Below are 230686 nucleotides of genomic sequence, written 5' to 3' on the forward strand. Positions count from 1 at the left end.
TAATTTTTTCGTCCTCAGTGAATTTTTCAGAAATTAATAATTCTCTTGGTGATATACGCAATAAATCACTATCTAGAGCTTTCAAACTCGTTAAAGTGTGAAAAAATTTTCCCGTTGATAATTCAAGCCAACTAATAGCATATTCGTCATTTTGTTCAACTATGGACGCGAGATAATTATTGCTTTTATCCTCTAATAGTGAATCTTCTATAATTGTACCTGGAGTTACAACTCGCACTACATCACGTTTTACTATGGATTTATAGCCCCTCTTTTTTGCTTCATCAGCAGTTTCTAATTGGTCACAGATTGCTACTTTGAATCCTAAATCTATTAGCTTGTGTAGGTAAGATTCACTACTGTGTGCTGGCACTCCACACATTGGTATTTCTTGCCCATTTGAATTGCCCCTCTTGGTTAGCACTATATTCAGCAATTTCGCAGCTTTAATAGCATCATCGAAAAACAACTCATAAAAATCTCCTAGCCTATAAAATAGCAGATGATCCTTGTATTGAGCTTTCAGGTTCAAATATTGCTCCATCACAGGAGTGTTTCTTTCTTTCACAAAGCTCATAATATTTTTTAATATATTGTATTGGTAATAAATTCAATGTTATTATAGATTATATTGCACATGTGAATAACATAAATTTTAAATAGGTGTATAGAGGGGAAAATTTAAAACAATTAAATTTCCTGGATCCAAGTAGTCAGGACACTTGGATGACATAAAGAGTAGGAGTATTCGATGACAAAAAAGTAAAAAACGCAGTTGTCATTCAAGTAACTGACGCTGGAATCCAGAATATCCTAATTACAAGGTTTATTATTTAGTTTGAAAAATACTATAGCTTTTTCTATAGCTAAGCTGACTTAGATTTACCGACAATTTGAAAAACCGTCATTCCGCTACTAGTTAGCGGAATCTATACCGCGAATGAATCGCGGTATGACGTGTTGCTTGGGTCAGCTATATGTAAGTTGTGGCCCTTCTTTATTATTTTTATTAGCGGCAGTTGTATCATCAACAGATATTTCAGAGCTAACAGTGCTAATAGTTTTTTCTATCGCTTTAGCCTGTTCATAGTCTTGACTCAAAAAATACATGGCCAGTCCAATAGCTATACTAGCAACAAGAGAAGATGCTATCATTACACCTAGTATCATACCACCAGAAAGACTTACTGCAACACACACACCAGCTCCAAATGTAACACCAAGAAAACCACCAATTATTACGCCAGGCACCAAACTGCCTATCATAGCGCTTTCTTTTTTCGTATTAGCTTGTTTTTTCATACTTTTAATAAGCACTTCTTTTGTTTTTCCTTGAGCTAAATCTAAAGGAATTTTATTATCCGTGTTTTGTATCAAAGGATTTGCACTATATGCAACAAGAAGGGTGGTTATTTCTTCAGTTTTATTACCTATAACTGCATGATGTAGTAATGTATTTCCCTTTTCATCTTTAAAGTTTATATGAGTACGAAGTTCCTCATCTAGATTTCTTATTGGGTTGTTTTTTGCATATATCCTAGGTTTTATTGCTCCATCTAAGTATTGTATTACTTGTTCTAGTGATTGCTCGCCAGGATTTTGTATAAAATGAAGCAGAATTTCGTGTACTATCGCTTCCTTTGTAGTTTGTGGGCAGCGTAAAGCACATGCAAATGTGTCTTTATTAATAGTTATTTCTTTTTCTTTTCCAAGAAAATCTCTTAACTTCTCAATTCTACTTATACTGTTATTTTCGCTAGTAATTATCGATTGTAAAGTTTTTCTGTTATCGTCACCAGTCATGCTATCCTCCTTGGTTTGATTGCATTACTCATTAATAAATAATATAATAAATCCTGCTAAAAGTCAAGCAATTGATTAATAAGTTAATATAATTCTCCAAAAGGAGCTCCTTACTTTTTGTTCAGCATGTCCATTGGATCAGACTCTTTAAGCTTGCTGTTTGCTGAATTTATTCATCACAATAGCTACAATGTGCTATCGAAGTTCTCTGTAATCTTAGTTGGTTCTTCTAGAATATTCAAAATATCAGTTGCACAATAAACCCGATCTCTCTTTCCTTGAGAAGTTTGTGAAACGATGCCTAAATCTTCAAGCTTTACGATTGCTCTTTGGGCTGTTGTAAATACGACACCTAAGTTTTCAACCACTTTCCTTATAGTAAAGTAAGGGTTTACAGCGAGATACCTTACAATACCACTCGCAACTCCTTCAGTTTTAGAACTAACTTCAGTTTGCCAATTTGCAATCAAAATGTTAATTCGTTCTGCTCTTGACAATGCATCCAATGATTGCAGTACTACACCATTTAAGAAATAAGAGAACCAATCATGCCACGTGCCTCTGTTGCTTATATTGTAAAGTTGGTCATAATACTCACTTCTTGTAGCTTCAAAAAATGCACTTAAGTATAACAGAGGTGATGATAATAATTTTCTTTCGATCAGAAGTAACGTTATTAATAAACGTCCAATACGTCCATTACCGTCCAAGAATGGGTGAATCGCTTCAAATTGATAATGACATAGAGCTATATGTATAAGTGGGGGTAATGTTCTATCATGTAAAAATTTTTCAAAAGAGTCCAAGCAACCCATCAATTCACCTGGCATTGGTGGCACATATTTTGCTGTGTCTATTGTACATCCTGGGCTTCCAATCCAATTTTGCACTCGGCGAAATTCTCCTGGAGTTGCGTGAGAACCTCTTACACCTTGCATAAGTTTTCCGTGAATTTCTTTAACCAACTGAAGCGACAGTGGAAAAGATTGTAAACGTTTTAGTCCATAATCGAGCGCTGATATATAATTGCGTACTTCTTGTAAATCATCGGGATTGCGATCTACATTAGCACCTGCTTCTTGAGCCAAAATTTCACCAAGAGTTGCTTGAGTTCCCTCGATTCTACTTGAAAGAACTGCTTCACGTACTATAAAGGGTCGCATGAGAAGATGAGGGTTAGGCAATTTAGCTCCTTCCCTGGATAACATACCCAAAATATGATCTGCTCTGGAAAGACTATTAACTAAATCATTGTCCCATTCAAATTTTGGTGGCAAGGGGCTTGGTATAAATGCCTGATAACCAGCGAATGCTCTAACAACTTTGCCTGATGGTGATCCTTTAATATACATTCATTCAACCTAGCACACTATTTTTACAGTATATATTATTTTCAAATAAAGTCAAAAATGAAAATAAGGCTTTATCTTATTTGCGTGTATGAAAATAAGAAACTCTCTTATTATTGATTTTGCTCAAAAATGAAAATAGAAGAAGCTGCTGAACTTTATATATCCTGTTTTTCTGGAGAACTGCTATAAAACTTCTGAGTGAAGTCACTTAATTTTTACACATCTATTGTAGAGTAAGAAGAGCCGAATTTGGAACAAAATGCTAACTGATGCTTGGACTTTACTGACACTTACACTACTTGAAACTATACTTAGTGTAGACAATTTAATCTTTATTTCTCTAGCAATAGATAAGGTACCAAATGCGCTGAGAGAAAGAGTGCGCCTTATGGGTCTTGGATTAGCACTATTAATGCGTTTTGTAATACTATTTTTTACATCATCTATATTGTCAATGCAAAAATCCATATTTCACACTGCATCGCTAAATATTTCAGCAAGGGATTTACTTATGATCGCAGGGGGATTATTCCTTATTGTTAAAAGCTCTATGGAGTTACGAGATGACATCTTTGTATGTAAGAAAAATAAAAAGAAAGCAAACGTTAAATCAAAATTTTTTTTAGTTGTGCTACAAATTATATTAATAGATTTAGTTTTTTCAGTTGATTCGATATTAACTGCTATAGCATTAACTTATAACATGGTAATAATTGCCACAGCGTTTACATTTTCCATGCTAGCAATGCTGTTTTTATCAAGTTATACCGCCCAGTTAATCAAATCTAATCCAGGTTTAAAAGTAATTGCTATCTTATTTATTTTACTTGTCGGTGTGTACCTCATACTTCATGGATTTCATATAGAATTACCAAAAGGATATTTGTATTCTTCATTTATGTTTGCACTGTTTGTGGAAGTTATAAGCAAAATAAAGAAAATTAACCGTCATACCGCGATTCACACACACATTCGCGGTATCTCTAGATCCCGCTAACAAGCAGCGGGATGACGAGATGCCACCGCAAACCGTCATACCGTGATTTATTCACGGTATCTCAGCCGCTAACACGTAGCAACTGTTCTCCCTCGTCATACCGCGATTCATTCGCGGTATCTCAAAGCATAGATCCCGCTAACACGTAGCGGGATGACGAGATGCTGCCACGAACCATCATACCGCCGCAAACCGTCATACCGCGATTCATTCGCGGTATCTTAGCCGCTAGCACGTAGGGGAATGACGAATTACTACACCGTCATACCGCGATTCACACACACATTCGCGGTATCTCTAGATCCCGCTAACAAGCAGCGGGATGACGAGATGCCACCGCAAACCGTCATACCGTGATTTATTCACGGTATCTCAGCCGCTAACACGTAGCAACTGTTCTCCCTCGTCATACCGCGATTCATTCGCGGTATCTCAAAGCATAGATCCCGCTAACACGTAGCGGGATGACGATTGTCGGTGAACCTAAGTTACTTTAGCTATAAACATTAAGAAATTTACCAAATAAAAAAAAAGGCAAAAGAAGCCCCGTGGTGGTTGGCTATTTACTATGTACTAAAATATCGGCGTTTTTTTATTCTAAAACGCTTGATTAAGAGCGATTTAGCTGCTTTTAACTTGCAACTAACCTACACCGCAAGTGTTTAAGAAATTTACTAAGCAGGAAAAAAGGCAAAGAAACCCCGTAGTAGCTAGCATTCAAATTCTCCCTTGTCAATTTGACGTTTTTTGCTGTCTTAAACGCTTTGTAAGCGCGTTTCGGCTTATATAGGTAAAAACCCAGAAATTTTTAAAGACATGCGATGCACGTAGTGCGAAAAATTAAACATGAGACGCCAAATACCCTAAGTTTTTTGTCATTAACCTGCACAGATTGCGAAGATAAATAAATAGCTTCAGTTTCATGATAAGGGGACTGGCGAAGGGTGTCAAGTAAGTTTTTTCGTTTCTATGTTGTCAGCTACTTGGATGACAGAAAAGAGTGCTGGGATGACAGGAGACAATGTAACCTCATTAAAAACTTAATTTCAGTCCAGCCAAGAGCACATAACCAGAGTTGCTATTTTCTACTTCAGGCTCTTTGGTACTAAATTTTACAATATCGAAATAGTATGAAGTGCCCATAAAAAATGGATATTCAAGGCTTAAAGCATATGATGTTAACTCGTTTGCTGCAATATCCCTACCACTATTGAAATATGTTAAGCTCAATTTACGAGAATCAGAATGGTAAGCAATACCTGCATTCGTGTAATACGTATTATTTGTTTCATGATTGCGCTTCTCGCCTGATTTACCACCATTACCATATGAAAAAATGCAATCAAGATCGAACAATTTTAGCTTCAAACCAAAATTCCAGTGCAGTAATTGATTACGACATTTATAACCTTCAGGAGTTCCATCTGAGCAATCAGTTAAATTTTCTCTTGCAAATTCACCAGTTAAGGCAGTAGTAAAATTTATATCATCTGATAGGCCATTTTTATAGGAAAGGCCAGCAGCAATTAAATTGCTGTACTGTAAGTTATTTTTTCCTGGGACATAACTGAACCCGAGTTGAAAGTTATAGATTTCAGGGGAGATGTAGTTAATTGATGATTGTTTTAACCCTAGTTCGAGTCCATTATAATTACTGTAAATGTTGGGTTTTACCCAAAATACCTTGTCTTTATCATATCCAGGGTCATTATCTCTGTTTTCGTTACCACGCAAATTTGCATAATTTGTCCAATGACCATTTACTCCTCCAGCAGCTGTATAAATTTTTGAAGTGTTAATTAACATGCCCTGACTAACTAAACTTCTTTTACCATATTCAATTGATCCAAGCACCTGATTTTTAATGATGAAATACCATTCCTCCATGTCTAACTTTTCTATGTCTAACGCTTTTAGGTTTGCAATACCAGAAACTCCTGCCTTAACATTAAACCCCATTTGAGTATTTGGATAAACTTGCTGTAAATAAAGAAAGCGCAAGTATGAATAACTTGAAGTTTTATCCTTAGGCTTAGCATTGAAAGAATCTCTGTTGAAAGCGTAGCCGAATCTCAAATCTATTTTTCCGTCTAGCTCTACATAAAATATTTCCTTATCCAAAATTGTTCTAGAGCTAGCACTATTCTGTGAAAATAATAACGAAAGCAGTGCTATCAGGTAGTGCCTTAACTTCATAAATAAACTTAAATTTTTATAAAAATTTAAGTTTAAACTCAATATAAATAAAAAACAACTTTTCAGATGGCGCCGCTGGTAGATTTTGCTGCCCGTTTTTGAGCTATATTCCCATAAATTATTGATACACTTGGTAATTTTTGCATTAATAACTGCTTATTAATGGCAGAATGTATACGATTAATTATTTTAGATGTACTTTTTACATCGCAGTTAATCAAAACAAAAAGCACTTTATTCTCATCAATATACCCTAGAAAATCATCACTACGGCAATTTTTATAAAAATGTTCTATGATAACTTTCAGTGCATCATTTGTCTCACTACAGCTACTATTTAAGCCAATCACTCCTATAGCTGCATTAATTTGATGTTGAAAGGCAAAATTTAATATAACGTATAACTCTAGAATAGTGGACTCATTGCCCGGTATATCGAATAAGTCATGGTTTTTATATTTTTTACCCATTAGATATTCATCTCTAAAGATTCCTAATTTATGAGACAAGCTGATATCACGTATCAATAGCTCGTAATTTATTTTATTACTGAAAAATTGTGCAGTGCGGAAAACTTTTACTTTTGTCTTTACGTCTTCTCCTTTAGCATCAATTAAGGAAAAACCTATCACTTTAGGTAATACATCAAGTAAATCGTGTCCATTTTCGGTATACTCTAAATAATTCTTCATGTCGTCAGCTGCTCTTGCACTTAAAATATTGATTAACGGCTTATTAAGTAAATTCCCTTCCTCGCATTTTAACAAATTCCTTGCGGCTTGATTGAGCCCTAAAATTAATACGTTTTTTTTCTTATTATCCTGACAAACAGATACCACAGCATCATCTTTCCTTCTTGCAGTTATGAAATCATCCATACTTTCATTCTATACAGCATATTTATAAGTATAATAAGATTATATTAAAATTTACTTACTTATTAATATGCTTGATTAGATATAGACAAAATGTCATACAGGATGGCTTTGTTAGCTGTTTTAGGTGGTAATAAATGGATAGTCAAGCAAAATTACATTTGTAACTTTGCTTGACTTATCCGTTTTTTTTATATCTTTATTACAATCATAACCTCTAGCTCTGAGTTATACCCCTTTGTTACATTGTATTAGATGGAAGTAGAACAAGTCACGTTTAGTTGTTCTGAAAGATCTACTATAGCTAACTGAAAAAAGGTTACCCCAGAAGGGATAAAAAGGTATAAAATGGCTTTAGATAAGTAGAATGATGCCAAAGTGAGGATCTGAGGGGGACGTGTTTTGAAAGTAGGTAGCTTGTGCTGTTTACTCAGTCTTACCAGTGTGGGGTTTAGCTATCCTTGGCGTTAATTCTCTCGTATGTTTTGCTGTTGGTTTAGCTTTTCATATGAAGCATGAGAAAGAATCAGACAATATTGAGGAGGCTGAAGAAGCAGTTAGGAATTATGGACCACCTCCTCCTTACTCTCCTCCAAGCGCTCCTCCTTATAGTGAATTTAATAATTCTAATGCGGAACAGCAGTTTGGGAATTGTGAGGGGTTCTAAACCCACAACTGTACGAACATTGCAATTTCAGATCCAGTGCCTTGACTACAAATGTTCGTATAGTTGTGAGCTTGACCATAAAATGATTCTTAAGAAAGAAAATGCAATTTTTTGCAGGTTTCACGTATGATAAAAATTAACAGTTTTATTTTTAGCCAAATTAATTGAATCAAGCTACAAAACCTGCTAAAGTTAACTTTATGAAAGCACCCTTAGCTCAGTTGGATTAGAGCATTTGACTACGGATCAAAAGGTCGGGCGTTCAAGTCGCTCAGGGTGCACCACATTTTATAGGAAACAGAAGTCACACTTGAAATTAATATATGCAATACCTATCTTTAAAGGTTAAACACTAAACTATTATATATGAGCAAAAAAGACTACTATGATCTGCTGGAAGTAGGAAGAAATGCCAGTATTGATGAGATAAAAAAAGCGTATAAAAAATTAGCGTTAAAATATCATCCTGATAGAAATCCTGGCAATCAAGAAGCAGAGGAAAAATTTAAAGAAGTAACAGCTGCATATGAAGTTCTATCTGACTCTGAGAAAAGGGCAAGCTATGACCGTTATGGCCACGAAGGTGCTTCTGGTGGGTTTCAAGGCTTTAGCTCTGCAGGAGATTTTAGCGACATATTCAATGACTTCTTTGGTGGAGGATTCGGTGGTGGTGCAAGTAGATCGAGAGCAAAGAGGAGCACAACAGGAGTGTCTGGAGCAGACCTACGTTATGATCTTGAAATTACCTTAGAAGATGCATTTAAAGGAATACAAGCGCCTATACATTATGTGACAAATGTAAAATGTGACACATGCCAAGGCACAGGTAGCGAAGGAGCAATTAAACCAGTTCAGTGCCCCACATGCCAGGGAAGCGGTAGGATTAGAACTCAACAAGGCTTTTTTACCATCGAAAGAACATGTACTACATGCTATGGGGAAGGAGAAATAATACAAAATAAATGTAAGAAATGTGGTGGAAGTGGACGTAGAAGAGATGAAGTAAATATATCCGTTTCAATTCCAAAAGGCATAGAAGAAGGAGCTAAGGTAAGGATAAGTGGTAAAGGAGAAGCTGGAACAAGAGGTGGAAAAAGTGGAGATTTATACGTATACGTGAAAATAATTTCCCATAAAATCTTTGCTAGAAATAAAGCAGATTTACACTGTAAAGTGCCTATAAGAATGACACTAGCAGTGCTTGGTGGCGAAATCGATGTCCAATCAATTGATGGAGCTAAAATAAAAGTAAAGGTCCCTGAAGGCACTCAAACTGGTACCAAACTACGTTGTAGGGAAAAGGGTATGCCATATATGAACTCACATGTTCGTGGTGATTTATATGTACAGGTAATAGTTGAGACTTTAAATCCAAAAAATTTAACTAAAAAGCAAATTGAACTATTAAAAGCACTTGAAGAAGAGGAAAATGCAAGTGTACAACAGCAATCTGAAGGGTTTTTTAGTAAAGTAAAAAAAAAATAGGAAATCTGCTAAATGACATGAAGGAGTAACTGTTTACACTTAATCCTGCAATTCTTTGACCTTATTAATGGAAAACTTAACAATAGTGTTATCAACATTATTAGCCAACAGAAACTTCTTAGTTCCTTAAAACTATGTAAAAGCAATAAATTTCTTTATTTAAGGTCGAAGTTTTGCTATCCTCAGGTTTTAATAATTTAAATTTAATGAATATAAACAAAAATGAGTTTTTATTTCTTCCTCTTGGGGGAGTGGGAAGAATCGGGATGAATGTTAGCCTATATCATTACCAAGGTAAGTGGATTATGATCGACCTTGGTGTTGGTTTTGCAGATGAAACTATGCCAGGTGTTGAGCTGCTCATTGCTGATGTAGATTTTATTGCTCAAAGAAAAAAAGATTTGCTTGGAATAATAATTACACATGCACATGAGGACCACTGCGGTGCAGTGCCCCACTTGTGGGAAGAGTTGCAGTGCTCCATATATACAACAAAGTTTACGGTTAATTTTCTCAAGGAAAAACTAAAAGAATTTCGATTGGAAGGTATAGTGCCTGTGAAAGAGGTGGACATAAATGGCAGCATAAATTTGGGTCCTTTTACCGTCGAGTTTATAAATGTAACTCATTCAATTCCTGAGGCAAATTCAATATTAATTAGCACTGAAATGGGTAGTGCACTCCATACTGGAGACTGGAAATTTGATCCAAAACCTGTTGTTGGATTAACTTCTAATATAGAGCGTCTAAAAGAAATTGGCGATAAAGGTGACCTGCTTGCAGCAATTTGCGATTCAACCAATGTATTAAGCAAGCATTACCCTGAGTCAGAAGGTGAAATTTATAATAATATTTATAACATAATAAAGCGGTCTAAAAAATTAGTTGCTGTTTCGCTATTTGCTTCAAATGTGGCACGAATTGAAACGATAAGCCAAGCTGCAAAAGCACTAAATAGAAAAGTAGTTTTACTTGGTAGATCTTTATGGAGAATAGTGAAAGTTGCGCAAGATAGTGGTTATTTAACTGATTCTCCTCAGTTTCTTGAAGCAAAGGAAGCAGTAAATTTTCCAAGAGAAAAACTGGTGCTACTTTGCACAGGTTGTCAAGGTGAGCCACTGGCAGCAACTTCAAGGCTTGCTAATAAGAGTCATCAAGCATTTAAAATGCAGCAAGGTGATACCATGATCTTTTCGTCAAAAATCATTCCTGGAAATGAAACTCGTGCGCACAACATGCTCAATGCCTTTATTGAGATGGGGGTAGAAGTTGTTACTGAAAAAACAGAGCATGTTCATGCTTCTGGGCATCCAACAAGAGAAGAGTTAAAGGAAATGTATTCTTTAATAAAACCGAAGATGTCTATTCCAGTTCACGGCGAATATATTCACACGCATGCACATGTAAAATTTGCTAAAGAGTGCGGTGTGGCAAAAGCAATAATGATTGCACCAGGTGATATTGTTAATTTGGAGAACGGAGAAAAAGTTGATTCAATTGATGTTGACTACTTTGGTATTGATGGTATGCTGCTACGTCATCCGGAGAGCAGTGTTATAAAAATGCGTAAAAGAATGAGAGATGCCGGAGTTATTGTGGTAATAGCAGTTGTAAACAAGAAAAATAAATTGCTTACTAAACCGAAAGTATTTGTACCTGGTGTTTTTGAAGTGCTAGAAGATGCAGCTATTATACAGAAAATTGTCAAGAAAGTTGAGTCGTTGTTTAGTTTGCAGCCAACAAAAAAAATTAAAAATAAGATTGAAAGTTCGATATTGAGTATCTTAAAGGAATATTTACTAAAAAGACCTATAATTGAGGTTCAGATAGAACAGGTATAGAAATATACCTCTTTTATTAACCATTATTTGAGTAAGAAGTTAACAATGTATTCTTTGATATTATTTCAGCATGCAATACTGGAATCCATAAAAAAAATCAGTGTCAAGCACACAACTATATGAACGTTGTGATTTTAGAGCAATACCTGCCGGTAGGGGTGTCATCCCAGTGCTCCGACACACAGCTGTACGAACATTTGTTCGCAGAGGCAGTGTGTTAGCCGATTTTACCTCAAACACAAAGGTGTCATCCCAGTGCTTGACACTGGGATCCAGCAAAATTGATTGTAAACAAGCGCACTATACAACATTGTCGATAAAATTGCCAGAAAACTGGATTCCAGTGTCAAGCACTGGAATGACACCACCTGCCACCTACAAATTGCAATGTTCGTATAGTTATGTGTCAAGCACTGGGATGACATCAGAGGTTAATGTTACCTACTGTAACACGAGAAGTTCGAACAGTTGTGTATCAGCTACTTTCATGACGTCGTTTGTTGTGCAGTTTACCTTCAAAAGTAAACGTTTGCTGGGATGATAGAGAGCAAAGCAGGAAGTCTAATGAAGTTATTCGTTCAATTAATATTGCTTGTTTCGTTATTTATTCCTTATTTTACAAAAGCTGCTTTATACGTTGATATAAAAAAAAGCAGTGTTGGTAACATTGGTCTTGTTGTATCTAAATGTACATGTAAAACAGCGCTGGAAAGCGAATTAAGCGAAAATATTGTAAAGGTAATAGGAACAAATTTATCTAATTGTGGCTTATTTAATGTAAAACGTGGCGCGGAAGCTGAATTTAAATCTTGGAAAAGCGATACTGTAGTCACAGTAAGTTTAAGCGAAGTATCTGGTAGTGCATTAGAGCTATCATTTCGTTTATTTGACACTTTTACAAAAAGAGAATTACTTACTCAGTCAGTTGTTTTTCCAGCAAAAGACTGGAGAAAAATTGGTCACCTCGTTTCGGATGTGATACATGATAGATTGATTGGTGAGAAAGGGCACTTCAACACAAAAATCACGTATATTGCTGAAGAAAAAGATAGCAATTATAAATCCGTACGTAAAATTGCTGTGATGAATCAAGATGGAAGTAATATAAAATACTTAACAAATGGCGATAGATTTGTGTCAACACCGAGATTCTCACCAAATGGAAAGGGTATTGTTTATATCTCATACGCAAATGGTAAAAGTTATATAGTATTAAAAAATTTAAAAGACCACACTGAATCAATAATCAGCGCATTTGAAGGAGTTATTTCTGCACCAAGATTTTCTCCTGATGGTAAATCTCTTTTGATTTCCCACTCATTGGGTGGTGAAACGAATATATTATCTTTGGATTTAAGTAGTAAACGGACAAAAAAAATTACTAAAGGTTCAGCTATAAGCACTTCTCCCTCCTTCTCTCCAGATCAAAAATATATGGTTTTTAGTTCTGATATAAGTGGGAGTCAGCAGCTGTATGTTATCGATTTTACTAACAAAAGTAAAAAACCTAAAAGAATTAGTTTTGGAAGTGGAAGATATGCTACGCCTGTTTGGTCGCCAAAAGGAGATCTGATAGCTTTCACAAAGATTCAGTCAGGAAAATTTTACATAGGAGTTATGAAGCCAGATGGCAAAGAAGAACGTCTACTTTCAGAAGGGCATAAAATTGAATCTCCGGCATGGCTACCAAATGGTAAAGAAATCATTTTCACAAGAACAGAATCACCAAGCAACTCTAAACTATATTTAGTAGACTTAGTAAAGAAAAATCAAAAAATGGTTTCCACTCCCACAAATGCTTCTTTACCGGATTGGTCTTATTCTTGAACTACTGAGCTGCATGCTCCACAGCATTGATTTATTGCCACATTAACAAGATATCCCGCTACACCACCTACTATAGTACCAGCGATTCCTGACAACACAACAGTTGCAATTACTCCAATAGCAGCAATTTCAGGTATAATTCCCATTGTAGCCAGTGTGGCTCCTATAGCGCCAAACAATAATGCTGAGCTTATAATTATCCAGCTCCTCCCTGAAGATTGTTTTTGTGGAGAATTATGTATTAAGATGTATATGAACAAGTAGAGAGAGCAAGCAAAGTTTTGCATATTGATGAAACTAGCCATTATTCTAAAGGTAAACTTGGCTGGTGCTGGGTGTTTGCTAATAATGAAGCAAGCCTTATTAAATTAGCAGACACAAGAGGAGTTAAGTTTCTAGAGAGTAGTACATTTTCTAGTTATAAGAATTTGGTTGTTACCGATAGGTATGCGGTTTACAACTACTTCAGTGACGAAAAAAGACAGATTTGTTGGGCACACTTGTTAAGGGATTTTGAAAGGCTATCTACCCACTTTAAATGGTTGGGCCTTAACTTGACGCGTATGGTTTATTTAACACTCCCGGTTAAAATAATTACTTAGCAAACAATAGGTTTCATGTAATGGTAACCCTATAACGGAAGAGTAGGAGCCGCGTAAGAACAATACGAACATCCCAGCTAGGCCTTGTATATTGCATCCCCCTGCCCTATTTTTCCACTCTTCTGATGCTAAATAATACTTAATTTCTTGTTCACTGAGACGTTTAAATTTCACTATTGTAACCACAGTTCTAATATGTTGTTTAGATTGATCGGGAGTTAATAGACACACACTGGTATATACTCTATGCCTTCTTCCTGATAACAAGCGGATGCATTTTTCTGCTTGCTCAACGTTTTCAGCTTTAAGCAATATCCTTCTACCACAAGCAACAACTGTATCAACGCCAAGCACAAAATGATCTGGATTTGAGCTTTGTATTTTCTCAGCTTTACTTTTTGCCATACGGATTGAGTAATCCTTCGGAAGTTCCTTTTTCAAAGGAGTTTCGTCTATATCTGCTGGCAAAACTAAGCCTGGCTTAATATTGATTTGTTTTAGTAAAGCTATACGCCTTTTCGATGATGAAGCAAGAATAAGGTTATTTAGAGATCGTTCTGTCACTTGTACCTTTAAGCCTTCTAATGATCCGACCTTTTTTTGCATTCCTATCGTAAATGCTCATCTCAACTAACACCCTATCCCCTATAATGATGCGTATTTTACTTCTTCTCACTTTCCCTGATACATGACAGATAATCTCATGTTCATTGTCCAGTTTCACTCTAAATTCTGCTGCAGGTAGTAAAGCAGTTACTGCCCCTTCCACTTCAAAAATTGTTTTCGATTTCTCGTCTTTTATCATATGTTATATTATAATTTAATAATCTTTTTCAGTCTACTATAGATTTTAAATTATTATCAACACAAAAGACTTTTTGCACCCCACTTAAGTTGCAACTTAACCCCAACCATCTTCACAATAATGCCTTACCTACGTTTCTACTCTCTGCCACCTTCTCAATAGAAGTTGTAGTTATGTTGGAAGATAAATCATCATCACAATTTTCCTTATCGCTACCATATCCGTCATCAATGCTTGAAGATCTGAGTGATCTTCTCTCCCCTTCTAGTGGAACATAAGACTCATTATCAGATTCACTATCAAAGCTTAGAGTATAAAATTGATTGTTGAAGCCCTTTTGTTTATCAGCAAACGTTTCTGCACTCAACATTTCTACTTGATTACGCAAATCTTCTATTTCTTTTTTACTGTCTTGTAATTCTTTCGTCAGACCTTCAATATCCAAAACTTTACCTGCAATGATGTCGCTCAATGCATCATGCTTCTCTTCCAATTCCTTAATCTCATCTTCATGCTCTCTATCCATGGATTCCAATTGTGCTTTATACTCATCTTCCAACTCTTGCATTTGACGTTTTAAATTGCTTATAAACTGCTCCTTTTCCTCCATTATGCGTATTACTTGGTCTATATCTTCTTCAAATTTTTTTAATTCGTCTTCTGATTTCTTCTTTTCTACGTTAACAACTTTCAGCTTGTCCTCTAGCCTTCTTTTTTCTTCATACACACTTTTAAGTTTTTCCTCATTCCTCTCCAAGTTTTCTTTAAGCTGCGTTAACTCCTTGCACATTGCATCTATTTTTGCCTTGGATCCTCGCTCCTTTTTTTCAAGTTTATCTTGTAAATCACTAATCTGTTTTTCTAATGCTTCAGTTCTTTGCTCAGCTTCTGCAAGTTCCTGATTCGCTCTTTTCTTTTCTGTTTGAGCACTTTCTAGCTTATTGCTTAATGCTTGGTTTTCTTCTTTCAATTCTGATAACTCCTTTTGCAAACCTAATACTTGTTCTGAAAGCTGTTCTTGGTTTCCATTCATCTTCTTATTCGATTGTTCTAAATGGTCAGACTTGTCCTCTAAATCAGACTTTTCTTCCTGCACTTGACTTAGTTCTTTTTTCAATTCCTTTAATTCACTTTTTAACTCCTCCTTTTTTGCATTGACAACTTCCAGCTCTTGCCTTAGCTTTCCTTTTTCTTCACATACACTTTTAAGCTCTTGTGCTTTCCCTTGTAGCTCTGCTAACTCTTCATCTTTTTGTGCCAATTCAGTTTGCAATTCTGTGTTTTTTTGCTCCTTTTTTCTGAACCCATCTTGTAAATCGCTATTTTGTTTCTCCAATTCTTCAATTCTTTGCTTAGCTTTTTCAGACTCACTTTGTAAATCGGTTATTTGTTGTGAGTTAATTTCTGTTTGAATTCCAATGTGTTGTGAAGCAACTTCTGTCTGAGTTTCAGTGTGCTGTAAATCAACCTCCGTCTGAATTGCAACTTCTTGTAAACTAAGTTCTGTCTGAGTTTCGGTTTGTTGTGAGTCAATTTCCGTCTGAGTTCCAGTGCGTTGTAAATTGACTTCCGTTTGAGTTTCGATTTGTTGTGAAGCAACTTCTGTTTGAGTTTTAGTGTGTTGTAAATTGACTTCCGTTTGAGTTTCGGTTTGTTGTGAATTAATTTCTGTCTGAATTGCAATCTGCTGTAAATTAACTTCTGTTTGAGTTGATGAATTGCTATTAATAGAAGGAGGAGAAGAAGGAGGAAGGCTATTGTCAGCATCAACTTTAGGGTCTGGACCTTTCGATTCCCCCCCTGGTTCCTTATCTTGATAGGCCACTATAGATTCATTTTGCAAATTATTATTAGCAGTAGGTACAACATCAGCAGCCTTACCCTTTTCTAGTGATTTCATTACAGCATCATGTAAGGAGAAACCTTGAATATATAATTCATCGTTTTGCTTTATTAATTCTAGGATCTCCTCCGATGACACAAAATCTTCACCATTAAATTTTAGTACTTCAGTTATGCCATCGCTACTCACATTCATAATCATGGTACAAATTGAAACATTCGCGAACTCATCCTTTACAGGCCAAGTGCTTGTCATTTCATAATATGCGCCTTCTTTAAATTCATAATATCTTTTCTTATCTTCTTGATGAGCATGTATTTCATGTTTTTTATTGCAATAGATATTCAATTCTTTAATATCTTTCTCTTGCTGTAAAATATCACTAACTCTGGTTGGCTCACTTCTATTGTAATTAATAAGATTAATATTCAAAACTCTATCAGCGTTATCAGTTTTTGTGTAATAAGCTCGAAGCTCTACGTCTTTCCTCTCAAAATATTTACTTGCAGCTTTTTTTCCCTGCTCTGCCAACTCTATGTATTTATCTATATCTTCCTTAAAGCTCTTATTAGCAGACTCTGTTACTGCTTTATCTATGTACATTTGTTTAAAATCTCTATCGTTTATTAGGTCATAAAAACTCCACTCATCCCTATAAGCCTTTTGTATAGCAGTGAAATTCTTTTCTTCCTTTAGTTTTCCTAAGAACCACACCCTTTCTTTCAGATTTTTCAGTTGAAAGCTTACCCTTGCCTTTACACTAGAGTTTTTGGCAGGAATACTAACTTCTTCTAATTCTTTAAGTAATTTATTATCTTTTATAATTGAGTAGCAAAACTTTACAATAGCAGAATTTGCAAACGAAGGATCTTTTTTTATACCTTCATCAATAATTTCTTTAAAACGTGCAAATTGAGGTAGAACATAAAAATCGATTATTTCTTTTTCTGATCTTGTTTTATTAGCATAAGAGATATCACCTAATTGTGAATATAACTCTTTTAATGTATAGTAGATAAGTCTAAAATAATAAACTTCCCTATTCAGTGAAGTTGGTCCAATACAAAAATCCTTTCCAAGTTGATCACCTATTTTTCCTGCCTCTGCTGCTTTGTCTCCCTTAGTCAAACCTCCAATCATAACACACCTCCTTTAACTATATTTATATTATACTAATGAAAGTATATTCAAAAAAAATCAAACCACGTTCTACACTAACTTTTATTATTAACTTAATTGTGTTGAAAATAACTGCAAGTGTTAAACTTGAGCTTTTATCTTTCATTATACACTACTCACTATAAGTTTACAATAATACCTTATATAATAGACTTAGTGTTTGGAATTATGCAAGTATTTTTTTTATTGAAAAGAGTTAATAAGATATAAAGACGTTTTCAGAAATCTTTAAGCTCAATAACATCCTCTCTCTTTGGACTAGTTGAAATTAGATGAATTGGTACACCTATTAATTTTTCTAACCTGTCTATATATTTTATTAAATTGATAGGCAATGTTTCAATCGACCTTTTACCTTGAGTGTTTTCTTTCCAGCCAGGAAACTCTTCATATATTGGCTCTAATTTCTCTTGTATTGAATGTGATGCGGGTAAATAATCATACATTTTCCCGCTGTACTTGTAATCAGTGCATATTTTAATTGTATCAAAAGAATCAAGCACATCTAATTTGGTTAATACAATGCTTGAAACTCCAGAAAGTTGCGCAGCCTGGCGCACTAGAACTGCGTCAAACCATCCGCAGCGCCTTCTTCTATTGCTCACTGTTCCAAGTTCCTTGCCTATAGTAAATAAGCTATCTCCAATCTCGTTCTTTTGCTCAGTAGGGAATGGACCATTGCCCACTCTTGTTGTATAAGCTTTTACCACACCAATAATGTAAGCATTGGAGGCTAATCCTGAGCCTGTTATTGCTTGCGACGCTACAGTATTACTTGAAGTAACAAAAGGGTAAGTTCCGTGTTCGATATCTAAAAATGTGCCTTGGGCGCCTTCAAATATTATTTTCTTACCTTCTTTCACAAAGTCATTTAATATCCTCCACACAGGTTTTTTATATGAAAGAATTTTTTTTGAAATCCCTTGAATTTCCTTTAATATTTCTTCTTTTTTAACCACCTGGTAGTTAAGGCCTTTTCTGATAGCATTGTGGTAATTCAAAAGAGTATCCACTCTTTTATTGAGCTCATCTGCGTTTTCTAAATCACAAAGGCGTATAGCTCTCCTGCCAACTTTATCTTCATAACATGGCCCTATCCCTTTGTTTGTTGTACCAATTTTGTGATTTCCGTTTAAATCTTCAAATAGCTTTTCCTTGTCCTTATGTACGCTAAGTATTAATGGACAGCTCTCGGATACCATCAAGTTGTTATAGTTTACGTCCACTCCTTTAACTTTCAATGACTCTATTTCTGAGATTAGAGCATGTGAATCAAGAGCAACACCGTTTCCTATGATGGATATTTTGCCCGTTCTCAAAACAGCAGAGGGCAGTAAATTTAATTTATAAACCTCATCACCTATTACTATAGTGTGCCCTGCATTATTTCCTCCCTGAAATCTCACAACTACATCTGCATTCTCAGAAAGATAATCTACTATTTTACCCTTGCCTTCGTCACCCCATTGCAGACCAATAATTACAATGTTATTCATCATTATTTTCTAAATTAATACATAAATATTAATGCAGTACGCTACAAATGGAAAGAGAAATCTACACCTTTCCTGCACCTCTTAAATAAAGAAATATACTGTCGATTTTCTTAATATATTACCAAATTATTCATCATTATATGATACAACTTACAGCATATTTACAGTAAGGTGTTATTTATGAAAGAGGCAAAAGGAAAAAATAATAAGAGTCCAGTAGTTAGATTAAAGGCCACAGCTAAAGAGTTCAATTTTAGTAAATTAAGAGCAGATCAAGATAATGAATTAGCAAATTCTGGTGAAACAATGTTCTTAGATTTTCAAAGGATGAATTTTATTATTAACGGAAAAGAAATAGATAAAAATTTTATTATTGCATTTAAGGAAGGAGCTAAGCACCGCAGAAGCGAACTTTTTAATAGTGATGATATATATAATGACGAAATATTTAACAAAAAAGGAACAAGAGAAATAGATACGGATCGTGGCAAAGCTTTTGTTGCTTCAGTACTCGAAGATATTGAGAAAGAGCTTGTAAATGACGCATTGGGTGAGCTGTGGAAAAATCACTGCGAAGATCCCAAAACTACTGATCATCAAAAAACTGATTCATATAAGAAAGAATTTGAAGAATTTTACAATGCTGGCCAAAGGTATATCCATCTATTACCAACAGAGAAAGATGAAAACAAGGATTACCGTTCCTTTGCAAAAGAAGTTTTCAAGAAAATGTTTAGATACGCTGGGGCAGAAGTTCCAAGTGATGCTATTTTAGAAGAGCTAGTTACCAATTGTAATCAAGCAGGGTATGAGGCTGCTCCATTTATACAAACCCAACTTGCACTTGGACAGTCGTTCATAGTAGAAAATCCTAAAAAAGTAATAAACATTGATTGTGCTAACCAAAATAATGTGAGAATTAGATCTGATATGAGGCTACCAATACTTTCTGTCAAAGATCATATGCATGGGGATAAGATATGTAATCTGCCCAGTTCATTGGAATTTACAATTGAATCTTACGATGGTGAAGACTTTGTAACATACGGTGATGGTAAACTGTTGCTTACTATTCCTAAAGAGTTAAAAAATTATAAAGATAATGGCAAGAGCTTGTTTGACATTATTAAAGAATATTTTCAGAAATTCTGTGCAAAATTAGGATTTAAACCTGAGACAAAAATACAAATAGAGCATGGCTTCGGTGCTCAAAGTAACTATTTAGATGGTACAATATCAACCACAGGATCAGATGCAAATGAAGAATTTATCGATCTTTTAGAGAAAAGTCTCAAAGATGGGTTGTCGAAACTAGATGATAATCAAGAAGATATTGATGCTTATGTTGAAGGTAAAATGCCTACTGTTATTGAGTTATTAAGTAATTATGCTAAACTTGAAGATAATAAAGAAAATAGAGAGTTATTAATAAGTGAAGTAGCAGATAATTTAGGGCTTTCCACTCAAGATAAAACAGCACCAGAAGTATTGATGGAATTAGGCTCTTTACCTTCTTTGATAAAAGGTCAGGTTAATCATAATCAAGTGCAGTCTGTTGTAAATATTTTTACCAATTTAATTATTGAAGGGAAAAGCGAAATATACGAAAAAAAAGGTGCGATTAATGCAATTGATGCAATTCATAAGGAGATAGATAAGGCAATTGTTGAACAAGAAAAAAAAGCAACTAATAAACAAGATATAGAAAATGATAAATGGACAGATAAAATAAAAAAACAGAGATTATCTGTGGAATCACATGAACACTTACATTAAAGATACTAGTAGGCTCTTTAAATATTTTAGAGTTCATGGTTACAACGGTTGCTATTTTACAGTGCATCTCACGACCATAATCATGAACTTCTTCCATTAGCTGCTTTCCCATACCTTTTCTTCTATAATCAGAATGTACCCAAAGCAAGTCAGTGTAAATTGAACCATAGATAACAAAACCGCTACAACCTGCAATAATTTGTTCAGTATCATCGCGAATAAAAAAAGCAAATGGGTTACACGTACCTTTATCAACGGTTTCTTCATTAATCTTTTTGAGTAGGAATTCAATGTCTTTGCTACTTGGTGATGTGGTGTGTTCTATTTTCATCTCTCGGCCTAATACCGCATACTAATTTCTCTTTTTATTTTGTACAAATTAATTAAGTGAAGTGAGTATAGTATCCACACTACCAAAAAAAATGTGGCACAAAACATAAACATTACAATGAGTGGCAACAGCAAAGAACTTTCTATTGCTACTCCACCTCTTCTTAGAATACTTGCTGGCTGGTGGAGAGTAGACCATAAATTTACGGAAAATTTTACTATAGGAATATTTATAGCACTAAAAATGGCAAATACTGCTGCTGATTTTTCTGCCCTCGCTTCATTATCAAAGGCGCTCCACAATGAAAGGTAGCCAACATATAGGAAAAATAAAATCAGCATTGAAGTAAGCCTTGCATCCCATACCCACCAAGTGCCCCAGGTTCCTTTTCCCCAAATGCTGCCTGTGATTAAACACATTGCCGAAAAGACTGTCCCTGCAGGAGCAGCAGCATGTGCCAAGACACTAGCAATGCTATTGTTCCACACCAATGAAATGAAACTAAGTGATGCAATTAATCCATATATTCCAAGAGCAAGCCATGCAGAAGGCACATGAATGTACATAATTCGTACAATTTCTCCTTGTTTATAATCTTCTGGGGAGAAGAATAACGCTAAAAACATTCCAATTAAAAAACATGCGAAACAAACAATCCCAAGCCAAGGTAGAGCTTTCTTAGAAAAAAAAGTGAAATTTGTAGGCTTTAATAAAAACATTCATTTTGAGAGTAATTGTGTTAAGAATTTACCAATTAGTTTGAGTTTTATCAACAGGATAGTTTTTCTATATTTACTTAAGTTAACAAATCAGCATAATTTCAGTAGCAGATAGCTTGTTTGCCATATGACCCTTAAAAAACTTAATTTACATTTAGTATCAGATTCAAGTGGTGAAACTGTTATATCAGTTGCAAAATCAGCTTTGAAACATTTTCGTTCTGTAGAAACAATTGAATATGTTTGGTCTTTTGTGAAAGAAGAAGAGCAAATTGACAAAATTCTGGAAGAAATTAATAAGAAAAGTGATGAGCATAATTTTGTTATATGCACTATTACTGATGATGAGTTAAGAAAATATCTAAAAGATAACTGCATAAAGTCGAAAATTCCTTATAGGGCAATATTATCGCATATTATCAGAGAAATTTCATCCTATCTTGAAATTGAAAAAGACGAAAAGCTTGATCTGCATACTGAAATAAATAATGAATATTTTCAGCGTATTGAGGCAATAAACTATACTATTAATCATGATGACGGACAAAATATTCAAGATATTGATAAGGCAGATATAATTTTGGTTGGAGTTTCACGCACATCAAAATCTCCCACCAGTATGTATTTAGCTTATCGAGGCTACAAGGTTGCAAATGTTCCTTTTGTTAGTGAGGTACCATTTTATGTCGACTTAGCAAAATTAAAAAATAAGCTGGCGATAGGAGTAACAATAAACCCAAGCAGACTGGTAGAAATACGCAAAAATAGACTTACTTCAATGAACGACAAAGATAATAATACATATGCTAGCCCTACAAAAGTAGAAAAGGAAATTAAAGAAGCAGAGGAACTTTTTAAGCAGAATAACTGGCCAATTATTGATGTTACGCGTAAGTCGATCGAAGAGGTATCAGCAACAATTATACAATATTTTAATAAAATGTTATCAATTGACTAACTCTCCGTAAATGATCATAATGTAAGGTAATTTAATTCTTCTATAGATATGAAAGTCAAGAGTTCGCTAAAATCTCATCGCAACAGAGATAAAAATTGTAAAGTTGTGAAAAGGGGTGGTAAGATTTACATTATAAACAAGGTAAAGCCAAGGTGTAAAGCGCGTCAAGGTTCTTAGCTTTTTGTTCACCTTTTCATGTTATACATTTCTTGTATGTGAAAGTACGGTGCTTATATCTAAAAAGAAGCAAAAGTTACTGTGTTTAAGCGCAGCCTTGCTCATTTCTTCTCTTACATTATATTTCAGCATTAGCACAATTACAGGTAAACGTGGCTTATTGACGCTAATAGACTTAAAAAAAGAAATCGAGTACAATAAACTTTTGCTAAAGGATGTCTCTTCTGAAAAGAAAAAGTTGGACAACAAAGTATTTGGCTTATATGAAAAAAGCTTAGATTTAGATCTGCTTGATGAGCAAGCAAAAAATGCTTTAGGTTATGTGAACCCTAATGAACTTATGGTTGTTCTTGATGTGGAATAGCAGTAGACTTCTTGCGTTACCTACTGTCATCCCAGTGCCCCTATGATGTCATTCCAGTGCCTCCTTCTCCTGTCATCCCAGTGCTCCTTTTTTTGTCATCCGAGTAGCCCCTTTTTTGTCATCCCAGTGCCCAGACACTGGGATCCAGAAGACTTAATTTCAACCAAATAATAAAGGCTAGATCCCAGTGTCACGCACTGGGATGACAAAAAAAGGAGCACTGGGATCCTTTTTTTGGGGATTCCAGTGCAGCTACTTGCATCTGCCACCTGCAAACTGCAATGTTCGTACAGATGTAGGTGCTAAGTTTTACAAACACCATGTTGCGCTGAACCTTGAATATCCACTCCTTTTAATTCAGTGTCAGGAGCGATGGGTTTTGATATTGTGTATGTAATGCCACCGGCTATCAGTGCAGATACCACAGAAGCTGCAACTATTAATAGAGCAGACAATCCGGAAGCAATACTAAGAGCAGCACCTACTACTAACATAGCTGCAAGGCTCGCGTAGGCAACTTTTGGGGAAAATTGTCTTTTTCCTACTTTTTCTAGCGACAATTTATTTGTTTTAGTTTTTGTTTTGCCTAGTTCACTCTTAAGTGGTGTGTTTTCATTCTCCAGACTTTTTATTTTTTGTTTTAGTGATTCATTCTCTTTATTGAATTCTTTCAACTTAGTCTCATGTTCAGCTATACAACTTTTTGATTCTCCTAGTTCCTTTTCTAATTTTTTTAATTCTTCATTTTTTGCATCAATGTCTTCTCCATCTTCTGATTCAGTACATATTCCACTGTCGTCACTACTACTACTTTCATTTAAAGAGGTAGAGATCTGTTCATCACTACATGTGGCATGTGTTTCTCGCAATGACTCAATTTTTTTTATTCTGTCTTTGACAGATAGGTATTGCTCATCTACTGTACTGTCACTACTTTCACCCGTAACAGAAGTCTGTTTATCATTACGTGTAGCATCATGTTGTTTCAAATAAGGACTTATAACATTTGCTGGTGCAGCAGCTGCATTATTCCCGTTCACAACTAAACCTTCTGGAGTTTTATTCGTTTTTATTATGATATCTCTTGGAGTTTTGTCTTTATTCTTTTCTAATTGAGGATTTGCGTTAGCACTTAGTAAAAGCTGCACTATCTCTTGATTACCATTAGAAGTAGCAATATTCAAAGGAGTCAGTCCAGAGTGATCTTTCATAGTAACACTTACTTTGTTTTCCAGTAGAAGCTTCACCATTAATGCATTAGCGCATTGTACAGCAAAATGTAATAATGTACCTCGTGCTGTAGTGTTATCTGGCGTTTGCAGCTTAAACTCGTGATTTTTATAAAAACTGTTAGATTTAAATATGTTATATACTATTGTATATGGAGAATCTATTCCGTTCTCATCACTCTTTTTTTTTAATTTATCTTGTACTTTTTTTAATACATTATCACTGCTTAAGTCTTTGCTTTTACTTACTTCTCGTATTATTTCAAAAAATTTTTCCCTTTCTATTGCCATAACTTTTACACCTAATTTATTTATTATTGCTGAACAGTCTCACAAAAAAGTTAAGTTTGTCGAAATTCCATGTTTGATCTAAAAATTAGTCATAAACATTTTCTATGCAAGTAGCTGACACTGGTTCACTCTATAATGGTGTCACAGCAGTCCTACATAATGCCACCGCGAACCGTCATACCGCGATTCACTCGCGGTATCTCATCCGCTAACACGTAGCGGGATGACGAGCTTATCGTCATACCACCACGAACCGTCATACCGCGATTCATTCGTGGTATCTCAAAGCATAGATCCCGCTAACAAGCAGCGGGATGACGGTTGTCGTTTAGCCATAAACATTAAGAAATTTACCAAATGAAAAAAAGGCAAAAGAAGCCCCATGGTGGTTGGCTATTTACTATGTACTAAAATATCGGCGTTTTTTTTATTCTAAAACGCTTGATTAAGAGCGATTTAGCTGCTTTTAACTTGCAACTAACCTACACCGCAAGTGTTTAAGAAATTTACTAAGCAGGAAAAAAGGCAAAGAAAACCCAGAGTAGCTAGTATTCAAATTCTCCCTTGTCAATTTGACGTTTTTTGCTGTCTTAAACGCTTTGTAAGCGCGTTTCGGCTTATATAGGTAAAAACCTAAAAATTTTTAAAGACATGCGATGCACGTAGTGCGAAAAATTAAACATGAGACGCCAAATACCCTAAGTTTTTTGTCATTAACCTGCACAGATTGCGAAGATAAATAAATAGCTTCACTTTCATGATAAGGGGGCTGGCGGAGTTTGTCAAGGAAGTTTTTTCACTTCTGCGGGCTACCTGGGTTAATATTATATAGAAGGTTTGCTGCCAATAAAGCCTAAACTTACCAAATACATTTCTGTAGATTCAGATCTACTTGACTTTGGTTTAAAGTATTTTACTGTTTTAAACATTTTTTTTAGCTCATTACAAAAATCTTTATCAGATTCTCCTTGGAAAATTTTTACTACAAACGTGCCACCATGGCTCAAGAAATGCTTTGCAAAATTGAGCGCTGCCTCACATAAAAGCATAATTCTGATATGATCTAACGATTTTAAACCACAAGATTCGGGCGCCATGTCAGATAAAATTACATCAAATTTTTGATCCTTGAATTTTTCTCTTAAAATTTCAAGCCCATTGATAATATCGCATTGTATAAACTCTACTCCATTAATTGCGTTCATTGGTTTCATGTCAAGAGCAACTACATTTGCACCTTTCTGAGACGCGACTTGTGACCATCCACCAGGAGAAGCACCAAGATCAATAATTTTTTGCCCTTCTTGGAATAATTTAAATTTATTATCCATTTCTACCAGCTTATATGCTGAGCGTGACCTATAACCATCCTTGCTAGTTTTTCGCACATACTGATCATTCAAATGACGATGTAGCCACCTTGTTGAAGATAGTTTTCTGCCTCTAGCCGTCTTTACTCTAGTTTTTATTGCTAATACCCTACTTATTATTGATTATATCTTTGAGCTCTTTTTCAACTACTTCTTTTACCAGTGCATGTAGATATTTATTCAGCCATTCTGAGAGCTGAGGTTTTAAAAGAGATGTAACTAATTCTTCAACAGTAAGATTCGCTCTTTTTTGTTGTTTATGCTGCAATTCGTTTTGCATTTTTCCAAGCAACGCTTTGATCTCTTCCATATTCTCTTTTAAAATTAGATGATCGTTATTTTGCGCTTGTAAGCCGCTATTACTCGCTTTGTTATTACTCATTTGGATATTATCGTACAAATAAATATCTTTTTTTTCTTCTGAATTGTAGCTATGGCCATTAAATTGGTTATTGTTGCAAGCCATTTCCTCACTTTGGTCATCATTATCAATGTCCTCTTTTTCACTATTTTCTTTTTTGCCATCTTCTTCCATGTCTTCTGGATACTCTTCCTCAAGGTATAGCACATCATCATTTTCATCCTTTATTTCTGCTTTATCGTTACTTGCGTTTTTACCCGATATAGCTTTTTTTATATCTTCTAGAATATCTTTTACAGATTGATTGCCTTGTTCATCATGCATAGTGCTAATACCATTAAATTTAGAGGTTTATACTATCTATCATAAAAAGCAAATTGTAAACACTAATCACATAATTGCTTTTTGCTTCAACTAAGTCTGAACGTGCTTTAAATAATGCATCTTCAGTGTCCAAAAGGTCAGATGTACTCTTTAAACTTAAGTTTACCTCTTGCTCAACTCCTTCCAATGCTAGAGCTGCTGCTTTTTCCGCTTCTTGACTTGCCTTAATAATGGCCTTTGCTGTCAGCACATTATTCCAAGCATTTACAACTGCTTGTTCTATATTTTTTACCGTTTCATAATAATCGTAGGTAGATTTTTTTGCATCCATTTTAGCTTTACTGACACCAAAAGCATTAACTCCTCTTTTAAAGATTGGAACATCAAGAGTAAAAACAACACTGACCTCTTCTAATAGCTTGTCTAATTTTATACCATCCCCCCCAAAATTTTTGCTTGCGCTTAGATTTAAAGAAGGAAGCAACTTGGAGCTTTCAGCAATCACTTCCATTCCGGCTGCTCTTTTTTGATAAACTGCTGCTTTTAGAGATAAATTATTGGTTTTTGCTAACTGTAAACATTCATTTAGCTCTGGAACAGAAGGTAGTTTATCATTAGCTTCAGAAAGGTCATCAGCATCTTCGCCAATCAAATGATAATAAGCAATATTTGCCAACTTTAATTTACCTTCAGCATCAACTCTTTCGGATATAGAAGACGAAAATTTTGCTTTTGCTAACAAAACTTCAGCATTGGTTACCTCTCCAAGGGAAAAGCGTTTTTTCATAGCTGACAAATGTTCCAAAGAAACGCGTTCTTTATGTTCTCTGAGCTTTAATATTTCTGTCTTTTGTAAAACACCAACATATGCTTTCACAGCATTAAGTGCAAGCTCTTGTTTTAATTGCTGAAATCGCATTTTTTCTGCTTTGAGAAGATGACTTGATCGACTGAATGTGGCAAAGGTGCCACCTCCATCTATTATCTTTTGGCTTAATATCAGGCGTTTTCCAGATAAATTAGATTGACTATAAGGATAAAGATTAAAACTGCTATCGAAGTTGTACTGCAAACTAATGTCAGGTAAAAATCCAACTAACCCAGCAGACTTAAGCTGTTTTTCTGCGCTTTTATATTGGTAAAATTGAGACTTTATTTTTGAGCTATTTTTGATGGCTTTGCTTATCACTTCTCCCACATCGGTTGCATAGCAACTTATAGTACTAAAAATGATCGCAAGTGTGATAATCAATCGAAACATTCTACTTCCTATGCATATTGGTTGCGCAGCTCAATTACTAACATAAATTACTTTAATAATCAATAACTAATATTGTTGACACTATTGAGAAATTAAGTATATTATAGCTTACTATTGTTGGATCAAATAATGAAGACTTTTTTCTTAAAAGAGAAACAAATCAATAAAAAGTGGTTTGTCATAGATGCAGAAGGATTAGTGGTAGGAAGGCTCGCAGCATTTGTAGCGACACTATTACGTGGAAAGCATAAACCTGAGTATACACCTCATATGGATTGTGGCGATAATGTAATTATTATCAACGCAGAAAAGGTGCATTTTACCGGGAAGAAGCTTAAAGATAAAATTTACTATAAGCATACAGGTTATTCTGGTGGTTTGAAGAAAACTACTCCAGATAATATTTTAAATGGCAAATTTCCTGAGCGTGTAATAGAAATGGCAGTGAAAAGGATGCTTGATGATGGGCCTATGGCACGTAGACGCTTTGAAAATTTGTATGTTTATTCTGGTTCAGAGCATAAGCATCAAGGGCAGCAACCTGAAAAGATAGATTTTGCCTCTTTGAATCGTAAAAATAAAAAGTAATGGAGTAAAAATGAAGAGTTCTATAATAAATAACAATGATTGGTCAGAAAAGACAATTAAATCAGCAGTTGATTCGCTTGGTCGTTTATATGCTACAGGCCGAAGAAAAGAATCTGTAGCAAGAGTATGGATAAAGCCAGGAAGTGGAAAATTTAGTGTTAACAAAAAAGGCGATCTAATTTCTTATTTTAAAAGAGAGTCAGTGTGCCAAATAGTAAAAATGCCATTTGTAGCAACTTCTACGTTAGACAAATATGATGTATTTGCAACTGTAAAAGGTGGAGGGCTATCTGGTCAAGCAGGTGCTCTAGCTCATGGAATAAGCAGAGCTTTAAGTAGCGTAAGCCAAGATTTGCATTCTATATTACGTAATGGTGAGTTCTTAACTAGAGATTCACGTGTTGTTGAACGTAAGAAATATGGTCAACATAAAGCTCGGAAAAAGTGTCAATTTTCTAAGAGATAGTTATTTTATAGGGGTGTTTTTTTGTAAGTATTATACAAATATTTGCAAAAGTGTATGATATCCTCTATTTTTGTGATGAATTTAGTTGACTATCGGTGTCAACATAATATGCTGTTTGTGTGATTTTTTCAATATTAAGGTAATTTATGAGTAAAGAAGATATAATAAAACAATTAAAAGAAGATTGTTCTGGTCAGAATATAGATATAACAAAATCTGATTTGAGTGAGATTCATGATGTGTTTATTAAAATAATAAAGAATGAGCTGCATGGGAAAGGTGAAATACGTCTGCATGGAATAGGAACATTTTCTACTGCTATAAGTAAGGAGAAACAATGTCGTAACCCCCAAAATGGTGAGATCATGACTGTTCCTGAAAAGATAAGGGTAAAATTTAAAGCAAGCCAAACTCTTTTAAGTATTTTAAATGGGAAGGAAAAAGCAGCAGTTAGGTAGACATTGTCATTTTCATTGTTTTTACTACGCTGTGTAAGCTGTAAAATACAGCTTCGCTAATTAGATAGTGGCCTATGTTAAGAGCTGAGATGTGAGGTATTCTTGTCATCTTCTTAGCGTGTTTATAAGTTATGCCATGTCCTGCGTGGCATTCTATTCCTAATTTATTGACGTACTCTGCAGCATTAGTAATTAACTGTAACTTTTTCTCTGATGGATTATCACAGTAATCCCCTGTGTGAATTTCTATTATGTCAGGTTTTATCTCTAGCTTCTCAAAATATTTTAGTTGATTAATATTTGGATCGATAAACAGTGAGACTTTTATGCTAGAGCTATGCATTTCCTCTATTATACTAGAAAGTTTACTGTGCATATTCACGATATCTAGGCCACCTTCGGTTGTTAATTCTTCTCTTTTTTCTGGTACTATACTAATCGAATAGGGTTTTACCTTTTTTGCTATTTCGAGCATTTCTTCCGTGGCTGCAATTTCAAGATTTAGCTCAGTGCTAATGCTTTTTTTTAAGTTAAATACATCTTCATCTCTAATATGCCTTCTATCTTCTCGTAAGTGTACAGTAATAAAGTCTGCTCCAGCGTCAATGGCTATTTCTGCTGCTTTCAATGGATCTGGGTAGGAAGTTCCGCGTGCGTTGCGGAGGGTTGCAACGTGATCGATATTAACACCTAGTTTCACAATCTACCTCAAAAATTATTTATGGATTATACATGTTATTAGGTCTTTTGCATAGTCATTGTTTGATTAGCAATACCATAGCCGAGAGACGGGGCTGGCGAAATTTGTCAAGATGGCCTAGCATCACGCGCTGGAATGACATTTGGGAGTATGTTATCCGTTTGTCACTTCTAAATGATAAGAGCCTCAATGAATTTATTAGTTTATTACATGTCTCTTTTCATGTATAAATCTATAGAAAGTTTTATACGGAAGTTGTTTTATGAGCAAAATTATAGAAATCAGAGCGCCAAAAACTCTTGGTGGTGAGTCAGTTACGGAAGGTATAGTAAAAATAAAGAAGAGTATTGGAGAAGCAGTAAAAGTAGATGACTTAATCTTTGAAATTGAAACTGACAAAACAGCACTCGAATTAACTGCAGAAGCTTCAGGGCAAATAACTGAATTTCTTGTAAAGGAAAATGATGTAATAAGTCCTGATCAATTGTTAGCGAAGCTTTCCGTGGGAGAAGTAAAAGAGGAAGCGAGAAAAGAAGATAAAAGCGAAAGTGCTGCTAAAAAAGATGCTCCATCAGCTCGTAAAATTATGGAAGAAAATGCAATCAGTGCAGAAAGCGTCAAAGGAACTGGCATGGGAGGCAGAATAACAAAAGCAGATGTGATAGGCCATATAAACAAAGCTGAACAACCTGCAATAAAACAATACGAATTGCCAAAAAGTGTAGTGAGTGGAGAGCAAAGAGAGGAACGAGTAAAAATGAGCAAAATAAGGCAAGTAATTGCCACTCGTTTGAAAGCGTCGCAAAATACTGCTGCAATACTGACCACATTCAATGAAATTGACATGAAAAATGTCATGGATCTAAGAGCAAAATATAAGGACACCTTTGAAAAAAAATATGGAATAAAACTGGGTTTCATGTCGTTTTTTATAAAGGCAGCAGTGCAAGCACTGAAAGAAATTGCTGAAATTAATGCTGAAATCTCAGGCGATGAAATCATATATAAACATTACTATGACATAGGCGTTGCTGTTGGCACCGATAAAGGTCTTGTTGTACCAGTTATTCGGAATGCTGATCAGATGTCATTTGCAGAAATTGAGTTGACTTTAGTTGCTCTTGGCAAAAAAGCTCGCGAGGGTAAATTACAAGTATCAGAAATGGAAGGTGCAACATTCACTATCTCAAACGGCGGAGTATACGGTTCACTCCTTTCTACTCCGATAATAAATCCTCCGCAATCTGGAATACTTGGAATGCATTCAATACAAAACAGGCCAGTTGCCGTGGGCAACTCAATTGAAATCAGACCTATGATGTACATTGCCCTCTCTTACGACCATAGAATAGTGGATGGCAAAGGAGCAGTGACTTTCCTCGTTAAAATAAAAAATTATATAGAAGATCCAAATAGATTAGTTTTGGAAGTGTAGCTCAAATGAGTTGTTGTTAGTCTAGTATTGCTAAAAACCTAAACGTCATCTAGTTCTGCCAGTAGTTTCACAACTTCAGGATGATCAGGGCCATAATGTTTTTTAAAAATAGGTAAAACCCGTTCAAACAATTCCTTGTATCTTGAAAAAAGCATCTAGTGTTTTTAAGCTTAAGCATTAGGTGGAGAAGGGAAGAACTCTGGAGAATTCCTTAGATATAAAATCTGTAAGAAAGAAAAGAGTTCCCTGCTCAAAAGTAAAGGCTGGACGGTATCTTTTTTTTCTTGTGATCACCTAAATCCCTACAAGCGATACCGAGGTTTATCAGTATTTCAGCAACTTTGAAATGGTCAGATCCATAATGTTTCTCTTGAATTACTAAAGCCCGTTCAAGCAACTTCTTTTTTTCCTCATGGTTATCTAAATCCCTATAAGCGGTACCGAGGCTCACTAATATTCTAGCAACTTCGAAATGGTCAGGTTTATAATGTTTCTCTTGAATTGCTAAAGCCCGTTCAAGCAACTCCTTTTGTTCTGAGTATTACCCAGATTCCTATAAGCGTTGCTCAGGTTTATCAGTGTGATAGCAACTTGGAAATGATCGGAACCATAATGTTTCTCAAGAATAGATAAAGCCTGTTTAAGTAACTTCCTTTGTTTCTTATAGTTACCTAAATCCCATAAGCTACACCGAGGTTTGCCAGTGCTATAGCAACTGTGAAGTGATCAGAACCATAATATTTCTTAAAGATAGATAAAGCCTGTTCAAGCAACTTCTTTTGCCTTCTAGAACTACCCAAGTAATAATACTCACTACTCATCCATATTAATAAATACACAAGATAATTTTTCTCTATTGTTTGCTTTTCTGAAGAATTTTTTTCTAGCCAATCATTTATATGTGAGAAAAACGCTTCTAAATGTGGCAATAATTGTTGTCTCTTGGTATGATCTTCTAGTTTATCACTGTGGTAAGGGAAACCCTTTTGTAATAGTTGAAAAATGGTTTTTATGTCTTCTTTAGTTTTTCCACTTTCCTCTGACTTTAGCCTTGTCACCTCCTGAACCAAGTTGTGCACTAACATGCTATGATCTTTTTTGACAGTTAACATAGAATAACTTATTAATATTCCAAACGCTTAATGGAAAGTTTCTAAGGAAGGATTATTTTCTTGATTATCAGCAAAGATTTCTAGTAAAGATTGAGGAATAGGGCTACCATCTAAGTAAGCACAAGCAGTAAGCCAGTTAGCCGCCAAAGAAGATTCTTTTTTTATTGCTTCTACTGTAATGTTCCATGTAACATACACTATTGCTGCAGTCTCTCTATTAGCACCAGCTGGAAATGTTTCAAGCAATGTTTTATCAGATAATAAAGCTCGTTTTCTATCATTATATAATTTCAAATAGTCTGAAATACTTATAACTGTTTTCTTTATATAAGCACTTGCTTGGGCTAAAGCTAAAGGTAAATGACCTAATGTCTTTGCTAATGTATCCACTTGAGTTATGTCTAGTTTTTTTCCTTTTACTTCTAGTATCTTACAGATATAGTCCCTTGATTCTCTAGATTCAAAAACATCAATAGAAATAGTGTTCTGTGGTTGTGGCCAGCCAAATTTATAACGAGAAGTTAATAATATCTTTCCTCCTTTTACAGGGAGTAAATCTGCTATATCTTTGTAATTAGGAGCATTATCGCATACCAGTAGCCACCCAGCACGTTTAGGGGTTTCTAGCCAATACTTAACATGCTCAGCACGCTCTTCTTCAGGAACGTTTCCTTCATAATCATGAATAATGTTTAGTTCACGTCCTAACTTGATATACTCGTTGATTAAAGTATTCCTGTCTTGTGCATCAAACCAAATTATCCCTTTATATTTTTGGAACTTACTCCAAATAAATTCTAATGCTAATTGTGTTTTACCTATTCCACCTAGTCCATGACAAGCAACTAGTGTTGCTGTATCATTAGCTTTCAGGCATTCTTCTGTTTTATCTAGCAGCGCTTCTCTGCCGACAAAGTTATAATTTCGAGTAGAGACTTGCCAAAATTCATGTAAATTTTCTTTAGGTTTTAGGCTATAAAGATGTTCTATAACTTCCTTAAAGTGCGTCCAGAAAAGGCGTGTATGTTCAGTGGGAGCTAAACCCCACCAGGATAAGAGTCGGAGTCCTGTAACTAGGGTAGCAATATGGAGGGAAACCAAAATATTGAAGCCTACTGACAGCATTATCGCAGGATAATGGTGAATTATTAGGCCGTAGCGAAAGCAAACACACAGGTGGCCTCGATAGATTTGAAAACCAAAAGCCGAACCTGCTTTAAGGGGGATACCAGTATATCAATCTGCCGATATGCCACCAGCACCAAACAATCAGCTACCAGTAATTGCGATGACAGATTTCAAACAAGCTTATAAGATTGTAGATAACAGAGGAATGAGAATATTAAGAGACCCTTATACGAATAAACCTTACGTTAGATTTTTTGTCACTAAGCGTGTCGGCGGTGAGGTTGTAAACACCAGTGCTATTAAATTATTGAAAATTGCGAGCAAGTACTAAAAACTTCTGCAGCACCAGCTTCAAAACCTTTTTACTTCTTTTTTTACCATGTATTTCCTCTTTAAAGTAAAAAATAGTTGACATGTTATACTATTTATTAAATAATTAAGTTAATTTATTGTTAATTTAAGGAGTAAAACATGTGGAAAAACATAAAAAAGTTTTTTAAGTGGATTGCTGATCACACAGGAATTTCATGGGTTGCAAGAAAAATTTCATCAGGCTGGAAGCGGTTATTTGGTGGTAAAGCAAGTACTGCTCAACAAAATACATCACAGCAAGAGAGTTCTTCAGGTAATAAGAAGCATGTTCAAGCAAATGCTCAATCAAAAACTACAGCACCAAAAACTCTGAATGTTCAAGTTAATCTTAATCAAACACTACCAAAACAACCGGCAAGTTCTAAAGCAGATCTTAATGAACCTAAGTCTGGACGTATAGAAGTTAGTGATGAAAAATTTGTATTAGCTGTAAACGCAGATAGGAAAGATTTTATGCAGGCCAGTAAGAATCCAAGCAATTCAGAGGAATATCTAGTATATGTAAAACATGCTAAAGGTATACACCGAATTACCGGTCCTAACATGTGTGTGAATCCTGGTAATGAGAATGAGCTTCAATATTTCGCTATAAATTCAATAGCAACTCAAGATGGTAAAACTGTATCTGGCGACCCAGTAGAAATGAAAAAAATGCTAGGCTTAGAAGAAAGCAAAGGATTTACTGACATAACTGGAATATCTAAAGATCCGATTACGGTTCCTAAATCAGAAATTGCTAGTTCTGCAACGACACCAGCCGCTAGTAATGGTCCATCTGTTAGTGCATAATAATTGCAGTAAACCCTTCACAAAGGAGCACCTTTTATAGGTGCTCTTTTTTTCTTTATACTTTCTTTCCATAAGAGAAAGATTGACAAGTTGAAATTAATGTGTGATACTTAAATATTATTTATTGATTATTAATAATAGAGGTAAAATATGTGGAAAAACATAAAAAAGTTTTTTAAGTGGATTGCTGATCACACAGGAATTTCATGGGTTGCAAGAAAAATTTCATCAGGCTGGAAGTGGTTATTTGGTGGTAAAGCAAGTACTGCTCAACAAAATACACCACAGCAAGGAGAGTCTCCAGAAGGTGAGGAGCGTGATCAATCAAAAACTACAACACCAAAAACTCTAGATGATGAAGTTAATCCTGATCAATCAATACCACCAGCAGCGCCAGACGAACCTCAAGGACCTGTAATTAATACATCTGAAACAGATGCTAAGGAGCTACCAGAAAATTTTCCGACACCTAATCCTAAAAATGCTGATAGTGATGTACTAAAAGAAGCATCAAATGAAAACTACCTTAAAGTTGGTGGTAAAGGTTTGTTATTAGTTCTAACTTCAGATCAACTATGTTTTTTAAAATTTTTTGAATTTAGTTTCATTACAACTTTTGTTTGTAATTTTGTTTTTTATTCGAGTAAAAAGTGCATTTTTGACAATAAAAACCCTAACTTAATCATAGAAAAATTTTGTATCAAACAACAGTTACTGCTTAGATCTTATGGTTAACGAATATGTGTATAAATACTTTAAATGTGTGTAGACGTATTTATCCACATATTCGTTAACCTATTTTCTATGCAGATTTTTTTAATTCACATTGACTGCTTCTTTAAGCCTCGCATTGGCAATTACTATGATTTTACGCATTAGAGCTGTCATAGCCACCATCTTCTTTTTACCTTTACCAACAAGCCTTGAATAGAAGGCACCAAGCGCAGACTTAGACCTTGAAGCAGACATCGCAGCTGTAAAAAGCTTTTCACGAACGTTGCTTCTGCCACCACTTATTCTGCGATAACCAATAGTTTTACCACTTTCTTTCGGATGAGGTGCAACTCCAGCAAGACTTGCAATTTCTCCCCTACTTACATAACCAAGTTCTGGCATTAGACACAGAAAATCTTGAGATAATTTTGCACCTATTCCTGGAACTGTTTTAAGGATTTTTTGGCGCTTTTGTAACTCTGGATTCTCATCAATAATTTTTTGTATGGTATTGTTGAGCTCATCTATCTGGCTATTAAAGAATTCAATAGTTTTCTGACAGCTTTCTTTTATATGGTCGTTTTCAGGTGCTGCAAGCCTAGATTTCTCTTGAGCTCTCATTTTTGTAATGTCATCACGACGTTGACAAAGTGCAACTAAGGTTGTTTGTTCTTTTGACATAGGTGCAAATAGAGATAGAGTACTATAGCGTTCAAACCCATACTGAGCAAGGGCTCTTGCATCTGATTGATCAGACTTTGCTAAAGTTCCATGAGATAGAACAAAGCTTTTTACTTTGCGAGTATTAGCTCGATGTACAGCAATATCTTTATCAACAAGAAAATGTGCTAAGCCAAGCTCATATTTTCCAGTGTTTTCCAGAGTTACTAAAGAATTAGGTAAGATATTTGAAAAATCTTGAAACAATTGTTGCCAGCCAGCAGTATCATTGTCGAATTCGACAGCGTTCTTCTGTTTGTGAACTGCAACAACATTTTTAAATTTCCGATATCAATGCCAATAAAATTTTGATAAGATGTAATCATAATAACCTCGATTAGTTTTAATTAATTTAAGATTGTAAACGGGTGCATACATATGTCCCATGCAACTATTCAAACGTATCGAGAGATGGGCTAGTGTACCTTGATCCGAACGGTTATAATACCAACAGTTGGTCGGTCGCACACGCCCGTGATAACTCTATTCCTATAGTGAGTAGGGTTATCTTCCCTCTTATCTCCTTTATATCATATTTTTAACTTACAATGTTGGAGGAAGTTATGAAGCGTTTATGAGACAGCAACTGAGGGCAATAGCGATTGGTACAGGGATAACATATGAGCAACTAACAGGAGATTTAACCGGTGTTAATTATTCATCAATCAGAGCGGGATTAATAGAATTTCGTCGTCGATGTGCTATGCTGCAACACAACATTATAGTATTCCAATTTTGCAGACCAGTATGGAGTAGATGGCTAGAACTTGCCACTTTATCTGGAGAGCTTTCTACAACAGATAATCAAATATTTAAAGATGTAAAATGGATACCACAGGGATTTGATTGGGTGAATCCACTGAAAGATCAGCAAGCACAGCAAATGGCAGTAAGAAATGGATTTAAGAGTCGATCGGAAGTAGTATCAGAAATGGGTTACGATGTAGAAGAAATTGACCAAGAAATAGCAGAAGATCAAAAGCGAGCTAATTCTTTTGGACTTTGTTTCGATTCTGATGTTAATCATAAAAGGGGAGGAAGTGGTGTGGATAAATAAACCAGTAATGGTAGAGAGAAGAAGCTTTGAACTACTATCATTATATAACAGCAAACAACCTATCTTTAAGAACTTAAAGCATTTTCATATAAACCCAAAAGGAATAGCAATAATAAGTATTTATGGAGTTTTGACTAAAAAAACAGAAGCTTTTGATCATATTTTAGACATGACTTCGTATGAAAATATTCATGAAGAGATAGAGAGTGCTTTAGAAGATAAAAGCATAGAGACGATTCTACTTGACATAGACAGTCCCGGAGGGGAAGTAAACGGTGTCTTTGACCTAGCTGATTTTATTTATGAATCAAGAACAAAAAAGAGAATTATTGCAATAGCAAATGATGATGCATATTCTGCTGCGTACGCTATAGCCTCTAGCGCTGAAAAGGTATTTGTGAGCAGAACTTCAGGGGTAGGAAGTATAGGAGTAATAGCAAGTCATATAGATCAAAGTGGGTTTGATGAAAAGCAAGGAATAAAATATACCACAGTATTTGCAGGAAGTAGAAAGAATGATTTAAATCCACATGAGCCAATGACGTCTGAAAGTTTAGAAAACCTGAAAAGCGAAGTGAACCGTTTGTATGGAATGCTGGTTGAGCTAATAGCACGGAATAGAAACCTCTCTGTAGAGGCAATAAAAAATACTGAAGCAGGGCTATATTTTGGTGAAAATGCAGTAGAGATAGGCCTTGCGGATGGAATTACAATTCTTTCAGAGTTTAAATCTATTAATAAAAACAGGAGTATTACTATGAACGAACAAACTATAACTGACCTAGAAACTAATAATTTAACTAAGTATCGTACTGAAGTTCTTGAATTAGTACGTTTATGTAACTTATCACGAATGCCAGAGAAAATAGGAGAACTTATTGAGCAGGGCGTAAGTGTTGAGCAAGCAAGGGAGGTTTTAATGGAATTACTTGCAGAGCGAACGAAAAAGACAGAGATACTGAGTGCAATACCACAGAATTCAGGAGAAGAATTGATGATGCAGGTAGCGAAAAGTCGTGCGCAATCAAACATTTAAAGTATTTGTATAACCGCCGTATATAGCATTGATAAAAGCGGCGGTAAGCAGTTAAGGAGAGAAATTTATGAGTTGTATAAGCGAACAAAATAATCTGGGTGACTTATTAAAGTATGAGGCATCAAGTCTATATTCAAGAGACCAAATAACTGTAGCGAAAGGTCAAAATATTAAACTTGGTACAGTAGTTGCCAAAAAGACGGAAGATGGTTTTATTAGAGTACTTAATCCCACTGGAACAGATGGCACACAAACAGCGATAGGTGTAATAGTAAGTGATGTAAATGCAATAGAAAATACTAAAGCAGTAATTATTACTCGTGTTGCAATGCTAGCTGATCATGCGGTTGTGTGGCCAGCAAATATCACAGAAGAGCAGAAAGCTGCAGCAATAAAACAACTTGACGCACGAGGCATTATCATTCGCAAAGGGGCTTAAAAAACTATTAAAAACACACAGGGGGAAAAATGCAAAATCCATTTACAAATCCGGCATTTAGTATGACAGCATTAACAAATGCAATGAACATATTGCCGATAAATTATGGTCGAACAGAAAATTTAAATTTATTTCCAAGTAGGTCAGTAAGATTTCGTCATATTACGATAGAAGAACACCAAGGAGTTTTAACTTTATTACCAACGCAAGTGCCAGGAGCACCAGCAACAGTGGGTAAGCGCGGAAAGAGAAAGGTAAGAACTTTTACCATTCCGCATATTCCCCATGATGATGTAGTGTTGCCTGAGGAAGTGCAAGGAATAAGGGCGTTTGGGTCAGAGAATGAGCTGAAAGCATTGGCAGATGTAATAACGGATCATTTGCAGATGATGAGAAACAAACACGCGATAACGTTAGAACATTTGCGGATGGGGGCGTTGAAAGGGATTATTCTGGATGCAGATGGCAGTGAATTGTTAAATCTTTACAACGAATTTGAAATTACACCGAAAGTAGTAAATTTTGCACTGGGAACAGCAACCACTGATGTAAAACGTAAGTGTCTGGAAGTATTGCGCCATGTTGAAGATAACTTAAGTGGTGAATATATGACTGGGATTCATGCGCTAGTAAGTCCTGAGTTTTTTGACGCTTTAACTTCTCATACCAAAGTAAAAGAAGCATACGAGAGATGGCAAGAAGGGGCAGCGCTGAGGAATGACATGAGATCAGGATTTACGTTCTGTGGAATAACATTTGAGGAATATAGAGGGCAAGCAACTGATCCTGAAGGAAACGTAAGAAGATTTATTGAAGGAAATACCGGACATTGTTTTCCACTAGGAACAGCAAGCACATTTACGACATACTTTGCGCCAGCGGACTTTAATGAAACGGTAAATACTCTTGGTCAGCCATTATATGCAAAACAAGAGCCAAGAAGATTTGATAGAGGGACCGATTTACATACTCAGTCAAATCCTTTACCAATGTGCCATCGCCCGGGGATATTAGTTAAAATCGCTGCAGCATAACAATACTGGTAGAGCAACTACAAAATGGTGAGGCATGAGACTGCTCTACCAGTATGCCCCTTCTTAGCGTACATGTAGAGATTAGTGCATAAAGGAAAAAGATGCAAGAAAAAATAAAAAGATTATTTAAAGACTGTTTTGCACATCTAGGGCAGCAAGCGTTGTATGAGTCAAAGGATAAGGCATATATGGTACAAATATTGAAGCAACAGCCAGATAAATTATACGAGATTGGTGAAGGACAATTTATCGGAGAAATGTTAATACTTGAGGTCAGCATTTTTGATATATTAAAGCCAATGGTAGGAGATGTCTTTATTATTGGTAACCGTAGATACAAAGTACATTCACCGCCGCTTAGGGATAATTCGGGAATACTGTGGAAAATTCAAGCGTCAAATGCGTGTTGAAATTGGAATAAGCGGCAGCATTGAGAAAATAATTCAAAGTATTGAAGCTAGCCAAGCTAAGATAACAAGAGCAACAGTAAGAGCATTAAACAAAACGGCATTGTGGACAAAAGAGCAAGCTACGAAAGAACTAAGTAAAGATACGCAAATAAAACGGCAATTAATCAGAAAAAGATTATGGATAATCAGAGCAACAAGAAATTATCAGAGGGCTCTAGTAAGGATAGGGTTATACGGAGTAAAATCTTCAAAGCTTGGTGATATGAAACAAATGGCAAAAGGAGCAAAGGCAGGGAAACATATGTTTGAAGGAGCATTTATTGCTAAGATGCCAACCGGACATAGAGGTATTTTTAGACGAAGAGGAAGGACAGCCTTGCCGATTCATGAAGTTACTGTACCGATCGGAGAAAATGTACAAAAGATAGTAAAAGAAATGGCTAGTTATAAAACAGGAAAAGTGTTTGAGGAATATTTTGAGCATGAGTTGAATGTTCTTTTAAAGAAGCAATGAAAGAATTTTGGAAAGGTTTACATGAGACAATCTGTAATAAGCTCAGGGAAGAGATACCAGCAATACAGACATGTGAAGTGTATCCAACAATAAGAAAAGAATTATTAGCGCCAGCGTTGTTTGTAGAGCTTGCAAGTTTAGAACCAGGGAAAGATCCGGGAACAGAGGAGTTTGCGCTGAGAGCAAGATTTGAAGCGAGAATTGTAGTTGATGGAACAGTCGAGGATTCCTCCTATGATTGTTGTCAATAAGAAATTTCATATTTTGTAAAATCTTTAAAACCCGGTTGTCTTTAAGTGTGTAGAAAATGTCTGTCAGAAATCGGTAGCTCTCAATTGCATAAAAGTCAATAATGATTTTTTGTATTACTTAAAACATTTTCTGATGTAAAATTCAGCTCTAATGCAATTTTTTATTTATTACTGTACCATCTTATTCGATCAAAAGTTGTTTCATTGACAACAAAAATACTAATACTAAGTTTTTAATTAATATTTTTTAAATTAATGTAGCTAATGAATATGTGCGTCTACATACACTTAAAGCACATATTCATTTGGCTTATAAAAACTAAGGTATCATATTTTCCCTTACAATTATTGTTCAATAAAAAATTCAAATTTTGTAAAATCTTCAAAAATCCACTTCCTTTTCAGTGTATAGAAAATGGTTGTTAGAAATTTTCTAGCAGTTGCAATAATAGCCTTAGCAGAACCACGCTTCTTTTTCACATGCTCGTAAAAACTTTTCAGGTAAGGACTATATCGTATAGCGACCCAGGTACACTGTACTAAAGAAGTTCGTGCCATTTTTGGCCCATATTTGGTGATTCTTCCAATAGTACATTGCTGATTAGATTGAGAAACTGATGGTACAACTCCGAAATAAGCAGTGAGCTTTTCAGGATTGCTAAAATCATTAATATCGCCAATTGTCGTGATAAAAACTGCTGCAGAAATTGCACCAATACCTTTAATACTGATAATATTATTAAACCCAGGAAGTTGTTTAGCAAAAGCGGTAATTTCTTCTTTAAGCTTCTTGAGGTTTTCTCGAATAGCTTCCAGTTGATAGCTAATTACTTCAATCTCTATCTTTTCTATATAATCCCAATTGTGTTTTTGAATAGAGCGTTCAAATCCAGCTTTAGTTGTCAGCGTTTCCTTCTTAATTTTTATCCCATGATAATTAAAAAGACCGTGCATTTTATTGATTAGAGATACTTGTGATTTCACTAACTGCTCTCTTGTTCGAAGAAGAGAAGCTAACTGCTGGCATTGTTTGCTTTTACATCTCGCTTCAGGCAACATATCCTTGCTTAGAAAGAAAGCAATAGCTCTTGCATCATGCCTGTCTGTCTTCTTTACAGAGCGGCGAATAACTTCAAATTGCCAGGGTGCAATTATCACTGCGCGCTTGACGTAAGATGACACTGCATCATAAAAGAAACAGCTATTACCTGTAGCTTCGAAAGCTATTTCATCTTCTGATTTAAGACCTTCAACGAAATTGTCCAAGTCCTGTAAGTGAAATGTGCGAATATATTCTTGCTTTCCTGTTTCTAAGTAGCAAACAGTAAAGCTATTAGTGTGTAAATCAACACCTATGTAACGCATAAATTTTCCCTCTTATTGAATACTACAAAATATCAGAGTAGAATATTACCGGTTGGTCCAACCTCCTATACGCGGTCACCAAATTTTATGGGCTGCACGATGGTTTTCGGTGGCAGGGGCGGTTAATCTCGGTAACGAGGTCTAATCCCATTATTGCATATAAAAGCAAAATAGGGCCTCATGAATCCTTTCAACCTGCCACCTATCCACTCTGAGAAGTTATTATCTTCTCATGCTTCCAGCCAAGCAATAACAATTCATATCATCTCGATAGTTGTGAGAGAATTAGCAACAGAAGTTGCAAGAGTAGTAAATAAAAACACTTGGAACGTGGAAAATGTTTCAGCAGGTGAATTTATATCAGCAGGAGGAGATGATTTTAGGCCAGAATTAGATGCATATCTAGTGTGGTTGGTCGAATGGGTTCACGAGCTACATACAGGAAAATCTATATGGTCAGGAGGTATTACGCCACATGTTATCGAAATAGATGTTGGACCATAATTTTGCGATTGCAGAGCTGAATAGGAAGTTAGCGAATATTATTCGCATAGGTCTAGTTAAAGAAGTAGACTATGAAAAAGCAAGAGTAAGGATAAAAGTAGGAGAATTTATAACCGATTGGCTTCCGTGGGTAACGGCAAGAGCAGGAGAAGATAGAAGTTGGTTTGCGCCAGATATTGATGAGCAGGTGATGGTATTATCGCCATATGGAGAGTTGTCATTAGGGGTGGTGTTACCGGCAATTTATCAGCAAAAGTATCCTCCTCCGGAAAGTAAAAAAGAAGTAAGTAGTGTAGTATTTAAAGATGGAACAAAATTATCGTACGACAAGGAGAATCATCATCTTGAGATTGATGTAGTAGATAAAATAACGTTGAAAGTAGGAGAATCAAGTGTGAAGATTACCAAGGGTGGTATAAAATTAAGCGCTAAACGAATAGATTTAAACTAAAGAAAAATGAGCAAATCCGTTGTGAGTATAGGAGATCATTGTACAGGAATACCGCTGCATTTTTGTATGAGTGGTAGTAACGACGTTTTTGTAAACGGTAGATCTGTGTGTCGAAAAGGTGATATTGTAACTCTGGGAGAGACGATAACACAAGGTTCAAACAGCGTATTTGTGAATGGTATTGGGGTAACGAGAACAGGAGACTTGGTATCGTGTGGTTTCCATGTGATGGGTGATAGCAAAAATGTATTTGCAGGGTAAAAAAGATGCGTGGTATGAGTGCTACTAGTGGGAAGGAACTAGAAGGTTTAGACCATCTGAAACAATCAATAATTGATATATTAACCACTCCGATAGGCAGCAGAATCATGCGCAGGGAATATGGATCGAGGTTACTTGAATTAGTAGATCGACCAATAAATCGTGATTTTTCGTTAGAAATTTATGCGGCGATAGCAGACACGGTTAGAATCAACTGCACTAAAATACAATGAGAGTTTGGAATATGTTACTATTACTCATCCTTTTCATCCATGGAAAGGACAACGTTTTCAAATAATACCGACAAGAAGGTGTAATGACCGAGACATACTTAATCTAAAAACATTAGCAGGTGGTATAATAACTATCTTACGTGACTGGACAGATAAAGCAGACCCTAATCCTTATAAGGTAATCACTGGTTCATTGCCTACTCTGTCATTTTCTCATCTTCAACAATTGGTTAAATTGGTTGCTGATCTAGATCAAACAGCAAACAAAAAGGAGATTGATCAACGATTGGTGTAAGTATGGGAAAGAAATTATGCAATCGGAACAAAAAACCTCCGTAGAAACTACACAAATAGCTATTTGTGTAGCAAACATGCTAAATGACTACTTGATAAAAGAACAGCAAACAATTAAAACGGAGGGTAAAAATAATGACAGCGCACAAAATTCAGAGTCATCATACATCAAAACTAGCCTATGTTTATTTGAGACAGTCAACAATGGGACAGGTAAGGCTCAATCAGGAAAGTACTGAAAGACAGTATAGCAGTTGTGTTAAAAGTCAATAGAAAAATGAAAAATATCAAAGAAATTTAGCCCGTTAAATATAATGTGCTCTTCAATGTATTTTTACATAATATAAGCTATAACTCTTAATTGATGTAGCTGTGTATAAGTACTTATAGTTTATGTGGGCGTACTTATCCACAGCTACACTAACTTACTAGAGAAGTAGACTTAGGGCTATATTCCTCAGTGAACACTCTACCGTCTCTTACCAAGGAGTTAGCAAGTAAAAGTAACTTTCTCATAGCAGCGGTAGAAGCAACTTTATATGGTTTTTTATATTGATTATACAACCTATCAAAAAAAGTTTTTATGTAAGAATTCCATTCCCGCGCACTAAGAATACACATATACAAAACTGTTCTAATTTGTGACCTACCGCCTTGAATACACCTTTTTCCTTTACTAAAACCACTGTCTCGATTAAAAGGTGCAACCCCGGCAAGGCTGGATATTTGCTTTTCTTGAAGCGTCCCTAGTTCTGGTAGATAACAAATCATAGTAATAGCTGTGATTTTACTTGCACCTGGTATACTAGTTATTGATATGTATTTTCTTTTAAGCTCTTGACTTTGATCAATCAACTCCATCATCTCATCTTCTAAGGCTTGGATTTGATTTTGTAAAATGGCAAGTAGCTCTTCCATTTGTTTTATTATGGATATATCAGTTACCTGGTAAGCTTGGGTTTTTTGTATTTTTGCTATTTCTACAAGTTGATTTCTACGAGATAGCTTTTGCCTCAAACAATCAACATTACTAACTTTTAAAGGAGTAACACGCATATCTGTATTATTAATATAACGTGAGATGATACTACAGTCTATTTTATCGGTTTTAGTAGCAACGCCAAGGCTTTTTGCATAATCTCTAACCCATCTAGGTTGAATAACATATACCTCAAAACCATTGCTTAGTAAAGTATAGGCACATAATTTTTCATATCCACCTGTTGCTTCAAGACCAACTTTGCTTACATTATGCAAACGTAAAAAGTCGAGTATTTGATCAATAGCTTGCACGTTATTTTCAAATACTTTATGATATCCAAGTGGATGGATATGAATATCAAGTTTAGCTTTGCTAACATCAATGCCAGCAATAATATTTGATGAATTCATAATTCCTCCGTAAATGTTGATAAACAATATATACTGTATTTTCCACCCTTATATACGAGTCTAAAAACTCAATCAGTTGTTCGGAACTTCAGTATAAACCAGAGAAGAAAACCTTGCTATACTACGGTCCTTATGACCAAGACTGGACACGGTTCCTCTTCTCTGTATGTCTTTACATTACTACTTTGTAGTACTTATAAAAACCTATTTTTAACATATAAGATTGCAAGATAAAGCTCAGCAAATGGGATGGCATCAGAGTGCAATCAGAATTCTAGATGGTGATTTAGGAATCTCAGGAACTCAGGCTAGTAACCGAAAGGATTTTAAAACGTTAATTGCAGATGTATCAATGGGGGAAGTAGGGGCAGTATTTGTGTTGGAAGCATCTAGGTTATCTAGAGCTTGTAGTGACTGGCATAAGTTACTCGAATTGTGTGCTTTAACTAGTACACTAATTGTTGATGAAGATGGTTGTTATAATCCTACCGACTTCAATGACCAATTACTGCTAGGGTTCAAGGGAACAATGTCACAGGCAGAGTTACATTTAATTCGCGCTAGACTTGAGGGAGGCAAGATAAATAAAGCTAAAAAAGGGGAGCTTAGATTCTCTCTACCGGTTGGATTTTGTTATGATGAAAGAGGTTATACTCAGCTTGACGATGATGAGCAAGTAAGGAGGGTGGTTCAATTATTGTTTAAGGTATTTAAAGAAAAGGGCAGCGCCTATGGAGTAGTTAATTATTTCATCCAACATAAGATTCAGTTTCCAAAGAGGGAATATCGAGGTATTTGGAAAGGAAAGCTAATATGGGGAGCGTTGACACCCTCTAGGATATGTCAGATATTAAAAAATCCTTGTTATGCAGGTGCTTATGTTTATGGACGTTATAAAAGTAAAAAGAAATTATCAGGTAGTGGCCAGGTTCAGACAACAACAACTTGCTTACCAATAAAAGCTTGGCATACAATTATTAAAGATCATCATAAAGGTTATATCTCGTGGGAAGAATACATAACAAGTATGAAGATTTTAAAAAACAATCAAGCAAATAAAGAAGAGAATATGTTACCTACAGCAGTACGAGAGGGGTTAGGTTTATTGCAGGGATTATTGATTTGTGGCTACTGCGGTCGTCGACTTATTGTAAGATATAAAGGAAAAAAAGGTATTTGTCATGGTTACCAGTGTAATTGGAAAGTAACGTGTGGTAGTAAGAGTTGTATTCATGTTCGTGGAGATTTCTTGGATGAAGCTGTTGTAGAAAAAGCATTAGCAGTAATGGAGCCAGCACAAATTGAAATTGCCATAAAAGCGTTTGAGGAATTGGAACAGCGAAGCTACATGCTAGACAGGCAATGGCAAATGCAGATAGAAAGGGCAGACTATGAGGTACAGTTAGCACAGAAGCGTTACGAGGAAGTAGATCCAGCAAATCGCTTAGTAGCTGCAACTTTAGAAAAACGTTGGAATGAAGCTTTGACTGTGTTAAAAGAAGTACAGGTCCAGTATGCTGAGTATAAACAAAAGAACGTACTTATGGCAACGAAGCAACAAAAAGAGCAAGTACTAGCGCTAGCTAAAGACCTGCCACACTTATGGAATGCAGAGTCAACAAATGCAAAGGATCGAAAGCGTATTTTGCGGCTTCTAATAAAGGATATCACTATTGAAAAATCACGCGATAAGCAAAAAATAATATTGCATATATGCTGGCAAACAGGTGCCACAGAGGATTTAGAAGTACAGTTATCGCATAAACACTCAGAAGAGACGATTAATCGAATAAAGCAATTAGCAATAACTATGTCTGATAAACAAATTGTTAACCAATTAAATAAGGAAGGGTTGGTCACAAACAGAGGTAAACCTTTCACTGTTAGCTGTATTAATTGGATTAGATTTAAACACCAGATTCCAATGTGTGCTAAAAATCCTGAGGAGTTATCAGTTAAACAAGTTGCAGAAAAATTTAATGTAAGTAATGGCGTAGTACGTTATTGGATTGGACGTAAGTTTATCAATGCGCGACGTATTGGTTTGAAATTCTGGATATCTCTAAATCCGGAGCAGGAGCTAGAGTTAAAAAAGCGCGTTGAGAATTCATCTAAAATAGCAACTGCAAGGTTAAAATCCCAAAAACAAATTGAAGGAGGTGTATTATGAAGTTACGGTGGAAGCACTGGGAAAATGGGAAAAGAGATTTAAGTTAGAAAAAGTAAAAATAACAGAAGTGAAAGAAGGGAAAGTAACCCTTAAATTGGAAGGATTGTACTTACCAATGGGGGAAAAGATTCGCTTTGATGGAGTTGTGGTATAAAGATGCAGCAGCCTGAGCCACTGAACTTCGAAGAGATTTTTGCTCGGATGAAAGAAGAATTAATAAGTCGAGATAAAAGTTTTACGGCACTAATTGAAAGTGACCCAGCGATGAAGATTTTAGAAGTAGCAGCATGGCAAGAACTTTTGCTGAGACAAAGAATAAATGAGGCAGTAAAAAGTAATGTACTGAAGTTTGCAATGGGAGAAGATCTTGATAATTTAGCTGAGTTTTATGGAGTGGAGAGGCAGAAAGAAGAAGATGATGAACGATTTAGAAAGAGGGTAAAAGCAAAGATAGTTGGCTGGAGCACAGGAGGAAGTTATCGGTATTATGCATTATCAGCAGATACGAGAGTTAAAGATGCATTAGTAGAATCACCTGTACCAGGAAAAGTACAAGTTTCAATCTTATCAACAGAATTATCCACAACTGGCATACCCCAAGAAGAATTACTAGAAATTGTCAAAAATCAGCTAAACAGGGAGGATGTGAGGATTTTAACAGATACAATTGAAGTGGTAAGTTGCAATATTATTGAAATAGATATTCACAGCAGAATTAGTATTAAAAGACCAGATATTATTGAAACGGTGAAGAAAAAATTTATCGAAAAATTTGAAACAACGAAAAGATTGGGATGGAGTATAACAAGGTCGTGGATTATAGCAAATCTATTTATAGAAGGCGTGGAAAACGTGGAATTAATCGAGCCAAGAGAAGATGTTGTGGTACTGGGGAATGAGTGCGCTGCCTTAAGAAGTTTAAATGTTGAGTTGAATTAACCCCCAAACGCAACAAAACAGGAAAAAGCGCTGGTTGATGCAATCAATTATAAAGTTGATCCAAGCAGCATAAAAGGATTTAAATTTAGCCTAGGGTTGCCGTGGTTGGTTGAAGAATACGGGTTAGAAGAAATTCTACGCTGGGTAAAAGACAAAAGAAAAGCCGTAGTAGAAGGAGTAAAATTTCAGCGTTTAAGAGGAACACCTGCGTCATTAAAAATAGCTCTGAAATGGGCGAGTATAGAAGATATTACGATCATTGAAGAGCCACCAGGAGAACATTTCTTTGAGTTGCAGGTAGGAATAACGAATGTGCCAAATGATTTCTTTGTAGATGCAGTAGTAGAACTAGCAAAACTATCATTACCTGCAAGATCGAGACTAATGAGGATTTTTAACGATTATTATAATGCGCAGAGATTTATATTGGATGAGAGTTTATTTGGAGATCTTCTTTCTGACTATTCGGGGGTAAAAATAGAAAAAGATGGACCAGTGTTATCATTTGGAAGAGTAAATTTTTTCAGGTCTCATGGTCCAGTTATTAGGATTGTAGAAAACTATCTACGCGATCATTATGAACAAGCTTTGAGCAATGATATATATCGCCTAGATGTAGCAATACTTGGAGAAACCGAGCCTCACACAAAGAATTATAACGGTATTTATGAAAGAAGTCATCAGTGGAATAATTTAAAAACGTTATATCCTCTACCACAAAGCTTATTACCGGCAATTAAGTTTGCTAAAGCGCAGATAGTATTATCAGATAGCTGGAACTTAGGAGAAATAAACGCATGTTTTCCGGTTACAAGTGTAGAAGAATGTGGAGAAAAGTTCTATTTGAATGACCACAAACTATCTGAACAACTGTGGAATTTAAAATATAAACCAATTTTAGAAAGGTTTAGCGTTACTCACCACTACAAGGTAGAAGATTTTACCAACCAGAAAGTTATAAGATTTGGTGTGGCAGAGCACTATGTTCATTTTGAAAACAATTTAGATTTAAAGCAAAAGGATGCAATACACGAGTTAGAAAGTTACATTTTGGTGTTTTACCCAGGTGTACTAACATGGCACGAACATCGTCACTTGAGCAGGTCTTGGAAAGAGACACAAGTTATATGTTTAATGTGTTAAGCATATATATTTATATCTTCATATACTATATTAGTATTTAGTTAAAAAAGGTGTACTACGCGAAAAAAGACTTGCCTTTTTATACTAAAACAGACATAACTAGAATAGTAGTGGGTAAACATAAGAAGTTTACTTTACGCTAGAATGAGCCAAATTAGGCGACTTTATGTATGTTTTTATAGTGAGGTATGAAATGAGGTTTAGCAAGGAAAAAAGAGAAGCTTTTAATAAGTCATTTTATGAATTATTAGAGAACTCGTTTAAGAATATTAATGAAAAAGATGAAAAAGGAGAAACGATACTACATAAGGCAGCAAGAATGTCGACAAGAAAAAAGGTAAGTTTTCTAGTCAGGAAGGGAGCAGACGTCAATGCGACAGATAACAGAGGTTTTACACCGCTCCATTGGGCAGTATCGGCGAAACGTCTAGAGAACGTAAAAGAGCTGATAAGGGAAGGAGCGGAAGTAAATGCTACTGAAGGAATGAGCAAATATACGCCACTGCATCTTGCGTGTATGGTATGGGCAGAAAGGATAATAAAAGAGCTAGTAAAAGCAGGAGCTGCAGTTAATCAGCCTGATAAATTTGGTAATGCACCGATGTATTGGCTAATGGACAATGAAAAGAATAAAGAGGTGAAGAAATTCCTGGAAAAGCAAGGAGGTGTAGTAAGAGATAGAGCAGAGATATGCGATGAAATAGTGGAATCAGTTGGAGAAATGGTAGATGTATGGAGTAGAAGATTTTTACCAAAGTTAAAAGGGAAAGTAGTAAGTTTAGAAGAAATAAGAAAAAGAGATGAGTCGCTAATAATAGAAGATTTTAACAACGTAATAAGCAGGGTGGTGGGCAAGATGAACACTATGATTAAAGAACTTGATGAAAGGTAAGGCAGGTCTGCTTTTGTTTAATAGGTTAAGTATATAGATTTACATTTTAATATAATATTCGAAAAAAATGTGTATATTTAGCAAAAAAAAAACTTGCTTTTGATGGTAAAACAGGCATAGCTAGAATAGTGGTAGGTAAACAAAAAAAATTTACCAAGCACTAAAATTTTGTGGTTTTTATAGTGGGGTAACTAAAATGTTCAATTTAAATAAAAGACTGGAAAAATTAAAGGAGAATTCATTTCGTGGAATAAATGAAAAAGACGCAGCAGGTTGCACAATATTGCACCAAGCAGCACAAGTGTCAGACCCAGAAGTAATAAAGTTACTGATAGAAAAAGGAGCAAAAACAAATATAGAAAACAAAAGCGGAGAAACACCATTACACCTAGCAGCATTCTATGGAAAGGTAGAGAATGTAAAAGTACTGTTGGAGGAAGGAGCAGATGTAAATGCTAGAAACGGTAGAAGAAATACGGCATTACATTATGCAAGCCTAATGGGATATGAAGAGACGGTAAGGGAGCTAATAAAAGGAGGGTCAAATGTTAATACTGGGAACTACATAGGAAGGACCCCCCTACATGAAGCAGTATTTATGAGGGAAATAGGGAACGTGAGAGCGATATTAGAAGCGGGAGGAGAAGTAAATGCGAGAGATCATAAAGGATACACACCACTGCATATAGCATGCAAAACAGGAGAAGGAAGGATAACAAAAGAGATAATAAAAGAGCTAGTAAAAGCCGGAGCAAATGTAGAGCAAAAGGATAAATTTGGCAAAACAGCAATGTATTATGCGAGAACTGAAGAGTTGCTAGAAAAACTAAGGGAGTTATCGGAGCGGACAGTAGATGCGATATTGAGCCTAAACCTAAAAGAAAAAGGAGAAAGAAGGTTTGAAGAAATAAGGGAAAAGCTAGAAGAAGCACCATTGGTCAAGAAGATACTGATAGAAGTGGAAAAAGAGCTAGAAGATATGGATGAGAAGATAAAAGAGCTATAAAAAGAGCTTTCTGTAAGAGAAGGGAGTAAAAGGTTGGCTACAAGATAATAGGAATAATATGGAAAAAAAGGAAGTTTTATCATTAGAGGGAAAAAAGAAGCTTGATGATTTGGGAGAGTGCTCAATTGATGAAAGATAGCGTATGTGTTTCCAAAATTGTGCATAAAAGTAAAACAAAACGAAGGTTAACAGTTGCGTCTTTTTCGCAAGAGTAATGGATTTATGGAAAAAGGGAGTAGTAAGGCTCCTGAACTATGAAAACATTTACAGGAGAAACTATGAGAAAAAAGGTATTAACTGTAACTTGTCGATATGAGCCTGATGAGTTAGCAGAGCAACATCTAGCAGACGCTTACGAGCTGTTACTAAGATATGCGGTAAAAAGAACCAATGAAAAGGAGGTGAAAGAAAATGACAACAGTAGCATTATATGCGAGAGTTTCATCGAAGAAACAAGCGCAGAACAATACAATAGAGAGCCAAATTGCCGAGCTCAAGTGTAGAATTGCTGCGGATAAACATGAGTTATTAGATAAGTATGAATTTAAGGACAATGGTGCTAGTGGGTGGATTTTAGAGCGTGAAAGTTTAGATGCGTTACGTGACAAAGTAGCAGAAGGTGAAATTGATAAAATTTATATTCATTCACCTGACCGGTTGTCAAGGAAATCTGCAGACCAAATGGTATTACTTGAAGAGTTTGAGAAAGCAGGAGTAGAAGTAATATTCTTAGATTATAAGGTTGAAAATAATCCAGATTCTAAACTATTGCTGGGAATGAAAGGGTTATTATCAGAACGTGAAAGTACAATTATTATGGAACGTAGTCGTAGAGGAAAACTCCATAGAGCAAGGCAAGGTTGTGTAAGTGTAATTAATATGGTGCCTATTGGTTATAAGCGTATAAGGCATGTAGATAGAGAGAAGACACAAATTGAAATTAATGAAGAAGAAGCAAAAATAGTAAGGCAAATATTCATGTGGATAGGACAAGAAAGAATAAGCATAAGGGAAGCGATACGAAGACTAAGAGATAGGTCAATAAGAACAAGAACTGGAAAGAAGGTTTGGCGTCCAATAGTAATTTGGAAGATGTTAAGAAACCCAGCGTATAAGGGACAAGCAGCGTTTGGTAAGTTAAAAAGGGTTGAAAGAATATCAAGAAAAAAAAGTAAACAAAAGGTAAAAAATGTTTCTGTTTATCGTACAGATGAAGAAAGTTGGATTTATATACCAGTACCAAAAATAGTTGATGAAGGATTATTTAACAAAGTACAAAAGCAACTGGATGAAAATAGAAAAAGAGCAAGAATGCAGGGAAGGGAAGAGATAAATCTACTACAAGGTCTAACTATATGTCAAGACTGCAAAAATGCGTATAGTGGTGTGCATCATAGGGATGGAGAAAAAACGTATAGCTATTATCGTTGTAGTAGTGTAGTACGTATTACTGATGATGAGGAAAAATGTAACAATAAATTAGTCCGAGCAGATATGTTAGAAATAGCTGTATGGGAAAAGGTGAAAGATGTACTAAAAAACCCAGAGATGATAAAAAAGCAGTTGTGTTAAAAGTCAATAGAAAAATGAAAAATATCAAAGAAATTTAGCCCGTTAAATATAATGTGCTCTTCAATGTATTTTTACATAATATAAGCTATAACTCTTAATTGATGTAGCTGTGTATAAGTACTTATAGTTTATGTGGGCGTACTTATCCACAGCTACACTAACTTACTAGAGAAGTAGACTTAGGGCTATATTCCTCAGTGAACACTCTACCGTCTCTTACCAAGGAGTTAGCAAGTAAAAGTAACTTTCTCATAGCAGCGGTAGAAGCAACTTTATATGGTTTTTTATATTGATTATACAACCTATCAAAAAAAGTTTTTATGTAAGAATTCCATTCCCGCGCACTAAGAATACACATATACAAAACTGTTCTAATTTGTGACCTACCGCCTTGAATACACCTTTTTCCTTTACTAAAACCACTGTCTCGATTAAAAGGTGCAACCCCGGCAAGGCTGGATATTTGCTTTTCTTGAAGCGTCCCTAGTTCTGGTAGATAACAAATCATAGTAATAGCTGTGATTTTACTTGCACCTGGTATACTAGTTATTGATATGTATTTTCTTTTAAGCTCTTGACTTTGATCAATCAACTCCATCATCTCATCTTCTAAGGCTTGGATTTGATTTTGTAAAATGGCAAGTAGCTCTTCCATTTGTTTTATTATGGATATATCAGTTACCTGGTAAGCTTGGGTTTTTTGTATTTTTGCTATTTCTACAAGTTGATTTCTACGAGATAGCTTTTGCCTCAAACAATCAACATTACTAACTTTTAAAGGAGTAACACGCATATCTGTATTATTAATATAACGTGAGATGATACTACAGTCTATTTTATCGGTTTTAGTAGCAACGCCAAGGCTTTTTGCATAATCTCTAACCCATCTAGGTTGAATAACATATACCTCAAAACCATTGCTTAGTAAAGTATAGGCACATAATTTTTCATATCCACCTGTTGCTTCAAGACCAACTTTGCTTACATTATGCAAACGTAAAAAGTCGAGTATTTGATCAATAGCTTGCACGTTATTTTCAAATACTTTATGATATCCAAGTGGATGGATATGAATATCAAGTTTAGCTTTGCTAACATCAATGCCAGCAATAATATTTGATGAATTCATAATTCCTCCGTAAATGTTGATAAACAATATATACTGTATTTTCCACCCTTATATACGAGTCTAAAAACTCAATCAGTTGTTCGGAACTTCAGTATAAACCAGAGAAGAAAACCTTGCTATACTACGGTCCTTATGACCAAGACTGGACACGGTTCCTCTTCTCTGTATGTCTTTACATTACTACTTTGTAGTACTTATAAAAACCTATTTTTAACATATAAGGAATACCAACGTAGAGTATTAGAAAATAAAAATGATGAATCATCAGAGAAAAAGTTTGCAAGAAGAGAAAATCAAATAAAAGAAGGTATCGAAAAATTAATGGAAGATTATTATAGTCAAGAAAATGCAGGAGAGAAAGGATATATAAGCGAGGAAGAATTTAAACAGACAATGAGAAAAATGAAAGAACGCTTACAAGGGATAGAAGAAGAGAAAAAAAAGGTAGTTGATCAGAAGACAGTAGAAAAAGGAATAAGTCTTATTATAAATAGCATAAAAAATTTTTATTCTAGTGTAAAATCGAACCTGGAACAGCTAGATTGGGGAACTAAACGTGGTATTATTAAAGCATTGATAGGACAAATTAAGATAGGTCGTGATCAGGTAGAAGTAGGATTTCAGATCGAAGAACTAGCGCAGGATGGGGGAATTCTTAATTTGTATCATTGTACTACACACCATGATAAGGGGGCTGGCGGAGTTTGTCAAGCAAGTTTTTTCGTTTCTATTTCCAATAAAAGTTTGTTATATGGTTATGCAAGAAGTCTATTATAAATGAAATGAATGTGAAAAATATCTTATTAGCGTTTTTAGTACAAACGGTATTCAGTTTGCCGCTATTTGCAGCTGATCCTGTTTTGCTCAACTGCATTGAAACTCCAGAAATATATGACCTTGATGCAAGGCCAAAAAATTTTAACTCTTCAAACAATTTAAGAAGAAAACCTGGTTCTCCAAATAATGCAACAGGAGAATTAATACACATAGTGGGTAGAATTACTGATATAAACTGTTTACCAATACAAAATGCTGTAGTTTCTATATGGCACGCAAATTCACGCGGCGTGAACCATTACGATAAGAATATAGAGGATAATCAACTCGATCCGAATTTTGCTGGATCAGGAAGGTTTGTAGTGAATAATCTTGGCTATTATAATTTTATTACGATAGCACCTGGTAAAATTAGTGATAGAGCTCCACACATCAACTTTCTAGTTCAACATCCAGATTTTCCGGAATTCACAACGCAAATGTTTTTTGCTGACCATAATTGCGATAATTGTGCTGATCCTGTTCTTGGAGATTTTGTTAGTAATGGGCTTGCAAGCCTTCTCATAACACCATTTACTTACAGTGATCAGGTCATAAAAACCTATACGTTTAACATTACCTTGGGCGGATATAATAAGTTCTCTAATAAAAGATAAAAACCCTTGCATGTAAGGGAGTCCATAGTAAACTTGAGTGTTATTGTACTTAGGATGTATATGAAAAATATCTTACTGATGTTTTTGCTATGTTTTATGTACAGTTTACAATTATTTGCAACGGAGATGCCAGCAATGAAAATAACAATTTCTAAAATTTCGCCCGATTTTAAAACAATAGTAACGGGTTTATTTGAGGACAACGAAACCGTAAATGATGGCGGAGTTTTGCAAGGAAAACAGATCATAGATAATATAAAGCAATTTAGCGATTTCAATGGAAGTTTTGGTGAATTTTTCTCTACTACTTTGCCAGAAGAAAAAAATGTCATAGTTGTTGGACTTGGTAAGAAGGATGAATGGAATGAAAATAAAGAATTAAATATTGGTGGTAAAATATATTGTGAGCTAAGCAGATTAAAAATTAAGAAAGCAGCGATTTTAATCGAAGGTAGTGCAGCAAATATTGCATATGGTGCGTTTCTGTATAGTTTTAAGTTTGATAAGTATAAAACTAAAAAGGATGAGAAAATTACAGAGGTAGAGGAAATTACCGTATTAGTAAAAGATGAGCAATTAAGTAATGCTGAAAGATCATTTGAGCACTTAAGGCAAGAAGGTGAGAGTATATTCCTTGCGCGCTCTTTTATAACAGAGCCTCCTAACATTCTATATCCAGAATCCTATGTTGATCATATAAAAAAAGAACTTACTAAGCTTGGCCTTGAAATCGAAGTGCTTGATAAAAAGCAGATGGAAGAGAAAAAAATGGGAGCCTTGCTTGGAGTGGCACAAGGAAGTAGTAAAGAACCAAAATTAGTAGTGATAAAATGGAATGGGGCTTCTAAAGAACAAAAGCCAATAGCTTTTGTTGGTAAAGGTATAACGTTTGACACTGGTGGAGTATCACTCAAACCTTCACGTGGTATGGAGTCGATGAAATATGACATGGCAGGCTCTGCTGCTGTAGTTGGGGTGATGCATGCTTTAGCAGGACGAAAAGCAAAAGTAAATGCAATCGGCGTGGTTGCACTTGCAGAGAATGCAGTGGATGGTAATGCTCAAAGACCGAGTGATGTAGTAACTTCAATGTCTGGACAGACGATAGAAGTGTTGAACACCGATGCAGAAGGAAGGCTCATACTTGCAGATGCTTTATGGTATACGCAAGACAGATTCTCACCAAAATTTATGATTGATCTTGCAACTTTAACTGGTGCTATAGTGGTTGCACTTGGAAATAACGAATATGCTGGTCTTTTTTCAAATAATGATGAATTAGCAAACCGTCTGATTGATGCAGGAAATGAAGTAAATGAGAAGTTATGGCGTTTTCCTATGAATGAAACTTATGACAAAATTATTGATTCACCGATTGCTGATGTTCAAAACATCGCTCCTGCAGGCTCTGGTGGAGATAGCATAATGGCTGCACAGTTTTTACAGCGTTTTGTGAATGAAACTTGCTGGGCACATTTAGATATCGCAAGCACTGCTTGGCACGAAAAAGGTACTGACATTTGTCCAAGAGGAGCAGTAGGTTTTGGTGTAAGGTTACTTAATAAGTTGGTTGAAAAGTACTACGAAGCCAATGATTAAAGGTCTTTATACTGGATTTATGGCTTGACTCGCGGCTACATGAACGTTCATTTTCGAAGCGCAGCAAATAGTGTCATGAAAGTAGCTGATGCATATTTCTTTTTTTCTGGTCAAGCACTGGAATGATATCAAGGAGTAACTTTTTATTTAAACAATGATTATAATAAGAGATCTATTGAAATGTAGGATCGAGAACGGGAGTGTTAAATAAACTGTGTCAAACCGCATTTTTAGTTCAACTCAATTTTCAATCTGTTAGGAAAGAAAATGTCGAGCTGAGACATAGTTAATGCCCAATTAGGCAAAGCCATAGTCCATTTTTGCTCTACCTTTTTTATAGCACAATATACCTGTTTGTACAAGCTGGTAAATGAGCCCTTGGTTTTAGTGAATTTTCTGATCTGTCTATGTAGCCCCTCAATTGGATTTGTGGTGTAAATTAGCCTCCTAACTGGGCTAGAATATTTGAAATAACCAGATAAATTTTCCCAATTGTTCTGCCACGATTTTATAACCAAAGGATACTTTGCTCCCCATTTTTCTTCCAACTCAAGCAGATAATTTTCAGCAATTTCTCTACTTGAAGCCTGATATACTTTTTTCAAATCACTCATGAAAATCTTCACATCTTTGCTAGATACATATTTTAGAGAATTGCGTATCTGATGTACCACACATAGCTGTACCTCTGCATTAGGAAATACACTATTTATGGCTGCAGGAAAGCTTTTTAGCCCATCAACACAAGCAATTAGAATATCTTCTACTCCTCTTTCTTTTAGATCATTTAGTACTCCCAACCAGAAGTTAGCTCCTTCACTTTCGGCTAAATAAAAGCCTAGTACTTCTTTTTTGCCATTTTGGTCTATGCCCAATATATTGTACATACATTTACTTACGCAATGTCCATCCTCTTTGACCTTAAAAAACCATGAACACTATTAGATATACTGATTGCAGCGGGCGACTACGCCATTCGTTGATTACCGGTAGCAGTTTGTCAGTAATACTGGATATCTCTGCTGCCGATATTTTGTGATCATAAATTTCTTCTACATGTGATGCTATATCTCTATAGCCCATACCACTGGCAAATGTGCTCAAAATCTTCGTTTCAAGCTCTGGTTTGTTTGCCTTTTTTTGACTATTTGTGGTTCGAAACTTCCTTCTCTATCTCTTGGTGTTAATAGCTCTGCACTTGTACGTAAAGTTTTTGCATTTCTCCCATTTCTTCGGTTATTCTCTTCACTTTCAGCTAATAAGTGATTTTCTATTTCACCTTCCAAACTTGCCTCCAGCATTTTTTATAAATGGTGTTAATGCTCCATCTCTTCCTGTCAACGGTCTTCCTTCTCATATAGACGATAAGATATTTGTTTCTAATTCTTTATAATCTACCAATCCAGTAGTTTTATTTGCTATTCTTTGATTCATATGTGAAACCTCCATTTTTTTATATCAACTTACTACTTTTTTTCGGTTTGACACAGTTTATTTAACACTCCCGTTCTCGACCCTGCATCATAGAAAATACTGTCATAAAAGGAAGTTTTCTTGTTCGTGTGAAACTCAACACAATGGATTCTCTGAAAAGTTTTCGAGTATATTATATTTTTAATTTGTAGAATAAGATTTTTTCCTTTTTGCATGTTTCACCTAAAAAGGACACATTTTAGACTTCTTTGTTGAAATAAAACAGAAACAAAAGTGCTGTTTATTGCAGCTTTTGGGTAATTTAATGGTAAAAATTTTAGAGAGAAGTTTTATACACAATCACTGATATTTTTCCTTAAGTTGACGCCATTGGCTGAACGGATACGATTAAACAGCAAAAAAACAACGTAGTTGGCGTCTTATTTTTAATTTTTTGCACTATGTGCACCTTATGTCTTCACAACATCTATATAAGCCGAAACGCGCTTACAAAGCGTTTAAGACAGCAAAAAACGTCAAATTGACAAGGGAGAATTTAAATACTAGCTACCCTGGGGTTTCTTTGCCTTTTTTCCTGCTTGGTAAATTTCTTAAACACTTGCGGTGTAGGTTAGTTGCAAGTTGAAAGCAGCTAAATCGCTCTTAATCAAGCGTTTTAGAATAAAAAAACGCCGATATTTTAGTACATATAAATAACTGGTTAACTACGGGGTTTCTTTTGCCTTTTTTTTGATTAGTAAATTTCTTAACGTTTACAATTTTGGTTGCAAAAGTAGCTAAATTGGGGCGTTGAGGATAAAAAACGCCAATTTATAAAGTTAATATAGGTAATTAGCCAACCATGGGGATTCTTTTGCCTTTTTTTTGATTAGTAAATTTCTTAATATTTATAGCTAAAAGAGAACGAATTACGTGACCTTTACAATTGCCGAGATACCGTGATGGTATGATGTAGAGCTCGCGTTGGCTATACTTTATACTTACCAACTCAGTATCCAATCAAGTGTCAGCTACTTGGATGATAAAAGGAAGGAATATCGGAGTGACAAGATAGTGTGCTAGACTTTATACCTTTTGCACTCAAATTCACATAAATCATGAATTATGCACGTTTCACACGAAGGTTTTTGTGCTTTGCAAACATATCTACCGTGTAAAACTAGCCAATGATGAGCATAAAGTAGGTATTTTTTTGGAACCACATTCAAAAGAGATTGCTCTGTTTTAAATACATCTTTTTCTTTCACAAGCCCAACTCTATTGCTTACTCTAAAAACATGAGTATCAACTGCCAATGTTGGAATACCAAGCCCTGAATTTAAGAACACATTAGCACTCTTTCTCCCAACCCCTGGTAAAGATACCAAATCATCGAAATCAGTAGGCACTTTGCTATTGTATCGTTCCACCAATATTTTACTAAGTCCGATTATATTTTTTGCCTTGGAGTTATACAAACCAATACTGCTTATACGTTTTTTCAGCTCACTTTGCCCAAGATTCAGCATTTTTTCTGGCGTATCAGCGATACTAAATAGCTCCTTTGTAATTTTATTAACGCTTACATCAGTTGTCCGTGCTGATAAAACTATTGCAACCAGTAACGTAAAATGATTGGTATAATTTAGCTCTATTTTTGGCGCAGGATTTGATTGTTGAAATTTTTCAAATATCAATTCTACTTTTTTTGAGTCCATGCATAGAGCTAAAAGCTTATACTACACTGTTTGCTGTGCAAATTCAATTGCTTGAGGATTAGATAGTCCTTCAGTATTAACATCAGACATATCAGTTTTTACCTCATCAAAATTCCTCTCAGCAAATTCGCTTGCCACCTCTGCAAAGCATTTTCTAACAAGAGGCATGATAATTGGCATTAACAATTTTCGCAAATCATACCATCCTAACAGGTCGGTTTCCTTTTGTACCCTATCTCTTGGATCCTCTTCCAGTAAATCTTTTGTGTGCTTTTCAGCATATATTTCACAGCTTTTTGAGAAAACAGGAGCTAACATTTCAATTAATACTGCCAATAACAATAGTGAACCAAGTATAGCTCCACCAACAGTTAATCCATTAGCAATGAAATTTGTTGTAAGTAGATAAACAGAAAAAGCAGCTAAAGGATAGTTGATAAGAAGCTTACTACCTAGTACGATATAGTTTATTTTACTCATGAATTCATCAGTAGAAATTTCTGAGTTGGCATATTTTTTCATATAATGACCTGTTAATAAACGAGAGGCGTTATTAATAATGATATTAAGTGCTATGATCCACCATGAAAAATAGCAACCTATAGTAATTGTAGTTAATAGAGCTAAAGGCAGAACACTTATTTTTTGGACGAACAGTAGAACATTTTTACGCTCTATAAATTTCAATGCTAATGTCTTTTTATCTTCTTCAATTAGGCTTCTCTTTTCTTCTAGAGGAGTAACATAATTGAATAATTGTATGCTTGGCTTTGCTATATATTGATATAGCTCTTTCATTAATCCTGCACTTTCTACATTCTTCTTAAAATCATCTAAATTTGGATTTTGCAAAATCCTCTCTATTTTATCTTCAAGTTCAATGCATTTTTCTATGTCTTTTTCAAACGAATAGTCATTTCTTTTTAGTATAGAAATCAATCCATCAAAACCTTTACCTACAGCCTCTTCCTCACTTACTTTTAGCTTATTAAACAAATTTTTCCTATAGTGAAACTCTCTTGCTGTTAAACGCCCATCACTTTCAGCACCAACGCTAACTTTAACACAAGGATTTCCTGACTCTAAAGGTTCAATGTATTTTTTTAGCTCTTGATAAGCTTTATAAATTTGATCAAATCTATTTTTGTCTCCACCTTTGTCAGGATGGTTTACAAGAATTAGTTCCTTATGATGTTTCTTCAAAATTGCGCTAAGCTCTTCATAACCCTTACCTACAACTTGCCCAGCTTTTATTTCTAGTACTTTGAACAGATTGGCATTATTAAGAAATTCCTGACTGGTTAATTTAAAATGTTGATTCACTACTGCACCTCACATAAATATATCATACTTTTAGTATGACATATTAAAATGCTTTATGCAAGGATTAGAATATCAAACAATCATTAAGAGAAAAACCCCTCTTTTCCATCATACAAATACAACTTATCCATTCTCACCACATCAAAATTGTGTTCCTCAAATTTGATTAGCAAGTTATTCACATCACTATTTGTAATTTTATTATTTGCAATGAACCTGCAGGTTATTTGGTCACTTGAAGATTTTGAGCCTCCTGGCCAAATTGCAAGGCCTTTTGAATATATTGCTATAATCTGCGGATTACTTGTTTCAAACAACTTCACTATTTGGTCAAAATCAGCCGGCTTACTCCAGGCAAGCGTTATATCGCTACCAACTAGCTTTCTAACTTTGTAGTCCTGTTCGTAGCTATTTTGTATTTCACTTATTTTGCTATTTGTACTGCTACCGACTGTAAGCTCAGATAATATTGCAGGCTTCTTTCCTAGATTCTCTATAATAGCTCCTGCAAATTCTTTTGTACCAACTTTTTGTTTACTCTTTTTCTCTTTATATAAATCGGCAGTGTGTATTCCATCCTCTAAAGTCTTCAGCCATGCATCGTAGATTAGTTTTGCAGTACCCACTTGACCTATGTAAATTAGCATATGCACTGCAGCATTTAAAAGACCAGAAGGATTGGCTATGTTTTTTCCTGCAATATCAGGAGCAGAACCGTGCACTGCTTCAAACATTGCGTATTCATTTCCGATGTTGCTACTTCCGGCAAGCCCCACAGATCCAGAGGTTTGCGCCACTATATCTGATAATATGTCGCCATATAAGTTCTCGGTTACTATAACATCGAAATTCTCCGGTTCTGTTGCAACACGCGCCATTCCAATATCAACTATATAATGTTCTGCCTTTATATCTGGGTATTCCTTTGCAATGTGATCAAACGCGGCATGGAAAGTTCCGTCAGTCATTTTCATTATGTTGTCTTTAGTCAGGCAAGTTACTTTTTTTCTGTTGTGTTTTTTCGCGTATTCAAAAGCGTACCTGCATATCTTCTCTGAGCCAGATCTAGTAATAATTTTAGTGCATTGGTAAGAATCACCAGTGAGCCTATGCTCTATTCCGGTGTAAACGTCCTCTTCATTTTCACGTATTACTACGATATCAAACTTATCGAATTTATTCTCTATAACAGGATGATATGAAATACACGGCCTGATGTTTGCATATAACCCTAGGTTCTTTCTGAGTGCAACGTTCAAGCTTTTGTGCCCTTTACCTTGAGGAGTTGTTGTTGGAGATTTAAGTAATATCTTTGTCCTTTCAATAGACTCCCAGCCACTTGGAGAAATGCCGTGAGACCATTCCTTACTATAAACACGCTCCCCTATTTCAATAATATCTATTGAGATCTTCGCTTCTGCTTCGTGCAATATCGACAGCACCGCTTCCATAATCTCTGGTCCGATACCGTCGCCATACGCAACTGTGATTGGTGTTGACATAACTTTCCTAACTACAAATGACTTAATGTTAATTCAAATAATAGAGTGGCACAAGTAGCTAGTATTGCACAAATTAGTATATTTACGATTATTTAATAACGTGCTTTTATAGTATATAATGACATTATGAAAATAGGAGGGTGTATGGATACTGAAATAAATGTTAAAGTAAATTATGTAGGATTTACAAGGCGTACTGTAGCAGTAATACTTGACTGTATCATACTGTACTTTCCTTTACTCATTTTGATCTTGTCTATTGCATTACAAGACAATAGTGAGATCTATGCTGATCTTCTTGATGAAACTAAACAATCAACATATTTCTATTATGAAATCTTTGCATCAGCGCTGTGCACAGTATTAGAAATACTAATGATAACAAAACTTGGTGGTACTCCAGGAAAGCTGTTGTGTGGCATGTATATCAAAGATGCAGGTACATTTAAAAGTACCACCCTAACACAAGCAGCAGTGAGAAGTATTTCTCAGACAATTTTCTCGATTATTTCTTCTTTGCTGACTCACTATGTTTCTCGGTGGTCTATAATTTTACCAATTTTAGTTTTAATATTTGCGATATTCGACCGGCGCAAACAGACTTTTTATGACAAAGTTGCAAAAACAGTAATAATAGACTATAAACCTAGTTGATATTTTTCTTTAGCTGTCTGCCACCAAGGGTGTTATTCCAGCGCATGACGTTAGTTAGAATCCAAAAACCATGAGAGCTACAAAAACTTACTTGACAAACTCCGCCAGCCCCCTTATCATGAAAGTGAAGCTATTTATTTATCTTCGCAATCTGCAGATTAAAACGACAAAGGGAACTTTGTATTTGGCGTAAATCATGCTTAATTTTTTGCACTATGTGCACCTCATGTCTTTATAAAACTTCTGGGTTTCTACCTATACAAGCCGAAACGCGCTTATAAAGCGTTTAAGACATCAAAAGACGTCAAATAGAACAAGGGAGAATTTGAATACTAGCTACCCTAGGTTTTCTTTGCCTTTTTTTCTGCTTAGTAAATTTCTTAAACACTTGCGGTGTAGGTTAGTTGCAAGTTAAAAGCAGCTAAATCGCTCTTAATCAAGCGTTTTAGAATAAAAAAAACGCCGATATTTTAGTACATAGTAAATAGCCAACCACCACGGGGCTTCTTTTGCCTTTTTTCTTCATTTGGTAAATTCCTTAATGTTTATAGCTAAAGTAACTTAGGTTCACCGACAATCGTCATCCCGCTACTTGTTAGCGGGATCTATGTTAAGAGATACCGCGAATGAATCGCGGTATGACGAGGGAGAACAGTTAGCGGCTGAGATACCGTGAATGAATCACGGGATGACGGTTTGCGGTGGCATCTCGTCATCCCGCTGCTTGTTAGCGGGATCTAGAGATACCGTGGCGGTATGACGTAGGACTGCTGTCATTCCAGTCTGGAATCCAGCTTTTTCATAATCATCAAAACGTTGTATTTTAACATAAAACGGCTACTTTTATGCTTGCCAACTTAATAAAATTCCTGGATCCCAGTGTCAAGCACTGGGATGACAAAAAAAGGTACTAGCCTGACAATCGTCATCCCGCTACGTGTTAGCGGGATCTATGCTTTGAGATACCGCGGCGGTATGACGGTTCGCGGTGGCATCCTCGTCATCCCGCTGCTTGTTAGCGGGATCTATGCTTTGAGATACCGCGAATGAATCGCGGTATGACGGTGTAGATGATGGTTAAGTATTCCGCTACGTGTTAGCGGCTGAGATACCGTGACGGTATAGTAACTCGTCATCCCGCTACTTGTTAGCGGGATCTATGCTTTGAGATACCGCGGCGGTATGACGGTTCGCGGCAGCATGACGGTCTGCGGCGGTATGACGTCTTGCTTGCAACCTATAGCCTTGTCATTCCAGTGCTCCTTTTTTTGTCATCCCAGCGTCACGCGCTGGTTTCAACATTATATCATGAACAAAATCAACTTTTTAAAATTCATTGAACTGTGCTTTCAAACGGTGGTGCCGGGGTGTGAGTATAATAATTATCGGTATATAAAAGTCATAGCAGACAGGCTTGAAGCAGCGAGCGTTGGTGCAGTAAAGCGAATAATATTCAATATGCCTCCACGCTCAATGAAGTCCATATGCATAAGTGTTGCGTGGCCCGCATGGATACTCGGAAATCAGCCAACCGCAAGAATAATAGTTGCAAGTTACTCTCGGCTGCTCAGCGAAAAGCACTCGCTCGATACGAGGTGTATAATGCAGTCTAGTTGGTATAGATCGCTATTTCCAGAGGTAGAACTATGCAAAGACCAGAACACTAAATATAAATTCCAAACAGTGCAGAGAGGATGCAGAATTGCAACATCAGTTGGAGGGACATTGACCGGTGAAGGCGGAGATTTTGTCATTGTTGATGATCCACTGAGTTCTGCTCAAGCTTTGAGTGAAATGTTTAGAAAGCGTGCTACAAACTGGTTCGATCAGACTTTAGTAACCAGGCTCAACAATAGAAAAAAAGGGGTAATTGTTCTTGTGATGCACAGGCTACACCAGGAGGACTTAACCGGACACCTTCTCTCCAAACCGAAAAACATATGGAACCATACTTGTTTACCGATGATATCTGAAAATAAGGAGATTATCTATTCAATCAAAAAGCCAGCGCCTCCTTTTCTTGTTCCTGTTACCCGAGTAACTACAAATGAGTACAAAAGCTGGATTACAGCATCAAGTGCTAGAATGATACCACCCGTAATATTATACTCAAGAGAAGAAGGTCAGTTGTTATATCCCCTCTATGGAGGAAAAGAAGAAGTTGAGACGATAAAAGTTGAACTTGGAAGTTATGCTTTTGCTGCGCAATATCAACAAAATCCTCTGCCGCTTTCAAGTGGTATAATTAAACGAGAGTGGCTGAAGCGCTATAGAAATTTTCCTGATAGTCTCTCATATGTCACTCAGAGCTGGGACACTGCAGTTTCAACAAGCAGCATGAGCAACTTTAGCGTCTGCACTACCTGGGCAAAAACAGACAACAAATTCTATTTACTTGATGTATATCGCGCAAAGCTTGAGTATCCAAAGCTTAAAGAGCAAGTTCTATCACTAGCTGCAAGATGGACACCACACGCAATTTTAATCGAAGCAAAAACAAGTGGTCAGCAATTGGTGCAGGAGCTAAAAGCAAACAGTGATCTACCCATTATCGAAATAGTACCACATGATGACAAACTCACTCGATTTTATCAAATTGTTCCGACTATAGAGTCTGGCAAGGTTTTTCTGCCGCACCAAGCAGTATGGCTGAACGATTTTGAGTATGAGATTTTAATGTTCCCAGAAACTCGCCACGACGACCAAGTGGATAGTACCGTGCAATATTTGCAGTGGATGAGAAAAACTAACACCAGCGTTTTCAGGGTCAGGGATTTTACCTCCGACCCTGTTTGAGTGTCACGCTACTTGGCTTGTGTTCTAGGCAAAACCTGCTATAACATTTAACATACTGTTTTCGAAACAAATGTTCCGCACTGGGATCTGCTATGTAAGAGGTCTAATGATCAACGAAGAAACTGTAAGAGAGAACTTAAAAAAAGTCATAGAGCAAAAAAGCGGTAAAGATGTGATCGCTCTTGGCATAATATCCTCAATCATTATTAAAGGCGGGGACATTGGTTTTGTGCTTGAAGTTGCCGGTAACACGCAAGCAAACGAAGAATTAAGAAGAAATTGTGAGCAAGCTGTTAAAGCTATACCGGGGGTGACAAAAGTGATCGTGGTTGCTACTGGTCAAAAACAAACTGGGCAACAAAAAGCTAAATTACATATCGAAGGAGTGAAAAATATAATCGTTGTGGCCTCTGGTAAAGGCGGTGTGGGCAAGTCCACAGTTGCGCTAAATCTTGCTCTCTCATTAGCAAAGTTGAAACATAAAGTTGCGCTGGTTGATGCAGATATATATGGTCCTTCAATTCCTAAAATGCTTGGCACTGAAAAATTAAAGCCAGAAATACAGGGTGGAAAAGCAATACCTATAGAAAAGTATGGACTGCACACTATTTCAATTGGCTACTTTATTGATAAAGATCGTGCAGCAATATGGCGTGGGCCTATGATCACAAAAGCACTTTATAATCTGCTCATGGGAACAAAATGGTCCGATATAGAGTATTTAATAGTTGATACACCACCTGGAACTGGCGATGTGCATTTAAGTCTGATGGAAAATTTTAACTTAACCGGGGCGATAATAGTTTCAACTCCGCAGGAGCTCTCTTTAATCGATGCTCGCAAAATTTATGATATGCTTAAAAAGCTCAGCGTACCGGTTATTGGAATTGTGGAAAATATGAGCTATTTTACTCAAAATAACTCAAAAATATATATATTTGGAAAAGACGGTGCAAAAAAAATGTCTGAGGAGCTGGGCATCAAACTCCTAGGCAGGATTCCTCTGGATCCACAAATATGTCATGCTTCTGATTGTGGAAATCCTTTAATGCTAAGTGAAGATTTGGCAGAGATTTATGAAGACATTGCTCAAAGTATAGTTAAACAATAGAATAAGCGTGAGAAACATGCGAATCAAAGTCCTCTTTTGTTAGTTACAAAATAGACTGCTTGCATAACCATTATTTACATGAAAAATTAGCAGCTTTTGTCATTCCAGCGCGTGACGCTGGAATCCAGAAAAAAAGAAGAATGGATCCCAGTGTCAAGCACTGGGATGACACCCCACTGGTGGGAATTGCTCCCAAACTACAACGTTCGTACAGTTATGGAATGAATCGCGGTATGACATAGGGAAACCTTTCTTGGGTTAGCTATAGGTCTTTGTCTATAAAGTTTGTTTAAACTATTTTCAAAATAGATAAAATATAATTTTACAATTAGCGTAAATAAAATGAATTATGATGTAATCATTTCAGGTGGTGGGTTGCTTGGTCTTATTACTGCCATTGGCCTCAGTTGTGACTCTGTGTCTGTAGCTGTGATTGAAAAAAATAGTCTACCACGTGTAGTAGATGACAACCGAGCATTTGCTATTTCTCAAGGCTCGAAAAAAATATTGGAAAAATTAGGGATTTGGCAGTTTGTGGAGAGTGAAGCTGAGCCAATACTTGATATATGCATATTAGATGCGGTTACTGTGCATTACAATCATAAAATGGTTAGCGAAGAGCCAATGGGTTATGTTATTAACAATGCTACTATATGGAATGCAATCAACAATAATTTTCTGAATAAACTAAATATATACTCTCCACATTCCTATAAAACAATTGCTTGTGATTCAGGATATGTGGAAGTTATTCTTGATAATAACCAGGAATTAATATCATCGCTACTTATCTGCGCTGAAGGCAAAAACTCTAAACTACCAGAGTTATTTTCTATACCGACAGTGAAATTTGATTATAAACAGAGCAGTATAGTATGTAATGTGGAACACGAACTGCATCACCAAAACTTAGCTGTAGAGCGTTTTTTTCCTGGCGGTCCATTTGCAATTCTACCAATGAAGGGTGGCTATACTTCTTCGATAGTTTGGACAGAAAAATCTGGAATTTCAAAAATGCTAATGAACCTATCTGAAGAGGAATTTATCGTGGAACTCAAAAAAAGATTTGGTTCTTATCTAGGAGAGATAAAATTAGAGGGTGAAAGAAAACTTTACCCTTTAAGTTTTGCTTTCACAAAAAAGTTATATAAGGGTAGAGTTTTGCTTATCGGCGATGCAGCACATTCAATTCATCCAGTTGCAGGTCAAGGGCTTAATCTTGGAATTAGAGATGTAGAAAGTGTTATAAAGCACATAGTTGCTGCAAAAGCATCTGGTATTGATGTTGGCAGTAGTTATTTATTAAAGAAAATTTCACGTAATAGATACTTTGATAATTTTACAATGGCGCTTGCAACTGATGGATTAAATAGGATGTTCTCCAACAGAATATTCTGCGCTAAAGCACTAAGAAATCTTGGCTTGATTGCAGTTGAAAATTCAAATTTTCTCAAAAAAAGCTTCATTCGGCATGCTATGGGGTTTATATAAACCACTGTTTTAGCATTAAGCACGATAAAGAAAATCATTTATAATCGCTATAGCAACTAGTGTAGACATTTGACGTTCCCTGTGATTTGATAAATAGAGGTTTTTATCTGATTTCACAACAAGAGCTTCTGGGTGGCTTTGAAAGTAAATATTACCATGCTTATCTTCAATAGCCTCTATTACCCCATCGTTGGAGAACGCTGCAATTTTATATCCAAGTAATTCTAATTTTCTTCTATTTTCTGACGTATTATTTACTGCTCCTGAATGAGCATCTGGAAAGTACGTTGAAAACCAGCCGTTTTCATTAGGTATTAAGAATTTAGCTACTAATTCCGCTAAACGGCTGTTTGGAACGATCTTTATCTGTTGGAGAGCTTTCTGTGCTGATTTTAAATGAGATCTTCGCTTCTCTTCATCACTCACAACACTCACTACTTCAATTCCCTTTGCATTCATTATGCCTTCACATATGCCAAGTAAATGAATTGCAGGGTTATCATCAACTATTTTTACAATTGCTTCAGTAACAAGCTGGCAACAAGGAGTGGGTGCTGAGTGTAAATTATCCGGAATAAATATTCTATTTATTTTGTGCTCTTCAATAAATTGTGCAACTTCAATTTTTATTCGGTCTAATGTCAGCTTCTTTGCCAATGTTTCATCTCGTTTTGCGAGATTAAGTGACTCTGTCTGAATTTTTTTAAGGCTAATTATCTTATTATAATCAATCAGTATAGTCTTAACCCCAAAGTTATTAAACATCTCGTAGATATTTTGAGATAGCCCAAGCTCATATGGGTATGCCTCTTCTTCTGTTTTCAACAAACCAACAACTATGTCATTATTTACTGTATTTTCTGCCGTCAAGGCAGTTGACGCTGGTTCTTCTTTTCTGGTTACATGTTGAGATGCCGGTTTTTCACTAACGCCAGCATAAGTAATATTGCTTAATAATAGAACTATAATTAATAAGATCTTAAATACTTTATTGTAATATTTATACACCATAACTTGCTTCTCTAACATTTATATTACGATATAGAGTATTTTATAACAAAAAGGCAAGTTTGCCAAGAAAGAAAAGGTGGCCTGAGCAGGAATCGAACCAGCGACACAAGGATTTTCAGTCCTTTGCTCTACCAACTGAGCTATCAGGCCAACTGTATACTTTCATTTTTAGATAAAAAATGTTATTATGTCTATCAAAAGTTTTTAAAGTAGTTTATATAAAAATAAAGGATGAACATTAATAACAGAATAGGAATCTACCCTGGCACATTTGACCCTATAACTTTTGGGCATATTGACATAATCAAAAGAGCGTGTAAACTAGTCGATAAATTAATAATAGGAGTTGCAGAAAACGTTAATAAGCATGTTGCCTTTGACACAAAGCTACGCACAAGCATGGCTGAAAATGAAATCAAAGGGCTAGGAATTGATGCAGATGTTATATCTTTTAATGGGTTGCTAGTGAAGTTTGCCAAAGAGCAGAATGCTTCTGTTATTATTAGAGGATTAAGAGCAGTATCAGATTTTGATTACGAGTTTCAAATGAGTTGGGTAAATTATAAACTTCTTCCTGAAATCGAAACCATATTTCTTCCTGCTTCTGAAGATACTCAATTTATTTCATCAAGTTTTGTAAAGGAAATAGCAAGATTAGGAGAAGATGTTAGCAAATTTGTATCAAAAGGCGTTCAAAACGAATTGATTAACCTGAATAGGATAAAAAATGGAGAATAGTGCTTGTTGTTTTTTATTTCTGAATGGGTATATTCAATATGTAAAATGTTATAAGCTAAAGGAGTAGCATGTCAAAAGTGAGGGTTAATAATAGAAAAGTTTGTTGTCATGGTGATGAGAATGATGAGGGTTCCGGCCATCCATTAATATATTTAGATATGGGAGAAGAAGAGGAAATAGCCTGCCCTTATTGTGAAAAGACGTTTGTCCATGACTGTACTGTAGAAGCGGTTGGGGAGCTGACTAGGGATGAACTCTAATGGCACTTTATTTCTTCTGCAGACTTAGCTTATATAAATAGCAATAAGAGGGGCAGTAAAAATGAAACTATCCATACGATCGAGCACTCCTCCATGGCCAGGTATCATACTTCCACTATCTTTAACACCGTAAGCTCTTTTAACAAGCGACTCAGTGAAATCGCCAAGTTGCGCTAGAATAGCGATTGCAAGGCCAATGATTGGAGAATAAAGAATTGAAAATAGACCAAAAAATATTGATCCAAAAATTGTGCACACTACTCCAGCTAAAATCGCACCAAGAAGTCCTGTCCAAGTTTTTCCAGGGCTAAGAATTGGGCAAATTTTAGCTCCACCAAAATTCTTACCAAATAGGTAGGCAGTAATGTCAATTCCCCAAATGGTTAAGACGAACCATACTAATGCGTATTTTCCCTGTGGTAGATTATATAAATATATTAATGAGGCGCTTGGTAGTGCAATCAATAATAATGCAAAAACGTATAAAATTTTGTTTCCTTGGGTTAGATTATACCATTCAAAAGAAGATAAAACTGCTATTGAAAAAATCAATAGGTAAAACGATAAATCACTGAAATATGTAGCAAAAGAAAATATGAATAATATTACTATTGAGGACAATATTCTAATTATAAAATTATTATCTACCATATTTTTTCTCTCTTTTTGTATAATCTTCTAATGCTTTGCTCAAATCTTGACAAGAAAAATCAGGCCATAAAGTATCACAAAAATATAATTCAGCATAAGCTGCTTGCCATAATAAAAAGTTGCTTAACCTTTTTTCGCCGCCAGTGCGAATTAATAAATCCAATTTTGGCAGATCTTTAGTATATAGAAATTTTTCAAATTCCTCTTCTGATACATAAGCAATATTTTCTTTTATAATATTGCTTATAGCTTGTGTAATTTCTTGCTTTGCTCCGTAACTGACTGCCACAGTGAGTAATAAACCATCGTTCTTATGTGTCATTTCTTCTGCTTTTTTAATTTGATCCAATATTTTACTGGATAACAGACTTAAATTGCCAATAAAATTCAACTTAATGTTACAGTTGCAAATGAAATTGACTTTATCTTCATTAGTTAAAACGGAGTAAAATAAATCAAATAGACAGTCAGTTTCGTTTTTAGGTCTAAGCCAATTCTCCATAGAGAATGCATACAAAGTTAAGTAGGGTATGGTTAGGTCTGTACAATACTTGGCAATATCGTATGCAACTTCACTGCCCTTTTTATAACCATCAATTTTTACCCTTCCTTGATTGTTCGCCCATCTACCATTACCATCCATAATAATTGCTAAATGTTTCGGTAAAGATTCTTGATTCAACATTTAAAGTTCACCCGATGTCATAAAAGTAACTGACACACAGCTATACGAACATTGTGCTACCGGGAGGGTGTCATTCCAGTGCCCCGACACTGGAATCCAGAAATTTGATTGCAAGTGAGCACACTGAGCTGATAAGCATAAAAATAGCTGTCTTATGCTAAAACAAACGTCTTTGACGAGATTGTATGAAAAGCTGGATCCCAGTGTCAAGCACTGGGATGACACCTTTGTGTTTGAGGCAAAAACGGCTAACACACTGCCTTCGCGGACAAATGTTCGTAACAGTTGCGTGTCAGCTACTCGGATGACACCCTTCTTGGTGGAATTTGCTCTCAAATCACAACGTTCATATTCACTACTGAAGGTTTCTTTCATATTACCTTAGTGATGCAATATATCCTTTTCTTTCATGGATAACTCGCTATCAATCTTTTTTATATTATCATTAGTAATTTTTTGTACTTCATCGTGAAGGTTATGGTAATCATCTTCCGAAATTTCTTTATTTTTTTCCATATTTTTTAATTCTTCTATTATATCCCTGCGTATATTCCGAATTGCAATTCGTGCATTTTCAGCAAATTGGTGTAATAGCTTCACTAATTTTTCACGGGTTTCTTGTGTTAAGTCCGGAAGAGCTATACGTATGGTATTGCCCTCAACAACAGGATTTAAATTCAAGTTGGCATTTAATATAGCATTTTTCACTTCACCTACAACATTAATATCCCAAACTTTAATTGATAGGGTTTTGTTATCTATAACTGAAACGCCTGCAACCTGATTTAACTTTTGATGTCCACCATAGATATTTACAACTATACCATCAAGCAACGATGCGCTAGCTCTACCAGTGCGTACGCCTTTAATATCATCATGAAAGGACTGAATAGTTTTTAGCATTCTTTCTTTTGTTTTAGCTTTTATTTCATTTAACATAAATTACCTACTGTTTACAATCTGAAACTATAGTATAAGTACCTTGACCCTTAATAATATTGACTATTTTTTCTCCCTTCAAAGAAAAAACTATAATTGGAATAGAATTCTCACGAGCAAGTGAAATTGCTGATGCATCCATAACTTTTAAATCACGAGTCAATAAATCCGTGTAAGAAAGCCTATCATACATTACAGCATCCTCATTTTTTTTCGGATCAGCGGAGTATACACCATTTACTTGCGTGCCCTTTAGAATAACATCACAATTCATTTCAACGGCACGTAAGGCTGCAGCTGTATCTGTAGTAAAAAATGGGTTGCCTGTGCCTGCTGCAAAAATTACCACTCTACCTTTTTCTAAATGACGAATAGCTTTCCTTCTTATGTAAGGTTCACATACAGTGGCCATGGGTATTGCAGATAATACCCTAGAAGCTACTAAATTTTTTTCTAAAAAGTTTTGTAAAATTAAAGCATTGATTATAGTTGCAAGCATTCCAATATAATCACTGCTTGCTCTTTCACAGCCACTTAAAGACGCGGATGTGCCACGAAAGATATTACCACCACCAACAACAATACATACTTGAACTCCAAGCCTGTTAACATCAGCTATATCTTTGCATAATTGGCTTATTATTCCCATATCATGGCCAAAAGACTGTGACCCCATCAAAGCTTCACCAGAGATCTTCAATAACACTCTAGAGTATTTTACTTTATCTGCTAAGGAAGACATTTCTTGCCATTTAGTTTGCACTGCCCAAAACAAGTAACTTGTAATCAGATAATTTAATAGCACTCACCTCGCTTGATTTTATAAAATCAGAAACCTTCATTTTATCATCTTTTATGAACTTTTGTTCTAGTAAAACAACTTCTTCATAGTACTTAGCCATTCGTCCATCTACTATTTTTTTTGCTACTTCTTCAGGTTTATTTAAGCTCCTTACTTGCTCTTCAATTATAGAACGTTCATTTTTCAACTTCATTTGATCTAAATCATCTATAGACAAAGCTTCAGGCTTCATAGCAACTATGTGCATCGCTATTTGTTTTCCAATTTCCTGTAACTTTGCCTTATCACCGGGTGATTGCAATGCAACTAAAGCGCCAGTTTTACCTAAACCACGTACATCACCATGTACATAACCAGCAACAACTCCATCCTTAGTCTCTAGGTAACAAAGCTTGCTCAACTCTAACTTTTCACCAAGAACTGACGTACCATTCATAATAGCTTCCTGCACTGTGCCAATGCTTTCATACTTGGCATTTTTTAACTCATCAACGCTAGTACAGCGTTCTTGATGAGCAATTGATGCTAAATTTGAAACTAACTCTATAAATTTCTCATTCCTTGCAACAAAATCGGTTTCGCAATTGAGTTCAACCAATGCACCATAATTTTCAGTCAAACACATAGCAACGAGCCCATCTGAAGCTACTCTATCAGATTTTTTGTCAGCTTTAGCAAGACCTATTGTACGCAACTTATCAACGGCTTTCTTGATGTCACCATCACATTCTTCTAATGCTTTTTTACAGTCACTTAAGCCAAGCCCTGTCCTATCACGTAATTCCCTTATATTATCTGGATTCATCTTCATTTGTTACTACCTCCATTTCTTCTTCTTTGTAAACTTTACTACGTTTCCTTTTAGTTTGCACAATACCATCTTCTTTTTCTTGAATAAACTCATCACCTTTTATATTATCAATCTTAACTCCAGATCTTGCTAGACTAGACTCTATTCCAGCTAATATAGAGTCGGTAGCTAATTTACAATAGAGCTCTATTGATTTTCTTGAGTCATCATTTCCAGGTATTGGATAAGTAATATCATCTGGATCAGAATTAGTATCAAGTATTGCAACTATTGGAATCCCTAACTTTTTAGCCTCCTTAACCGCAATATGCTCTTTATTAGTATCAATGATGAATAAGATATCAGGAATTGCTCCCATTTCTCTAATACCACCAAGCGCCTTATCAAGCTTTTGCTTTTTCTTTTCAATGTTCCCCAATTCTTTCTTTGTTAAAATGCTATCCTCGTCATTTAATATTTTCTCATATTGCATCAAGGTTTTTATCGAAGAAGAAACAGTGCCCCAATTAGTAAGCATACCACCAAGCCATCGATGATTCACATAATATTGACCACAACGAATCGCTTCACTTGCAATAATATCAAAAGCTTGAAACTTTGTACCAACAAATAGAATGCGACCACCTTGAGATGCAACGTCATATAAAGCCTTCATGGCCACCTGTAGCAATGGTAATGCTTTTCGCAAGTCAATTATATGTATACGATTTTCTTGATGCACTCCATATATGTATGGAGCCATTTTTGCGTTCCAGCGACTAATTTTGTGACCAAAATGTACACCAGATTCGGCTAAATCACGCACAGTGACTTCAGGCAAATTTGTCATATATCACTCCTCCAAATAGTTTATCTTCCATGGCATAACCCTAATGGGACTACTTGTACAAGCCATGTGTGAAATTAAATTATTTACATAGTAATAGAAAAGACAGCAAGGCGCAAACAAAAAATATTGACAAAGGGCAACATGTTTATTAGCTTTAAAGTCGAAGCCCGAAAACGCTAAAAAGAAATTAGGGGGGTGTAGCTCAGTTGGTTAGAGCGCATGCCTGTCACGCATGAGGTCGTGAGTTCAAGTCTCATCACTCCCGCCATATTAGTTTTAGCATAACTTAGAATTTGCAGTATTATTGCCGGTATTGAGAAACGCCTTCACCAAACTTGACATGGTATGGTATTGCAATTAATACTTAAATAGGTTTATTTTTATCGTTAACAATTAGGATTAAATATGTTCATTTCTGAAGTTTTTGCAGCAGATGCAACTAGCAATACATTGAGTATCAGCGCATCTTTTGCTAATCTTATTCCACTGATTTTAATATTTGTGGTAGTTTATTTTCTTATGATTCGCCCACAACAAAAAAAACTAAAAGAACATAGAAAGATGATAGATCAAATAAAACGTGGTGATACAGTCATTACTTCTGGTGGAATAATAGGTGAAGTTAACAAGGTTGATGGAGCAAATGCACAATTTATAATAGAAATAGCACCAAAAGTTGAGATAAAAGTCCTAAAGTCCGCTATATCTGAAGTTTTAAACAAAGAAACTCAAAAAGTGGTAGCTAAACCAATTGAAAAAGGCAAAATCGAAAAGAGTGATAAAAAGAATAAAAATCAACCACCAGAGGAAAGTAAAAAGGGAAAAGATGATAAAGGCAAAAATGCTGCATAACTTTAAAAGAAAGTTCATTTGGTGATCCATTTGTGTGCGGAATATTTGGTGTAGTAAGTAGCGGTGATTCAGTAATACCAACTTTACTAACTGGGTTGCAAAAATTGGAATATAGGGGATATGATTCCTCAGGTATAGCAATCATAAATAACGAAGGCGAGATAGAAGTCAAAAAATCAGAAGGTAAAGTTAAAAGATTGTATGAAGTTGTTGATGAAAGCAAGATGTCTCATAGTACAATTGGCATAGCACATACTCGCTGGGCTACACATGGAGTTCCAGGCCTTAAAAATGCTCACCCCATTCATACAAATAATGTTGTTGTTGCTCATAACGGCATAATTGAGAATTACAATCTGCTAAAAAAGGGTCTAGAAGAAAGGGGAATGTCATTCCATACTGACACTGACACAGAGATCATACCAAATATGCTAACCTTATATCTTGATGAAGGATTGTCGCCAGTTGATTCTCTATTTAAGTGTTTAAACAACTTACATGGCTCACTTGCCTTGGTCTTATTATTTGCAGAATACCCAGACGCCTTATTTGTTGCGAAGAGAAATTTGCCTTTAGCAATAGGCTATAACTGTAACACAGTGTTTGCTGCATCTGACTCTAATGCTTTAAGTGCATTTGTGGAAAGAATATCGCATTTGGAAGATGATGACATTGCAGTGATAAAATCTAGTGGAGTTAGTATATACAACAATGGTACACAAGTTAAACGCAGTATAGAAAATAGTAGTCCAAGTGATTTTCTAATTAGCAAAAATGGTTACCCTAGCTTCATGTTAAAAGAGATTTTTGAGCAACCGCGTGCATTAAACAAAACAATAAATCAATTTTACAAGCAATATAAAGAGGTCAACAAAAAATTGTTTTCTGAGCTGAGTTACATTACTATAGTTGGATGCGGGTCATCTTATTTTGCTGGGCTAATAGCAAAGTATTGGCTGGAAAGTGTCGCTCAAGTTCGAGTATACCTAGAAATCTCATCAGAATTTAGGTATAGCAACGTCAAGCTAGAAGAAGGCAGCATTGGGTTATTCATCTCTCAATCTGGCGAAACTGCAGATACCATAGAAGCGCTGCGTTATGCGAAATTGCAGAAACAAACGATCATTAGTATAACTAACACATTTAACAGCAGCATTGAAAAGATCTCAGATATTGTGTTACATACTCTTGCTGGGCAAGAAATTGGTGTTGCTTCAACAAAAACCTTTTCTGCGCAACTTGCAACTTTAGCATGCTTTGCCGTGGAGCTTGGAAAAATAAAAGGTATACTGGGTGGAGAGAGAATAAAACAGCTAAGCAGTGCTATCAATTCTATTCCCGAGTATGTTGAGCACGTTTTGAATGTGATGAAAATACAACATATATCGGGCAGTATATTAGAACACAATAACGTTATTTTAATCGGCAGAGGAAGTTCATACGGAGTTGCAATGGAAGGCGCATTGAAGATAAAAGAGCTTTCATACATCAATACAATTGGTATTGCAGCGGGAGAAATGAAGCATGGTTCTATTGCTTTAATAGACTCTACTGTGCTTGTTATAGCAATTATCCCTTATGATGATTTATTCTTTAAAACGCTATCTAATATACAAGAGATTATTGCAAGAAGAGGCAAAGTAATTGCCTTCAGCGATAAGCAAGGAGCGCCATTCCTAAGGGGAGTTTGCGCAGATGTGGTGCAACTTCCAGACACTGATAATTTTATCTCTCCAATCATCTACAGTGTTGCTATGCAATTCCTTGCTTACTTTACTGCAGCAAAAAAAGGGTTAGATGCCGATTGTCCAAGAAATTTAGCTAAGTCTGTCACGGTTGAGTAGTCCATTTAAAGTTAAAGCTAAACTTCTAATTAAGGTACTCAATGGCGTCAACTTAAGGAAAAATATCAGTGATAGTGTATAAAATTTCTCTCTAAAATTTTTACCATAAAATTACCCAAAAGCCGCAATAAACAGCACTTTTGTTTCTGTTTTATTTCAACAAAGAAGTCTAAAATGTGTCCTTTTTAGGTGAAACATGCAAAAAGGAAAAAATCTTATTCTACAAATTAAAAATATAATATACTCGAAAACTTTTCAGAAGATCCATTGTGTTGGAAAAAAAGTTTCACACGCACAAGAAAACTTCCTTTTACGACAGTTCCTGCATAACCAATAACGAACTTTTATTGGGAATAGAGACGAAAAAACCTACTTGACAAACTCCACCAGCCTCTTTATCATAGCATTGAAGGTATTCAGTTATCTTCATCTGTGCAGATTAAACAGCAAGAAAACAACGTAGTTGGCGTCTTATTTTTAATTTTTTGCACTATGTGCACCTTATGTCTTCACAACATTTCTGGGTTTTTACCTATATAAGCTGAAACGCGCTTATAAGTCGTTTAAGACAGTATAGTACGCCAATTTGCAGGATTAGAGAGTGACAACTAGCTAACACGGGGTTTCTTTTGCCTTTTTTTCTGCTTAGTAAATTTCTTAAACATTTAAACTAAGGTGAGTTGCACTTAAAAGCAGCTAAATTGCAGCGTTTAAGACTTAAAAAACGCCAAATACTGAAAATAGACAATGACTAGGGCTTCTTTTGCCTTTTTTTCATTTGGTAAATTTCTTAAACATTTATAGCTAAACGACAACCGTCATCCCGCTGCTTGTTAGCGGGATCTATGCTTTGAGATACCGCGAATGAATCGCGGTATGACGGTTAAGTAGGGTGTCATCCGAGTAGCTGACACTGCTCTCCTTTGTCATCCCAGTGCCCAGACACTGGGATCTAGCTTTCTTTACAAATTCACCAAAAGTGCTTCATTCTATAACGCAAAACCCATATTCACCAAACCCAATGCATTACTTGCAATTAAGTTTCCTGGATCCCAGTGTCACGCACTGGGATGACAAAGAAATAGTCACTGGGATGACAAAAAAGGGGCTACTAGGATGACAAAAAAAGGAGCACTGGAATGACAGGAGAAGGAGCACTGGAATGACAAAGAAATAGTCACTGGGATGACAAGAAAGGAGCACTGCCATTATAGAGTGAACCAGTGTCTGGGCACTGGGATGACAAAAAAGGGGCTACTCGGATGACAGGAGAAGGAGGCACTGGGATGATACCCTTCCTAGTGGAGATTTTTCTTAAATCATAATGTTTGTGCAGTTTTTGAACTTACGTGTTCAATTTTATTTTCTTCCATTTCTCTATAGCTTGGTAATGTAGAATTTTTTATATGCAATCCGGTACATACTGCAACCAAAGCAGCTACAATACCGCAAATTGCTGCACCAACCGCAAATGGAACCATCACAGCAGCAGCAATAAATAATCCTGTAATAACAACTCCAACAGCATCTTTTGTTAATGAGGTGTAAAAATTTTCCTTGCTTTCTTTATATTTAGCTTCTTTTTCATTTGGCACAGAAAATTGAGCATCTACGAAGCCATTAGCTTTATTACCATTATTTGGCGTGGCAGTTTGGTCAGTCCTTGTTGATACAGGCGTTTTATTTTCGTTATTATGATTATCACCATTAGTACTAACTGGAGGCACTGTTGCTACAGTTCTACTACCAATGTTCCCATTGCTGCTGCAAGGTTTTGCTCTATTTTCTTCTACATTAGGTGTTTCTGGTGTAATAAAGTTTAAAAGCACCTGAGTAATTTCTTCTTGTGCATTATCCATAGCCAACTCTAAAGCTGCTTGTCTGCTTTCATCATTTACATAACCTAAAAATGCTTCAACTTCTTGAACATTACCTTGAACAATAGCAGAACGCAGAGCGTTAAATTTTTCTTCTTCATTAAATTTGCTACTACCCAAAAGTACCTTAACAACGTCAGCTTGTTTTGTTATTGCAGCTATGCCCAATATAGTTCTGGAAGCAGTATCTGTAAGATGGATTACAGCATCTAAATCTGTAAACAATTTTACAACATCTAGAAATACGCCACGATCGCCAGTAATATTGGATTCTCTTACAGCATTTGCAAACGAGTCAAAAATTGCTCGATTTGTTTCTCTCCCTTGTGTTAGTTGCTTGTAAAGTACTTCAGCAGTCATACCAGGGTTTATGAAGTTACTGGAATCTACTTCATTACTGTCTGATTTATTTGCTTCCACATCAGGTGCCTCTTCTTCCTCATTTATCGCTGCAGCTATTTGTTCTTGAAGGGGTTCACACCCATTTTGGAGGAGAAAATCCTTAACGCGTGAGTTATCATTTTCAGTTGCATGCTTTAGAAGTAAGTCTCCTAGTGAATTGTCTACTTCGCATTTGCTTTGAAAATCAATTTCTTTAAATTCAGCTTTTCTTCTTAACCTATTTTGCAAGTCTTCAAGGCTGGTAACCCTATCATTGTATTTATCACCATTTACTAAAATCATATCTATATCTAGACATAACTCCCTAATATCATCATTACTATATGCCATAACTAAACCTACTACTATATGTTAGTTTATTATAGCAACTTTCCCACAACCAGTCAAGACATATTGCAGTCTCAAGTGGCATGATATATATTGAATGCTTTATTTATAGTCCTTAAAGCAAATGATGGAAGATTTAGCCTATAAATTAGTTAAAGTGACCGAAGCTGCAGCACTTGCTGCATATAAACTAGCAGGCTTCGGCGACGAAAAAAAGGCTGATCAAGTTGCAGTTGATGCAATGCGAACAGTGTTAAATTCTATGGAAATAAATGGTACTATCGTAATTGGTGAAGGTGAGAGAGACGAAGCTCCTATGCTATATATTGGGGAAAAGGTTGGTACAGGAAATGGTCCTGAGATTGACATCGCTGTTGACCCACTTGAGGGCACTACGATTTGTGCTCATTACAAATCAGGGGCAATGTCCGTTCTTGCTGCAACGAAAAAAGGTAATTTTTTACATGCACCTGATGTTTATATGGAAAAGATAGCAGTGGGAAAAAATCTCCCAGAGGGTGTAGTCTCACTAAAAAATAGCATTGAGAAGAATCTAGACAATTTAGCCAAGGCAAAAGGATGTAAAGTAAATGATCTTACAGTAACTATACTAAATCGTGAAAGGCACGATGAATTAATAGTGAAAATCAGGAAGTTAGGAGCAAAAATTAAATTAATAGATGATGGTGATGTTGCGGCCGTAGTTTCACTAGTAAATGGCAATCACGACATGTATATCGGAATAGGAGGGGCACCAGAAGGGGTGCTTGCGGCTGCAGCGCTAAGCTCAATCGGCGGACAGATGGAGGGAAGATTAATATTTGACACAGATCAGTTAAGAGAAAGAGCAAAAAATTTAAATATTGATGACCCAGAAAAAATCTACACCATAAAAGATATGGCAAGAGGTGAATCAATGTTTATTGCAACTGGAGTAACAAGCGGAGAACTTGTGGATGGAGTTGATAACGTCTGTTCAACTAGCTCTTTAATAATTCTACCTAACAAGCTGATAAAGCTGCAAGTTATAAGTTAGGTTGATTATTTTTCAATATATTATGTAAGAGTTAAAGGGAGTGTTAAAATGTTAGATTCATTTTCTCAAGAGAAACTAATTGTACAAGAAGTTCCTCAAGACGGACATAAAAAGAAGGCTGAACCCTTTTCAAAACCTTCTATCTATTGTTTCTTAAACCACTCTGCTGAACGGAGACAGTTTAGGCTGTTATGCCTGGCGGCTTTGTTGGAATAATTTTTTCAACACTGCTAACAATAAAATCAGGTATACTGTCAGCTACCTTATCGAATTTATTGTTTATATCTTTTCCTATTTCTTCTCCTATTTCTTCATTTTTAACATATTCGTGTAGAACTAAAGCAGTTATAGCTGCACATGCTGCAATTAAGCCAGTTTGTGCTATAATGAATAGTGATAATCCTCCTACAAGTATAGATGTTAATCCAATAGCTAGGTTTATAATTTTACTTTGTGTTGTTTGTTGTGCTTTCTGATTTTGACCTGCTTCCTTCTCTTCAAGAACGTTTGATATTGTTTTTGAGGCAATTTTTACCGCGATTATTGCAATTGCGGTCATAGCTAACCCTATGGCTATTTTTGCTAAGAGAAAAAATGATGGGAACACCATCGCAAAGAATAGTAAGCCAGCTCCTACAATTAGTAACTTATTTTTAGGTTGGATTTCATTTGACATAATAAACCTCCATTTCATAACTGCCGGAGTATACCTAATATAAAATACGGAGATAGTCAACATATTTTATGAAAGGGCACGTTAAAAGTTTTTTTCATGTTGTTCTTCGCCGCCTCGTGGTTAAATTTGGAATTTTAGAAAGAGTTACGTATTATTTGAAATTCTTGTATACTGTTTTGAATCAGTTAAATAGATAATGAAGTGCAGGACGCAGTTTTAATTTTACAAGATGGTAAATGCTTTTGGGGAAAATCAGTAGGTAAAAAAGGCAAGTGCATAGGTGAGGTCTGTTTTACCACTGGTATGACAGGTTATCAGCATACTATAACTGATCCTTCTTTTGCCGATCAAATTATAACGTTCACTTTTCCTCATATTGGTAACGTTGGAATAAACCATAAGGATAATGAAGGAGAGAAAATTTTTGCAAGTGGTGTGGTTATGCGTGAACTTTCTTCTATGTCCCACCCTTCTTCATATATCAGTTTAAATGATTGGTTAGAGAAAAATAACGTGATTGGGATATCAGGAGTTGATACTAGAGCTTTAACGAGACATTTGAGAGAACATGGATCTCAAAATGGAATGATATGCCCGTCAAGCGAGACGCATGCGTTGGACAAATTGAAGGAATACAAATCTGTAAATGGGATAGAAATAACCAATAAAGTTAGCTTGCATAGTAATTTTAAAAGTGACCTTAATGCAAAATATAGGGTTGTAATCGTTGATTTTGGCGTAAAAATCAGTATAGTTTCACGCTTAATAGAACTTGGTTGTACAGTTGAATTAATCAGACCAGATACAGGTTTTGCTCAAAAAGTGTTGAGTATGAATCCAGATGGTATAGTGCTTTCAAATGGTCCTGGTGATCCGCAAGAAATAGGAGAGAGTGTAGTTTCAGAGATAGACATTATTATAAAATCTAAAATACCAATTTTTGGCATATGCCTGGGTCATCAATTACTTGCGATTACTTTGGGAGCAAAGACCATCAAGATGGATATTGGTCACCGAGGGAGTAACCATCCAGTTTATGATGTAATTAGTGGAAAAGTTGAGATCACTAGCCAAAATCATGGTTTTGTTGTTGATTCAGCTTCTCTTCCAAGTAATGTTGAAATTACTCACATTTCTCTATTTGATAATAGTGTAGAGGGAATAATGATGAAGGATTACCTAGTCTTTTCTGTGCAATATCATCCAGAAGAAGCGCCAGGTACGCATGATTCGCATTATTTGTTTAGACGTTTTATTGGCAATATTGTGTTGTATAAAATGAAATCTGCATGATTTTAATTAAGGTAGGTTTTATTGCTTGATTTTTTAATTTTAGGCGTTTAGTATTAAATACAATAAAAGCTTGAGTTAAGGTACTAAAATAGCGTTCTCTTAACAAATTTTTGTGGAGGAGTGACCGAGTGGTTAAAGGTAACAGACTGTAAATCTGTCCGCATTGCGTACGTAGGTTCGAATCCTACCTCCTCCATTGTGCGGGTATAGCTCAATGGTAGAGCTCTAGCCTTCCAAGCTAGTGACGTGGGTTCGATTCCCACTATCCGCTCTTTTTTTTGTTGTATTTTTATAAAATCAACATATTATTTATTGATGTATTTGTATTTTGGGTAGAAAAGTTTAAATTATGACAGCAGTAGTGGAAGCATTTGGAAAGCCGCATGTAAATGTGGGAACAATAGGACATGTGGATCATGGGAAGACAACGTTAACAGCGGCGATAACAAAGCATTATGGAAATTTTGTAGCGTACGATCAGATAGATAAGGCGCCAGAAGAAAGGAAGAGGGGGATAACGATAGCAACAGCGCATGTTGAGTATCAGACGGAAAAAAGGCATTATGCACACGTTGATTGTCCTGGACACGCTGACTATGTAAAGAACATGATAGTAGGTGCAGCACAGATGGATGCGGCGATATTGGTAGTGTCGGGGGTTGATGGGCCAATGCCACAAACGAGAGAGCATATATTGCTGGCGAAGCAGGTAGGTGTTGGATATATCGTGGTGTATATAAATAAAGCTGATGTTGCTGATGCTGATATGATAGACTTGGTAGAAATGGAAGTGAGGGAATTGCTGAATAAATACGGATTTCCAGGGGATGAAGTGCCTGTGGTAGTGGGGTCTGCATTGAAAGCGCTGGAGGATGATAGCAGCGAATATGGAAAGAAATCAATAGATAAATTGATGGAAAAGTTAGATAAATATGTGGCGGTTCCACCAAGGCCTGTGGATTTACCATTTTTATTGCCAATCGAGGATGTATTTTCGATATCGGGGCGAGGAACGGTGGTAACAGGAAGGATAGAGAAGGGAGAGATAAAGACGGGAGAAGAGATAGAGATAATAGGTCTGAAAGCGACGCAAAAGACGATATGCACAGGTGTAGAAATGTTTAAGAAGTTGCTGGATAAGGGAAGTGCAGGACTCAATGTAGGGATATTACTAAGAGGGACAAAGAGAGAAGAAGTGGAGAGAGGGCAAGTATTAGCAAAACCGGGGACGATAACGCTGCATAGAAAGTTTAAGGCGGAGGTTTATATATTAAAGAAAGAGGAGGGAGGAAGGCATACACCATTTTTTGCGAATTACCAGCCACAGTTTTATTTAAGGACAACGGATGTAACTGGGAGCATAAAATTGCTAGATGGGAAGGAGATGGTAATGCCAGGAGATAATGTGAGTGTAGAAGTAGAATTGCAAGTACCGATAGCAATGGATAAGGGATTGCGTTTTGCGATAAGAGAAGGCGGTAGAACTGTTGGTTCTGGTGTTGTTTCTGAAATTTTGGAGTGAGTGTAGTAACTAAGATGAAGCAAGATATATATATTAACATTAAGGCTTTCGATTGTTCTTTATTGGAGGAGTGTGTTCGAAAGTTTGTTGATGAATTAAAGCGGTCCAGTGCAAAATTATCTGGTCCGATTGCGTTGCCAAGAAAAGATTCTAAATTTATTGTTAATAGATCTCCTCACGTTGATAAAAAATCTCGTGAACAGTTTGAAATGAGAACTTCTAGGCGTTTGATTGTTTTACATGATCTTACTCCTACTATGATGCAGATGCTTACAGGTTTATCTTTTTCTGCTGGCGTAGAAGTGGATTTAAAAGTCAAGGAAGTTAAGGTTTAGGAGAAGGAAATGAAGAGAATAAATTCGCTGAGGAGAATTGGTTTATTAATGACGAATATTGGTCATACTGCTATATACTCTGACAATAGTCGCATGGCTGTAACTTTATTGCATCTCAGCGAAACTTATATTATTGATATAAAAGGACAAGATAAATGTGGCTATAATTCAGTCATTTTAGGCACAGGAGATTTTAAAAATATAGCAAAACCTCAGTTGGAATATTTAAAGAAAAAGGGTATAAATAATAAATGTAAGTTATACGAAAGTAGATTAAATGACCTGTCGGGAATAGAATGTGGTAAAAAAGTGGGAATCAATCATTTTGTGGTTGGTCAATATCTTGATATTACAGGTTATTCTATAGGCAAAGGATTTGCTGGTGTGATGAAGCGGCATAACTTCAGTGGGCTTAGGGCATCTCATGGTGTTTCTATTGCTCACAGATCACAAGGTTCCACTGGTCAATGTCAGGATCCTGGTAGAGTATTTAAAGGAAAGAAAATGGCTGGTCATTTAGGTAACAGCAGGATAACTGCACAAAATATGAAGATATTATCCATTGATCATGAAAATAGTATAATTGCTGTGAAGGGTAATAATGTTCCTGGGTTTAAAAATTCCTATGTTTTTGTAAGAGATGCAGTTAAAAAATCTTTATATAAAGATGTTCCTTTTCCGGTAGGTTTACTGTTAGATGTAAATGATGATGCTAGTAATTTGGTAAGTTAGTTATGGAATGTAATTTAGTTAATCTATCTAATAATAATGTAGGTACTGCTCAGCTCAATCCTTTGATATTTTCTGCTAAGCAAAAATTGAGTATTTTGCATGATATAGTGAGATGGCAGTTAGCGAAGAGAAGAGCTGGTACTCATAAAACAAAAGGCATCAGTGATGTCTCTGGTACAACAGCTAAACCTTATGGTCAAAAACGTACCGGTAGGGCAAGACAAGGGAGCTTGCGATCTCCTCAATTTAGAGGTGGTGGGATTATTTTCGGCCCTGTTGTGAGGAGTCATACTTATTCTCTTAATAAGAAGGTACGCAAATTTGGTTTAAAAATTGCTTTATCTCTAAAGTATTTAAATAATCAAGTGATTATTCTGGATAATTTAAATATTGATGTGAAGAAAACGTCTGAAATGTGTAAATGTATTAAAAATTTTAAATTTTCTTCCTTTTTGATAGTTGGTGATTATGGAGATGATTTGTTGCGTGCTGTTAGAAACTTGCATTATGTAGACTTAATCAAACCTATTGGGTTAAATGTCTTTGATATATTGAATCACGAATGCGTGATGTTGACAAAGGATACTTTAAAGCATCTTGAAGGTAGATTGTTATGATCAAATATAATAATATAATAAAATCTCCTATAATTACAGAAAAGGCCTCTTTTTTGAGGGAGAAGTTTAATAAATATTCTTTGTATGTTTTTGTAAATGTAAATAAGCGTCAAATAAAGTTGGCAATAGAGTCTCTATTTGATGTTAAAATTTCTTCTATAAATGTTGTTAGAATTAAGCCTAAATATAGGCGTTTCAGGGGTGTGATTGGTTGTGAAAAACAGAAAAAGAAAGTTTATTTTTCTTTGATAGATGGTCAAAAATTAGATATAATGAGCGTTTAATATGGGTATGAAATTTTTTAATCCTGTTACTCCGTCTTCTCGTGGGACTGTGTTAGTAAGTAAAGTTGGTTTATCAAAAGATAAGCCAGAAAAGTCTCTTACATCCGGTAAAAAGTCCAGTGGTGGAAGAAATAATTATGGTAGAATTACAACTCGTCATAGGGGTGGTGGTCACAAAAAGAAGTATAGAGTTATAGATTTTAAGCGTAATAGAAGTGGTCAGGGTATAGTTGAAAAAATAGAGTATGATCCAAATAGAAGTGGGTTTTTAGCGTTAATATCATATAAGGAAGATGATATTAAGTCTTATATATTAGCTCCTCAAGGTATGAAGCCTGGTGATATTGTTACAGCTGGAAATGATGCTGATATTTTGCCAGGTAATTGTTTGCTACTCAAGTATATACCTGTTGGTTCTTTCGTTCATAATGTTGAGCTGAAGCCAGGTAATGGTGCTGCGATTGCTAGAGCTGCTGGTTGTTATGCGCAAATCGTTAGTCGTGATGGCCAATATGTTTTATTACGACTCAGGTCTGGTCAAATTAGGTTGATTTTATCTTCTTGCAAGGCTACTATTGGTGTAGTATCTAACCCTGACCATAAGAATAGAAAGCTGGGTAAAGCTGGAAGAAGTAGGTGGCTTGGAATTAGACCTACTGTGCGTGGGGTTGCGATGAATCCGGTTGACCATCCTCATGGAGGTGGGGAAGGAAAAACCTCTGGTGGTCGTCATCCTGTTACTCCTTGGGGTGTTGCAACAAAAGGAAAGAAAACTCGGAGGAAAAATAAATCTAGTAATAAGTATATAAAACAATTAAAAGGGTAATTTATGAGTAGATCTGCGTGGAAGCCTCCTTTTTGTCATCCTTCTATATTAAAGTCGGTGAATAATGCTTTAAACAAGGGGTTTGTTAACATGGCTATAAAAGTTCATTCCAGGGCTTCTGTAATTCTTCCTAATTGTTTAGGTTTAAAGTTTGCTGTTTATAATGGTAAGGATTACATTCCTGTTAATGTTAATAATCAGAATATGATAGGTCATAAGTTTGGTGAATTTTCGCCCACTCGTAAATTTACTGGGCATAGTGGTGATAAAAAGGCGACAAGAAGGTAATTGATATGAAAAACAGAGATGTAATAGTTAAAGCTGGTTCTAGGGTTTTAAAATCAACTCCTCGTAAATTGAATTTGGTTGCTGGTTTAGTACGTAATAAAAAAGTTTCTTTTGCCACTGTGCAATTAAGATTTTGTGAGAAGAAAGCTGCGGGTCTTATAAGGAAGGTATTAAATTCTGCGATTGCTAATGCTCAAAATTATGGATTGGATATCGATAATTTATATATAAAAGAAATTTTAATAGGTAAGTCTCTTACTTTGCGTAGGGTATGTCCAAAAGCTATGGGTAGAGCTAATAGAGTTAGTAAACGTTATAGTAATATAACTGTAAAATTGGGGGAAATTATATGATTCATAAAAATAGAAAATTAATAAGGAAAGTGCAAAAATATGGGAAACGTTAATCCTAAAGGATTTAGGTTAAAAATAATTAATACTTGGTCATCTATTTGGTATGCTGAGAAGGGTTATAAACAAGGGTTGCATCAAGATTTATCTATTCGCAGTTATATAAATGAATCTTTTAAGCATGCTGGTGTTTCTAAAGTAATTATAGAGCGTACAATCGATTTGGTGTCTGTAATAATACATTCTTCTAGACCTGGAGTGATAATAGGTAAGAAAGGCTCAGATATTGAGAAGATAAAGCAAAAGATAGCTGAAAAAGTAAAAAATAATGTGGAAGTGAATGTAGTAGGGGTTAAAAGGTCTGAAATAGATGCAGTTTTAATATCAAGCAGCATTGCACAACAGTTAGAAAAAAGGGTTTCATTTAGAAGAGCGATGAAAAAAGCTATTCAAAGTTGTTTGAGGATGGGTGGTAGAGGTATTAAAGTAAGTTGTTCTGGGCGCCTTGGCGGAGCTGAGATAGCTCGTACTGAGTGGTATAAAGAAGGCCGTTTACCTTTACACACTTTACGTGCTAATATAGATTATGCTTTTTGTGAAGCAAAAACTATATATGGTATTATAGGAGTTAAGGTTTGGGTTTATATTGGTAATTAAGGTATATTGAGATGTTTGTTCCCAAAAAAAGTAAATATAAAAAAGTATTTAAAGGACGAATTAAGGGTAACACGAAAGGTGGTAGTACGCTATCTTTTGGAGATTATGGTCTAAAGGCTATGGAAGCTGGTAGGATTCAATCTAAACATATTGAAACCGCAAGGCGTGTAATATCTAGAACTTTAAAACGTTCTGGTAAAGTCTGGATAAGGATTTTTCCTGACACTCCTGTTAGTAAAAAGCCAGCGGATGTACGTATGGGTAAGGGAAAAGGTAGTGTTGAATTTTGGGTGTTTAAAGCTAAGCCCGGTAGAATGTTGTTTGAAATTAGCAGTGATGTTCCCATGCATTTAGCAAGATTGGCGCTTGAAAAGGCAACCGCTAAGCTTCCTATGAAGTGTAAATTTGTATCTAATCATAATTAAATGGAGTTGCAATGGATATAGCTGACATTAGGTCAAAATCCTCACAAGAATTGCATGAAATTCTTGTAAATTTGAGAAAAGAGTTTGTTAATTTGGTTTTTCAAAAGAAGTTGGGGCAGTGCAACAATATTTCACGTTTTAGCTTAATAAGAAAGAGCATAGCTCGTATTCTAACTGCATTAAATGAAAGAAAAGGAGAGGAAAAGAATGCCTAAGAAGGTTTTTTGTGGTACTGTAATTAAGACTAAATGTGATAAAACTGTAAAGGTTTCGGTATTACAAGTGTATAAGGATGAGCTGTATAAAAAGGTTATAAAAAAATACAAGAAGTATACAGCGCATGATGAGAATAATAGTTGTAAAGAAGGGGACAAGGTTTTAATACAAGAACACAAGCCTATTTCTACTACTAAAAAATGGGTTGTTGTTAATAGCTCACATTGAATAGGATATTTATATGATTCAAAAAAATACATTGTTGGAAGTAGCTGATAATTCTGGTGCGCGTGCAGTGCTTTGTATTGGTTTATTGGGTGGTAGAAAGTCTGCATCTATAGGTGACACAGTTATTGTATCTACTAAATCTATTACTTCAAGAGGGAAGGTTGAGAAGGGAAAAGTATATAGAGCAGTTGTGGTGAGGGTGAAAAGCCCTATTAGAAAATCTGATGGTTCTGTAATTCGTTTTTCTAGCAATGCTGTAGTTTTGATTAACGATCAAGGTGAACCACTTGGCACTCGGGTATTTGGTCCGGTAAAAAAGTTATCATCTGGTTCTTTTATGAAGATAATGTCATTAGCTGTTGAGGTTTTATAATGAGTGCTAAAATAAAAAGTGGTGACGACGTTATAGTTTTAACTGGTAGAGATAAGGGAAAAATTGGTAAAGTGATTAAAGTTGTGGCATGTGATGCTAAAAGAAAGTTAATTGTTTCTGGGGTAAATGTACATAAGAGACACACTAAACCAAAAGCTGGTAGTAGTGGTGGTATATTAAATAAAGAGTTAGCTGTTGATATATCCAACGTTGCAACATTGGACCCTAAATATAAAACTCCAACTAGAGTGGGGTTTAAGGTTATAGACGGTAGAAAAGTGCGTTTTGCAAAAGTTTCTGGAGAAGTGATAGATTAGGTTGATATGTTTAAAGAATTGTATAAAGATAGCATAGTAAAGTCCTTAAAGGATAAGTTTAATTACGGCAATATAATGCAAGTGCCTAAACTTGTCAAGGTGTGTATCAATATGGGCGTTGGAGATGCTGCTACAGATAGTAAAGCAATAAGTGAACCACTTGATAGCCTATATTTGATTGCTGGGCAGAAGCCTTTATCAACTTTTGCAAAAAAATCTATTTCTGGCTTCAAGATCAGAAAAGGTGCTACAGTAGGTTGCAAAGTAACTTTGCGTAGAGATAAAATGTATGAGTTTTTAGAAAGATTGATATATATTGCTTTGCCAAGGGAAAAAGATTTTAGAGGGTTTAGTGTGAAGCAATTTGACGGTAATGGTAATTTTTCCTTTGGTATAAAGGAACATATCTCGTTTTTAGAAATAGACTATGATAAAATAAGTAAAATTAGAGGTATGGATATTAATATTATAACAAGTGCAGTTAGTGATAAGGAAGCAAAGGAATTATTACTGGCTCTTAAATTTCCTTTTTTTGATTAATTGAGAGGAGAAATATATGGCAAAAAAATCTATGATAGAAAGAAATCTTCGCAGAATAAAGCTGTGCGATCAATATAAAGAAAAAAGAGAGAAATTGAAATCTATAATAAATAATAAGAATTTGTCTATTGTAGAAAGGTTTACAGCTCAAAATAAATTAATTAAAAAATTGCCTAGAAATTCTTCTAAAACCAAAATTAGAAATAGGTGTGCTTTAACTGGGAGACCAAGAGGAGTATATAGAAAATTTGGTTTATGTAGAATTGTTTTGCGTGATTTATGTTCTTTTGGGCAAGTTCCAGGAGTTACAAAGTCTAGTTGGTGAATATAATATAAGGAGTATATTGTGGCGTTATCTGATAGTATTGGTGATTTTTTAACAAGGATACGTAATGCTCAATTAGCAATGCATAGAACAACAAGAGTATTGTTTTCTAAAGTGAATTCTTCTATACTGAAGATTTTAAAAGATGAAGGGTATATCCTTGATTATGAAAAGCAAGTTGTAGATAATTTACCTTCTTTCATTGTAAAATTGAAGTATTATGAGAAGTCACCTGTAATTAGTGACATAGTTAGGGTGTCAAAGCCTGGTTGTCGTCGTTATTCTAAGTATAAGGACATTTCTAAAGCATATAATGGTCTTGGTATTTTTATTATATCGACACCTAAAGGAGTGATGACTGATTATAATGCACATAAGTTAAAGGTTGGTGGAGAAGTTTTGTGTCGTGTGTTTTAAATAATAGGAGAAATTCATGTCTCGTATAGGTGCTGCTCCTATCAATATTCCTGCTGGTGTTTCAGTTGAATATAATAATGGTAGGATGTTAATAAAGAGTGCTAAGGCTGAAAAAGAGCTTAGCTTGATCAGGGATGTTGTGTGCCAGATTGTTGATAATCAGCTACTCCTTTCTGTGAATCAAGATAAAGATGATTATGATGAAATAAAGCCTATGTGGGGCACTTATAGGAGTAATATTAATAATATTATTAACGGCATGGTTGACGGTTTTTCTGTTAATCTTGAGATTAACGGTGTTGGATATAAGGCAGAGTGTGATGGTAAGTATTTGACTTTGTATCTTGGTTATAGCCATAATGTTAAATATAAAGTGCCTAAAGATGTTGAGATTAAGTGTATAAAGCCAACTCACTTAGTAGTTAGTGGTATGGATAAGCAGAAGGTCTATATGGTGGCATCTGATATATGCAAAGTTAGAAAATATGATCCTTATAAAGGTAAGGGTGTTGTAATAAAGGGTAAATTTATGTTGCGTAAAGTTGTAAGTAAAAAGAAGTAATTAAGATGAGAAGGTTATATAATTTTTTAAGTAACTATGAAAAAAGGAAGTTGCGTAATAGAGCGAAGCTTGACAAGAGCGCTGAACGTTTGCGTATATCCATATTTAAATCTAATAGGCATTTTTATGTCCAGTTAATTAATGATGTAAAAGGAGTAACTCTCACTTCGGCTTCTACTTTGGATGCTAAAATTAAGGATGTATGTAAAGGGAAAGTCAACGCTGAAACTATAAAACAGGTTTCTTCTTTAATGGTTGAGCGTCTGTCTGGCATGAAATTAGAGCAGCAGCTTACGTTTGATCGTGGAGCGTATAAATATACAGGATTAGTTTCTCAATTTGCTGAGGCTTTAAGAAGTTCTGGATTTGAATTTTAGAAGGTTTTGAATATGGCTATAAAGAATTTACAAAATAATAATGATTTATCAGAGCTTTTAGTTTCGGTACGAAGAGTAACAACGGTTACCAAAGGTGGTAGAAGATTTTCATTTTCAATTTTGGTTGTTGTTGGCGATGAGAAGGGTAGGGTAGGATGTGGAATAGGTAAGCACGCAGAAGTTGCTGAAGCAAGAGTCAAAGCTGCAAATGCTGCAAAGAAATCAATGATTAGAGTGTACTTGCGTGAAGGTAGAACCTTGCATCATGATATTAAAGCTAAATTTTGTTCTGGTGAGATAGTTTTAAGAACCGCAAGAGCCGGAACAGGTATTATTGCTGGTGGAGCGATTAGGTCAGTTTTTGAGGTGTTAGGTATAAAGGATGTGGTAGCTAAATCTACTAGATCAAATAATCCTCATAACGTTATATGTGCGGTGTTTAAAGCTTTTGATAGTATGTTATCTCCTCGTCAGGTAGCAAGCAAAAGAGGCAAAAAGATTAGCGAGATAGTTGGAAACAGGTAAAGTATGAATAATGCTGTAAAATTAAACTCTATATTTACTAAGTTATCTAAGAAAAAGAAGCCTAAGTTGCTGGGTAGAGGTATCGGTTGTGGTAAAGGTAAAACATCCGGTAGAGGGCATAAAGGGCAGAAGGCTAGAAGTGGAGTTTCCATAAATGGTTTTGAGGGTGGACAACAGTCTATATATACTCGTTTGCCTAAAAGAGGTTTTAAGCCTATACGTAGGAACATATACTCTATAATTAATGTTGGCGATATACAGCGCTTAATGGAAGCTAAAAAAATAGTGAAAGACTCTGTTATAGATAAGGATAGGCTGTATGAATTAGGTTTTATAAAGTCTATTAAGGATAAAATTAAACTTCTTAATAAAGGTAAGTTGAGCGAAAAATTTGTGTTTCATGTTGATTTTGCGTCAGAAGCTGCAAAAAAATCTGTAGCTTCAGTTGGTGGTAGTGTGGAAATACTATCGTAAATCATGGGCAATAAATCCGCATTTAATAGCTTGGATCCTACGTTGTTATATAAAGGCGATTTATTAAAACGTATATTTTTTACGCTAATAGCTTTAATTTGCTATCGCTTGGGTACTTATGTGCCTATTCCTGGAATTAATCTTGATGTAATTAATGATATATTTCCCAAAGAGGGCTCAGGCGTTTTTGGAGTATTTAATTTATTTTCTGGTGGTGCATTGGCTAGAATGACAATTCTAGCATTGAACGTTATGCCATATATAATGGCTTCTATCATTATTCAGTTGCTTTCTTCTGCGATTAAAGGAATGAAGGAAGTTAAGAATGATGGAGAGTCAGGCCGTAGAAAGATGAATTCTTATATACGCTACCTGACCATAGTAATTTGTGTATTTCAATCAATTCCAATTTTGGTTGGATTGGAAGGGATGAATAGGGAAGGGGTATTGGTTGTAATCGAACCTGGTGTTATGTTTCGTACAATAGGTGTTTTCAGCCTTTTAGGTGGAACTATGCTTTTAATATGGCTTGGTGAACGAATCAGTGCTAGCGGTATAGGCAATGGTATCTCATTAATCATTTTCACGGGCATAATATCAGAGTTACACAGCGCTTTGTCATCTCTGTTAACGTTAAATAAAAACGGTAGCGTATCGTTATTTATTATCCTTTTTGTTTTGGTATTGTTTTTTTTGCTGCTAGTCTTAGTCATTTTTGTAGAGTCTTCTTATAGAAAAGTTATTGTTCAACATCCTAAAAAGCAATTTAAAAGATTACATAATGACGATTTTACTTATATTCCATTGAAGATTAATTTATCTGGTGTAGTACCAACCATTTTTGCTAATGCAATTTTATTGACACCTATTTCAATTGCAAATTTCTATAAGGGGCACGCTTTTTCTGATTTTATTTTGAATTACTTTATGGCAAATAAAGTAGTATATATTGTAGCCTATTTGGTGCTGATAGTATTTTTTAATTTTTTCTATACCAATTTTATATTTAATCCAGAGGAAAACGCAGATTTTCTTAAAAAAAATGGTGGTTTTATACCTGGTAGAAGGCCTGGGAAACATACTTCTGATTACCTTCAAGATATAGTTTTTAAGTTGACATTCATTGGCTCTGCGTATTTGGTAGTTATATGTACCGTACCTGAAGTTATGAGATATTATTATGATATACCATTTATTTTTGGTGGGACGAGTTTACTGATTATAGTGAACGTTATTACTGATACTATTATGCAAATACAATCTTATATTTTTTCGAATAGGTACGATAGCTGGATAAAGAAATATGAGTCTAAAACGAGGAAAGTAAGATGATCATTACGATTTTTGGTCCTCCAGGTTCTGGTAAAGGTACTCAGTCAAGCTTGTTAATAGCAAAATATAATTTAAAATTAATTTCAGTGGGGGATTTATTAAGGAATATTATATCTGATGGCAGTGAGTTAGGTAAAAAAATAAAGGGTACCGTGGAATCTGGTAATTTAATTCAAGATGAAATTATATGTGGATTATTGCATGACCAGCTTGCATTAATGGATGGTAATTTTTTGTTGGACGGTTTTCCGAGAAATTTAAACCAGGCTCATTTTTTGACTCAAGTTTTGCAAGAAAAATATAATAGGGATGTTGATATTGTAATTGAGCTGCAGCTTGACGATAATATTGCAATCGATAGATTAAAAAATCGTCTCGCGTGTTTGGACTGTAAAAGCATATATAGTGTATCTTCTTTTAAGAGTACTACTTGTGCTAAATGTAAAAGTACGAGGTTAGAGAAAAGAATTGATGATGCTGATATGTCTGCAATTAATAAGAGAATAAGTGAATATCACCTTCAAATGAAAGGTTTACGCGAGTATTATAAAGGCAAATTATTAACAATTGACGCTAATTTGAGTGTTGATGAGGTAACGCAAGAGATTGAAAGTAAAATTTCTTGTAATTTGGTTTGACTCTGAGTTGTTTTATGGTATAAATTAAGAGTTGTTATTAATAAAGTATCGAGGTACCAGTGGCACGTATTGCAGGCATAAATATTCCAGTGAGGAAATGTGTTCCTTTTGCATTAACTTATATATATGGTATAGGTATTGCTACTGCGAATGTAATTTGTCACGCTTGCGAAGTTGATAAGCGCAAACGTGTTTCAGAATTACGAGATGAAGATATAGAAAAGATCAGCAGTTTCATTAGACAAAATTATGTTATAGAAGGTGAGCTCAGAAAAGAAGTGGCTATGAACATAAAATCCTTAGTGGAAATGGGATGCTATAGAGGAGTGAGACATAGAAAAGGTTTACCTGTGAGAGGGCAAAGGACTCATACTAATGCTAAGACTCGTAAAGGTAGATCTCGGTTGCCTATTGCTGGGAAAAAATAAAATTTATTATTATTGTGAGTTTTAATGAAAAAAGTCAAAACGGTTGGTAAGAGTACAAAGGAGTTTATTACTGGTGTTGTTCATATTCGTGCAACTTTTAATAATACTTTTGTAAATGTAACTGATGTTCATGGTAATACGCTATGTCAAACTTCTGTGGGTGCATGTGGTTTTTCAGGTTCGAGAAAATCCACACCTTATGCTGCAGGTAAGGCTGCGGAGGCTGCTGCGAAGAATGCAATGGAGAGATTTGGTATGAAGGTTGTCTCTGTAATAATTCGTGGTCCTGGCTTTGGTACCGAAGCTGCGGTTAAAGCACTTCAGAGCTGTGGGTTGACTGTGACTTCAATTGCAGATAAAACCGCAATTCCTCATAATGGGTGCAGGTTAAGAAAAAAAAGAAGAGTATAGGATATTTGAAAAGGTTGTTTTATGTATTATAATAATGATGTTTCTCTCTGTAGCAATTCAGATAAATTGATTAAACCTAGTTCAGTTAAGGTAATATCAGATAATTCAAGTGAAAAAAGTGATATAGTGCTAGAACCGTTGGAAAGTGGTTTTGCTTTAACATTAGGTAATGCATTAAGACGTGTAATGTTATCTTCTCTTAAAGGTAGTGCTGTTTATGGAATAAAAATTGAAGGTGTAACTCATGAGTTTACTTCAATTCAAGGGGTGAGAGAAGACGTAACTGATATAGTATTAAATATGGGCATGTTGAGGTGTAAATTAAATGGTGCTTCTAATAAATGCTTAAATTTAAACGCTAAAGGGCCTTGCCAGGTATTGGCTGGGATGATAGAAACTGATGATCAATGCTCTATTGTTAATAAAGATTTATTAATATGTACGCTGGGGCAAAATGTAGAGCTTAACATGACCATATATGTGGCTAGCGGAAAAGGTTATCTTCCTGTAACTAAGTATAAAGAAAATGAACTTTTGAAGCTTATGAGTGAACAGGATTTAATTGGTTTTATTCCAGTTAATGCTTTGTATAGCCCTGTCAACAGGGTTTCGTACAGGGTAGAGAATAGTCGTGTTGGCCAAGTGACTGATAAGGATAAGCTGATATTGTCAATTGAAACTGATGGTACAATCTCTCCGAGTCAAGCTGTTGACTCTGCTGCAAGAATATTACAGGAGCAACTTCAGCCCTTTATTAGTTCTGATGTAAGTTATAAAAAATCGCAGGTTTCTTCGTCTAGTGGTGCTAAAGATTTGGGTTATGACCCTGTCTTATTGCGTAAGGTAGATGAAATGGAATTATCTGTCAGGTCTCATAACTGTCTGAAAAACGAAAACATCACTTATATAGGTGATCTTGTGCAAAAGACAGAAGGTGAAATGTTAAGAACTGCTAATTTTGGCAGGAAGTCTTTGAATGAGATTAAGGCAGTTTTGGCTAATTTTGGCTTGTCTTTGGGTATGAATGTGCTAAACTGGCCGCCTAAGGATATAGATGAGTTGGCTAAACAACATACTGATGAAGATTAGGTGATATATGAAACATGGAATAAAAAAACGTAAACTATCTCGTTGCACTGAACATAGATTATCGACGTTAAAGAATCTATCTATCTCATTAATTAACCATGAGCAGATTGTAACTACTTTACCAAAAGCTAAGGAACTTCGTCCATATGTCGAAAAGTTTATTACAATTGCTAAGAATAAGAATACTTTACATGGTAGAAGACTTTTGCTTTCACGCCTTCATAATAGTAAGTTAGCAGTTGATAAGTTATTAAACGTCTTAGCCAGCCGTTATCAAGATCGTAAAGGTGGGTATTCTAGAATAATAAAATTTAGCACTCGAAAGGGTGATTGCGCTTCAATGGCAGTGATAGAACTGGTTAATAGGGATATTGCAGCAAGAGGTAAGGTTTATAGTAAAAATAGAGAAGGAGGCAAAGTAGTTACACAAAGTTAATTGTTATCATAATTGTTCTTCTTATGGTAAGTAGGTTACGCTACTTTGTAGGTTATTTTGGCGAATTATTAGTTTTGGCATATTTAAAGCTGAAGTGGTATAATGTTATAAAACGCCGTTACCGTTGTAAGTTCGGTGAAATTGACTTAATTGTATCTAAAAAAAAGGAGCTGATTTTTATAGAAGTTAAAACAAGTTTACTTGGAAAAGAAATACCGATATCTCATCTTCAATGTCAGTCTATTATAAATTCTTCTAAGTATTTCTTAAGTAAAAACCTTAGTTTTTTAGATTATTCAGTCAGATATGATTTATGTTTTCTTTCCTTAAAGAGAGGACCTGTTTATATAAAAAATGCTTGGATTGAAGAATGGAAGATTTGTAGCTGAATTAATTTAGATTTACTGGATTTAATATGAAAAAGACCCAATACAATAATTTAGTTTCATCTTACGCTAGAGTGCTGTTTCATGTCTCAGGAAGCAGGTTAGGTATTATAAGGAAAGAAGTAGAATTTTTATTGGCTTTTTTTAAGGATCAACGTGATGTTTTTGTGTACCTATCTCATCCTATGATTTCTTTTGCACACAAAAAAGAAGTGATGCTTTCTATAAATGAGCACTTGAGTGAAAATTTAGTAAAATTTATTATGGTTATATTTGCAAACAAACGCTCTAGTTTATTGATCCTTATATTAGAAAAATTCTTAAGTCTTGCAAAAGAAAATGAAAATGAATTCGAAATTACTATAAAGTCAGCAGAAGCTTTAAAGGAATCTGATATAAAAATAATTACTGAATCTTTGAGCTTTCTTGGTAAAATAATAAAAGTAAGCAATGTGGTTGACCCTTCTATACTAGGTGGCTTCGTAGTTAGGTATGGTTTTAATTTGATCGATGCTTCGCTAAAAAGTTACTTAGATAGGTTAGTTGACTTAAGTAAAATGGAAATATTAAAAGTAAGGAATTTTGTATGAAGAACAGTATGAATGTTTCTGAGATAGCAAGTGTAATAAGAGAAAAAGTTGAGACGTTTGATAATCCTATAAAGCGGGAAAATATAGGTGAAGTAATTTCAGTAACAGATGGTATCGCATTGGTTTATGGGCTGGAAAAAGCAAAATTCGGTGAAAAGGTATTTTTTGCAAGCGGTGTAGAAGGAATAGTTCTTGATTTAGATCATGATACGGCTGGAATAGTTGTGCTTGGTAATGACCGTGATGTGAAAGAAGGGGACGTTGTAAAGTGTAGTGGTGATGTTGTGCAGGTGCCTATAGGGCATGAATTGTTAGGGAGAGTTGTAAATGCGTTGGGCCATCCTATAGACGACGGTGGGGAAATTAGAGCCAAAAACAGAATGGATATAGAATCTAAAGCGCCAGGCATTATTGATCGTAAGTCTGTGCATGAGCCACTGCAAACAGGAATTAAAATTATAGATTTGCTAATTCCAATAGGTAGAGGGCAGCGTGAATTAATTATTGGTGATAGACAAATTGGTAAAACTACTATTGCGCTTGATACTATTATCAATCAGAAGAAGATTAACGATGAGGTAAACGAAAATCAAAAAGTTTACTGTGTTTATGTTGCTATTGGGCAAAAAATTTCAACAGTAGCAAAAGTGGTAAATAAGCTGAAAGAAAGCGGAGCATTAGAGTATACAACTGTAGTTGTGGCTAGTGCATCTGACTGCGCGCCTATGCAATTTTTAGCACCTTATGCTGGTTGCACTATTGGGGAATTTTTCCGTGACAATGGAATGCATTGTTTGATTATATATGATGATTTATCTAAGCATGCTGTGGCATATAGGCAGATGTCTTTATTGCTCAGACGTCCTCCTGGTCGTGAAGCTTACCCTGGAGATATATTCTATGTACATTCTCGCTTGCTTGAAAGAGCTGCTAAAATGTCTGATAAAAAAGGGCAGGGGTCTTTAACTGCTTTGCCGATTGTCGAAACTCAAGCTGGTGATGTATCTGCATATGTGCCAACAAATGTTATTTCAATCACCGATGGGCAGATCTTTCTTGAGTCTGAATTATTTTATAAAGAATTTCGACCTGCAGTAAATATAGGTTTGTCAGTTTCACGGGTTGGTTCTGCTGCACAACTAAAGTCTGTGAAGAAAGTTGCTAGTTCTATAAAGCTAAGCTTAGCTCAGTATAGAGAATTAGAAGATTTTGCAAAATTTGGTTCTGATCTTGATGCTAGTGTTCAATTATCCTTGAATAAGGGTAAATATCTTGTCGAGTTATTAAAGCAAAAACAACATTTACCTATGTCAATAGAAGAGCAAGTAGTGCTGATGTATATTTTTTCTAACCTATATAATCAGTTAAGTAAAATACAAATAAGTTACATTAATAAATTTGAACATGATCTTATTAATTATTTTCATACTGTACACCCTGGGGTTTTAAAAAAGTTGTCAAATGACATGAGTGATGATATAAAAGGTGATATTTTTAACATTGTGAGTAATTTCGTTACTCAATTTAATTGCGTTTAGGTGGTGATTATGGCTTCATCCATTATTAATAAATTTCCTATGACGAGGGAAGGTTTTGAGAATATGCAAGCCGAACTTGAAAAATTAAAGGAAGAAAAACCTTCTGTGATACAGGCTATTTCTGATGCTCGTGATCAAGGTGATTTGTCTGAAAACGCAGAGTATCATGCAGCACGGGAAAGGTTAGGTTTTATTGAAGGCCGTATAATGGAGATAGAGAGTAAGCTCTCACATGCGGAAATAATAGAAGTAAAAAATTTGTCTGGTGATTCAGCAATGTTTGGTGCAACTGTGACATTAAGCATGTTAAGTGATAATAACGGTGAAGTGGAATATGTTTATAAGGTTGTAGGCGAATATGAAGCTGATGTTTCAAAGCAGTTAATATCTACTAGTTCACCACTCGGGAGTGCCTTAATCGGCAAAAAAGTCGGTGAATATGTGGAAGTGACAGTGCCAAATGGAGAGAAATTGTATAAAATAGTTAAGATTGAATTTAAGTAAATTATTATGGTACAGGCCACTTATGCTTCAATGAGTCTACCCGGCATTTCTTCTGTGGAAGATGTATTAGAGGATGCTCGTTCCGGTAAATTATTCATTTTAGTTGATGATGAAAATAGAGAGAATGAAGGTGATTTGGTTGTCTTAGCTGAAAAAGTAAAACCAGAACATATGGCTTTTATGGTTAGGTACGGTACTGGCATTGTGTTTTTAGCTATGACAAAGCTTCATATGAATAAACTAAATCTTGAGTTTATGAGAAGAAGTAATGTGGATGAAAAGCTTACTCCTCATACTGCATTTACTACGTCAATTGATGCGCGTTATGGCATTACAACAGGTGTTTCTGCTCATGATAGAACGCATACGATACTTACCGCTATTGATGAAAAGAGTACTAAAGATGATATTATTACTCCTGGGCATGTTTTTCCTATTATTGCAAATGATGGTGGGGTTTTAGCACGCAATGGTCATACTGAAGCAAGTGTTGAAATAGCAAAGTTAGTTGGCTTTAATCATGCAGCTGTAGGGTGTGAATTAGTGAATGATGATGGCTCTATGATGCGCTTACCTGAGCTGCTTGAATTTGCTGAACATCATAAAATTAAGTTAACCACCATCGACAAACTTATCAGTTACGTCAAAAAATCAAACTAGCGTTTATAAATTTGTATAATTTAAGTGTTAAAATATAGAATTCCTATAAATTATACAAGCACAGAATTTTCATGTTTAGAATTGCTAAGTTTTTGACCTTATTGTTCTTTTTTGCATATTGTAATAATGCTTACTCTATTAACATTATTAGAGATAGTGAAGTGGAAGCAATAGTGAAAGAGCTAGCGCAACCTTTATTTTTCGCTGCAAACATTGATAGTGACCGAATGAAAGTTTTTATAATTAATGATAATTCGATTAATGCTTTTGTAATTAACAACAACAGTATCTTCATTCATTTAGGGCTTTTACGATATTCGGCTAAACCTTATGTCCTGCTTGGTATATTAGCACATGAGATTGCTCACATATCTGCTGGTCATATATTGCAAATGAGTAGTGCTATGGGTTATTTTCAATCGATAGCAATGATTAGTTATATGGTAGGATTAGTTTCTAGTATTATCATTAACCCTCAGGTTGCTGGTGCAATTTTGCTTAGTGGTGTAGCGTTCAGTTCAAGACTATTTTTTAACTATTCTCAAGAGCAAGAAAGTGTAGCAGATAGCTATGCTTTAAGGTATCTTGATAAATCTGGCTATGATAATTCAGGTATGAAAGAGATTTTTGATTATTTTAAAAGTATTGAGCATGAGAACACCGAGGAATATTTCCGCACTCACCCACTTAGTGAGAAACGCATATTTGCTGTACAAAATTATAAGGTCAAAAACAACGTAAAACCAATTTTTGCGGATAAGTTACTAAAGTTTGAGCGTGTGGTTGCAAAGCTAGACTCTTTCTTTGCTCCTATTCATGTGTTATCTAATAAATATGAAAATAATTCTGAGTATGTAAATGCTATAGTTTGCTATAGGCAAGGAAAGATAGAAGAGGCTATTGCTAAAGTTAATTCATTGATTCAAGAGTCACGCAATGACCCATACCTATATGAATTAAAAGCAGAAATGCTATACAAGGCAGGAAATTTAAGTGAAGCAATAAAAATGTATGAGGAATCGCTTAGGTATTTATCTGAGAAGAATAGTTATTTAGTAAAACTTGCATTATCTCATACTTTATTATTACACAGTGATGCAAAAAAGGCGATTTTTTACCTGGAGCAGATTTTGAATGTAGAACCAAATAACGCTTTTGTCTGGAAATATTTAAGCATTGCATATAAATGTGAAGCTGATACGGCAATGCATTATTTTGCCTTGACAAAAAAGGCTTGCATTGAAGGTAATTTAAAGCAATTTACAAAATATGCTGAGCTAGCTGTTAAAACTTTACCAAAAGATAGCCCTTATTTGTTGCAAGTTGAAGATATGAAGCGATTTAATGGATAACAAAAAAGCATTTCTGTACTTTTATGGGTTATTTTGTCCACACTTTTCCAACATAGCTTTTGCTTCATTGCTTACGTTGGGCATAATTTTCGTTATGATAGTTTTAGCACCAAAAAATACACCACAGAACATGCCTAGAGCAAAGAGGGCTGGCCACGGCATCCTGCCAAATATTGCAAGCAAAGCTGCACCAATTATTACTACTGTCATAAGTGGACCGCCTATTCCCCAAACGTAACCAATAATATTGCATATTACTTTAGTTGTGTCATCCATATCAGGACCAGTGGTAGCTGAATAACCTGAGAAAGAGAAAAGTAATACTACACAAAAAATACTAAAAAATCTTTTTATCATAGAGCTCATTTTCTTGCCTTTAAATAATAAATTAATGCAAACTTAAACCTACACATATTTTTATTTTAAAATAAAAATTATAATTTGTCCATACATAAGTGTTGCTACATAAATAACCCACCATTAATGTTAAGCACATGCCCTGTTATATATTTTGCTTCATCACTTGCTAAAAATAAGACCCCTGCTGCTATTTCTTCCCCTGTTCCCATTCTTTTCATTGGAATATTATCTAATATTTTTCCCTTTTGTCCTTCATTTAAAACTTCAGTCATTTTAGTATCTATAAACCCAGGAGCAATACAATTTACTGTTATATTACGACTTGCAACTTCTTTTGCTATAGATTTGCTCATAGCTATTATTCCAGCTTTAGACGCTGCATAATTTGCTTGCCCGGCGTTTCCTGTCAGCCCTATTATTGAGGAAATATTTATAATTCTTCCCCAATTATTCTTAATTAGTTTCCTGCATGCTTCTCTACTCAGCTTAAATGTAGAGCTCAAGTTAATATCAATTACTTTTTGCCATGCTTCATCTGTCATCCTCAATAATAAACTGTCTCGCGTAATGCCCGCATTGCATACAAGCCCGTCAAAGCCTTCCATCAACTCACTTGCTCTATTTACTAGTTGATTTACTTCCTCAGCATTTGATAAGTCACAAGGGAGTATGTGCATATTTTTTTCATATTGTTTAGCAACTTCTTCGAGTACTTCTTTTTTTGTGCCAGAAATACATAAAGTTGCTCCGGCTTTGTGCATAATTTTTACAATTGCTTGCCCTATTCCGCCTGATGCGCCAGTAATCAGGAACTTTCTGCTTTCCAATTTAAACATAATAACTTTATATTATCTTAATTCTTAACAGAATATTGACTGGTTGGCAATAGATTTCTTACATAATATAAGTAACTCAGATATTCACAAAATAAAGGAAAAGTTATAATAAAGTTAAACGTCAAAAAATTTTAAAAACATAGTTGCAGGAATTGTTACTAAATAGTTTATTCTGGTGCTCTACAGTCTAAATGGAATGCTTAAATTATAGATTCTTTGTTTTTGTGTGTTATCTTGAGTTAACACAAATTCACAGTAGTATTATGATAAGTAAGTTGAAAAAGCTTAGCACTGGATTTTCTTTGACAGGCTTGATTGGCCATAGTGATAATATAAATATGCAAGGAGCAAAAAATAAAAAGAAGAGGTACCCAAAATTTTTGGATAAGACGTTTGCATTGATTGATGCAGTGATAAATTTTATTTTAAAACGCGAAAGTAATAACGTAAATGAAGTCCTGAAAGTAACATGGGGACCACTATTTTTTGGTCTGATAGTAATACTCATCTTTTTTGGGATAGGTGGTATTTGGTCGGCTATAGCTCCAATTGACGGTGCGGTGCATGCAAGTGGAGAAGTTATTGTATCTTCAAATAGAAAAATAGTTCAACACTTGGGCGGAGGAATAATAAGCAAAATTTTAGTAAAAGAGGGTCAAGCAGTTAAAAAAGATGAGCCCCTAGTTTTGTTGAGTGATGTTAACGAGAAAGCGAATTTAAGTATCATCAAAGAGAAACTCTTATCATTTTTAGCAACAGAAGCAAGGCTTATTGCAATCAGAGGAGGTTTAGACACGCTCGAGTTTCCTGATGGGGTTAAAAAATTATCTAACGATGAACTTGTAAATAAAGCGATAAAGAATCAAGTACAGTTGTTCAACTCTCAGAGAAAGAGCATATTGGGAAAAACAGACATACTGCAACAACGTATAAAGCAGTTAAATGATGAATTAGCGGGGCTAAACTTTCAACTAAATGCAGCTCATAAGCAATATGACTTGATAACTGAGGAGTTGGAAACAAAAAGACAATTACTTGATAGTGGCCATATAAGCAAACCACACATTTTAGCTTTAGAAAAACAGTTTGCTGAAATTGAAGGCAGAGTTGGACATTACCGTTCTGCAATATCTCAAGTGCAGCAAAAAATTGGAGAGAACGAATTAGAAATTATAAACGTGAAAAATGATTCTCAAGAAAGAGCAAACGCTGAACTTAAGGAAGTTAGTACGTCTATTGCAGACTTGAAAGAGAGGCTGATGGTTGCTGAAGATTCATTAGCACGTACAATAATTAAATCGCCTCAAGATGGGATAGTCACAGATATAAGATACCATACTGAAGGTGGTGTTATACAATCTGGAGTTCCGATCATGAGTGTAGTGCCATCGGATGATGACCTAATAATAGATGCTAAAATTCAGACCAGAAACATAGAAGAGGTACTGTCAGCACAAAAGAAAGATAGCAACATAGTCTCTATTGATGGGCTAGAAGGGCTAAAGGTTAAAGTTCGTTTAAGTGCTTATAGTGCACGTCGTTTAAGTTTAATTAATGGCATAGTAAGCAATATTTCTCCCGATGCCCTTGATGATCCAAGGCTAGGGCGTTATTATTCAGTACGCGTAGTGATACCAAAACCAGAGCTTGCTCAGTTTAAAAACGTATACCTATACCCTGGTATGCCAGCAGAAGTGTATATAGTTACTCAATCCCGTACTCTTTTATCATTCTTGTTTACGCCTATAATTGCAACAGTTGATAGGTCTTTTATAGAAAGGTAGCTCACTCGTTAAAGTAGTAGTGAAAAAAAAAAAAGTGCCGTAATAAAATTTAGGTTATAGTTAGACAATATCAATAACATGTAGCCCTACACTACTTGCAATCCCTATAAATTGAATATCGAATTTTAAAGAAGGCTCTGTTTTGCTACTTGCATTATGAAGCCTAAAAGAAATAGTCCATCCACCCTCAAACATTATTTCTATTGTACTTGACGAGCCAGACTTTCTTTCTATTACTCGTATTCTTTCAGGTATTTTCCATTTTGAACCGTATTCTAATGTGCCGCCAATATTGACGGACTGCAAAGAGACTGTTTTTCTTTTACACGCTGTTTTTAACATAATCTTATAAAAATCATGACGCCCAAGTAAATATCTGAAAAATTTTTCAACAAATACACCTCTAAAACTTTCACATAGCCGTTTAAGCTCATCCTCAAACGCTGTTAAAACTGGCAAATAAATTCTTGTTTCTTTTCCTTGAATATCTCTAAATAGCATATTCTGAGCACGCATTTCTCTTAATTGCATAAATACAGGCTGAATAGTTTTAAAATATTTTTCGCTACATGGATGATCTGTCCATTCTTTACCAAAATCAATTTTATCTGAAAGTCGAGAATGTTTTATTGCAGCATGATTGTATTTAGCTGAAATTCCAATTTGACCTTTAGAACCTGTCTTGAAAAGGAATGAGGAAAAGAATATGATAGTGTAAGTAAAAAATAGGAGGGGAAATTGTATCTAAGTGATAAGGAATGGGAAATTTTGGAGCCACATGTTGCACAAGGAGAGATAGGGAGGCCAAGGAAGCACAATATCAGAACGATTATTAATGCAATAAGGTATATAATGAGAGGTGGTTGTCAATGGAGAATGCTGCCGAAAGATTTTCCGCCATGGAAGACGGTGTATGACTATTTTTTACTTATCTCATCATATTCTCTTTCTCATTTCTTTTCAAGACAGGTTCTTAGAGCTAACAGAAAAGTTAGTGCGATTAATAATTGATGAAATAGAAAATGTTGGATTATCTGAAATTATTAAGGAATGCGAGGGTGAGGAAAGAATAAAGATCGATGAAGAAACCCTGCAAAAAATCTTTAATAAAGAATAACTCACGATATTAACTTTTTTCATCTGAAACTTTAGATAACTCTGCTTCTAATTCTTCTATTGTTGGCAGAGCGGTTTTTATCTCTTTTGGTAGATTTTCAGTTATTCGATATTCTGCTAGCCCTATTGGCTTATTTATGTCTTTTAGTGTATACTTTGCTAGTACATTATCCTTTGACTTACATAAAATTAATCCTATTGAAGGTTGGTCTGTTTCATGTTTCAATAAATCATCAACCGCTGAAAGATAAAAATTCATTTTACCAGCATACTCTGGCTTAAAATCTTTGTCTTTTAGTTCTATTACCACAAAACAACGTAACTTTAAGTGGTAAAACAATAAGTCAATATAGAAATCTTTATTTCCAACATCTAAGTGATATTGCCTACCAACAAACGCAAATCCTTCCCCTAGCTCTAGCAGAAATTTTTCCATATGTCCTACAAGTCCTTTTTCTACTTCTCTTTCGTGTGCATCTTCTCCTATGCTCAAAAAATCAAAAATATATGGATCTTTTAATGTATAATGTGCTAGATCTGATTGAGGGGATGGTAATTTTTCTTTAAAGTTAGTAATAGCTTTCCCTTGACGCCTGTAAAGCCCAAGTTCAATTTGCATAACCATCACACTACGTGACCAACCATGCTCTATAGCTTTCTGGAAGTAGAAAAGTCTCTCTTGTGGGTCTTTTATCTTATCCATAATCACTACGATATGAAACCAAGGCAATTGTGCAGCAACCTGCTGCACAAATTCAACATTTGGATATTCTTCAGCAAACCTACGCATATATTTTAGGTTTCTAGCGCTGAAGCCTTTCATCTCGGGAAAGATACTTTTCAAGTCCTTACTTAATTGCTCAATAACTTTAGCTCCCCAGCCGTGTTCTTTTTGCCGTTTTAAGATTTCTGTTCCAATATGGTGGTAAAGCAAAATAAGCCTACTATTTACCACAAGTGCTGCTTTATAACGACTAGTAGCAATATGTTCCTTCAACTGCTCTAAAAATTCTGTATATTCTTTTGCTATAATTTTTGTCATAGAATTCCTTATTAACTTTTTTTATCTGAAACTTTAGATAACTCTGCTTCTAATTCTTCTATTGTTGGCAGAGCTGTTTTTACCTCTTCTGGTAGATTTTCAGTGATTTGATACTCTGCTAGCCCTATTGGCTTGTTCATGTCACGTAATGCATACTTGGCTACAACTCCAACTTTAGAGCGATACAGGATAAGACCAATTGATGGATTATCATCTGGCTGTCTTAATAAATCATCAACTGCTGAAAGGTAAAAATTCATCTTTCCAGTGTATTCTGGCTTGAATTTCCCTGCTTTTAGTTCAATTACAATATAGCAACGAAGCTTAACGTGGTAAAAGAGCAAGTCCAAATAGAAATCTCTATCTTCAACCTGTAAATGGTACTGCCTTCCTAAAAACGCAAACCCTTCACCAAGCTCTAAAAGGAAACGTTCTATATGAGCTACAAGAGCCTTTTCTACCTCTCTTTCATGCGCTTTTTTACCAAGACTCAAAAAATCAAATACGTAAGGATTTTTGAGCATTTGCTGTGCTAAATCTGATTGAGGAGATGCAAGCTTATTTCTAAAGTTTGTCATTGCTTTACCTTCACGTTTATACAAATTTGTTTCAATCTGCATAGATAAGATGTTGCGAGACCAGCCGTGTTCACGCGACTTTTTAATATACCAAAATCTTTCTTCTTTATTTTTAATTTCATACATTATTACGATATTGTGACCCCAAGGTAATTGGTCAACAGCTTGTTGACCAATTTCATTTTCGCTATATTCTCCTGCAAATCTTCTCATATACTTTAGATTTTGAATGCTAAACCCCTTCATATCAGGAAAAGCATCTCGCAAATCTTTACTTAGTTGATCAATAACTTTCGCTCCCCAGCCGTGTTCTCTTTGCCGTTTTAAGATTTCTGTTCCAATATAATGGTAGAGCAAGATAAGCTTACTATTTACCGCAAGTGCTGCTTTATAACGGCTCGTTGCAATACGGTCTTTAAGCTGTTCTAAAAGCTCTGTGTATTCCTTTGCTATAATTCTTGTCATAGGATTCCTTTCAACGATTTTTATTATTACATGATTCTTTTATTTGTTGAAATTCTCTCTTCGGCCTGCTACTTTCAGCTCAGCCTTGTCTTAAGTTCAACAATGCATTTATATTAACTTCTAATACCAACTTCGTTATTGGGAAGGCAAATATCACAAATTCGCTCAAATCCCCATCTATAGACAAAAAGGCGCTCTTTGCTATGGTTGTTTTGCCACTGCCACCTTTTTGACCACCGATAACTATTCCCTACTTTAATTCTATTACGATATTTAGAGTCAAGATATTTTAGTATTTTGATACTTTAGTACTTTAATATTTTGATATTTTAGTATTTTGATACTTTAATGTTTTAGTATTTTGATATCACAAACACTTAAATAAGAAAAAGTCTGCCATACAGATTTGCTTACACTAACTTTTATTCAAATTCTAAAGGGTATTACAGATGTTTTCTGAATAAAGCTATAAACTATTACCTGATTACAAACAACGCTATAAAAACCTTTTAAAACGCTTTAAATGGCCACCGTGTTTCTATTACACTTAAACCTCAAAGTATGTCTGCAAACTTACAAACAAGCTAATTAATGAGGCATGAATTGTTCACTAACTCATGTACACAAAATTTCTTGGCGTGAGTTCTTAAGCAACTATCTCATCCATTAGGCGTTTCTTCTCTTGTTCATATGCTAGTAATTCTTCTTCCGACCAACTAAGCTTGTTCATCTCTTCATATGCTCGTTTTATTATTACATCGCTACCGACTATTTTATCTAGGTCCTCTTCCCTTGTTTCTGCTGCATATCGAAAAAAATAACACCATTTTTCAACTATATTTTCTAGTTGATCCTTTTTTGTTTTTGGAAATTTTGGTAGTTCTATGAAAGTATACCTAAAGTCATTCAGGTAATGTTTGCGAGTAACCTTACCTAGAATAGCATGATCTGACTTGTACTCATTCTTGTTTGGAAAAATAATACAATCAGCAACAGTTATAAAGATAACTCTCTTGAGTTTATGATACTCTTGATCTACTTTATCTATATCTATTTGGTTTACGTAAGTTTTAGCAGCATAATATTGGACACATTTCTCAAAACCTTTGGTCTTAGTGAATGCCATTTTAACAATATAACTAGAACCTTGAGAGTCCTCACAAAGAACATCAAAAATGCCCTGCTCTTTAGCGGCAATCTCAAAATCCAAAATGGCAGCTAAAAATTGAACATTCTGCAAACCAGTAAAGCCTAAAATATCATTGAGAAAATGAATGAGGATGTCTTTATTCCTCTCAGTACCGAATATTCTCTTGAAAGCGCAATCGGTTCGTGCATCAAGAAATTTTAACAAAGCCATAGTAAAAATGCCCGAAAAATATTAACGGTTATACACTACTTTCTACAAATAGAAACCTTATTTTTACTACACAGTTATATTATGTATTCCTATACAGGTATCTTTCCTAATTCATTTTCTTTATTGAAAAATTAAAAAAAATGCTGTATAATTATTAGTAGACTTTGGTAAAACTTATGGCAAACGCTAGTATAGCTCTCAGTAAAGAAACTTCACAGCATCTTGTTGATTTAGCTAAACTTTCCAACCAGTCTGCTCAAGAGCTAGCAGAAAGGCTAATCAAAGAGGCAATTGAACTTGAAGAAGAAGATATTCTGTTATCTGCAGTTGCTAATGAGTATGACGTTGACGGTGCAGAAGAAATAGAAGATAGTGAAGACGTCTGGGAATAAACCATACACCATCAAATACCTCAAGCGTGTTCGTAAGGAGGATATACCATCCTTACCAGAGAATATAAAGACAGGAATCAAAAAAGCGGTAAGAGAGCGACTTACAGTTGATCCAATAAAACTTGGTGAGCCGCTACATCATAGCTTAAAAGGACACAAAAGGCTAAGAGTTAGTAATTATCGCGTTATATATGTGCGACCTGAAGTTGCATTGTTGTGATGGTTAAATTCCATCTCCCCAGACATCAGGGGTAAAGCATGGCCCACATTCTGAGAGGTGGCAACTTTTGGGATGCAAGCATGGGACAAAAGGAGGTAACACCAAACCTTATGGTGAATCCCTTCGAGCAAAGCTGCATAAGGTTACGAAAGAAACCTATGTTAGAACTGTCGTTACGCGGAATATGCGAAAAAAGGTTGAACACGCATAGACCAAAATGGTATGAGATAATTTAAGGAATTAGAATAGTAGATGTCTAGTTTTGATGTTCTTAATCTTCGGCGGAGAGTAGGAACCTAAGTGTGGCGTGAAACAAGAATGTAGAACAGGGTAACCATCATATTTGCTCTCTTGAGAAGGTAGCCAAACCGCAAGCTTTATGATGGAAGGATTGTCTAAGAAGCTAATGCCTGAAATAATATTCAGGATATGCTGACGTAGACACTATAATTTGGAAGGTAAAGTTGTAAGTAGTAGTAAATATGTTATGAACCAACAAAAAGTTAGGTATGAATGGAATGAAATTCCCTGGCGTAAGCTAGAGCAATCTTCATTTAAGCTGCAAAAACGAATTTACCAAGCTTCTAAATGTAATGATGTCAAAAGGATGCACAATCTTCAGAGACTATTACTCAAATCAACAAGTGCAAGGATGCTTGCTGTTAGAAGGGTAACTCAGGATAATAGAGGAAGAAAGACAGCAGGTATTGATGGAAAAGCTAGCCTTAAGCAAAAAGAAAGATTGCAATTAGCAAACTCTTTAAATATAAGGGAAAAAGCAAAACCATCAAGACGTGTTTGGATTCCAAAACCTGTTAAACCAACAGAATATCGTCCTCTTGGAATACCTACAATAGCAGATCGAGCAAAACAAACACTTGTAAAAATGGCTTTAGAACCTGAATGGGAGGCAAAATTTGAGCCTAACACTTATGGTTTTAGACCTGGTAGATCTTGTCACGATTCTATAAGAGCTATATTTGATGCACTAAAAAGAAAAATGGCATTTGTCTTGGATGCAGATATATCTGGATGCTTTGACAATATTGACCATAAGGTGTTATTGGAAAAGCTTCATACCACACCAACTATAGTAAAGATTATAAGAGGATGGTTAAAAGCTGGCATTATGGAAGGAAAAGTATTCCAATTTACTAAACAAGGTACAATTCAAGGGGGAACTATCTCACCTTTATTGGCTAATATTGCCTTGCATGGAATGGAATGCTACATAAAAAAAGCTTTGGCAAACGAACTTTTTTCTGATAAGAAAAAGAGACTTGGAAAAGCATCTCACAGGGATGCACAAAACTCATGCAAAGTAATTTTTTATGCAGATGACTGTGCGCCGTAGAAACACGGAAAGTGTTGAAGCTGTGCAGTAGATGAGGGAGGGCCCCTCGGAGCCGGTTTGCAAGAGCAGGCTTCAAACAGCCATAAGCTGCTTTGGTAAAGAGCTAAGGTAGTGAGCGTTATGGAAAAGGCACAATTATGTGTCATGTATGAAATAGAGAGACGAACGCAAGTGAACCACTGATGAAGTGTCGAAAGCGTAGAGACGACGTCAAAACCAGGGGGTAGTCGTTAACCTGGGATGAATCTACAGGGAGCTTGTTTACTGGGTAGGTGGCGTCCGGCATAAAAGTGGCGTGAATCTATTTTAGGCTATTGCATGGAACTACGGGAACCTGTCGTTTCGATGAAAAGGGAGAAGTCCAAAGAGCTGATCTCTGAGGATGAGAGTACCGATGCGAAAAACAGGGGCGGATTAGCTCGTAGTAGCGAAGAAGTTTCTGTAATGGAAATGGAGTGAAGGGGCTAAGTTATTTAGTTTTAATTATTTATCAACCGAAAGGGAGGAGTTAATGAATGAAACAAAGTCTTTTGATATACCAAAGCAACTTATTTGGAGAGCTTATAAACAAGTATCGAAAAATAAAGGTGCAGCAGGTGTAGATGAGGTCTCGATAACAAAGTTTGAAGAAAATCTAAAGGATAATCTATACAAATTATGGAATCGGATGTCATCCGGAAGTTATTTTCCAGAGCCGGTAAAAGCTGTTGCGATACCAAAAGATACAGGAGGGCAAAGAATTTTATGTGTGCCTTCAGTATTCGACAGGATAGCGCAAACAGCAGCTACAATGTATCTTGAGCCGTTAGTAGAACCGAAATTTCACGAAGATTCATATGGTTATAGACCAAATAAGTCTGCGCTGGATGCGGTATACACAGCACGGAAGAGATGTTGGAAAAATGATTGGACGGTAGATCTTGATATATCTGGATTTTTCGACAATCTGGACCACGATTTAGCACTGCAGGCTATCAAGAAACACACAGACTGCAAATGGGTCATACTGTATGTTGAGAGGTGGATGAAAGCCCCCATTCAGCAAGCAGATGGCAGTAGGGTAACAAGGGATAAAGGAGTTCCGCAAGGAGGTTCAATAAGCCCAATCATTTCAAGCATATTTATGCACCATGCGTTTGATATGTGGATGAAACAAAATTATCCAACAGTACCATTTGAAAGATATGTAGATGATGCGATAGTGCACTGCAGAACTAAAAGACAGGCAGGATTTATGAAAGTAATGATTGAAGAAAGATTGGCTAAGTGTAAATTGAAGTTACATCCTGAAAAGACACAGATTGTGTACAGTAAGGATGATGATAGAAAAGAACAATTTCCTAAACAAAGCTTTGATTTTCTAGGTTATACTTTTAGACCTAGAGTAGCAAAGAATAAGATGAGGAATTATTTCATCTCATTTCTACCTGCAATTAGTAACAAAGCCAAGAAGAAGATCAAGAAAACCATAAAGTCATGGAGAATACATCGGATTACATGGACCACACTAGAGGAAATATCGAAGAAAATAGATCCAATAGTCAGAGGCTGGTTTCAGTACTATGGCAGGTTTTATAAATCAGAGATGTATCCATCTCTCAGAAATATAGAGAGATACCTCATAAGATGGGTCAGGACAAAATATAAGAAACTTCGTGATCACGGAAGACTAGCAAAGCAATTTCTAGGAAAAGTGAGAAAGAGGTCTCCAAGTATTTTCTATCATTGGACACTTGGGTTAGGATCAAAAGGCTAAATAATGGGAGCTGTATAAGCCGAGAGGTTTCCGTGCAGTTCTGCGAGAGACTGGTGGGGAAGTTCCGCCGGTCTACTCTCCTTTGTTATTGTAACGCAGGTATTTCTGATGTTAATGAAGCTATTGGTGCAGAAATAAGAGACTTATTTTTGAAGGCAGGGGCATCATGTGATGTACCTTATTGTATAGCAGAGGAAAAACGTCCCCTCGTTTTATGGCACCATTTAATGCCAGATCAAAAGAAAAAATTAGATGATTTTTTAGACAGGGTATCTAAAGCTGAAGATATGGACAAACTAAAAAAAGTTGTAGATGAGGCAATCAGATCTGGAGTGCGGCTAAATTTTAACAAAGACTTTTCTCCAGAAGACCCTATTGCATGTAACTGGTATAGTTTCACAGATTATGTGATAAAAAGAATTGGTGAGTTAAATAAGTTAAAAAGGAATTCTGAAGTTGCTAGTGATATAGTGTATAATTTGGTATCAGCAGGGGCAGTATTGTATAATGAAAATAGTATTAATGTAATTAACGAACTGGAATTAGAATTTAAGTATCATAAAAATAATATCTTTGATGCTTATGCGAGCTACGTCGATAATGCTTATAAACTTGTTAAAGTTGCAAGAAGTGCAGCCAATAATAAGCTGAATGATGTAAGAATGGATAACACTGTTCTTTATTTGGAATATTCAGAAGATAGCACAATAAATGTTGCAATGATCACAGATAAAGTAAGAGATCTAGAGCTAAATCAGAAAGAGGTAGGATATAGAAGAAGTATAATAAGGATCGGAAAAAGCGAGGTGGATATTATAACAGAAAATGGTATAAGGAATTACACTAACCTTGCAGATAATAGTGATATAGTGTTAACTTTCCCTACCAGTCAGGGAGAGTTAGAAGTTAGATTATATCCTGATAAGCAAAATGAAGGTCAAATAAGGGTAGAAGTAAATAATCAAGATCTGCTAGAGCAATTAAAAAATTGTGGAGAAAAATTAGGTAAGAATTGTTTACTTGGTGGATATTCGGTTTATGATGCTATTGAGCAGGGGTATTTTGAAAGGTATGGAAAACCTAATCAATCTCATAGTACATCTAAAACTTGGGCAGATAAAGTACAAGAATCAAGGAAAAGTCAGCGTGAGGAGATATTAAATTTATGAGCAAAAAATGAAGCGAAAGATATTGGCTTTGCTATTTCAAAAACATCTTGCTTTATTTTATTATTTTAGTAGTAGTATAATATTTTGGGAGGGTTTATGCATAATGCAATAGAACAAAATAACCTTAGTAAGGTTAAAGAGCTTGTTAGAAATGGAGCAAGTATTCACACTAGAGATGTAAGTGGCAGAAAGCCTATGCATTCAGCTGCCAAGTTTGGTCGTAATAATATTATAGAGTTTTTGTTAAGCAAAAAAGTAAGTATTGATGATGTTAACAGTAATGACAGTACACCATTACACTTTGCTGCTAGGTATGGTCAGTTAGATACTGTAAAGTTTCTTGTAGGCAAAGGAGCTAACATTAATTTTAAGGATGGAATTGGTGGCAAAAAACCCATACATAGTGCTATCATTGGAGGTCATAAAAATATTGTGGAGTTCTTATTAAGCAAGGGAGTGAGTGTTAATGATGCTGATAAAATTGGTAGAACCACATTACACTATGCTGCATCCGAGAATAAATTAGAAGTGGCAAAATCTCTAATTGATAAAGGGGCTAATATTTATGCTAATAATACTTGTGGTCAAGAGCCTATACATCTTGCTGCTTACGCAGGGCGCGTAAATATTATAGATTTGTTCTTGAGTAAGGGAGTAAGCATTGAAAATACCGATAAAAATGGTTTAACCCCACTACACTATGCTGCTCGATTTGATCACTTAGATCTTACAAAATTTCTACTTAATAAAGGAGCTAATATTCATGCTAAAACCATTAAGGGTCAAAAACCTATACATCTTGCTGCCCGCGGAGGATACAAAACTGCTAATACTGCTAATATTGTAAAGTGCTTCTTAAGCAGCGGAGTAAGTATTAATGATACTGATACAAATGGGTTAACTCCGCTACATTATGCTGCTAAACATGCTGAATTGGAGGCTGTAAAACTGCTAATAGATGAAGGGGCTGATATTCATGCTCAAACTGTTGATGGTCAAAAGCCTATACATCTTGCCGCTCGCGGAGGAGGACGAACAACCCCTAATGTTATAGAGCTATTCTTAAATAAGGGAGTAAGCATTAATGAAATTGATGCAAATGGTTTGACTCCGCTACACTATACTGCTGGTGTTGATGGGTATTTTAAAGAAAGCACTGCAAGGTTTCTAATTAATAGAGGTGCCAATACTCAAATTAAAGATAATAATGGTAAAATACCTTTAGATCTTGCTAGAGAAACTGGACGTATGGGAATTGCAAGTATGTTAAGTACTACAAAAGTGACGGATGTATCGTTACAACAGCACTCTGGATCGAGTAAATTTCCTAGTAGAGTTTGAGAAGGATAACGGGAGAAAAACTTTATCTATTTAAAGTAGAAAATTATCATAAATTTTGTGTTAATTTAAAACTAATTAGTGTTAAAAATTTAAGTGATCTAGCTATTTTCAACAACCAAAACCAGCTAGCGTGAGAAGAAGTTTTCTTGGGATGCGTTGGTCTACCACGTGATCCGTACGAACTTTTCTATATAACGATTTTACTATACCGCAAAACTAGCTATACCAGCCTACTTCAACCACATTTACATACGAACTGATTTGCCTAAACTTATGGAAATAATTTAAATCTTCTATTTTTGTAACTTTATTTTTACGCGGCTTGTTCTCACAAATATACGACCTTTTTTGCAATCTTAGGAAGAGTCAATAATTCAATTCTTTATAACACTAGCTAGCATGGTATCTTCACTAAAATATTTTTTGAAAAAGTTAGTTGACTTATAAATAATTCTCTACTAATACTGGCATGTGTTTGTTTATTCTGCTGAAGTTGCTCCGTACAAGTTTGTTGTAAAAAAACTTCAGCAGTTTCCGTACTCCTTTAAAGCATCATATTCCTATAATAGTAATATTAAATATAGCTGGTGTTCTCAATTTTTTTGATCTATAGTAAAACTGGCTAAAACTTCCAGTAATAAACAACTTTTAACCTAGTAGTAGTACTCACCATAAAAACTTAACAAAAATATGAGTAGTAAAAATATTATGTTGAAATTAGCTTGACCAATATTATATATTATACATAATACATCCTATATTTAGAATTAGGGGGTAGCTGTGGTTGAGACTAAAGAATTTGTAGAACATATTATAAAACTTACCAATCGGCAAAGTGATCAAACAAATGAGCAGGAACCGAAATGGAAACCAAGCACTGGGCAAAGATGGCCAAGCACAGATGACCAGGAATTAGAAATAACTCAATTACCAACAAGTAGTAAAGATGACTACTATGAACTCATTAAACAAAGTTTATTTTGGATTAATATGAACTTAATGGATAATACAAGTAATTGGAGCTTATTAGAAAAAGAATGGGTTATTAAAGCGAATAGATCAGAATTAACAAAGAATCAGGAGAAGTTAATTCAAAAGTTATTTCATATTATTAATAGTCGTGATACTTCAACACTCCAACAATTTTTACAGAAAACTAAGAGTAATCCAGATCTAAAAACTGTTCTCGATCTTAAAGTAGGGGCGTCAGAGTTAACATTGTTACATATACTTCCAACAATCCTAAATTCATTTGATAGTTGTACTTTAGTGGATTGTCTCTTAAAAGCAGGAGCTGAACCAAATATACAAGATTATAAGGGAAAAACACCTCTACATTACTATGCTGCTACTTATCCTGTTGAAAAGAAATATGTGGATTCTCTTGTAAGCTATGGAGCTGATTTGAATATAAAGGACAATAATGGAAAAACTCCTCTACAAATTGCAATTGATAAAGGTACTTTGGATGTTGCAGAGTGCTTCTTTAATTTAGAGCAAAAGAAATTGTATGAAGAATTAAACAAGCTAATTGAAGGTACATCTAAACTTGAGAATGGTTCTTCCAAATATAACGTTCAAGGTGTTGAGGACCTGAAAAAGTTCTTAGATAAAAATAAAAACAATGAAGATTTAAAGATGATTTTGAGTATTAGGGATGAAGAAAATAATTTAGAAATACTTAAAGATTATATGTATACTGAAGTGATAAATTTACTCTCGGCAACTCAATCACAATTAATGGTAACTGAGCAAGAGACAGAGGAAACTTATGTACCACATCAATGTTTATTGGACATTTGTTTAACAGATCAACTAAGGCAACTAAATCAGTTTGTAAGTGAAATACCAAAAGCTGCAAACATAGCTGAATTACAGAAAGTTGTCGATAAGGCTATCATGTCTGGAGTGGGATTGAATCTTACTAAAGATGGAGGTCAGTGTTTCACAGATTACATACTAGAAAGAATTGACCAACTAGAAAAAAACCATGAAGTTGCTAGCAATATAGTATGTACATTAATATCAAAAGGAGCAAGGTTAAGTAACTGGAATAGTTTAAACGTTATTGATGAAATAGAACTGGAGTTTAAAGAGCACAAAGCTAATATGATAAAAGCTCATGAACAGTGTGTTGATCGTACTCATAAATTTCTGAAAATCGCAAAAAATGCGACCAACGGCAAGTTAAATTGTGCAAAAATGGATAACGCTACTTTTTACTTAGAATATTCAGAAGACAGTATAATAGATGTTGCGCAGATTACAGATGGAACAAGGGATTTAGGACTAACCCATGGAGATGTAAAGTGTGGAAGAAATATAGTAAAGATCGGCAATAGTGAAGTAGAAATTAAAACTGAAGATGGCATAAGGAATTACACAGATCTTACAGAAGGTAGCAGCATAGTATTAACTTTCTATACTAGTTTGGGAAATGTAGACGTTAGTCTGTATCCTGACGTACAGAATAAAAGCAAAATTATAGTAGAAGTGAGTAATAGAGAAGAAATATTAGAAAAATTCAAAGGTCGCGAAGAAGAGTTAGGCAATGATTGCGAGCTTGGTAACTACTGGGTCTACGGTGCTATTGAACAGGGATATTTTGAAAGATCTGGTGGATTAATACGTCCTGAAGTAATAAGCGAGTCTAACAACAAATGGACAGAACGTGAAGAGTTAAGAAGGACTTCTGATCCTAGGAGAGAAGTTTCTAGGTAGATTAATTTGCTAAAAAGTTGAAGATTATTATTTAAATATAAACTACTGTAATTTATAGATTAAGGAGTTCGTACCAATGTCTTCTAAGAATACTCTTTTATATTGTTTTTAAGCTGGCTACAAAATGAGGATATGGAACATACAATTGGCTGAGCTGCCTTTTACACTCCAGGTCTACTATTAAAATATGCAGCTAAAATTGGATCATTTTCTACCATTGTTGCACCTAATATGCTAAAATCTTCATCACTTGTATTGATATTTTTACATAATTGATTTTGTAACATTTATTTGCTCTTCTATATCAATTTCAACATCTTTTTGTGTGGCCCTTTGTAGTAGCTCCTTTTGCAATAACCTTTTTTAATTTTCTGGCACATACTTTTTTCGATGTTTTTTCATGTTGTTTTTATAAACGTTACGACGCTGAGCCGTAAAACTTCTCTAATTGTTCACTCCATAACATCGGTATTTCTCTTAAATCAACTAACTTCAAACCCCTTGGCTGTCTCCCATTTACTATGTCTTCTTTGATTTTTGGTGCTAAATAATTTAATCTTAAAATTTGCTGTATACGTCTTGTACCTACATTAATTTTGGCACTCAGCTCTTTCACACTTCTATACTTTCCCTCTTCTAGTTGCCGTTTCCACAGATGGGCTCTTACCACTGCTTTCAGTAATGCATTGTTTGTTTTACCTTCTGGCTCTACTACTGTACATTTGTTTCCTTTCTTCTTCATTGGTATAAATTTTTCCTCTGATTCAGAACTCACCTCTATTCCATCCTCTCTCACCATTACTCCCTTTATTAACTTTTTCACTATTTCTTTCTGTTCTCTGAAACTTAAATTTTTCCATTCTTCTCCCCATTTTTCATATAGCTGCTCTGTCTTCCTCATCACTTCTTTTTCCACTTCTCCGGCTACTATAGTTCGGTTTACTGATTCACAACCCTTTCCCCTTAAATGATTGTTGCATACATAATATCGATACCTTTTATTCTCTTTTTTCGAGTACGTCAGCGTCATATTTACACCACAGCTCTTGCACTTAATTATCCCCCTAAGCAGCGCTTCCTCATATTTTGCTTTTCTATATGGTTGATTCATTATCAATTCTTGTGCTTTTTGCCATTTTTCTTCCTCTATTATCGCCTCATGCTTTCCCTCATACTCTTTTTCATAATGTTTGATTTTTCCCATATATATCGGATTTGTTATTATTCTCCTTACTGTCGCTTTTTTAAAGATATCTGATTTCGTACGGTATCCTTCTCTGTTTAGCTCCCTTGCCAGTTCTGCCATTGACTTCAGCTCCAAATATCTTTCAAATATGCGCTTTACCACTTTTGCTTCTTTCTCATTTATTATTAATTCTTTATCTTTTACATCATACCCTAGCGGCAAAGTTCCACCCATCCATAAACCTTGTTCTTTTGATGTTGCTATTTTATTTTTTACTCTCTCGACTATCATCTCTCTTTCTAGTTGTGCTGCACCTGATAACACTGTTTGTACGAACTTTCCCATTGGCGTATTATTGTCAAATATCTGCGTTACTGCTACAAAATTTACTCTATGTCTTCTAAAAAATGATGTAACTTCTATGCTGTCTTTTGTTTCTCTTGATAATCTATCTAGCGTATATACTACTACACAATCTACTTCTCCTTTTTTTACATCTTCAAATAATTCCTTTATTGCTGGTCTTTCTAAATTCTTTCCTGAGAAACCTCCATCGTCGTACCTTTTTGCCAATACTACCCAGCCTTCTTTACTCTTTATATATTTTTCACATGCTACTCGCTGCGCATCAAGACTATTAAACTTTTGTTCTAGTCCATCTTCATTTGATTTTCTTGTATATATCGCACATCTTACCTCTTTTAGCATTCTCTCTCCTCAATTTCCACTTTTATCACGCATCCCGAATAATAAAGGTCCGTTGTAGCTCATTCCCATTATTTTTCCTGCTACTGCTGACAATGATGTATAAAACTCTTCTTTGTAGATCAAACCCTTATCTGTTACCATCACTGCATGCGTTTCTTCCCCTCTCTCTAATATTAGCTCTGTTCCTGCTGCTGGCAGTTTATCGCTACTTATCCTTTTTCCCTTCTCTAGCCGATCTGCCAGATACTCTAGTCTTTTTAATCCTTTTCTTGACATTTCTCCATACGCTTTTTCCTGCATTCTATAAGCTAATCTTGGTATCAGGTATTTCTTTGAGTATCTAGGCGCCTCTTCCCCAAATACCTTCTTCCACGTTTTTCTCAGCTCACCCAAAGGTTTTCTCTCTAAATTCATTACTTTCTTTTCTGTTTCTCTTTCCATATTTTCAGCCTCTCATAGAAGGTTCTATTTGTTCAAATAACTTTTCAATTCTGTCCGTTTCTTTCTTCAATATCTCGGTTATCTCTTTGCTATTTTTCGCATAATCCATCGCTGTTATTCCAAATTTATCTGCTTGCTCTATTTCAGCCCCTGCTTTTACTAGCTCCTCCACTATTTCTTTTTCTCCTACCATACATGCAAGATGCAGCGGAGTGCATTTATTGCCATACTCTTCAGCATTTACATTCCCTCCTGATTTTATCAATTCTCTAACTGTTTCTAGACGTTTCTCCGTTATCGCTAGATGCAGTGCTGTATGTCCTCTTACATCTGCTGCATTCACATCTACTCCTTTTTCGATTAATAACCTCACTGTTTTTACCTCTACTGCATAATGTAGAGCTGTTCTTCCTTTTTCGTCTCTTTCATAAATATTTTTAAACGAGTTCTCTAATAGTGACTCCTCTTTTTTACCCAGCTTTACCATAACTTACCCCACCTTTTCTTTAAACCTAAGCCTTCCTTTTTACCACCTCATCTATCATTGCATTCACTTGGCTGATTATCTTGCTTGCTAAATTTTGACATTCTTTCTTTATTAGCGATTTGTCTCTCTTCCTTATTTCTCCTATCTCTATTATTTTTAGCTCCGGCATGTAGCTTCCATTCAACATGTCTGCTATTTCTCCCACTAGCCCCTCTATTCCATAGCACGTCAGTTCTCTACTTTTTGTTATTCCACCTTTTTCTCTCAAAAATTTGCTTGCCTTTTCACTTTCTTTGCTATCACACAGAGAATACTTTTCACTTTCCCAGATATAGTACATTGGTGTTGCACCATACTTATTCAGTTGATTAACTTCAGCTCCGGCCTTTACTAGCTCTTTTATTATTTCAACTCCTGCTCCTCCTATTTTGCACGCAGAGTGCAGTGGCGTACATCCAGTAACATATTGAGTGGCATTTACTTCTGCTCCCGACCTTAGCAGCACTTTTACATTTTCTAAGCTTTTTGCAAATACTGCACAGTGTAGTGGTGTATAACCATTTTTATCTCTTGCATTTACCTCTGCCCCTTTTTTTATTAATAACCTCACTGTTGTGTAATCGGAGATTTCTACTGCTTGATGCAAGATCGTCTCTCCTTCTTCATTTCTTTTATTAATATCGTTACTTGATACTTCTTTAAAAAACTTACTCTTGCTAAAACTCATTTCATACCTCACAAAATTAGCTTTTCTAGCGCCAGACAAATTTCTTATGTTTACCTGCTGCTATTCAAGTCATGTCCTTTTTAGCATGAGAAAGCAAGTCCTTTTCTTTTTATTTCATACATTTTAACCTATTATTAATATAGTATATGAGGATCTAAATATAAGTACTTAACTTATTATAGATATTACTTGACTATTTTTCCAACTTCTGTACAAATGTCGATGTTCGTGCCACTTCAGTACTCCCGGGTAAAATACTAAAATGTGCTTTTCTAATTCGTGTATTGAGTCTTTTTGCTCTGAATCTGAGTCATTTTTATAGTAAACGTTGTGTTCTGCTAAAACATATTTTCTGACCTTCTGATCTGTATAATTTTCTACTTTATAGTTGTGAGTAACGCTAAATCTTTCTAAAATTGGCTTGTGTTTTAAATTCCAATATTGCCCTGAAAGTTTATCGCTTCCCAATACAAATTTATTTCCTCTTTCTTCTACGCTACTAACTGGAAAGCATGTATTTATGTCTCCTAAATCCCAACTGTTGTAAGTTAAAAATATGATATAAAGGAGATAAGAGGGAAGATAACCCTACTCACTATAGGAATAGAGTTATCACGGGCGTGTGCGACCGACCAACTGTTGGTATTATAACCGTTCGGATCAAGGTACACTAGCCCATCTCTCGATACGTTTGAATAGTTGCATGGGACATATGTATGCACCCGTTTACAATCTTAAATTAATTAAAACTAATCGAGGTTATTATGATTACATCTTATCAAAATTTTATTGGCATTGATATCGGAAAATTTAAAAATGTTGTTGCAGTTCACAAACAGAAGAACGCTGTCGAATTCGACAATGATACTGCTGGCTGGCAACAATTGTTTCAAGATTTTTCAAATATCTTACCTAATTCTTTAGTAACTCTGGAAAACACTGGAAAATATGAGCTTGGCTTAGCACATTTTCTTGTTGATAAAGATATTGCTGTACATCGAGCTAATACTCGCAAAGTAAAAAGCTTTGTTCTATCTCATGGAACTTTAGCAAAGTCTGATCAATCAGATGCAAGAGCCCTTGCTCAGTATGGGTTTGAACGCTATAGTACTCTATCTCTATTTGCACCTATGTCAAAAGAACAAACAACCTTAGTTGCACTTTGTCAACGTCGTGATGACATTACAAAAATGAGAGCTCAAGAGAAATCTAGGCTTGCAGCACCTGAAAACGACCATATAAAAGAAAGCTGTCAGAAAACTATTGAATTCTTTAATAGCCAGATAGATGAGCTCAACAATACCATACAAAAAATTATTGATGAGAATCCAGAGTTACAAAAGCGCCAAAAAATCCTTAAAACAGTTCCAGGAATAGGTGCAAAATTATCTCAAGATTTTCTGTGTCTAATGCCAGAACTTGGTTATGTAAGTAGGGGAGAAATTGCAAGTCTTGCTGGAGTTGCACCTCATCCGAAAGAAAGTGGTAAAACTATTGGTTATCGCAGAATAAGTGGTGGCAGAAGCAACGTTCGTGAAAAGCTTTTTACAGCTGCGATGTCTGCTTCAAGGTCTAAGTCTGCGCTTGGTGCCTTCTATTCAAGGCTTGTTGGTAAAGGTAAAAAGAAGATGGTGGCTATGACAGCTCTAATGCGTAAAATCATAGTAATTGCCAATGCGAGGCTTAAAGAAGCAGTCAATGTGAATTAAAAAAATCTGCATAGAAAATAGGTTAACGAATATGTGGATAAATACGTCTACACACATTTAAAGTATTTATACACATATTCGTTAACCATAAGATCTAAGCAGTAACTGTTGTTTGATACAAAATTTTTCTATGATTAAGTTAGGGTTTTTATTGTCAAAAATGCACTTTTTACTCGAATAAAAAACAAAATTACAAACAAAAGTTGTAATGAAACTAAATTCAAAAAATTTTAAAAAACATAGTTGATTGTAAATGAGCTTTATTAATTTCTTGTTCAGATTGTAGCTGCGAGTTAATAGCCTTAGTATAAGCATCTAGCTCAATTTGACTAAGTGCTGCAAAAAATTTAGGAATTACTTCATTATCAATAATATCAGCAGGTAAAAACTGACATGAAGGGGAAAGATCACGTTGATGTTGGTAACTGCATTTATAATGATTTCCTCCTTTATACTGTACTATCATTTTGTGTCCACATTCTCCACAATAGATTATTCCATGTAATAATGCTGCACCTGGTCTAGCTATTCCACGTGTTCTACAGCGACGGTAATCCGCATGATTATCTTTAAGTATGATCTGAATCTTTGTAAAGGTTTCCCAATCTATGTAAGCTGGGTATTTATCTTTAATTAGAACTTTCCATTCTTCCATTGGTAGTCTTTTTGTTGTTTTATTAGCAGAAGATAGTTTGTGACGCGTAGTACAAGAACGACCATAAGCAAATGCTCCAGCATAAGCAGGGTTTTTGAGCATTGAGATAATTGCGTCAAAAGTTGGTTTTTTCCAATGCACTTCTTTAAAATTGTCATACCTAGGAATGGTAAGTTGGTTATTGTTAAAATACCTTACAACTTGTGCTGCTGTTCGTTTTTCTAGAAAAGTGTCAAAAACAAGCTTAATATGCTGCTGAACTTCAAGGTTAGGATCCTTACTCACGGAATCATCAATGTTACGAACGAAACCCACTGGAAGAGATAAGGCTAAATCTCCTCTGGTTGCCTTATTTACTAGTCCAGCATTTAGTCTGGCTCTTATAGTAGATAACTCCATTTCAGCAAGCTGTCCTTTCAGACCAAGTAACAACCGACCATTAATAGTACCAGGGTCATACACACCATCCCGATCAGCTATCAAACACTGTTTATAGCCACATATATCCAATAACGGATACCAATCAGAACAATTACGTGACAAACGAGTCACATCGTAGGATAGGATAATCCCTACCTTTGATAAAGTGACTTTAGCGAGAATCTCTTTATACCCTTCACGCTTTTCAGCACTAGCACCTGTTAAGCCGAGATCATTATCAATAACAACAATATTATCAGCTTTCCACCCAAGATCAATAGCTCTTTGTTTCAGCGCATACTGTAACTCCAAACTTTCTTGATTGCTCAGTGCTTGATGAGGTGTTGATTGTCTTATGTAAATTATCGCTTCGCGTGTTAAATGTTGTGCTGTAATTAGCTCTGATGTATTCATGGATGACCTCTTTGGACACTAATAATATGTTTTCTAAAATTTCTGATTTGAGACATTGCGGCATTTTTTTCCACACTCTATTTGGTTTACATGGCATAATTTATACTCCTTTGCTAAAGAAACAAATTCGTATAATGAATCCCATGTTAATTTACTTGTGAGAAAATCTTGCTTACTGGCTAAGTTGGTAGCAAGAAACGGGATACGCAGAATTATGTTATTACGATGAATAACAAATACATTACTACTACAATGGGCTCTTGAACTGATAAAGGATATAGGAAAAGTTCTGCCAAATAGCGGATGAGTTGGATCTGTAACTGTAATCTCTTTTTGGTTGTTGAATGGGGTATTAAGGTGGTTGATCGTGTGACATTATTACTAATGTTGCATTCTTTATTAATGCTTTTTTTATAATCTCCTTTATGTATACTGGTACTTTTTCCATTTCACCAATATAGGATTCTTCTCCGATTAATTGGCGCCTTTTATTCAAGTACAGTATTTTTACACATTCCCTTTCTGAGTGGCCTATACTTACGTTTAAGTACTCTACTAGCCCTTGTAAGTCCATTATTGGCTCACTTTTGAGCTTTTCTCTCAGTACCCTTTCTAGTGTTTCCTTAACACACATAATCATTGCTACTGCAGAATCAGTTACTCCTTCTATGACTTTCAGGTCATCCATTTCTCTACCTAAAATCCTTCCTACTCCTGCATAAGTATTCACCAGATTTTTAGCAATTTCTTGAGCTTGCGGCCTTTCATGTACTGCACTTAAAAATGTTTCCATTATTTCACGATCAAGTAGTGCTTTGCCTTTGCTTTCTAATATTCTGAACTCTATTTCCTCTTTACTTTTACTCATATAATTTACCTTTCACTAACAACAAACTTTTTTTAAATATTTACTGCTGTTTTTTATCAGCATTGGCATAAGGCCATAGCTTTCGCGTGAAGTCAAATCAATTTCTCAATCTTTTTTACTTATTTTTTCATCAAAAGGTAAAGATATTAATAGATACTGATTTTTTTATTTTAAATTTGTTGAATTTCGTCTAAAGAGATGCCTACTGTTTTTAAAATAATATTGATAGAAATTCCTTTTTTTACTAAGTCTTTTGCAATTTTGATCTTTTCTGCTCTTTTCACTTTTTCTTCGCAAATCCGTATGCCTTCAAATAGAGATCTTATTAATGCATTACGTAGTTCTTGACTTTCAATCTTTTTGTATTCTTTTATTAAATCAGGTAGTTCATTTTCTACTATCTCATCTTCTTCTATGAGCAGATCTGTAATGCTAATTGATAATGTTTCTGCTATTGCATATAATTTTTCCAGTGGAATGGCCACACGTCCTTGCTCATAGTTGCTTATTTCATCACGTGTTGTACTCATTTTTTCTGCTAAATCCTTCTGAGTATATTCCCGCACTAGTCTCCATTCTTTTATCTTTTTTCCTATTTGGTAGTAGATAGAACCCGTTTTTTCTTCAACACATTCATCAGCAGATAGACCAATTGTTTTTGAAACAGTATCAACAGAAACTCCTGCTTTAACCAGACCTTTTGCAATTTTTATTCTCTCCGTTTTTTTACTATTTTTCTCACTAACTTGAACAAATTTGGTTAGTAAACAAAACATTCTACGTAATTCCTGATCATTAATCGTTTTATATTTTCTTACTAGATTTAATATTTCCTCTCCCTCATCTTCAAAACAGATTTTTTCATTTGATACAGGAATTAGGTCTACAATACCAATCGACAATATCTCTGCTATAGCATACAACTTTTCAATCGAAATTTTACGTGTTCCTTTTTCATATTGTAGTACTATTTGATACGTTACACCGATTTTTTTTGCTAAATCTTTTTGACTATATCCCTTTGCTAATCTACGATTTCTTACTTCCTGTCCTATTACTTTGTAATCTAAAAAATTAGAGCATTTATTCTCTTTTTTCACATTTTATACTCCATAACCAGAAGAGCTGTTACGTATACTTAATTGGCAACCTTTTTGACAAACTGAACTCATCTCCTTTCAAACAATTTTTCTATATCACTTAGTTTCATTTCTATATACGTTGGTCTTCCGTGATCAGAATATGGAGTTTTCTCAATTTGTCTTAGTATCTCATTCATCTCTTCCAATTTCATTTTTCTTCCTGCTCCGTGGCAAGCGATTATGGATGATATTTTGTTCACCTTATCCTCTATTGGTAGCGTATCTTCTATTTCCATTAACTTATCTACTATATCAACTAGCATCTCTTTTATATCTATTGTTCCCAAGATTGCAGGTATTTCTTTTACCCTTACTTTATCTTCTGATTCTATTTCAATACCAAAACCCATTTCAAAAAGCTTATCTTTATAAGTTTTAACCATCTCCATTCCAGCTTGGTTTTTAATTTCAACTATTTCAGGAATGAGAAGTTTTTGTCTTTTTATGCTTGTTAAGCACTCGTATATCAATCTCTCATAGGCTGCATGTTGATCTACTATAATCAGCCTATCTCCAGCCTCAGCAATAATGTAAGTATTGTAGACCTGACAGCGTGCATACCCTAGAGGGTGATCCTCTATCAAATCAATTTGCTTCTTTTCTAGAACCATCGTTCCCTTTTGGGGTGGAGATTCTCCATATTTAAACGTTTCTGGTAAGCTTTGCCTTCTTTCATCTGGTGCATTGAATTCTTTCATTAAACGATTTTCTAAAAGACTTGGCCTCTTTTCATAAAACTCTTTTTGATTTTTTTTCTCTTTACTATTAACCGGCTCTTGGCTATCAAACTCCTCAATACTTTGAGACTCAACATCACTTGCTGCAAACGTGCCTACTCTAGTCGATAATGCTTTTATTATTCCTCTTCTCACTATTTCATATACTAGCCTCTTGTTCTGAAACCTTACCTCTGATTTATTTGGATGCACATTTACATCTACTTGATCGTATGGTATCTCTAAGTGCAGCACTGCAAAAGGATACCTCCCACTTGGAATAAAGTCCTGATACGCATATCGAATTGCACCAATAAGTAGATTGTCTTTTATTGGCCTTCCATTAACAAACGTATAGATCTGAGTTGAATTACCACGACTAATAGTTGGTTTACAGATGTGTCCCGTAAGTTTGATGCCGTCTTCTTCCTCTTTTACTTCCAGCGAATTGCTCTGAAATTCTTCTTCTGTTTCACATAATCTGTTAAATAATAAAGTTTGCTTAACATATTTTAAGAGCTTTTTATTACCGGAAGTGAGAGTAAACCCAATACTATAGTTAATCATTGCTAAGTTATTTACAATGTCAACAATGCTTTGTGTTTCTGCCCTCTCGGTTTTTAGAAATTTTAATCTATTTGGTGTGGCAAAAAATAAGTCACGAATTTCAATATATGTACCTTGCAACAAAGAACAAGGGATAATCTCTCTTATTTTTTCTCCTCCCTCATATCTTATAGACCATGCTTCCTTTGCTCCACTTGCCTTGGATGATAATTTCATTCTGCTTACTGCTGCAATTGAAGGCAGAGCCTCTCCTCTAAAGCCAAGATGTCTGATCTCTATTAACTCACTATCACTTAATTTTGAAGTGGCATGCCTCATAAGTGCTAGTTCCAGATCGTTCTTTTCTATTCCATTTCCATCATCTGTCACAGTTATAAGGTTACGTCCACCACTTTCTATTTTGATCTCTATCTCTGAACTTCCAGCATCTATTGCATTTTCTACTAATTCCTTTACTACACTCGCTGGCCTTTCTATTACCTCTCCTGCTGCTATACGGTTTATAGTTTTTGTGTCTAAAAGAATTATTGCCATAACACTCCCTCCAATCTATGAAACTTAGAGCTCCCTCTATTTTTTTGTGATTTCTTGATCTCACAATCTCTATATTTTAGCTTTTTAGATTCCTTTCTAGCAAGTCTATCTGCCTCTTCATTATAGGTATTACCACTGTGAGCCTTAACCCACTTCCAGTTAATATCATGCTGCAAGACAATTTCATCCAATTCCTTCCATAACTCAACGTTTTTTACTGATTTTTTATTGGCTGTCTTCCAACCATTTGTTCTCCACTTATTGATCCACTCTGTTATACCTTGTTTAATATACTGACTATCAGTGTGTAAAACAACTTTGCAAGAAACTTTCAACATCTTTAGCCCGTTAATCACAGCCTTTAACTCCATCTTGTTGTTCGTTGTGTTTTCTTCACCTCCAGAGATACGTTTTTTGATAAAGACACTTTTATTTTCATACATCATCACAGCTGCCCATCCACCAGGACCTGGATTTCCAGAACATGCTCCATCTGTATATATTATAACCTTCTTTTTTTCGCCCATACTTACAGAATATAGATTCAACGTAAATTTGCCACCGAAATGTTGACATTAAGTTTCAAGATCTTTATCATGTAAAGGTGTGGGAAGCTAATGAACCTGTCCTCACGATGTTAGGTAAATCGTAATTGAGCTTTTGGGCTCGTGTTTTTATTAGGAGGTTAGTCTCTCATACCCAAAATAATTGTTTTTAAAGCTCTTTATAGCTCATGAATTCATTTGCTGGGGTTTATAGAGGGAGTTGTAAAAGATGATAAAATATAACATTAAGGTGCGTGGTAGCATTCTAGGGTCATTTATGAAGGTAGTTTTTTGCCGACTCTTGAAATTTAGCTAACCTTAATAGGCTTTAGTACAAAAACGTTGAATATTTCTTCACAATTGTGTATAATTATTAATGCTTTCTAGGTTAATTTATCATGGCTTTTTCTAAATTTCTTGATCCAAAAAACGATCTTAGTTTTAAGAAAATCTTTAGCTCTGAAAAGAATAAAAATATCCTCATTCACTTCCTCAACGATATCTTAGGTTTTTCTACTTCTGATCAAATAATGGAGATTGAATTCCTCAGTACTATCATGGATCCTGAAATTGCTTCTGACAAACAAAGCATTGTTGATGTTCTTTGCAAAGACTCTATTGGTAATAGATTTGTCATCGAAATGCAGCTCGCTCGTGATAAGGGCTTTGAAAAACGCGCTCAACTTTATGCTGCTAAGGCTTACTCAAGACAATTAGATAAATCTGGTAATTATATTGATCTTCAGAAAGTCTTCTTTATTGCTATTTCCAATTGTAACCTTCTGCCTGAAGAAGTTGACTATATTTCTACTCATAATATACGTGATATCAAAACCAATGGTCATTACTTAAAAGATCTACAATTTGTCTTTATTGAGTTGCCTAAATTTACAAAAAATAGAGTAGAGCAGTTAGAGAATACTACAGAGAGATGGTGTTTCTTTTTTAAATACGCAGAGGAAACAACTGATGAAGATCTGAAAAAGATAGCAGCAGAAGCTCCGATAATAAAGCTAGCATATGATGAATTAGACAGGTTTCGCTGGAATGAAAAGGATTTGATCGCATATGAAGAAAGAATATTGAGCGTGCAGAAAGAAAACGCTATCCTTGCTCAAAAACTCGATGATGCTAAACATGAAGGAATCCAAATTGGAGAAGAGAAGGGTAGGAGAGAAGGCATCCAAATCGGTCATGAAAAAGGTAAAATTGAAGGTAAAATTGAAGGTAAAATTGAAGTAGCAAAAAACTCACTCAAGGCCGGTGTCTCTATAGATGTTATAGCTCAAATCACCGATCTCTCTCATTCTGAAATTTTACAACTCAAGGAAAAAACATAATATTCCTACTTATTCACTTCAACATTTATGAAAACCTTCTCTAAGTTAGACATGTCCCCTAATTAAGAATCTAGTGAACTGTCTAAAATGGCTATAAAGATTGCACATAGAATTATATAAATTACTATCATAACGTTACCCAAACTTCTATATCAAAGCTACGTGCTGTAAGTTCAATATGGAAAACACATTAACCACTTAGCATTTAATGTCTACTTCATCCATTTTAGTATTAAGATCATCAAACTTGCTACTGATTTCCCTCATTATTTTGGCTACCTTTACTTTAAATTCTATTATAAGCTTTTCACTATTTGGTATATTATATCTTCCATATCCTCATCTACTTACTCAAAGTATTTCCAAGCTTGGTTACTCCTACATCAGAAAGACAAGTTGATACTTTATCCTTTGGTAGGACATTTATACAAAAGCACTTCTTGCACTTTTCTAAAACATTATCTAACCCAACATTACCACTAAATTCAACTCCTCTTTCCAAGCTTGCTATTATTTCTGGATATGCATCTTTAAGTTCAACATGTATTCTAGCTTGTTCTTTTGATTCTAGGTTTCTTATTTTATCTTCTACAAATGAATTAAATTTTTTAAGAGCAAGTTCAACTGCAACTCTGCTGCTTGGCACAACTTCTACTCCTTTACTCATTAAACCTTGATAGCGCCTACTTGGAGTATTATCTAATGCATCGGCAACACAACTCGCAAGAGCAATATTTTCATTATTTAGGAATTTATTCCAACCAACAGATGACGTACTTTGTGGTATGTTTTTATTATCACTTTTTACATTATTCTTGTCTGCAATGTTGTATTGAGAGGGCAATGCAGGAATTATAGAGAAAGTGCTGGCTGCTAATTTTTTCGCCCAAGAAATACAATTATTTATCCATGAAGATGGTCTTGTACCACTACTTGCTGCTATCTCGGGTTGATTACTCGAACCTAGCAACTCACTCAGTAAATTACGGCGTTTACGTTGTACAGCTTCTCCTCTTTTCTGCTTAAGTTTTTCTAAGCACTGCACAATATCACTACATTCTTCGTTTTTACCACGTTCTCTTAGTTTCTCTTTAGCAATATCTAGTGGCGTTTTACCATCCTTTTTAGCATCAACATCAGCCCCTTGACTAATAAGCTCTCTAACTTTAGGGAGATTTTCTTCTCTTACAGCAGTAAACAACTTCCTACGTAATTGCTCCTGTTCTAAAACTCTCACTATATGAACTTGTTGGGTGAGCAATAATAAATTATTGTGAGATTCATGATCCTCTTCAATAGCATTCTTTGTACCAGTAGCAATATCTAGCGGCGTTCTACCATTCCTGTCTTTAACATTAAGATTGGCACCTTGGCTGATAAGCTCTTCAACTCTAGGAAGATTATATTCTCTCACAGCAGTAAATAACTCTTTACCTAATCGTTCCTGTTCCAAAGCTTTAACTATATCTGTGTAACCCTTTTGAATAGCCAATCCCAAAGGTGTTTGGTTATGAATGTCCTTGACTTCAATATCAGCACCTCTATCAAGAAGGAATTTGACTGTATCTAATTTGTTTCCCTCTACAGCTACATGTAAAAGTGTAGAGCGGTCATTAGTTACATCATTAATATCATTAGCATCCTTGTCTAAAAGAAATTCAACTATTTCAAGCTTATTACTATACTGAGCAGCCACATGTAAAGGCGTATCGCCGTAGATATCTCTAGCTTTAATATTAGCGTTCTTATTAAACAGAAACTTAACTATGTCAAGCTTGTCACTAGAAGCAGCAAAGTGTAAAGGTGTCCATCCATATATGTCTTTAGCTTCAATCTTAGCACCTCTATCAAGGAAAAATTGGACCATGCCCAAATCGCCTTCTTGAGCGGCAAAATGCAAAGGTGTTTTTCCTTCCTTATCTTGAGCATCAATGTTAGCATCTTCCAAACTAGCACCTCGATTTACAAGATCTTTAACTTTTTTAAAATCACCACCTCGCACTGCAGCCAACAATTGCTCATTTAGCTGTAATTCTGTTTGTTGTAAATACTCTGCAGTATTATCATATTTTTGATCTTTAGCAACATCTAGCGGTGTTTTACCACCATGATCTTTAGCACTGATATTGGCTCCTTTACCTATAAGATACTCTACTACATCCAGACGACCATTCCAAGAAGCCCAGTACAGAGGTGTTCTGCCATCTTTGTCAGTATCATTAACACTCACTCCCTTGCTGATAAGAAACTCTATAATACTTCTACTATTATTTTCAGCAGCAACATGTATAGGCTTTTTACCAGCAGTAGAGGCATCTGCAGCATTGATATTAGCTCCTTTTTCTATCAAGAATTTTGCAACCTCTAATTGATCAAACTTAGCAGCATAGTGTAAAGGTGTCCAACCATTTTTATCAGCTTCATCAACGTTTACCCCCTTGCTGAGAAGAAACTCTATAACACTTTTACTATTATTTTCAGCAGCTACATGTATAGGTTTTTTACCAGAAGTAGAGGTGTCTGCAGCATTGATATTAGCTCCCTTATCAAAAAGAAGACTAGCAACCTCTGAACGACCTCTCCATGCAGCATAGTGCAGTGGTGTATAACCTTGCTTGTCAGTATCGTTAACATCCACTCCTTTGCTAAGAAGAAACTCTATAATGTTTTTATTATTGTTCTCAACAGCAATATGTATAGGCCTGCTACCATAAAGATTTTCACTTGCAACATTAACATCAGCACCTTTCTTTACCAAAAACTCTGCAACTTCTAAACGATCCTTAAATGCAGCCCAATGTAGTGGTGTCCAACTGTACTTATCTCTAGCATTAACATTAGCATTCCGATTGATGAGATCCCCAACTTCACTAAGATTGTTGTCTTTCACTGCCATCAACAATTTTTCATCTAACTCTGATTGTACTTCTTCTATCATTTCTATTATATTTGTATAATCTTCTTGTTTGGCCAAATCTAAAGGTGTTTTACCGTTTTTATCTTTAACTGCAATACTCGCACCTTTCCTAAGAAGGAGTTCAACCGTATTTGGTTTATCTCCTCGTATAGCTAAATGTAAAGGCGTTTTACCGTTATTAGTTATATCATTAATACCACTAAGATCTCTGCTCAAAATAAACTCAATTACTTCAAGTGTGCCATCATGTTGGACAGCTACGTGTAAAGGTGCTTCACCATCCTTGTTTTTAGCCTTTAAGCTAGCTCCCTCTTCGACAAGATATTCTACTACTTTTACATGACCATTATTACAAGCGTTATGTAAAGGAGTATTATCACTGTTATCTTTAGCTTCTAAACTAGCACCTTGGCTAACAAGAGCCTTGACTCTATTAAGATCGTCACCGTTTGCTACAGCCAACAATTCTTTATCTAAATCTAACTGTGTTTTTTTCAAAAATTCTATTATATCTATGTAATTCTTTTGAACAGCCAAGTCTAAAGGTGTTTCACCATCTTTGTTTTTAGCTTTTAAGCTAGCTTCCTTCTTGATAAGATATTTCACTACTCTCAAATGATTATTCTGAGAAGCATAATGTAAAAGAGTATTACCATTGCTATCTTTCACCTCTAAGCTAGTACCTTGGCTAACAAGATCCTCAATCTTATTAAGATCACCGTTTTTTACTGCAGATAACAATTTTCCATTTAAGTCTGACTGTATTTGTTCTATTGCTTGTACTATATCTATGCGACCTTCTTGGATAGCCAAGTCTAAAGGTGTTTTACCATCTTTATTTTTAGCCTTTAAACTAGCTCCCTTTTCGATGAGATATTCTACCACCTTCAAGTGACCATTACTACAAGCATTATGTAGAGCAGTATTACCATTAATATCTTTAGCTTCTAAATTGGCACCTTGAATGATAAGATCTTTTACTTTATCAAGATTACCATTCCTTGCATTAATTAACAATTCTTGATCCAACTGTGCTTTCTTCAAAACTTCTATCATATCTTCTTCAGTAGCTAAGTCTAAAGGTGCTTTATTATTCTCATCTTTAGCATTTACACTAGCACCTCTATCAAGAAGGAGTTTAACTACACTCAACCTGTTCGTATCAACAGCAAGATGCAAAGGCTTTTTATTATCTTTGTCTTGAGATTCAATATCAGCACCTTCATCAAGAAGAAATCTAATCATATCCAGGTTACCCTCTTGCACAGCAAAATGTAAAGGTGTTCCTTGAATCGTTATTTCATTATTAAATTTAGCACCGTTACTAATAAGAAGTTTGACCACATCCCATTTACCTGATTGAGCAGCATAAAGTATTGGCGTGTAACCAAAGTCATCTTGAACTTCAATATTAGCACCTCTATCAAGAAGGAATTGGATCATGTCTAAATTATTTCCTGACACAGCAGAGTGTAAAAGTGTTTGACCTTTCTTATCTTGAGTATCAATATTAGCACCTCTATCAAGAAGCAGTTCTACTACACTCCATTTACCTGATTGAGTAGCAAGAGATATTGGTGTATACCCAAACTCATCTCGAACTTCAATATTAGCACCTCTATCAAGAAGAAGTTTGACATTATCACGTTTACCAGCTTTAGAAGCAAGATGCAAAGATGTCCTACCAAGTTCACCTGGAGCATTTATGTCTCCGCTGTTTGGGAATTCTAGAGGTATAGAACTTTCTTGTAAATCGACAATAGAACTCACATTGCTTAATTTATCAATACTATCTGAATTATATATTCTATCCATTTCATCACTTAATAATATTTCTTTGTCAGTAAATCTTATAGATAATGTTTTCATTTTAGGTTCTTTATAGAAATCTCTAAAATACATAATACACAACTCATTTGCTTCTATGCCAGCATTAAAGGCATTGGTAACTATCAAGTCATATTTATCATGAAGGTAGGTATACTGCCCTGCTTTTTTAGATATAATTAATTTACTATTTTCTTCTATGTCTTGAGGTCTTACTACAATAATTTTCTCATCAGAAATAAAGAATGAAGACTTTAAATCTAAATTATCATCTATTTTCACCGGTGCATTATCAAAAATAATTTGTAATTTTTTATACCACTTATTTATAAGTGCATCTTTCAGCCTGATTGTTATTACATCTTGCTGAAAACCAGTGGCTGATATAGAAAGTTTAATTAACAAATCATTTTTGTCTTTAATAACCATTGGTACTGGTTTTATACTCAAATCCTTATCTACTTGCTTCACTAACTGACGAAAATCTAATGTTCTCTTCAAACTTTTCTTTCCATTGGTATCATCATTTATTACTTTTTCTTGAATAGGGAAATTTTCAGTATCAAGTCTTGCATGGCCTGAAGTAATTACGTCTTTTTCACCCACACTAATATTTTTTCTCTCATTTATATTAAGTTCATTATGTATATCTCTCATGAAGGCAGGACAGGAATCAGTATTGCCTTTTTCGCTATTTCTTGCACAACTACCTAAGTCTAACTTACTCTCTGAGGGAGAAACAAGCTCTTTAATATTTTCAACCACAGAAGATATTTTACTTACTACTTCCTGACCACTGTCCAACTTTAACCTAAGGTACTGATCCACTGCATTTTGATCATACTCACTTAGTGAGGAAATGTTTTGCAGTCCTCTTGATAATTCCAAAATCTGAGTACTATTCAATTTGTCCTTAACCCCTATAGCTTTAAAGGGATCAGAGCCTAGACTCGCTTTACTATCTATTTCTTGTATATCACACCCATTGCGAGTAGATCCACAATCTTCAACCTTCCATACAAATTGTGAATCCTTCGTTTGCGGAATCCAAGCAAACACATATCTTCTCCTTCCATCAGCATCACTACGCTTAAAATCAGTAGCATATAAATATTCATTTTGCTTAACATTCATTATATAAACATTGTCACCATAAGGTTCTAACTTCCATACAGATTGTGAATCCTTCGTTTGTGGAGTCCAAGTAAACACTCTCCTTCTTGCTTCGTCATAATTAAGAGAATCAAGAGCAGCGTATAAATATTCGCTATGATATCCAACATTTTTAATATAAAGATTGTAACCATCAGGCTCAATCTCCCACAAACCTTGTTGGATACCATGTTCCGTTGGCTTTTCTCCTGGACCCCAAGTAAACACTTGTCTTCTGTTCGTATCATCAGCATTAAGTTTAAGTTCTCTATTGCTTTCAAAATCAACAGCATATAGATATTCATTAAACTTAACATTTTTAATACATACTTTTGATGAAAACACCACATTCTTTACTGATTCTGGTAATTTGCTTTTTAGTTCTTCAAGATTAGATCTTTCCTCTGGATGAAGACTACGGCAATTGTCCTTCTCCATAATTTCCTTTACATAATAGGCCAATTTAAACACTGCATTGTTATTAAGATCATTTTTCTTTTGCATTTCATCAAACACAGCTATATAACCTTGAACACTTTGTGTGATACTACTACAATCGTGTATAAGCCTTAACATCTTTTTCGTATCCACTTTTTCATACACATCATTTACAGCTTCTTTCATTGCTTCACCACACAACTTTTTGTCAAGATTACAAATCCCATTTGTAAGGCTACTGGTCAAAGGAGAATTATTTAACATGCTATTCTCTAGATCCATCTTTATTATACTTTTAACCATAGAAGAGACTTTACTTTGCTGATTATTCTCCTCATTCATCATTAATTCAGAGCACTGGTTTATTACATCTCGATCATAGCCACTTAATAAAAGATTATTTTGTAAAGTCCTTGACAATGCTGAGATCTGCGTACTATTTAAATTACCTCTAAACTCAGATAACTGTTCTAAGCTACAAAAACCCTCTACAAAGTTAACTTGATCTTGGAGTGAAGAAAAGCCTAAATATTGATATGTTGAATTTTTATTTGCAAAACCAGCAGTTGATACCAAACATTTAAAGTCAGTTTCTACTTTAGATGTATACTCATTTCTACTCTGGTAATTCTCTGAAGCTTTATCAATTAAACTTTGTATTTCTTTTACCTCAGATAAACTAAACCTATTTAATCTCAGGATCTTTATCAGTTCTAAACCTAAATCAAATTCCAATGTAGCAATTCTATAAGACTCAGAATTATCCCAATTTTTTACGTTGATCGTACGATTAGACCTCTTATCGCGAAACACTAAATCTGTACCATTACTGGAAACCTCAACCTGATCCGGAGTAATATTCTTTAGTACCACTACTCCTATGCGTTCCTCATCTTGTCCTACAGAAGTAGAAATATTTTTTTCTAATTTTTGATTGTGTTGAATGATACTAGTAGAGTTACTAAAATCTTCAACGTATTCTTTTACAATTCTTTCATAGTCACTTCTAAGTTTATCCTTATACTCAGTTACATTATCAACGTTCTCTAATAACCCAGGAGATGGAGAAAAATGATCATTATTCCATAGAGAATAAGAAATATTTTCCCATTTACTTCGATCAGTATAGAACCCTTCTATTTTAATGACAAAAGGGACTTCGCTTTCTCTTATCAATAGGAGATCATCTTTATCTTTATACTTTTTAATATCTTCAAGATGAGAATCTATCACTACATTATCACCTTGAAAGTCCTTAGGTAACAAAAACATATTCTGAGTTTGTATAGCCTGTAAAAAAGGAACTAATTTACCTTTTTCTGAGGAAGAACACGACATTGACTGTACATAAGGAATAAATGTTTCTCCTTTTTTATTCATAATTACGAGATGTCTATAATTACGATCTTGAAGATAGTTTTTTACTTGAATACTAGTATTATTATAGTTTAAATGTAAGTTACATTGTTGGACTAAAAAATCTTTTTCAACCTCTGGCATAAATAGCGTATCCGCTTTTTCATCATCTGAATAATTATCAATCTGAATTTCTTTGTTACCTATACCATCAGCAATAATATACACGTCACTTCCTTTTCCTCCTCTCGCAAATATAGTACCTTGATCGAAGTTCATTACATCATCTTCCTGAGAACCAAAAACCATATTTGGAACTGCACTATTACCATGATTCTGTACTCTATCTCTGATAACACTAAAGACTTTGTAATCCTTGTTATTGTTTAGAATTTTCTTGTAATGACTTTCAACATTGTCAAAATTATCTAGGGAATGTTCTGAATGTAATTCAAATGAAGTAATTTTTATAGTTGATGAGTCTGATCTTTCAATCTTAGGAACAATATTACTACCATTTTTATCTATTAGTGCAAAGCGAGGTTTATTACTGCTTTGCTCAACATAATTTTTTACATCAAGAGTAAATTGATTGTTTTGACCAAAATTTATTTTTAAAGATAAAGTATTACTGTCTGTGGAATAAGTAATTTGTTCACAACCACTTAATAAATCAAATTCCGAAAAAACTATAGTTCCCGTCCCCTTTATATTAATTTCTGAGCGTAAACTTCTACCTTTATAACCTGCGGTTTTTACGTAAAAAGTATAATTGCTTTCTCTACCTTCAACTGTAGTATATGGTGAAATAATTACTTTTTTACAATTTTCAACTATGTCTTTTGCATTATTACTAGAACCACCACCACTATCTATGATAACCTCACGATCATCAATTTCTGCAAAGTGTTCGGAATAACCCATACATAACACCCTATCTACTTTGTTTTTCCTTCCAACATAGTGATAATTAAAACTACTATTATTGATATAATCATCAATCAATAAATGATCATTCATTTTTATTTTTAATTGTCCAGAAGCACTAGGTTCAAAACGATAGTTAACATTCACCCCTACAACTGTATTTTTCAATTGACTTAAATCAATTATATTAACAGAGTTACCTCCACCAATAATTTTACCTGAAAAGCCAATGTTATTTACAATAAACCTATTTACTACATTATTACCACCAGTTATTCTTGTTGCACCTGGATAAATTAGAAAATTATTGTTCCATTCGTTGCTTCCAATAATGACACCATTATCTACATTCTGTAGATCATAGACAATTGTTTTGCCATTTTGCTTTACACCTACTCTACCATCGTGACTAATAACCATTGCATTATCACAGTAGTATAAAGACGGTTGAACTGAATTTGTAATACCTTTTTCATAATCTTGCCCAGTAATCTTTGGCAAACAAATCCTGCTAGCACCCGGTATACGATCAGGTATAACACGCGAAAGATTTCTTGTATTAGCATTTTTCCCATTCATCATAATCGTTGCATAACCTGGACGAAGAGTATTACCTCTTATTTCTCCCCCAAGACCAACACCATAAGCAACAACATTACTAGGGCCATTATTTAAAGCTTGCCACACTCCTTTAGCTAAACTATTAACTGTGTCTTTCCTAGCTGCAAGATGCTGCACATCAGCTGCCATAGGTTGAAAAAGAAGTGTACGCCAAAAAATACTCCAGTTCTCTCCATGGGTTGTATCGTACTTTTTCTCGTACTCCACGATATTGCTGACACCACTATAAATTCCATAACCTACCATGAGCCCAAACCCAACTGCAATACCAACTACCGGCATACTTGCTGCTGTAAGAGCAACACCAGAAACAAATGATACACTAGAAAAGGATATAGATGCTATATTATCTCTTATCTCCTTTTCTCCACATGGATTATCACTATCCTCTCTTTTTTTACAATCAACAAGATTACTTGCTGACATACCTATCTCAACAATATCAAAAACACCAGCTATAACTCCTACTGTACCTCTTGCTATAGTTCCTCCAAACTTTGCGCCTGCAATTCGAACAGCAAATTTTGTCTGTTTACCTAAAGTACCTGGTATAATTTTTCCCACAACCTTTTCAGCTGATGCTATAACTTTTGGAGTAATTTTAACCATTACATTCTCAATTGGTTGAGATGCAAAAGACCATGCTATCCCACCTAAATTTAATCCACAATCTATTGCTGTTCCATCTTTACAAGATACAATAGCTCCATGAATTCCTCTTATTAATTGTATTCCACCTGCAGCGTTCATTAACCTGCTTTTCAACTTTGAGCTTTTTGTTGTACTACCAGTTTGCTGTGAAATGTCACCGTGCAAATTCTTAATACGTTCATTTTCAATATAACGTCCGTACCCTTGATCTTCAACTACCTTATCAAATAAGTACTTATGATTACCTTCGATATTTTTATCTCCAACGAACTCTATTAGCTGAGCATTTTTCCCTTCATTTTGACTACTTTTAACATAAGTTAGGAACTTTTCACTATCAACTATAATCTTATCTATATTATTTTCATCTATCCTTCCCTTAATAAACTTTTTTACATCATCCAATGAAAATAAACAAGGATTAATACTTCTTCTTTTTCTACTACCTTGTTTTACACAATTATTCAGGTCAAATTTCTTTCTAGGTGCTTGTGTTTCAGCAAGTACAGTCTCTAGATTAGCTATACGTTGTGGATCTATACTTAATCTGTCTGAAACATTTTCTCTCGTGCGTATAAAATAAGCTTCATCTCTTCCTTGAACTTGCAAACGGTTACGTATTTCATCAGGAATATTACTTCTACTTCCTTGCAACACAGCATTAATACCTCTAGCGTTTTCTAACGCCCATAAGCCACAATTATAACCATCTCTTTGTTGAGTAACAGGAACATCATGAACGTTAATTTGAGCCTGTTGTAAAACTTGACGAATATTATCTGGAACACTATTACCCAACGAGTCTACATAGTATCCATTATACTGCCCATTTTGATAGGCAACGACCAACGTAACCCAGTGATTATTATCTAAATTAACAATTAAAGTTAATGGCCTTCTTTCACCTCTTGTTGTTACGCTATCTTGAAACTGTTGTAATTGATTAACTATGTGTTCTGGTGATCCCACTATTTCAAATAATGTATCAGCTCCATAACCGTATTCTATTCTTGCAATATCAGCTATATCATGTTGTTGCAGCCAATAATGATAATCTTTTTCTGCTGTTGCAGATTCTAATGTACGTAAATTCTCTTCTTGTATACCAATATTTTTAAGTCTCTGAGTTATCTCTTGTATTCCTTCTAAATGTTTTCTCTTAGCTATATCAATAGAACTATGAACTACTATAGCAGGAACAAACTCATCACTTGTTAATATTAAAGAATTTTTATCTTTAGCTCCCACATTAATAACCACACCCATGAAAAACATTTTATCACTATCTGTTATTGTTTTCAGTGCTGCCCCTTTAGCATATCTAATATTTTGTTCCTTTGTTAATTCATCAACTTCTTCTTTCATTTGTTTTTCATTTAAGTTTTTATCTATAAGCTTAAATTCCAGCGCTATAGGAGTATATTCTTTAGTACCCTGAGGCGAAGGACCAATACCTTGAATTACCATATCAACACGACCACCTGCTCCTGTTTGAAATTCAGGTATAATTACAATTTTTGCAGAATCCTCTTGTTTTGCAGAAGTCTCTTTTAGCTTCAAATCACTGTAACTACTAAGCAAGCCATTAAGCACAGCTTGCAATTTGGCTTCATCAGTTATCAAACCTTTTATAGGATAAATTGTATCTGCTATATCAGTAAGTAGCTTTTTATAATCTGGTAATAAATCTTTACTATCAGAGGAAGTAGCATGCTGAGAAGTGATTGCTTGATCAAATTTTGCCTTTAATTCATCAGAATTAGGTATCTTGAGAAAATTGCCTGTAAATTGCTGGTCGTTACCACTTGGATTATATTTACTTATTTGCTTTATCTCAAAAAGGTCTTTGAAAGATGAGTTTTCTTTATACTTTTTCAAACCCATCGTAATTTCTATAACGTTTTCTATTTTTCCAACTTCAGGTATATCTATGACTGGAACTTTTTTTTGGTTAAGATTTTGTATCTCTGTTTCTTGTTCAATTATATGAAAAACAAATGCTGTTTTATCTTGTTTCCTATCACCTTTGATAAACACTAAGGTGGTTACAGGCCTTTCTTTTGATTGTGCTCCGCCTCTTGTCTTAGATTCCAAAGGATATTCACCATAAGAAAAGACATACTTTTCTACATCAGTTCCATCAAATTTATCAACTAAGATTGATTGACCTACAGTATATCTGCTAAAATAATAAATGTCCCTTGTCTCCTTATTTGCCGTAAAAGTATAGTATTCACTCGATAACAAATCCGTTGCCCGTTGTTTAAAAATTTCCTCAGAAATTTGTTGATTGTTCCATTTGCTAGCTAATTCTATAAAATCTTCCATCAAAGATGATGGTTGTTTAATAGGTTTTACTTCAGTTTTAAACGGTTCCGCATTATCTAAATTTAACCCAACAGCAATAGCATTACCGGCATTGGTTAAAATCCTCATCTTATTTGGTCTAAAACCTTTAATATAGTCTTCAGCTTGCCTCAGTGCATCACTTGTAGTAACTTGCCCTTCAGTTCCAGCCTTGAGTTCAATAAGAATTGGTACTGAATCAACAGCACGGTCAGGTCCACGAACAAGCAAAACAATATCAGCATAACCTCTACCAGCAAACTGCTCCAGATAGAGTTTGGTATTATCACGATATCGAAAGTTATCAAATATTCCTGCTACAAAGCCATGTTGATCAGCTTCGCGAGCTCTATTGCCATAAACACTATCTTGTAAGTCTAAATTGGTATGAACTTTCTTAATATAATTTAGAATGTCTTCGAGATTTTTCCGAACTTGATCTACTTCTGCACCTGGGTTAGCTAGCTTTTCAATATAACTTTCTAAATAAACAGACTTACCTAACTTTTTTGCCACTTTCTGAAACTTCACTGTAGGCTCGATGGGTTGATCTATAATCTTCTTCTTACTTTCCACCTTAATATTTATTTTTTCATCTTCTCCATCACCCTTTAAGGTATATCCCTTTACTGACGTAAGTCTTGATAATTCTTTTCTAACATCATCACTAAGATCTTTACCTGACTTACCTAGAAACTGCTTAATTTCATCAAAAAATTTATTTTTAAATGCATCATTACCTTTTAATTCACCAGAATCAATTTGCATTGTTTGAGTATTTCCATATATATCTTTAGCTTTACACTCCAATATGTTATTCTTCAGATATAAATGTAACTTCTTCGACTTAACATCTTTGTCTGACTTTGGTCTGCTTTTTACTAACTCATATTTATCTTTTAGAATTTTTATCACATCAATTTGAAGTTTACGTTCGTCTAATGAAGTATAGTCTTTACCCATTACATCCTTCCACTCACCTGTGGTGAATTCAAAATTTTTAGTGCGTGTTTGTGGAGAATGAGAATGTTGAGCTTCTATATCTTCAGTGAAAATAAAAACATGTGTTTTGGATTCCGTTTCTGCTACAACCTTTAAAGTTCTCGCCCCCTCAAAACGAAAGTGCAATTTTTTTATGCCTAGCTTATCATTAAGTTTAGTATCTAATACACTGGAAAAAGAACCTAAAAATCTATGAGGAAAAAAGCCAGGCTTTTCACTAGAATGTAAATAAGATTGTATTTGATCAACCAACGACTGATATCTTGCTTCAAAAGATTGATCTACTGCATTAGAAGTTGAAGAATCTACTTTCCCAAAAAGTAACTCAATTAACTCGAAATCTTGTGGTTTTTCTTGGTGTTGATTGTTATCAACCATAACCGCCTCCTGATTTTAACCTTTTACAATTTTTACTCTCACTAAAATTCTTTGTATGCTTTCGTTTAAGTGCAAGTAACTAAATAACTTTATCCTAACACTACACTTTGCTTCTAATATCAGTAACTTCCTGCTGTACAGCTTCTACATTCAACAATGACCTTGGTAACTGACTATCACCTCTACCATCTAATTGCCTATCTCTAATTCTAGTGAATATCTCATGTATTGATTTATCTTCTTCCATAATAGATTGCATTTGCTCTTGATTGAGAGAGTTAACAATTTCTGACAATACCTCGATAGCCATATTCTTTTTGATCAGACAAGCAATTCTATTTCTAGATGCGTATCCTATACTCAACTCATCTAAAAAGTGTTGCTTATGAGTTTCAAAGCCAGGACGATTCCACATGGAGGTAAGCATGTCACTACCAGACTTAATAAAACTATCATCTGGTACAGAAAGAACCGAATCTAACGCTCCAAACATTGATGTACTATAAGCTTCAGGAGATAAATTTTCCGACTTCAAATGTTCAAACAGCTTTCTGGCATTTTCGAAAGAATGATTTCTTCTCAATATACTTAAAGTGTAATAACACCCATGTTGTTTAAAGTCCCTTTTCAATAATTCATGATATCTGTTAGGATCAAGATGACGTAGGCAAAAATCAACCATTCCAACATCATCAGTAGAAAAACGCCCTTTATTATATGCTACTTCCATCAACAAATCTTCTTTTCTTTTTGGAGATACAGAATCAATTGACTGTAACTTATTCCAAAAGAACTCCAATGCTTCCACGTGCTTTTCTATCATCGCGCATTTAAAAGCGTAAACGTATGGATGCTCGTTATTTAGCTTTAACTGATGTTCTTGGTTATTCATAGCATGTGACCAGTAGATCATTAAAGCTCCATCATCAAGCTTTCTCACTAAATTCTTCCCTGATTCATCACTTTGTTCTGATTTAAATTCTTCGAAAATAGCTTTTATCTCTTCTTCAAAGCAACACCAACAAGCAATCCTATAGCGATCAAAGCGACTGAGGAGAATTTTTTGCCCATCTTCAGCTTTTAATGTTAACAACTTTTTTCCAACAGTATATCTATTGAGTTTAACTTGACCTGAAGCACCTTCTACTTCCCAACAAGTTTCATTTTCTAAAATTTTCTTAAGAAAAGGTGTTATTATTGTCCCGTCCCATTTACGCAATAACGTCTGATATGCAATACAATATCTCTTAATCTCTAACTCTTTGAACCCTTTATGAGGATCATCTTCTTTGATAGATGTTAGTAATACCCTTTGTACATTCTCGTAATCCATACTTACCCTCCCTAACAAGATTTAATATATTTTAGGCATGTTGCTCTACCTTTAAAACTTTGTCAATTACTATTTTAGAAAAATTTTCTAACCTAAAGTGATTTTCAGTAAAAGGCTCTTAATAGGCTTAATATACAGTCTTTTGTTCACTTTTTAATTCTGTTTTTTATAAGTTTATCTTAATACTTATTGTTAAATAAATTACTATTAATTTAATACTATATATCGCTAATGAATTAAATAATATAACCATCTCCATCACTAAAAACCAGCTAGTGAGAGAAGAGTTTGTTTTGGGATGGATTGGTCTACCACGTAATACATACGAACTTTTTTGTATGGTAATTTTGCTATACGCTAAAATCAGCTATATTAGCCTACTTTGTCCACATTTATATATGAACTCATTTGCTTAACTTTATCGCAAAAATTTAAAGTCTTTATTTTTACAAACACGTTTTCACGCAACTCGTTCTCACAAGAATATGTACTTTTTTTGTGTTTTTTAAAAAAGTAAATGATTAAATTTTTTGCTACGCTAATTTATAGTACGTTTCTATATTAATCAAGCTAAAGTGAGCTAAAGTAACTATTAGTAACTTTATATAAGGTACAAAAAACACATAAATATAGACTTTTTTAATTAAAGCATATAATAATTAGATTATATTGTTTTTTAATATGAGGAGATTATATGTTACAATCGAAGTGGAAAGAAGCATTAAGTGCAGTAGATGCTGATAATGATTTAAATGAGAGTAATGTAATTGACAAAATAAAAGAGAAGTTAAAAGCAGCAGATCAAAGCGAATATGAAAGGTGGAAAAAGTTTGATTTTGACCTAGCGTATCTATTACACAAGGCTGTTAGAGGTAACTTTATAGAGATAGTGAGTGCTCTAATAGAAAAGGGAGCTAATGTTAATGCTATAGATACAGTGGAAAATACTCCTTTACTTGTAGCCGTTGAACGGGGCTATATAGAGATAGTGAGTACTCTAATAGAAAAAGGGGCTGACGTTAATGTTGAAGGAGGATTTCATTCATCCACTCCATTATATTGTGCTATTGAAAGAAATAATGCAGAAATAGTAAAATCTCTAGTGGAGAAAGGGGCTGATGTTAATGCTGCAGATTTATCTTCTCAATATGCTCCATTACATTGTACTGCTAGATATGGTAATGCAGAAATAGTAAAATCTCTAGTGGAGAAAGGGGCTGATGTTAATGCTGTAGATTTATTTTCTCAATGTACTCCATTACATTATGCTGCTAGACATGGTAGTGCAGAAATAGTAAAATTTCTAGTGGAGAAAGGGGCTGATGTTACTCGTGCTGTATCTGAAAGAACTCTTTGTACATATCGTCTAAGTCTGGACGTAGGAGAAGTTCTAGTTAGGCATATTTTAATAAAAAATCCTAGAATGAAAAAGCCAAACTCTGTAATAGAAAAACTGTCAGAATATTGGGACAGGTGTCTAGATGAAGTCAAGAGACTTGAAGAAGAGGAAAATAAACCACTATATGATTTTCTGAAAGCAAGCAATACTAATACATTAATTAGTATGTGGAAAAAAGATGAAAGTGTACGCGGTAAGTTTGATAACCAAGAAAGCTTACAAGAGCAATACCCAGAATATGCTCATACCTTGATTGACCAAGCCAACAAAGTGAAAAAAGAAATTTTCCTGCACAGCCACAAACCATTGATTGATGCTTTATCAACATATTACGAGTATGATCTTAAAAAAATGACATTTGACGACATGAAGAAATTCTTTGAAATGCACAGAGATAAAATTGTAGTAGAATTTGGAGGTATAGAAAAATCTCTTATTGAGTTTGTTGATTTTAAAGATATTAAAGAGATATACGTTCCTAAACTAGAGCTACAAGCATTGGCAGCGCGAATAATCCATGTAAATAGCAACCTTAAGCATCCAGATTCCGAGCAACATCAAGGATTGTATCGATCTCGGTTCTAGTAAGTCCAGTTTGTTTGGTTATTATACTAATTTGTGTGATTTATAGAGGTTAATATAACTGACTTGTCTGGAGTATTTAACTGTACAGTCAAATTAAAGAAAAGTAGTAGGAAGAAGGGAAGACCACCTTTTTCCTTCCTTTCATGTTTTTTGTCTGTAGTTGTTGCAACAATTTTACGCTTTTGTTTATACAAAACTATTTTTACGCAGCTTGTTCTCACAAATATACGTACTATTTTTATATTTTTGAAAAAAGCAAACAATTAGATCTTTTATGACGCTAATTAACTTATGTTTTTGCTAAAATATTTTATGGTATAGGTTCAACTATTTCTTTAATATTAATTTGGGTAAGTCTGCTCTAACTGAAACTTTGGTATCTTCTTCAACTGCGTGTAAAAAATAACTGATCAATCGGAAGTGGTAGTAATATGTCAGCTATTTTCGCCATAGTAGTCGAGTCTAGAATCGTTTTGAGCTTTTTTTCTTGATTTTTGCGAGTTAATTTGTTAGACTAGCATTATGTAAATTTTTTTATTGAAGTGATGAATATACAGAAATTAACGGAGTTTTCTGAATTGCATAAAAGCTTTATGCGGAACAGAAGGCCAAGTAAATTGGAAAAGCAATTGTTCGAGATGGGTGAAGAATTTAAAGCGGAACACCCTGAAATCAGATTGAATGAACGCAGTAATGTGATTGATAGAAGAACTTTTGTTGCACACGGTACCAATGCCTGGACGCTTTTTTCAGCATTTGCTTTTACAAATGGCCAATTACTACCAAAAAATGAAGCGAAAGTAAGGGGAATACCTATTGTTGCAGGTGAGTTAATACCAGAGAAACAGAGAGCCAAGCTTTGTGGATACTCCTACCCCAATACAGTGAGTCAAAATAGTGTATCAACTATCCACCTAAACAGTCGAGGATCGTATTTGCTTGATGCATTAAGTTATGCAGAAAATGCATCAAATTATCACAGTTGCAGTTATAATGATTTTCGTGAAAAATGGCTAAAAAAGTACTGTAAACAAGGTGTAGATACAAGTGTGATAAAGAAAGCTGATAAGCTTTTGGCAGATCAATCTATGAAAGATGCATATTGCAAATTATCTAGTATTCCGGTAGTAGCTTTGGGAGATGGAATTGGACAAATCTATATAGGTAGAGGCAAGTATGGAATAGAAAACGAATGCTTGTATGAGAGATTTAACATCAGAGTTATCGTAGTAAGTCAAAAAGATAAAGAGTATATCAAAAATTTGATTGATCAAATCAACCCTAAAATAGCTAAAAGTGTAATGTATTTAACCCGAGAAGAAATTTGTGATTTTGAAGACAAAAGGAGTCCTGGTTCGAATAATTCTATGTTTAGAACAGTTGGGACTAAGTCCATTCCTTGCAGTTATAAAAACAGCTTCGTACATAACTTTTCAGAAGCATTTGAAGATAAACTAACTTTCAGTTTTTCTGATCAGTTTGATATAAAAAAAATAGAAAAGAAAGAACTACTAAAGCGAATAGTAGGAGGTAAACATGAAGAAAATAGTAGTACTCTATCTTATTATCACAATTCAAGCCAACCCTTAGAAGCAACAATTGATGATATAGATTATAGTGTAGTATTTACTAAATCATCTCAATCAGGCGATCATGTACTTGATGAGCAGCTAATAGATTCAGTTAAAAGTGGAGATATAGAAAAGGTGAAGTCCTTGTTAGATAGGGGAGCAAATCCTAATGCTACAAGTTTCAATCGTGCTTTGTCTATAGAGCTCGGAGTATTGATTACAAAAGGCAATACTTTAGCTTTGGGGTATGCTATTTACTTTGGACATACAGAAATTGCTAGGTTGCTTATCGATAGAGGAGCATGTATTAATCGTTATAGTTGTTCTTCTGATAAAAAATCGCACCTAGCTAATGCTGCTGAACATCTTTGCGCAGAGATAATTGAGCTACTTTTAAAGCAAGGAGCAGATGTTGATGTTCAGGATTCTCAAGGTAAGACGCCAATAAGTTTAGGACTTAGAAGTAACATCTTCTGTTATGACAAGGTCTCCAAGATCGACGTTCTCTTTATTTTTTTAGTTCACGGCGCAACTTTAACTGAGGATGATAGAAGAGAAATCAATAAAGATCCTAATTTGCAAGATTGTTTAACAGCGTTCAGAAAGATCAAATCATTGCCTCATTTTGGTAAGCTAATAGAATCAAATAAAAATGGAGATACAAGCGTCATTTTTCAATATATAGGTAATGAAAACAATGCACAGGAACTGATTGAAGAGTTCCAAAACATTAAAAAAGATTATGGTTTTCAGAAAGGACTATCATTTATACCAAAACGCTTGTTGGGTTTTTTAGAATGTGTAATCTCAAAACGTGATACAGGTGTTGCTAAAAATGGGTACGATGATTTAGAGATAGGGGAAGAAGCGGCAAATACATTACTAGGTAAGTTGAAAGAGGTTGTTAAAAAAGATAATTCACAATCAAAAACAAATTCTGTACGGCTTTTTTCTACAAGTGAGCAAGCGCAGGATGCTAAGGGTGAAAATGTAATACGGCTTCCGAAAAAGGCAAAAACTAAACCCAGTAAAGCAATAAAAACTGCTGTTATTTGTGGTGTTATAGCTGCATTGACAGTCGGTGTTGGGTTTGGTATTGCCAATGTCGGGTTATCAACGTTAGTTATAGCTGGCATAGCTGCTGCACTGGTAGTTGGAATTGTTGCTTTTGGTATTACGTATGCGGTATCAAGACCTAGTGACAAGCTAAATGAAACCTACTCAAAGGCGGCATTTGCCCAACCAACTAGATCACCTTTCTTCTCTTGATAATAGATGGATTAGGGTTATAGGTAAATTAAAGCTTTTAAAAAAGTAATACAGTGAATATAATAAAATAAATGTATAAGTTGCACGTGAGAGTTTATGACTATTGACCATTACGGAGTATTAGCAATGAGTAAGGATGTTAATAAGGAAGCTATTTTCTATGGAGCAGTGGGAGCAACTTTCTGTTTATTCTGCTGAAGTGGCTCCATGCAGGTTTGCTGTAAAAACTTCAGCAGCTTTTGCACTCCTTTAAAGCATAATCCATCATATTCTTATAATAGTGATATTAAATATAGATGGTGGTTCTCAATTTTGTTGATCTATAGTAAAATCAGTTCAAACTCGCAGTTGTAAGAAATTTTTTCACCTACAGCTAATCGACGAAAGATTTCTCTAGAAAGGATAAATGAAGTATAAAATGGCTTTAAAAAAGGTAGAAAAATGTCAAAGTCATATAGTGAAGATTTGAGAGAACGTGCTTTGAAAGTAGTAGACAAAAAATGACTATGAGCAAGATGTTCAAAATTGATAGAAAAACAATATATTGATGAAGGAAAAGAAACAAGAAACATAAAACCATCTTCAGGCTATCAAAAGGCACATAGTCTTAAAATCAAAGATTTATTCTGAAACCATACTCAATTTTACTTGATGTAATCGTTATTTAGTGATATACTAATTAAATAGGTTTGAGGTGAATAAACATCATGTTAGGAAACACAATTATTGATGGCGGTGGTCAACAAGCTAATTTTGATTTATCAAGGAATAGTCTAGCCTTTATTTCTTGCTCTAGCCAAGATGATAAATCGCTAGGACAAGTAGTACAGTCTATTATTGGCAAAGTTGACTCTAATAAAATCGCAGAAATTAGCGAGTTCTTCTCAGGAAGAGATGGCAAAGAAGGTTGGTATGATAATATAGGAATACGCTTCTCATTATTTGATTTATGTTCTGAGAATGATGATAGCGGTAACAGCAGAAATAAGCCTATAGTTAAGGTTCAAGATGAAGGTTCAGCATTTTCTAATGAATTAAAAGAAATGTTTGAATTAATAAGTAAAAAAAATAGAGATGTACTCTACATTAGAAGGCGTCCTGTAGAACAAGGGCAACATGAAAATCACTGGGTTGTTTTCTACTTTTTTGTAGATCAGAATAAAAAAAATATATTATTTGTAGATGCTCAGAATCCAGCTATAGGTGAGAAAAATAGCTTTAGAGATTGTATTAATGACTTCTTAACCCAACAAGATTGTAATCTATATGTTTCAAACACTCAATTTCAAAAGGATGACTACTCGTGCGGTCTTATAGCATCTGAAATAGCAAGAATGCTCTGGAATGATCATGAAGGAGTAAAAAAAGTTTTATCTCAATATACACCAATAAATAGAGAAAAAGTTGAACTTGCCTCTCTAATGGGTAATAAGTTTGAACAGTTAACTAATCTTTGTTCAACAAAGGGATCTATTAATTACGGTAAGATAAATAAAGAGTTTAATGCTGCTAGCATCAGAACAGCACACTTTGCAACGGCATTGTATATTGGTCTAGAAGGATTGTTTGACGGATTGTTCGACATAAGTATCCAAGATATAAAGGACTCGATTGAAAAAATTAGGTCATGTTTTATTAATAATCTCGATAATGTTGCTTCGTTTAATGAGCAAATAAAAAAAATATCTCAAAGAGAACGTAAAATGCCGAAAACTCAAAAACTTAAAAGTCCTCAAGAAACTACTACGGGTAGCTCTGATGTAAAAGCAAATGATACTATTCCCTGTCCTGTCCAGCAGAAAATAAGTAATGATATTCACACAGCTGAAAGCTCAGAGTATGAAAGTAATGATAATTTGGAGCAAAATACTTCATCTCTAGAACAGTTAAAAAATGCTCTTCAAAATCAAGATCTTGAAGATATATCATTTCTAAATGAAGAATTAAGAAACGCAAAGCTGCAGATATTTTACAAAGACATGAGTCTTACTATTTCTGATCGATTACTCCAATTTCATTCTGATCAATTACTCCAATGTAAGGCTCAGCTTGCTACTTCAGATCAACTATGTTTTTTAAAATTTTTTGAATTTAGTTTCATTACAACTTTTGTTTGTAATTTTGTTTTTTATTCGAGTAAAAAGTGCATTTTTGACAATAAAAACCCTAACTTAATCATAGAAAAATTTTGTATCAAACAACAGTTACTGCTTAGATCTTATGGTTAACGAATATGTGTATAAATACTTTAAATGTGTGTAGACGTATTTATCCACATATTCGTTAACCTATTTTCTATGCAGATTTTTTTAATTCACATTGACTGCTTCTTTAAGCCTCGCATTGGCAATTACTATGATTTTACGCATTAGAGCTGTCATAGCCACCATCTTCTTTTTACCTTTACCAACAAGCCTTGAATAGAAGGCACCAAGCGCAGACTTAGACCTTGAAGCAGACATCGCAGCTGTAAAAAGCTTTTCACGAACGTTGCTTCTGCCACCACTTATTCTGCGATAACCAATAGTTTTACCACTTTCTTTCGGATGAGGTGCAACTCCAGCAAGACTTGCAATTTCTCCCCTACTTACATAACCAAGTTCTGGCATTAGACACAGAAAATCTTGAGATAATTTTGCACCTATTCCTGGAACTGTTTTAAGGATTTTTTGGCGCTTTTGTAACTCTGGATTCTCATCAATAATTTTTTGTATGGTATTGTTGAGCTCATCTATCTGGCTATTAAAGAATTCAATAGTTTTCTGACAGCTTTCTTTTATATGGTCGTTTTCAGGTGCTGCAAGCCTAGATTTCTCTTGAGCTCTCATTTTTGTAATGTCATCACGACGTTGACAAAGTGCAACTAAGGTTGTTTGTTCTTTTGACATAGGTGCAAATAGAGATAGAGTACTATAGCGTTCAAACCCATACTGAGCAAGGGCTCTTGCATCTGATTGATCAGACTTTGCTAAAGTTCCATGAGATAGAACAAAGCTTTTTACTTTGCGAGTATTAGCTCGATGTACAGCAATATCTTTATCAACAAGAAAATGTGCTAAGCCAAGCTCATATTTTCCAGTGTTTTCCAGAGTTACTAAAGAATTAGGTAAGATATTTGAAAAATCTTGAAACAATTGTTGCCAGCCAGCAGTATCATTGTCGAATTCGACAGCGTTCTTCTGTTTGTGAACTGCAACAACATTTTTAAATTTTCCGATATCAATGCCAATAAAATTTTGATAAGATGTAATCATAATAACCTCGATTAGTTTTAATTAATTTAAGATTGTAAACGGGTGCATACATATGTCCCATGCAACTATTCAAACGTATCGAGAGATGGGCTAGTGTACCTTGATCCGAACGGTTATAATACCAACAGTTGGTCGGTCGCACACGCCCGTGATAACTCTATTCCTATAGTGAGTAGGGTTATCTTCCCTCTTATCTCCTTTATATCATATTTTTAACTTACAACAGTTGGAACTTAGAAGAAATAAATGCGTGCTTTCCGGTTGGTAGCATAGAAGAAGAAGGAAATAAATTTGTATTGGGAAACGATAAACTTTCATGGCAACGTTGGAATTTAAAACACAAACCAATTTTAGAAAGGTTTAGCGTTACTCACAACTATAAAGTAGAAAATTATACAGATCAGAAGGTCAGAAAATATGTTTTAGCAGAACACAACGTTTACTATAAAAATGATTTGGATTCAGAGCAAAAAGACTCAATACACGAATTAGAAAAGCACATTTTAGTATTTTACCCGGGAGTACTGAAGTGGCATGAACATCGACATTTGCACAGAAGTTGGAAAGATAGTCGAATAATATCTCTAATAAGTTAAGTACTTATATTTAGATACTCATATATTATATTAATAATAGGTAAAAGTGTATGAAATAAAAAGAAAAAGACTTGCTTTCTCATGCTAAAAAGGACATGACTTGAATAGCAGCAGGTAAATATAAGAAATTTGTCTGGTGCTAGAAAAGCTAATTTTGTGAGGTATGAAATGAGTTTTAGCAAGAGTAAGTTTTTTAAAGAAGTATCAAGTAACGGATTTAAAGACATTAATAAAAGAAATGAAGAAGGAGAGACGATCTTGCATCAAGCAGTAGAAATCTCTGATTACAAAACAGTGAGATTATTAATAAAAAAAGGAGCAGAGGTAAATGCAAGAGATAAAAATGGTTATACACCTCTACACTGTGCAGTATTCGCAAAGAGTTTAGAAAATGTAAAAGTGCTGATCAGGGGAGGAGGAGAAATAAATGCCACTAAATATATCAACGGATGTACGCCACTGCACTCTGCATGTAGGCTAGGAGCAGGAATTGCAATAATAAAAGAGCTAGTAAAAGCAGGAGCTGGAGTTAATCAACTGGATAAATATGGTGCAACACCAATGTATTATATATGGGAGAGTGAAAGGTATGGCCTATGGGATAATGGAGAGAATGAAAAGGCGAGGAAATTTCTGGGAAAGCAAGGTGGAATAACAAAAAGTAGAAAACTGACGTGCTATGGAATAGAGGGTCTAGTGGGAGAAATAGCAGATATGTTGGATAGGAGCTATTTACCTGAGTTAAAAATAATAGAGATAGGAGAAATAAGGAAGAGAGACAAATCACTAATAAAGGAAGAATGTAAAAATTTAGCAAGCAAGATAATCAGCCAAGTGAATGAAATGATTGATGAAGTGGTGGAGGCAGACTTAAGCAAGATGTGGTGAGAAGGGAGCTCAAAAAGATGAGCAAAGAGTTTGGTTGCGAAAATTTCAAAGGGAAAGTGAGGTATGTTATGTCAAGGAAAGAAGCAAGGAATGTTTTTGATAGGTTATTGAAAGCATTATCAGAAAACAGGTTTCAACAAATAAATGAAAAAGACGCAGCAGGTTGCACAATATTGCACCGAGCAGCACAGGTGTCAGAGCCAGAAGTAATAAAGTTATTAATAGAAAAAGGTGCAGGTACAAACGATAGAAACAATAGAGGCGAGACACCGTTGCACCTAGCAGCGTTTTTAGGAAGAAGAAAAAATGTGAAAGTGCTGATAGAAGGAGGAGCTACAGTAAATGCAAAATCAAACAATAAAGCAGTACCACTACACTTAGCCTGTTTAGCAAGAAGAATAGGAACAATAGAAGAGCTGATAAATGCAGGAGGAGATCTTGATACAGTAGATAAATTTGGATGTAGCCCACTACACTATGCTAAAGTTTATAAAAGGGTAGCAAGTTTTCTAGAAAAGAAAGGTGTAAATATGAAAGAAATACCAGAAATGTACGATAGGGCAAAAGAGGCAATAGAGGAGATAATAGAGAAACGAAACGTGAATGAATTACAACTAAAGGAGGCGGATTTAATAGATTAAGCATATAGATTTATATCTTAATATAATATGTGGAAAAAATGTGTATATTTTGTAAAAAAAAACTTGCTTTTTATGCCAAAACAGCCCTAAGTGAAAAAGTAGCTGGTAAACAAACAAGAATTACCAAGCGCTAAAGTGAGCCAAATTGGAGCCACTTTATATTGCATTAATAGCTGAGGAACGTTATGGTAAAATTTAGTAAGAAAGAAAGAGAAGAATTTAATAATTCATGGAAAGAAGTATTAGATAACTCAATAGAAGATATTAATAAAAAAGACACAAAAGGAAGGACGATATTGCATTACGCGGTGGGAATGCCAGATCCAAAAAAAGTTAGGTTATTAATCAAAAAGGGAGCAGATGTAGATGCAGCAGATGCCGGGAAATATAGACCACTGCACTTAGCAGTAATGGGACAACGTCTAGAAAATACAAAGGAGCTGATAAAGGCAGGAGCCGATGTAAACGCAGTGGAACGAAGTAGCAAATTTGCCGCGTTACATCTGGCATGCATGGTAGCAGAGATAAAAATAGTAGAAGAGCTAGTAAAGGCGGGAGCGAATGTAGAGCAAAAGGATAAATTTGGCAAAACCCCAATGTATTATGGAAGAAATAATAAAGAGATAAAAGAAGTGTTAGAGAACGTAAAAATGGCAAATAAACAGAGGGAATTTATAGAAAGAATAAGGGTTATATCGGAAAGTACAGCAGCAGGTGTGATAGTGGCAAAAGAAGAGGTAGAAACTATGGATGAAAAAGTGCTATGAGCCGTAACTTTTTTTTAAATTCAGAAGCTAGGATGGAAGAAATAGAAAAGAAAGTAATGAATTTAGAGAAAAAAGCGTTGGAAGAGCTGAGAAAAATATGGAAGAAGGTATATGGGAAAGAAGCGCCTAGATACTCAAAGAAATATCTGATACCAAGATTAGCTTATAGAATGCAAGAAAAAGCGTATGGAGAAATGTCAAGAAAAGTAGCAAAAAGACTAGAGTATCTGGCAGATCGGCTAGAAAAGGGAAAAAGAATAAGTAGTGACAAACTGCCAGTAGCAGGAACAGAGTTGATATTAGAGAGAGGGGAAGAGACGCATACAGTAATGGTAACAGATAAGGTTTTAATCTACAGAGAAGAATTTTTTACGTCATTGTCAGCAGTGGCAGGAAAAATAATGGGAATGAGCTACAACGGACCTTTATTATTTGGGATGCGTGATAAAAATGAAAATTGAAGAGAGTAAAATGCTAAAAGAAGTAAGGTGTGCGATATATACAAGAAAATCAAATGAGGATGGGCTAGAACAAAAGTTTAACAGTCTTGATGCACAGCGAGTAGCATGTGAGAAGTACATAAAGAGCAGAGAAGGATGGGTAGCATTGGTAAAAAGGTACGATGATGGCGGATATTCAGGAAAAAATTTAGAAAGACCAGCGATAAAGGAATTGTTTAAAGATGTAAAAGCAGGAGAAGTGGACTGTGTAGTAGTATATACTCTGGATAGGCTATCAAGGGAAACAAAAGATAGTATAGAAGTAACATCATTTTTTAGAAGGCACCGAGTAAATTTTGTAGCAGTAACACAGATATTTGACAATAATACGCCAATGGGAAAATTTGTACAAACGGTGTTATCAGGAGCAGCACAACTAGAAAGAGAGATGATAGTAGAGAGAGTAAAAAATAAAATAGCAACATCAAAAGAGCAAGGTTTATGGATGGGTGGAACTTTGCCATTTGGGTATGATGTAAAAGATAAAGAATTAATAATAAATGAAAAAGAAGCAAAAGTAGTAAAGTACATATTTGCAAGGTATATGGAGCTAAAATCAATGGCAGAATTGGCAAGAGAGTTAAATAGTCAAGGTTACCGTACGAAAGGAAAATCAGATATCTTTAAAAAGGCAACGGTGAGAAGAATAATAACAAATCCAATATATATGGGAAAGATAAGACATTATGACAAACGGTATGAGGGAAAGCATGAAGCAATAATAGAAGAGGAAAAATGGCAGAAAGCACAGGAATTGATAAAGAATCAACCATATAGAAAAGTAAGATATGAAGAGGCGCTACTAAAGGGAATAATAAAGTGCAAGAGCTGTGGTGTAAATATGACACTAACGTATGCGAAAAAAGAAAATAAAAGGTACCGATATTACGTATGCAACAATCATTTAAGGGGAAAAAATTGTGAATCAGTAAATCGAACAATAGTAGCGGGAGAAGTAGAGAAAGAAGCAATGAAGAGAGCAGAAGATTTATATGAAAAATGGGGAGAAAAGACCGAAGAAAAATGGGAAAATTTAAGTTTTGGAAAGCAGAAAGAAGTAGTGAAAAAGTTAATAAAGGGAGTGATGGTAAAAGAAGATGGAATAGAGGTGCACTCTGAGTCAGAAGAAAAATTTATACCAATGGGGTTAAAAAAGAAAGGAAATAAATGCACAGTAGTAGAACCAGAAGGGAAAACAAACAATGCGCTACTGAAAGCAGTGGTAAGAGCCCATCTGTGGAAACGGCAACTAGAAGAGGGAAAATATGCAAGCGTAGGAGAACTGAGTGCCAAAATTAATATAGGTACAAGACGTATACAGCAAATTTTAAGATTAAATTATTTAGCACCAAAAATCAAAGAAGACATAGTACATGGGAGACAGCCAAGGGGTTTGAAGTTAGCTGACTTGAGGGAAATACCGATGTTATGGAGTGAGCAATTAAAGAAATTTTATGGATTAGTGGCGTATTTACACCATTTATAAAAACAACAAAAGGAGAGAAACTATGAACACCAAAACTATTGAAAGGTATTGCTGAGAAATAAGAAAGGTAGCCAAATTGCCGCTACTGCAGTTGATACAGAGGAATCAAGGACCTCTGATGTACCAAAAGATGTTGAGGTAAAAGAACAAACTAATGCTGAAAAAGCTACAGCTCAATTGTGTGAAAATATCAACGAAAATAGTGATGATCTTAATATACTTCAACCTACATGTGAAACCAGCGAAAAAGCCCAAAACTCCTCAATAGAAACGCCAAATGCCACTGACAGCCCCTCTTTAGCTGTATGTTTTGATGGCGATGCAACAGACAAAAAAGACAACCCATCAATAAAAACAACGCAGCAAAGACAAACAATCTTAACTGGTTTTGTTGGTACAGCGTTATTAGTGAGTAGTGTTGCTATATCCTGGAAATGCACGTTATAGCGGTAATTGGCGGGGATTGGCTTATGTAGGTTTTGCGCTGTACAATCTTTATAAAGCCCAATACTAAACTCGAAAAAGTTGAAGATGTAGAACAACTCACCACTCAGCCTTTTTTGAATCTGGCATAAAATGTGTATACTCGAAAAATATGAAAATTTTACTACTTGCTAACAAAACAATTGGCATTTTTGAAGTCCTTTACGCCGTTAAATCCACAGATTCATTTGCTAGGGTTTTTATGGGGTTTACAGAAATAGTTGTAAGAGATGACCTAAAAAGTACATCTAAAGCCTAAAATGCGATTGTAAGGTCACCTCTGAGGGTTATTTTTTTCTTTAACGTACTACAAAGTTTAAAAGAATAAGATTTAAGAAGAATTTGATAGGAAGTAACACCTAAACTCTATTACTCATCGTCATAGTCAGGATATTGTGGAGGAGCTTCTCCTTACTTTATAAGATAACTTCTTTAGAAGGCTTCCTGTAATATTAACTTACTTCCCTAACTTGAGCTTAGGGCTCACAGCACATACTTTTAAACTTGCTAAAAACCAATACAAGTTGAAAACTCTAAAAATTATTAAGTGCACCTACAACGCTTGCAATTTGATCAGCTTTAACATCGCTAAGTGCTGTGTTTGCTTTATATAAACAGCAACCCCCTGCTATAAGAAAAATTGATGCAGCTACAGCAAGTGTGAGACATATTGCTAAATAAGGTATTGTTAAACTTGCACCAACAGCAAACACTCCAGCTATTACAAAAGCAGCAGAAGCATAGTTACTCTGTTTTCTACTCTGATCACTTGCTACTGGGAGTTTTGTATTTTCATCCTCATTTTCTTGTAGTCTAGCCAAGTTTTGCTGTGCTCTATTCAGCTCCCCTTCTTTCCGCTCAAGCTGAGCTTTTGTCCTTTGAAGTTCATCCTCTTGTTCCACCCTTTGAGCCAAAGTCAAATCTCTTTCTTCTCCAAGTTGAACGTTTTGATGATTAAGATTTTCAATCTTCTGTTCTTGCATAGAAATAGTTTCGGATAATTCATCTCGTTCATCAGTAAGACTTTTAATCTCTTGTGATAATTTTTGAGCATAACTGTCCGATAATATAACTTGCGCCTTCGCAAACTTAATTTCTGGTAATAAACTCTGTGGTAATGGATATAGTGCTTTTAAGTTATACCACTGATGACTTCTTTCATAGACGCCTTTGTAATCTTTTGTATGGGGCTCTGTTTCTCCAAGTACTGCTACATCTAATCGATATATGTCATTACTAAATGTTTGTTCATAATGGTTGCGTAGATAACTCTCTATAACCTTAATTGACGTAACACTAAACCTGAAGAAATTTACTCTTCCAAACGATAACACCGGTCCATCTTTTTCTATTTTTACCCCTGAATAGTCAGAAAGAAGATCTCCAAATAAACTCTCATCCAATATAAATCTTTGCGCATTATAATAATCGTTAAAAATCCTCATCAATCTGGATCTTACAGGCAGTGATAGTTTTGCCAGCTCTACTACTGCATCTACGAAGAAGTCATTTGGTACCTCTTTTATCCCTACTTGCAACTCAAAAAAGTGTTTACCGGGTGGTTCTTCGATGATTGTAATGTCTTCTATATTTGCCCACTTGAGTGCTATTTTAAGTGATTTAGGTGTTCCTCGCAGTCTTTGAAATTTTACTCCTTCTACTATGGCTCTTCTTTTATCTTTTACCCAGCGTAGTATTTCTTCTAAACCATATTCTTCTATTATCCACGGCAATGTTTCTTCTTCCAATCTAAACTTAAATCCCCTGATACAGCTTGGATCTACTTTATAATCTATCGCATCTACTAGCGCTTTTTCCTGTTTTGTTGCATTTGGTGGCAGTAACATTAATTCAACTCAATCTTTAAATTTCGCAAATTTGCACATTCATTTCCTAGCACTACAACATCTTCTTTTGGCTCGATTAATTCCACATTTTCTACACCCTCTACAAATAGATTCGCTATTATCCATGATCTTGTCACACTCCATCCCAGCCTTCTATTTGCTTCAAACTTCTTAATGAACTGCTTCTTGATTTCCTCCTTCGATATCATAGGACTTATGCTCATTCTGCTGTGAATATCTATTTCCGTAATATTGCAACCAACTACTGTTACTGTATCTGTTAAAACCCTTATATCATCTCTAGTAACCTGCTTTTTTACAATTTCTAGTAGCTCTTCTGACAATATGCCAGTTGTGGATAATTGTGTTGATAAGATTGAAATTTGTACTTTTCCTGGTATAGGTGATTCTACTAATGCATCTTTTACTCTACTATCTGCCGACAGTGCATGATACCTATAATACTCCTTGCTTCCACACGCTACTATCTTTGCTTTAATTCTTTTTCTAAATCGTTCATCATCTTCTTCTTTTTGCCTCTCCACTCCATAAAACTCAGCTAAATTATCAAGATCTTCTCCCGTTGCAAATTTTAGTAAATTACCCTTTACAGCTTCGTTTATCCTTTGTCTGAGTAAAAGTTCTCGCCATGCTGCTACCTCCAGAACTTTCATTGCTGGATCCGATTCTACTAATCCTGAAAAGGTTTCATCTCTACGGACTAACTCTTCTTTCATTCTTGAAAATATTTCCTCGAAATTTGGCTTTTCTACAATATTTAGCTGCTGCATCTTTAAACTACAATTTCATCAAAATGAATGTTTTTCCCGCTTGGTAAGTATAATCCTTCTAGGTCAAGCGTTACTTTTCCTTCTTTCACCTCTGTCATTTTTACTTTTTCTAGCTTAAATCTTTCCTCCCACCTTTGTAGAGCTTCTGCTACTGCTGAATAGATTTCCAAAGTTAAATCTCTATTTATTGGCTTATCCACCAATTCAAATAATCTTGAGCCATAATCTCTCCTCATTATTCTACTGTTTACTGGAGTGGTCAGTATATCAATTATCGATTGCTTTAAGTGCTCTATTCCTTCTAACGCTTTTCCTGTTTTAGCATCCATACCCTTCATTTCTATTTTGCAAAGACGCTTTCACTGCCTTTTATTACTTTAAACCCACATGAAACTATATCTCCTACTCTTCCTACACTAAGACCATTTGCAAACACTGTTTTTGATCCTTGAATCATTACTTTTCCTTCACTAAAACTGTCTCCTTTTCTACATATTGACTTACCGTTTACAAAAACATTATTACTTCCGCTAATGCAGAAATGTGGTATAGCTTCTCCACAGCAGTCTCCTAACCTCACTATTCCTTTGTTCAATTTAAGTCGATCCTTTCTGCTTTCAGTTTTATTCCACTTTTTGTCATTTCTATCTCTGATTTTCCTACTTTGAAATTTAATTTATCCACTACAGAAATTTCAAGATTCTTGCTCTCTTTGTCATACAATAACTTTGTTCCATCTTGAAATACTAAACTGTTAATCATTTCACTATTCTCTGGTGCAGAATAATTTTGCTGATATATTCCAGCTAGTACTACTCCTAATGATAACTCTCCCAATGGTGATAATATTACTACCTGTTCATTTATGCTTGGTGGTAGCCAGCTTCTTTCCTCTCCTGCTCTAGAAGTTATCCATGGAAGAAAATCTGTTAAAAGTTCTCCTATCTTCACTCTTACTTTTGCTTTCTCATAATCTACTTCTTTTACAACTCCTATTCGTACAATGTTTGCTAACTTTCTTTGCAGCTCTGAAATAGCAAAATTACTCTCTAACATTTTCTTCTATTATAATCGTATGTGGCTTAATCTTATTTTCTGTCCATATCGATTTACCTAAATGAAGCTGATGACTCCAATCAACCATCCACACCAAATATGCATCTAATTCGGGTCTAAATCCGTCAATTTCTGCAGAGATAAATTCTCCTGGTGAAACATTTTTTATATTCCATGTATTTTTGTTTACAACTTTTGCCACCTCAGCAGCTAATGTTCTGACAATAATAGCTGCATTTTCTATTGTGCTATCAATCACAATTCGTGCTTCAAATCTTGCTTTCAGTGCTAATTCCTCTGTTCCAGGATCTTTTCCCGATTCTAAACTCACAAGCTCTACAAATAACGCTGGCGCTAATAATTCTTTTCTTATCGATGGATAAATTTCACATGTTTGTATAGTTAGGATTTCTTCCTTCAGTCTAGTACAAATTGCTTGATGTAAATCTTTCAAATTCATCCTTTATAGCTCAATTGACGTTCAAAAAACTTTGTAAAGACTTCTTCAACTTCATAATTAACAAGATTCCCTATTATCCTTGAAGCCTCAGGTTCGAGTGACAATTTAACTTCCTTTATTGGCAATGCTGCTCTTCCTTCACGTTTAAACATACCGCTATTTCCTTTTGGCATAACTGCTGCAAATCCTCCTATAAACTCATGCTTTCCTACTTTCGATCCTCTTCTTGTTTTTTGTATTTTGCCAATTGTCGATGCTCTAATGTCGTAGAAATTTGCTCTAATTAACACTTCTAATCTGCTTGTTTTTGCTTTAAAAATTCTTAATCTCTTTCTTATCAAACTTAATTTTATCTTCTTTTCCTCACTGATTTCCTTAGCTGCTTGCGCTTTTAACCATAGTGCCGTTTTGTTTAATGCTTTTATAGCTGCCAGTTTTACTTTCTGCTCTTTTTCGTCAATATTGTAGACTATTTCATTAATATTGTTACTAATTTTAATATCAAACACTTTCTATTGCCTCAATTTTCCATATTTCACTCGAAGAATCTTTTAACGGTGGTTCAAAAATCTTGTAGAACCTTTTTTCAATCTTGATATAATCACCTATGCTAAAGGAAGTAACGTCCTGATCACATATTTCTATAGAAGCAATTTGCTGAGTTAATGCTCCATCTGCACCTAGAGAGTACGTAGTCTCAGGACGTTTAATTAGCACCTTTATTCTACGAATGCCCTTGTTATTTTTATTACAATATGTGGCTTCCACTCCTAAATGCTCAAAACAATCTTCCAATAATTTTCCTATATTCATCAACTAGAACTAATTTTTACCAAAACTCCCGGACGATGGCACATTGGCAATGGATTCGACTGCGTATGTAAATCAGTTCCTCTATCAAACCTCCTTGGTTCTTGTTTTGCATAGAGTGGCTGTCCAAGAGTATTTACTGTCTCATTAAAGTCTGCTGGTGCAAAATATGTTGTAAATGTGCTCGCTGTTCCTAGTGGAAAACAGTGCCCTGTATCTTTCTCAATAAATCTTCTCACTGTTCCTTCAGGATCAGTTGCTTGCCCTCTATATTCCTCAAATGTTATTCCGCAAAATGTAAATCCTGATCTCATGTCGTTCCTTAGTGCTGCACCTTCTTGCCATCTTTCATATGCTTCTTTTACTTTTGCATGAGAAGTGAGTGCATCAAAAAACTCAGGGCTTACCAAGGCATGAACTCCTGTCATATATTCACCACTTAAGTTATCCTCAATATGCCGCAATACTTCCATACACTTACGCTTTACATCAGTTGTTGCAGTTCCTAGTGCAAAATTTACTACTTTTGGTGTGATTTCAAATTCGTTGTACAGATTTAATAATTCTGACCCATCAGCATCTAAAATTATTCCTTTTAGCGCTCCCATTCGCAAATGCTCTAATGTTATTGCATGTTTGTTTCTCATCAATTGCAAATGATCGGTTATTACATCTGCCAGCGCTTTAAGTTCACTCTCTGATCCAAATGCCCTTATTCCTTGTACTTCTTCTGGCAGCACTACATCATCATGCGGAATGTGCGGAATCGTAAATGTTCTTATCTTTCTTTTTCCTCTTTTTCCTACTGTTGCTGGTGCTCCGGGTACTTGCGTTGGTAGTAAACTTAACACTCCGTTGTGTTCTTCTATCGTAATATGTCTAAATCTTACTGACCTACTTGGAAACAAATTTAAATTTTCAACACGTCCATAATTTATCGGCAATATATTCATCGCATTTGTTAGTGCCGTCATGCTAAATGCTGTGTTTGTAAATGGATTTTGCATTTTTTCTTTTCCCCCTTTTGTATTTTTAATAGTTTTTTTAAGCTCCCTTGCGGATAATGATCCCTCGTCCTTCAAGTTGCTTTATTGCTGCATTTTTCTGCTCTTCAGTGATATTTGCTGGCCACACAACTGCATGATCTGCTAGCATTGCACTGCGAGTAATAATCACTCCTTTCATATCAGAATCTTTGCTATGTATATCGGTTGTAATTACTCCTACTGCTGTTTGTGTGCCGTCTGTTCCAGTGGGGTTCAGCACTCTAATAAAACCATCATCTGTCTTCTTGGCAACTACTGTACCAAGTTTAATATTTTGACCTTTCGCTACAGTTATTTGGTCTCTTGAATATAGACTTGATACCTCATACTTTAATAAGTCACCTAGATTATTTTGTTCGCTTATACAACTCATAAATTTCTCTCCTTAACTGCTTACCGCCGCTTTTATCAATGCTATATACGGCGGTTATAAAAATACTTTAACTCCTACGACTTCTTGCTACCTGTATCATTAAATCTTCTCCTGAATTCTGTGGTATTGCACTCAGTATTTCTGTCTTCTTCGTTCGCTCTGCTAGCAGTTCCATTAAAACTTCCCTGGCTTGCTCAACACTTACGCCCTGCTCAATAAATTCTCCTATTTTCTCTGGCATTCGTGATAAGTTACATAAACGTATTAATTCAAGAACTTCATTACGATACTTGGTTAAATTATCAGTTTCTAGGTCATTTGTAGTTTGTTCATTCATAGTAATACTCCTGTTTTTATTAATAGATGAAAGAATTGTAATTCCGTCTGCAAGTCCCACTTCTATTGCATTCTTGCCAAAATAAAGCCCTGCTTCTGTATTTTTTATTGCTTGTACAGAAAGTCCTCTGTTACGTGCTATAAGTTCAGTCAGAATTTCATATAAGCGATTTACTTCCTCCTCTAAACTTTTTAAGCTTTCTGAACTTATCGGCTCATGTGGATTTAAATCATTCTTTCTCTTGCCTGTAAAAATAGTTGTGTATTTTATTCCACATTTTTCATCAAACCCACTTTGATCTATATGACTTGCTATTACTCCTATACTCCCAACTCCTGAAGTGCGGGTGAGAAAAATCTTTTCAGCGCTAGAAGCTATAGCATATGCAGCAGAGTACGCATCATCGTTTGCTATCGCTATTATCCTCTTTTTTGCTCTTGATTCATAAATAAAGTCAGCTAGGTCAAATATACCGTTTACCTCTCCTCCGGGACTATCTATGTCCAGTAAAATAGTCTCTATACTACTATCTTCTAATGCTTGCTTTACTTGTACTTCTATTTGCTCATATGATGTCATCCCGAGCATTTCATCAAACGCACCCGGTTTTTTAGTTAAAATTCCATGAATTGGTATAATTGCAGTTCTTTCTACGTTACTTTTGATGGAGTGATTTTTGAAAATTGGCTGTTTTTCTTTGTATAACGATAGCAGCTCAAAACTCCTTGGTTCAAGCATTAATGGTTTTCCTAAGAGCATCATAATCCTTTACAATCAGAGTCAAACATTAAGTTGAGACTATTTGCACGCTTTTGATCTTCTGCTATTTCTTGGTCAATTTCTTCTACATCGTAACCCATTTCTGATACTACTTCTGCTCGACTCTTAAATCCATTCCTTACTGCCATTTGCTGTGCTTGCTGGTCTTTCAGTGGATCCACCCAATCAAATCCCTGTGGTATCCATTTTACTTCTTCTTTCGCTGCTTTTACTACTTTTTCATCTATACTCAGTTCTCCACAAAGCACTGCTAACTCTAGCCATCTATTCCAAATAGGTCTACAAAACTGGAACACTATCACGTTATGCTGTAACATTGCGCACCTTCTGCGAAACTCTATCAACCCTGCCCGAATGGATGAATAATTAACGCTTGTTAAATCTTCTGTTAGCTGCTCATATGTTATTCCTGTACCTATTGCTATTGCCCTCAGTTGCTGTCTTATAAACGCTTCATAACTTCCTCCAACATCTGACGGCTCTGAAAATTTTATGTCTTCTCCTGGGTCTAAAAGCTGCATTGTTCCAGGTTCCAATCCAGATAGTGCTACTCCTTGCTCATTACTTTCACCTTCTCCTAAAATATTTGCCTCAGGATCAAGTCTCGTAATAAACCCTGCAAACATCGCTGCTGTCTTTTTTCTCACTAATTCTGCATCATCATATTGATCAAGTTCATAGAGCTTTAGCAGTATACTCGAAAGCCATGGCTCTCCTCTAATTTGCCCAGGTCTCAGTGGTTTATAGATATGTAAAACATCGTTTGCTGGTACTCTCACTGATTCGCCAAATGACCCTTCTCCTGGATGTTCTCTAAATAAGTAATATGCTTCTCTTTGCCCAAGCCTGTTAAACTCAATCCCGTTTCTTATTACATTACCATTTCTTAAAGTTTGATTTGTTTTATTATCTAAATGTTCAGACTCAAGTACTTGCAGTTGTAATGGTACAGAAAATCTATCTTCCAGCTTTCTCGTTCTTAAACGTACAAAACATTCTCCTCCCTCTATCATACTTCTGCATACTAGAGCTTGTAATCCATAAAAATCACTTACTCCGTTACTGTCTGCTTCATCTGTCCATTTTAGCCATAATTCTTGCACCTTCTTTCGAAATTCTCCATCTCTTGCTTTTGATTGTGGTTTTATTCCTGTTCCAATAGAGTTACTTACTATTGTATCAATGATATTTGCTGCATATGGATTTTTTCTCACCATATCACGTGATCTACTACGTAAAGTTTCAAGGCTTTGAGACAGCAAATTGTTTATACTTCCTAACTCTGGTTGAAAGTGAAAAAATCTTCTCCCTAAGCCTGCTGCATCCCAAGCAGAACTTTTGATTTTTGGCTTGTAGAATAATTGTTTGAAGGTTTTTAGTAGCATTTATAAAATTCCTTTACTTGTTGAAAAAATAATCTTTCTTTTGGCTACGGTTTTCAGTTCAGCTTTAATACGTTGTCTTAAGTTCAATAAATCTTTTATCTGAACTTCCCCGTACCGAACTACATGGTCACCATATGCAATTGATACTACTCGCTCTCCGTTTTGCAGTTTTTTTATTGCTTGTTCAACTTGAAACAAATACTCTTCGTTATACATTTTCCAACCACTTACTCTGTCTTACTTTTTTAGGCTTTTTACTTTCTGGTTTTTCACTTAAACTATTCCATTTACTCTCTGGCCAACGATCGATTCCAAGCGCAATAGATGCAGCTCTTGCATAAATTCGGCAATCTAGTACTTCATTTCTTTCTCTTACCTTTTGCCACTCTTGTTTTGTATATCCTTTTACTACTTTGCTGACTAATTGCTCTGCCGTTAGCTGCTTAAAATACTCAGGTGCATACTCCGGAAAATGACAATATCCAGGTAGAGCTTTTCCTTCTTCTTCTTTTAAAATATTAAGTAATTGAAAAAGCTCTGACTTTAATATCGATACTCCTACTGGCCATAGCTTTATTCCTCTTTTCAGCTTTTGACCACCAACTGTTATATCTACTCTACTTGGGCTGCTAAGTGGCACTAGGGCTTTATTTACACCTTTGACTGCCATTACTCTTCCAGATCCTTGATGACCTCTTACCCAGTTATATACTTCTTGCGTTGCATATCCAGCATCTACTGCCATCATACTTATCATATATTCAAGCCCATTTTTACCGATAAAATGATGATTGAGGAGCTCCGAAAGCTTTTTCCATACTTCCCCACCTCCTGTATCTCCTTCAAATACTTGGTAGTCTATTGACCAATTTTCACGACTTTTTCCCCATGCGACAACTTCTACTTCTAAACGATCTTTTTGGACATCTACTCCTGCTGTGAGGATTACTTCGCCTTTTGGTACTGTGCCTATGGGAAAAAATTCTCTCCTGTTAAATAATTGCTTCCAGTCTGGTACTTCTCCTTTATCTACCCAAGTTTCTCCTAAAGTGGTATTTATCCAAACTTTCAGTAATTGTTCGCTTTCCTTTGCATGGAGAAAGTCCTCTACTGCTTGTTGCCAACTATACCACCCAACCGGACTATAAAGACTTGAAAGATGAAATCCTTTTTTCTCACCTTTTACTCCATTAGTAGGTCTCCATTCTCCACGCTCAAGCATCTCTGTCTTTTGATGATTTTCTATCTTTTTACCACATTCTATACATATATAGTGTGCTGTATTTGGATTTTTATCTTCCCATTTTATTTGTGACCATTTCAGAACTTGATAGTAATTACAATGTGGACATGGTACAAAAAAGTATCTCTTATCTGTTGCTTCAAATTCTTTCTCAATTCTACTTATTCCATGAATCGTTGGCGTTGATACTAAAAAAATCTTTCGCCGTGCAAATGTATTGGTACGAGCTATGCTGAGTAAAACTGGATCTCCTTCTCCTCCCGAATCTCCTGGGTAGGCATCTATTTCATCAAGAAAGAGATATTTTACTGGCATAGATCTAAGTCCTACACTGCTATTTGCTCCAGTTATTACTACTATTCCACCTGGAAACTCCTTACTTTGTACAGTATTGCCTGAATCTCTTGATCTTGGGTCTTTTACTTTACTTTTTAAACATGGTGTACTTTCAATCAGTGGTGCAAATCTTCCCTTTGACCAACGTTTTCCCATTTCAACTGTTGGCTGCACAACTAACATTGGACCTGGTGTTTGATCGATAATATAGCCAATCCAATTGTTACCAGCTTCTGTTCCCCCAATCTGCGCTCCTTTCATGAATACTACTTTTTCTGCAGGTGAAGAAGGAGATAGTGAATCCATGATTTCTTTAAGGTATGGCGTTCTCTCTGTTCTCCATTTACCTGGCTCTGATGCTGCAGTTGGTGCTAGAACTCGATACTCATTCGCCCACTCTGATACTTTAAGCTCCGGATCTGGTCTTAAACCTTCAGAAAAAGCTCTAGCGTATATCATTGTCTGCATCTACTCATAATTGGTTCTATCTCAATATTGTTAACAGTAGAGTTTATTCCTCCACACTCCTCCAATTCCATAAACACCTTTTTCTGAAATTCGTTTTCTATATATCTTTTGCTCACCTCACTTATCATTATTGCTATAACAAGCGCAAATATCCCTGTTATTGTTGCAAAAATGATTGCACTGCTTATTGTTGTTGCTGTTAACCCTATACATACCGCTATTGCTACTGCACTTACTGAGGTAAAAACACAGATCACATTGTTGTATTTTCTTACTTTTGCATCTCTATGTTCTATACACCTATAATAAACTGGTACAGACTTGCCTATCTCGTCTGGTAATTTGATGCTCTTTTCTTTAAATAAAGTTTTTAGCAATTCTAAATTATTTGACTTGATTGCTAAGTGCAAAACAGGTGTATAGTTTGCTCCTTTTTTCAGCAATAACTTTACTACATGTAAATGCCTTTTTTCTGCAGCAAGATAAATTGGTGATAGACCTTTATTATTTACAATATCAATATTGATTTCTTCTTTTAAAATTGCATCTACAATCTCAATTTCTCCTCTTTGTGCAGCTAAATGGAGTAGACTATTCTTTTCAGAACCGTATTTATTACTCACCAAAGCCTTCTTTATCTCAGGTTTAGCGTAATCAAATGGTGTCTTGCCGCTATCGTCTTTTACCAGAGGGTCTATATCTTCTCGCGTTAGTAAAACTTCTATTGTTTTAAGTCTTTCAGCGTAATGTAGTGGTGTTTTATTTTCGTAGTCTTGCAAATTGACTTGAGCATTAGGCTCCTTTATTAAGCATTTGAGGATATCAAGACACAAATCTCTTTCATCATAATTAGCATTACTTACAGCTATATGAACAGGTGACAATTTCATTGAGTTTTGCCCTATACGTGCGCTATTTACATCTGCACCTAGCTTCAGCAGTAACTTTACTATCTCCAACTTCTTGTTATTAACTGCATAGTGCATTGGTGTCTGATTTCGTGCATCAAAGACATCTATTTCAGCGCTTCCTTCTTCCACTAAAATTTTGACAACATTTTCATGTCCTATGCCTGCTGCTAGATGTAATGGAGTATGATGCAGAGCATTTCGTACATTAACGTCAATACCTTTTCTGATCAAATATCTAACTGCATTAATTTCACCTATCATTGCAGCTAAATGAAGTAAACTATCTTGTTCTGATCCGTATTTGTTACTAATTAACGCTTGCAATATTTCTGCTTTTTTCCCTTCTTTGGCGTAATCAAGAGATGTTTTACCTTCATTATCTTCCACAAAAGGATTAATATTCTTCTTCGTGAGTAACAAATCCACCATGCTTAATTCATCAAACTCTATAGCGCAATGCAGTGGAGTTTTTCCGTTTAACCCTCTGACATTAACATCTAATCCAGGTTGATTAATGAGACACTTTATTAACTCTAAACTTAAGTTATCAGCCATTTTATATTTAAAATCTTTTTATATTTGAAATTTAGTGTTAGATAATTCTTCAAGCGAGTTTGTAATCTCTTCAGTTAGCGTCTGATGAATCTTTTCAGTGTCACTCAGTGATGCAAGTAGTGCTGAAACTCTATTTGGAATATTAAGCAAATTATTACGGACAACTCTTGCTACATTAAATGCATCGCGCTTTACTTCCTCTACTGCTACAAGCTCTCCTATTTCAGCCTTAGCTTTCGCCTCAAGCAGTTTACCACGTTCCATTTCATTTTTTATTCGCGTTTTTAGTAACATCGTGGAAAGTTTTTCTCCGTTTTCTGAATAGTTTTTTCTTCTCAGCGGCTGACTTGGATCTCTGATTGTTTCTATAGCCCTATTTGCTTGCTCTCGGTTAATGAGTCCATCCTCCAGCTCAACTATTCCTTTCTTTACTAAGTAACAGACGTATTGCTTTGATACTCCTATCTCTCTTGCCCATTCTGTTTGTGTTATTTTTTCCACTTTTTTTTCCTCTCTCTTGTTTCTACGAATTTTCTTCTTGAATCTCTGAAAAGGTTTTACCAGTACCGGCTAAAATGGCATCTCTTCCCGTGTATACTTGCCAACGTTTTATCGTTACATCTACAAACTTTGAATCTAGCTCTATTGTTCTGCAGATTCTTCCTGTTCTCTCACATGCAATCAGTGTGCTGCCAGAACCACTAAATGGATCAAGTACTATGTCTCCTGGTCTGCTGCTGTTTACTATTGCTTTTTCCATTAGCTCTACTGGCTTCATTGTTGGGTGCAGTGAGTTATGTGTTGGCTTATCATAAAACCACAGATCACTTTGATTTCTACCACCATGCCACTCACGTTTATTGCCGCTTTTCCATCCATAAAGCATTGCTTCGTATTGTCTTTGATAATCAGATCTGCCTAGTGTAAAATGATTCTTTGCCCAAATGATAAATGTTGACCATTTTCCTCCTGCCTCCTCAAATGCTTTTTGCAACGTTGAAAACTCTGATGATGATATGCAGATGTAAATTGCTCCTTTGGTGTATGCTAAAATATGAGTGCAAATATCATAGAGAAAAAGTTCATACTTTTCACCTTGATTATCGTTTAATATTTTTTTATCTTCTCTTTCTTGACTGCTACGCCGGGTAGAAAGAGAAGCGTTGCCGCTCCTTTTCCCCCTAAGAACCGTACTTGACAGTTTCCCGTCATACGGCTCAAGCCTTTCAAAGGCAGATTTATTTGCCCGGCTGTTATCGATAGAAGACTGGTTCTCAAGTTTCGTCATAATTACTTCTCCTTAATACAATGTTGGTATTTCTTTCTTTCAAGATTTCGCTTGAAAAAGTATGAATTAAACTTTGGATCATAGGGATTAGCATCTGCTCTTATTTTGACATGTCTCACAATCGGAATTGAGGCAGCTTGCATTAAAGTTACCATGCTACCTTGTCCTTTATCTTTTGAAGACTTAGCAAAGAAGGTCCAGTTATTATTGCCAATGGTGCAAAAGTATCTCTGCTTTCTCCATTGAAAATTTTTATTTGGATGCCTTCTTTTAATCCATCTCAAAAGCGCACCAAAGATCTTATGATCGACATAGTTGAACACTTTCTTTGACACAACATGACGGTAATAATTTGTCCATCCTCTGATCTTAGGATTCAAGGTGTAGATAAGTTGTTCCGTTGTTATTGTGCTGTGAAGTCTCATGGTTTCCAGGATCATTTTTAGGAACTCTTTGATACTTGCTTTAGAAGGCATGATCAAGAGCTTTCCTCGATACTTTCGAATCGTAAATCCTAGAAAATCAAATCCTTCATCAATGGAAGTAATCTTAGTTTTTTCTACTGAGAATTCCAATCCACGCTCCTTCAAAAAGGCACACACTGCTGGTTTTACTTTGTTTTCAAGGACTTCTTTCGATCTTCCTGTAATAATAAGGAGAGTAGACCGGCGGAACTTCCCCACCAGTCTCTCGCAGAACTGCACGGAAACCTCTCGGCTTATACAGCTCCCATTATTTAGCCTTTTGATCCTAACCCAAGTGTCCAATGATAGAAAATACTTGGAGACCTCTTTCTCACTTTTCCTAGAAATTGCTTTGCTAGTCTTCCGTGATCACGAAGTTTCTTATATTTTGTCCTGACCCATCTTATGAGGTATCTCTCTATATTTCTGAGAGATGGATACATCTCTGATTTATAAAACCTGCCATAGTACTGAAACCAGCCTCTGACTATTGGATCTATTTTCTTCGATATTTCCTCTAGTGTGGTCCATGTAATCCGATGTATTCTCCATGACTTTATGGTTTTCTTGATCTTCTTCTTGGCTTTGTTACTAATTGCAGGTAGAAATGAGATGAAATAATTCCTCATCTTATTCTTTGCTACTCTAGGTCTAAAAGTATAACCTAGAAAATCAAAGCTTTGTTTAGGAAATTGTTCTTTTCTATCATCATCCTTACTGTACACAATCTGTGTCTTTTCAGGATGTAACTTCAATTTACACTTAGCCAATCTTTCTTCAATCATTACTTTCATAAATCCTGCCTGTCTTTTAGTTCTGCAGTGCACTATCGCATCATCTACATATCTTTCAAATGGTACTGTTGGATAATTTTGTTTCATCCACATATCAAACGCATGGTGCATAAATATGCTTGAAATGATTGGGCTTATTGAACCTCCTTGCGGAACTCCTTTATCCCTTGTTACCCTACTGCCATCTGCTTGCTGAATGGGGGCTTTCATCCACCTCTCAACATACAGTATGACCCATTTGCAGTCTGTGTGTTTCTTGATAGCCTGCAGTGCTAAATCGTGGTCCAGATTGTCGAAAAATCCAGATATATCAAGATCTACCGTCCAATCATTTTTCCAACATCTCTTCCGTGCTGTGTATACCGCATCCAGCGCAGACTTATTTGGTCTATAACCATATGAATCTTCGTGAAATTTCGGTTCTACTAACGGCTCAAGATACATTGTAGCTGCTGTTTGCGCTATCCTGTCGAATACTGAAGGCACACATAAAATTCTTTGCCCTCCTGTATCTTTTGGTATCGCAACAGCTTTTACCGGCTCTGGAAAATAACTTCCGGATGACATCCGATTCCATAATTTGTATAGATTATCCTTTAGATTTTCTTCAAACTTTGTTATCGAGACCTCATCTACACCTGCTGCACCTTTATTTTTCGATACTTGTTTATAAGCTCTCCAAATAAGTTGCTTTGGTATATCAAAAGACTTTGTTTCATTCATTAACTCCTCCCTTTCGGTTGATAAATAATTAAAACTAAATAACTTAGCCCCTTCACTCCATTTCCATTACAGAAACTTCTTCGCTACTACGAGCTAATCCGCCCCTGTTTTTCGCATCGGTACTCTCATCCTCAGAGATCAGCTCTTTGGACTTCTCCCTTTTCATCGAAACGACAGGTTCCCGTAGTTCCATGCAATAGCCTAAAATAGATTCACGCCACTTTTATGCCGGACGCCACCTACCCAGTAAACAAGCTCCCTGTAGATTCATCCCAGGTTAACGACTACCCCCTGGTTTTGACGTCGTCTCTACGCTTTCGACACTTCATCAGTGGTTCACTTGCGTTCGTCTCTCTATTTCATACATGACACATAATTGTGCCTTTTCCATAACGCTCACTACCTTAGCTCTTTACCAAAGCAGCTTATGGCTGTTTGAAGCCTGCTCTTGCAAACCGGCTCCGAGGGGCCCTCCCTCATCTACTGCACAGCTTCAACACTTTCCGTGTTTCTACGGCGCACAGTCATCTGCGTAGGCGGTAGTATTAACCTTATCGCGCCAAAAGGCAGATTTTTGGGCTGTCTTTTCTAAGCCTCTAAGGGTAATATTCATCAGTGTAGGAGAGATGATCCCTCCTTGAGGAGTACCTTCTTTAGTGATATAAAAAGTGTTCTTATCCATGTATCCTGCTGTCAGCCATTTTTTCAGAATTTTCTTATCCATAGGGCAGTGTTCTAAAAGCCATGCATGACTAATGGAGTCATAACAAGATTTGATATCTGCTTCTAGGATCCATGGTGCCGATACTTTTTGGCACAACGTTTTAAAACATTGGTCAATAGCATCAGCAGCTGATCTTTTATGCCGAAAACCATAGGCATGACGATCTAAAATTGATTCTGAAACTGGTTCAAGTGCTTGCAGATAAAGAGCCTGCATTGCCCGATCCTTCATAGTTGGTATTCCCAAAGGACGTTTTTTTCCTGCTCTTTTTGGAATCCATACTCGTCGGAGCGGTTGGACGCAATATCCTCGACGCTTTAACGATTGAACAGCTTTGATCTTTTGTTGCGGTGTGCGCCAAACTAAGCCATCAACCCCAGGGGTGTTTTTTCCTTGATTTTGAGTGACTCGTTTAACAGCCAAAAGTTTTGCAGTAAACGAATGTGTCAATATCCATTGCAAAGCTTTCACTTTGCCGTACCTTCTTTCTCGAACAGCCTTTGCAATACGCATCTGGAGCTTTTTGACACCTATTATCACTTTAGTCCAATTAATAGATTCCCATGTAATTGTAGGTGTAGAGGATGCACCAATCGCTGAATATGTCAGTGTTGTCATTTGCTTTTCCTCATATATAAAAAGTTCTCCAAAATCTCTTACAAAGAAAGACCTATCGGACGTGGGCACACTTTTATGTCCAGTAATGTTTCAACTGGTATTCCCACCATTACAGTGAGACCTTTGCTTTTTCCGACATCCCAAACCTGCACTGCCATAAGCATTCCTTACAGTTTGCTGTCCCCACTATGGTAGGGAGCAAGTACAGGGTTTCCACGCTTCCCCAAAAGTAGCTTGTGAACTTAGGTGCCTGCTGTCGACCGAGAAGCTTATAGGTTACGGGAACACAACTACGAGATGTTCCTCCTGCTTCCAATGCCTTTTGGCCCAAGCGTATCAACCGCTTTCGCTTGTCAACGTTTACGGTCTTTATCACAGGTTCAGTTACCTTCACCTTATTCACTATCTAGCACTTACCCTCTGTATGGTTTGAGGGAGAATACGCCTTTTGCAATTTGTATCCCGCATAATGCTTTGTTACATTGTCAGGGCAGCTACTTAATTCATGCCCCTAGATTCATCCGGCAACACGGACGGTTTCTTCTTGATCTTTCTAAGAAAACCTAGAAAATCCTGAGAAACAGCTACTTCTGACGCCTTCGCGTCGCAACATAGTCAACGTTATACGGAGGGTCACACACGGTAATATCTGCCATTTTATCGTCTAATACCGCTTTAAATGATTCAACTTCGCAGCTATCACCACAGTAGATTCGATGACCACCTAAAATCCATAGATCACCTGGTTTTGTTATTTCCACTTTTTTGTCATCACCAGCTAAATCAGAAAATTTTTCCCCTTGTTCTTCCCTTCCATCAAGATTATCAAGAAAGCGCTGAACTTTTTCTAATTCAAATCCTGTCATTTTAAGATCAAACTGTAAATCTTCTAGCTCTTGAATTTCCACCTTTAAAAGATCATCATCCCACTTTGCCCAATTAGCTGATTGATTTGCCAGTAACCGAAAAGCTTTGGTTTGTGGTTCATTTAGATTATCACTTAAGACTACGGGAATACTCTCCATACCAAGTTTTCTTGCTGCTTTAAGTCTTAAATGACCATCAACCACAGTTCCATCGCTTTTTGCAACTATTGGAATACGAAAGCCAAATTCCCTGATTGAAGCACACATTCTGTTTACTACGTCATCATTTTTACGTGGATTACGCTCATATTCGACGAGGTTTTCAACAGGATAGTAGTGGATTGCTAAATTCATATCTTAATAATTAAAAAGTTAATATTCAAAATATCTCTGACGCTAAAGAAGGCCTGGGGTCAGCACCACCAAATCCGCCAGCCTGGCTGAAAGGACCCACTTTTTATGGATTTCTCAGCTTATTAATATCTTTACCAAAGTCCATAACATAGAACATCAAAGCTAAAGCATCTGCTTGATTATCATCTCTAGGTGAAAAACTTTTTTCACGTATCGCTTCAATAACTTCACTCTTACTTGCATTACCTTTGCCTGCTATAAAGCGCTTTATAGTCTTTACAGGAACACCTTTGTATGGTACGTGATGTTCTTCACACCAAGCAGAAAGAACGGCAAGAAAACCACCGTAGCAATGCGCTGCATCAGTTCCTAAGTGTCTTCTCACTTCTTCAAAATACACTGCTTCAATGTTTGAGAACTTTTCCTTCATTTCATTTAGCCAGCTACGAAAATTTAAGAAGTGCATGCCACCTCCGCTGAAACGGCTACCATGAAAGTTTTCACTACCACTTTGAATTACTCCATCGGTGAAAATAGCCCAGCCGGTTTGTTTGCCGAGATCGAGTGTTAGGATTGACATTTATATTCAGAATTTGTTTTGCTAGAATGTAAAATCCCTATATAATATATATTCAGGATTTGAAAAATTTTTGTCCAAAAAATCTTCTTCTTAAGCAAACTTTTTAGAAAAAACTTGGTTAAAAATCAGTAAACAGCCATTGCATAATTATTGGTCAAGACTTTCATACTTCTATCTTAACGATGTAAATGGCCTACTATGCTACTGCGGTGTAGTTGGTTTCTTATGCACATTTATCCAAATCTTAAATTTTGGGAAGATGATTTAGAAGTGCCTGTCAACTATTTGCTTGATCGTTTTCATAATACAGAAGTGCGTCATTCCTGGATGAATTCACTTTCTGGTAGGCAGTTAAGTGTCATTTTTCAACACTCCTTTAAGGACAAGCTAAATGGTCAACTTTTTGATGATGAAAACTATGATAACACATCCATACAATATAAACGTAAAGTGATTGCTAAACATTTAGACTCTCTGGTTATTTATTATCTGATTAGTTGTTTTGAACGTGCAAAGCTTGAAGCTACTGTCAGCGAAATCGCAAGATCTGCATTAACTACGGAACTCATGAAATCCTACCTTGTAAAAAATAATAATAAATATGATAAGAAGTCTTTGCTGTTTCTACTGTTTCATGCAGATTACAATCTTTTAAAGTCTGTCTATCACTTTGAAAAAATACAAAGAAAGAGTTTCATGTCTTTTGCCTTACAAAAAATACCAAGACGACCAAGTACTCCATTTAAGGACTTTATCTCAGAGGAAATCATACAACAAATACTGAAAGACGATAACATTAAGAGAAATGACAGTTTCGAGAATCAACTACAAGGTTTCTTCTATCATCAGAATCGTTTATATGTGTTAATACGCAAAGCTAGCGATATAGATTTGTTGTTAAATTCAAATAAAGTTATCCATGTCCATAAGGCAGAGTGGATGATTTTGGATTTTCTACTAAATGGCACTCAGGTAGATCTTGGTGCTAGAAATATTGATCAAGCTATAGAAATAGCAAATAGCATTGCAAGTTGTTACTTTAGCTGCGAATGTATTTTTGTAGATGTGCAGGATAAAAACTTCGCGGAACAGGTGCATAAATTTATAGAAACTTGTATTAATGAATCTGATTCAAATATTCGTGTTTTTGAGTTAAAGTTTCAGTCAAATCGTTTCAATTACAGCTATACTAATATCACTTTGACGGTTGCTCCATATGATCCTATTGCACCGGAATTGCATGTTTTAAAGCCATTTGTAGGAGACATAGTGCCATTGATAGAGTCGATTAAAGTAATATTTCAAGGCAAAAAGATAGGCTTATTTTTCAAGCGAAGTGATGAGTATATAGCAATTTACTACTCCGAACATCCTCTGAATAAAAGGGAAAGAGAGGATTTTAAAGCATACATAAAACAATTTTATGGTCTTACAATCTTGCCAAGAGCAAATCTCTGATCTTCTTAATTCTGGCAGCTCTTGGGTTAATCCAAATCAAAATTACATCAAAGCAGCAAGGTATTTGTCAGATCTTAAATTAATTCAGATGCAAGAGAGGTCTTACATTATCTGCTCTCGTAGACAAGATAAATTAGATTGGCCAAATATAGTTGATCCATACTGTAACAATGAGATTTTCATTGATGAGGACTTTAACGAAGCATGCGATAATATAATTTGTGAAAATTGCAACCGTGATATTTTACCTAATACCTACAAGAAGCAAAGATTTCACCGCTTATCTGCATATTTAAACCCAGAGAAATTTATGAATTGGTTTGAAGGTCAGCTAAGTGATACAAATTTTATGTGGCAAAAAGTGGAAAGTGGAGTTTATCATGTTGGTGGACAAGGTAAGATTGTAAGTTTAATCATACTTGATTTTTGCACCAATCCAACATTCTTAACGATAGATAAGCTTAAAGCTAATCCAACTGTATTAATAATACTGAGAAAAAATCCATCAAACATACCTCTTGATTTGCCCATAGTAAAAATGGTTGACCTTTTCTTTCAGCATAAGACTTTAATTGAAGTATTCCAAGAAGCAGCACAAAGAGGAGTACTAGAGTTCATACCAAATACTTCAATGCAAATCTTACATACTGCACTTAATCTAATTGAACCTCCTAAAGAGAAGGAATTGCTAAAGTTGCAATTGATAGAGGGCTCACTTTACGTAAACAATATAGAGATTCTAAATAAGAAAGCTGTAGCATGTATGAAAGTTTTGCGCGTATTATTTGAACAATTTTTGAATGATTGTAAAAAAGAATTACCTCCTGAAAAACACATGTTGCTTAGCATAACTGAAATAGAAAAGTGCCTAAATCTCGATCCAGAAGCAGATCCAGAACATTACATTAGAAAACCAATAAACACAATTCAAAGAACAATAAAAACTACATTAGCCAAAAAGTTAGGGCTGAACATTGAACGTAATGATGTAATTGAAACTGTTGGTTGGCCTGGATCATCGCGTAGAGATTATGGTTACCGTATCAACCCTTTTACTGTGGTAGTTCGTTAACTGTGTTGACGAGAAGTAAAAGTAGTATATTTTACCCTAAAGTCACATCTAGCTTTAAAATACAGTTTTTGTCTTATTTAAAAAAATATAAATTCTCAATTACGTAACTCACCAAAAACCTATCTCGTTTCTTTTGCTTTCTTCAATCTTTTCTACTCTGTTCGTTTGCCGGCTTTTGTGTTTGAAGCACATCTACACTCAATGCCCTTCTATAATATATATACCGGATTTCTCACTACTTTTTCCGGGATTTTCTGAAAAAAAGTTAAAATAATTTGAATGTAGCTCAGAAATTAAAGAGCTTTAAGAACCCGCTAAACGGAACTTCTAGACACCTGAGTTGTTTCCATTTTGGAGTGCGATCCGATGTTGCGGTTTTTGTGATGGTTAAATTCCATCTTCCCTAGACATCAGGGATAATGTATGTTTCACATTTCAGAGAGTGGCAACCTCTGGGATGCAAGCATGAGACAAAAGCGGGTAATGCTAAACCTTATGGCAAATCCCCGCAAACAGAGTTAGATATGATTACGAGAGAAACCTATGTCAGAATTGTCGTCAGGAAAGATATGCGAAAGGAGGTTGAATACGCATAAACCAAAAGGTATGAAGCAAATGAGGAATTAAGACTTCCGAATCTTAATTATAGATGTTCTCAGCTTCCGGCAAATAGTAGGAATCTAAGTCTAACGTGAAACAAAACCGTGGAACGGAGTAACCACATGAATGCTCTTATATTCACTCGAATATAAGTAGGTAGTCATCCGTATGCATTTATGTCGGAGGGATTGTCCAAGAAGCCAATGCCTAAGGTAATTCTTAGGATATGCAGACGTGGACACTGTAGTTTGGAAGGTAAAGTTATGAGTAGTAGTGAATATGTTATGAGCCAACAAAAAGTTAGGTATAAATGGAACGAAATTCTTTGGCGCAAGCTGGAAAAATCTTCGTTTAAGCTACAAAAACGAATTTACCAAGCTTCTAAATGTAATGATATCAGGAAGATGCATAAACTTCAGAGATTATTACTAAAATCAACAAGTGCAAGAACGCTCGCAGTTAGGAGAGTTACACAGGATAATAGAGGGAAAAAGACTGCAGGTATTGATGGGAAAGCTAGTCTCAGTCAAGTAGAAAGAATGCAATTAGCATATTCTATGGATTTAAAGGAAAAAGCAAAACCATCAAGGCGAGTCTGGATTCCAAAACCTGGTAAGCCATTGGAACGTCGTCCCCTTGGTATTCCCACTATATCGTGTCGAGCAAAACAAACACTTGTTAAAATGGCGCTAGAGCCCGAGTGGGAGGCAAAATTCGAGCCTAACATTTATGGTTTTAGGCCTGGTAGATCTTGTCATGATGCTATGAAAGCCATATTTTATGCGCTTTATAAGAAATCCGCATTTATTTTAGATGCAGATATCTCTGGATGTTTCGATAATATAGAACATCACGCACTGTTGGAAAAACTTAATACCACTCCAACCCTTAAGAGAATTATAAAAAAGTGGTTAAGAGCAGGTGTGATGGAAAATGGAACTTTCCAACCAACCGAAAGTGGTACAATTCAAGGAGGAACTATTTCTCCTCTGTTGGCTTGTATAGTATTACACGGTCTGGAACAATATATTAAAGAAAATCTAAAAAGCGAGCTCCTACAGTATAGAAGGAAAAAATATGGTACAATGTCACGAAGTTGGATACAACAATCACTCAGGGTTATTTTTTATGCTGATGATTGTGCGCCGTAGAAACACGGAAAGTGTTGAAGCTGTGCAGTAGATGAGGGAGGGCCCCTCGGAGCCGGTTTGCAAGAGCAGGCTTCAAACAGCCATAAGCTGCTTTGGTAAAGAGCTAAGGTAGTGAGCGTTATGGAAAAGGCACAATTATGTGTCATGTATGAAATAGAGAGACGAACGCAAGTGAACCACTGATGAAGTGTCGAAAGCGTAGAGACGACGTCAAAACCAGGGGGTAGTCGTTAACCTGGGATGAATCTACAGGGAGCTTGTTTACTGGGTAGGTGGCGTCCGGCATAAAAGTGGCGTGAATCTATTTTAGGCTATTGCATGGAACTACGGGAACCTGTCGTTTCGATGAAAAGGGAGAAGTCCAAAGAGCTGATCTCTGAGGATGAGAGTACCGATGCGAAAAACAGGGGCGGATTAGCTCGTAGTAGCGAAGAAGTTTCTGTAATGGAAATGGAGTGAAGGGGCTAAGTTATTTAGTTTTAATTATTTATCAACCGAAAGGGAGGAGTTAATGAATGAAACAAAGTCTTTTGATATACCAAAGCAACTTATTTGGAGAGCTTATAAACAAGTATCGAAAAATAAAGGTGCAGCAGGTGTAGATGAGGTCTCGATAACAAAGTTTGAAGAAAATCTAAAGGATAATCTATACAAATTATGGAATCGGATGTCATCCGGAAGTTATTTTCCAGAGCCGGTAAAAGCTGTTGCGATACCAAAAGATACAGGAGGGCAAAGAATTTTATGTGTGCCTTCAGTATTCGACAGGATAGCGCAAACAGCAGCTACAATGTATCTTGAGCCGTTAGTAGAACCGAAATTTCACGAAGATTCATATGGTTATAGACCAAATAAGTCTGCGCTGGATGCGGTATACACAGCACGGAAGAGATGTTGGAAAAATGATTGGACGGTAGATCTTGATATATCTGGATTTTTCGACAATCTGGACCACGATTTAGCACTGCAGGCTATCAAGAAACACACAGACTGCAAATGGGTCATACTGTATGTTGAGAGGTGGATGAAAGCCCCCATTCAGCAAGCAGATGGCAGTAGGGTAACAAGGGATAAAGGAGTTCCGCAAGGAGGTTCAATAAGCCCAATCATTTCAAGCATATTTATGCACCATGCGTTTGATATGTGGATGAAACAAAATTATCCAACAGTACCATTTGAAAGATATGTAGATGATGCGATAGTGCACTGCAGAACTAAAAGACAGGCAGGATTTATGAAAGTAATGATTGAAGAAAGATTGGCTAAGTGTAAATTGAAGTTACATCCTGAAAAGACACAGATTGTGTACAGTAAGGATGATGATAGAAAAGAACAATTTCCTAAACAAAGCTTTGATTTTCTAGGTTATACTTTTAGACCTAGAGTAGCAAAGAATAAGATGAGGAATTATTTCATCTCATTTCTACCTGCAATTAGTAACAAAGCCAAGAAGAAGATCAAGAAAACCATAAAGTCATGGAGAATACATCGGATTACATGGACCACACTAGAGGAAATATCGAAGAAAATAGATCCAATAGTCAGAGGCTGGTTTCAGTACTATGGCAGGTTTTATAAATCAGAGATGTATCCATCTCTCAGAAATATAGAGAGATACCTCATAAGATGGGTCAGGACAAAATATAAGAAACTTCGTGATCACGGAAGACTAGCAAAGCAATTTCTAGGAAAAGTGAGAAAGAGGTCTCCAAGTATTTTCTATCATTGGACACTTGGGTTAGGATCAAAAGGCTAAATAATGGGAGCTGTATAAGCCGAGAGGTTTCCGTGCAGTTCTGCGAGAGACTGGTGGGGAAGTTCCGCCGGTCTACTCTCCTTGTTATCATACATGAGAGTGAAGAGATTATTCTGAAGGCTAAGGAGCTAGTCGAAAGTTGGTTAAAAACTATCGGGTTAGAGCTAAAACCTTCAAAAACAAAGATCTCTCACACTCTCAAGTTTTCCAATGGACAGAAACCAGGCTTCGATTTTCTTGGTTTCACAATACGACAATATCCAGTGAAAAGTAAGAAAGGTTACAAGTTATTGATTAAACCAAGTCGTAGTTCTGTTAAACAGCATACGCTGGTTATTAAACATGAGTTAAGGGAAATGCGAGGCGAATCGCAAGAAGCTGTAATAAATAACCTCAATCCAATTGTTAGAGGATGGTGTCAGTACTACACTTCGGCAGTCTCAAGCAAAATCTTTAACTCAATGGATATGATTATGCACACCCAACTTTGGAGGTGGGCAAAATATAGACACCCAAACAAAGGAGGATGCTGGATTAAGAGAAAATACTTTAAAAGGTATGGTAACGAAAATTGGAGATTTATGACAGGTAACGGAATACGTATTACAAAACATGGAGAATATGCCAGTAGATGGCATATCAAAGTGAGAGGAACCAAATCTCCTTATGATGGAGACTGGCCATACTGGGGAAGTCGTTTGAGCACAATTCCAGGAAAATCGCCACAAGTAATAAAACTATTGAAGATACAACAAGGTAAATGTAATTATTGTCATCTTTGGTTTAGATTTGATGACTTAGCACATGTGCATCATCAGGACCGCAATAGACTCAATAATAACATCAAAAACTTATCCTTGTTACATAAGCATTGTCATGACCAATTACACGGAAGTCTGCGTGACAAGCACTGAATTACAGAGAAGCCGGATAACGGGAAACTGTTAAGTCCGGTTTTGAAGCCGAGGGGGGAAAGGCGACTTTCTCTCCTTAGGTAACAATAACTGTTTACTGGGATTTTAAAGAGGTTACATGGGTTTTTGATAAAGATGCTATTCCCCCCCTATCCAAATCACTAATAACGCTATAACAATCCTCTAAAACGCTTTAAAGAACAGTGTTGCAGTAGAATCGGCTAAAATTAGCAGAGAATGTTTTGATTCCTTTCTTCTCACAGTGAAAACCTCAATCTTTAATCTTCTTGAGAAAATTATCCGAAGAAACAACTTTTACACCTCGCGCTTTCTCAAATGCCTCTCTTGCTACACTAGCATTTTTACCACCATCTTTTGCCGCCTCTAAATTCTCATAATAACCCTGTGCATCTTTGATTTTTACTTCATCAATAGTTGCTTGTTCGCCAAGCATGTTGAAAATTAGCTCAATTGGTGTCATATGGTCCCTTAATGGTTGCTTCTTTAGACCCTTGAGATCTTTATGTTCTTTAGTCCTGATACCAAAAGTTGCCTGAGAGATCACATCTGTCAATATTGCATATTCCTTGCCTTCAAGATGCTTATTATTATGGTCGGATATTTTTCTGTTATCCCATTCTTTTGTGAGTTGATTTCTTACAGATATGGATTGCATTCTCCTCTGTATCCACTCTTTAGAGTATCCTTTTGCAACATAATCAGCATAGGCTCGTTTAAATGCCAGCTCTGGATTTTCATATTCTTGTAATCTTTCATACCCGACTTTTGCAAGCCAACGTTTAAACTGCTCAACCTTTTTGGAAGGAACAGACTGTAAGATACGCAATAACCCCTCAACATTTGTACAATTAGCATTCTGTTTACCACCTTTTGTTTTAATTTCAAGGGGGGTGACAAATTGTCCCCATCCTTCAGAAAGCCCTATATCTCTGCTTTTCATCTTTTTTAGGTAATCAGATGGGTTCTTACTACCTGTGAAAGAAGCTATTACCTCTGTTATTACATACCACCACTCTCCATTGTGTAATACTCTAGTTACATTGTTATTATCAAATGCAGTAGTCTCAATATCTCCTTCTTTTAAAGTTAAAGTGTCAATCATATTGAAAATAAGTTTATTCTAAAAACCAAATATAAACTAAGTTGCTTTTTATTACTAATAAATAGTGGAAATTTTGTCTCCGTTATGTATGATAAAATTGGAGACGTAAATTTTGATCTTTATCTCCATTTTAAGCGGCAATCAAGTTTTACGAGCTTCTGTTTCTTCTTCTATGGCAGTAACTTTTTTCCTTGAGCTACCTCTACAATTTGCTGATTTCATTACTGAGAGTTTTGCAATTAATTGCTCAGGGGTTTTAAACAAAAGCTGTTTTACTGACATACTTTGCTATACCGAAATTATGAAAACTGTTCACTTTTTTGAAAAAATATTTTACAATGAATAAAAAATGTGATAAACTAAAGCGAGGTTTTTTTTATAACAAGTAAAAGTTTAAAGTAAAAAATAATTTAGAAATGCCTCGTAATCGAGTTTTAAGCTACCCTACATGAGTAACTTAGGTCTTGGTGGTATAATTCTACCCTGAAGTCGTAGAATCGTTTTAAAACCGCATTAAAGGTTATTTGTTGTATTTATGAATATTTTAAGACTTTTTCTTGTGGCATTTCCGGGTCCTTTAACTTCTTTTTTTCACTCCCTTGGCATTACTTTAATTCTAGTTGACCTTACTAATTCATTATATATTTTCATATTGTTTATTATTATTTCCTATATTATTAATATATATATGTATAGTATTATTTACATATTATAATAATATATAAGATTTTCGGAAAATGGAAAGCTAGCTACTGTAGCGGATTTTAGGGCGATCTGATTCATTAAGTCTTTTGGAAGTGGAAAAATAACGTCTTATAGATATTGAATGGATAAAAATACAGAATTTCAATAGTTTAGGTGTATTGTATTTTTGTTGCCTTATTTTGAAATTTTGCCGGAAATCACGGAAACTATAAAACCCAGATCGGCTTAAAGTTTACTTCTTAAATGCTTTTTGGTAGCTCTCTATGACCCCTTTTAAAACGCAATTATGGACCATCTTTATCGAATCACTTTATATTTTTATTATAGGTTGTAGTAAGAGGGAAACGAACAGAGATATTGTATACAACTTTCTTCTATGTATCAATTGACTGGCTCTGCGTCTAAAAATTTGTCACTTAAAGCAGAAGGTGCTATATATGCAGTACATGGCTAAGGAAGTATATGAACAACAAATCACTAGATTATAATGAAATTTTGTTCTACGAAACAGACGACGGAAAGGTATGTATTGAAGTTAGATTTGAAAATGAAAATCTATGGCTTACTCAGAAACATATGGCAGAGTTATTTGACTGTTCAATTGATAATATTTCATTGCACTTAAAGAACATTTATCTATGTAAAGAACTAGACAAAAATTCAACTACCGAGGAATCCTCGATAGTTCAAAAAGAGGGAGAAAGAGAGGTAAAACGTGATGTAATTTTCTACAATTTAGAGGCTGTGATATCAGTTGGTTATCGTGTTAATTCAGAGCGTGGTGCTGCTTTTCGTACATGGGCAACTGATAAACTAAAGAAGTATATTTTCAAAGGTTTTGTGATTGATAGCAATAGATTTAAAAATGGCTCTAAATTTGACACTCGATTTTTTGATGAGTTACTTGAAGAAATTAGAGAAATTCGTGCAAGTGAGCGTGTGGCTTATCAGAAAATCACAGACATTTATGCAACTTCAGTAGACTATGCAAGCTGTTCAACCGAAACGAAAAATTTCTTTGCTGTAGTGCAGAATAAATTGCATTTTGCTATTACTGGAAATACAGCAGCAGAAATTATTGCAAACAGAGTGGATGGAAGTAAACCTAATATGGGCTTAACAAATTGGCGTAAGGCACCTAAGGGAAAAATCTTTCTTTCTGACACGCAAGTAGCAAAAAACTATTTAGATAAAAATGAAATTGCTCAGCTAAACAGGATAGTAAATATGTATATAGATTATGCAGAGTTTCAAGCTGCCAGAGGTAAAATAATGTATATGAAGGATTGGAAAGAGAAACTTGATGCATTTTTAAAATTTAATGAGCAAGATATATTGCAGAGTTATGGCAAAGTCTCTCATGAAGTAGCAATTACCTTAGCTACAAAAGAATATGAGATATTTAGAAAAACACAGGACAAGTCATACAAGTCAGATTTTGATAAATTGATAGAAGAAAAGAAAAGTCTTGATCAAAAAAGTGTAAAAGCTTAGGGCTAAATCTCATAAAAGTAAAGAAATCAGGAAGAGGTAAAAATTATAGAATCGCTTTATATTGTTTCTTCTGAGCATTTATCTTTCGTTTCTTTTGCCAGATAGCTTGAAAGAGGTGTATATGAGCTGAAAAATATCAAGTGAGTTTTCTAAATAAGACCCATACAAATTTTTTCTTTACAATGAATAAAAATGACGTTAAACTTATGCATAAGTTTATTTGCACCAATGGAATCATTAAGAATGCCTCATAATCGAGTTTTAAGCTACCTTACATGAGTAACTTAGGTCTTGGTGGTATAATTGACCCTGAAGTTGTAGAATCGTTTTAAAACCGCGCTAATTGTATCTTTCATTAAATGTAAATATCTTAATAATATTTTGTGGCAGCCTTTCTGGACTTCTTTCTTTTTGCTGTTTAAGTTATTGTACTTTATTTGCATTTTACTATTATTTTATATTATCTATTATTATTTATTACTATTATATATATATAATATATAAGGGTTTTAGGAACGTAGAATCCGCTATACTGGCTGACTTCAGACACATAATAACTAGGAACACTTTTAGGAATAGAGGGCAAAAGGTTAGGATTCAAGCGATCTTTAGCTTCCTAGTTTCTCATTACTTATTTAGTAACCAAGGAATCAGGAATATAATTCAACCATTTGATGTCTTACCCCTTCTTAATTGAAATCATAGCTTATAATAGGGTTGTGATTTTTGGCTCCGAAGTTAGTATTTTTGATTGAGTAGATGACAGATTGAATAGAGAAAATAGGGCAACTCTAAAATATTTAAAGAGCCACCCATAAAGAAAGACTTATAAGTTTTGTCTACAGCTAAGATCTTCAGCCCCAGGAGTGAATTGCCCTACACCACGAGCAAATGGTCCTGTTATAACGTCAAGCCATTTATCTTCTTTTGCACCTGTAGACATTCCTTTAACTAACTGCTTTGCTTGTAAAAGTTCCTGAACTATACGCTCTAGTCGATCCCTTCCCATGCTGTGAAAAACTTCAGGTAGTCTATGCCGTTGCTTATATACTCCTGTGCTTCCTGTGTGAGTAAATGGGTGTCCTGCAACAGCAGATCGTGTAATTGCATCAGTAAGACATATTTTAAGGTCTTTTTCACTAGCATTTTTAACTGTTAGTTGTATTGTTATATCTTCTAGTAGCCCTGTTTCCTGATTTCTTAGGTAAGTTCTTACAGTGCGATCAGCTAAACCATTGGCTTTCACAACTGCCCCATGAAACAAAGCATTCTGTCTTGGTGTTTCTCCTACTGCCTTAAAGATTTCTAGCCTAGCTGTATTTTCTATTGGCCAAAAAGCGTATGAGCATCTAACACCATTAACAAGAGCAGAGGTACCTCTAATTGCATCGCGTGCTTGTTCAGCAGTTAATATCGGTTTTTCTCCTTTTGGCTTTCTCATGTGATGAGCAGTAATTATCGAAGCTCCAGTACTACATGCTAAATCAGATAATACGCACATTAGATAATCCCCTACAGCTGGATCAGCATTTATATCTGCATGGATAAATGAAGCAAGTGGATCAAATACTATCAATTTCAGATCTTTAATTTCCTCGAGCTGTTTCATTACGGATTCGAATTCAGGAGAAACTTCGACGATTTTACCACGAACATTTCTGAGTATTGTAAGTGATCCTCTGACGTTTGGCAGTGGTACAATAAATAATTTATCTTTATGTTTCAACCTTTCACACTTAGGGTCGAGTCGTTCTAAGCGGCGGTGTATCTCACTTGCATCATCTTCTGCTGAAAAAATCACTACTGATCCATGTTCAGTAACAAGTGAACCAAAGCCACACATCTGATCCTTATCACTTGCAACCTTAAGCGCTAGGTCAAGAAGAAGCATACCTTTGCCTGTATCTCCCATTGCTGCTATTATTGAAGTAACACCTAAAGGAAATAGACCTTCAACAAGAAACTTTTGCTCTGGTACCGGACCTACAAAGCGCTCTGCACTCCAATCTAAAATGTTAAGTGGCTGTTTTGTGGATCTTTCTAAACTTTTCATATTTGAAGTATTTGGAATGTCAGTAGATGGGGTATCAATAGTAAGTAAAGGAGTTGAAGCTAAAAATTCTTCAATGCTTATACCATCCTTTACACAATCAGCGGCATCCCATTTCTCAGGCTTATCTTGAGGAATTTCAAGCACAGCAAGTGATGCAACTCCAAGATCTAACAGCTTTTTTGCAGCATTTTCAGCATATCGTTTGCCTGCTTCATCATTATCTGGCCAAATAATAATATTTTTACCTTTAAGGGGTGACCAGTCTGTTTTATCAACATCTGCGTTTGCTCCAGACATTGTTGTTGTAGCTGCAATCCCTTGTTCTATCAAGCTTTCTGCACATTTTTCTCCTTCAACCAGAATAACTTTATCAGATTTTAAGATTTCTGGAATGTTGTAGAGTGGCCTTATTTCTGGTGCAGCAAACTTAGATCGTTTTACATCAAAAGGCTTGTATACTTTTTTCTTTCCAGGAGGATCAGAACGATAAACTTTTACAATGATCTGGCCATTTTCATCATAATAATTCCAACTGTGGGTAATAAATTTCTCGAAAGCCTTTGCGCATTTTTTGCCATATCCAAGCCATTCACTTATAGAAGCCATCACTTCACAAAAGTCTCTCTTTGTATCTTTTCCCTGTGCACTTGCCCAAATATCAAGAACATCACCTTTCTGCCCAGTTGCAAAATCCTGCCAGAGTCCGGCTTTTCCACCAGTTAATGCTACTCTGAGGCTTTGTCCTTTGTTACCATGCACATCACCTATTCGGAATTCATCTCCATGAAAAGTTCCCCTTGGGAATAAATAAGAAAGGCATGATCTTATGTTTAATAATAAGTGTCTTTTAATTTCTTCTACATCAAATTGCTCTAATGGTTCTAAATGTGAGACAGTATTGTTAAAATCATAATATTCATCATTTAAAGTATTTTTTTGTTTGACATCAGTTAAAAAATCTTGTACCATAAATTGAAACTCCTTTTAAGATTAAGCGTTTGAAAGGTTTTTGAGTAAGGCTGTTTTGATTGGGGTCTTACTCTCTTCTTATGAAGTAAAAACTCCAATAGGAGGTTCTCTTGGCAAGGCTATATTAAGAAATAAAGGAAGTCAGTTTAGGTTTATAGTGAAAAGTGAAATTTAAGGTTTTAGTATCTTCTTTCTTTTAAGAAAAAATGCTCTACTATAACTCTACTACATTTTACTCACTATGTCAACCTCTTAGTTTTTATTTTGTTGATATATTGCATACTACTAATATGTAAGGAATTTTGGCTAAACCTTCCCATATACGCAGGCATAGTTTAATTTAAGGTGGAATTATAAGCGAATAGAAAACCCTCTACTATATATATACCGGGTTTCTTATGACTTTTTCTGAAAAAATTAAAAACTTTTTTCTTTGGAGGAGTTTGGCCTGATATGCTACCTATTAATGATTTAATGATAATCTTTTCAAGCCATCTGTAAAAATGAAAAGTTTCTGAAAACGGCAATTATAGCTCTTCTCATAATAGTCGGAACAAATCATAAAAAAGCAGAATCAACAGCTTGACGGAAAGACTGAAAAATAGGGATATTTTTTCTAGCTCTGTTCTTTATAGCAAACCAATGATGCTCAATTTCGTTAAAGTCTGGAGAATATGGAGGAAGATAAAGAATTTCAGCACCTACTCCTTTAGCAAGATCATCGATTTTTTTAGATTTATGGAAAGCAGCGTTATCAAGAATTACAGTTTGGCCAGACCTTAAAATTGGAGTCAAAAACTGCTCAAACCAAGCCTCAAAAACATCCTTGTTGCAGTATCCCTCAAAGGTCAATGGAGCAATGATTTTCTTTTTATTTAGAGCTGCAATCATACTGACGCGCTGAGTTTTTTTACCTGATTTTAGTGAATGAAACCTCTCTCCTTTTCTGCAATATCCGTATGGGTAGTCTTCTGTATTGTCTATCCCAGATTCGTCAATATATACAAGATTTTCAGGATATTTTGTTGCTATAACCTTTGCAAATTGAGCTCGCCTTTCTTCATTTCTTTCTTTATATCCGTAGATCTTTTTTTCTTGTAAAGCCAATATTTTTAAGTGCGCGGTGAATCGTTTGTCGACTGATATTGCCCCAGAGTTTAGCCATCTCTGACTGAGTTTTGCCACCATGGTTTTTTGCAAATTCGGTGAAGACATTCCAGTCGGTAATTTTATGGTTATATCCTACGCTTCCAGGCTTTTTTGACTGAAAATCTCCTGTTTCCTCGCGCCTTTTCTGCCACTCATATAAAGTCGTTTTTCCAATTTTAAATCTCTTGGCAACAGTTGCTCTACTTTCTCCCTCATCCAATGCTTCCATTGCTTTTTTCCTTAAGTCATAACTATACGCTGCTGGCATACAAACCCCACTACCATAAATCCATATCTTACCTTATTTGGATTATTATGAGAAGAGCTATACTTTTTGATTCACGAATAGAATTATTAAAGATGCCTTTTATTCAAATTTTAAAGGGCATTACAGGTGCTAAAGGGGTACAGTGGAGTGGTAACAATCGCTTTAAAACGTAATTACAGGCTTTTTGCCTATCAATGAGACATAAAACACAAAATTTTGTCTCCGCTATACATGATGAAATTGGAGACGTACATTTTGATCTTTGTCTATATTTTGAACTATTGAGCGGTAGTTATCTGGTTCTTTACATTAAATAACTCAGCTATATTATAGTGCATTTTTTATATTAACTAAATCTCTTAATTGATCGTTGTTAAATTCTGTAATCCAACTCTCGCCACTACTTATAGTTAGGTTTGCTAATTCCTTCTTGCTTTGAATCATCTCATCAATACGCTCTTCAAATGTACCTGTTGAAAGCAGTCTGTATACCATAACATTACGCTCTTGTCCAATACGATAAGCTCGATCTGTTGCTTGTGCTTCCACTGCCGGATTCCACCATAAATCGTAATGTATTACATGGTTTGCCGCTGTTAAATTAAGCCCTGTTCCTCCAGCTTTTAAAGATACTATAAGAATATTGGCTTGGAATAAGTTTTGAAAATCATTAATCATTGTATCACGTGCTTTTCGAGAAAGTCCACCATGTAAAAATGGCACTTTTGATTTAAATCTTTCTTCAAGTAACTTAGATATAATTTTACCCATTTCAGTATATTGAGTAAATATTAATGATTTTTCTGCAAGATCACTAATCACAGTCAATACTTCTTCTAGCATCTGCATTTTACCGGATTGTTCAATACTCGCATGCTTTTTCTTGCCGTACTGTGATGGATGGTTACAAATTTGCTTTAAAGCATTGATAAGTTTAAAGATTAATCCCTTACGTTCAATTCCTTCACTTCTTTCTATCTTTTCCATAGTTGTATTAACGACTTCTTGGTAAAGTGCTGTTTGCTCTGGAGTCAAAGAACAATAACGATTATTTTCAATTTTATCTGGTAGATCCTGAATAATGCTTTTATCACTTTTTACCCTACATAGCATAAAGGGGTGGGTAACTTTCATGAACCTCTCTAGACAAGCTTTGTCTCTCGCTTTTTCAATCGGTGTTGCAAAGCGTGTTCTAAACTGCGCAGAAGTACCTAGATATGATTTGTTGATAAAGTCAAAAATGCTCCAATACTCAAGCAGCCTATTCTCAACAGGTGTGCCACTCATAGCTATTCTATGTCTTGTTTCAATAGTTTTAATTGCCTTGGTTTGTTCGGTATTAGGATTTTTTATATTTTGTGCTTCATCAATCACGAGCAAAAACCAGCGAATTTTATTAAGTTCTTTTTTATCACGACGTGCAAGACCATAGGATGTTAGAGCTACATCATAATCACTTGCCAATTCTCGATTTTGTCCGTGATAGACGAAAAGCTTTAATTCTGGCGCAAAACGTTCTACTTCTCGTTGCCAATTACTTAAGATGCTTGTGGGAGCTACTACCAAGACTCTGTCCCGATCCAAAAACCCTGTATTTTTGCAATATAGAATAGCTGCTATAACCTGTAATGTTTTACCAAGACCCATATCATCAGCAATTATACTACCAAACCCACTTTCTATGTTCTGTACAAGCCAACTAAATCCACGCTCTTGATATGGACGTAGCTGTGCAGTTAGATTACTTGGTACATCAACAGATGCATAAGTGTTGAACTTATCAAATAAGTTTTTAATTTGCTGGTCAAGTACTACTTTAGCTTCATCTAACTCACCTGCTAAAGCGGCTTGCATCAGCTCTACTTGATTTAAGTGTTCGGGTAACTTATCAAGTTTCTTCAGTAGAGCTTCTACCTCCTTATCATCCAAAAGCACATACTGATCGACTATTCGCACAAGCCCTCGGGAATCTTTTAGCAATTTTTTAAATTCTGTAACGCTTAATTTTTTATCTCCTATTGCTACTTTCCAATCAAATTTTAATAAATTTTCCAGCGTTAAAAAACTTTCTCGATCTTCTTTTATTTTATCCTTGGTAGACAAATTAAGACTTAATTGTGGTTTGAAGATTTTTTGTAAAGATTTTGGCAAAATAACTACGATACCAATTGCTCTTAATACAGGCAAGATATGCAAAAACAATGGTGCAAAATCATCTAAATTAAATGATAATATGCTATTATCGTCAATCGATTTTTCCAATTCAGGTATGTATTCAGACAAGAGTGCAAGGTCAGATAAAATACTAAGTTTTATGTTTTGATTAGAAAGTGCTTTTTCTAGCTTTATGAATGACTTTTCATCATCTAGGGATGCCTGTATATCAAGCTCAAATTTTTCATGGTGATCTTTTATCGTTAAATAGAGTTTGTAAGGTTTATCTGCTAAATAAAGACGTGAAAGCCAGAGATTAATTGCTTGCGGTATTTCTTTGTTACTAAATTTAGTAAACTTGTATGGATTTCCAGTAAAGAATAATTCAAAGATATATTTATCTCTATACTTATCCAGTGATACAGGAAAGTTATCTTCTATATACCCTAAAAGGATAAGAGAGATAGCAACATTTACTTGTTCCTCTGGTTCCACAGCGATTTCTTGATATTTAATCAATAGAGGCGGACAAATAGATGACATCTTGCTATGAATTTCCTTAACTGACGCATTAAACAACGCCGGAATCCACCTAATTATCACTTCTCCTTCTTTGTTTTGTAATATTTGTGGTATTAGCGCTGACTTTTCCATCAGCATATGTGCAAACTGTGAAATCATATGCATGAAGCGAAGTTCAGGATTAAGCCTGTGAAGTAACGAATTAGGAATGTCGTTTAAAAATCGCGCTATATCTTTCAATACATTTCTACTTAGCATAAATAAATTAGTTGTACCATTGCTCACTTGAGTAAGGTAATGCTGATCATTAATGAATAGTTGAAATGTTTGCCAATTCTCAATATTTCCCCATCTTTCAATAAATAGCTCCTCTTCTGATAGTTCCTTCTTAGAAGCTGGATAGTACACTAATTTTCCTGCAGGATACTTTTGCCAGTGCTTATAAGCTATCTGTAAAATATTATGGAAGTTTTTTTCAAAAAAAAGTGGATTATCTGTTAAAATACTACTGATACAATCAAAAAGGTTAGGAATAGTTGATAAATCAATATCATTTAAAATTGCTTGGTTATGTATTCTAATTTTAGAACATGCCTTAAATATATCATCTATCTTTAAAATGTTTTGAGCATTTTCTAATTTTCCATTCCCAAAATCATCGATAAGTGCTGACAAATTACAATTATGAATATTAAAAATCATGAAGGGGTTTTTATCAATTTCTGCAGCAATAAGATAAATTACAGCAGCAATGTGTTTACAAGGCATAGCCCAATCAGGACAGTTGCAATTTGCATTCATCTCTTCCCAATTTGAAGGAAACAATTTAATCCCAAGATCATTAAGCTTATCAAACAAGCTGGTTGGTAATTGCCTATTTATTAATTTAGATAGTATAGAAGGTGAAGTTTCAATTATTTGGCGAATAGTATGTTGTTCTGATGAACTTAATTCATTAAGTATAATTTCGACTTTATATGGGTGAGCACGAATTTTATATGCTGAGCTATGAACTTTAGCTGTAACTATGTGACCATTAATTTTAATACCAAAAGCTCGACCAGTATTAGCACAAGTTCTGCCACGTGGAAGACGGTTATCATAATCAATTCTATTGAAGCACTGAAGCCATTTCTCTCCCCACCATGTTCTTCCATAGATAGTCATTTTTTAAAATCGTATATTTCAATATAAATAAATTGAATATTAACCTTATAGATAATTTTTTTTAAACCCACCTTAGAAAAACTATAGTGTTTCTTCAGAGCAAGCTACCAATTTTAGAACGGTTTAACATCAATTACTACTATAAAACGCCAACAGAAATAAGTTAAAATAAGCATTTGTTTGTTGCTATAGATCAAATTTACTTATGTTGAGCTGCATAAAAGTGCAACCAAGACTATACAAAAAGACTTAAAACTCTCAAAACCTTATGAATTTATATGTAACCAGTGCTCCTAATTTATTTACAATTCATCACTCTCTGGGACCATACACCATAAATTGGGGTTAAAAGGTTTGCTTGGCAAAATTAATGTTTAGTGCTATACTTAATTAGTTATTAATAGAGGATTAAAATATGGTTATTCGAGCTGATTCCCTGGATTCAAGTTGGGTTGATGTAAGCGGAGAAATAATTGGAACTGAAGATCGTCACCATTCTAGAGATTCAGGCATTGAAGATCAACCTGACCAAGACTCTACAACTACATTAGAATTTAAGCTGACACAATCTTTGCTTGATCAGGTAAAAGCTGATAAAAATGATCCCAGTGTAAATTCTGGTAAACAAGCGTATAAAGATCTTCCTAGAATGAGTTTTGTAATCAATGGTCAAGCTATAGATAAGGAATTTGTTAGCCAACAGTGCAATACGCATAGTGAAGGAGTTAAAGATGACAATTACCGCCAAACTGCAAAGCAAGTCTTCACAGAAATGTTCAAGCATGCTAAAGCAGAAGTTCCAAACGATCACATACTGGAAGAATTAATTACTAGTTGTAATCAAGCGGGGTATGAGTTTGCGATGTATGGTCAAATTCAGCCTATACTTGCTCAGTATAATTTAACACCAACAATTCCTGAAAAAACAATGGGCATTCATTGTAATAGTGCAAATTCTGTAAGTGTTGAGTATAGTGAGGTTATAGTTGTAAAAAATCCAGATTCAGAACAATTGGAAGAATATAAATGTGATAGTAAGCTAAGGTTCACGCTTAAGTCTCAAGATGGTAAAGTAGAGTATGAAAATGGCAAAGTAACATTTACCGTTCCTCAAGAATTAAATAACTACAAAACTGATGGTAAAAGTTTATTAGGTGATATTAAGGAATGTTTTGAAGATGTTGATAACCGAACTATTGAGGATTTAACCGATAACATTGGTGATGAACGTCAGTTTAATGAGGAACCTAATGGAGATGATTCAAATCTAGAACAAGATGAATTTGAAATAACTGATATTCAAGAAGAGCAAGGGCCAAGTGTTTTAGGATCAAATAGAACTGAAATTGCAGGATTTAGCCAAGAGAAGTTATTAGAGATCATCAATTTTGTTAAGGTAGGCTATTATGTTGGTGATTATAATCTTAATAATAAAAAGTTTTCTGAGTTAGAGGAAAGATCTTATAGAGTTCCAGCTAAACTTAAGGAAGAAGGTTATAAAATAATTCAATTCTATAATATGCGTGATAATGAACAACCATATCGACATGCTGGTTATGTTTTTATAAAAGATAAGGGAATAACTATAGTTTACCGCGGTAGTCGTAATTGGTTTGACTACATGAAAGATGCTGAAATGATTTTGACTAGTTCAGGTGAGCTTTTGCCTGAAGGTGGAAAAATCCATTCAGGTTTTTACTCTTTATTTAAAGATTCTTGGGAAAGTGTTTACAAGATATTAAAAGGATATGCTAATGATCAACAGTTAGAAATTAAAGATTTTAAAATTAACCTTACAGGTCATAGTATGGGAGGTGCTATTGCCACCATAGCTGCTCTATGTTTAAGTGTAAGAGAGGGTGCAGAAGATTTTCATGTTGCAACTTTTGCTTCTCCAAGGGTTTTCGATTCTGCTGCTGCTGAGGTTTATGAAGAGCGCCTTGGAAAGAAAACTATTAGAGTAGTTAATCAATCAGATTTCATACCTTCATTACCACTTGGTTCTATGGGTTATAAACACGTGGGTGAACAATTAAGAATAAGTAGTAGTTCTTCACTTTATGCTCATCCATTGGACGTGTATCGCAATCTTATTGCAAATCTTAAACCTGACCAATTTAAGTCTGATAATAGTGTATCTATATACTATTATCTTTCTTACCTTGTTACAGTATTGTATAATGTATCCACTGTACCAAGTTACCTCATTCCAAATACCCATTCAAATGGTGATGAGCAATATTTTAAACAAGTAAAGAACAAACATAAAGATGCTTCACTTTCTGAAATGATGAAATATTCTGGATCTAGTAATGAACAGAAAGTAGTAATTTATGAGGATTCTGAACCTGGTGAAGACGGGTTTATAATCTTTCACACACTTGATAACTTGTTAGCCATGATGCTATCTTTACCTAGACATGGAAGAGGTGAAGGGTTAAAAGTTAACGTTCCTGATATTGCTTTTTTTGTTAACAATAATTATTATCTCAGTGGAAACACTATTAGTCTGAGGCTATTGAAAACCTTAGTTGATAACTATCCAGGAAGCTTGGCACTTATGAAGAAAAAGAGTAATAAACTTAATGGAGGTTCTTCTTCTACCGCAGCTATCTCAACGTTAACAATAGCTGAAGTTTCTTCAACAAATTCATCTTTAGGTGATCATAGCAATAATAATGTACAAATCGCAGTGCAGAGTGATGAGAATCAGCAAATGAATTCTGAAAAAGCTGGTAGCAGTAACACTCCAGGAATTCCTGAACAAATACTTGTACCAAGTAATGAAAAAGAGCTTGTAGCAAGTACAGGTTACGGTATGGGAGATGTCATTACCAAAACAGGAAATGCAGGAGATTTGCGTGTTGCAACTTTGGGTGCTCAACAGGTTGTTCCTCGTGGAGGGACTGTTAGTACTATTGAAGCATTAAAGAATTTGCCTAACAACAGAACAATTAAAATTTTTCTCCTTAATGGTCAGAGTGTTGCTCAAATTTTTAAAAAGTCTGATCGAGAGGTCGAATTTTCTTTCTCTAATGGTAATACCTATGAACTTAATTTGCATTTGATTAATGAAGAAAGTCTAAAAGTGCTATTTAATAAAGAAAATTCAGTTCTAGCTAATGCTATTAATGATTTTTCTACTGTTAAAATGCCAATTTTAGAACAAAAAAGTGGTAAGAATGAACAAGCTCCTATTCAATTAGCTGGACATGTAATACGAGAGGATTCCATACAAGTAGTACAACCGAAAAGTTTAGTAAATATTAGGGATAATAATGTTCAACTTGTAAACGAAAGTGATCAACCAATTCAGAATGATAATGTAGTAGCTTCTATTAGTAGCGATGATAATCATAGTGATTCAAGTAAAATTCAGTTAGATGAATCACGAACTGGTAGCGATCAAGTATCCAATCAATCTACCGGACATATAACAAAAATGGATAATGAGCAAGCTCCTCTCAGTGAGGGTAATTCTAAGCTTGAAAGTGATCAACAAGATCCACAACCAGAAGTTTTACCTATAGTGCTCAATGGCAATCCTAATAATATAGCTGTTACAAATGAAAATGTTAAAATGCCAATTCTAGAACAAAAAAGTGATACCAAAACCAACAACAAGCAGTCTACGAATCCAAACAATGTAGGTGTTACTGCACCATCTGTTCAACCAGCTCCACCTAAAAGTGTAGATAAGAATAGTGGTAAAGAAGATACACAATCAAAATCAACAGGGGTACATTTAGTAGCTAGTAAAAACCCTAAACGAGTAAATAATGCTCAAGGTAACAGCAAACAACCTAGTTACAACCCTGCTCCACAAAATGCAAAAAGTAAGTTGCCTGTGATAGCTGCTTCTATGTTAGCAATAACTGGAGTTGCTACAGGGATAGCTATTGCAGTTTACTTGGAAATGCTAATGGTAGGAATAGCAGTTGGAGCTTGTTGTCTGGTTGCTGCTGCAATCATATACTATTGTAATAAACCTTTAAATTCACTTGAAGGAAGTAGTGTTGATAAATTTACAGATGGGGCTTATTACACAGCGGTAAATTAAGGAATAAATATTATAGTTTACCATTTAATAATTTATTATCATTATGTTAATTATCATAAAATAAGAACCAAAGCCTGATTTAAAATGCGTACTCGATAAATACTTCTACGAAAGTACTATTGCTGATGTTTCAAGTAATCTACTGCTTACCAGTTATGATATACACAACAACTGTCGTGTGTCCAGAAAAGGCGAGTATGTTCAGTGGGAGGTAGACCCACCAGGATAAGAGTCGGAGTCCTGTAGCTAGGGTAGCAATATGGAGGGAAACCAAGATATTGAAGCCTACCGACAACGTTATCGTAAGGATAATGGCGAATTATCAGGTTGTAGCGAAAGCGAACACATAGGTGGCCTCGAAAGTGTGTAAAACTAAAGGCTGAGCTCACGGCAGTTGGGTGAAAGCAACATAGATAGCTGAAATACGAATGATACAGCATATCTACTTTAGCGGGGTGGTAGTGATGACATGATAATAAGGGAATACGAGGCAACTGGAGAAGCCCTCCTCATCCCAAGGAGAAATACCTTGGAGTGGTAGGTTCTATAACTGGAAACAGGAAATGAACTGAAGATGAAAGGGTGGCGGATGGGTGTGTAGTAGTGACGAAGTGAGGTAACGCTCATGGAGCAAAGGCACCCTACTAGTAGGAATCTTTTAACAAAAGGGAGGTAAAGGTAAAAATGATAAAAATGCCAATTAAATTACAAGACCTGAGAAGGAAGATATATACCAAAGCGAAGGCAAAACCGGAATGGCGATTCTGGGGAATCTATGTTCACGTATGTAAGATGGAGACGCTAGAAGAAGCATATAAGCTGACAAAGAAGAGTAATGGGGCACCAGGAATTGATAAGGTGACGTTCGAATCGATAGAAGCAGAAGGCTTAGAGAAGCATCTTCAACAAATCAGACGTGAACTAATAACCAAGACCTATAACCCAAATAGGAACCGGAGAAAGGAAATACCAAAAGCTGGAGGAAAACTCAGAGCGTTGAACATACCCTGCATTCGGGATAGAATAGTGCAAAGCGCACTAAAGCTAATAATTGAACCAATATTCGAATCTGACTTTCAGGACGGATCATATGGATATAGACCTAAGAGAAAAGCGCATGAAGCAATAAGCAGGGTAGCGAAAGCAGCAATCAAAGGCAATACAAAAGTTATTGACGTAGACCTAAAGTCCTACTTTGATAATGTGCGACATCATATTCTTATGGAAAAGATTTCCAAAAGGGTAAACGATAAAGAAATCATGCACTTGATTAAGCTAATCCTCAAAGTAGGAGGGAAACGAGGAATAGCACAAGGATCACCACTTTCACCACTACTAAGCAATATATACCTCAATGAGGTGGATAAAATGCTAGAGAAGGCAAAAGAGGTGACTAAAGAAGGAAAATATCAACATATAGAATACGCTAGATGGGCAGACGATCTAATGATACTGATAGATGGACACCAGAAATGGGAATGGCTTGAAAAATCAGTGCACAAAAGGTTACAAGAAGAATTAGCAAAAATAGAAGTAGAAGTAAACGAAGAAAAGACAAAAGTGATTAATCTTAAAGAAAAAGGGACATTCAGCTTCCTAGGATTTGATTTTCAACAGAACATCACAAAACAAGGAAAGTGGAATGTGAGGATAACACCCAAGATGAAAGCACGAACAAACCTACTTCAAAAATTGAAGGAAGTATTCCGCTGTTATAAATCGCAACCAATAGGAAAAGTGATTCATATCATTAATCCGATATTGAGAGGGTGGACAAACTACTTTAGGATTGGAAACACAAATCGAAGCTTTAGTTACGTCAAACATTGGGTAGAGAAGAAAATAAGACGCAATCTAATGAGAGCCAGAAAAGCAAAGAAAGGATTTGGCTGGAAGAGATGGAGTAGTGAATGGATATATAAAACTCTAGATCTTTATTCAGACTATAGAATAAGGTATTACATTCAGAAAGCCTTACCAGCACAATATGTTATAAATTTTGGTAAAGAAACTACTAGGAAAGCGTAGTGCGGGAAAATCGCATGCTGCGTTTGATGAGGCGGGAGCTGGAAACGTGAATATGGGAATTTTGGATTGAGGCCCAACATGAAAATAATGGATCAGCCACCAAACCCTAAAGAGGCGCGCCAGTTCTCGACCCTACCATTTTTCCTTAAAAGTTGGAGAGAAAACAGGAATTTCATCAAGTTAAAAGATGCACTCAGAGCAACAATAGCAGCACCAACTTATTTCTCCCCTAAATACTTAAAAATCAATCAAGAGGAAAGAATGTTGATAGATGGAGGGGTGTTTGCCAATAATCCAGCGGCGTGTGCAAGTGGCAAGAGATTATTTCCAAATGACAACATTATCCTGTTATCAATAGGTACTGGAGAAACAACCAAAAGTATAACTAATTCAAAGAGATTGGGAAAAATAGGGTGGATAAAGCCACTATTACACGTAATATTTGCCTCTGGACTGGACTGGACTGCGTAACTGAATCAAGTAATAGGTGATAGATACATAAGAATACAATCACAACTGAAAGTAGCATCAGCTGAGATGGATAATATTACATCAAAAAATATTAAATGTCTACAGCAAGAGGCAAATGCAATGGTAGAGGACAATCAGAAAGTGATAGAGAAATTCTATGATCTTATATCTTGATACGTAGAAATGCCAAAAAAATTCTGTAGCAAGGGATATCTCTTCTCCAAAAAAATGTTTTAAGAAGCTAAGCCAAAAACACTACTTAAAAAAAATGATTTACTGACAATTGCCATATTCGTCAAGTTAAGAAGTGGCATAAGAAAGAAGAGAAACGGTAAAAATTATTTTAGATATTAAATGATAAAATTAGTAATTTATAGACTCTTTTAAAAAAAATTATCTCATTTCAGATCAAAACTTCTCAAAAAAATAAATAAGATACCTACCTTAAATGGTTGCTATATTGGGTGTATTCTTTTAACTTGACCCGTATGCTTTTTTGGACATTTCTGAAATATTCAAAAATTTCAAATTCAAGTTTATATGATAGCGATAGTTCAAAACTTTAAACGGATAATTAAAATTACCTTCTTATATCTTTATTTGTTGCTACCCAAAAGTATACTATACTTGTCTCATTTTCACTATTCATACTTTTTCAACAGTCCGAAGACTTGATCTGACAAATCAGCTGTCATAACCTATATGAATCACACACTTTTAAAAATTCCTTACCTATTCTATGGTCCTTTCCCATACTTATGTCAATGCAATCAACGCTTACATTGTACCAGATACTACTCCTAATCCTTAAAAATGTAGCTTAGCATCTAAAATAAACATCATTAACAATTTGAGTCATACACTTTTGTTGTTACACTATTTTTCTTAATTGCCTTACCTTCCGAATAAGCTATAAATAAGGTTGATGGTATTAATATCAAAGTACCATATAAAGCACTTTTATCAGGTAATTCATTAAATATAACGTATGCTACTATTGCAGAAATTATTAGCTCTATGTATCTATACGGTGCAAGTGCAGTAGCATCAGTAAGAGCAAAAGCTTTTAACATGAAGAACAGAATTAGGTTTGAACTTATTCCTAAAATCAGCAGTAATATTAATTCTGACAAGGAAGGCATATGCCAATAAAATAACAAAGATGGAGTGGAAAAAATTGTTGTTGTTAGAGCTGAGTAAAATAATATACTTATTATTGTCTCCTTCATTACAAGCTTCTTATTAAGTACATCTAGTATAGCGAAGATTAATGCGGATACAATAAAAATAAGAATTTTAGGATTAAAATCCTCACTATAAGCTTTAGTAGTAATAGCAATACCAATAAAACCAATGACAGCTACTACCCATCTTTGCCAAATTATATTTTCTTCCAGAAAAGGAATTGCAAGAAGCATAACAAATAATGGTATTGAGAAACCTATAATTGTTGCAGTTACTATTGGGCAAATAGTCAACCCATAGGTCCATAAGGTCATTCCACAAAACAACAATGCACCTCTAGTTATTTGAATAGATATTCGACTTGTTTTACAAATTCCTATTCCATAGTAAAATATAAAAGGTATAAGAGTAATAGTGCTAAATAAAAAACGGAAAAAGATTATCTCAAAACTTTGAAGGTGTAAACCGAGACACTTTGATATAGTATCATTAACTACACTACTAAGTAAACTGAGTATAAACCAGGTAACTCCAAGCAAATAAGCTCTTAGTCTGTGATCCATAAAACTCCAAATTTAATATTTTATGAGATAACTTTACTGTACAAAAGATCAATAATAGAAAAGGTTTCTTCTATCTACTGTTTAACCATATTCATAAATATTTAGTAGAAATAATTTGAGAAGTGTTATATAAAATGCAGCTTTATTGCATAATTTTAATAAACAGAAATGCTAACTGATTTTTTTGTAATATATGATAATACTTGCGAATACTATCACATTATCAGGAAAAGTAATCGGGAGTACTGACGGCTGTGGCGATTTTACCAACTAGCTCCTCTGCTAGCATTAGCAATATGTGTTTTCAGCATCAATTTTAAAAGCATTAAATTTGAAGTTTATCAAACAACACGAATTAGCAGCAAAACTTTATGAAAATGCTTCAGTTGAGTTAGCTAAACAAGGATTTAGAATGGTTAATATATTGACTATTTTTACTTGTATCTTAAACACAATTCAATTTTCACACTCATCGGCAGTTAGGCCACTTGCTCGCACGATAATATCAATAGCAATACCTGCCTTAACTAGATCTTTTGCAACCTTGATTTTCTCTGCTTTTTTAACTTTTTCCTTGCCATTTTTCATACTTTCAGATAGAGATTTGACTAGTGATTCTTGTTCTCTGTACTCATCCATTAAACTCAATAGCTTTTTGCTTTCTCTTGTTTTAGGTAGCAGAACTTTAATATTCACTGATAATTCTCCTGCTATTTCATATAATTTATCTAATGATATGGCAGTATACCCTTTTTCATATTCGTGTATTTCCTTGAGCGTTAAATCAACTTTATCCGCCAAATCTTTTTGAGTGTATCTCCTTATCAATCTCCATTCTCTTATTCTTTGTCCTATTCTGTAATATATAGAATCAGTGCAGATTTCTCTCTCTGTACTATCATACTCGTAAATAGATAAACCCGTTGCCTGGGAAATAACATCAATAGAAACTCCTTCTTTCACTAGATTTTTTGCTATTTCCAACCTTGCCTCTTCTTGATTAATTTTTTCGCTAATATGAACAAACCTGACTAATGAAGGTACTATTTTGTCTAACTTTTGATTCTCGTATATTTTTGTTAGATAGAGTATTTCCTCGTCTTCATCTTTATACTCTCTTACTACTACTGATTCAGGTAGCAGATCTGTAACAGTAGCTGATAATGCTTTTGCTATTATATATAATACTTCAACAGGAATAGCGCTATAGCCACTTTCGTAGCTGTTCACCTCTTGATATGTTAAACCTATTTTACTTGCTAATTCTATTTGAGTATGCCCTCGCATTAACCTACAATTTTCTATTTTTTGCCCTATTTTGTAGCTTATAGGACTAACATCACTTACAGAAACAAACATGTATACCTCAATTTAAAAAACAATCTTTTTGATCAGCAGATAAACCAACTATTTGCAAAATAATATCAATAGAAATTCCCCCTTTTACTAGATCCTTTACAACTTCGATTCTTTCCGCTTTTCTCACTTTTTCTTCACAAATACGTATCTCTTCAAACAAAGATTTTATTAGTGCATTACGTAGTTCTTGGCTCTCAATTTCTTTGTATTCTTTAATCAAATCAGGTAGCTCATTTTCTATCTCATCTCCTGTTAGTTCAAGTAGGTCCATGATGTTAATTGATAACACCTTTGCTATTCCGTATAATTTATCAAGTGGAACAGCAGTCCTTCCTTGTTCATAGTTGCTTATTTCGTGACGGGTTGTATTCATTTTCTCTCCTAAATCTTTTTGAGTATACTCTCTCACTAGCCTCCATTCTTTTATCTTCTTTCCTATTTTGTAGTATATAGAACCAACTTTTTCTTCAACACATTCATCAGCAGACAGACCGATTGTTTTTGCAACAACATCAACAGAAATTCCTGCTTTAACCAGACCCTTTGCAATTTTTATTTTTTCCGATTTTCTACTACTTTTCTCACTAACTTGGACAAATTTGGTTAGCAAACAAAACATCTTACGTAACTCCTGATCGTTAATCTTTTTATATTCTCTTACTAGATTTAATATTTCTTCTTCATCTTCAAGACAGCTTTTTGATACAGGAATAAGATCCGTAATACTGATTGATAGTGCCTCAGTTATAGCATACAACCTTTCAATTGGAACTCTACGATTCCCTTTCTCATATTGCAATATCACCCAGTATTTTACACCAATTTTCTCTGCTAAATCTTTCTGAGTGTACCCTCGCTCTAACCTCCAGCTTTTTAATTTTTCTCCCACTTTATAATCTAGACTTTTTTCCACAAAAAGAACCTTGCATATAATATTTTCTATTATAGCTCAAAGGCTCCAGATATAATAGCCAGACTCTGGAACCTTTAAATTAAAGTGCCCTACAAGTTTCTTTACTATTTTCACGTACTTTGTCTGCCCATGAAAACAATTTTTCACTTGGGCTATCAACCTCCTTCATAAGCTGCTTGCTATTCCATATGCCACACCTCATAAAACTTCCCTTTTCTACTGCTTCTTTAAGTTTTACTCCAGCAAAAAGACAATTTTTTCCTATTTCTTCTCCTCTTTGTTGTAGTTCAGCCCACATTTCCTTGTTTTCTACTCTGACTTGTACTTGATCATATTTTTTTACATCGTGGTACAATATAATATTTAGCTTACCAATGCTTGTAGGAAATTCTAACATGATAGAGCTGCCATCTGAAATATCGGTATAGTTTCTTATACCTCCCTTCTCACTTTTAACTTCAACTGCATCATTACCAATTTTTAAAATATTACTTCCTAACTCTCTTTTTACTTCCAGTATTTTGGCTACTTCTATCTTACTATCCTCGGAAAATTCTATATACGATGTTGTATTGTCTATCTCGACATCTATTAATGCTCCTTCTTGAATAGCACTTTCACCAATTTTTCTCAAATTCTCAAGCTTCTTGTCTATATGAAGCTGAACTTCTCGTTGTAGCTCATTATAGATTTCACCTATCAGTTTATTCTGCAGTAGAGTATCATGAAACTCTGCGCCGCTTAGCATTAATTTACGTATTAGCTTTTTTCGATCAGCCTTATCAAATTTATGAAAATGTGTACCCAATACTACATACTCTGCAATGCTCCATTCCCCATCGTTATATGCATTTATTCTTGCTCCAGAGGCTAGTACTTGGTCTATAGTTTTGTGCAATTCATTTACGTTTTTTGCCTCTACCACAGCACTCTTAAACCAGCTCAACTTTTCGCTTTCGCTTATACTTGGCTTTATTTTTTGCAAAGCTGAAGCAAATGGATTTAGCCCTTCTGGATAATCTGCTTGATTACTCAAAGGTTTTGTGCCATAAATATAGTCAAATCCTTTCCTATAGTTGATTTGGTTTTCGCGAACTTCTCTACTAGGGAAAGGTACTACTTCTTTATCTCCAAGCTTTTTAGCATTATTAATTTTGCTTACAAAGGTAGGCTGCTGGCTAGTACGACCAATTCCTACAATAGCATTTAACATCTCACCTTTTGATAATCTATCAAGATCAACGTTTAACTCGTAAACACCCCCCTCTTTATCACTAAAAGGTACAATTATTTTATTATTCATATTAGCCTCCGCTATTAAATATACTTTCTAAGTGTATAGTTATTATACACTGTATTACTTATTATAAATTATAGTGAGTAGATTTGCAAATACTTTCTGCTATAACAATCCGTTTTCTCTAAAACTAAAATAGCCACTACTTGTGATGATAATATGATCAAATAATCTAACGCTTACAGTACTACATGCTGCTGCTAAGCTCTTCGTTACTGCTTGATCTTCTTCTGATGGTTCTAAACTTCCTCCAGGATGGTTATGCGATTATACATATTGATACTCCTATAAAAAATTTGGGTTGTTGAGTTTACCATTTTTAAAATCCATAAGGGTTCTAACAGTTTCTGGTCTATCTTCAAATAAATACTTGCCTCTGGTTTTGCTATAGTCTTTTTGTATTTTTATTTTATCTCTCCTTATTCTATCGTAAAGCCACTGCCTGGAAACTTCAAGGATTTTTGCAACTTGTGAAATAGTAAGGTAGCCAGGCACTTTAATGGGGTGTGATTGCTCCTTTTTTCGCATAATATTATTTTTTAACCGAATATTTTTTACTGTATTTTCTAAAACAATATTCTTTGATTGTGAGGGAGAACGATACCCTTGTGTTTCTAAGTACTTGGCAATTTCTATATCCGTTTTACCCTCTTTACTTGACTTTATTATCGATTGCTCCATTTCTGTTGCAGTAGTCAATGCACGAAAGGAGCTTACTGGAATAGGAGCATGGAAAGTGGTAGTTTCTCTACCATGCCATACAATACGTATCTGCAAGCAATCACGCATGATTCGGTGTGCTACTACCTTATCAATCAGACAACGAACAAAAGATTTTCTTTGCTGACGTGACAGAACTGACTTATGCCAAATTTCTGGTAGTTTCTTACCTACATCTAAAAATATTGTTTTCAGTTCCTCGGATAATTGAGGAGTAGGTTTACTTGGATACTGACGTTCAAATGTAATTTCCGCTTGCTTGAGTTCATTCAATGCCTGTTCCCAACGTCTTTCAAGTTCTGCAGCTACAAGACGATTGTCAGGATCAACTTGATTAAATTGTCGTTCTGCCAATCTTACTTGGTATCTTAAGCGTTCTAATTGTTGTAAATGAGCTTTATTAATTTCTTGTTCAGATTGTAGCTGCGAGTTAATAGCCTTAGTATAAGCATCTAGCTCAATTTGACTAAGTGCTGCAAAAAATTTAGGAATTACTTCATTATCAATAATATCAGCAGGTAAAAACTGACATGAAGGGGAAAGATCACGTTGATGTTGGTAACTGCATTTATAATGATTTCCTCCTTTATACTGTACTATCATTTTGTGTCCACATTCTCCACAATAGATTATTCCATGTAATAATGCTGCACCTGGTCTAGCTATTCCACGTGTTCTACAGCGACGGTAATCCGCATGATTATCTTTAAGTATGATCTGAATCTTTGTAAAGGTTTCCCAATCTATGTAAGCTGGGTATTTATCTTTAATTAGAACTTTCCATTCTTCCATTGGTAGTCTTTTTGTTGTTTTATTAGCAGAAGATAGTTTGTGACGCGTAGTACAAGAACGACCATAAGCAAATGCTCCAGCATAAGCAGGGTTTTTGAGCATTGAGATAATTGCGTCAAAAGTTGGTTTTTTCCAATGCACTTCTTTAAAATTGTCATACCTAGGAATGGTAAGTTGGTTATTGTTAAAATACCTTACAACTTGTGCTGCTGTTCGTTTTTCTAGAAAAGTGTCAAAAACAAGCTTAATATGCTGCTGAACTTCAAGGTTAGGATCCTTACTCACGGAATCATCAATGTTACGAACGAAACCCACTGGAAGAGATAAGGCTAAATCTCCTCTGGTTGCCTTATTTACTAGTCCAGCATTTAGTCTGGCTCTTATAGTAGATAACTCCATTTCAGCAAGCTGTCCTTTCAGACCAAGTAACAACCGACCATTAATAGTACCAGGGTCATACACACCATCCCGATCAGCTATCAAACACTGTTTATAGCCACATATATCCAATAACGGATACCAATCAGAACAATTACGTGACAAACGAGTCACATCGTAGGATAGGATAATCCCTACCTTTGATAAAGTGACTTTAGCGAGAATCTCTTTATACCCTTCACGCTTTTCAGCACTAGCACCTGTTAAGCCGAGATCATTATCAATAACAACAATATTATCAGCTTTCCACCCAAGATCAATAGCTCTTTGTTTCAGCGCATACTGTAACTCCAAACTTTCTTGATTGCTCAGTGCTTGATGAGGTGTTGATTGTCTTATGTAAATTATCGCTTCGCGTGTTAAATGTTGTGCTGTAATTAGCTCTGATGTATTCATGGATGACCTCTTTGGACACTAATAATATGTTTTCTAAAATTTCTGATTTGAGACATTGCGGCATTTTTTTCCACACTCTATTTGGTTTACATGGCATAATTTATACTCCTTTGCTAAAGAAACAAATTCGTATAATGAATCCCATGTTAATTTACTTGTGAGAAAATCTTGCTTACTGGCTAAGTTGGTAGCAAGAAACGGGATACGCAGAATTATGTTATTACGATGAATAACAAATACATTACTACTACAATGGGCTCTTGAACTGATAAAGGATATAGGAAAAGTTCTGCCAAATAGCGGATGAGTTGGATCTGTAACTGTAATCTCTTTTTGGTTGTTGAATGGGGTATTAAGGTGGTTGATCGTGCGATATTATTATTGACGTCGCTTTTCTTATTAATGCCTTTCTTGTTACTTCTCTTATGTAAAAGGGTACCTTATCCACTGTACCAGTGAACACTTCTTCCCCCTTTAAACGGCACTTTTGATCAAAATATATTATTTTCATCTTTTCCTCCTCTGAATAACCAATACTCACCCTTAAATATTTTACGATGATTTCCAAGTTATCCATTACAGGTCCTTTCTTTAACTCTTCTCTTGGTACCCTCTTTGAAGCTTCCTTTAGGCATAAAATTACTGCTACTGTAGAGTCAGTTATCCCTTCTATAGTTTTCAAATCATCTATTTCCTGGCCTAAAACTCCTCCTATTCCAAAACTATCTATTAGCTTTCTAGCAATAATGCGAGCTTCTTCCCTATCATGTACTGCACTTAGAAACGTTTCTATTACTTCACGATCAAGTAGAGCTTTACCGTTGCTTTCTAATGCTCTGAACTCTATTTCTTCTCTACGATCTCTACTACTTTTCTTATTATTCATAAAAATTACCCTTCACTAATAACAAAATGTTTTTATATATTTACTGCTGTTTTTTGTCAGCATTGGCATAAGGCCATAGCTTTTGAGTGAAGTCAAATCAATTTTTCAATCTTTTTTACTTATTTTTTTATCAAAAAGTAAAGATATTAATATATGCTGATTTTTTTTATTTAAATTTGTTGAATTTCGTCTAAAGAGATGCCTACTGTTTTTAAAATAATATTGATAGAAATTCCTTCCTTAACTAAATTCTTTGCAATTCTCATCTTTTCTACTTTCTTCACTTTCTCTTTGTAAACTTGTATGCTTTCAAACAGAGATTTTATTAATACATGACGTAGTTCTTGGCTTTTAATCTTTTTATATTCTTCTATTAACCTTGATAGCTCTGCTTCACTATTCTCATTTTCTCTTGTTTCTGGAAGCAGATCTGTAATATTAATTAATAGTACCTTTGCTATTTCATCTAACATTTCAAGTGAAACAGCAGCTCTCCCTTGTTCATACTCATATATTCCTTGATTTGTTATGCCAACTTTATTCGCTAAATCTTTTTGTGTATATCCTCGTATCAATCTCCACTCTTTTATCCTTTGCCCTACTTTGTATGGAATAGAAATTTTTTTCTCATCATTATCATATTCATCAATAGATAAACCGGTCGTTTGAGAGATAACATGAGCAGAAACTCCTTCCTTAACTAAACCCTTTGCCACCTCTACTTTTACTGCCTTTCCACTTTCTTCCTCACTAATACGGATGAATTTAGTTAATAAATAAAACGTTTCACGTAATTCTTGATCCTTAATCTCTTTATGTCTTCTTACTAGATTTAGTACCTCCTCTCCCTCATACCCTTTCTCATTTGATACTTCTTGTCCGCAAGCTAGATCTCTAGCAGTTGTTGATAATGCTTCTGCTAATTCATATAACTTCTTAATTGAAATTCTGCGTGTTCCTTTTTCATATTGCAGTATTACCTGATATGTTGTTCCGATTTTTTTTGCTAATTCTTTTTGAGTATATTTTCTTTTTAACCTCCAGCTTTTCACTTTTTCTGCTATCTGATACCTTATAGAGATATTTGCCATAAATATTATACAGGTTAATACTACCAAATAAAGATATACAAAAGGGATGCTTCTTTCTATGTTTGAATTTTAGTTGAATATTTCTTCACAATTGTGTATAATTATTAGTGCTTTCTAGGTTAATTCGTCATGGCTTTTTCTAAATTTCTTGATCCAAAAAACGACCTTAGTTTTAAAAAAATATTTGGCTCTGAAAAGAATAAAAATATCTTAATTCACTTCCTCAACGATATCTTAGGCTTTTCTACTTCTGATCAAATAATAGAAATTGAATTCCTTAGTACTATCATGGATCCTGAAATTGCCTCTGACAAACAAAGTATTGTTGATGTTCTTTGCAAAGACTCCATTGGTAATAGATTTGTCATCGAAATGCAGCTCGCTCGTGATAAAGGCTTTGAAAAACGTGCTCAACTTTATGCTGCTAAGGCTTACTCAAGACAACTAGATAAATCTGGTAATTACATTGATCTTCAGAAAGTCTTCTTTATTGCTATTTCCAATTGTAACCTTCTTCCTGAAGAAGTTGACTATATTTCTACTCATAATATACGCGATATCAAAACCAATGGGCATTACTTGAAAGATCTACAATTTGTCTTTATTGAGTTGCCTAAATTTACAAAAAATAGAGTAGAGCAGTTAGAGAATACTACAGAGAGATGGTGTTTCTTTTTTAGTGCGACCCTGAAAGTCGTGGTTTTGTGGTGGTTAAATTCCACTTTCCCTAGACATCGGGGATAATGTATATCTCACATTTTAAAGGGTGGCAACCTTTGGGATGCAAGCATGAGATAAAAGCAGGTAACACTAAACCTCATCCTGCAAACAGAGTTAGATATGATTACGAGAGGAACCTATGTTTGAATTGTCGTCAAAGCATAGTATGCGAAAAGAGGTTGAACTACGCATAGACCAAAATGGTACGAAGCAAAAGGGGAACTAAAGATTGAAGACTTTAGTTATTGATGTTCCCAGCTTCCGGCAAATAGTAGGAATCTAAGTTTAACGTGAAACGAAGCCATGGAACGGAGTAACCACATAAAAGCTCTTATATTCATAAAAATATAAGTAGGTAGCCAACCACAAGCTGCTATGTGGAAGGACTGTTTAAGAAGCTAATGCCCAAAGTAATATCTGGGATACGCAGACGTAAACACTTTAATTTGGAAGGTAAAGTGGTGAATAGTAGTGAATATGTTATGGACCAGCAAAAAGCTAGGTATGAATGGAATGGAATTCCTTGGCGAAAGCTGAAGAAATCTTCATTTAAGCTACAAAAACGAATTTACCAAGCTTCTAAATGTAATGATATCAGAAAGATGCATAATCTTCAGAGATTATTACTCAAATCAACAAGTGCAAAAACACTCGCTGTTAGGAAAGTAACACAGGACAATAGGGGGAAGAAGACTGCAGGTATTGATGGAAAGGCTAATCTTAATCAAAAAGAAAGATTACAACTATCATATTCTTTAGATATAAAAGAAAAAGCAAAGCCATCAAGACGCGTCTGGATCCCAAAACCTGGTAAGCCATCGGAGCATCGCCCGCTTGGTATACCTACTATATCGTGTCGAGCAAAACAAACACTTGTAAAAATGGCTTTAGAACCAGAATGGGAGGCAAAACTTGAGCCAAACACTTATGGTTTTAGACCTGGTAGATCATGTCATGATGCAATTGAAGCCATATTTGATGTGCTAAAACAGAAAACAGCATATGTATTAGATGCTGATATTTCTGGATGTTTTGACAATATTAACCATAATAAACTGCTTGAAAAGCTCAATACCACACCAACGTTAAAGAAAATCATAAGAGGATGGTTAAGGGCAGGCGTTATGGAAGATGGAAAGTTTCAATCCACAAAACGTGGTACAATTCAAGGAGGGACGATCTCACCGTTGCTAGCTTGTGTTGCATTACACGGATTAGAGCAACATATCAAAAAAGCATTAACAAACGAACTCTTTCAATGCATGAAAAGAAAATATGGTAGGATATCGCATAAAAATGCGCAAAAGTCTATTAGTGTAATTTTCTACTGTGATGATTGTGCGCCGTAGAAACACGGAAAGTGTTGAAGCTGTGCAGTAGATGAGGGAGGGCCCCTCGGAGCCGGTTTGCAAGAGCAGGCTTCAAACAGCCATAAGCTGCTTTGGTAAAGAGCTAAGGTAGTGAGCGTTATGGAAAAGGCACAATTATGTGTCATGTATGAAATAGAGAGACGAACGCAAGTGAACCACTGATGAAGTGTCGAAAGCGTAGAGACGACGTCAAAACCAGGGGGTAGTCGTTAACCTGGGATGAATCTACAGGGAGCTTGTTTACTGGGTAGGTGGCGTCCGGCATAAAAGTGGCGTGAATCTATTTTAGGCTATTGCATGGAACTACGGGAACCTGTCGTTTCGATGAAAAGGGAGAAGTCCAAAGAGCTGATCTCTGAGGATGAGAGTACCGATGCGAAAAACAGGGGCGGATTAGCTCGTAGTAGCGAAGAAGTTTCTGTAATGGAAATGGAGTGAAGGGGCTAAGTTATTTAGTTTTAATTATTTATCAACCGAAAGGGAGGAGTTAATGAATGAAACAAAGTCTTTTGATATACCAAAGCAACTTATTTGGAGAGCTTATAAACAAGTATCGAAAAATAAAGGTGCAGCAGGTGTAGATGAGGTCTCGATAACAAAGTTTGAAGAAAATCTAAAGGATAATCTATACAAATTATGGAATCGGATGTCATCCGGAAGTTATTTTCCAGAGCCGGTAAAAGCTGTTGCGATACCAAAAGATACAGGAGGGCAAAGAATTTTATGTGTGCCTTCAGTATTCGACAGGATAGCGCAAACAGCAGCTACAATGTATCTTGAGCCGTTAGTAGAACCGAAATTTCACGAAGATTCATATGGTTATAGACCAAATAAGTCTGCGCTGGATGCGGTATACACAGCACGGAAGAGATGTTGGAAAAATGATTGGACGGTAGATCTTGATATATCTGGATTTTTCGACAATCTGGACCACGATTTAGCACTGCAGGCTATCAAGAAACACACAGACTGCAAATGGGTCATACTGTATGTTGAGAGGTGGATGAAAGCCCCCATTCAGCAAGCAGATGGCAGTAGGGTAACAAGGGATAAAGGAGTTCCGCAAGGAGGTTCAATAAGCCCAATCATTTCAAGCATATTTATGCACCATGCGTTTGATATGTGGATGAAACAAAATTATCCAACAGTACCATTTGAAAGATATGTAGATGATGCGATAGTGCACTGCAGAACTAAAAGACAGGCAGGATTTATGAAAGTAATGATTGAAGAAAGATTGGCTAAGTGTAAATTGAAGTTACATCCTGAAAAGACACAGATTGTGTACAGTAAGGATGATGATAGAAAAGAACAATTTCCTAAACAAAGCTTTGATTTTCTAGGTTATACTTTTAGACCTAGAGTAGCAAAGAATAAGATGAGGAATTATTTCATCTCATTTCTACCTGCAATTAGTAACAAAGCCAAGAAGAAGATCAAGAAAACCATAAAGTCATGGAGAATACATCGGATTACATGGACCACACTAGAGGAAATATCGAAGAAAATAGATCCAATAGTCAGAGGCTGGTTTCAGTACTATGGCAGGTTTTATAAATCAGAGATGTATCCATCTCTCAGAAATATAGAGAGATACCTCATAAGATGGGTCAGGACAAAATATAAGAAACTTCGTGATCACGGAAGACTAGCAAAGCAATTTCTAGGAAAAGTGAGAAAGAGGTCTCCAAGTATTTTCTATCATTGGACACTTGGGTTAGGATCAAAAGGCTAAATAATGGGAGCTGTATAAGCCGAGAGGTTTCCGTGCAGTTCTGCGAGAGACTGGTGGGGAAGTTCCGCCGGTCTACTCTCCTTGTTATCATACATGAGAGTGAAGAGATTATTCTGAAGGCTAAGGAGCTAGTCGAAAGTTGGTTAAAAACTATCGGGTTAGAGCTAAAACCTTCAAAAACAAAGATCTCTCACACTCTCAAGTTTTCCAATGGACAGAAACCAGGCTTCGATTTTCTTGGTTTCACAATACGACAATATCCAGTGAAAAGTAAGAAAGGTTACAAGTTATTGATTAAACCAAGTCGTAGTTCTGTTAAACAGCATACGCTGGTTATTAAACATGAGTTAAGGGAAATGCGAGGCGAATCGCAAGAAGCTGTAATAAATAACCTCAATCCAATTGTTAGAGGATGGTGTCAGTACTACACTTCGGCAGTCTCAAGCAAAATCTTTAACTCAATGGATATGATTATGCACACCCAACTTTGGAGGTGGGCAAAATATAGACACCCAAACAAAGGAGGATGCTGGATTAAGAGAAAATACTTTAAAAGGTATGGTAACGAAAATTGGAGATTTATGACAGGTAACGGAATACGTATTACAAAACATGGAGAATATGCCAGTAGATGGCATATCAAAGTGAGAGGAACCAAATCTCCTTATGATGGAGACTGGCCATACTGGGGAAGTCGTTTGAGCACAATTCCAGGAAAATCGCCACAAGTAATAAAACTATTGAAGATACAACAAGGTAAATGTAATTATTGTCATCTTTGGTTTAGATTTGATGACTTAGCACATGTGCATCATCAGGACCGCAATAGACTCAATAATAACATCAAAAACTTATCCTTGTTACATAAGCATTGTCATGACCAATTACACGGAAGTCTGCGTGACAAGCACTGAATTACAGAGAAGCCGGATAACGGGAAACTGTTAAGTCCGGTTTTGAAGCCGAGGGGGGAAAGGCGACTTTCTCTCCTTAGGTAACAATAACTGTTTACTGGGATTTTAAAGAGGTTACATGGGTTTTTGATAAAGATGCTATTCCCCCCCTATCCAAATCACTAATAACGCTATAACAATCCTCTAAAACGCTTTAAAGAACAGTGTTGCAGTAGAATCGGCTAAAATTAGCAGAGAATGTTTTGATTCCTTTCTTCTCACAGTGAAAACCTCAATCTTTAATCTTCTTGAGAAAATTATCCGAAGAAACAACTTTTACACCTCGCGCTTTCTCAAATGCCTCTCTTGCTACACTAGCATTTTTACCACCATCTTTTGCCGCCTCTAAATTCTCATAATAACCCTGTGCATCTTTGATTTTTACTTCATCAATAGTTGCTTGTTCGCCAAGCATGTTGAAAATTAGCTCAATTGGTGTCATATGGTCCCTTAATGGTTGCTTCTTTAGACCCTTGAGATCTTTATGTTCTTTAGTCCTGATACCAAAAGTTGCCTGAGAGATCACATCTGTCAATATTGCATATTCCTTGCCTTCAAGATGCTTATTATTATGGTCGGATATTTTTCTGTTATCCCATTCTTTTGTGAGTTGATTTCTTACAGATATGGATTGCATTCTCCTCTGTATCCACTCTTTAGAGTATCCTTTTGCAACATAATCAGCATAGGCTCGTTTAAATGCCAGCTCTGGATTTTCATATTCTTGTAATCTTTCATACCCGACTTTTGCAAGCCAACGTTTAAACTGCTCAACCTTTTTGGAAGGAACAGACTGTAAGATACGCAATAACCCCTCAACATTTGTACAATTAGCATTCTGTTTACCACCTTTTGTTTTAATTTCAAGGGGGGTGACAAATTGTCCCCATCCTTCAGAAAGCCCTATATCTCTGCTTTTCATCTTTTTTAGGTAATCAGATGGGTTCTTACTACCTGTGAAAGAAGCTATTACCTCTGTTATTACATACCACCACTCTCCATTGTGTAATACTCTAGTTACATTGTTATTATCAAATGCAGTAGTCTCAATATCTCCTTCTTTTAAAGTTAAAGTGTCAATCATATTGAAAATAAGTTTATTCTAAAAACCAAATATAAACTAAGTTGCTTTTTATTACTAATAAATAGTGGAAATTTTGTCTCCGTTATGTATGATAAAATTGGAGACGTAAATTTTGATCTTTATCTCCATTTTAAGCGGCAATCAAGTTTTACGAGCTTCTGTTTCTTCTTCTATGGCAGTAACTTTTTTCCTTGAGCTACCTCTACAATTTGCTGATTTCATTACTGAGAGTTTTGCAATTAATTGCTCAGGGGTTTTAAACAAAAGCTGTTTTACTGACATACTTTGCTATACCGAAATTATGAAAACTGTTCACTTTTTTGAAAAAATATTTTACAATGAATAAAAAATGTGATAAACTAAAGCGAGGTTTTTTTTATAACAAGTAAAAGTTTAAAGTAAAAAATAATTTAGAAATGCCTCGTAATCGAGTTTTAAGCTACCCTACATGAGTAACTTAGGTCTTGGTGGTATAATTCTACCCTGAAGTCGTAGAATCGTTTTAAAACCGCATTAAAGGTTATTTGTTGTATTTATGAATATTTTAAGACTTTTTCTTGTGGCATTTCCGGGTCCTTTAACTTCTTTTTTTCACTCCCTTGGCATTACTTTAATTCTAGTTGACCTTACTAATTCATTATATATTTTCATATTGTTTATTATTATTTCCTATATTATTAATATATATATGTATAGTATTATTTACATATTATAATAATATATAAGATTTTCGGAAAATGGAAAGCTAGCTACTGTAGCGGATTTTAGGGCGATCTGATTCATTAAGTCTTTTGGAAGTGGAAAAATAACGTCTTATAGATATTGAATGGATAAAAATACAGAATTTCAATAGTTTAGGTGTATTGTATTTTTGTTGCCTTATTTTGAAATTTTGCCGGAAATCACGGAAACTATAAAACCCAGATCGGCTTAAAGTTTACTTCTTAAATGCTTTTTGGTAGCTCTCTATGACCCCTTTTAAAACGCAATTATGGACCATCTTTATCGAATCACTTTATATTTTTATTATAGGTTGTAGTAAGAGGGAAACGAACAGAGATATTGTATACAACTTTCTTCTATGTATCAATTGACTGGCTCTGCGTCTAAAAATTTGTCACTTAAAGCAGAAGGTGCTATATATGCAGTACATGGCTAAGGAAGTATATGAACAACAAATCACTAGATTATAATGAAATTTTGTTCTACGAAACAGACGACGGAAAGGTATGTATTGAAGTTAGATTTGAAAATGAAAATCTATGGCTTACTCAGAAACATATGGCAGAGTTATTTGACTGTTCAATTGATAATATTTCATTGCACTTAAAGAACATTTATCTATGTAAAGAACTAGACAAAAATTCAACTACCGAGGAATCCTCGATAGTTCAAAAAGAGGGAGAAAGAGAGGTAAAACGTGATGTAATTTTCTACAATTTAGAGGCTGTGATATCAGTTGGTTATCGTGTTAATTCAGAGCGTGGTGCTGCTTTTCGTACATGGGCAACTGATAAACTAAAGAAGTATATTTTCAAAGGTTTTGTGATTGATAGCAATAGATTTAAAAATGGCTCTAAATTTGACACTCGATTTTTTGATGAGTTACTTGAAGAAATTAGAGAAATTCGTGCAAGTGAGCGTGTGGCTTATCAGAAAATCACAGACATTTATGCAACTTCAGTAGACTATGCAAGCTGTTCAACCGAAACGAAAAATTTCTTTGCTGTAGTGCAGAATAAATTGCATTTTGCTATTACTGGAAATACAGCAGCAGAAATTATTGCAAACAGAGTGGATGGAAGTAAACCTAATATGGGCTTAACAAATTGGCGTAAGGCACCTAAGGGAAAAATCTTTCTTTCTGACACGCAAGTAGCAAAAAACTATTTAGATAAAAATGAAATTGCTCAGCTAAACAGGATAGTAAATATGTATATAGATTATGCAGAGTTTCAAGCTGCCAGAGGTAAAATAATGTATATGAAGGATTGGAAAGAGAAACTTGATGCATTTTTAAAATTTAATGAGCAAGATATATTGCAGAGTTATGGCAAAGTCTCTCATGAAGTAGCAATTACCTTAGCTACAAAAGAATATGAGATATTTAGAAAAACACAGGACAAGTCATACAAGTCAGATTTTGATAAATTGATAGAAGAAAAGAAAAGTCTTGATCAAAAAAGTGTAAAAGCTTAGGGCTAAATCTCATAAAAGTAAAGAAATCAGGAAGAGGTAAAAATTATAGAATCGCTTTATATTGTTTCTTCTGAGCATTTATCTTTCGTTTCTTTTGCCAGATAGCTTGAAAGAGGTGTATATGAGCTGAAAAATATCAAGTGAGTTTTCTAAATAAGACCCATACAAATTTTTTCTTTACAATGAATAAAAATGACGTTAAACTTATGCATAAGTTTATTTGCACCAATGGAATCATTAAGAATGCCTCATAATCGAGTTTTAAGCTACCTTACATGAGTAACTTAGGTCTTGGTGGTATAATTGACCCTGAAGTTGTAGAATCGTTTTAAAACCGCGCTAATTGTATCTTTCATTAAATGTAAATATCTTAATAATATTTTGTGGCAGCCTTTCTGGACTTCTTTCTTTTTGCTGTTTAAGTTATTGTACTTTATTTGCATTTTACTATTATTTTATATTATCTATTATTATTTATTACTATTATATATATATAATATATAAGGGTTTTAGGAACGTAGAATCCGCTATACTGGCTGACTTCAGACACATAATAACTAGGAACACTTTTAGGAATAGAGGGCAAAAGGTTAGGATTCAAGCGATCTTTAGCTTCCTAGTTTCTCATTACTTATTTAGTAACCAAGGAATCAGGAATATAATTCAACCATTTGATGTCTTACCCCTTCTTAATTGAAATCATAGCTTATAATAGGGTTGTGATTTTTGGCTCCGAAGTTAGTATTTTTGATTGAGTAGATGACAGATTGAATAGAGAAAATAGGGCAACTCTAAAATATTTAAAGAGCCACCCATAAAGAAAGACTTATAAGTTTTGTCTACAGCTAAGATCTTCAGCCCCAGGAGTGAATTGCCCTACACCACGAGCAAATGGTCCTGTTATAACGTCAAGCCATTTATCTTCTTTTGCACCTGTAGACATTCCTTTAACTAACTGCTTTGCTTGTAAAAGTTCCTGAACTATACGCTCTAGTCGATCCCTTCCCATGCTGTGAAAAACTTCAGGTAGTCTATGCCGTTGCTTATATACTCCTGTGCTTCCTGTGTGAGTAAATGGGTGTCCTGCAACAGCAGATCGTGTAATTGCATCAGTAAGACATATTTTAAGGTCTTTTTCACTAGCATTTTTAACTGTTAGTTGTATTGTTATATCTTCTAGTAGCCCTGTTTCCTGATTTCTTAGGTAAGTTCTTACAGTGCGATCAGCTAAACCATTGGCTTTCACAACTGCCCCATGAAACAAAGCATTCTGTCTTGGTGTTTCTCCTACTGCCTTAAAGATTTCTAGCCTAGCTGTATTTTCTATTGGCCAAAAAGCGTATGAGCATCTAACACCATTAACAAGAGCAGAGGTACCTCTAATTGCATCGCGTGCTTGTTCAGCAGTTAATATCGGTTTTTCTCCTTTTGGCTTTCTCATGTGATGAGCAGTAATTATCGAAGCTCCAGTACTACATGCTAAATCAGATAATACGCACATTAGATAATCCCCTACAGCTGGATCAGCATTTATATCTGCATGGATAAATGAAGCAAGTGGATCAAATACTATCAATTTCAGATCTTTAATTTCCTCGAGCTGTTTCATTACGGATTCGAATTCAGGAGAAACTTCGACGATTTTACCACGAACATTTCTGAGTATTGTAAGTGATCCTCTGACGTTTGGCAGTGGTACAATAAATAATTTATCTTTATGTTTCAACCTTTCACACTTAGGGTCGAGTCGTTCTAAGCGGCGGTGTATCTCACTTGCATCATCTTCTGCTGAAAAAATCACTACTGATCCATGTTCAGTAACAAGTGAACCAAAGCCACACATCTGATCCTTATCACTTGCAACCTTAAGCGCTAGGTCAAGAAGAAGCATACCTTTGCCTGTATCTCCCATTGCTGCTATTATTGAAGTAACACCTAAAGGAAATAGACCTTCAACAAGAAACTTTTGCTCTGGTACCGGACCTACAAAGCGCTCTGCACTCCAATCTAAAATGTTAAGTGGCTGTTTTGTGGATCTTTCTAAACTTTTCATATTTGAAGTATTTGGAATGTCAGTAGATGGGGTATCAATAGTAAGTAAAGGAGTTGAAGCTAAAAATTCTTCAATGCTTATACCATCCTTTACACAATCAGCGGCATCCCATTTCTCAGGCTTATCTTGAGGAATTTCAAGCACAGCAAGTGATGCAACTCCAAGATCTAACAGCTTTTTTGCAGCATTTTCAGCATATCGTTTGCCTGCTTCATCATTATCTGGCCAAATAATAATATTTTTACCTTTAAGGGGTGACCAGTCTGTTTTATCAACATCTGCGTTTGCTCCAGACATTGTTGTTGTAGCTGCAATCCCTTGTTCTATCAAGCTTTCTGCACATTTTTCTCCTTCAACCAGAATAACTTTATCAGATTTTAAGATTTCTGGAATGTTGTAGAGTGGCCTTATTTCTGGTGCAGCAAACTTAGATCGTTTTACATCAAAAGGCTTGTATACTTTTTTCTTTCCAGGAGGATCAGAACGATAAACTTTTACAATGATCTGGCCATTTTCATCATAATAATTCCAACTGTGGGTAATAAATTTCTCGAAAGCCTTTGCGCATTTTTTGCCATATCCAAGCCATTCACTTATAGAAGCCATCACTTCACAAAAGTCTCTCTTTGTATCTTTTCCCTGTGCACTTGCCCAAATATCAAGAACATCACCTTTCTGCCCAGTTGCAAAATCCTGCCAGAGTCCGGCTTTTCCACCAGTTAATGCTACTCTGAGGCTTTGTCCTTTGTTACCATGCACATCACCTATTCGGAATTCATCTCCATGAAAAGTTCCCCTTGGGAATAAATAAGAAAGGCATGATCTTATGTTTAATAATAAGTGTCTTTTAATTTCTTCTACATCAAATTGCTCTAATGGTTCTAAATGTGAGACAGTATTGTTAAAATCATAATATTCATCATTTAAAGTATTTTTTTGTTTGACATCAGTTAAAAAATCTTGTACCATAAATTGAAACTCCTTTTAAGATTAAGCGTTTGAAAGGTTTTTGAGTAAGGCTGTTTTGATTGGGGTCTTACTCTCTTCTTATGAAGTAAAAACTCCAATAGGAGGTTCTCTTGGCAAGGCTATATTAAGAAATAAAGGAAGTCAGTTTAGGTTTATAGTGAAAAGTGAAATTTAAGGTTTTAGTATCTTCTTTCTTTTAAGAAAAAATGCTCTACTATAACTCTACTACATTTTACTCACTATGTCAACCTCTTAGTTTTTATTTTGTTGATATATTGCATACTACTAATATGTAAGGAATTTTGGCTAAACCTTCCCATATACGCAGGCATAGTTTAATTTAAGGTGGAATTATAAGCGAATAGAAAACCCTCTACTATATATATACCGGGTTTCTTATGACTTTTTCTGAAAAAATTAAAAACTTTTTTCTTTGGAGGAGTTTGGCCTGATATGCTACCTATTAATGATTTAATGATAATCTTTTCAAGCCATCTGTAAAAATGAAAAGTTTCTGAAAACGGCAATTATAGCTCTTCTCATAATAGTCGGAACAAATCATAAAAAAGCAGAATCAACAGCTTGACGGAAAGACTGAAAAATAGGGATATTTTTTCTAGCTCTGTTCTTTATAGCAAACCAATGATGCTCAATTTCGTTAAAGTCTGGAGAATATGGAGGAAGATAAAGAATTTCAGCACCTACTCCTTTAGCAAGATCATCGATTTTTTTAGATTTATGGAAAGCAGCGTTATCAAGAATTACAGTTTGGCCAGACCTTAAAATTGGAGTCAAAAACTGCTCAAACCAAGCCTCAAAAACATCCTTGTTGCAGTATCCCTCAAAGGTCAATGGAGCAATGATTTTCTTTTTATTTAGAGCTGCAATCATACTGACGCGCTGAGTTTTTTTACCTGATTTTAGTGAATGAAACCTCTCTCCTTTTCTGCAATATCCGTATGGGTAGTCTTCTGTATTGTCTATCCCAGATTCGTCAATATATACAAGATTTTCAGGATATTTTGTTGCTATAACCTTTGCAAATTGAGCTCGCCTTTCTTCATTTCTTTCTTTATATCCGTAGATCTTTTTTTCTTGTAAAGCCAATATTTTTAAGTGCGCGGTGAATCGTTTGTCGACTGATATTGCCCCAGAGTTTAGCCATCTCTGACTGAGTTTTGCCACCATGGTTTTTTGCAAATTCGGTGAAGACATTCCAGTCGGTAATTTTATGGTTATATCCTACGCTTCCAGGCTTTTTTGACTGAAAATCTCCTGTTTCCTCGCGCCTTTTCTGCCACTCATATAAAGTCGTTTTTCCAATTTTAAATCTCTTGGCAACAGTTGCTCTACTTTCTCCCTCATCCAATGCTTCCATTGCTTTTTTCCTTAAGTCATAACTATACGCTGCTGGCATACAAACCCCACTACCATAAATCCATATCTTACCTTATTTGGATTATTATGAGAAGAGCTATACTTTTTGATTCACGAATAGAATTATTAAAGATGCCTTTTATTCAAATTTTAAAGGGCATTACAGGTGCTAAAGGGGTACAGTGGAGTGGTAACAATCGCTTTAAAACGTAATTACAGGCTTTTTGCCTATCAATGAGACATAAAACACAAAATTTTGTCTCCGCTATACATGATGAAATTGGAGACGTACATTTTGATCTTTGTCTATATTTTGAACTATTGAGCGGTAGTTATCTGGTTCTTTACATTAAATAACTCAGCTATATTATAGTGCATTTTTTATATTAACTAAATCTCTTAATTGATCGTTGTTAAATTCTGTAATCCAACTCTCGCCACTACTTATAGTTAGGTTTGCTAATTCCTTCTTGCTTTGAATCATCTCATCAATACGCTCTTCAAATGTACCTGTTGAAAGCAGTCTGTATACCATAACATTACGCTCTTGTCCAATACGATAAGCTCGATCTGTTGCTTGTGCTTCCACTGCCGGATTCCACCATAAATCGTAATGTATTACATGGTTTGCCGCTGTTAAATTAAGCCCTGTTCCTCCAGCTTTTAAAGATACTATAAGAATATTGGCTTGGAATAAGTTTTGAAAATCATTAATCATTGTATCACGTGCTTTTCGAGAAAGTCCACCATGTAAAAATGGCACTTTTGATTTAAATCTTTCTTCAAGTAACTTAGATATAATTTTACCCATTTCAGTATATTGAGTAAATATTAATGATTTTTCTGCAAGATCACTAATCACAGTCAATACTTCTTCTAGCATCTGCATTTTACCGGATTGTTCAATACTCGCATGCTTTTTCTTGCCGTACTGTGATGGATGGTTACAAATTTGCTTTAAAGCATTGATAAGTTTAAAGATTAATCCCTTACGTTCAATTCCTTCACTTCTTTCTATCTTTTCCATAGTTGTATTAACGACTTCTTGGTAAAGTGCTGTTTGCTCTGGAGTCAAAGAACAATAACGATTATTTTCAATTTTATCTGGTAGATCCTGAATAATGCTTTTATCACTTTTTACCCTACATAGCATAAAGGGGTGGGTAACTTTCATGAACCTCTCTAGACAAGCTTTGTCTCTCGCTTTTTCAATCGGTGTTGCAAAGCGTGTTCTAAACTGCGCAGAAGTACCTAGATATGATTTGTTGATAAAGTCAAAAATGCTCCAATACTCAAGCAGCCTATTCTCAACAGGTGTGCCACTCATAGCTATTCTATGTCTTGTTTCAATAGTTTTAATTGCCTTGGTTTGTTCGGTATTAGGATTTTTTATATTTTGTGCTTCATCAATCACGAGCAAAAACCAGCGAATTTTATTAAGTTCTTTTTTATCACGACGTGCAAGACCATAGGATGTTAGAGCTACATCATAATCACTTGCCAATTCTCGATTTTGTCCGTGATAGACGAAAAGCTTTAATTCTGGCGCAAAACGTTCTACTTCTCGTTGCCAATTACTTAAGATGCTTGTGGGAGCTACTACCAAGACTCTGTCCCGATCCAAAAACCCTGTATTTTTGCAATATAGAATAGCTGCTATAACCTGTAATGTTTTACCAAGACCCATATCATCAGCAATTATACTACCAAACCCACTTTCTATGTTCTGTACAAGCCAACTAAATCCACGCTCTTGATATGGACGTAGCTGTGCAGTTAGATTACTTGGTACATCAACAGATGCATAAGTGTTGAACTTATCAAATAAGTTTTTAATTTGCTGGTCAAGTACTACTTTAGCTTCATCTAACTCACCTGCTAAAGCGGCTTGCATCAGCTCTACTTGATTTAAGTGTTCGGGTAACTTATCAAGTTTCTTCAGTAGAGCTTCTACCTCCTTATCATCCAAAAGCACATACTGATCGACTATTCGCACAAGCCCTCGGGAATCTTTTAGCAATTTTTTAAATTCTGTAACGCTTAATTTTTTATCTCCTATTGCTACTTTCCAATCAAATTTTAATAAATTTTCCAGCGTTAAAAAACTTTCTCGATCTTCTTTTATTTTATCCTTGGTAGACAAATTAAGACTTAATTGTGGTTTGAAGATTTTTTGTAAAGATTTTGGCAAAATAACTACGATACCAATTGCTCTTAATACAGGCAAGATATGCAAAAACAATGGTGCAAAATCATCTAAATTAAATGATAATATGCTATTATCGTCAATCGATTTTTCCAATTCAGGTATGTATTCAGACAAGAGTGCAAGGTCAGATAAAATACTAAGTTTTATGTTTTGATTAGAAAGTGCTTTTTCTAGCTTTATGAATGACTTTTCATCATCTAGGGATGCCTGTATATCAAGCTCAAATTTTTCATGGTGATCTTTTATCGTTAAATAGAGTTTGTAAGGTTTATCTGCTAAATAAAGACGTGAAAGCCAGAGATTAATTGCTTGCGGTATTTCTTTGTTACTAAATTTAGTAAACTTGTATGGATTTCCAGTAAAGAATAATTCAAAGATATATTTATCTCTATACTTATCCAGTGATACAGGAAAGTTATCTTCTATATACCCTAAAAGGATAAGAGAGATAGCAACATTTACTTGTTCCTCTGGTTCCACAGCGATTTCTTGATATTTAATCAATAGAGGCGGACAAATAGATGACATCTTGCTATGAATTTCCTTAACTGACGCATTAAACAACGCCGGAATCCACCTAATTA

208 protein-coding genes, 5 tRNA genes and 19 pseudogenes (2 of these 232 only partly in view) are annotated in these 230686 nt (G+C 35.2%); 128 read left to right on the forward strand and 104 right to left on the reverse strand.

Annotated features, from left to right (window positions below; all coding sequences use genetic code 11):
• The 3 genes from mutS to ABWU58_RS02145 all read right to left on the reverse strand — a co-directional run.
• A protein-coding gene (gene mutS, locus ABWU58_RS02135) for a DNA mismatch repair protein MutS (protein ID WP_353283475.1) crosses the window boundary here: on the reverse strand, positions 1-577 show its 5' end (the start). It extends 1934 nt beyond the left edge of the window; only the first 577 of its 2511 coding nucleotides appear in the window; it begins with the start codon at positions 575-577; the stop codon falls past the left edge of the window.
• A gap of 392 nt (positions 578-969) precedes the next feature.
• Positions 970-1803 carry an ankyrin repeat domain-containing protein gene (locus ABWU58_RS02140; protein WP_353283476.1) on the reverse strand — a complete coding sequence of 278 codons (834 nt, stop codon included), beginning with the start codon at positions 1801-1803 and terminating at the stop codon, positions 970-972.
• A gap of 185 nt (positions 1804-1988) precedes the next feature.
• Positions 1989-3155, reverse strand: a complete 1167-nt coding sequence (locus tag ABWU58_RS02145) for a Fic family protein (RefSeq protein WP_353283477.1) — start codon at positions 3153-3155, stop codon at positions 1989-1991.
• A 259-nt stretch (positions 3156-3414) separates the two neighbouring features.
• Between ABWU58_RS02145 and ABWU58_RS02150 the strand changes: the two genes are divergently transcribed.
• A complete protein-coding gene (locus ABWU58_RS02150) occupies positions 3415-4152 on the forward strand; it encodes a TerC family protein (RefSeq protein WP_353283478.1) in 738 nt (245 codons plus the stop codon).
• A gap of 1032 nt (positions 4153-5184) precedes the next feature.
• Here the strand turns inward: ABWU58_RS02150 and ABWU58_RS02155 are convergent.
• Positions 5185-6348, reverse strand: coding sequence for a porin (locus tag ABWU58_RS02155; RefSeq protein WP_353283479.1), 1164 nt, complete (start codon positions 6346-6348; stop codon positions 5185-5187).
• Positions 6349-6410: 62 nt separating this feature from the next.
• The gene (locus ABWU58_RS02160; protein ID WP_353283480.1) at positions 6411-7226 is read right to left on the reverse strand and encodes a hypothetical protein; all 816 of its coding nucleotides are present in this window, start codon (positions 7224-7226) and stop codon (positions 6411-6413) included.
• A gap of 505 nt (positions 7227-7731) precedes the next feature.
• Here ABWU58_RS02160 and ABWU58_RS02165 point away from each other — a divergent pair.
• The 6 genes from ABWU58_RS02165 (at position 7732) to ABWU58_RS02190 (ending at position 13043) form a co-directional block, all read left to right on the forward strand.
• Complete coding sequence (locus tag ABWU58_RS02165) at positions 7732-7890, forward strand: hypothetical protein (RefSeq protein ID WP_265033939.1); 159 nt, start codon at positions 7732-7734, stop codon at positions 7888-7890.
• A gap of 206 nt (positions 7891-8096) precedes the next feature.
• Positions 8097-8174: transfer RNA gene (locus tag ABWU58_RS02170), tRNA-Arg, on the forward strand.
• A gap of 82 nt (positions 8175-8256) precedes the next feature.
• Positions 8257-9375: a molecular chaperone DnaJ gene (gene dnaJ, locus ABWU58_RS02175; RefSeq protein WP_353283481.1), complete on the forward strand. Its 1119-nt coding sequence runs from the start codon at positions 8257-8259 to the stop codon at positions 9373-9375.
• Positions 9376-9581: 206 nt separating this feature from the next.
• Entirely contained in the window at positions 9582-11216 is a 1635-nt protein-coding gene (locus ABWU58_RS02180) for a ribonuclease J (RefSeq protein ID WP_353283482.1), read from the forward strand.
• A gap of 100 nt (positions 11217-11316) precedes the next feature.
• Positions 11317-11757, forward strand: a complete 441-nt coding sequence (locus ABWU58_RS02185) for a hypothetical protein (protein WP_353283483.1) — start codon at positions 11317-11319, stop codon at positions 11755-11757.
• A gap of 23 nt (positions 11758-11780) precedes the next feature.
• A complete protein-coding gene (locus ABWU58_RS02190) occupies positions 11781-13043 on the forward strand; it encodes a protein TolB (RefSeq protein WP_353283695.1) in 1263 nt (420 codons plus the stop codon).
• Here ABWU58_RS02190 and ABWU58_RS02195 read toward each other — a convergent pair.
• Positions 13034-13189, reverse strand: coding sequence for a hypothetical protein (locus tag ABWU58_RS02195; RefSeq protein ID WP_265033945.1), 156 nt, complete (start codon positions 13187-13189; stop codon positions 13034-13036). The two genes, ABWU58_RS02190 and ABWU58_RS02195, sit on opposite strands and share 10 nt — an antisense overlap.
• A gap of 102 nt (positions 13190-13291) precedes the next feature.
• Here ABWU58_RS02195 and ABWU58_RS02200 point away from each other — a divergent pair.
• Positions 13292-13570, forward strand: a pseudogene (locus ABWU58_RS02200) (IS66 family transposase); the annotation flags it as partial.
• A 45-nt stretch (positions 13571-13615) separates the two neighbouring features.
• Here the strand turns inward: ABWU58_RS02200 and ABWU58_RS02205 are convergent.
• The 4 genes from ABWU58_RS02205 to ABWU58_RS02220 all read right to left on the reverse strand — a co-directional run bounded on the left by ABWU58_RS02205 (position 13616) and on the right by ABWU58_RS02220 (position 18968).
• Complete coding sequence (locus ABWU58_RS02205) at positions 13616-14209, reverse strand: Maf family nucleotide pyrophosphatase (RefSeq protein ID WP_353283484.1); 594 nt, start codon at positions 14207-14209, stop codon at positions 13616-13618.
• Complete coding sequence (gene infA, locus ABWU58_RS02210) at positions 14187-14450, reverse strand: translation initiation factor IF-1 (RefSeq protein ID WP_164224845.1); 264 nt, start codon at positions 14448-14450, stop codon at positions 14187-14189. The genes ABWU58_RS02205 and infA overlap by 23 nt, the downstream gene beginning before the upstream one ends.
• A gap of 112 nt (positions 14451-14562) precedes the next feature.
• Positions 14563-17433, reverse strand: coding sequence for a hypothetical protein (locus ABWU58_RS02215; protein WP_353283485.1), 2871 nt, complete (start codon positions 17431-17433; stop codon positions 14563-14565).
• Positions 17434-17690: 257 nt separating this feature from the next.
• Entirely contained in the window at positions 17691-18968 is a 1278-nt protein-coding gene (locus tag ABWU58_RS02220) for an adenylosuccinate synthase (RefSeq protein WP_353283696.1), read from the reverse strand.
• A gap of 180 nt (positions 18969-19148) precedes the next feature.
• On the opposite strand from ABWU58_RS02220, the gene ABWU58_RS02225 reads away from it, so the two are divergent.
• Positions 19149-20744, forward strand: coding sequence for a hypothetical protein (locus ABWU58_RS02225; protein WP_353283486.1), 1596 nt, complete (start codon positions 19149-19151; stop codon positions 20742-20744).
• Here ABWU58_RS02225 and ABWU58_RS02230 read toward each other — a convergent pair.
• Positions 20656-21075: a GNAT family N-acetyltransferase gene (locus ABWU58_RS02230; protein ID WP_353283487.1), complete on the reverse strand. Its 420-nt coding sequence runs from the start codon at positions 21073-21075 to the stop codon at positions 20656-20658. The genes ABWU58_RS02225 and ABWU58_RS02230 overlap by 89 nt on opposite strands.
• An 8-nt stretch (positions 21076-21083) precedes the next feature.
• Positions 21084-21794 (reverse strand): heme ABC transporter permease CcmC, encoded by a 711-nt coding sequence (gene ccmC, locus ABWU58_RS02235; protein ID WP_353283488.1) that lies wholly within the window; start codon positions 21792-21794, stop codon positions 21084-21086.
• Positions 21795-21921: 127 nt separating this feature from the next.
• Here ccmC and ABWU58_RS02240 point away from each other — a divergent pair, with 127 nt between their 5' ends.
• Genes ABWU58_RS02240 through ABWU58_RS02250 form a run of 3 tightly spaced genes read left to right on the forward strand, consistent with a single transcriptional unit; the run spans position 21922 to position 23293 of the window.
• Positions 21922-22752 carry a pyruvate, water dikinase regulatory protein gene (locus ABWU58_RS02240; protein ID WP_353283489.1) on the forward strand — a complete coding sequence of 277 codons (831 nt, stop codon included), beginning with the start codon at positions 21922-21924 and terminating at the stop codon, positions 22750-22752.
• A gap of 48 nt (positions 22753-22800) precedes the next feature.
• Entirely contained in the window at positions 22801-22929 is a 129-nt protein-coding gene (ykgO, locus tag ABWU58_RS02245) for a type B 50S ribosomal protein L36 (RefSeq protein ID WP_250296744.1), read from the forward strand.
• 49 nt (positions 22930-22978) lie between these two features.
• Positions 22979-23293, forward strand: coding sequence for an FtsB family cell division protein (locus tag ABWU58_RS02250; protein ID WP_064125499.1), 315 nt, complete (start codon positions 22979-22981; stop codon positions 23291-23293).
• A gap of 95 nt (positions 23294-23388) precedes the next feature.
• On the opposite strand, the gene ABWU58_RS02255 is transcribed toward ABWU58_RS02250, so the two are convergent.
• The 5 genes from ABWU58_RS02255 to ABWU58_RS02275 form a co-directional block, all read right to left on the reverse strand.
• A complete protein-coding gene (locus ABWU58_RS02255; protein WP_353283490.1) occupies positions 23389-23514 on the reverse strand; it encodes a hypothetical protein in 126 nt (41 codons plus the stop codon).
• Positions 23515-23595: 81 nt separating this feature from the next.
• Positions 23596-24813, reverse strand: a complete 1218-nt coding sequence (locus ABWU58_RS02260) for an ankyrin repeat domain-containing protein (RefSeq protein ID WP_353283491.1) — start codon at positions 24811-24813, stop codon at positions 23596-23598.
• An 824-nt stretch (positions 24814-25637) separates the two neighbouring features.
• Entirely contained in the window at positions 25638-26216 is a 579-nt protein-coding gene (locus tag ABWU58_RS02265; RefSeq protein WP_353283492.1) for an RlmE family RNA methyltransferase, read from the reverse strand.
• Positions 26217-26292: 76 nt separating this feature from the next.
• Positions 26293-26868 (reverse strand): PopZ family protein, encoded by a 576-nt coding sequence (locus tag ABWU58_RS02270; protein WP_353283493.1) that lies wholly within the window; start codon positions 26866-26868, stop codon positions 26293-26295.
• A gap of 19 nt (positions 26869-26887) precedes the next feature.
• The gene (locus ABWU58_RS02275) at positions 26888-28129 is read right to left on the reverse strand and encodes a TolC family protein (protein ID WP_353283494.1); all 1242 of its coding nucleotides are present in this window, start codon (positions 28127-28129) and stop codon (positions 26888-26890) included.
• A gap of 129 nt (positions 28130-28258) precedes the next feature.
• Between ABWU58_RS02275 and rplM the strand changes: the two genes are divergently transcribed.
• The 3 genes from rplM to ABWU58_RS02290 all read left to right on the forward strand — a co-directional run bounded on the left by rplM (position 28259) and on the right by ABWU58_RS02290 (position 29641).
• Positions 28259-28717: a 50S ribosomal protein L13 gene (rplM, locus tag ABWU58_RS02280; RefSeq protein WP_010082596.1), complete on the forward strand. Its 459-nt coding sequence runs from the start codon at positions 28259-28261 to the stop codon at positions 28715-28717.
• A gap of 10 nt (positions 28718-28727) precedes the next feature.
• Complete coding sequence (gene rpsI / locus ABWU58_RS02285; protein ID WP_353283495.1) at positions 28728-29183, forward strand: 30S ribosomal protein S9; 456 nt, start codon at positions 28728-28730, stop codon at positions 29181-29183.
• Between the two features lie 146 nt (positions 29184-29329).
• Entirely contained in the window at positions 29330-29641 is a 312-nt protein-coding gene (locus ABWU58_RS02290) for an HU family DNA-binding protein (RefSeq protein ID WP_353283496.1), read from the forward strand.
• Here ABWU58_RS02290 and ABWU58_RS02295 read toward each other — a convergent pair.
• Positions 29634-30341 carry a pyridoxine 5'-phosphate synthase gene (locus tag ABWU58_RS02295; protein WP_353283497.1) on the reverse strand — a complete coding sequence of 236 codons (708 nt, stop codon included), beginning with the start codon at positions 30339-30341 and terminating at the stop codon, positions 29634-29636. The two genes, ABWU58_RS02290 and ABWU58_RS02295, sit on opposite strands and share 8 nt — an antisense overlap.
• A gap of 262 nt (positions 30342-30603) precedes the next feature.
• Here ABWU58_RS02295 and odhB point away from each other — a divergent pair, with 262 nt between their 5' ends.
• Positions 30604-31776, forward strand: a complete 1173-nt coding sequence (gene odhB, locus ABWU58_RS02300; RefSeq protein ID WP_353283498.1) for a 2-oxoglutarate dehydrogenase complex dihydrolipoyllysine-residue succinyltransferase — start codon at positions 30604-30606, stop codon at positions 31774-31776.
• Between the two features lie 250 nt (positions 31777-32026).
• On the opposite strand, the gene ABWU58_RS02305 is transcribed toward odhB, so the two are convergent.
• The 4 genes from ABWU58_RS02305 to ABWU58_RS02320 are packed head-to-tail and all read right to left on the reverse strand — an operon-like array spanning position 32027 to position 33989.
• Positions 32027-32299: a tetratricopeptide repeat protein gene (locus ABWU58_RS02305; RefSeq protein WP_353283499.1), complete on the reverse strand. Its 273-nt coding sequence runs from the start codon at positions 32297-32299 to the stop codon at positions 32027-32029.
• Positions 32281-32403, reverse strand: coding sequence for a hypothetical protein (locus tag ABWU58_RS02310; RefSeq protein WP_353283697.1), 123 nt, complete (start codon positions 32401-32403; stop codon positions 32281-32283). Before ABWU58_RS02310 ends, ABWU58_RS02305 begins: the two co-directional genes overlap by 19 nt.
• Before the next feature lie 44 nt (positions 32404-32447).
• Entirely contained in the window at positions 32448-32888 is a 441-nt protein-coding gene (locus ABWU58_RS02315; protein WP_353283500.1) for a tetratricopeptide repeat protein, read from the reverse strand.
• A 27-nt stretch (positions 32889-32915) separates the two neighbouring features.
• The gene (locus ABWU58_RS02320) at positions 32916-33989 is read right to left on the reverse strand and encodes an NB-ARC domain-containing protein (protein WP_353283501.1); all 1074 of its coding nucleotides are present in this window, start codon (positions 33987-33989) and stop codon (positions 32916-32918) included.
• A gap of 115 nt (positions 33990-34104) precedes the next feature.
• Between ABWU58_RS02320 and ABWU58_RS02325 the strand changes: the two are divergent.
• From ABWU58_RS02325 to ABWU58_RS02335, 3 genes and pseudogenes are all read left to right on the forward strand, one after another.
• Positions 34105-34347 (forward strand): annotated as a pseudogene (locus ABWU58_RS02325) (phage major capsid protein); the annotation flags it as partial.
• A 140-nt stretch (positions 34348-34487) separates the two neighbouring features.
• A complete protein-coding gene (locus ABWU58_RS02330) occupies positions 34488-35177 on the forward strand; it encodes a hypothetical protein (protein WP_353283502.1) in 690 nt (229 codons plus the stop codon).
• Between the two features lie 150 nt (positions 35178-35327).
• On the forward strand, positions 35328-35912 hold the full coding sequence (locus tag ABWU58_RS02335) for a hypothetical protein (protein ID WP_353283503.1): 585 nt from the start codon (positions 35328-35330) through the stop codon (positions 35910-35912).
• Positions 35913-35993: 81 nt separating this feature from the next.
• Here ABWU58_RS02335 and ABWU58_RS02340 read toward each other — a convergent pair.
• Positions 35994-36937 (reverse strand): annotated as a pseudogene (locus ABWU58_RS02340) (IS110 family transposase).
• Between the two features lie 221 nt (positions 36938-37158).
• On the opposite strand from ABWU58_RS02340, the pseudogene ABWU58_RS02345 reads away from it, so the two are divergent.
• The 7 genes and pseudogenes from ABWU58_RS02345 to ABWU58_RS02375 all read left to right on the forward strand — a co-directional run.
• Positions 37159-37668: pseudogene (locus tag ABWU58_RS02345) on the forward strand (phage portal protein); the annotation flags it as partial.
• Positions 37628-38704 (forward strand): S49 family peptidase, encoded by a 1077-nt coding sequence (locus tag ABWU58_RS02350; protein ID WP_353283504.1) that lies wholly within the window; start codon positions 37628-37630, stop codon positions 38702-38704. The pseudogene ABWU58_RS02345 and the gene ABWU58_RS02350, both read left to right, overlap by 41 nt.
• Before the next feature lie 67 nt (positions 38705-38771).
• A complete protein-coding gene (locus tag ABWU58_RS02355; protein WP_353283505.1) occupies positions 38772-39143 on the forward strand; it encodes a head decoration protein in 372 nt (123 codons plus the stop codon).
• A 29-nt stretch (positions 39144-39172) separates the two neighbouring features.
• Positions 39173-40177: a major capsid protein gene (locus tag ABWU58_RS02360; protein WP_353283506.1), complete on the forward strand. Its 1005-nt coding sequence runs from the start codon at positions 39173-39175 to the stop codon at positions 40175-40177.
• 101 nt (positions 40178-40278) lie between these two features.
• Entirely contained in the window at positions 40279-40587 is a 309-nt protein-coding gene (locus tag ABWU58_RS02365) for a hypothetical protein (protein ID WP_353283507.1), read from the forward strand.
• A complete protein-coding gene (locus ABWU58_RS02370) occupies positions 40577-41101 on the forward strand; it encodes a phage tail protein (protein WP_353283508.1) in 525 nt (174 codons plus the stop codon). The genes ABWU58_RS02365 and ABWU58_RS02370 overlap by 11 nt, the downstream gene beginning before the upstream one ends.
• Positions 41098-41334, forward strand: a pseudogene (locus ABWU58_RS02375) (hypothetical protein); the annotation flags it as partial. The gene ABWU58_RS02370 and the pseudogene ABWU58_RS02375, both read left to right, overlap by 4 nt.
• 363 nt (positions 41335-41697) lie before the next feature.
• On the opposite strand, the gene ABWU58_RS02380 reads toward ABWU58_RS02375, so the two are convergent.
• Positions 41698-42717, reverse strand: a complete 1020-nt coding sequence (locus tag ABWU58_RS02380; RefSeq protein ID WP_353283063.1) for an IS110 family transposase — start codon at positions 42715-42717, stop codon at positions 41698-41700.
• 270 nt (positions 42718-42987) lie between these two features.
• On the opposite strand from ABWU58_RS02380, the pseudogene ABWU58_RS02385 reads away from it, so the two are divergent.
• The 6 genes and pseudogenes from ABWU58_RS02385 to ABWU58_RS02410 all read left to right on the forward strand — a co-directional run.
• Positions 42988-43221 (forward strand): annotated as a pseudogene (locus ABWU58_RS02385) (hypothetical protein); the annotation flags it as partial.
• Positions 43208-43672 carry a phage baseplate assembly protein V gene (locus tag ABWU58_RS02390; protein WP_353283509.1) on the forward strand — a complete coding sequence of 155 codons (465 nt, stop codon included), beginning with the start codon at positions 43208-43210 and terminating at the stop codon, positions 43670-43672. The pseudogene ABWU58_RS02385 and the gene ABWU58_RS02390, both read left to right, overlap by 14 nt.
• A gap of 6 nt (positions 43673-43678) precedes the next feature.
• The gene (locus ABWU58_RS02395; protein ID WP_353283510.1) at positions 43679-43933 is read left to right on the forward strand and encodes a PAAR domain-containing protein; all 255 of its coding nucleotides are present in this window, start codon (positions 43679-43681) and stop codon (positions 43931-43933) included.
• Positions 43934-43938: 5 nt separating this feature from the next.
• A pseudogene (locus ABWU58_RS02400) lies at positions 43939-44139 on the forward strand (GPW/gp25 family protein); the annotation flags it as partial.
• 31 nt (positions 44140-44170) lie between these two features.
• Complete coding sequence (locus ABWU58_RS02405) at positions 44171-44461, forward strand: DUF5372 family protein (protein ID WP_353283511.1); 291 nt, start codon at positions 44171-44173, stop codon at positions 44459-44461.
• A 16-nt stretch (positions 44462-44477) separates the two neighbouring features.
• Positions 44478-44699, forward strand: a complete 222-nt coding sequence (locus ABWU58_RS02410; protein WP_353283512.1) for a hypothetical protein — start codon at positions 44478-44480, stop codon at positions 44697-44699.
• Between the two features lie 181 nt (positions 44700-44880).
• On the opposite strand, the gene ABWU58_RS02415 is transcribed toward ABWU58_RS02410, so the two are convergent.
• The gene (locus ABWU58_RS02415) at positions 44881-45852 is read right to left on the reverse strand and encodes an IS110 family transposase (RefSeq protein ID WP_353282680.1); all 972 of its coding nucleotides are present in this window, start codon (positions 45850-45852) and stop codon (positions 44881-44883) included.
• A gap of 244 nt (positions 45853-46096) precedes the next feature.
• Here ABWU58_RS02415 and ABWU58_RS02420 point away from each other — a divergent pair, with 244 nt between their 5' ends.
• From ABWU58_RS02420 to ABWU58_RS02455, 8 genes and pseudogenes are all read left to right on the forward strand, one after another.
• Positions 46097-48022, forward strand: a complete 1926-nt coding sequence (locus ABWU58_RS02420) for a recombinase family protein (RefSeq protein WP_353283513.1) — start codon at positions 46097-46099, stop codon at positions 48020-48022.
• Positions 48018-48176, forward strand: a pseudogene (locus tag ABWU58_RS02425) (baseplate assembly protein W); the annotation flags it as partial. The gene ABWU58_RS02420 and the pseudogene ABWU58_RS02425, both read left to right, overlap by 5 nt.
• 2 nt (positions 48177-48178) lie before the next feature.
• On the forward strand, positions 48179-48961 hold the full coding sequence (locus ABWU58_RS02430) for a baseplate J/gp47 family protein (RefSeq protein ID WP_353283514.1): 783 nt from the start codon (positions 48179-48181) through the stop codon (positions 48959-48961).
• 30 nt (positions 48962-48991) lie between these two features.
• Positions 48992-50104 (forward strand): phage tail protein, encoded by a 1113-nt coding sequence (locus ABWU58_RS02435; RefSeq protein WP_353283698.1) that lies wholly within the window; start codon positions 48992-48994, stop codon positions 50102-50104.
• 166 nt (positions 50105-50270) lie between these two features.
• Complete coding sequence (locus ABWU58_RS02440) at positions 50271-50996, forward strand: ankyrin repeat domain-containing protein (protein WP_353283515.1); 726 nt, start codon at positions 50271-50273, stop codon at positions 50994-50996.
• Between the two features lie 196 nt (positions 50997-51192).
• Positions 51193-52002: an ankyrin repeat domain-containing protein gene (locus ABWU58_RS02445; RefSeq protein ID WP_353283516.1), complete on the forward strand. Its 810-nt coding sequence runs from the start codon at positions 51193-51195 to the stop codon at positions 52000-52002.
• 254 nt (positions 52003-52256) lie between these two features.
• Positions 52257-52505 carry a hypothetical protein gene (locus ABWU58_RS02450; RefSeq protein WP_353283517.1) on the forward strand — a complete coding sequence of 83 codons (249 nt, stop codon included), beginning with the start codon at positions 52257-52259 and terminating at the stop codon, positions 52503-52505.
• Complete coding sequence (locus ABWU58_RS02455) at positions 52414-53574, forward strand: recombinase family protein (protein ID WP_353283518.1); 1161 nt, start codon at positions 52414-52416, stop codon at positions 53572-53574. Before ABWU58_RS02450 ends, ABWU58_RS02455 begins: the two co-directional genes overlap by 92 nt.
• Positions 53575-53731: 157 nt before the next feature.
• On the opposite strand, the gene ABWU58_RS02460 is transcribed toward ABWU58_RS02455, so the two are convergent.
• On the reverse strand, positions 53732-54703 hold the full coding sequence (locus ABWU58_RS02460) for an IS110 family transposase (protein ID WP_353282680.1): 972 nt from the start codon (positions 54701-54703) through the stop codon (positions 53732-53734).
• A 132-nt stretch (positions 54704-54835) separates the two neighbouring features.
• On the opposite strand from ABWU58_RS02460, the gene ABWU58_RS02465 reads away from it, so the two are divergent.
• From ABWU58_RS02465 to ABWU58_RS02475, 3 genes are all read left to right on the forward strand, one after another.
• Positions 54836-55480 carry a hypothetical protein gene (locus ABWU58_RS02465; protein WP_353283519.1) on the forward strand — a complete coding sequence of 215 codons (645 nt, stop codon included), beginning with the start codon at positions 54836-54838 and terminating at the stop codon, positions 55478-55480.
• 5 nt (positions 55481-55485) lie between these two features.
• Positions 55486-56136 (forward strand): protocatechuate 3,4-dioxygenase, encoded by a 651-nt coding sequence (locus ABWU58_RS02470; RefSeq protein ID WP_353283520.1) that lies wholly within the window; start codon positions 55486-55488, stop codon positions 56134-56136.
• Between the two features lie 96 nt (positions 56137-56232).
• On the forward strand, positions 56233-57735 hold the full coding sequence (locus tag ABWU58_RS02475) for a leucyl aminopeptidase (protein WP_353283699.1): 1503 nt from the start codon (positions 56233-56235) through the stop codon (positions 57733-57735).
• Positions 57736-57965: 230 nt separating this feature from the next.
• Here ABWU58_RS02475 and ABWU58_RS02480 read toward each other — a convergent pair.
• The 5 genes and pseudogenes from ABWU58_RS02480 to icd form a co-directional block, all read right to left on the reverse strand.
• Positions 57966-59076: pseudogene (locus ABWU58_RS02480) on the reverse strand (IS256 family transposase).
• A 178-nt stretch (positions 59077-59254) separates the two neighbouring features.
• Positions 59255-59384, reverse strand: a pseudogene (locus ABWU58_RS02485) (IS4 family transposase); the annotation flags it as partial.
• Between the two features lie 843 nt (positions 59385-60227).
• Positions 60228-60866, reverse strand: a complete 639-nt coding sequence (nth, locus tag ABWU58_RS02490; protein ID WP_353283521.1) for an endonuclease III — start codon at positions 60864-60866, stop codon at positions 60228-60230.
• A gap of 21 nt (positions 60867-60887) precedes the next feature.
• Positions 60888-62189, reverse strand: coding sequence for a molecular chaperone DnaJ (locus tag ABWU58_RS02495; RefSeq protein ID WP_353283522.1), 1302 nt, complete (start codon positions 62187-62189; stop codon positions 60888-60890).
• Positions 62190-62272: 83 nt separating this feature from the next.
• Positions 62273-63691 carry an isocitrate dehydrogenase gene (icd, locus tag ABWU58_RS02500; protein WP_353283523.1) on the reverse strand — a complete coding sequence of 473 codons (1419 nt, stop codon included), beginning with the start codon at positions 63689-63691 and terminating at the stop codon, positions 62273-62275.
• A gap of 144 nt (positions 63692-63835) precedes the next feature.
• Between icd and ABWU58_RS02505 the strand changes: the two genes are divergently transcribed.
• The 5 genes from ABWU58_RS02505 (at position 63836) to ubiH (ending at position 69743) form a co-directional block, all read left to right on the forward strand.
• Positions 63836-64345, forward strand: a complete 510-nt coding sequence (locus ABWU58_RS02505) for an RDD family protein (RefSeq protein ID WP_353283524.1) — start codon at positions 63836-63838, stop codon at positions 64343-64345.
• A 1308-nt stretch (positions 64346-65653) separates the two neighbouring features.
• Entirely contained in the window at positions 65654-67141 is a 1488-nt protein-coding gene (gene terL, locus ABWU58_RS02510) for a phage terminase large subunit (RefSeq protein WP_353283525.1), read from the forward strand.
• Between the two features lie 106 nt (positions 67142-67247).
• Positions 67248-68252, forward strand: a complete 1005-nt coding sequence (locus ABWU58_RS02515) for an Mrp/NBP35 family ATP-binding protein (RefSeq protein WP_353283526.1) — start codon at positions 67248-67250, stop codon at positions 68250-68252.
• A gap of 59 nt (positions 68253-68311) precedes the next feature.
• The gene (locus ABWU58_RS02520; protein ID WP_353283527.1) at positions 68312-68494 is read left to right on the forward strand and encodes a hypothetical protein; all 183 of its coding nucleotides are present in this window, start codon (positions 68312-68314) and stop codon (positions 68492-68494) included.
• A gap of 100 nt (positions 68495-68594) precedes the next feature.
• Complete coding sequence (gene ubiH / locus ABWU58_RS02525; protein ID WP_353283528.1) at positions 68595-69743, forward strand: 2-octaprenyl-6-methoxyphenyl hydroxylase; 1149 nt, start codon at positions 68595-68597, stop codon at positions 69741-69743.
• A gap of 15 nt (positions 69744-69758) precedes the next feature.
• On the opposite strand, the gene ABWU58_RS02530 is transcribed toward ubiH, so the two are convergent.
• Complete coding sequence (locus ABWU58_RS02530) at positions 69759-70751, reverse strand: gamma-glutamyl-gamma-aminobutyrate hydrolase family protein (protein ID WP_353283700.1); 993 nt, start codon at positions 70749-70751, stop codon at positions 69759-69761.
• A gap of 80 nt (positions 70752-70831) precedes the next feature.
• Positions 70832-70904, reverse strand: a tRNA-Phe gene (locus ABWU58_RS02535).
• Positions 70905-70985: 81 nt separating this feature from the next.
• Between ABWU58_RS02535 and coaD the strand changes: the two genes are divergently transcribed.
• Together coaD and ABWU58_RS02545 are read left to right on the forward strand one after the other, a co-directional pair.
• Positions 70986-71492 (forward strand): pantetheine-phosphate adenylyltransferase, encoded by a 507-nt coding sequence (coaD, locus tag ABWU58_RS02540; RefSeq protein ID WP_353283529.1) that lies wholly within the window; start codon positions 70986-70988, stop codon positions 71490-71492.
• A 68-nt stretch (positions 71493-71560) separates the two neighbouring features.
• The gene (locus ABWU58_RS02545) at positions 71561-71752 is read left to right on the forward strand and encodes a zinc-finger domain-containing protein (protein WP_006279326.1); all 192 of its coding nucleotides are present in this window, start codon (positions 71561-71563) and stop codon (positions 71750-71752) included.
• Between the two features lie 24 nt (positions 71753-71776).
• On the opposite strand, the gene ABWU58_RS02550 is transcribed toward ABWU58_RS02545, so the two are convergent.
• The 7 genes from ABWU58_RS02550 to rpsB are packed head-to-tail and all read right to left on the reverse strand — an operon-like array spanning position 71777 to position 76469.
• Positions 71777-72403 carry a phosphatidate cytidylyltransferase gene (locus ABWU58_RS02550; protein ID WP_353283530.1) on the reverse strand — a complete coding sequence of 209 codons (627 nt, stop codon included), beginning with the start codon at positions 72401-72403 and terminating at the stop codon, positions 71777-71779.
• On the reverse strand, positions 72393-73088 hold the full coding sequence (uppS, locus tag ABWU58_RS02555) for a polyprenyl diphosphate synthase (RefSeq protein WP_174515980.1): 696 nt from the start codon (positions 73086-73088) through the stop codon (positions 72393-72395). Before uppS ends, ABWU58_RS02550 begins: the two co-directional genes overlap by 11 nt.
• The gene (locus tag ABWU58_RS02560) at positions 73089-73463 is read right to left on the reverse strand and encodes a hypothetical protein (protein ID WP_353283531.1); all 375 of its coding nucleotides are present in this window, start codon (positions 73461-73463) and stop codon (positions 73089-73091) included.
• A gap of 6 nt (positions 73464-73469) precedes the next feature.
• Positions 73470-74027: a ribosome recycling factor gene (gene frr, locus ABWU58_RS02565; RefSeq protein WP_353283532.1), complete on the reverse strand. Its 558-nt coding sequence runs from the start codon at positions 74025-74027 to the stop codon at positions 73470-73472.
• 7 nt (positions 74028-74034) lie between these two features.
• Complete coding sequence (gene pyrH, locus ABWU58_RS02570) at positions 74035-74769, reverse strand: UMP kinase (RefSeq protein WP_353270508.1); 735 nt, start codon at positions 74767-74769, stop codon at positions 74035-74037.
• Between the two features lie 10 nt (positions 74770-74779).
• Positions 74780-75640: a translation elongation factor Ts gene (gene tsf, locus ABWU58_RS02575; RefSeq protein WP_353283533.1), complete on the reverse strand. Its 861-nt coding sequence runs from the start codon at positions 75638-75640 to the stop codon at positions 74780-74782.
• Entirely contained in the window at positions 75621-76469 is an 849-nt protein-coding gene (gene rpsB / locus ABWU58_RS02580) for a 30S ribosomal protein S2 (protein WP_353283534.1), read from the reverse strand. Before rpsB ends, tsf begins: the two co-directional genes overlap by 20 nt.
• Before the next feature lie 191 nt (positions 76470-76660).
• Between rpsB and ABWU58_RS02585 the strand changes: the two genes are divergently transcribed.
• The 3 genes from ABWU58_RS02585 to glmS all read left to right on the forward strand — a co-directional run bounded on the left by ABWU58_RS02585 (position 76661) and on the right by glmS (position 79165).
• A tRNA-Asp gene (locus ABWU58_RS02585) sits at positions 76661-76737 on the forward strand.
• A 137-nt stretch (positions 76738-76874) separates the two neighbouring features.
• Positions 76875-77321 (forward strand): preprotein translocase subunit YajC, encoded by a 447-nt coding sequence (gene yajC / locus ABWU58_RS02590; protein ID WP_353283535.1) that lies wholly within the window; start codon positions 76875-76877, stop codon positions 77319-77321.
• 32 nt (positions 77322-77353) lie between these two features.
• The gene (gene glmS, locus ABWU58_RS02595; protein ID WP_353283536.1) at positions 77354-79165 is read left to right on the forward strand and encodes a glutamine--fructose-6-phosphate transaminase (isomerizing); all 1812 of its coding nucleotides are present in this window, start codon (positions 77354-77356) and stop codon (positions 79163-79165) included.
• Positions 79166-80191: 1026 nt separating this feature from the next.
• Here the strand turns inward: glmS and ABWU58_RS02600 are convergent.
• Positions 80192-80368 (reverse strand): hypothetical protein, encoded by a 177-nt coding sequence (locus ABWU58_RS02600; RefSeq protein WP_353283537.1) that lies wholly within the window; start codon positions 80366-80368, stop codon positions 80192-80194.
• A 116-nt stretch (positions 80369-80484) separates the two neighbouring features.
• Complete coding sequence (locus ABWU58_RS02605; protein ID WP_353283538.1) at positions 80485-81774, reverse strand: ankyrin repeat domain-containing protein; 1290 nt, start codon at positions 81772-81774, stop codon at positions 80485-80487.
• Between the two features lie 124 nt (positions 81775-81898).
• On the opposite strand from ABWU58_RS02605, the gene glpX reads away from it, so the two are divergent.
• Positions 81899-82807 (forward strand): class II fructose-bisphosphatase, encoded by a 909-nt coding sequence (glpX, locus tag ABWU58_RS02610; RefSeq protein WP_353283701.1) that lies wholly within the window; start codon positions 81899-81901, stop codon positions 82805-82807.
• Between the two features lie 181 nt (positions 82808-82988).
• Here the strand turns inward: glpX and ABWU58_RS02615 are convergent, their stop codons facing one another.
• Positions 82989-83483 (reverse strand): hypothetical protein, encoded by a 495-nt coding sequence (locus ABWU58_RS02615; protein WP_353283539.1) that lies wholly within the window; start codon positions 83481-83483, stop codon positions 82989-82991.
• A gap of 201 nt (positions 83484-83684) precedes the next feature.
• Here ABWU58_RS02615 and carA point away from each other — a divergent pair, with 201 nt between their 5' ends.
• The 36 genes from carA (at position 83685) to ABWU58_RS02795 (ending at position 104530) form a co-directional block, all read left to right on the forward strand.
• Positions 83685-84776 (forward strand): glutamine-hydrolyzing carbamoyl-phosphate synthase small subunit, encoded by a 1092-nt coding sequence (gene carA / locus ABWU58_RS02620; protein ID WP_353283540.1) that lies wholly within the window; start codon positions 83685-83687, stop codon positions 84774-84776.
• A gap of 114 nt (positions 84777-84890) precedes the next feature.
• A tRNA-Tyr gene (locus ABWU58_RS02625) sits at positions 84891-84972 on the forward strand.
• 4 nt (positions 84973-84976) lie between these two features.
• Positions 84977-85047 (forward strand) — tRNA-Gly (locus tag ABWU58_RS02630).
• 78 nt (positions 85048-85125) lie between these two features.
• On the forward strand, positions 85126-86298 hold the full coding sequence (gene tuf / locus ABWU58_RS02635; RefSeq protein ID WP_353283029.1) for an elongation factor Tu: 1173 nt from the start codon (positions 85126-85128) through the stop codon (positions 86296-86298).
• A gap of 14 nt (positions 86299-86312) precedes the next feature.
• A complete protein-coding gene (gene rpsJ, locus ABWU58_RS02640; protein WP_012673184.1) occupies positions 86313-86633 on the forward strand; it encodes a 30S ribosomal protein S10 in 321 nt (106 codons plus the stop codon).
• Between the two features lie 9 nt (positions 86634-86642).
• Complete coding sequence (gene rplC / locus ABWU58_RS02645; protein ID WP_353283541.1) at positions 86643-87365, forward strand: 50S ribosomal protein L3; 723 nt, start codon at positions 86643-86645, stop codon at positions 87363-87365.
• Between the two features lie 2 nt (positions 87366-87367).
• Positions 87368-87982: a 50S ribosomal protein L4 gene (gene rplD / locus ABWU58_RS02650; RefSeq protein WP_064124641.1), complete on the forward strand. Its 615-nt coding sequence runs from the start codon at positions 87368-87370 to the stop codon at positions 87980-87982.
• Positions 87979-88266, forward strand: a complete 288-nt coding sequence (locus tag ABWU58_RS02655; protein ID WP_064124642.1) for a 50S ribosomal protein L23 — start codon at positions 87979-87981, stop codon at positions 88264-88266. The genes rplD and ABWU58_RS02655 overlap by 4 nt, the downstream gene beginning before the upstream one ends.
• Position 88267: 1 nt before the next feature.
• Entirely contained in the window at positions 88268-89092 is an 825-nt protein-coding gene (rplB, locus tag ABWU58_RS02660) for a 50S ribosomal protein L2 (protein ID WP_353283542.1), read from the forward strand.
• 3 nt (positions 89093-89095) lie between these two features.
• Positions 89096-89380, forward strand: coding sequence for a 30S ribosomal protein S19 (rpsS, locus tag ABWU58_RS02665; RefSeq protein ID WP_353283543.1), 285 nt, complete (start codon positions 89096-89098; stop codon positions 89378-89380).
• A gap of 5 nt (positions 89381-89385) precedes the next feature.
• Positions 89386-89733, forward strand: a complete 348-nt coding sequence (rplV, locus tag ABWU58_RS02670; protein WP_007549821.1) for a 50S ribosomal protein L22 — start codon at positions 89386-89388, stop codon at positions 89731-89733.
• 39 nt (positions 89734-89772) lie between these two features.
• Positions 89773-90387 (forward strand): 30S ribosomal protein S3, encoded by a 615-nt coding sequence (gene rpsC / locus ABWU58_RS02675; protein ID WP_353283544.1) that lies wholly within the window; start codon positions 89773-89775, stop codon positions 90385-90387.
• Between the two features lie 11 nt (positions 90388-90398).
• Entirely contained in the window at positions 90399-90812 is a 414-nt protein-coding gene (gene rplP, locus ABWU58_RS02680) for a 50S ribosomal protein L16 (RefSeq protein WP_182182787.1), read from the forward strand.
• Positions 90813-90823: 11 nt separating this feature from the next.
• Positions 90824-91027 (forward strand): 50S ribosomal protein L29, encoded by a 204-nt coding sequence (gene rpmC, locus ABWU58_RS02685; protein WP_353283545.1) that lies wholly within the window; start codon positions 90824-90826, stop codon positions 91025-91027.
• Entirely contained in the window at positions 91020-91256 is a 237-nt protein-coding gene (gene rpsQ / locus ABWU58_RS02690; protein WP_353277158.1) for a 30S ribosomal protein S17, read from the forward strand. Before rpmC ends, rpsQ begins: the two co-directional genes overlap by 8 nt.
• A gap of 13 nt (positions 91257-91269) precedes the next feature.
• Positions 91270-91629: a 50S ribosomal protein L14 gene (gene rplN, locus ABWU58_RS02695; RefSeq protein WP_353283546.1), complete on the forward strand. Its 360-nt coding sequence runs from the start codon at positions 91270-91272 to the stop codon at positions 91627-91629.
• A complete protein-coding gene (rplX, locus tag ABWU58_RS02700) occupies positions 91629-91946 on the forward strand; it encodes a 50S ribosomal protein L24 (RefSeq protein ID WP_410542046.1) in 318 nt (105 codons plus the stop codon). The genes rplN and rplX overlap by 1 nt, the downstream gene beginning before the upstream one ends.
• A gap of 6 nt (positions 91947-91952) precedes the next feature.
• A complete protein-coding gene (gene rplE / locus ABWU58_RS02705; protein WP_353283547.1) occupies positions 91953-92486 on the forward strand; it encodes a 50S ribosomal protein L5 in 534 nt (177 codons plus the stop codon).
• Between the two features lie 16 nt (positions 92487-92502).
• The gene (rpsN, locus tag ABWU58_RS02710; RefSeq protein WP_064124653.1) at positions 92503-92811 is read left to right on the forward strand and encodes a 30S ribosomal protein S14; all 309 of its coding nucleotides are present in this window, start codon (positions 92503-92505) and stop codon (positions 92809-92811) included.
• A gap of 21 nt (positions 92812-92832) precedes the next feature.
• A complete protein-coding gene (rpsH, locus tag ABWU58_RS02715) occupies positions 92833-93228 on the forward strand; it encodes a 30S ribosomal protein S8 (protein ID WP_265025665.1) in 396 nt (131 codons plus the stop codon).
• Between the two features lie 16 nt (positions 93229-93244).
• Positions 93245-93790, forward strand: coding sequence for a 50S ribosomal protein L6 (gene rplF / locus ABWU58_RS02720; protein WP_353283548.1), 546 nt, complete (start codon positions 93245-93247; stop codon positions 93788-93790).
• A 5-nt stretch (positions 93791-93795) separates the two neighbouring features.
• A complete protein-coding gene (rplR, locus tag ABWU58_RS02725) occupies positions 93796-94167 on the forward strand; it encodes a 50S ribosomal protein L18 (RefSeq protein ID WP_353283549.1) in 372 nt (123 codons plus the stop codon).
• A 12-nt stretch (positions 94168-94179) separates the two neighbouring features.
• Entirely contained in the window at positions 94180-94692 is a 513-nt protein-coding gene (rpsE, locus tag ABWU58_RS02730) for a 30S ribosomal protein S5 (RefSeq protein ID WP_338406043.1), read from the forward strand.
• Between the two features lie 3 nt (positions 94693-94695).
• Positions 94696-95166 carry a 50S ribosomal protein L15 gene (gene rplO, locus ABWU58_RS02735; protein WP_353283550.1) on the forward strand — a complete coding sequence of 157 codons (471 nt, stop codon included), beginning with the start codon at positions 94696-94698 and terminating at the stop codon, positions 95164-95166.
• 3 nt (positions 95167-95169) lie between these two features.
• Positions 95170-96498, forward strand: a complete 1329-nt coding sequence (gene secY, locus ABWU58_RS02740) for a preprotein translocase subunit SecY (protein ID WP_253309081.1) — start codon at positions 95170-95172, stop codon at positions 96496-96498.
• On the forward strand, positions 96495-97136 hold the full coding sequence (locus tag ABWU58_RS02745; protein ID WP_353283551.1) for an adenylate kinase family protein: 642 nt from the start codon (positions 96495-96497) through the stop codon (positions 97134-97136). The genes secY and ABWU58_RS02745 overlap by 4 nt, the downstream gene beginning before the upstream one ends.
• Positions 97137-97195: 59 nt before the next feature.
• Complete coding sequence (gene rpsM / locus ABWU58_RS02750; protein ID WP_007550179.1) at positions 97196-97564, forward strand: 30S ribosomal protein S13; 369 nt, start codon at positions 97196-97198, stop codon at positions 97562-97564.
• Positions 97565-97588: 24 nt separating this feature from the next.
• Positions 97589-97975, forward strand: a complete 387-nt coding sequence (gene rpsK / locus ABWU58_RS02755) for a 30S ribosomal protein S11 (protein WP_264732204.1) — start codon at positions 97589-97591, stop codon at positions 97973-97975.
• 21 nt (positions 97976-97996) lie between these two features.
• Positions 97997-99064 carry a DNA-directed RNA polymerase subunit alpha gene (locus tag ABWU58_RS02760; protein ID WP_353283552.1) on the forward strand — a complete coding sequence of 356 codons (1068 nt, stop codon included), beginning with the start codon at positions 97997-97999 and terminating at the stop codon, positions 99062-99064.
• Between the two features lie 7 nt (positions 99065-99071).
• Entirely contained in the window at positions 99072-99500 is a 429-nt protein-coding gene (rplQ, locus tag ABWU58_RS02765) for a 50S ribosomal protein L17 (protein ID WP_253309077.1), read from the forward strand.
• A gap of 23 nt (positions 99501-99523) precedes the next feature.
• Complete coding sequence (locus ABWU58_RS02770; RefSeq protein ID WP_353283553.1) at positions 99524-99889, forward strand: YraN family protein; 366 nt, start codon at positions 99524-99526, stop codon at positions 99887-99889.
• A gap of 26 nt (positions 99890-99915) precedes the next feature.
• A complete protein-coding gene (gene atpH / locus ABWU58_RS02775; protein WP_253309075.1) occupies positions 99916-100476 on the forward strand; it encodes an ATP synthase F1 subunit delta in 561 nt (186 codons plus the stop codon).
• Entirely contained in the window at positions 100473-102014 is a 1542-nt protein-coding gene (atpA, locus tag ABWU58_RS02780; protein ID WP_353283554.1) for a F0F1 ATP synthase subunit alpha, read from the forward strand. Before atpH ends, atpA begins: the two co-directional genes overlap by 4 nt.
• A 9-nt stretch (positions 102015-102023) precedes the next feature.
• Positions 102024-102518 (forward strand): transcription elongation factor GreA, encoded by a 495-nt coding sequence (gene greA / locus ABWU58_RS02785; RefSeq protein ID WP_353283555.1) that lies wholly within the window; start codon positions 102024-102026, stop codon positions 102516-102518.
• Positions 102519-102524: 6 nt separating this feature from the next.
• Positions 102525-103178 (forward strand): 3,4-dihydroxy-2-butanone-4-phosphate synthase, encoded by a 654-nt coding sequence (gene ribB / locus ABWU58_RS02790; protein ID WP_265035471.1) that lies wholly within the window; start codon positions 102525-102527, stop codon positions 103176-103178.
• Between the two features lie 71 nt (positions 103179-103249).
• Entirely contained in the window at positions 103250-104530 is a 1281-nt protein-coding gene (locus tag ABWU58_RS02795; protein WP_353283556.1) for a M48 family metalloprotease, read from the forward strand.
• A gap of 21 nt (positions 104531-104551) precedes the next feature.
• Here ABWU58_RS02795 and ABWU58_RS02800 read toward each other — a convergent pair whose 3' ends face one another.
• Both ABWU58_RS02800 and fabG read right to left on the reverse strand, forming a co-directional pair.
• Entirely contained in the window at positions 104552-104896 is a 345-nt protein-coding gene (locus ABWU58_RS02800) for a TrbC/VirB2 family protein (RefSeq protein ID WP_353283557.1), read from the reverse strand.
• Between the two features lie 95 nt (positions 104897-104991).
• Positions 104992-105726 (reverse strand): 3-oxoacyl-[acyl-carrier-protein] reductase, encoded by a 735-nt coding sequence (gene fabG / locus ABWU58_RS02805; RefSeq protein ID WP_338406029.1) that lies wholly within the window; start codon positions 105724-105726, stop codon positions 104992-104994.
• A 263-nt stretch (positions 105727-105989) separates the two neighbouring features.
• Between fabG and ABWU58_RS02810 the strand changes: the two genes are divergently transcribed.
• Positions 105990-107510, forward strand: a complete 1521-nt coding sequence (locus tag ABWU58_RS02810) for an HlyD family type I secretion periplasmic adaptor subunit (RefSeq protein ID WP_353283558.1) — start codon at positions 105990-105992, stop codon at positions 107508-107510.
• A 60-nt stretch (positions 107511-107570) separates the two neighbouring features.
• On the opposite strand, the gene ABWU58_RS02815 is transcribed toward ABWU58_RS02810, so the two are convergent.
• A complete protein-coding gene (locus ABWU58_RS02815; protein ID WP_353283703.1) occupies positions 107571-108254 on the reverse strand; it encodes a HaeIII family restriction endonuclease in 684 nt (227 codons plus the stop codon).
• Here ABWU58_RS02815 and ABWU58_RS02820 point away from each other — a divergent pair.
• Together ABWU58_RS02820 and ABWU58_RS02825 are read left to right on the forward strand one after the other, a co-directional pair.
• The gene (locus ABWU58_RS02820; protein WP_353283559.1) at positions 108249-108521 is read left to right on the forward strand and encodes a transposase; all 273 of its coding nucleotides are present in this window, start codon (positions 108249-108251) and stop codon (positions 108519-108521) included. The genes ABWU58_RS02815 and ABWU58_RS02820 overlap by 6 nt on opposite strands.
• Positions 108505-108627, forward strand: a complete 123-nt coding sequence (locus ABWU58_RS02825; protein WP_353283560.1) for a hypothetical protein — start codon at positions 108505-108507, stop codon at positions 108625-108627. The genes ABWU58_RS02820 and ABWU58_RS02825 overlap by 17 nt, the downstream gene beginning before the upstream one ends.
• Positions 108628-108636: 9 nt before the next feature.
• Here the strand turns inward: ABWU58_RS02825 and ABWU58_RS02830 are convergent, their stop codons facing one another.
• The 3 genes and pseudogenes from ABWU58_RS02830 to ABWU58_RS02840 all read right to left on the reverse strand — a co-directional run.
• The gene (locus ABWU58_RS02830) at positions 108637-109668 is read right to left on the reverse strand and encodes a YhcG family protein (RefSeq protein WP_353283561.1); all 1032 of its coding nucleotides are present in this window, start codon (positions 109666-109668) and stop codon (positions 108637-108639) included.
• An 11-nt stretch (positions 109669-109679) separates the two neighbouring features.
• A complete protein-coding gene (locus ABWU58_RS02835; protein ID WP_353283562.1) occupies positions 109680-110711 on the reverse strand; it encodes a YhcG family protein in 1032 nt (343 codons plus the stop codon).
• A 649-nt stretch (positions 110712-111360) separates the two neighbouring features.
• Positions 111361-112071 (reverse strand): annotated as a pseudogene (locus tag ABWU58_RS02840) (Rpn family recombination-promoting nuclease/putative transposase); the annotation flags it as partial.
• A gap of 176 nt (positions 112072-112247) precedes the next feature.
• Here ABWU58_RS02840 and ABWU58_RS02845 point away from each other — a divergent pair.
• The 7 genes from ABWU58_RS02845 (at position 112248) to ABWU58_RS02875 (ending at position 121024) form a co-directional block, all read left to right on the forward strand.
• Positions 112248-112463, forward strand: coding sequence for a hypothetical protein (locus tag ABWU58_RS02845; protein WP_353283563.1), 216 nt, complete (start codon positions 112248-112250; stop codon positions 112461-112463).
• 671 nt (positions 112464-113134) lie between these two features.
• A complete protein-coding gene (locus ABWU58_RS02850) occupies positions 113135-114037 on the forward strand; it encodes a reverse transcriptase N-terminal domain-containing protein (protein ID WP_353282765.1) in 903 nt (300 codons plus the stop codon).
• A 318-nt stretch (positions 114038-114355) separates the two neighbouring features.
• The gene (locus ABWU58_RS02855) at positions 114356-114496 is read left to right on the forward strand and encodes a hypothetical protein (protein ID WP_019078704.1); all 141 of its coding nucleotides are present in this window, start codon (positions 114356-114358) and stop codon (positions 114494-114496) included.
• Between the two features lie 52 nt (positions 114497-114548).
• Positions 114549-115793, forward strand: coding sequence for a group II intron reverse transcriptase/maturase (ltrA, locus tag ABWU58_RS02860; RefSeq protein ID WP_353276809.1), 1245 nt, complete (start codon positions 114549-114551; stop codon positions 115791-115793).
• A 53-nt stretch (positions 115794-115846) separates the two neighbouring features.
• Positions 115847-116962, forward strand: coding sequence for a hypothetical protein (locus ABWU58_RS02865; protein WP_353283564.1), 1116 nt, complete (start codon positions 115847-115849; stop codon positions 116960-116962).
• A 96-nt stretch (positions 116963-117058) separates the two neighbouring features.
• Complete coding sequence (locus tag ABWU58_RS02870) at positions 117059-118303, forward strand: ankyrin repeat domain-containing protein (RefSeq protein WP_353283565.1); 1245 nt, start codon at positions 117059-117061, stop codon at positions 118301-118303.
• A gap of 780 nt (positions 118304-119083) precedes the next feature.
• Complete coding sequence (locus ABWU58_RS02875) at positions 119084-121024, forward strand: ankyrin repeat domain-containing protein (protein WP_353283566.1); 1941 nt, start codon at positions 119084-119086, stop codon at positions 121022-121024.
• Between the two features lie 161 nt (positions 121025-121185).
• On the opposite strand, the gene ABWU58_RS02880 is transcribed toward ABWU58_RS02875, so the two are convergent.
• From ABWU58_RS02880 to ABWU58_RS02905, 6 genes and pseudogenes are all read right to left on the reverse strand, one after another.
• Positions 121186-121311 carry a hypothetical protein gene (locus ABWU58_RS02880; RefSeq protein ID WP_010405125.1) on the reverse strand — a complete coding sequence of 42 codons (126 nt, stop codon included), beginning with the start codon at positions 121309-121311 and terminating at the stop codon, positions 121186-121188.
• A 131-nt stretch (positions 121312-121442) separates the two neighbouring features.
• Positions 121443-122918, reverse strand: a complete 1476-nt coding sequence (locus ABWU58_RS02885; RefSeq protein WP_353283567.1) for a recombinase family protein — start codon at positions 122916-122918, stop codon at positions 121443-121445.
• A gap of 9 nt (positions 122919-122927) precedes the next feature.
• Positions 122928-123359: a DUF2924 domain-containing protein gene (locus tag ABWU58_RS02890; protein ID WP_353283568.1), complete on the reverse strand. Its 432-nt coding sequence runs from the start codon at positions 123357-123359 to the stop codon at positions 122928-122930.
• 4 nt (positions 123360-123363) lie between these two features.
• The gene (locus ABWU58_RS02895) at positions 123364-123846 is read right to left on the reverse strand and encodes an ankyrin repeat domain-containing protein (RefSeq protein WP_353283569.1); all 483 of its coding nucleotides are present in this window, start codon (positions 123844-123846) and stop codon (positions 123364-123366) included.
• Positions 123847-123871: 25 nt separating this feature from the next.
• The gene (locus ABWU58_RS02900) at positions 123872-124573 is read right to left on the reverse strand and encodes an ankyrin repeat domain-containing protein (RefSeq protein ID WP_353283570.1); all 702 of its coding nucleotides are present in this window, start codon (positions 124571-124573) and stop codon (positions 123872-123874) included.
• Between the two features lie 168 nt (positions 124574-124741).
• A pseudogene (locus ABWU58_RS02905) lies at positions 124742-125116 on the reverse strand (phage tail protein); the annotation flags it as partial.
• A gap of 221 nt (positions 125117-125337) precedes the next feature.
• On the opposite strand from ABWU58_RS02905, the gene ABWU58_RS02910 reads away from it, so the two are divergent.
• Positions 125338-126282 (forward strand): IS110 family transposase, encoded by a 945-nt coding sequence (locus ABWU58_RS02910; RefSeq protein ID WP_264336326.1) that lies wholly within the window; start codon positions 125338-125340, stop codon positions 126280-126282.
• Positions 126283-126502: 220 nt separating this feature from the next.
• Here ABWU58_RS02910 and ABWU58_RS02915 read toward each other — a convergent pair whose 3' ends face one another.
• The 5 genes and pseudogenes from ABWU58_RS02915 to rnhA all read right to left on the reverse strand — a co-directional run.
• Positions 126503-127771, reverse strand: a complete 1269-nt coding sequence (locus tag ABWU58_RS02915; protein ID WP_353283571.1) for a recombinase family protein — start codon at positions 127769-127771, stop codon at positions 126503-126505.
• 352 nt (positions 127772-128123) lie between these two features.
• Positions 128124-128639 (reverse strand): JAB domain-containing protein, encoded by a 516-nt coding sequence (locus tag ABWU58_RS02920; RefSeq protein WP_353283572.1) that lies wholly within the window; start codon positions 128637-128639, stop codon positions 128124-128126.
• Positions 128640-128809: 170 nt separating this feature from the next.
• The gene (locus ABWU58_RS02925) at positions 128810-129739 is read right to left on the reverse strand and encodes a helix-turn-helix domain-containing protein (RefSeq protein ID WP_353283573.1); all 930 of its coding nucleotides are present in this window, start codon (positions 129737-129739) and stop codon (positions 128810-128812) included.
• Between the two features lie 68 nt (positions 129740-129807).
• The gene (gene mutL / locus ABWU58_RS02930; protein WP_353283574.1) at positions 129808-131598 is read right to left on the reverse strand and encodes a DNA mismatch repair endonuclease MutL; all 1791 of its coding nucleotides are present in this window, start codon (positions 131596-131598) and stop codon (positions 129808-129810) included.
• 92 nt (positions 131599-131690) lie between these two features.
• Positions 131691-132125, reverse strand: a pseudogene (gene rnhA, locus ABWU58_RS02935) (ribonuclease HI); the annotation flags it as partial.
• A 416-nt stretch (positions 132126-132541) separates the two neighbouring features.
• On the opposite strand from rnhA, the gene ABWU58_RS02940 reads away from it, so the two are divergent.
• On the forward strand, positions 132542-133483 hold the full coding sequence (locus ABWU58_RS02940; protein ID WP_353283575.1) for an Rpn family recombination-promoting nuclease/putative transposase: 942 nt from the start codon (positions 132542-132544) through the stop codon (positions 133481-133483).
• A 343-nt stretch (positions 133484-133826) separates the two neighbouring features.
• On the opposite strand, the gene ABWU58_RS02945 is transcribed toward ABWU58_RS02940, so the two are convergent.
• On the reverse strand, positions 133827-147098 hold the full coding sequence (locus tag ABWU58_RS02945) for an ankyrin repeat domain-containing protein (protein ID WP_353283576.1): 13272 nt from the start codon (positions 147096-147098) through the stop codon (positions 133827-133829).
• Positions 147099-147198: 100 nt separating this feature from the next.
• A complete protein-coding gene (locus ABWU58_RS02950; RefSeq protein WP_353283577.1) occupies positions 147199-148431 on the reverse strand; it encodes a hypothetical protein in 1233 nt (410 codons plus the stop codon).
• A gap of 694 nt (positions 148432-149125) precedes the next feature.
• On the opposite strand from ABWU58_RS02950, the gene ABWU58_RS02955 reads away from it, so the two are divergent.
• The 3 genes from ABWU58_RS02955 to ABWU58_RS02965 all read left to right on the forward strand — a co-directional run bounded on the left by ABWU58_RS02955 (position 149126) and on the right by ABWU58_RS02965 (position 155483).
• A complete protein-coding gene (locus ABWU58_RS02955) occupies positions 149126-150415 on the forward strand; it encodes an ankyrin repeat domain-containing protein (protein ID WP_353283578.1) in 1290 nt (429 codons plus the stop codon).
• A 545-nt stretch (positions 150416-150960) separates the two neighbouring features.
• Positions 150961-153255 (forward strand): ankyrin repeat domain-containing protein, encoded by a 2295-nt coding sequence (locus tag ABWU58_RS02960; RefSeq protein WP_353283579.1) that lies wholly within the window; start codon positions 150961-150963, stop codon positions 153253-153255.
• Between the two features lie 707 nt (positions 153256-153962).
• Positions 153963-155483, forward strand: a complete 1521-nt coding sequence (locus ABWU58_RS02965; protein ID WP_353283580.1) for a hypothetical protein — start codon at positions 153963-153965, stop codon at positions 155481-155483.
• Positions 155484-155564: 81 nt separating this feature from the next.
• Here the strand turns inward: ABWU58_RS02965 and ABWU58_RS02970 are convergent, their stop codons facing one another.
• Positions 155565-156509 (reverse strand): IS110 family transposase, encoded by a 945-nt coding sequence (locus ABWU58_RS02970; RefSeq protein ID WP_264336326.1) that lies wholly within the window; start codon positions 156507-156509, stop codon positions 155565-155567.
• A gap of 221 nt (positions 156510-156730) precedes the next feature.
• Between ABWU58_RS02970 and ABWU58_RS02975 the strand changes: the two are divergent.
• From ABWU58_RS02975 to ABWU58_RS03005, 7 genes and pseudogenes are all read left to right on the forward strand, one after another.
• Positions 156731-157105, forward strand: a pseudogene (locus ABWU58_RS02975) (phage tail protein); the annotation flags it as partial.
• Positions 157106-157273: 168 nt separating this feature from the next.
• Positions 157274-157993 (forward strand): ankyrin repeat domain-containing protein, encoded by a 720-nt coding sequence (locus tag ABWU58_RS02980; RefSeq protein ID WP_353283581.1) that lies wholly within the window; start codon positions 157274-157276, stop codon positions 157991-157993.
• 17 nt (positions 157994-158010) lie between these two features.
• A complete protein-coding gene (locus tag ABWU58_RS02985) occupies positions 158011-158634 on the forward strand; it encodes an ankyrin repeat domain-containing protein (protein WP_309165797.1) in 624 nt (207 codons plus the stop codon).
• A gap of 185 nt (positions 158635-158819) precedes the next feature.
• Entirely contained in the window at positions 158820-159401 is a 582-nt protein-coding gene (locus tag ABWU58_RS02990; RefSeq protein ID WP_353283582.1) for an ankyrin repeat domain-containing protein, read from the forward strand.
• Positions 159402-159433: 32 nt separating this feature from the next.
• Positions 159434-159862, forward strand: a complete 429-nt coding sequence (locus ABWU58_RS02995) for a DUF2924 domain-containing protein (protein WP_353283583.1) — start codon at positions 159434-159436, stop codon at positions 159860-159862.
• Between the two features lie 10 nt (positions 159863-159872).
• Positions 159873-161387 carry a recombinase family protein gene (locus ABWU58_RS03000; RefSeq protein ID WP_353283704.1) on the forward strand — a complete coding sequence of 505 codons (1515 nt, stop codon included), beginning with the start codon at positions 159873-159875 and terminating at the stop codon, positions 161385-161387.
• Between the two features lie 48 nt (positions 161388-161435).
• Entirely contained in the window at positions 161436-161834 is a 399-nt protein-coding gene (locus ABWU58_RS03005; RefSeq protein ID WP_309165800.1) for a hypothetical protein, read from the forward strand.
• A 569-nt stretch (positions 161835-162403) separates the two neighbouring features.
• Here the strand turns inward: ABWU58_RS03005 and ABWU58_RS03010 are convergent.
• From ABWU58_RS03010 to ABWU58_RS03120, 23 genes and pseudogenes are all read right to left on the reverse strand, one after another.
• Complete coding sequence (locus tag ABWU58_RS03010; protein WP_353283584.1) at positions 162404-163717, reverse strand: phage tail protein; 1314 nt, start codon at positions 163715-163717, stop codon at positions 162404-162406.
• Positions 163717-164508 carry a baseplate J/gp47 family protein gene (locus ABWU58_RS03015; RefSeq protein ID WP_353283585.1) on the reverse strand — a complete coding sequence of 264 codons (792 nt, stop codon included), beginning with the start codon at positions 164506-164508 and terminating at the stop codon, positions 163717-163719. The genes ABWU58_RS03010 and ABWU58_RS03015 overlap by 1 nt, the downstream gene beginning before the upstream one ends.
• Positions 164509-164510: 2 nt before the next feature.
• Positions 164511-164846, reverse strand: coding sequence for a GPW/gp25 family protein (locus tag ABWU58_RS03020; protein ID WP_353283586.1), 336 nt, complete (start codon positions 164844-164846; stop codon positions 164511-164513).
• A gap of 2 nt (positions 164847-164848) precedes the next feature.
• Positions 164849-165103, reverse strand: coding sequence for a PAAR domain-containing protein (locus ABWU58_RS03025; RefSeq protein ID WP_353283587.1), 255 nt, complete (start codon positions 165101-165103; stop codon positions 164849-164851).
• A complete protein-coding gene (locus ABWU58_RS03030) occupies positions 165100-165564 on the reverse strand; it encodes a phage baseplate assembly protein V (RefSeq protein ID WP_047759504.1) in 465 nt (154 codons plus the stop codon). The genes ABWU58_RS03025 and ABWU58_RS03030 overlap by 4 nt, the downstream gene beginning before the upstream one ends.
• On the reverse strand, positions 165551-166024 hold the full coding sequence (locus tag ABWU58_RS03035) for a hypothetical protein (protein ID WP_353283588.1): 474 nt from the start codon (positions 166022-166024) through the stop codon (positions 165551-165553). Before ABWU58_RS03035 ends, ABWU58_RS03030 begins: the two co-directional genes overlap by 14 nt.
• Positions 166021-166506, reverse strand: coding sequence for a phage tail protein (locus ABWU58_RS03040; protein WP_410542051.1), 486 nt, complete (start codon positions 166504-166506; stop codon positions 166021-166023). Before ABWU58_RS03040 ends, ABWU58_RS03035 begins: the two co-directional genes overlap by 4 nt.
• Before the next feature lie 19 nt (positions 166507-166525).
• Positions 166526-166837, reverse strand: coding sequence for a hypothetical protein (locus ABWU58_RS03045; protein ID WP_353283589.1), 312 nt, complete (start codon positions 166835-166837; stop codon positions 166526-166528).
• Entirely contained in the window at positions 166837-167841 is a 1005-nt protein-coding gene (locus tag ABWU58_RS03050; protein ID WP_353283590.1) for a major capsid protein, read from the reverse strand. The genes ABWU58_RS03045 and ABWU58_RS03050 overlap by 1 nt, the downstream gene beginning before the upstream one ends.
• A 37-nt stretch (positions 167842-167878) precedes the next feature.
• The gene (locus ABWU58_RS03055) at positions 167879-168253 is read right to left on the reverse strand and encodes a head decoration protein (protein ID WP_250777735.1); all 375 of its coding nucleotides are present in this window, start codon (positions 168251-168253) and stop codon (positions 167879-167881) included.
• 67 nt (positions 168254-168320) lie between these two features.
• The gene (locus ABWU58_RS03060; RefSeq protein ID WP_353283706.1) at positions 168321-169349 is read right to left on the reverse strand and encodes a S49 family peptidase; all 1029 of its coding nucleotides are present in this window, start codon (positions 169347-169349) and stop codon (positions 168321-168323) included.
• On the reverse strand, positions 169349-170755 hold the full coding sequence (locus tag ABWU58_RS03065) for a phage portal protein (RefSeq protein WP_353283591.1): 1407 nt from the start codon (positions 170753-170755) through the stop codon (positions 169349-169351). Before ABWU58_RS03065 ends, ABWU58_RS03060 begins: the two co-directional genes overlap by 1 nt.
• Positions 170756-170971 carry a gpW family head-tail joining protein gene (locus tag ABWU58_RS03070; RefSeq protein WP_353276158.1) on the reverse strand — a complete coding sequence of 72 codons (216 nt, stop codon included), beginning with the start codon at positions 170969-170971 and terminating at the stop codon, positions 170756-170758. It abuts the gene before it with no gap.
• Positions 170964-172793, reverse strand: coding sequence for a phage terminase large subunit family protein (locus ABWU58_RS03075; protein WP_353283707.1), 1830 nt, complete (start codon positions 172791-172793; stop codon positions 170964-170966). Before ABWU58_RS03075 ends, ABWU58_RS03070 begins: the two co-directional genes overlap by 8 nt.
• A complete protein-coding gene (locus ABWU58_RS03080; RefSeq protein ID WP_353283592.1) occupies positions 172790-174268 on the reverse strand; it encodes an ankyrin repeat domain-containing protein in 1479 nt (492 codons plus the stop codon). Before ABWU58_RS03080 ends, ABWU58_RS03075 begins: the two co-directional genes overlap by 4 nt.
• 18 nt (positions 174269-174286) lie before the next feature.
• Complete coding sequence (locus ABWU58_RS03085; protein ID WP_353282728.1) at positions 174287-174769, reverse strand: hypothetical protein; 483 nt, start codon at positions 174767-174769, stop codon at positions 174287-174289.
• A gap of 22 nt (positions 174770-174791) precedes the next feature.
• A pseudogene (locus ABWU58_RS03090) lies at positions 174792-175409 on the reverse strand (DNA-methyltransferase); the annotation flags it as partial.
• A 149-nt stretch (positions 175410-175558) separates the two neighbouring features.
• Positions 175559-176239, reverse strand: coding sequence for a group II intron maturase-specific domain-containing protein (locus ABWU58_RS03095; protein WP_353282727.1), 681 nt, complete (start codon positions 176237-176239; stop codon positions 175559-175561).
• A 53-nt stretch (positions 176240-176292) separates the two neighbouring features.
• Positions 176293-177537 carry a group II intron reverse transcriptase/maturase gene (ltrA, locus tag ABWU58_RS03100; protein ID WP_353276809.1) on the reverse strand — a complete coding sequence of 415 codons (1245 nt, stop codon included), beginning with the start codon at positions 177535-177537 and terminating at the stop codon, positions 176293-176295.
• Positions 177538-177589: 52 nt separating this feature from the next.
• A complete protein-coding gene (locus ABWU58_RS03105; RefSeq protein ID WP_019078704.1) occupies positions 177590-177730 on the reverse strand; it encodes a hypothetical protein in 141 nt (46 codons plus the stop codon).
• A gap of 318 nt (positions 177731-178048) precedes the next feature.
• Positions 178049-178879, reverse strand: a complete 831-nt coding sequence (locus ABWU58_RS03110; protein ID WP_353282726.1) for a reverse transcriptase N-terminal domain-containing protein — start codon at positions 178877-178879, stop codon at positions 178049-178051.
• Between the two features lie 590 nt (positions 178880-179469).
• Positions 179470-180099 (reverse strand): annotated as a pseudogene (locus ABWU58_RS03115) (ParB N-terminal domain-containing protein); the annotation flags it as partial.
• 103 nt (positions 180100-180202) lie between these two features.
• Positions 180203-180679 carry a crossover junction endodeoxyribonuclease RuvC gene (locus ABWU58_RS03120; RefSeq protein ID WP_236515036.1) on the reverse strand — a complete coding sequence of 159 codons (477 nt, stop codon included), beginning with the start codon at positions 180677-180679 and terminating at the stop codon, positions 180203-180205.
• Between the two features lie 225 nt (positions 180680-180904).
• Here ABWU58_RS03120 and ABWU58_RS03125 point away from each other — a divergent pair, with 225 nt between their 5' ends.
• From ABWU58_RS03125 to ABWU58_RS03150, 6 genes are all read left to right on the forward strand, one after another.
• Entirely contained in the window at positions 180905-182137 is a 1233-nt protein-coding gene (locus ABWU58_RS03125) for a hypothetical protein (protein ID WP_353283593.1), read from the forward strand.
• Positions 182103-183209 (forward strand): hypothetical protein, encoded by a 1107-nt coding sequence (locus ABWU58_RS03130; protein WP_353283594.1) that lies wholly within the window; start codon positions 182103-182105, stop codon positions 183207-183209. The genes ABWU58_RS03125 and ABWU58_RS03130 overlap by 35 nt, the downstream gene beginning before the upstream one ends.
• Positions 183210-184072: 863 nt before the next feature.
• Entirely contained in the window at positions 184073-184960 is an 888-nt protein-coding gene (locus ABWU58_RS03135; protein ID WP_353283595.1) for a reverse transcriptase N-terminal domain-containing protein, read from the forward strand.
• A 318-nt stretch (positions 184961-185278) separates the two neighbouring features.
• Positions 185279-185419, forward strand: coding sequence for a hypothetical protein (locus tag ABWU58_RS03140; RefSeq protein ID WP_019078704.1), 141 nt, complete (start codon positions 185279-185281; stop codon positions 185417-185419).
• 52 nt (positions 185420-185471) lie between these two features.
• Positions 185472-186716: a group II intron reverse transcriptase/maturase gene (gene ltrA / locus ABWU58_RS03145; RefSeq protein WP_353276809.1), complete on the forward strand. Its 1245-nt coding sequence runs from the start codon at positions 185472-185474 to the stop codon at positions 186714-186716.
• Positions 186717-186769: 53 nt separating this feature from the next.
• Positions 186770-187630 carry a group II intron reverse transcriptase gene (locus tag ABWU58_RS03150; protein ID WP_353283070.1) on the forward strand — a complete coding sequence of 287 codons (861 nt, stop codon included), beginning with the start codon at positions 186770-186772 and terminating at the stop codon, positions 187628-187630.
• Positions 187631-187901: 271 nt separating this feature from the next.
• On the opposite strand, the gene ABWU58_RS03155 is transcribed toward ABWU58_RS03150, so the two are convergent.
• On the reverse strand, positions 187902-188753 hold the full coding sequence (locus ABWU58_RS03155; RefSeq protein WP_353283596.1) for a Bro-N domain-containing protein: 852 nt from the start codon (positions 188751-188753) through the stop codon (positions 187902-187904).
• Between the two features lie 141 nt (positions 188754-188894).
• Complete coding sequence (locus ABWU58_RS03160; RefSeq protein WP_353283597.1) at positions 188895-189035, reverse strand: hypothetical protein; 141 nt, start codon at positions 189033-189035, stop codon at positions 188895-188897.
• An 885-nt stretch (positions 189036-189920) separates the two neighbouring features.
• Between ABWU58_RS03160 and ABWU58_RS03165 the strand changes: the two genes are divergently transcribed.
• Positions 189921-190952: a virulence RhuM family protein gene (locus ABWU58_RS03165; RefSeq protein ID WP_353283598.1), complete on the forward strand. Its 1032-nt coding sequence runs from the start codon at positions 189921-189923 to the stop codon at positions 190950-190952.
• Positions 190953-191778: 826 nt separating this feature from the next.
• Here ABWU58_RS03165 and ABWU58_RS03170 read toward each other — a convergent pair.
• The 3 genes from ABWU58_RS03170 to ABWU58_RS03180 form a co-directional block, all read right to left on the reverse strand.
• Entirely contained in the window at positions 191779-193974 is a 2196-nt protein-coding gene (locus ABWU58_RS03170; RefSeq protein WP_353283599.1) for an AAA family ATPase, read from the reverse strand.
• 558 nt (positions 193975-194532) lie between these two features.
• Positions 194533-195391, reverse strand: a protein-coding gene (locus ABWU58_RS03175; protein WP_353283380.1) for an IS630 family transposase whose coding sequence is annotated in 2 segments (ribosomal slippage) — positions 194533-195067 and positions 195066-195391 — 861 coding nt in all. Because the reading frame shifts where the segments join, the coding sequence is not laid out codon by codon here.
• A 327-nt stretch (positions 195392-195718) separates the two neighbouring features.
• Positions 195719-199234: a DEAD/DEAH box helicase gene (locus ABWU58_RS03180; protein ID WP_353283600.1), complete on the reverse strand. Its 3516-nt coding sequence runs from the start codon at positions 199232-199234 to the stop codon at positions 195719-195721.
• A 415-nt stretch (positions 199235-199649) separates the two neighbouring features.
• Here ABWU58_RS03180 and ABWU58_RS03185 point away from each other — a divergent pair, with 415 nt between their 5' ends.
• The 3 genes and pseudogenes from ABWU58_RS03185 to ABWU58_RS03195 all read left to right on the forward strand — a co-directional run.
• Positions 199650-203294 carry a lipase family protein gene (locus ABWU58_RS03185; protein ID WP_353283601.1) on the forward strand — a complete coding sequence of 1215 codons (3645 nt, stop codon included), beginning with the start codon at positions 199650-199652 and terminating at the stop codon, positions 203292-203294.
• A 684-nt stretch (positions 203295-203978) separates the two neighbouring features.
• Complete coding sequence (ltrA, locus tag ABWU58_RS03190; RefSeq protein ID WP_253308914.1) at positions 203979-205322, forward strand: group II intron reverse transcriptase/maturase; 1344 nt, start codon at positions 203979-203981, stop codon at positions 205320-205322.
• A 138-nt stretch (positions 205323-205460) separates the two neighbouring features.
• Positions 205461-205967: pseudogene (locus ABWU58_RS03195) on the forward strand (patatin-like phospholipase family protein); the annotation flags it as partial.
• Between the two features lie 668 nt (positions 205968-206635).
• Here the strand turns inward: ABWU58_RS03195 and ABWU58_RS03200 are convergent.
• The 8 genes and pseudogenes from ABWU58_RS03200 to ABWU58_RS03235 form a co-directional block, all read right to left on the reverse strand.
• Positions 206636-207541 (reverse strand): DMT family transporter, encoded by a 906-nt coding sequence (locus ABWU58_RS03200; protein ID WP_353283602.1) that lies wholly within the window; start codon positions 207539-207541, stop codon positions 206636-206638.
• A gap of 456 nt (positions 207542-207997) precedes the next feature.
• Positions 207998-208900: a helix-turn-helix domain-containing protein gene (locus ABWU58_RS03205; protein ID WP_353283603.1), complete on the reverse strand. Its 903-nt coding sequence runs from the start codon at positions 208898-208900 to the stop codon at positions 207998-208000.
• A gap of 7 nt (positions 208901-208907) precedes the next feature.
• A complete protein-coding gene (locus ABWU58_RS03210; RefSeq protein WP_353283604.1) occupies positions 208908-209813 on the reverse strand; it encodes a helix-turn-helix domain-containing protein in 906 nt (301 codons plus the stop codon).
• Positions 209814-209892: 79 nt separating this feature from the next.
• On the reverse strand, positions 209893-211116 hold the full coding sequence (locus ABWU58_RS03215; protein ID WP_353283605.1) for a hypothetical protein: 1224 nt from the start codon (positions 211114-211116) through the stop codon (positions 209893-209895).
• 99 nt (positions 211117-211215) lie between these two features.
• A pseudogene (locus tag ABWU58_RS03220) lies at positions 211216-211377 on the reverse strand (JAB domain-containing protein); the annotation flags it as partial.
• 18 nt (positions 211378-211395) lie between these two features.
• Positions 211396-213456, reverse strand: a complete 2061-nt coding sequence (locus tag ABWU58_RS03225; RefSeq protein WP_309165575.1) for a recombinase family protein — start codon at positions 213454-213456, stop codon at positions 211396-211398.
• Between the two features lie 352 nt (positions 213457-213808).
• Positions 213809-214342, reverse strand: a complete 534-nt coding sequence (locus ABWU58_RS03230) for a JAB domain-containing protein (protein ID WP_353283606.1) — start codon at positions 214340-214342, stop codon at positions 213809-213811.
• A 170-nt stretch (positions 214343-214512) separates the two neighbouring features.
• Positions 214513-215433 (reverse strand): helix-turn-helix domain-containing protein, encoded by a 921-nt coding sequence (locus ABWU58_RS03235; RefSeq protein WP_353283607.1) that lies wholly within the window; start codon positions 215431-215433, stop codon positions 214513-214515.
• 129 nt (positions 215434-215562) lie between these two features.
• On the opposite strand from ABWU58_RS03235, the pseudogene ABWU58_RS03240 reads away from it, so the two are divergent.
• The 5 genes and pseudogenes from ABWU58_RS03240 to ABWU58_RS03260 form a co-directional block, all read left to right on the forward strand.
• Positions 215563-216111 (forward strand): annotated as a pseudogene (locus tag ABWU58_RS03240) (Rpn family recombination-promoting nuclease/putative transposase); the annotation flags it as partial.
• Between the two features lie 443 nt (positions 216112-216554).
• Entirely contained in the window at positions 216555-217502 is a 948-nt protein-coding gene (locus tag ABWU58_RS03245) for a reverse transcriptase N-terminal domain-containing protein (protein ID WP_353283608.1), read from the forward strand.
• Positions 217503-217820: 318 nt separating this feature from the next.
• Positions 217821-217961, forward strand: a complete 141-nt coding sequence (locus ABWU58_RS03250; RefSeq protein ID WP_019078704.1) for a hypothetical protein — start codon at positions 217821-217823, stop codon at positions 217959-217961.
• 52 nt (positions 217962-218013) lie between these two features.
• The gene (gene ltrA, locus ABWU58_RS03255; RefSeq protein ID WP_353276809.1) at positions 218014-219258 is read left to right on the forward strand and encodes a group II intron reverse transcriptase/maturase; all 1245 of its coding nucleotides are present in this window, start codon (positions 218014-218016) and stop codon (positions 219256-219258) included.
• 53 nt (positions 219259-219311) lie between these two features.
• Positions 219312-220172, forward strand: a complete 861-nt coding sequence (locus tag ABWU58_RS03260; protein WP_353283070.1) for a group II intron reverse transcriptase — start codon at positions 219312-219314, stop codon at positions 220170-220172.
• Between the two features lie 271 nt (positions 220173-220443).
• Here the strand turns inward: ABWU58_RS03260 and ABWU58_RS03265 are convergent, their stop codons facing one another.
• The gene (locus ABWU58_RS03265) at positions 220444-221295 is read right to left on the reverse strand and encodes a Bro-N domain-containing protein (protein ID WP_353283596.1); all 852 of its coding nucleotides are present in this window, start codon (positions 221293-221295) and stop codon (positions 220444-220446) included.
• Between the two features lie 141 nt (positions 221296-221436).
• Positions 221437-221577 carry a hypothetical protein gene (locus tag ABWU58_RS03270; RefSeq protein ID WP_353283597.1) on the reverse strand — a complete coding sequence of 47 codons (141 nt, stop codon included), beginning with the start codon at positions 221575-221577 and terminating at the stop codon, positions 221437-221439.
• 885 nt (positions 221578-222462) lie between these two features.
• On the opposite strand from ABWU58_RS03270, the gene ABWU58_RS03275 reads away from it, so the two are divergent.
• A complete protein-coding gene (locus tag ABWU58_RS03275) occupies positions 222463-223494 on the forward strand; it encodes a virulence RhuM family protein (RefSeq protein WP_353283598.1) in 1032 nt (343 codons plus the stop codon).
• Between the two features lie 826 nt (positions 223495-224320).
• Here the strand turns inward: ABWU58_RS03275 and ABWU58_RS03280 are convergent.
• The 3 genes from ABWU58_RS03280 to ABWU58_RS03290 form a co-directional block, all read right to left on the reverse strand.
• Positions 224321-226516 (reverse strand): AAA family ATPase, encoded by a 2196-nt coding sequence (locus ABWU58_RS03280; RefSeq protein WP_353283599.1) that lies wholly within the window; start codon positions 226514-226516, stop codon positions 224321-224323.
• A gap of 558 nt (positions 226517-227074) precedes the next feature.
• A protein-coding gene (locus ABWU58_RS03285) for an IS630 family transposase (RefSeq protein ID WP_353283380.1) occupies positions 227075-227933 on the reverse strand; the annotation gives its coding sequence in 2 pieces (ribosomal slippage) (positions 227075-227609 and positions 227608-227933; 861 coding nt in all).
• Positions 227934-228260: 327 nt separating this feature from the next.
• On the reverse strand, positions 228261-230686 hold the 3' portion of the coding sequence (locus tag ABWU58_RS03290; RefSeq protein ID WP_353283600.1) for a DEAD/DEAH box helicase. It continues 1090 nt past the right edge of the window; the window shows 2426 of its 3516 coding nt (coding positions 1091-3516); the start codon falls outside the window, past its right edge; the stop codon is at positions 228261-228263.

It is taken from the genome of Wolbachia endosymbiont (group A) of Pogonocherus hispidulus, assembly GCF_964028195.1.
In the GTDB taxonomy this organism is placed as follows: Bacteria; Pseudomonadota; Alphaproteobacteria; order Rickettsiales; family Anaplasmataceae; genus Wolbachia.

Bases quoted from the DNA above. Each gene is read 5' to 3' on its own strand.
- ribB (WP_265035471.1), top strand. From the start codon at position 102,525: ATGGTACAGGCCACTTATGCTTCAATGAGTCTACCCGGCATTTCTTCT.
- ltrA (WP_253308914.1), top strand. From the start codon at position 203,979: ATGATAAAAATGCCAATTAAATTACAAGACCTGAGAAGGAAGATATAT.
- ABWU58_RS02985 (WP_309165797.1), top strand. From the start codon at position 158,011: ATGAGCAAAGAGTTTGGTTGCGAAAATTTCAAAGGGAAAGTGAGGTAT.
- ABWU58_RS02605 (WP_353283538.1), bottom strand. From the start codon at position 81,774: ATGGCATATAGTAATGATGATATTAGGGAGTTATGTCTAGATATAGAT.
- ABWU58_RS02890 (WP_353283568.1), bottom strand. From the start codon at position 123,359: ATGGAAAGAGAAACAGAAAAGAAAGTAATGAATTTAGAGAGAAAACCT.
- ABWU58_RS03035 (WP_353283588.1), bottom strand. From the start codon at position 166,024: ATGAATTTGAAAGATTTACATCAAGCAATTTGTACTAGACTGAAGGAA.
- ABWU58_RS03105 (WP_019078704.1), bottom strand. From the start codon at position 177,730: ATGGAACTACGGGAACCTGTCGTTTCGATGAAAAGGGAGAAGTCCAAA.
- ltrA (WP_353276809.1), top strand. From the start codon at position 114,549: ATGAATGAAACAAAGTCTTTTGATATACCAAAGCAACTTATTTGGAGA.
- ABWU58_RS02810 (WP_353283558.1), top strand. From the start codon at position 105,990: ATGATAAGTAAGTTGAAAAAGCTTAGCACTGGATTTTCTTTGACAGGC.
- mutL (WP_353283574.1), bottom strand. From the start codon at position 131,598: ATGGCAATAATTCTTTTAGACACAAAAACTATAAACCGTATAGCAGCA.
- dnaJ (WP_353283481.1), top strand. From the start codon at position 8,257: ATGAGCAAAAAAGACTACTATGATCTGCTGGAAGTAGGAAGAAATGCC.
- ABWU58_RS03275 (WP_353283598.1), top strand. From the start codon at position 222,463: ATGAACAACAAATCACTAGATTATAATGAAATTTTGTTCTACGAAACA.
- ltrA (WP_353276809.1), bottom strand. From the start codon at position 177,537: ATGAATGAAACAAAGTCTTTTGATATACCAAAGCAACTTATTTGGAGA.
- ABWU58_RS02760 (WP_353283552.1), top strand. From the start codon at position 97,997: ATGTATTATAATAATGATGTTTCTCTCTGTAGCAATTCAGATAAATTG.
- rpsJ (WP_012673184.1), top strand. From the start codon at position 86,313: ATGAAGCAAGATATATATATTAACATTAAGGCTTTCGATTGTTCTTTA.
- rplN (WP_353283546.1), top strand. From the start codon at position 91,270: ATGATTCAAAAAAATACATTGTTGGAAGTAGCTGATAATTCTGGTGCG.
- ABWU58_RS03110 (WP_353282726.1), bottom strand. From the start codon at position 178,879: ATGACAACACTGACATATTCAGCGATTGGTGCATCCTCTACACCTACA.
- ABWU58_RS02830 (WP_353283561.1), bottom strand. From the start codon at position 109,668: ATGACAAAAATTATAGCAAAAGAATATACAGAATTTTTAGAGCAGTTG.
- ABWU58_RS02900 (WP_353283570.1), bottom strand. From the start codon at position 124,573: ATGAGTTTTAGCAAGAGTAAGTTTTTTAAAGAAGTATCAAGTAACGAT.
- ABWU58_RS02260 (WP_353283491.1), bottom strand. From the start codon at position 24,813: ATGGCAATAGAAAGGGAAAAATTTTTTGAAATAATACGAGAAGTAAGT.
- ABWU58_RS02835 (WP_353283562.1), bottom strand. From the start codon at position 110,711: ATGACAAGAATTATAGCAAAGGAATACACAGAGCTTTTAGAACAGCTT.
- rplM (WP_010082596.1), top strand. From the start codon at position 28,259: ATGAAGACTTTTTTCTTAAAAGAGAAACAAATCAATAAAAAGTGGTTT.
- odhB (WP_353283498.1), top strand. From the start codon at position 30,604: ATGAGCAAAATTATAGAAATCAGAGCGCCAAAAACTCTTGGTGGTGAG.
- rplP (WP_182182787.1), top strand. From the start codon at position 90,399: ATGTTTGTTCCCAAAAAAAGTAAATATAAAAAAGTATTTAAAGGACGA.
- ABWU58_RS02940 (WP_353283575.1), top strand. From the start codon at position 132,542: ATGGCTTTTTCTAAATTTCTTGATCCAAAAAACGATCTTAGTTTTAAG.
- ABWU58_RS03250 (WP_019078704.1), top strand. From the start codon at position 217,821: ATGGAACTACGGGAACCTGTCGTTTCGATGAAAAGGGAGAAGTCCAAA.
- ABWU58_RS02845 (WP_353283563.1), top strand. From the start codon at position 112,248: ATGGCAAACGCTAGTATAGCTCTCAGTAAAGAAACTTCACAGCATCTT.
- ABWU58_RS02220 (WP_353283696.1), bottom strand. From the start codon at position 18,968: ATGAATAACATTGTAATTATTGGTCTGCAATGGGGTGACGAAGGCAAG.
- nth (WP_353283521.1), bottom strand. From the start codon at position 60,866: ATGGACTCAAAAAAAGTAGAATTGATATTTGAAAAATTTCAACAATCA.
- icd (WP_353283523.1), bottom strand. From the start codon at position 63,691: ATGTCAACACCAATCACAGTTGCGTATGGCGACGGTATCGGACCAGAG.
- ABWU58_RS02550 (WP_353283530.1), bottom strand. From the start codon at position 72,403: ATGGTAGATAATAATTTTATAATTAGAATATTGTCCTCAATAGTAATA.
- coaD (WP_353283529.1), top strand. From the start codon at position 70,986: ATGAACATTAATAACAGAATAGGAATCTACCCTGGCACATTTGACCCT.
- ABWU58_RS03125 (WP_353283593.1), top strand. From the start codon at position 180,905: ATGCACATTTATCCAAATCTTAAATTTTGGGAAGATGATTTAGAAGTG.
- ABWU58_RS02965 (WP_353283580.1), top strand. From the start codon at position 153,963: ATGTTAGGAAACACAATTATTGATGGCGGTGGTCAACAAGCTAATTTT.
- ABWU58_RS03180 (WP_353283600.1), bottom strand. From the start codon at position 199,234: ATGACTATCTATGGAAGAACATGGTGGGGAGAGAAATGGCTTCAGTGC.
- ABWU58_RS03245 (WP_353283608.1), top strand. From the start codon at position 216,555: ATGCCCAAAGTAATATCTGGGATACGCAGACGTAAACACTTTAATTTG.
- ABWU58_RS03215 (WP_353283605.1), bottom strand. From the start codon at position 211,116: ATGAATAATAAAATAATTGTACCTTTTAGTGATAAAGAGGGGGGTGTT.
- ABWU58_RS02215 (WP_353283485.1), bottom strand. From the start codon at position 17,433: ATGATTGGAGGTTTGACTAAGGGAGACAAAGCAGCAGAGGCAGGAAAA.
- ABWU58_RS03000 (WP_353283704.1), top strand. From the start codon at position 159,873: ATGCTAAAAGAAGTAAGGTGTGCGATATATACAAGAAAATCAAATGAG.
- ABWU58_RS02655 (WP_064124642.1), top strand. From the start codon at position 87,979: ATGATCAAATATAATAATATAATAAAATCTCCTATAATTACAGAAAAG.
- ABWU58_RS03120 (WP_236515036.1), bottom strand. From the start codon at position 180,679: ATGTCAATCCTAACACTCGATCTCGGCAAACAAACCGGCTGGGCTATT.
- ABWU58_RS02440 (WP_353283515.1), top strand. From the start codon at position 50,271: ATGTATGTTTTTATAGTGAGGTATGAAATGAGGTTTAGCAAGGAAAAA.
- ABWU58_RS02445 (WP_353283516.1), top strand. From the start codon at position 51,193: ATGTTCAATTTAAATAAAAGACTGGAAAAATTAAAGGAGAATTCATTT.
- rpsI (WP_353283495.1), top strand. From the start codon at position 28,728: ATGAAGAGTTCTATAATAAATAACAATGATTGGTCAGAAAAGACAATT.
- ABWU58_RS02290 (WP_353283496.1), top strand. From the start codon at position 29,330: ATGAGTAAAGAAGATATAATAAAACAATTAAAAGAAGATTGTTCTGGT.
- ABWU58_RS02180 (WP_353283482.1), top strand. From the start codon at position 9,582: ATGAATATAAACAAAAATGAGTTTTTATTTCTTCCTCTTGGGGGAGTG.
- ABWU58_RS02475 (WP_353283699.1), top strand. From the start codon at position 56,233: ATGTACAGTTTACAATTATTTGCAACGGAGATGCCAGCAATGAAAATA.
- ABWU58_RS02800 (WP_353283557.1), bottom strand. From the start codon at position 104,896: ATGAGCTCTATGATAAAAAGATTTTTTAGTATTTTTTGTGTAGTATTA.
- rpsE (WP_338406043.1), top strand. From the start codon at position 94,180: ATGGCTATAAAGAATTTACAAAATAATAATGATTTATCAGAGCTTTTA.
- rplE (WP_353283547.1), top strand. From the start codon at position 91,953: ATGTTTAAAGAATTGTATAAAGATAGCATAGTAAAGTCCTTAAAGGAT.
- ABWU58_RS03050 (WP_353283590.1), bottom strand. From the start codon at position 167,841: ATGCAAAATCCATTTACAAACACAGCATTTAGCATGACGGCACTAACA.
- rplF (WP_353283548.1), top strand. From the start codon at position 93,245: ATGTCTCGTATAGGTGCTGCTCCTATCAATATTCCTGCTGGTGTTTCA.
- ABWU58_RS02515 (WP_353283526.1), top strand. From the start codon at position 67,248: ATGATCAACGAAGAAACTGTAAGAGAGAACTTAAAAAAAGTCATAGAG.
- ABWU58_RS02430 (WP_353283514.1), top strand. From the start codon at position 48,179: ATGCAGCAGCCTGAGCCACTGAACTTCGAAGAGATTTTTGCTCGGATG.
- ABWU58_RS03130 (WP_353283594.1), top strand. From the start codon at position 182,103: ATGGTCTTACAATCTTGCCAAGAGCAAATCTCTGATCTTCTTAATTCT.
- ABWU58_RS03270 (WP_353283597.1), bottom strand. From the start codon at position 221,577: ATGTCAGTAAAACAGCTTTTGTTTAAAACCCCTGAGCAATTAATTGCA.
- ABWU58_RS02470 (WP_353283520.1), top strand. From the start codon at position 55,486: ATGAATGTGAAAAATATCTTATTAGCGTTTTTAGTACAAACGGTATTC.
- ABWU58_RS02895 (WP_353283569.1), bottom strand. From the start codon at position 123,846: ATGGTAAAGCTGGGTAAAAAAGAGGAGTCACTATTAGAGAACTCGTTT.
- rplX (WP_410542046.1), top strand. From the start codon at position 91,629: ATGAGTGCTAAAATAAAAAGTGGTGACGACGTTATAGTTTTAACTGGT.
- ABWU58_RS03205 (WP_353283603.1), bottom strand. From the start codon at position 208,900: ATGTTTGTTTCTGTAAGTGATGTTAGTCCTATAAGCTACAAAATAGGG.
- rpsC (WP_353283544.1), top strand. From the start codon at position 89,773: ATGGGAAACGTTAATCCTAAAGGATTTAGGTTAAAAATAATTAATACT.
- ABWU58_RS02955 (WP_353283578.1), top strand. From the start codon at position 149,126: ATGTTACAATCGAAGTGGAAAGAAGCATTAAGTGCAGTAGATGCTGAT.
- ABWU58_RS02545 (WP_006279326.1), top strand. From the start codon at position 71,561: ATGTCAAAAGTGAGGGTTAATAATAGAAAAGTTTGTTGTCATGGTGAT.
- ABWU58_RS03075 (WP_353283707.1), bottom strand. From the start codon at position 172,793: ATGATATACGCTAGAGCTTTTTCTGAAGGTTTAAGACCAGATCCGGAG.
- ABWU58_RS02465 (WP_353283519.1), top strand. From the start codon at position 54,836: ATGACCAAGACTGGACACGGTTCCTCTTCTCTGTATGTCTTTACATTA.
- rplV (WP_007549821.1), top strand. From the start codon at position 89,386: ATGAAAAACAGAGATGTAATAGTTAAAGCTGGTTCTAGGGTTTTAAAA.
- rplO (WP_353283550.1), top strand. From the start codon at position 94,696: ATGAATAATGCTGTAAAATTAAACTCTATATTTACTAAGTTATCTAAG.
- atpA (WP_353283554.1), top strand. From the start codon at position 100,473: ATGAAGAACAGTATGAATGTTTCTGAGATAGCAAGTGTAATAAGAGAA.
- ABWU58_RS02140 (WP_353283476.1), bottom strand. From the start codon at position 1,803: ATGACTGGTGACGATAACAGAAAAACTTTACAATCGATAATTACTAGC.
- ltrA (WP_353276809.1), top strand. From the start codon at position 218,014: ATGAATGAAACAAAGTCTTTTGATATACCAAAGCAACTTATTTGGAGA.
- ABWU58_RS02160 (WP_353283480.1), bottom strand. From the start codon at position 7,226: ATGGATGATTTCATAACTGCAAGAAGGAAAGATGATGCTGTGGTATCT.
- ABWU58_RS02950 (WP_353283577.1), bottom strand. From the start codon at position 148,431: ATGGATTACGAGAATGTACAAAGGGTATTACTAACATCTATCAAAGAA.
- ABWU58_RS02240 (WP_353283489.1), top strand. From the start codon at position 21,922: ATGACCCTTAAAAAACTTAATTTACATTTAGTATCAGATTCAAGTGGT.
- ABWU58_RS02370 (WP_353283508.1), top strand. From the start codon at position 40,577: ATGCGTGTTGAAATTGGAATAAGCGGCAGCATTGAGAAAATAATTCAA.
- ABWU58_RS02745 (WP_353283551.1), top strand. From the start codon at position 96,495: ATGATCATTACGATTTTTGGTCCTCCAGGTTCTGGTAAAGGTACTCAG.
- ABWU58_RS02270 (WP_353283493.1), bottom strand. From the start codon at position 26,868: ATGCATGATGAACAAGGCAATCAATCTGTAAAAGATATTCTAGAAGAT.
- ABWU58_RS02880 (WP_010405125.1), bottom strand. From the start codon at position 121,311: ATGTTACAAAATCAATTATGTAAAAATATCAATACAAGTGATGAAGAT.
- ABWU58_RS02355 (WP_353283505.1), top strand. From the start codon at position 38,772: ATGAGTTGTATAAGCGAACAAAATAATCTGGGTGACTTATTAAAGTAT.
- tuf (WP_353283029.1), top strand. From the start codon at position 85,126: ATGACAGCAGTAGTGGAAGCATTTGGAAAGCCGCATGTAAATGTGGGA.
- ABWU58_RS02415 (WP_353282680.1), bottom strand. From the start codon at position 45,852: ATGAATTCATCAAATATTATTGCTGGCATTGATGTTAGCAAAGCTAAA.
- ABWU58_RS03030 (WP_047759504.1), bottom strand. From the start codon at position 165,564: ATGTTAGAGAGTAATTTTGCTATTTCAGAGCTGCAAAGAAAGTTAGCA.
- glpX (WP_353283701.1), top strand. From the start codon at position 81,899: ATGGAAGATTTAGCCTATAAATTAGTTAAAGTGACCGAAGCTGCAGCA.
- terL (WP_353283525.1), top strand. From the start codon at position 65,654: ATGAACAAAATCAACTTTTTAAAATTCATTGAACTGTGCTTTCAAACG.
- atpH (WP_253309075.1), top strand. From the start codon at position 99,916: ATGAAAAAGACCCAATACAATAATTTAGTTTCATCTTACGCTAGAGTG.
- ABWU58_RS02190 (WP_353283695.1), top strand. From the start codon at position 11,781: ATGAAGTTATTCGTTCAATTAATATTGCTTGTTTCGTTATTTATTCCT.
- ABWU58_RS02360 (WP_353283506.1), top strand. From the start codon at position 39,173: ATGCAAAATCCATTTACAAATCCGGCATTTAGTATGACAGCATTAACA.
- ABWU58_RS02995 (WP_353283583.1), top strand. From the start codon at position 159,434: ATGGAAGAAATAGAAAAGAAAGTAATGAATTTAGAGAAAAAAGCGTTG.
- ABWU58_RS02970 (WP_264336326.1), bottom strand. From the start codon at position 156,509: ATGATTACATCTTATCAAAATTTTATTGGCATTGATATCGGAAAATTT.
- pyrH (WP_353270508.1), bottom strand. From the start codon at position 74,769: ATGTCTTCCTTAGCAGATAAAGTAAAATACTCTAGAGTGTTATTGAAG.
- ABWU58_RS02885 (WP_353283567.1), bottom strand. From the start codon at position 122,918: ATGCTAAAAGAGGTAAGATGTGCGATATATACAAGAAAATCAAATGAA.
- ABWU58_RS03185 (WP_353283601.1), top strand. From the start codon at position 199,650: ATGGTTATTCGAGCTGATTCCCTGGATTCAAGTTGGGTTGATGTAAGC.
- tsf (WP_353283533.1), bottom strand. From the start codon at position 75,640: ATGAAGATGAATCCAGATAATATAAGGGAATTACGTGATAGGACAGGG.
- ABWU58_RS02920 (WP_353283572.1), bottom strand. From the start codon at position 128,639: ATGAGTAAAAGTAAAGAGGAAATAGAGTTCAGAATATTAGAAAGCAAA.
- ABWU58_RS03080 (WP_353283592.1), bottom strand. From the start codon at position 174,268: ATGGCTGATAACTTAAGTTTAGAGTTAATAAAGTGTCTCATTAATCAA.
- ABWU58_RS02795 (WP_353283556.1), top strand. From the start codon at position 103,250: ATGTTTAGAATTGCTAAGTTTTTGACCTTATTGTTCTTTTTTGCATAT.
- ABWU58_RS03070 (WP_353276158.1), bottom strand. From the start codon at position 170,971: ATGTATAACGAAGAGTATTTGTTTCAAGTTGAACAAGCAATAAAAAAA.
- ABWU58_RS02145 (WP_353283477.1), bottom strand. From the start codon at position 3,155: ATGTATATTAAAGGATCACCATCAGGCAAAGTTGTTAGAGCATTCGCT.
- rpsK (WP_264732204.1), top strand. From the start codon at position 97,589: ATGAAAAAAGTCAAAACGGTTGGTAAGAGTACAAAGGAGTTTATTACT.
- rpmC (WP_353283545.1), top strand. From the start codon at position 90,824: ATGGATATAGCTGACATTAGGTCAAAATCCTCACAAGAATTGCATGAA.
- ABWU58_RS03055 (WP_250777735.1), bottom strand. From the start codon at position 168,253: ATGAGTTGTATAAGCGAACAAAATAATCTAGGTGACTTATTAAAGTAT.
- rplQ (WP_253309077.1), top strand. From the start codon at position 99,072: ATGAAACATGGAATAAAAAAACGTAAACTATCTCGTTGCACTGAACAT.
- fabG (WP_338406029.1), bottom strand. From the start codon at position 105,726: ATGTTTAAATTGGAAAGCAGAAAGTTCCTGATTACTGGCGCATCAGGC.
- ABWU58_RS02560 (WP_353283531.1), bottom strand. From the start codon at position 73,463: ATGAAAGAAACCTTCAGTAGTGAATATGAACGTTGTGATTTGAGAGCA.
- ABWU58_RS02365 (WP_353283507.1), top strand. From the start codon at position 40,279: ATGCAAGAAAAAATAAAAAGATTATTTAAAGACTGTTTTGCACATCTA.
- greA (WP_353283555.1), top strand. From the start codon at position 102,024: ATGGCTTCATCCATTATTAATAAATTTCCTATGACGAGGGAAGGTTTT.
- ABWU58_RS02195 (WP_265033945.1), bottom strand. From the start codon at position 13,189: ATGGGAATTATACCTGAAATTGCTGCTATTGGAGTAATTGCAACTGTT.
- ABWU58_RS02225 (WP_353283486.1), top strand. From the start codon at position 19,149: ATGAAAGAGGCAAAAGGAAAAAATAATAAGAGTCCAGTAGTTAGATTA.
- ubiH (WP_353283528.1), top strand. From the start codon at position 68,595: ATGAATTATGATGTAATCATTTCAGGTGGTGGGTTGCTTGGTCTTATT.
- ABWU58_RS03135 (WP_353283595.1), top strand. From the start codon at position 184,073: ATGAGTAGTAGTGAATATGTTATGAGCCAACAAAAAGTTAGGTATAAA.
- ABWU58_RS02390 (WP_353283509.1), top strand. From the start codon at position 43,208: ATGTTGGACCATAATTTTGCGATTGCAGAGCTGAATAGGAAGTTAGCG.
- ABWU58_RS03200 (WP_353283602.1), bottom strand. From the start codon at position 207,541: ATGGATCACAGACTAAGAGCTTATTTGCTTGGAGTTACCTGGTTTATA.
- ABWU58_RS02150 (WP_353283478.1), top strand. From the start codon at position 3,415: ATGCTAACTGATGCTTGGACTTTACTGACACTTACACTACTTGAAACT.
- frr (WP_353283532.1), bottom strand. From the start codon at position 74,027: ATGTTAAATGAAATAAAAGCTAAAACAAAAGAAAGAATGCTAAAAACT.
- ABWU58_RS03265 (WP_353283596.1), bottom strand. From the start codon at position 221,295: ATGATTGACACTTTAACTTTAAAAGAAGGAGATATTGAGACTACTGCA.
- rplB (WP_353283542.1), top strand. From the start codon at position 88,268: ATGGGTATGAAATTTTTTAATCCTGTTACTCCGTCTTCTCGTGGGACT.
- ABWU58_RS02910 (WP_264336326.1), top strand. From the start codon at position 125,338: ATGATTACATCTTATCAAAATTTTATTGGCATTGATATCGGAAAATTT.
- ABWU58_RS03165 (WP_353283598.1), top strand. From the start codon at position 189,921: ATGAACAACAAATCACTAGATTATAATGAAATTTTGTTCTACGAAACA.
- ABWU58_RS02855 (WP_019078704.1), top strand. From the start codon at position 114,356: ATGGAACTACGGGAACCTGTCGTTTCGATGAAAAGGGAGAAGTCCAAA.
- infA (WP_164224845.1), bottom strand. From the start codon at position 14,450: ATGATAAAAGACGAGAAATCGAAAACAATTTTTGAAGTGGAAGGGGCA.
- ABWU58_RS03015 (WP_353283585.1), bottom strand. From the start codon at position 164,508: ATGCAGCAGCTAAATATTGTAGAAAAGCCAAATTTCGAGGAAATATTT.
- ABWU58_RS02410 (WP_353283512.1), top strand. From the start codon at position 44,478: ATGCAATCGGAACAAAAAACCTCCGTAGAAACTACACAAATAGCTATT.
- ABWU58_RS02380 (WP_353283063.1), bottom strand. From the start codon at position 42,717: ATGCGTTACATAGGTGTTGATTTACACACTAATAGCTTTACTGTTTGC.
- ABWU58_RS02960 (WP_353283579.1), top strand. From the start codon at position 150,961: ATGAATATACAGAAATTAACGGAGTTTTCTGAATTGCATAAAAGCTTT.
- ABWU58_RS03280 (WP_353283599.1), bottom strand. From the start codon at position 226,516: ATGGTACAAGATTTTTTAACTGATGTCAAACAAAAAAATACTTTAAAT.
- ABWU58_RS02165 (WP_265033939.1), top strand. From the start codon at position 7,732: ATGAAGCATGAGAAAGAATCAGACAATATTGAGGAGGCTGAAGAAGCA.
- ABWU58_RS02395 (WP_353283510.1), top strand. From the start codon at position 43,679: ATGAGCAAATCCGTTGTGAGTATAGGAGATCATTGTACAGGAATACCG.
- ABWU58_RS02505 (WP_353283524.1), top strand. From the start codon at position 63,836: ATGGATACTGAAATAAATGTTAAAGTAAATTATGTAGGATTTACAAGG.
- ABWU58_RS02460 (WP_353282680.1), bottom strand. From the start codon at position 54,703: ATGAATTCATCAAATATTATTGCTGGCATTGATGTTAGCAAAGCTAAA.
- ABWU58_RS02315 (WP_353283500.1), bottom strand. From the start codon at position 32,888: ATGTTAACTGTCAAAAAAGATCATAGCATGTTAGTGCACAACTTGGTT.
- ABWU58_RS02450 (WP_353283517.1), top strand. From the start codon at position 52,257: ATGAAAACATTTACAGGAGAAACTATGAGAAAAAAGGTATTAACTGTA.
- ABWU58_RS03060 (WP_353283706.1), bottom strand. From the start codon at position 169,349: ATGCTCTTAGGAAAACCATTAATGCTTGAACCAAGGAGTTTTGAGCTG.
- ABWU58_RS02335 (WP_353283503.1), top strand. From the start codon at position 35,328: ATGTGGAAAAACATAAAAAAGTTTTTTAAGTGGATTGCTGATCACACA.
- yajC (WP_353283535.1), top strand. From the start codon at position 76,875: ATGTTCATTTCTGAAGTTTTTGCAGCAGATGCAACTAGCAATACATTG.
- ABWU58_RS03160 (WP_353283597.1), bottom strand. From the start codon at position 189,035: ATGTCAGTAAAACAGCTTTTGTTTAAAACCCCTGAGCAATTAATTGCA.
- ABWU58_RS02980 (WP_353283581.1), top strand. From the start codon at position 157,274: ATGAGTTTTAGCAAGAGTAAGTTTTTTAAAGAAGTATCAAGTAACGGA.
- ABWU58_RS02230 (WP_353283487.1), bottom strand. From the start codon at position 21,075: ATGAAAATAGAACACACCACATCACCAAGTAGCAAAGACATTGAATTC.
- ABWU58_RS02155 (WP_353283479.1), bottom strand. From the start codon at position 6,348: ATGAAGTTAAGGCACTACCTGATAGCACTGCTTTCGTTATTATTTTCA.
- rpsB (WP_353283534.1), bottom strand. From the start codon at position 76,469: ATGACAAATTTGCCTGAAGTCACTGTGCGTGATTTAGCCGAATCTGGT.
- ABWU58_RS02420 (WP_353283513.1), top strand. From the start codon at position 46,097: ATGGGATGGCATCAGAGTGCAATCAGAATTCTAGATGGTGATTTAGGA.
- ABWU58_RS02275 (WP_353283494.1), bottom strand. From the start codon at position 28,129: ATGTTTCGATTGATTATCACACTTGCGATCATTTTTAGTACTATAAGT.
- ABWU58_RS02330 (WP_353283502.1), top strand. From the start codon at position 34,488: ATGTGGAAAAACATAAAAAAGTTTTTTAAGTGGATTGCTGATCACACA.
- ABWU58_RS02945 (WP_353283576.1), bottom strand. From the start codon at position 147,098: ATGGTTGATAACAATCAACACCAAGAAAAACCACAAGATTTCGAGTTA.
- rplD (WP_064124641.1), top strand. From the start codon at position 87,368: ATGGAATGTAATTTAGTTAATCTATCTAATAATAATGTAGGTACTGCT.
- ABWU58_RS02615 (WP_353283539.1), bottom strand. From the start codon at position 83,483: ATGTCAAATGAAATCCAACCTAAAAATAAGTTACTAATTGTAGGAGCT.
- ABWU58_RS03225 (WP_309165575.1), bottom strand. From the start codon at position 213,456: ATGAATACATCAGAGCTAATTACAGCACAACATTTAACACGCGAAGCG.
- ABWU58_RS02455 (WP_353283518.1), top strand. From the start codon at position 52,414: ATGACAACAGTAGCATTATATGCGAGAGTTTCATCGAAGAAACAAGCG.
- rpsN (WP_064124653.1), top strand. From the start codon at position 92,503: ATGGCAAAAAAATCTATGATAGAAAGAAATCTTCGCAGAATAAAGCTG.
- ABWU58_RS03235 (WP_353283607.1), bottom strand. From the start codon at position 215,433: ATGGCAAATATCTCTATAAGGTATCAGATAGCAGAAAAAGTGAAAAGC.
- ABWU58_RS02990 (WP_353283582.1), top strand. From the start codon at position 158,820: ATGGTAAAATTTAGTAAGAAAGAAAGAGAAGAATTTAATAATTCATGG.
- ykgO (WP_250296744.1), top strand. From the start codon at position 22,801: ATGAAAGTCAAGAGTTCGCTAAAATCTCATCGCAACAGAGATAAAAAT.
- ltrA (WP_353276809.1), top strand. From the start codon at position 185,472: ATGAATGAAACAAAGTCTTTTGATATACCAAAGCAACTTATTTGGAGA.
- ABWU58_RS03020 (WP_353283586.1), bottom strand. From the start codon at position 164,846: ATGAAGGGTATGGATGCTAAAACAGGAAAAGCGTTAGAAGGAATAGAG.
- ccmC (WP_353283488.1), bottom strand. From the start codon at position 21,794: ATGTTTTTATTAAAGCCTACAAATTTCACTTTTTTTTCTAAGAAAGCT.
- rpsS (WP_353283543.1), top strand. From the start codon at position 89,096: ATGAGTAGATCTGCGTGGAAGCCTCCTTTTTGTCATCCTTCTATATTA.
- ABWU58_RS03140 (WP_019078704.1), top strand. From the start codon at position 185,279: ATGGAACTACGGGAACCTGTCGTTTCGATGAAAAGGGAGAAGTCCAAA.
- ABWU58_RS03045 (WP_353283589.1), bottom strand. From the start codon at position 166,837: ATGAATATAGGAAAATTATTGGAAGATTGTTTTGAGCATTTAGGAGTG.
- ABWU58_RS03065 (WP_353283591.1), bottom strand. From the start codon at position 170,755: ATGCTACTAAAAACCTTCAAACAATTATTCTACAAGCCAAAAATCAAA.
- ABWU58_RS02915 (WP_353283571.1), bottom strand. From the start codon at position 127,771: ATGAATACATCAGAGCTAATTACAGCACAACATTTAACACGCGAAGCG.
- rplC (WP_353283541.1), top strand. From the start codon at position 86,643: ATGAAGAGAATAAATTCGCTGAGGAGAATTGGTTTATTAATGACGAAT.
- uppS (WP_174515980.1), bottom strand. From the start codon at position 73,088: ATGTTGAATCAAGAATCTTTACCGAAACATTTAGCAATTATTATGGAT.
- ABWU58_RS02870 (WP_353283565.1), top strand. From the start codon at position 117,059: ATGCATAATGCAATAGAACAAAATAACCTTAGTAAGGTTAAAGAGCTT.
- ABWU58_RS03155 (WP_353283596.1), bottom strand. From the start codon at position 188,753: ATGATTGACACTTTAACTTTAAAAGAAGGAGATATTGAGACTACTGCA.
- ABWU58_RS03230 (WP_353283606.1), bottom strand. From the start codon at position 214,342: ATGAATAATAAGAAAAGTAGTAGAGATCGTAGAGAAGAAATAGAGTTC.
- secY (WP_253309081.1), top strand. From the start codon at position 95,170: ATGGGCAATAAATCCGCATTTAATAGCTTGGATCCTACGTTGTTATAT.
- ABWU58_RS03010 (WP_353283584.1), bottom strand. From the start codon at position 163,717: ATGTTACTGCCACCAAATGCAACAAAACAGGAAAAAGCGCTAGTAGAT.
- ABWU58_RS02350 (WP_353283504.1), top strand. From the start codon at position 37,628: ATGTTAATCATAAAAGGGGAGGAAGTGGTGTGGATAAATAAACCAGTA.
- rpsQ (WP_353277158.1), top strand. From the start codon at position 91,020: ATGCCTAAGAAGGTTTTTTGTGGTACTGTAATTAAGACTAAATGTGAT.
- ABWU58_RS03170 (WP_353283599.1), bottom strand. From the start codon at position 193,974: ATGGTACAAGATTTTTTAACTGATGTCAAACAAAAAAATACTTTAAAT.
- rplR (WP_353283549.1), top strand. From the start codon at position 93,796: ATGAGAAGGTTATATAATTTTTTAAGTAACTATGAAAAAAGGAAGTTG.
- ABWU58_RS02770 (WP_353283553.1), top strand. From the start codon at position 99,524: ATGGTAAGTAGGTTACGCTACTTTGTAGGTTATTTTGGCGAATTATTA.